Origin of the sequence: Streptomyces sp. NRRL F-2664 (assembly GCF_000719345.1) — a bacterium.
Classification (GTDB): domain Bacteria; phylum Actinomycetota; class Actinomycetes; order Streptomycetales; family Streptomycetaceae; genus Streptomyces.
In genome coordinates, this window is record NZ_JOFX01000005.1 from 1 (window position 1) to 226864 (window position 226864).

The 226864-nt window shown below is 73.8% G+C and carries 196 protein-coding genes, 2 tRNA genes, 2 pseudogenes and 1 riboswitch (1 of these 201 cut by a window edge); of the genes and pseudogenes, 78 read left to right on the forward strand and 122 right to left on the reverse strand.

Annotated features, from left to right (window positions below; translation table 11 throughout):
- The 3 genes and pseudogenes from IF89_RS45870 to IF89_RS0107320 form a co-directional block, all read left to right on the forward strand.
- Window positions 1–399 (forward strand): annotated as a pseudogene (locus IF89_RS45870) (hypothetical protein); the annotation flags it as partial.
- A 31-nt stretch (window positions 400–430) separates the two neighbouring features.
- Window positions 431–1201: a DUF4239 domain-containing protein gene (locus IF89_RS0107315; RefSeq protein ID WP_030762919.1), complete on the forward strand. Its 771-nt coding sequence runs from the start codon at window positions 431–433 to the stop codon at window positions 1199–1201.
- Between the two features lie 183 nt (window positions 1202–1384).
- Window positions 1385–2011, forward strand: a complete 627-nt coding sequence (locus IF89_RS0107320) for a hypothetical protein (RefSeq protein WP_030762923.1) — start codon at window positions 1385–1387, stop codon at window positions 2009–2011.
- A gap of 106 nt (window positions 2012–2117) precedes the next feature.
- On the opposite strand, the gene IF89_RS0107325 is transcribed toward IF89_RS0107320, so the two are convergent.
- The gene (locus IF89_RS0107325; RefSeq protein ID WP_030762926.1) at window positions 2118–2636 is read right to left on the reverse strand and encodes a hypothetical protein; all 519 of its coding nucleotides are present in this window, start codon (window positions 2634–2636) and stop codon (window positions 2118–2120) included.
- A gap of 375 nt (window positions 2637–3011) precedes the next feature.
- On the opposite strand from IF89_RS0107325, the gene IF89_RS0107330 reads away from it, so the two are divergent.
- Complete coding sequence (locus tag IF89_RS0107330) at window positions 3012–3674, forward strand: class F sortase (protein ID WP_030762930.1); 663 nt, start codon at window positions 3012–3014, stop codon at window positions 3672–3674.
- An 88-nt stretch (window positions 3675–3762) separates the two neighbouring features.
- On the opposite strand, the gene IF89_RS0107335 is transcribed toward IF89_RS0107330, so the two are convergent.
- The 3 genes from IF89_RS0107335 to IF89_RS0107345 all read right to left on the reverse strand — a co-directional run bounded on the left by IF89_RS0107335 (window position 3763) and on the right by IF89_RS0107345 (window position 9387).
- Entirely contained in the window at window positions 3763–4665 is a 903-nt protein-coding gene (locus IF89_RS0107335; RefSeq protein WP_030762933.1) for a polysaccharide deacetylase family protein, read from the reverse strand.
- Window positions 4666–4755: 90 nt separating this feature from the next.
- Window positions 4756–8058 (reverse strand): bifunctional lysylphosphatidylglycerol synthetase/lysine--tRNA ligase LysX, encoded by a 3303-nt coding sequence (gene lysX, locus IF89_RS0107340; protein WP_030762935.1) that lies wholly within the window; start codon window positions 8056–8058, stop codon window positions 4756–4758.
- A 132-nt stretch (window positions 8059–8190) separates the two neighbouring features.
- Entirely contained in the window at window positions 8191–9387 is a 1197-nt protein-coding gene (locus tag IF89_RS0107345; protein WP_030762939.1) for a CapA family protein, read from the reverse strand.
- A gap of 307 nt (window positions 9388–9694) precedes the next feature.
- On the opposite strand from IF89_RS0107345, the gene IF89_RS0107350 reads away from it, so the two are divergent.
- Both IF89_RS0107350 and IF89_RS0107355 read left to right on the forward strand, forming a co-directional pair.
- Window positions 9695–10234, forward strand: a complete 540-nt coding sequence (locus tag IF89_RS0107350; protein ID WP_030762942.1) for a sigma-70 family RNA polymerase sigma factor — start codon at window positions 9695–9697, stop codon at window positions 10232–10234.
- 252 nt (window positions 10235–10486) lie between these two features.
- A complete protein-coding gene (locus tag IF89_RS0107355; protein WP_051806892.1) occupies window positions 10487–10951 on the forward strand; it encodes a hypothetical protein in 465 nt (154 codons plus the stop codon).
- 3 nt (window positions 10952–10954) lie between these two features.
- Here the strand turns inward: IF89_RS0107355 and IF89_RS0107360 are convergent, their stop codons facing one another.
- The 4 genes from IF89_RS0107360 to IF89_RS37775 all read right to left on the reverse strand — a co-directional run bounded on the left by IF89_RS0107360 (window position 10955) and on the right by IF89_RS37775 (window position 15671).
- Window positions 10955–11341 (reverse strand): hypothetical protein, encoded by a 387-nt coding sequence (locus IF89_RS0107360; RefSeq protein ID WP_030762947.1) that lies wholly within the window; start codon window positions 11339–11341, stop codon window positions 10955–10957.
- Between the two features lie 27 nt (window positions 11342–11368).
- On the reverse strand, window positions 11369–12229 hold the full coding sequence (locus IF89_RS0107365) for an Fpg/Nei family DNA glycosylase (protein WP_030762949.1): 861 nt from the start codon (window positions 12227–12229) through the stop codon (window positions 11369–11371).
- Between the two features lie 126 nt (window positions 12230–12355).
- A complete protein-coding gene (locus IF89_RS0107370) occupies window positions 12356–14419 on the reverse strand; it encodes a SpoIIE family protein phosphatase (protein ID WP_030762952.1) in 2064 nt (687 codons plus the stop codon).
- 7 nt (window positions 14420–14426) lie between these two features.
- Window positions 14427–15671, reverse strand: a complete 1245-nt coding sequence (locus IF89_RS37775; protein WP_051806865.1) for a DUF6777 domain-containing protein — start codon at window positions 15669–15671, stop codon at window positions 14427–14429.
- Between the two features lie 147 nt (window positions 15672–15818).
- On the opposite strand from IF89_RS37775, the gene IF89_RS0107380 reads away from it, so the two are divergent.
- The gene (locus IF89_RS0107380; RefSeq protein WP_030762957.1) at window positions 15819–17258 is read left to right on the forward strand and encodes a lipase maturation factor family protein; all 1440 of its coding nucleotides are present in this window, start codon (window positions 15819–15821) and stop codon (window positions 17256–17258) included.
- Here IF89_RS0107380 and IF89_RS0107385 read toward each other — a convergent pair.
- Window positions 17244–18227 carry an NAD-dependent epimerase/dehydratase family protein gene (locus tag IF89_RS0107385; protein WP_030762959.1) on the reverse strand — a complete coding sequence of 328 codons (984 nt, stop codon included), beginning with the start codon at window positions 18225–18227 and terminating at the stop codon, window positions 17244–17246. The two genes, IF89_RS0107380 and IF89_RS0107385, sit on opposite strands and share 15 nt — an antisense overlap.
- 172 nt (window positions 18228–18399) lie before the next feature.
- Window positions 18400–18573 (reverse strand): hypothetical protein, encoded by a 174-nt coding sequence (locus IF89_RS45875; protein WP_158717822.1) that lies wholly within the window; start codon window positions 18571–18573, stop codon window positions 18400–18402.
- A 342-nt stretch (window positions 18574–18915) separates the two neighbouring features.
- On the opposite strand from IF89_RS45875, the gene IF89_RS46915 reads away from it, so the two are divergent.
- On the forward strand, window positions 18916–19209 hold the full coding sequence (locus tag IF89_RS46915) for a hypothetical protein (RefSeq protein ID WP_199820475.1): 294 nt from the start codon (window positions 18916–18918) through the stop codon (window positions 19207–19209).
- A gap of 30 nt (window positions 19210–19239) precedes the next feature.
- Here IF89_RS46915 and IF89_RS0107400 read toward each other — a convergent pair whose 3' ends face one another.
- Entirely contained in the window at window positions 19240–20727 is a 1488-nt protein-coding gene (locus IF89_RS0107400; protein WP_030762965.1) for an SDR family NAD(P)-dependent oxidoreductase, read from the reverse strand.
- A gap of 480 nt (window positions 20728–21207) precedes the next feature.
- Between IF89_RS0107400 and IF89_RS45880 the strand changes: the two are divergent.
- Window positions 21208–21768: pseudogene (locus IF89_RS45880) on the forward strand (DMT family transporter); the annotation flags it as partial.
- A 102-nt stretch (window positions 21769–21870) separates the two neighbouring features.
- Here IF89_RS45880 and IF89_RS0107410 read toward each other — a convergent pair.
- Window positions 21871–23160 (reverse strand): transglycosylase family protein, encoded by a 1290-nt coding sequence (locus tag IF89_RS0107410; protein ID WP_030762967.1) that lies wholly within the window; start codon window positions 23158–23160, stop codon window positions 21871–21873.
- 183 nt (window positions 23161–23343) lie between these two features.
- Between IF89_RS0107410 and gndA the strand changes: the two genes are divergently transcribed.
- On the forward strand, window positions 23344–24789 hold the full coding sequence (gene gndA, locus IF89_RS0107415; RefSeq protein WP_030762970.1) for an NADP-dependent phosphogluconate dehydrogenase: 1446 nt from the start codon (window positions 23344–23346) through the stop codon (window positions 24787–24789).
- Between the two features lie 420 nt (window positions 24790–25209).
- Here gndA and IF89_RS0107425 read toward each other — a convergent pair whose 3' ends face one another.
- From IF89_RS0107425 to IF89_RS0107440, 4 genes are all read right to left on the reverse strand, one after another.
- Window positions 25210–25845, reverse strand: coding sequence for an aspartate/glutamate racemase family protein (locus tag IF89_RS0107425; RefSeq protein ID WP_199820476.1), 636 nt, complete (start codon window positions 25843–25845; stop codon window positions 25210–25212).
- The gene (locus IF89_RS0107430) at window positions 25842–26201 is read right to left on the reverse strand and encodes a GNAT family N-acetyltransferase (RefSeq protein WP_030762979.1); all 360 of its coding nucleotides are present in this window, start codon (window positions 26199–26201) and stop codon (window positions 25842–25844) included. The genes IF89_RS0107425 and IF89_RS0107430 overlap by 4 nt, the downstream gene beginning before the upstream one ends.
- A 13-nt stretch (window positions 26202–26214) precedes the next feature.
- A complete protein-coding gene (gene panD, locus IF89_RS0107435) occupies window positions 26215–26637 on the reverse strand; it encodes an aspartate 1-decarboxylase (RefSeq protein ID WP_030762981.1) in 423 nt (140 codons plus the stop codon).
- Window positions 26638–26811: 174 nt separating this feature from the next.
- Window positions 26812–27090: a hypothetical protein gene (locus tag IF89_RS0107440; RefSeq protein WP_420706888.1), complete on the reverse strand. Its 279-nt coding sequence runs from the start codon at window positions 27088–27090 to the stop codon at window positions 26812–26814.
- Window positions 27091–27153: 63 nt separating this feature from the next.
- Here IF89_RS0107440 and IF89_RS0107445 point away from each other — a divergent pair, with 63 nt between their 5' ends.
- On the forward strand, window positions 27154–27555 hold the full coding sequence (locus IF89_RS0107445) for a nucleoside 2-deoxyribosyltransferase domain-containing protein (protein WP_234327689.1): 402 nt from the start codon (window positions 27154–27156) through the stop codon (window positions 27553–27555).
- A gap of 16 nt (window positions 27556–27571) precedes the next feature.
- Here IF89_RS0107445 and IF89_RS0107450 read toward each other — a convergent pair whose 3' ends face one another.
- Window positions 27572–28147: a GNAT family N-acetyltransferase gene (locus IF89_RS0107450; protein WP_030762986.1), complete on the reverse strand. Its 576-nt coding sequence runs from the start codon at window positions 28145–28147 to the stop codon at window positions 27572–27574.
- A 187-nt stretch (window positions 28148–28334) separates the two neighbouring features.
- Between IF89_RS0107450 and IF89_RS0107455 the strand changes: the two genes are divergently transcribed.
- Window positions 28335–28610, forward strand: coding sequence for an isoamylase early set domain-containing protein (locus tag IF89_RS0107455; RefSeq protein ID WP_030762988.1), 276 nt, complete (start codon window positions 28335–28337; stop codon window positions 28608–28610).
- A gap of 96 nt (window positions 28611–28706) precedes the next feature.
- Here the strand turns inward: IF89_RS0107455 and IF89_RS0107460 are convergent, their stop codons facing one another.
- Complete coding sequence (locus tag IF89_RS0107460) at window positions 28707–29726, reverse strand: glycosyltransferase family 9 protein (RefSeq protein ID WP_030762989.1); 1020 nt, start codon at window positions 29724–29726, stop codon at window positions 28707–28709.
- Window positions 29727–30160: 434 nt separating this feature from the next.
- Between IF89_RS0107460 and IF89_RS0107465 the strand changes: the two genes are divergently transcribed.
- Window positions 30161–31429, forward strand: a complete 1269-nt coding sequence (locus IF89_RS0107465) for an MFS transporter (RefSeq protein ID WP_030762992.1) — start codon at window positions 30161–30163, stop codon at window positions 31427–31429.
- 70 nt (window positions 31430–31499) lie between these two features.
- Here IF89_RS0107465 and rfaE2 read toward each other — a convergent pair whose 3' ends face one another.
- The 11 genes from rfaE2 to IF89_RS0107520 form a co-directional block, all read right to left on the reverse strand.
- The gene (rfaE2, locus tag IF89_RS0107470; protein WP_030762994.1) at window positions 31500–32900 is read right to left on the reverse strand and encodes a D-glycero-beta-D-manno-heptose 1-phosphate adenylyltransferase; all 1401 of its coding nucleotides are present in this window, start codon (window positions 32898–32900) and stop codon (window positions 31500–31502) included.
- A complete protein-coding gene (locus IF89_RS0107475) occupies window positions 32897–33544 on the reverse strand; it encodes a D-sedoheptulose-7-phosphate isomerase (protein ID WP_030762996.1) in 648 nt (215 codons plus the stop codon). The genes rfaE2 and IF89_RS0107475 overlap by 4 nt, the downstream gene beginning before the upstream one ends.
- Window positions 33545–33682: 138 nt before the next feature.
- Entirely contained in the window at window positions 33683–34954 is a 1272-nt protein-coding gene (locus IF89_RS0107480; protein ID WP_051806866.1) for a glycosyltransferase, read from the reverse strand.
- The gene (locus tag IF89_RS0107485; protein WP_030763000.1) at window positions 34951–35913 is read right to left on the reverse strand and encodes a glycosyltransferase; all 963 of its coding nucleotides are present in this window, start codon (window positions 35911–35913) and stop codon (window positions 34951–34953) included. The genes IF89_RS0107480 and IF89_RS0107485 overlap by 4 nt, the downstream gene beginning before the upstream one ends.
- Window positions 35910–37001 carry a glycosyltransferase family 9 protein gene (locus IF89_RS0107490; RefSeq protein ID WP_051806867.1) on the reverse strand — a complete coding sequence of 364 codons (1092 nt, stop codon included), beginning with the start codon at window positions 36999–37001 and terminating at the stop codon, window positions 35910–35912. The genes IF89_RS0107485 and IF89_RS0107490 overlap by 4 nt, the downstream gene beginning before the upstream one ends.
- The gene (locus IF89_RS37790) at window positions 36998–37705 is read right to left on the reverse strand and encodes a D-glycero-alpha-D-manno-heptose-1,7-bisphosphate 7-phosphatase (protein WP_051806868.1); all 708 of its coding nucleotides are present in this window, start codon (window positions 37703–37705) and stop codon (window positions 36998–37000) included. Before IF89_RS37790 ends, IF89_RS0107490 begins: the two co-directional genes overlap by 4 nt.
- Complete coding sequence (locus IF89_RS0107500; protein WP_030763007.1) at window positions 37702–38778, reverse strand: glycosyltransferase family 2 protein; 1077 nt, start codon at window positions 38776–38778, stop codon at window positions 37702–37704. Before IF89_RS0107500 ends, IF89_RS37790 begins: the two co-directional genes overlap by 4 nt.
- Before the next feature lie 5 nt (window positions 38779–38783).
- The gene (locus tag IF89_RS0107505; protein WP_030763010.1) at window positions 38784–40439 is read right to left on the reverse strand and encodes a carbamoyltransferase; all 1656 of its coding nucleotides are present in this window, start codon (window positions 40437–40439) and stop codon (window positions 38784–38786) included.
- Between the two features lie 86 nt (window positions 40440–40525).
- Window positions 40526–41488, reverse strand: coding sequence for an NAD-dependent epimerase/dehydratase family protein (locus IF89_RS0107510; RefSeq protein WP_030763013.1), 963 nt, complete (start codon window positions 41486–41488; stop codon window positions 40526–40528).
- Between the two features lie 163 nt (window positions 41489–41651).
- Complete coding sequence (locus IF89_RS0107515; protein WP_234327690.1) at window positions 41652–42752, reverse strand: lactonase family protein; 1101 nt, start codon at window positions 42750–42752, stop codon at window positions 41652–41654.
- A 117-nt stretch (window positions 42753–42869) separates the two neighbouring features.
- Entirely contained in the window at window positions 42870–43616 is a 747-nt protein-coding gene (locus IF89_RS0107520; protein WP_030763017.1) for an SDR family oxidoreductase, read from the reverse strand.
- A 478-nt stretch (window positions 43617–44094) separates the two neighbouring features.
- Here IF89_RS0107520 and IF89_RS0107525 point away from each other — a divergent pair, with 478 nt between their 5' ends.
- The 5 genes from IF89_RS0107525 (at window position 44095) to IF89_RS0107545 (ending at window position 50502) form a co-directional block, all read left to right on the forward strand.
- Window positions 44095–46764 (forward strand): SpoIIE family protein phosphatase, encoded by a 2670-nt coding sequence (locus tag IF89_RS0107525; RefSeq protein WP_051806893.1) that lies wholly within the window; start codon window positions 44095–44097, stop codon window positions 46762–46764.
- Between the two features lie 240 nt (window positions 46765–47004).
- A complete protein-coding gene (locus tag IF89_RS0107530; protein ID WP_030763021.1) occupies window positions 47005–48150 on the forward strand; it encodes an ABC transporter substrate-binding protein in 1146 nt (381 codons plus the stop codon).
- A 28-nt stretch (window positions 48151–48178) separates the two neighbouring features.
- Entirely contained in the window at window positions 48179–48808 is a 630-nt protein-coding gene (locus IF89_RS0107535) for a DsbA family protein (protein WP_030763022.1), read from the forward strand.
- Between the two features lie 111 nt (window positions 48809–48919).
- Window positions 48920–49669 carry a hypothetical protein gene (locus IF89_RS0107540; protein WP_030763024.1) on the forward strand — a complete coding sequence of 250 codons (750 nt, stop codon included), beginning with the start codon at window positions 48920–48922 and terminating at the stop codon, window positions 49667–49669.
- 35 nt (window positions 49670–49704) lie between these two features.
- Window positions 49705–50502 carry a VOC family protein gene (locus IF89_RS0107545; protein ID WP_030763027.1) on the forward strand — a complete coding sequence of 266 codons (798 nt, stop codon included), beginning with the start codon at window positions 49705–49707 and terminating at the stop codon, window positions 50500–50502.
- 57 nt (window positions 50503–50559) lie between these two features.
- Here the strand turns inward: IF89_RS0107545 and IF89_RS0107550 are convergent, their stop codons facing one another.
- From IF89_RS0107550 to IF89_RS0107560, 3 genes are all read right to left on the reverse strand, one after another.
- Window positions 50560–51375, reverse strand: a complete 816-nt coding sequence (locus IF89_RS0107550; RefSeq protein ID WP_030763030.1) for an ABC transporter permease — start codon at window positions 51373–51375, stop codon at window positions 50560–50562.
- The gene (locus tag IF89_RS0107555) at window positions 51372–52370 is read right to left on the reverse strand and encodes a daunorubicin resistance protein DrrA family ABC transporter ATP-binding protein (RefSeq protein ID WP_030763033.1); all 999 of its coding nucleotides are present in this window, start codon (window positions 52368–52370) and stop codon (window positions 51372–51374) included. The genes IF89_RS0107550 and IF89_RS0107555 overlap by 4 nt, the downstream gene beginning before the upstream one ends.
- A gap of 146 nt (window positions 52371–52516) precedes the next feature.
- Window positions 52517–53296 carry a VOC family protein gene (locus IF89_RS0107560; protein WP_030763037.1) on the reverse strand — a complete coding sequence of 260 codons (780 nt, stop codon included), beginning with the start codon at window positions 53294–53296 and terminating at the stop codon, window positions 52517–52519.
- Between the two features lie 267 nt (window positions 53297–53563).
- On the opposite strand from IF89_RS0107560, the gene IF89_RS41875 reads away from it, so the two are divergent.
- A complete protein-coding gene (locus IF89_RS41875; protein ID WP_078628150.1) occupies window positions 53564–54628 on the forward strand; it encodes a nucleoside hydrolase in 1065 nt (354 codons plus the stop codon).
- On the opposite strand, the gene IF89_RS49310 is transcribed toward IF89_RS41875, so the two are convergent.
- Both IF89_RS49310 and IF89_RS0107575 read right to left on the reverse strand, forming a co-directional pair.
- Window positions 54514–55221, reverse strand: a complete 708-nt coding sequence (locus IF89_RS49310; protein WP_324605312.1) for a DUF5133 domain-containing protein — start codon at window positions 55219–55221, stop codon at window positions 54514–54516. The two genes, IF89_RS41875 and IF89_RS49310, sit on opposite strands and share 115 nt — an antisense overlap.
- 225 nt (window positions 55222–55446) lie before the next feature.
- Window positions 55447–56103, reverse strand: coding sequence for a DUF4232 domain-containing protein (locus IF89_RS0107575; protein ID WP_030763046.1), 657 nt, complete (start codon window positions 56101–56103; stop codon window positions 55447–55449).
- A 212-nt stretch (window positions 56104–56315) separates the two neighbouring features.
- On the opposite strand from IF89_RS0107575, the gene IF89_RS0107580 reads away from it, so the two are divergent.
- The 8 genes from IF89_RS0107580 to IF89_RS0107615 all read left to right on the forward strand — a co-directional run bounded on the left by IF89_RS0107580 (window position 56316) and on the right by IF89_RS0107615 (window position 61676).
- Window positions 56316–56732 carry a VOC family protein gene (locus tag IF89_RS0107580; protein ID WP_030763048.1) on the forward strand — a complete coding sequence of 139 codons (417 nt, stop codon included), beginning with the start codon at window positions 56316–56318 and terminating at the stop codon, window positions 56730–56732.
- A 157-nt stretch (window positions 56733–56889) separates the two neighbouring features.
- A complete protein-coding gene (locus IF89_RS0107585) occupies window positions 56890–57348 on the forward strand; it encodes a GNAT family N-acetyltransferase (RefSeq protein ID WP_030763050.1) in 459 nt (152 codons plus the stop codon).
- Window positions 57349–57516: 168 nt separating this feature from the next.
- Window positions 57517–57948 carry a hypothetical protein gene (locus tag IF89_RS40665; RefSeq protein WP_051806869.1) on the forward strand — a complete coding sequence of 144 codons (432 nt, stop codon included), beginning with the start codon at window positions 57517–57519 and terminating at the stop codon, window positions 57946–57948.
- Window positions 57949–58165: 217 nt separating this feature from the next.
- A complete protein-coding gene (locus tag IF89_RS0107595; RefSeq protein ID WP_030763056.1) occupies window positions 58166–58582 on the forward strand; it encodes a VOC family protein in 417 nt (138 codons plus the stop codon).
- A gap of 96 nt (window positions 58583–58678) precedes the next feature.
- Complete coding sequence (locus IF89_RS0107600) at window positions 58679–59134, forward strand: RpiB/LacA/LacB family sugar-phosphate isomerase (protein WP_030763059.1); 456 nt, start codon at window positions 58679–58681, stop codon at window positions 59132–59134.
- 276 nt (window positions 59135–59410) lie between these two features.
- On the forward strand, window positions 59411–60046 hold the full coding sequence (locus IF89_RS0107605; RefSeq protein ID WP_030763062.1) for a metal ABC transporter ATP-binding protein: 636 nt from the start codon (window positions 59411–59413) through the stop codon (window positions 60044–60046).
- Window positions 60043–60912, forward strand: a complete 870-nt coding sequence (locus tag IF89_RS0107610) for a metal ABC transporter permease (RefSeq protein WP_030763065.1) — start codon at window positions 60043–60045, stop codon at window positions 60910–60912. The genes IF89_RS0107605 and IF89_RS0107610 overlap by 4 nt, the downstream gene beginning before the upstream one ends.
- Complete coding sequence (locus tag IF89_RS0107615; protein WP_030763067.1) at window positions 60870–61676, forward strand: metal ABC transporter solute-binding protein, Zn/Mn family; 807 nt, start codon at window positions 60870–60872, stop codon at window positions 61674–61676. Before IF89_RS0107610 ends, IF89_RS0107615 begins: the two co-directional genes overlap by 43 nt.
- Before the next feature lie 56 nt (window positions 61677–61732).
- Here the strand turns inward: IF89_RS0107615 and IF89_RS0107620 are convergent, their stop codons facing one another.
- Together IF89_RS0107620 and IF89_RS0107625 are read right to left on the reverse strand one after the other, a co-directional pair.
- A complete protein-coding gene (locus IF89_RS0107620) occupies window positions 61733–63526 on the reverse strand; it encodes an AMP-binding protein (RefSeq protein ID WP_078628151.1) in 1794 nt (597 codons plus the stop codon).
- On the reverse strand, window positions 63523–65343 hold the full coding sequence (locus IF89_RS0107625) for a CoA transferase (RefSeq protein WP_030763069.1): 1821 nt from the start codon (window positions 65341–65343) through the stop codon (window positions 63523–63525). The genes IF89_RS0107620 and IF89_RS0107625 overlap by 4 nt, the downstream gene beginning before the upstream one ends.
- A 201-nt stretch (window positions 65344–65544) precedes the next feature.
- Here IF89_RS0107625 and IF89_RS0107630 point away from each other — a divergent pair, with 201 nt between their 5' ends.
- Both IF89_RS0107630 and IF89_RS0107635 read left to right on the forward strand, forming a co-directional pair.
- Entirely contained in the window at window positions 65545–66765 is a 1221-nt protein-coding gene (locus IF89_RS0107630) for an acyl-CoA dehydrogenase family protein (RefSeq protein ID WP_051806870.1), read from the forward strand.
- A 45-nt stretch (window positions 66766–66810) separates the two neighbouring features.
- Complete coding sequence (locus IF89_RS0107635; protein ID WP_078628152.1) at window positions 66811–68319, forward strand: DUF4246 domain-containing protein; 1509 nt, start codon at window positions 66811–66813, stop codon at window positions 68317–68319.
- Between the two features lie 75 nt (window positions 68320–68394).
- Here the strand turns inward: IF89_RS0107635 and IF89_RS0107640 are convergent, their stop codons facing one another.
- Together IF89_RS0107640 and IF89_RS0107645 are read right to left on the reverse strand one after the other, a co-directional pair.
- Window positions 68395–69555, reverse strand: coding sequence for a hypothetical protein (locus IF89_RS0107640; RefSeq protein ID WP_043193293.1), 1161 nt, complete (start codon window positions 69553–69555; stop codon window positions 68395–68397).
- Window positions 69552–70760, reverse strand: a complete 1209-nt coding sequence (locus tag IF89_RS0107645) for an MFS transporter (RefSeq protein ID WP_051806871.1) — start codon at window positions 70758–70760, stop codon at window positions 69552–69554. The genes IF89_RS0107640 and IF89_RS0107645 overlap by 4 nt, the downstream gene beginning before the upstream one ends.
- Window positions 70761–70954: 194 nt before the next feature.
- Here IF89_RS0107645 and IF89_RS0107650 point away from each other — a divergent pair, with 194 nt between their 5' ends.
- On the forward strand, window positions 70955–71644 hold the full coding sequence (locus IF89_RS0107650) for a hypothetical protein (RefSeq protein WP_234327691.1): 690 nt from the start codon (window positions 70955–70957) through the stop codon (window positions 71642–71644).
- A 182-nt stretch (window positions 71645–71826) separates the two neighbouring features.
- The gene (locus tag IF89_RS0107655; protein WP_078628154.1) at window positions 71827–72522 is read left to right on the forward strand and encodes a sigma-70 family RNA polymerase sigma factor; all 696 of its coding nucleotides are present in this window, start codon (window positions 71827–71829) and stop codon (window positions 72520–72522) included.
- Between the two features lie 83 nt (window positions 72523–72605).
- On the opposite strand, the gene IF89_RS0107660 is transcribed toward IF89_RS0107655, so the two are convergent.
- Window positions 72606–73007 carry a RidA family protein gene (locus tag IF89_RS0107660; RefSeq protein WP_030763087.1) on the reverse strand — a complete coding sequence of 134 codons (402 nt, stop codon included), beginning with the start codon at window positions 73005–73007 and terminating at the stop codon, window positions 72606–72608.
- 97 nt (window positions 73008–73104) lie between these two features.
- Here IF89_RS0107660 and IF89_RS0107665 point away from each other — a divergent pair, with 97 nt between their 5' ends.
- The 3 genes from IF89_RS0107665 (at window position 73105) to IF89_RS0107675 (ending at window position 76368) form a co-directional block, all read left to right on the forward strand.
- A complete protein-coding gene (locus tag IF89_RS0107665; RefSeq protein WP_043193295.1) occupies window positions 73105–74106 on the forward strand; it encodes a helix-turn-helix transcriptional regulator in 1002 nt (333 codons plus the stop codon).
- 189 nt (window positions 74107–74295) lie between these two features.
- Window positions 74296–74976, forward strand: a complete 681-nt coding sequence (locus tag IF89_RS0107670) for a DUF4142 domain-containing protein (protein ID WP_030763093.1) — start codon at window positions 74296–74298, stop codon at window positions 74974–74976.
- Window positions 74977–74985: 9 nt separating this feature from the next.
- Entirely contained in the window at window positions 74986–76368 is a 1383-nt protein-coding gene (locus IF89_RS0107675; protein ID WP_030763096.1) for a DUF1996 domain-containing protein, read from the forward strand.
- 483 nt (window positions 76369–76851) lie between these two features.
- On the opposite strand, the gene IF89_RS0107680 is transcribed toward IF89_RS0107675, so the two are convergent.
- Window positions 76852–77958, reverse strand: coding sequence for a PucR family transcriptional regulator (locus IF89_RS0107680; RefSeq protein ID WP_420706889.1), 1107 nt, complete (start codon window positions 77956–77958; stop codon window positions 76852–76854).
- A gap of 763 nt (window positions 77959–78721) precedes the next feature.
- Here IF89_RS0107680 and IF89_RS46920 point away from each other — a divergent pair.
- From IF89_RS46920 to IF89_RS0107705, 5 genes are all read left to right on the forward strand, one after another.
- Entirely contained in the window at window positions 78722–79645 is a 924-nt protein-coding gene (locus IF89_RS46920; RefSeq protein WP_063831258.1) for a hypothetical protein, read from the forward strand.
- A 29-nt stretch (window positions 79646–79674) separates the two neighbouring features.
- A complete protein-coding gene (locus tag IF89_RS0107690; protein ID WP_234327692.1) occupies window positions 79675–81093 on the forward strand; it encodes an NADH-quinone oxidoreductase subunit NuoF family protein in 1419 nt (472 codons plus the stop codon).
- A 137-nt stretch (window positions 81094–81230) separates the two neighbouring features.
- A complete protein-coding gene (locus tag IF89_RS0107695; protein ID WP_030763104.1) occupies window positions 81231–82241 on the forward strand; it encodes an SCO0930 family lipoprotein in 1011 nt (336 codons plus the stop codon).
- A gap of 135 nt (window positions 82242–82376) precedes the next feature.
- The gene (locus IF89_RS44485) at window positions 82377–82958 is read left to right on the forward strand and encodes a hypothetical protein (protein ID WP_051806873.1); all 582 of its coding nucleotides are present in this window, start codon (window positions 82377–82379) and stop codon (window positions 82956–82958) included.
- A 159-nt stretch (window positions 82959–83117) separates the two neighbouring features.
- Complete coding sequence (locus IF89_RS0107705) at window positions 83118–84689, forward strand: alpha/beta hydrolase (protein WP_030763110.1); 1572 nt, start codon at window positions 83118–83120, stop codon at window positions 84687–84689.
- Window positions 84690–84728: 39 nt separating this feature from the next.
- Here the strand turns inward: IF89_RS0107705 and IF89_RS0107710 are convergent, their stop codons facing one another.
- The 3 genes from IF89_RS0107710 to IF89_RS0107720 all read right to left on the reverse strand — a co-directional run bounded on the left by IF89_RS0107710 (window position 84729) and on the right by IF89_RS0107720 (window position 88832).
- The gene (locus IF89_RS0107710) at window positions 84729–85142 is read right to left on the reverse strand and encodes a PaaI family thioesterase (RefSeq protein ID WP_030763112.1); all 414 of its coding nucleotides are present in this window, start codon (window positions 85140–85142) and stop codon (window positions 84729–84731) included.
- Window positions 85143–85188: 46 nt separating this feature from the next.
- Complete coding sequence (locus tag IF89_RS49010) at window positions 85189–87222, reverse strand: NADPH-dependent 2,4-dienoyl-CoA reductase (RefSeq protein WP_030763115.1); 2034 nt, start codon at window positions 87220–87222, stop codon at window positions 85189–85191.
- A 221-nt stretch (window positions 87223–87443) separates the two neighbouring features.
- Complete coding sequence (locus IF89_RS0107720; RefSeq protein WP_043193301.1) at window positions 87444–88832, reverse strand: serine hydrolase domain-containing protein; 1389 nt, start codon at window positions 88830–88832, stop codon at window positions 87444–87446.
- A 225-nt stretch (window positions 88833–89057) separates the two neighbouring features.
- Here IF89_RS0107720 and IF89_RS0107725 point away from each other — a divergent pair, with 225 nt between their 5' ends.
- Window positions 89058–90110: an AraC family transcriptional regulator ligand-binding domain-containing protein gene (locus IF89_RS0107725; RefSeq protein WP_051806874.1), complete on the forward strand. Its 1053-nt coding sequence runs from the start codon at window positions 89058–89060 to the stop codon at window positions 90108–90110.
- A gap of 48 nt (window positions 90111–90158) precedes the next feature.
- Here IF89_RS0107725 and IF89_RS0107730 read toward each other — a convergent pair whose 3' ends face one another.
- The 3 genes from IF89_RS0107730 to IF89_RS0107740 all read right to left on the reverse strand — a co-directional run bounded on the left by IF89_RS0107730 (window position 90159) and on the right by IF89_RS0107740 (window position 92300).
- Complete coding sequence (locus IF89_RS0107730; protein WP_030763124.1) at window positions 90159–90524, reverse strand: hypothetical protein; 366 nt, start codon at window positions 90522–90524, stop codon at window positions 90159–90161.
- Between the two features lie 149 nt (window positions 90525–90673).
- Window positions 90674–91642: a serine/threonine dehydratase gene (locus tag IF89_RS0107735; RefSeq protein WP_051806875.1), complete on the reverse strand. Its 969-nt coding sequence runs from the start codon at window positions 91640–91642 to the stop codon at window positions 90674–90676.
- A 16-nt stretch (window positions 91643–91658) separates the two neighbouring features.
- Window positions 91659–92300 (reverse strand): TetR/AcrR family transcriptional regulator, encoded by a 642-nt coding sequence (locus IF89_RS0107740; RefSeq protein ID WP_030763132.1) that lies wholly within the window; start codon window positions 92298–92300, stop codon window positions 91659–91661.
- A gap of 159 nt (window positions 92301–92459) precedes the next feature.
- Here IF89_RS0107740 and IF89_RS37805 point away from each other — a divergent pair, with 159 nt between their 5' ends.
- From IF89_RS37805 to IF89_RS0107785, 8 genes are all read left to right on the forward strand, one after another.
- Window positions 92460–94148 carry an alpha-galactosidase gene (locus IF89_RS37805; protein ID WP_234327693.1) on the forward strand — a complete coding sequence of 563 codons (1689 nt, stop codon included), beginning with the start codon at window positions 92460–92462 and terminating at the stop codon, window positions 94146–94148.
- A 28-nt stretch (window positions 94149–94176) separates the two neighbouring features.
- Window positions 94177–96477, forward strand: a complete 2301-nt coding sequence (locus IF89_RS0107750) for an alpha-N-acetylglucosaminidase (protein ID WP_078628158.1) — start codon at window positions 94177–94179, stop codon at window positions 96475–96477.
- 207 nt (window positions 96478–96684) lie between these two features.
- On the forward strand, window positions 96685–97032 hold the full coding sequence (locus tag IF89_RS0107755) for a hypothetical protein (protein WP_199820477.1): 348 nt from the start codon (window positions 96685–96687) through the stop codon (window positions 97030–97032).
- Window positions 97025–98059 carry a polyprenyl synthetase family protein gene (locus IF89_RS0107760; protein WP_030763144.1) on the forward strand — a complete coding sequence of 345 codons (1035 nt, stop codon included), beginning with the start codon at window positions 97025–97027 and terminating at the stop codon, window positions 98057–98059. The genes IF89_RS0107755 and IF89_RS0107760 overlap by 8 nt, the downstream gene beginning before the upstream one ends.
- A 109-nt stretch (window positions 98060–98168) precedes the next feature.
- Complete coding sequence (locus IF89_RS0107765) at window positions 98169–99356, forward strand: oxygenase MpaB family protein (protein WP_051806876.1); 1188 nt, start codon at window positions 98169–98171, stop codon at window positions 99354–99356.
- Between the two features lie 60 nt (window positions 99357–99416).
- Window positions 99417–101006, forward strand: a complete 1590-nt coding sequence (locus IF89_RS0107770) for a molybdopterin-dependent oxidoreductase (protein ID WP_051806877.1) — start codon at window positions 99417–99419, stop codon at window positions 101004–101006.
- 145 nt (window positions 101007–101151) lie between these two features.
- On the forward strand, window positions 101152–102330 hold the full coding sequence (locus IF89_RS37810) for a serine hydrolase domain-containing protein (RefSeq protein WP_051806878.1): 1179 nt from the start codon (window positions 101152–101154) through the stop codon (window positions 102328–102330).
- Between the two features lie 273 nt (window positions 102331–102603).
- Window positions 102604–103512, forward strand: a complete 909-nt coding sequence (locus IF89_RS0107785; RefSeq protein WP_030763158.1) for an SDR family oxidoreductase — start codon at window positions 102604–102606, stop codon at window positions 103510–103512.
- Between the two features lie 31 nt (window positions 103513–103543).
- On the opposite strand, the gene IF89_RS0107790 is transcribed toward IF89_RS0107785, so the two are convergent.
- Entirely contained in the window at window positions 103544–104305 is a 762-nt protein-coding gene (locus IF89_RS0107790) for a TetR/AcrR family transcriptional regulator (RefSeq protein ID WP_030763161.1), read from the reverse strand.
- A gap of 104 nt (window positions 104306–104409) precedes the next feature.
- Here IF89_RS0107790 and IF89_RS0107795 point away from each other — a divergent pair, with 104 nt between their 5' ends.
- Window positions 104410–106677, forward strand: coding sequence for an ATP-binding cassette domain-containing protein (locus IF89_RS0107795; protein WP_030763164.1), 2268 nt, complete (start codon window positions 104410–104412; stop codon window positions 106675–106677).
- A 16-nt stretch (window positions 106678–106693) separates the two neighbouring features.
- Here IF89_RS0107795 and IF89_RS0107800 read toward each other — a convergent pair whose 3' ends face one another.
- Window positions 106694–107770 (reverse strand): enoyl-CoA hydratase/isomerase family protein, encoded by a 1077-nt coding sequence (locus IF89_RS0107800; protein WP_051806879.1) that lies wholly within the window; start codon window positions 107768–107770, stop codon window positions 106694–106696.
- Between the two features lie 36 nt (window positions 107771–107806).
- Here IF89_RS0107800 and IF89_RS0107805 point away from each other — a divergent pair, with 36 nt between their 5' ends.
- Window positions 107807–108370, forward strand: a complete 564-nt coding sequence (locus IF89_RS0107805) for a dihydrofolate reductase family protein (protein WP_030763169.1) — start codon at window positions 107807–107809, stop codon at window positions 108368–108370.
- A gap of 18 nt (window positions 108371–108388) precedes the next feature.
- Here IF89_RS0107805 and IF89_RS0107810 read toward each other — a convergent pair whose 3' ends face one another.
- Window positions 108389–108967, reverse strand: coding sequence for a DUF6434 domain-containing protein (locus IF89_RS0107810; RefSeq protein WP_030763171.1), 579 nt, complete (start codon window positions 108965–108967; stop codon window positions 108389–108391).
- Window positions 108968–109105: 138 nt separating this feature from the next.
- Between IF89_RS0107810 and IF89_RS0107815 the strand changes: the two genes are divergently transcribed.
- Window positions 109106–111115 (forward strand): CASTOR/POLLUX-related putative ion channel, encoded by a 2010-nt coding sequence (locus tag IF89_RS0107815; RefSeq protein ID WP_030763174.1) that lies wholly within the window; start codon window positions 109106–109108, stop codon window positions 111113–111115.
- Between the two features lie 74 nt (window positions 111116–111189).
- On the opposite strand, the gene IF89_RS0107820 is transcribed toward IF89_RS0107815, so the two are convergent.
- The 9 genes from IF89_RS0107820 to IF89_RS0107865 all read right to left on the reverse strand — a co-directional run bounded on the left by IF89_RS0107820 (window position 111190) and on the right by IF89_RS0107865 (window position 122867).
- Window positions 111190–113175 carry a flavin monoamine oxidase family protein gene (locus tag IF89_RS0107820; RefSeq protein WP_078628159.1) on the reverse strand — a complete coding sequence of 662 codons (1986 nt, stop codon included), beginning with the start codon at window positions 113173–113175 and terminating at the stop codon, window positions 111190–111192.
- A 134-nt stretch (window positions 113176–113309) separates the two neighbouring features.
- The gene (locus IF89_RS0107825; protein WP_043193303.1) at window positions 113310–114047 is read right to left on the reverse strand and encodes a carbonic anhydrase; all 738 of its coding nucleotides are present in this window, start codon (window positions 114045–114047) and stop codon (window positions 113310–113312) included.
- Window positions 114048–114102: 55 nt separating this feature from the next.
- Complete coding sequence (locus IF89_RS0107830) at window positions 114103–115971, reverse strand: ABC transporter ATP-binding protein (RefSeq protein ID WP_078628160.1); 1869 nt, start codon at window positions 115969–115971, stop codon at window positions 114103–114105.
- A gap of 114 nt (window positions 115972–116085) precedes the next feature.
- On the reverse strand, window positions 116086–117501 hold the full coding sequence (locus tag IF89_RS0107835) for a cytochrome P450 (RefSeq protein WP_234327694.1): 1416 nt from the start codon (window positions 117499–117501) through the stop codon (window positions 116086–116088).
- Window positions 117502–117554: 53 nt separating this feature from the next.
- Window positions 117555–118565, reverse strand: coding sequence for a saccharopine dehydrogenase NADP-binding domain-containing protein (locus IF89_RS0107840; RefSeq protein WP_030763188.1), 1011 nt, complete (start codon window positions 118563–118565; stop codon window positions 117555–117557).
- 105 nt (window positions 118566–118670) lie between these two features.
- Window positions 118671–119342, reverse strand: a complete 672-nt coding sequence (locus IF89_RS0107845) for a DUF305 domain-containing protein (protein ID WP_030763190.1) — start codon at window positions 119340–119342, stop codon at window positions 118671–118673.
- Window positions 119343–119464: 122 nt separating this feature from the next.
- Entirely contained in the window at window positions 119465–119935 is a 471-nt protein-coding gene (locus IF89_RS0107850; RefSeq protein ID WP_030763192.1) for a DUF6153 family protein, read from the reverse strand.
- Window positions 119936–119971: 36 nt separating this feature from the next.
- Window positions 119972–122113, reverse strand: a complete 2142-nt coding sequence (locus IF89_RS40670) for a tetratricopeptide repeat protein (RefSeq protein WP_158717823.1) — start codon at window positions 122111–122113, stop codon at window positions 119972–119974.
- A gap of 241 nt (window positions 122114–122354) precedes the next feature.
- Window positions 122355–122867, reverse strand: coding sequence for a GNAT family N-acetyltransferase (locus tag IF89_RS0107865; RefSeq protein ID WP_030763198.1), 513 nt, complete (start codon window positions 122865–122867; stop codon window positions 122355–122357).
- Between the two features lie 405 nt (window positions 122868–123272).
- On the opposite strand from IF89_RS0107865, the gene IF89_RS40675 reads away from it, so the two are divergent.
- Window positions 123273–123536, forward strand: a complete 264-nt coding sequence (locus IF89_RS40675) for an STAS domain-containing protein (protein WP_158717824.1) — start codon at window positions 123273–123275, stop codon at window positions 123534–123536.
- A 324-nt stretch (window positions 123537–123860) separates the two neighbouring features.
- Here the strand turns inward: IF89_RS40675 and IF89_RS0107875 are convergent, their stop codons facing one another.
- The 7 genes from IF89_RS0107875 to IF89_RS0107905 all read right to left on the reverse strand — a co-directional run bounded on the left by IF89_RS0107875 (window position 123861) and on the right by IF89_RS0107905 (window position 130773).
- Window positions 123861–124310, reverse strand: coding sequence for an SRPBCC family protein (locus tag IF89_RS0107875; protein WP_030763204.1), 450 nt, complete (start codon window positions 124308–124310; stop codon window positions 123861–123863).
- Window positions 124311–124475: 165 nt separating this feature from the next.
- The gene (locus IF89_RS0107880) at window positions 124476–125606 is read right to left on the reverse strand and encodes an iron-containing redox enzyme family protein (RefSeq protein WP_078628161.1); all 1131 of its coding nucleotides are present in this window, start codon (window positions 125604–125606) and stop codon (window positions 124476–124478) included.
- A complete protein-coding gene (locus IF89_RS0107885) occupies window positions 125603–125845 on the reverse strand; it encodes a CDGSH iron-sulfur domain-containing protein (RefSeq protein ID WP_051806882.1) in 243 nt (80 codons plus the stop codon). The genes IF89_RS0107880 and IF89_RS0107885 overlap by 4 nt, the downstream gene beginning before the upstream one ends.
- Entirely contained in the window at window positions 125829–126515 is a 687-nt protein-coding gene (locus IF89_RS0107890; protein WP_234327695.1) for a HemK2/MTQ2 family protein methyltransferase, read from the reverse strand. Before IF89_RS0107890 ends, IF89_RS0107885 begins: the two co-directional genes overlap by 17 nt.
- Before the next feature lie 195 nt (window positions 126516–126710).
- Window positions 126711–127934: an NAD(P)/FAD-dependent oxidoreductase gene (locus tag IF89_RS0107895; RefSeq protein ID WP_051806883.1), complete on the reverse strand. Its 1224-nt coding sequence runs from the start codon at window positions 127932–127934 to the stop codon at window positions 126711–126713.
- Window positions 127931–129340, reverse strand: a complete 1410-nt coding sequence (locus IF89_RS0107900; RefSeq protein ID WP_030763218.1) for an FAD-dependent oxidoreductase — start codon at window positions 129338–129340, stop codon at window positions 127931–127933. The genes IF89_RS0107895 and IF89_RS0107900 overlap by 4 nt, the downstream gene beginning before the upstream one ends.
- A complete protein-coding gene (locus tag IF89_RS0107905) occupies window positions 129337–130773 on the reverse strand; it encodes an FGGY family carbohydrate kinase (RefSeq protein WP_030763221.1) in 1437 nt (478 codons plus the stop codon). The genes IF89_RS0107900 and IF89_RS0107905 overlap by 4 nt, the downstream gene beginning before the upstream one ends.
- Before the next feature lie 290 nt (window positions 130774–131063).
- On the opposite strand from IF89_RS0107905, the gene IF89_RS0107910 reads away from it, so the two are divergent.
- Together IF89_RS0107910 and IF89_RS0107915 are read left to right on the forward strand one after the other, a co-directional pair.
- Complete coding sequence (locus IF89_RS0107910; RefSeq protein WP_030763225.1) at window positions 131064–132044, forward strand: hypothetical protein; 981 nt, start codon at window positions 131064–131066, stop codon at window positions 132042–132044.
- A gap of 108 nt (window positions 132045–132152) precedes the next feature.
- The gene (locus IF89_RS0107915; RefSeq protein ID WP_030763228.1) at window positions 132153–133685 is read left to right on the forward strand and encodes an amino acid permease; all 1533 of its coding nucleotides are present in this window, start codon (window positions 132153–132155) and stop codon (window positions 133683–133685) included.
- Window positions 133686–133769: 84 nt separating this feature from the next.
- On the opposite strand, the gene IF89_RS0107920 is transcribed toward IF89_RS0107915, so the two are convergent.
- The 5 genes from IF89_RS0107920 to IF89_RS0107940 form a co-directional block, all read right to left on the reverse strand.
- The gene (locus IF89_RS0107920) at window positions 133770–135053 is read right to left on the reverse strand and encodes a phosphatase PAP2 family protein (protein ID WP_030763230.1); all 1284 of its coding nucleotides are present in this window, start codon (window positions 135051–135053) and stop codon (window positions 133770–133772) included.
- Window positions 135054–135409: 356 nt separating this feature from the next.
- Window positions 135410–138493, reverse strand: coding sequence for a protein kinase domain-containing protein (locus tag IF89_RS40680; RefSeq protein ID WP_051806884.1), 3084 nt, complete (start codon window positions 138491–138493; stop codon window positions 135410–135412).
- A gap of 160 nt (window positions 138494–138653) precedes the next feature.
- A complete protein-coding gene (locus IF89_RS0107930; protein WP_051806885.1) occupies window positions 138654–139802 on the reverse strand; it encodes a hypothetical protein in 1149 nt (382 codons plus the stop codon).
- 216 nt (window positions 139803–140018) lie between these two features.
- A complete protein-coding gene (locus IF89_RS0107935) occupies window positions 140019–140870 on the reverse strand; it encodes a DUF72 domain-containing protein (protein WP_030763239.1) in 852 nt (283 codons plus the stop codon).
- A gap of 236 nt (window positions 140871–141106) precedes the next feature.
- Window positions 141107–141180, reverse strand: a tRNA-Pro gene (locus IF89_RS0107940).
- 109 nt (window positions 141181–141289) lie between these two features.
- On the opposite strand from IF89_RS0107940, the gene IF89_RS0107945 reads away from it, so the two are divergent.
- Entirely contained in the window at window positions 141290–141766 is a 477-nt protein-coding gene (locus IF89_RS0107945) for a DUF309 domain-containing protein (RefSeq protein WP_158717825.1), read from the forward strand.
- 28 nt (window positions 141767–141794) lie between these two features.
- Here the strand turns inward: IF89_RS0107945 and IF89_RS0107950 are convergent, their stop codons facing one another.
- A complete protein-coding gene (locus IF89_RS0107950; RefSeq protein ID WP_030763244.1) occupies window positions 141795–142190 on the reverse strand; it encodes a VOC family protein in 396 nt (131 codons plus the stop codon).
- Between the two features lie 156 nt (window positions 142191–142346).
- A complete protein-coding gene (locus IF89_RS0107955) occupies window positions 142347–143444 on the reverse strand; it encodes a hypothetical protein (protein WP_199820478.1) in 1098 nt (365 codons plus the stop codon).
- 329 nt (window positions 143445–143773) lie between these two features.
- On the opposite strand from IF89_RS0107955, the gene IF89_RS0107960 reads away from it, so the two are divergent.
- The 7 genes from IF89_RS0107960 to cobF all read left to right on the forward strand — a co-directional run bounded on the left by IF89_RS0107960 (window position 143774) and on the right by cobF (window position 151007).
- Window positions 143774–144739: an ABC transporter substrate-binding protein gene (locus IF89_RS0107960; protein WP_030763250.1), complete on the forward strand. Its 966-nt coding sequence runs from the start codon at window positions 143774–143776 to the stop codon at window positions 144737–144739.
- A gap of 2 nt (window positions 144740–144741) precedes the next feature.
- Window positions 144742–145704, forward strand: coding sequence for an amino acid ABC transporter permease (locus tag IF89_RS0107965; protein WP_030763253.1), 963 nt, complete (start codon window positions 144742–144744; stop codon window positions 145702–145704).
- Window positions 145705–145712: 8 nt separating this feature from the next.
- Window positions 145713–146465 (forward strand): amino acid ABC transporter ATP-binding protein, encoded by a 753-nt coding sequence (locus tag IF89_RS0107970; protein ID WP_030763256.1) that lies wholly within the window; start codon window positions 145713–145715, stop codon window positions 146463–146465.
- Window positions 146462–147676, forward strand: a complete 1215-nt coding sequence (locus IF89_RS0107975) for a M20/M25/M40 family metallo-hydrolase (protein WP_030763259.1) — start codon at window positions 146462–146464, stop codon at window positions 147674–147676. Before IF89_RS0107970 ends, IF89_RS0107975 begins: the two co-directional genes overlap by 4 nt.
- A 168-nt stretch (window positions 147677–147844) precedes the next feature.
- On the forward strand, window positions 147845–149137 hold the full coding sequence (locus IF89_RS0107980; protein ID WP_030763261.1) for a cyanophycinase: 1293 nt from the start codon (window positions 147845–147847) through the stop codon (window positions 149135–149137).
- Between the two features lie 124 nt (window positions 149138–149261).
- Window positions 149262–150131 (forward strand): MurR/RpiR family transcriptional regulator, encoded by an 870-nt coding sequence (locus IF89_RS0107985; protein WP_030763264.1) that lies wholly within the window; start codon window positions 149262–149264, stop codon window positions 150129–150131.
- 123 nt (window positions 150132–150254) lie between these two features.
- Window positions 150255–151007: a precorrin-6A synthase (deacetylating) gene (cobF, locus tag IF89_RS0107990; protein ID WP_030763266.1), complete on the forward strand. Its 753-nt coding sequence runs from the start codon at window positions 150255–150257 to the stop codon at window positions 151005–151007.
- On the opposite strand, the gene IF89_RS0107995 is transcribed toward cobF, so the two are convergent.
- Window positions 150994–152202: an aminotransferase class V-fold PLP-dependent enzyme gene (locus IF89_RS0107995; protein WP_051806899.1), complete on the reverse strand. Its 1209-nt coding sequence runs from the start codon at window positions 152200–152202 to the stop codon at window positions 150994–150996. The two genes, cobF and IF89_RS0107995, sit on opposite strands and share 14 nt — an antisense overlap.
- A gap of 138 nt (window positions 152203–152340) precedes the next feature.
- On the reverse strand, window positions 152341–154080 hold the full coding sequence (locus IF89_RS0108000) for a glycoside hydrolase family 71 protein (RefSeq protein ID WP_078628164.1): 1740 nt from the start codon (window positions 154078–154080) through the stop codon (window positions 152341–152343).
- 233 nt (window positions 154081–154313) lie between these two features.
- Between IF89_RS0108000 and IF89_RS0108005 the strand changes: the two genes are divergently transcribed.
- Complete coding sequence (locus tag IF89_RS0108005) at window positions 154314–154784, forward strand: hypothetical protein (protein WP_158717826.1); 471 nt, start codon at window positions 154314–154316, stop codon at window positions 154782–154784.
- Between the two features lie 79 nt (window positions 154785–154863).
- Here IF89_RS0108005 and IF89_RS0108010 read toward each other — a convergent pair whose 3' ends face one another.
- The 5 genes from IF89_RS0108010 to IF89_RS0108030 form a co-directional block, all read right to left on the reverse strand.
- Complete coding sequence (locus IF89_RS0108010; protein ID WP_030763278.1) at window positions 154864–157083, reverse strand: NADP-dependent isocitrate dehydrogenase; 2220 nt, start codon at window positions 157081–157083, stop codon at window positions 154864–154866.
- 230 nt (window positions 157084–157313) lie between these two features.
- Window positions 157314–157670, reverse strand: a complete 357-nt coding sequence (locus tag IF89_RS0108015; protein ID WP_030763282.1) for a DUF805 domain-containing protein — start codon at window positions 157668–157670, stop codon at window positions 157314–157316.
- Window positions 157671–157950: 280 nt separating this feature from the next.
- Window positions 157951–159033 (reverse strand): magnesium/cobalt transporter CorA, encoded by a 1083-nt coding sequence (corA, locus tag IF89_RS0108020; RefSeq protein ID WP_051806887.1) that lies wholly within the window; start codon window positions 159031–159033, stop codon window positions 157951–157953.
- 79 nt (window positions 159034–159112) lie between these two features.
- The gene (locus IF89_RS0108025) at window positions 159113–159508 is read right to left on the reverse strand and encodes a TOBE domain-containing protein (protein WP_030763287.1); all 396 of its coding nucleotides are present in this window, start codon (window positions 159506–159508) and stop codon (window positions 159113–159115) included.
- Window positions 159509–159538: 30 nt separating this feature from the next.
- Window positions 159539–160447, reverse strand: coding sequence for a LysR family transcriptional regulator ArgP (locus IF89_RS0108030; RefSeq protein ID WP_030763290.1), 909 nt, complete (start codon window positions 160445–160447; stop codon window positions 159539–159541).
- A 68-nt stretch (window positions 160448–160515) separates the two neighbouring features.
- On the opposite strand from IF89_RS0108030, the gene IF89_RS0108035 reads away from it, so the two are divergent.
- From IF89_RS0108035 to IF89_RS0108045, 3 genes are all read left to right on the forward strand, one after another.
- On the forward strand, window positions 160516–161139 hold the full coding sequence (locus IF89_RS0108035; protein WP_030763294.1) for a LysE/ArgO family amino acid transporter: 624 nt from the start codon (window positions 160516–160518) through the stop codon (window positions 161137–161139).
- Between the two features lie 144 nt (window positions 161140–161283).
- Window positions 161284–162270, forward strand: coding sequence for an NUDIX hydrolase (locus IF89_RS49315; protein ID WP_107047221.1), 987 nt, complete (start codon window positions 161284–161286; stop codon window positions 162268–162270).
- A 41-nt stretch (window positions 162271–162311) separates the two neighbouring features.
- Entirely contained in the window at window positions 162312–163502 is a 1191-nt protein-coding gene (locus tag IF89_RS0108045) for an MFS transporter (RefSeq protein ID WP_030763300.1), read from the forward strand.
- A gap of 112 nt (window positions 163503–163614) precedes the next feature.
- Here the strand turns inward: IF89_RS0108045 and IF89_RS0108050 are convergent, their stop codons facing one another.
- From IF89_RS0108050 to IF89_RS0108070, 5 genes are all read right to left on the reverse strand, one after another.
- Window positions 163615–165060, reverse strand: coding sequence for a glyceraldehyde-3-phosphate dehydrogenase (locus IF89_RS0108050; RefSeq protein ID WP_030763303.1), 1446 nt, complete (start codon window positions 165058–165060; stop codon window positions 163615–163617).
- A gap of 127 nt (window positions 165061–165187) precedes the next feature.
- Window positions 165188–166852, reverse strand: coding sequence for a phospholipase D family protein (locus IF89_RS0108055; RefSeq protein WP_030763304.1), 1665 nt, complete (start codon window positions 166850–166852; stop codon window positions 165188–165190).
- Window positions 166849–167994 carry a PP2C family protein-serine/threonine phosphatase gene (locus tag IF89_RS0108060; protein WP_030763307.1) on the reverse strand — a complete coding sequence of 382 codons (1146 nt, stop codon included), beginning with the start codon at window positions 167992–167994 and terminating at the stop codon, window positions 166849–166851. The genes IF89_RS0108055 and IF89_RS0108060 overlap by 4 nt, the downstream gene beginning before the upstream one ends.
- A gap of 143 nt (window positions 167995–168137) precedes the next feature.
- Window positions 168138–169049, reverse strand: coding sequence for a hypothetical protein (locus IF89_RS45885; RefSeq protein WP_030763310.1), 912 nt, complete (start codon window positions 169047–169049; stop codon window positions 168138–168140).
- A complete protein-coding gene (locus IF89_RS0108070; protein ID WP_030763314.1) occupies window positions 169046–170458 on the reverse strand; it encodes a phenylacetate--CoA ligase family protein in 1413 nt (470 codons plus the stop codon). Before IF89_RS0108070 ends, IF89_RS45885 begins: the two co-directional genes overlap by 4 nt.
- A 398-nt stretch (window positions 170459–170856) precedes the next feature.
- Between IF89_RS0108070 and IF89_RS0108080 the strand changes: the two genes are divergently transcribed.
- A complete protein-coding gene (locus tag IF89_RS0108080; RefSeq protein ID WP_078628165.1) occupies window positions 170857–171678 on the forward strand; it encodes a helix-turn-helix domain-containing protein in 822 nt (273 codons plus the stop codon).
- Between the two features lie 94 nt (window positions 171679–171772).
- Here IF89_RS0108080 and IF89_RS0108085 read toward each other — a convergent pair whose 3' ends face one another.
- Window positions 171773–172345, reverse strand: a complete 573-nt coding sequence (locus IF89_RS0108085; RefSeq protein ID WP_030763321.1) for a GNAT family N-acetyltransferase — start codon at window positions 172343–172345, stop codon at window positions 171773–171775.
- On the opposite strand from IF89_RS0108085, the gene IF89_RS45890 reads away from it, so the two are divergent.
- Window positions 172344–172508 carry a hypothetical protein gene (locus IF89_RS45890; protein WP_158717827.1) on the forward strand — a complete coding sequence of 55 codons (165 nt, stop codon included), beginning with the start codon at window positions 172344–172346 and terminating at the stop codon, window positions 172506–172508. The genes IF89_RS0108085 and IF89_RS45890 overlap by 2 nt on opposite strands.
- Before the next feature lie 86 nt (window positions 172509–172594).
- On the opposite strand, the gene IF89_RS0108095 is transcribed toward IF89_RS45890, so the two are convergent.
- The 8 genes from IF89_RS0108095 to IF89_RS0108130 form a co-directional block, all read right to left on the reverse strand.
- Window positions 172595–172671 (reverse strand) — tRNA-Pro (locus IF89_RS0108095).
- Window positions 172672–172775: 104 nt separating this feature from the next.
- A complete protein-coding gene (locus IF89_RS0108100) occupies window positions 172776–173138 on the reverse strand; it encodes an MmcQ/YjbR family DNA-binding protein (RefSeq protein WP_030763324.1) in 363 nt (120 codons plus the stop codon).
- A 162-nt stretch (window positions 173139–173300) separates the two neighbouring features.
- Window positions 173301–173705, reverse strand: a complete 405-nt coding sequence (locus IF89_RS0108105) for a DUF742 domain-containing protein (RefSeq protein ID WP_030763327.1) — start codon at window positions 173703–173705, stop codon at window positions 173301–173303.
- The gene (locus IF89_RS0108110; protein ID WP_420706890.1) at window positions 173702–174157 is read right to left on the reverse strand and encodes a roadblock/LC7 domain-containing protein; all 456 of its coding nucleotides are present in this window, start codon (window positions 174155–174157) and stop codon (window positions 173702–173704) included. Before IF89_RS0108110 ends, IF89_RS0108105 begins: the two co-directional genes overlap by 4 nt.
- Window positions 174154–176085, reverse strand: coding sequence for an ATP-binding protein (locus IF89_RS0108115; protein WP_051806888.1), 1932 nt, complete (start codon window positions 176083–176085; stop codon window positions 174154–174156). Before IF89_RS0108115 ends, IF89_RS0108110 begins: the two co-directional genes overlap by 4 nt.
- A gap of 254 nt (window positions 176086–176339) precedes the next feature.
- On the reverse strand, window positions 176340–177581 hold the full coding sequence (locus IF89_RS0108120) for an MBL fold metallo-hydrolase (RefSeq protein ID WP_030763336.1): 1242 nt from the start codon (window positions 177579–177581) through the stop codon (window positions 176340–176342).
- A 117-nt stretch (window positions 177582–177698) separates the two neighbouring features.
- Entirely contained in the window at window positions 177699–178484 is a 786-nt protein-coding gene (locus tag IF89_RS0108125) for an SGNH/GDSL hydrolase family protein (RefSeq protein WP_030763339.1), read from the reverse strand.
- A 163-nt stretch (window positions 178485–178647) separates the two neighbouring features.
- The gene (locus tag IF89_RS0108130) at window positions 178648–179655 is read right to left on the reverse strand and encodes a LysM peptidoglycan-binding domain-containing M23 family metallopeptidase (protein WP_030763342.1); all 1008 of its coding nucleotides are present in this window, start codon (window positions 179653–179655) and stop codon (window positions 178648–178650) included.
- Window positions 179656–179659: 4 nt separating this feature from the next.
- Window positions 179660–179833: riboswitch (cyclic di-AMP (ydaO/yuaA leader) on the reverse strand.
- 315 nt (window positions 179834–180148) lie between these two features.
- Here IF89_RS0108130 and IF89_RS0108135 point away from each other — a divergent pair.
- On the forward strand, window positions 180149–180940 hold the full coding sequence (locus IF89_RS0108135) for a tyrosine-protein phosphatase (protein WP_030763345.1): 792 nt from the start codon (window positions 180149–180151) through the stop codon (window positions 180938–180940).
- 47 nt (window positions 180941–180987) lie between these two features.
- On the opposite strand, the gene IF89_RS0108140 is transcribed toward IF89_RS0108135, so the two are convergent.
- The 15 genes from IF89_RS0108140 to IF89_RS0108210 form a co-directional block, all read right to left on the reverse strand.
- Window positions 180988–182394, reverse strand: a complete 1407-nt coding sequence (locus IF89_RS0108140) for an aspartate aminotransferase family protein (RefSeq protein WP_030763348.1) — start codon at window positions 182392–182394, stop codon at window positions 180988–180990.
- Window positions 182391–183422 carry an adenosyl-hopene transferase HpnH gene (gene hpnH, locus IF89_RS0108145; protein ID WP_030763351.1) on the reverse strand — a complete coding sequence of 344 codons (1032 nt, stop codon included), beginning with the start codon at window positions 183420–183422 and terminating at the stop codon, window positions 182391–182393. Before hpnH ends, IF89_RS0108140 begins: the two co-directional genes overlap by 4 nt.
- Window positions 183423–183427: 5 nt before the next feature.
- Complete coding sequence (locus tag IF89_RS0108150) at window positions 183428–184084, reverse strand: hypothetical protein (protein ID WP_030763354.1); 657 nt, start codon at window positions 184082–184084, stop codon at window positions 183428–183430.
- A complete protein-coding gene (gene shc / locus IF89_RS0108155; protein WP_234327696.1) occupies window positions 184084–186309 on the reverse strand; it encodes a squalene--hopene cyclase in 2226 nt (741 codons plus the stop codon). The genes IF89_RS0108150 and shc overlap by 1 nt, the downstream gene beginning before the upstream one ends.
- A gap of 120 nt (window positions 186310–186429) precedes the next feature.
- Window positions 186430–187614, reverse strand: coding sequence for a polyprenyl synthetase family protein (locus IF89_RS0108160; protein ID WP_199820479.1), 1185 nt, complete (start codon window positions 187612–187614; stop codon window positions 186430–186432).
- Window positions 187611–188990: a hydroxysqualene dehydroxylase HpnE gene (gene hpnE / locus IF89_RS0108165; protein WP_030763361.1), complete on the reverse strand. Its 1380-nt coding sequence runs from the start codon at window positions 188988–188990 to the stop codon at window positions 187611–187613. Before hpnE ends, IF89_RS0108160 begins: the two co-directional genes overlap by 4 nt.
- A gap of 184 nt (window positions 188991–189174) precedes the next feature.
- Window positions 189175–190158 carry a presqualene diphosphate synthase HpnD gene (hpnD, locus tag IF89_RS0108170; RefSeq protein ID WP_030763364.1) on the reverse strand — a complete coding sequence of 328 codons (984 nt, stop codon included), beginning with the start codon at window positions 190156–190158 and terminating at the stop codon, window positions 189175–189177.
- Window positions 190155–191039, reverse strand: coding sequence for a squalene synthase HpnC (gene hpnC, locus IF89_RS0108175; RefSeq protein WP_234327697.1), 885 nt, complete (start codon window positions 191037–191039; stop codon window positions 190155–190157). The genes hpnD and hpnC overlap by 4 nt, the downstream gene beginning before the upstream one ends.
- Before the next feature lie 465 nt (window positions 191040–191504).
- Window positions 191505–192287 (reverse strand): ABC transporter ATP-binding protein, encoded by a 783-nt coding sequence (locus IF89_RS0108180; RefSeq protein ID WP_030763369.1) that lies wholly within the window; start codon window positions 192285–192287, stop codon window positions 191505–191507.
- Complete coding sequence (locus tag IF89_RS0108185) at window positions 192280–193209, reverse strand: ABC transporter permease (RefSeq protein ID WP_030763372.1); 930 nt, start codon at window positions 193207–193209, stop codon at window positions 192280–192282. The genes IF89_RS0108180 and IF89_RS0108185 overlap by 8 nt, the downstream gene beginning before the upstream one ends.
- Window positions 193210–193303: 94 nt before the next feature.
- Complete coding sequence (locus tag IF89_RS0108190) at window positions 193304–194185, reverse strand: glycosyltransferase (RefSeq protein ID WP_030763375.1); 882 nt, start codon at window positions 194183–194185, stop codon at window positions 193304–193306.
- A gap of 8 nt (window positions 194186–194193) precedes the next feature.
- The gene (locus IF89_RS0108195) at window positions 194194–194973 is read right to left on the reverse strand and encodes a CDP-alcohol phosphatidyltransferase family protein (RefSeq protein WP_078628167.1); all 780 of its coding nucleotides are present in this window, start codon (window positions 194971–194973) and stop codon (window positions 194194–194196) included.
- Window positions 194951–196012, reverse strand: coding sequence for an iron-containing alcohol dehydrogenase family protein (locus IF89_RS0108200; RefSeq protein WP_030763386.1), 1062 nt, complete (start codon window positions 196010–196012; stop codon window positions 194951–194953). Before IF89_RS0108200 ends, IF89_RS0108195 begins: the two co-directional genes overlap by 23 nt.
- Entirely contained in the window at window positions 196000–196752 is a 753-nt protein-coding gene (locus IF89_RS0108205) for a sugar phosphate nucleotidyltransferase (protein WP_030763389.1), read from the reverse strand. The genes IF89_RS0108200 and IF89_RS0108205 overlap by 13 nt, the downstream gene beginning before the upstream one ends.
- Window positions 196749–198536 carry a DUF5941 domain-containing protein gene (locus IF89_RS0108210; RefSeq protein WP_030763393.1) on the reverse strand — a complete coding sequence of 596 codons (1788 nt, stop codon included), beginning with the start codon at window positions 198534–198536 and terminating at the stop codon, window positions 196749–196751. The genes IF89_RS0108205 and IF89_RS0108210 overlap by 4 nt, the downstream gene beginning before the upstream one ends.
- A 390-nt stretch (window positions 198537–198926) precedes the next feature.
- On the opposite strand from IF89_RS0108210, the gene IF89_RS0108220 reads away from it, so the two are divergent.
- Complete coding sequence (locus IF89_RS0108220; protein ID WP_030763394.1) at window positions 198927–200237, forward strand: bifunctional class I SAM-dependent methyltransferase/N-acetyltransferase; 1311 nt, start codon at window positions 198927–198929, stop codon at window positions 200235–200237.
- A gap of 136 nt (window positions 200238–200373) precedes the next feature.
- On the forward strand, window positions 200374–200973 hold the full coding sequence (gene idi / locus IF89_RS0108225) for an isopentenyl-diphosphate Delta-isomerase (protein ID WP_030763396.1): 600 nt from the start codon (window positions 200374–200376) through the stop codon (window positions 200971–200973).
- 90 nt (window positions 200974–201063) lie between these two features.
- Here the strand turns inward: idi and IF89_RS0108230 are convergent, their stop codons facing one another.
- Window positions 201064–201597 (reverse strand): ATP-binding protein, encoded by a 534-nt coding sequence (locus IF89_RS0108230; RefSeq protein ID WP_043193315.1) that lies wholly within the window; start codon window positions 201595–201597, stop codon window positions 201064–201066.
- A 205-nt stretch (window positions 201598–201802) separates the two neighbouring features.
- On the opposite strand from IF89_RS0108230, the gene IF89_RS0108235 reads away from it, so the two are divergent.
- A complete protein-coding gene (locus IF89_RS0108235; RefSeq protein WP_030763401.1) occupies window positions 201803–202555 on the forward strand; it encodes an enoyl-CoA hydratase/isomerase family protein in 753 nt (250 codons plus the stop codon).
- A gap of 55 nt (window positions 202556–202610) precedes the next feature.
- On the opposite strand, the gene IF89_RS0108240 is transcribed toward IF89_RS0108235, so the two are convergent.
- Complete coding sequence (locus IF89_RS0108240) at window positions 202611–203240, reverse strand: DJ-1/PfpI family protein (protein WP_030763404.1); 630 nt, start codon at window positions 203238–203240, stop codon at window positions 202611–202613.
- A gap of 156 nt (window positions 203241–203396) precedes the next feature.
- Here IF89_RS0108240 and IF89_RS0108245 point away from each other — a divergent pair, with 156 nt between their 5' ends.
- A complete protein-coding gene (locus IF89_RS0108245; protein WP_030763407.1) occupies window positions 203397–205034 on the forward strand; it encodes an ABC-F family ATP-binding cassette domain-containing protein in 1638 nt (545 codons plus the stop codon).
- Between the two features lie 57 nt (window positions 205035–205091).
- Here the strand turns inward: IF89_RS0108245 and IF89_RS0108250 are convergent, their stop codons facing one another.
- From IF89_RS0108250 to IF89_RS0108270, 5 genes are all read right to left on the reverse strand, one after another.
- Window positions 205092–205871 (reverse strand): SDR family NAD(P)-dependent oxidoreductase, encoded by a 780-nt coding sequence (locus tag IF89_RS0108250; RefSeq protein WP_030763410.1) that lies wholly within the window; start codon window positions 205869–205871, stop codon window positions 205092–205094.
- The gene (locus IF89_RS0108255; protein WP_030763412.1) at window positions 205868–207055 is read right to left on the reverse strand and encodes an MAB_1171c family putative transporter; all 1188 of its coding nucleotides are present in this window, start codon (window positions 207053–207055) and stop codon (window positions 205868–205870) included. The genes IF89_RS0108250 and IF89_RS0108255 overlap by 4 nt, the downstream gene beginning before the upstream one ends.
- A complete protein-coding gene (locus IF89_RS0108260) occupies window positions 207045–207545 on the reverse strand; it encodes an ImmA/IrrE family metallo-endopeptidase (protein ID WP_030763415.1) in 501 nt (166 codons plus the stop codon). The genes IF89_RS0108255 and IF89_RS0108260 overlap by 11 nt, the downstream gene beginning before the upstream one ends.
- A 292-nt stretch (window positions 207546–207837) precedes the next feature.
- Window positions 207838–210294: a Tex family protein gene (locus tag IF89_RS0108265; RefSeq protein ID WP_030763418.1), complete on the reverse strand. Its 2457-nt coding sequence runs from the start codon at window positions 210292–210294 to the stop codon at window positions 207838–207840.
- Between the two features lie 84 nt (window positions 210295–210378).
- Entirely contained in the window at window positions 210379–211242 is an 864-nt protein-coding gene (locus IF89_RS0108270) for an SCO6745 family protein (RefSeq protein WP_030763421.1), read from the reverse strand.
- Between the two features lie 351 nt (window positions 211243–211593).
- Between IF89_RS0108270 and IF89_RS0108275 the strand changes: the two genes are divergently transcribed.
- The gene (locus tag IF89_RS0108275) at window positions 211594–213111 is read left to right on the forward strand and encodes a M1 family metallopeptidase (RefSeq protein WP_030763423.1); all 1518 of its coding nucleotides are present in this window, start codon (window positions 211594–211596) and stop codon (window positions 213109–213111) included.
- Between the two features lie 90 nt (window positions 213112–213201).
- On the opposite strand, the gene IF89_RS0108280 is transcribed toward IF89_RS0108275, so the two are convergent.
- Window positions 213202–214098, reverse strand: a complete 897-nt coding sequence (locus IF89_RS0108280) for an oxygenase MpaB family protein (protein ID WP_030763425.1) — start codon at window positions 214096–214098, stop codon at window positions 213202–213204.
- A 130-nt stretch (window positions 214099–214228) separates the two neighbouring features.
- Between IF89_RS0108280 and sph the strand changes: the two genes are divergently transcribed.
- On the forward strand, window positions 214229–215218 hold the full coding sequence (gene sph / locus IF89_RS0108285; protein ID WP_030763428.1) for a sphingomyelin phosphodiesterase: 990 nt from the start codon (window positions 214229–214231) through the stop codon (window positions 215216–215218).
- Between the two features lie 55 nt (window positions 215219–215273).
- Here sph and IF89_RS0108290 read toward each other — a convergent pair whose 3' ends face one another.
- Window positions 215274–217115: an AMP-dependent synthetase/ligase gene (locus IF89_RS0108290; protein WP_030763431.1), complete on the reverse strand. Its 1842-nt coding sequence runs from the start codon at window positions 217113–217115 to the stop codon at window positions 215274–215276.
- An 85-nt stretch (window positions 217116–217200) separates the two neighbouring features.
- On the opposite strand from IF89_RS0108290, the gene IF89_RS0108295 reads away from it, so the two are divergent.
- Together IF89_RS0108295 and IF89_RS0108300 are read left to right on the forward strand one after the other, a co-directional pair.
- Window positions 217201–217935: a MerR family transcriptional regulator gene (locus IF89_RS0108295; protein ID WP_030763433.1), complete on the forward strand. Its 735-nt coding sequence runs from the start codon at window positions 217201–217203 to the stop codon at window positions 217933–217935.
- Window positions 217936–217963: 28 nt separating this feature from the next.
- Window positions 217964–218638, forward strand: a complete 675-nt coding sequence (locus tag IF89_RS0108300) for a maltokinase N-terminal cap-like domain-containing protein (protein ID WP_030763435.1) — start codon at window positions 217964–217966, stop codon at window positions 218636–218638.
- Window positions 218639–218763: 125 nt separating this feature from the next.
- On the opposite strand, the gene IF89_RS0108305 is transcribed toward IF89_RS0108300, so the two are convergent.
- From IF89_RS0108305 to IF89_RS0108325, 5 genes are all read right to left on the reverse strand, one after another.
- The gene (locus IF89_RS0108305) at window positions 218764–220935 is read right to left on the reverse strand and encodes a 3-hydroxyacyl-CoA dehydrogenase NAD-binding domain-containing protein (protein WP_030763437.1); all 2172 of its coding nucleotides are present in this window, start codon (window positions 220933–220935) and stop codon (window positions 218764–218766) included.
- A 44-nt stretch (window positions 220936–220979) separates the two neighbouring features.
- The gene (locus IF89_RS0108310; RefSeq protein ID WP_030763438.1) at window positions 220980–222194 is read right to left on the reverse strand and encodes an acetyl-CoA C-acetyltransferase; all 1215 of its coding nucleotides are present in this window, start codon (window positions 222192–222194) and stop codon (window positions 220980–220982) included.
- A 129-nt stretch (window positions 222195–222323) separates the two neighbouring features.
- The gene (locus IF89_RS0108315; protein ID WP_030763440.1) at window positions 222324–223466 is read right to left on the reverse strand and encodes an acyl-CoA dehydrogenase family protein; all 1143 of its coding nucleotides are present in this window, start codon (window positions 223464–223466) and stop codon (window positions 222324–222326) included.
- 38 nt (window positions 223467–223504) lie between these two features.
- Window positions 223505–224530 (reverse strand): LLM class F420-dependent oxidoreductase, encoded by a 1026-nt coding sequence (locus IF89_RS0108320; protein WP_030763441.1) that lies wholly within the window; start codon window positions 224528–224530, stop codon window positions 223505–223507.
- A 3-nt stretch (window positions 224531–224533) separates the two neighbouring features.
- A complete protein-coding gene (locus tag IF89_RS0108325) occupies window positions 224534–225682 on the reverse strand; it encodes a CaiB/BaiF CoA transferase family protein (RefSeq protein ID WP_030763443.1) in 1149 nt (382 codons plus the stop codon).
- A 409-nt stretch (window positions 225683–226091) separates the two neighbouring features.
- On the opposite strand from IF89_RS0108325, the gene IF89_RS41455 reads away from it, so the two are divergent.
- On the forward strand, window positions 226092–226864 hold the 5' portion of the coding sequence (locus IF89_RS41455) for a PKD domain-containing protein (protein WP_063831260.1). 862 nt of this gene lie beyond the right edge of the window; the window shows 773 of its 1635 coding nt (coding positions 1–773); its start codon is at window positions 226092–226094; its stop codon lies off the right edge, out of view.

Below are 226864 nucleotides of genomic sequence, written 5' to 3' on the forward strand. Positions count from 1 at the left end.
CCGCCGAAGCCGCCCCCGAAACCCACCCCGCCGCCCGAGCCGGAGCCCACGCCGCCCCCCCCGGAGCCGACGCCGAGCCCGACGCCCAGCCCCGTGCCCACCCCGCCCCCGCAGCCCGCTCCGGCGCCGCCCCGGGCAGCGCCCGGCCCCGTACCGGTACCCGTCCCGCCCCCGCCGGCCCCGCGGAAGCCGGCACCCGCCCCGCCCCGTGCGGCCGAGGCACCCTCTGCTCCGCCGCCGGCCCCCGCGGCGGTCGCGCCCACGCGGGAACCGGTGGCCCGCCCGGCCTATCGCGCGGCGGCCCGCAAACCGGCCGAGCACCACATCTCGCCGGTGACCTTCACCCTGCTGACCGCGGCCCCCGCGGTGCTCGCGATCGTCGCGCTGCGCCCGCGCTGAACCGCCCACCGTCGAACGACCTGGAGTCATCTTGTCGGAATGGCTCGTCCTGTCCCTCGCGATGGCCGCGGCCTGTGCCGTGGTGCTGTCCATCGCCTTCTTCAATCACCGCCGGATCGGCGAGGACGACGATCCGAACGAAACCCCCGACGTCATCGAGTACATGACGATGATGATCGGCGTGATCTACGCGATCGTGCTGGGCCTGGCGATCGCGGGCGTCTGGGAGGGCCGGGGAGCCGCCCAGGAGTACGTGCGCCAGGAGGCGCAGGCCCTGCACGAGATCAGCGTCCGCTCGCAGGTCTACCCGGCCGAGGTGCGGGCGAGGATCCGGGCCGACGTCGACGCGTACGTGACCTTCGTGGTGGACACCGAGTGGCAGGCGATGGCCGACGACGGCGAACTCACGGACCGCGGCGGAGAGCTGCTGGAGCGCATCCGCCGGGACGTCACCGACTACGAGCCGCAGACCGACCACGAGGGCCAGGCCTACCAGCCGCTCGTCGACCAGGTCGCGGCGGCCGACGACGCCCGCAACGCCCGCGGCGCGAGCGCCGGGGCCACCATGCCGGGGGTGGTCTGGTTCGGGCTGATCACCGGGGCGCTGGTGACGGTGGGCCTGATCTTCACCCTGCAGATCAGGCGTTCCTTCCGGGAGATGCTGCTGGCCGGGCTGTTCAGCGCCCTGATCGCGTTCCTGCTGTTCCTCATCTGGGACTTCGACGCGCCGTTCGGGCGCGGCATCTCCGCCACGGCCGAACCGTTCCTCACGCACTTCTCCCACCTTGACCTGGGCGACTGACCGCGCCCGGCAAACCGGGGACGGGCCTCCCGTCCCCGGTTCGGCCCAACGCCATGCCCCATTCGCCCGCTTCTGATCGCGGGCCCCGGCACCCGCACCTAGCGTGGCGGACATCGAGGCGCACGACCCCCCACGTGCGGAAACCGTTCCGCGGCTGCTCCTCGGGGATCCGGAGAATGAACCATGGGTGCGATACGTACCTCCGCCACCGCCCTGCTGAGTGCCGGCGTCACGTCCGCCGTGCTCACCCTCGGAGTCCTCGCCGTGCCCCCCGCCTTCGCGGCCGGGGCCCGGTCCGGGGCCGAGGCCCTGCCACAGGCCGAGAAGCACGCGGAGAAGCAGGCCCGGCAGGTCACGTCGTTCGGCTTCACCCTGACCCCCTCGACCGTCGCCCCCGGCGGCCAGGTGGTGCTCGCGGTCAGCGGCTGCAACGCCGCCTACTCCACCGCCTCCTCCGGTGTCTTCGACACCGTGAGCATCGCGCGCGGCCAGACCGTGCGGGTCACCGTGGACCGCGACGCCCGGCCCGGGGCCCTGTACTCGGTCTCCTTCACGTGCAACGGGGAGACGGGCTCGGCGGACCTGACGATCGCCGGCGGCACGACCAGGCCCACGACGAGTTCCACGCAGACGGCCACCGCCGTCGCCCCCGTCACCACCACCTCCGCCCGCGGTGTCCGCGGCGGCCTCGGCGGCAGCGTGGCGGGGATGGACCCGGTGGAGCTCGGCGCCGGCGCCGGCCTCTTCCTCGCCGCCGCGGGCGGGGCCGTGTACGCCCTGCGCCGCAGGGCGTCGGGCCGCGGTCACTGAACCCCCGTACGCGCCCCTTCACCGCCGGTCGCCCCGCGTCCTCGGGAAGGACGCGGGGCGACCGGCGGGAGCGGGCGGCGGCGACCGGGAGGGCCGGTCCGCGTGGTCAGCTCCGGCCGCGGAGCGGACGGCGACGGCGCATCACGTGGGCACCCGCGCCCAGTGCGGAGACGCCGACCAGGCCCGCGCCGATGGCCGTCTCGGCGGCGGACGGACCGAAGGACCCGCCGATGCCGCCCTGGGAGGGGTTGCCCTCCAGGATGCGGAAGCGGGCCGTGGCGATCAGGTTGCTGTCGTTGCACTTGACCGACAGCGTGTGGGTGCCCGGCGAGGCGTGGTTGAAGATGCGTACGGTCGCGAACCCGATCGTTCCGGCGGACAGGTTGGCCGGCGAGAAGTTCCCGTGCGAGGTGACGGTACCGCCGTGACCGCAGCCGGCCGCGCTCACCTGCATCGTGGACCCCTGGTGCACGGCGTACGGGTTCACCGAGATGTTGCTGGGGCCGTTGCCGCCCCCGTTGCCGCCCCTGCCCCCGGGGTCCTGGTTCGCGGACGCGAGCGGGGCACTGAGGCCGAGGACGGCACAGGCTGCCGCCGTCAGGGTAAGAGCGCGCAAGACACGCATGGTCGAACCTCCAGCGGGAAGCGCCCCGGAGCGTCGGCCCCGGATGATCGACGAGAACGCCTCCCACGTCGAACCCTCCGGTCGTACCGCAATCTCCGCATGTCCGGCTTTGGGCCGCCCGGTTGAGCGACACGCCGAAGCGGGAAGTGTCCGGCTGACGGATCCGCAGGTCACGACCCGTCAGGCATTTATGTGACGATTACCTGGATGGGCGCATCCCTTACGGCCCCCTGCGGCCCCCCGCTCGGCGGCGGCCACCCGTTCGCCCGTCCCCCCGCGCCGAACTGCCGCCCCGGCCTTAGCGTGCGTGGGGTAGGGCGTACAGGGGCGGGACAGGAACGCGGGTCGGGACCCCCGCGTCGGGAAGGGAGAACGATGGGCGAGGACGAGACCGGGCAGTCACGCAAACGCTCACCGTGGGGCGTACTCGCCCTGGTCATGCTCACCGGCCTCGCCATGGTGCGGAACGGCGTGGACATCGACGACGGACCGCCCCAGCCCACCGCGGCCTCGGCCGTCGCGGTGACGGCCGACCAGCTGCCGGCCAATCCGCCGACCCCGCCCGCGGACATGGAGCTGCTGGAGCACTCCTCGGTGCAGCGCATCCGGATCCCCACGATCAACGTGGACGCGCCGGTGATGACGGTCGGGCTCGACGCGGAGGGCTGGATCGACGCGCCGCCCCCGCAGGACCGCAACCTCGCGGGCTGGTACCTCAACGGCATCTCGCCGGGACAGCGCGGCTCGGCGGTGATCGTGGGCCACGTGGACAACGCGCAGGGCCCGGCGGTGTTCTACGGCCTGGGATCGGTCAAACCCGGCCACCGCGTCGAGGTGGAGCGCTACGACGGGCGGACCGCGGTGTTCGAGGTGTACGGCGTGGAGGTGTTCTCCAAGGACGCCTTCCCAGGAGCGCGCGTCTACGGTGACACCGGGCACGCGGAGCTCAGGGTGATCACCTGCGGTGGCGGTTACTCCAAGGCGCGCGGCTACGACGGCAACGTGGTCGTCTTCGCCCGGATGGTGGAGGCCCGCTGAACCGGGGGGCCGGGGGATCCCGGCCCCGCCACCGGCCCGGCCGCGGGCCCGGGCCCCGACCCGGGTCCTCGGCGCGGGGCCGCGGCCCTCAGTGCGAGGCCGCGGCGGACAGGGTCGGAAGCGTCATCCGGTAGCCGCGCGCGAGCAGTTGGGGCAGGTAGGAGGCGATGGCCCGGACGCTCTGCGTCCGGTTGCCGCCCGCGTCGTGCGACAGGATGATCGCGCGGGGTCCGGCGCCGTGCAGGACCCGGGAGACGATCGTGGTGACGCCGGGCTCCTCCCAGTCCAGGCTGTCGACGGTCCAGGCGAGCGGCTCCATGCCGAGCTCGGCCCCGATCTCGAAGGCGGCCCGGTTCCACGCCCCGTAGGGCGCGCGGAACCACTGCGGTGCCTCCCCGACGGCCTGCTGCACGACCTCGCTGGTGCGGCCGATCTCCGCGGCGAGGGCGGGCCGGCTCAGCTTCGGGATGAGCGGATGGGTCCAGGTGTGGTTGCCGATGACGTGGCCCTCGGCGGCCATCCGGCGCAGCAGGTCGCGGTTCTCCGCGGCCATCTCCCCGCAGACGAAGAACATGGCGCGCACGCCGTAGTGGCCGAGGGTGTCGAGGATGGCCGGGGTGTAGCGGGGGTCCGGGCCGTCGTCGAAGCTGAGCACCATGGAGCTGTGCGTGTCCCCGTCGGCCGGGAGCTGCAGGATCGGCCGGGTCCGTACGGCGGGTTTCGCGGCGGCGGGCCGGGCGGGGGCGTCCGCGGTCATGGGGCGCAGCCGGTAGGACTTCTCGGGCCGGGTCTGCGGAAGTGATCCGGGCGCCCCCGCCGCGGGGTGGGGACCGGGGCCGGGTGCACCGCCGGCACCCGGTGCACCGGACGTGCCGGGCGGACCGGCCTCGTTGCCGTTGCCCGTGGTGATCAGTCCCGCGGCCGCGACTCCGAGGAGGACGGCGGTGCGCAGGAGCACGCGCCGCCCTACTGTCGGCTCGTCATTTTTCATTATTACTACGTATCAACGACATGCCCGCAGAAGTCGAGAGGCGCGGACGCGCCCCGTTCCGCTCACCCGTGCGGACCAGGGGGTGTCCGCTCAGCCGCGCCGCACCAGCGGGAAGGGGAGGGTCTCGCGGATCGTCAGGCCGGTGAGGAACATGACGAGGCGGTCCACGCCGATGCCGAGGCCGCCGGTCGGCGGCATGGCGTATTCGAGGGCGTCGAGGAAGTCGTTGTCGAGTTCCATGGCCTCCGGGTCGCCGCCGGCCGCGAGCAGGGACTGGGCGGTGAGCCGGCGCCGCTGTTCGACGGGGTCGGTCAGCTCCGAATAGGCGGTGCCCAGTTCCGTCCCGAAGGCCACGAGGTCCCAGCGCTCGGCGAGCCGGGGGTCCCTGCGGTGCTGGCGGGTGAGGGGGGAGACGTCGGTGGGGAAGTCCTTGTAGAACGTGGGCAGTACGGTCCGCTCCTCCACCAGCCGCTCGTACATCTCCAGGACCACGTCGCCGCGGGTGTCCTGCGGCCCGTGCGGCACCTTGGCCCGGTCGCACAGCCGGCGCAGCACGTGTTCGTCGGTGTCGGCGTCGACCTCCTCGCCGAGGGCCTCGCCGATGGCCCCGTACATCGTCTTGACCGGCCAGGGTCCCGAGATGTCGTGGACGACGAGCTTGCCGTCGGCGCCGGCCTTGTGCGCGACCGGCGAGCCGAAGGCGGCGGTGGCTGCCCCCTGGATCAGCTCCCGGGTCAGGTCGAGCATCACGTCGTAGTCGGCGAAGGCCTGGTAGGCCTCCAGCATCGTGAACTCGGGGTTGTGCTTGTAGGAGACGCCCTCGTTGCGGAAGGTGCGCCCCATCTCGAAGACCTTCTCCATGCCGCCGACGCAGAGCCGTTTGAGGTACAGCTCGGGTGCGATGCGCAGGTACAGGTCGAGGTCGTAGGCGTTGATGTGGGTGCGGAAGGGACGGGCGTTGGCGCCGCCGTGGATCTGCTGGAGCATCGGGGTCTCGACCTCCAGGTAGCCGCGGTCGAGCAGCCCCTGGCGCAGGGCCTGGACGGCGCTGGAGCGGGCCCGTACGACGTCGCGCGCCTCGGGGCTGGCGACGAGGTCGAGGTAGCGGCGCCGGACGCGGGCCTCCGGGTCGGCGAGGCCCTTGCGCTTGTCGGGGAGGGGCCGCAGGCACTTGCCGGTGAGCTGCCAGGACCGGACGACGAGGGAGAACTCGCCGGTCCGGCTGGCGCCCGGCTCGCCGGTGACGAGGACGTGGTCGCCGAAGTCGACCTGGGAGGTGAAGGAGTCGAGCACCTCGGGGCCGGCCTCGTCGCGGGTGAGCATCAGCTGCATGTCGCCGGACCAGTCGCGCAGGACGGCGAAGACCACGCCGCCGAGGTCGCGTACGACCATCACGCGCCCGGCGAGGGTGGCGGGCTCGGTGGTCCGGGAGCCGGGCGGGTGGCTCGGGTGGGCCGCTTTGAGCTGGGCGACGGTGTGGGTGCGCAGGCGGATCCCCACCGGGTAGGGGTCGGTGCCGGACGCCCGGATGCGGTCGAGTTTGGCGTGGCGGACGCGTACCTGCTCGGGCAGCCGCTCGGCGGGCACGCCGGGGAGCTCCTCCCCCACGTCGTCCAGGCCGAGGGAGGCGATCGGGGGCAGCCCCTCGGTGGTGGCGGGCGCGGTGACGCCCTTGGCATGGCCGTTGCCCCACAGCGTGCGCAGGCTGGGTACGGAGACGAAGCCCTCGGCGATGCCGGAGGCGAGGCTGACCCGGGCGAGCGAGCCGGCGTCCTGGTAGCAGAGGAACCGCGGGTACCACTCGGGGCCGTACTTGACGTTCGAGCGGTACAGCGCCTCCAGCTGCCACCAGCGGGAGAAGAAGAGCAGCAGTCTGCGCCACACCTTCAGGACGGGACCGGCTCCGATGCGGCCGCCCTCCTCGAAGGCGGAGCGGAAGACGGCGAAGTTGAGGGAGATCCGGCGTACGCCGAGGCCGGGGGCCGCGGCGCACAGTTCGGCGACCATGAACTCCATGACCCCGTTCGGGGCGGTGCGGTCGCGGCGCATCAGGTCGAGGGAGATGCCGTCCCGGCCCCAGGGGACGAAGGAGAGCAGGGCGATCAGCTCGCCCGCGGCGTCGAAGGCCTCGACGAGCAGGCAGTCCCCGTCGGCCGGGTCGCCGAGCCGGTCCAGGGCCATGGAGAAGCCCCGTTCGGTCTCGGTGTCCCGCCAGCGGTCCGCCCGGTCGACGATGGTCCGCATCTCCTCGTCGGAGAGGGCCGAGTGGCGGCGGATGAGGGTGGTGGCGCCGGCGCGTCGGACCCGGTTGACGGCCTGGCGGGTGACGCGCATGTCGCGGCCGTCCAGGTCGAAGTGGGCGACGTGCAGAATGGCCTCGTCGCCCAGCTGGAGGGCGCTCAGGCCGGAGCGGGCGTAGGCGGTGGCGCCGTCCTCGGAGGCGCCCATCACGGCCGGCTGCCAGCCGTAGCGGCCGGCGACGGCGAGCCAGGCGTCGATCGCGGGGGTCCAGGCGGCGGGGTCGCCCACCGGGTCGCCGCTGGCGAGGCAGACGCCGGCCTCGACGCGGTAGGTGACGCCGGCCCGGCCGTTGGGGGCGAAGACGACGGCCTTGTCGCGGCGGGTGGCGAAGTAGCCGAGGGAGTCGGCCCGTCCGTAGGCGTCCAGGAGGGCCCGGATGCGGGGTTCCTCGTCGCCGTGCAGGGCGGCGGTCAGGCGCTGGGAGCGGAAGAGGGTCGCGGCGGCGTTCAGCAGGGCGACGGCGCCGAAGAGGCCGAGGAGGAAGTACAGCGGTCTGGGCGGGCGGCCGTCGAACTGGCGGGCCGAGAAGAGGCCGCCGAAGACCTGCTTGGCGGCCCAGTCCAGCCACTGCCCGCGGGGCAGCGAGCCCGGGAAGAGGGCGACGAGCGCCCAGCCCAGGAGGACCGCGGCGAGCATGCCGAGCCCCAGCACGACCAGGGCCCGCCACAGGGCCCCGGGCCGGGACGCGGCGTAGAACTCCTTGCGGGCGGCGATCAGTACGGCCAGGGCGGCGACGGCCAAGAGCAGCGACGCGAAGCCGATCGCATACGCGCCGACGGCGATGTCCAGCAGGTCGTCGACGATCAGCAGGGCCAGATAGGTGATGACCATCCACCAGGCGACCTTCTTGCGGGTGCCGAGGGCCGCGGCGAAGAGGAAGAGGAAGACGGCGTAGGCGAGGTTCGCGCTGACCGGTACGACGATCAGGTCGAGGAACCGCACGACGTGCCGCAGGAGCCGCCGCAGCGTCGGGGAGAGCGAGAGCAGTGCGCACAGCAGGCCGATCGTCCCGAAGAACGCGCCGAACCCGTCGGGCACCCGGTTCAGGAAGCGGCTGCGGGTTCCGTGCGTCGTCTGCGCGGTGGCACTCATGGTTCGCACTGTAGGGAGGGGTGCGCCGGTGCGCGCGCCGAGCGGGTGGGGGGTCCGGCGGGCCGCGGCCCGTCCTCTCAGGTCGCGGCTGCACGTGCGGACGGGGGTGCCGGCGCGGAGCGGCGGGCACCCCTAGGAACCGGCCGTGAGGCCGTCCCCGGCGGCTCCGCGGCTGAGGACCGCCTCGGTGATCTCGTCCCGGGCGGCCTCGTAGTCGGCCCGGCCGGGGTCCTTCGCCAGGGCGTCGGGGAGGTGGACGACGCGGCCGGCGGACAGGTCCATCATCTGCGGCACGAACTCGGCCTTGGTGACCCGCCAGCGCTGCCCGGGCGCCGCCGGCGGGGCGAAGGTGAAGCGGGCGATCGAGCCGTAGTTGCCGCGCAGGTCGCGCGCGCCGGTGTGGTTGAACATCTCGCCCGCCACCTGGTCGCCCATTCCGTAGACGATCCAGGTCCCGTTGACCTTCTCGTAGGGCTGCGGGATGTGGGCGTGGGTGCCGAGGATGAGGTCGATGTCGGGCCGGCCGCCGGTCTGCGAGGCGGTCAGCGCCTTCCCGAGTGCGAGCTGGGTCTCGTCCGGTGCGGTCTGCCACTCCGTGCCCCAGTGGACGCTCACGAGCACCACGTCGGCGCCCGCCTTCCGGGCGGCCCGGGCATCCGCGACGATCTTGTCCTGCTTCATCAGGTTGACCGCCCACGGCCGGCCTTCGGGGAGCGGATAGCCGTTGGTGTCGTAGGTGTAGGCCAGGTGGGCCACCTTGGCCGTGCCGGCCGTGTACATGGTCACCGTGGCCGCCTCGGCCGCCGTGCGGGCCGAGCCGGCGTGTTGCAGGCCGACCTTGTCGAAGCGGTCCAGCGTGCGGCGCAACCCGGCGGCGCCGTCGTCGAGGGTGTGGTTGGACGCGGTGGAGCAGCCGTCGTAGCCGGCGTCCTTCAGGCCGTCCGCGACCTGCGGAGGGGACGTGAAGGCCGGGTAGCCCGAGAAGGGGCCGCCCTCCTCGCCGTAGATCGTCTCCATGTGGCAGAGGGCCAGGTCGGCCCCCGACACCACGGCCTTGACGCCGGAGAACATGGGCCGGAAGTCGTAGCCGCCGTCCTGCGCGTCGTGCGCGGCACGCCGGATGACCGAGGTGTGCGGCAGCACGTCGCCGCTCGCGACCAGCGTGAAGCCCTTGGCCGCGGACGCCCCTGCGGCGCTGGACGGGCCCGCAGGGCCGGACTCCCCGAGCCTGGCGGGTGCGGTGTCCCCGGCGGCCGAGCATCCCGCCGCCGCGGACAGCAGGAGGGCGGAGAGCAGGGCGGCCGCTCTCGGCCGGGTGCGCGTGGCCATCAATCCGACTCCCAATAATACGACTATCTGACATGTCATCATCTGCAATCCATAGAACAACGCGCCGTAAGTCAAGGACCGGGTCCGCTTCCGCCGGCGAGCCCCCTCCGACGGCGGACGCGGCAGGGGCGGCCCTGCCGTTCGCCGCGCCGTTCGACCGTTCACCGACCGGCACAGCCGCCCGTCGGACCACCCGGGTGCTTGGGCGCAACGCCGCGGCCTGACGGTTCCGGCTCGGCTCTGCGCAGGTCAGGGTGGACGGGTACCGCCCCCGAGGACCCCTCGCGCACCCCGGAAGGAGCCACTCGTGCCGCTCTCCCCCACCCTCCCGCGTACGGACCCCGACACCCTGGCCGAACTCCAGCGCGATCACGGGCGGGCGCTGTTCGGTTTCCTGGTCGGCCTCACCGCCGGTGACGCCCAGCGCGCGGAGGACCTCGTGCAGGAGACCCTCGTACGGGTCTGGCAGCACCCGGAGGCCCGGGCCAGCGGGCACGACTCCATGCGGCCCTGGCTCTTCACGGTGGCCCGGCGACTCGCGATCGACGCCCGGCGGGCCAGGCTGTCCCGCCCCCTGGAGGTGGACCCCGAGGGGCTGGAGCAGGCACCCGCCGCCGAGGACGCGGTGGCCGGGTCCGTCACCGCGATCGACGTGCGGCGGGCCGTGGGATCCCTGGGGCCGGAGCACCGCGAGGTGCTGCTCCAGGTCTACTTCCGGGACCGGTCGGTGGCGGAGGCCGCCGCCGAGCTCGGGATTCCCGCCGGCACGGTCAAGTCGCGCACGTACTACGCCCTGCGCGCCCTGCGGAAGGACCTCCAGGGCTACGGTTACGGCCTCGGCGCCTGAGGCCGCAGCCGCGAAGTCCCGCCTGCCCGGCCCCGGCGAACGGGTCCCGGAACGCCGCGAAGGCGTGCGGACCGGACAAGAAGCGCATCGAATGCGACAGAAGACCGTTCAAGTTGAGTAAACCTCCCCCGCTCCGTGAGCCGCTCGGTGAAGGCTCGGGGCTGAAGACGGGACGCTCGACGCGCGGGAGAAGGTGGAACGGTGCAGCCCGAGGGTACGAACGGCACCAGTGACGGCGGGCTCGCGGTGCCCATGGCCTGGCTCTACGCCGAGTACATCGCCGACGAACTGCTGCGCACGGGCCGGCTGATCCCGGCCGGCACCCTGGAGTTCCGGGCCGGACGGGACACGCTCGCCCTGACCATCTACCTCTCCGACGCGGCCGGGGAGCTCTCCGGGATCCGCGTGGTCTCGCAGCTCGACGAGTGGCTGTCGCTCACGGCGTACGGCCACCCCTGGCGCGACTGGGTCCACACCCGCTTCCTCGACCTCGGCGAGGCGGCCCGGGAGGGCGGCCGCGACGAGGACCCCGACCTGGGACTGGCCCGGGCGGCCTGGCGCTGGCTGGACGGCACCGAGCTGTTCGCGACCAACCTCGATCCCGGGCGGCACGGCCCCGCCGACGCCCCGCCGGGACTGGACGAGAACGCGCGCGTGTGGACTCCCGCCTGGCAGCTCGGCCTGCCCCTGGGCCACTTGGCGATGCACCTGTTCTGACGGCTACGGCCGGTCGGCCGGATCCATGACCAGGCCCGTGAAGTCCGCCTCGTTGCGCTCCGCACGGCGGACGTACCACCGGGCGATCAGCCACATCACCGGATACACCAGCAGCCCCAGCACCAGCCAGACCAGCGCCCCCGGCCTGGCCCGCGGCACCGCGAACACCAGCGGCAGCGTCCCGACCAGGGACAGCAGCGCGGCCAGCGCCGCGAGACCGGCGCGCAGCTGGCTGCGCATGAGAGCCCGTACGTAGGTGGCCCCGAGGGTGGTCTGCTCGGAGATCTCCGAACGGGCCGGGGTGTGGGCGGGCGCCCGGCGGCGGGCGCCCCGGGGCACCCCGGTGACGGTCTCCCGCCGGGGCGGCGGCTGCTGCTGCTCCTCGGCCATGGTGCCCGGAGTCTACGCAGCGTGCCGCTATTTGAGGAGGCGCGAGAGTCTGCGGTCGGCGAGCGGCTTCCCGCCGGTCTGGCAGGTGGGGCAGTACTCCAGCGAGGAGTCGGCGAAGGACACCGAGCGGATCGTGTCGCCGCACACCGGGCACGGCTCGCCCGCCCGGCCGTGCACGCGCAGCCCGCTCTTCTTCTCCGCCTTGAGCTTCCCGGCGGCGACCCCGTGCGCCCGGCCGACCGCTTCGCGCAGGGTGTCCCGGACCGCGGTGTGGAGCTGCGTGATCTGCTCCTCGTCGAAGGAGGAGGCCAGTTTGAACGGGGAGACCCGGGCGGCGTGCAGGATCTCGTCGCTGTAGGCGTTGCCGATCCCCGCGATGACGCTCTGGTCGCGCAGGACGCCCTTGATCTGGCGCCGCTCCCCCGCGAGCAGCGCGGCGAAGGCGTCCCGGTCGAAGTCCTCGGCGAGCGGATCGGGGCCGAGGCGGGCGATGCCGGGCACCTCCTGCGGGTCGTGGACGACGTACACGGCGAGCCGCTTCTGGGTGCCGGCCTCCGTGAGGTCGAATCCGCCGCCGCCCTCCAGGACGACCCGCAGGGCCAGCGTGCCCTTGCCGGGCCGCGGCGGCTGCGCGGGCAGGGAGTCCTGCCAGCGCAGCCAGCCCGCCCGGGCCAGGTGCGTGACGAGGTGGAGTCCGCCGATCGGCAGGTCGAGGAACTTGCCGTGGCGGGCGACAGGTCCGGCCGGCCGGCCTTCCAGGGCGGCCGGCGGCGGGTCGTAGGTCTTGAGCACGCTGACGGCGAGCGGGAGGACACGTTCGACCACCCGCCCGGCGAGGTGCTCGTCGAGGTACTCGCGCAGGGCCTCGACCTCGGGCAGCTCCGGCATGGTCCCAGCCTGCCGCCGCCCCGGGCGGAACGCGAGCCGGGCCCTGGCCGGCATCGTGGCGGGCACGGTCCGCGGGACGCCGCTCCGCCTCGGTTCCCGGCCCGGCACGGGCAGCGGGGCGCGGCCTCAGCCCATGACGAACTCGCACCAGACGCACTTGCCGCTGCCGCGCGGTTCCACGCCCCAGACGTCCGCCAGCCGGTCCACCAGCATGAGGCCGCGGCCCGAGACGCCGGAGTCGCCCGCTTCGCGGCGGCGGGGCAGGGCGCTGGAGCGGTCGGCGACCTCCACGCGCAGTCTGCGCTGGTGGCCCGCCAGGATGCGCAGGGTCACGATGGCCGGGCCGTCCGTGTGCATGAGGGCGTTCACGATGAGCTCGTCCGCGACCAGTTCGATCTCGTCGGCCCGCTCCCGCGCGCCCCAGGCGCGCACTGCCGCGCCGATCATGTGGCGGGCGGCCACCAGGGCCTCGGGGTCGCCCGGCGCCACGTGCTGCTGGAGCCGGCCGCCGCCGGGCGGGGCGGGGGCGGGCCGGCGGCGCAGGAGCAGGAGGGCCATGTCGTCGGCACCGCCGCGTTCGGTGGCGATCTCGCACAGCCGGTCGGCGAGGAGCTGCAGGTCCGCGGGACCGCCGCGGACGTGGGAGGCCAGCAGGTGGATGCCGTCGTCGAGGTCGGCGCCGGGGTGTTCGACCAGGCCGTCGGTGCACAGCAGGAGCGTTTCCCCCGGGTCCAGTTCCACTGTCGTCACCGGGTACTCGAGCCGGCCGAACTCCGCCGAGAGGCCGAGCGGCATGCCGCCGCCCACCGGCAGGCGGTGGCAGTCGCCGTCCCGGGTGCGCAGCAGCGGGTCGATGTGGCCGGCCCGGACCACCTGGAGCACGCCGGTGGAGAGGTCCGCCTCGACGTACGAGCAGGTCGCGAAGCGCTCGGTGTCCAGTTCGTGCAGGAAGACGGAGGCCCGGGCCATGACCGTGCCGGGCGAGTGCCCCTCGGCGGCGTAGGCGCGCAGGACGATCCGGAGCTGTCCCATGACGGCGGCCGCGTGGGTGTCGTGGCCCTGGACGTCGCCGATGACGGCGCCGACCCGGCCTCCGGGCAGCGGGATCACGTCGTACCAGTCGCCGCCGATGTCCTGGCCCATCCGGGCGGAGCGGTACCGTACGGCGATCTCCCCGCCGGGGACCGCGGGGATCCGCCGGGGCAGCATGGCCTGCTGGAGGCCCTCGGCGAGGTCGTGCTCCTGCTCCAGCAGCATGGCCCGCTGGAGGCTCTGCGCGATGCTGCTGCCCAGGGCGACGAGCAGGTTGCGCTCCTCCTGGGTGAAGCCGTCCTTGTCCTGGTAGAGCAGCCCTATGGCGCCGATCGGGCGGGCCTGGGCGATCAGCGGCAGGTAGGCGGCCGCCGAGATCCGCATGTACGAGATCTTCGCCCAGAGCGCCGGGTAGTGACGGGCGAACTCCTCCGCGGAGTCGAGGAAGCGCGGCTGGAGGGAGCGGACGACCTCGCTCATCGGGTACTGCTCGTCTATGCGGGTGTAGCGGGTGCCGGGGACGAAGCTGCCCTCCGGGCCCTCGGCCACCAGGTGGATCCGGTCGGCTTCGACCAGGCCCATCACCATGCCCATCGAGCCGAGCCGTTCCAGGCCGTGCGCGTCGCCGAGCGCGTCGATGACGTCCCGCACGGTCCGGGCGTGTGCGAGGGCCGCGGTGGTGCTCTCGACCACCGACGTCTGCCGGCGCCGTTCCTCGTCGAGCCCGAGGCGTTCCGCCGAGTGGCTGAGTTCCTCGGTGGCGTCGCGGACAATGCCGATGATCCGGTGGGGCCGCCCGTCGGGGCCGCGCATGACGCGGCCCTGGGTGTGCGTCCAGCGCAGCCGCCCGTCCCGGCAGCGGATGCGGAAGTAGGCGCCGTAGCTGTCGACCTCGCTCTTGAGGGCGGAGGAGACCATGGCGTCGAGTCGTGCCGACTCCGCCGGCGGGACGCGCGCGGAGAGCGAGGCGGGTCGGCCGTCGTACGCATCGGGGGGCGTGTCGAAGACGTCGAGTGCAGCTTCGTCCATGTGCATGAGACCGGTGACCAGGTCCCAGTCGAAACTTCCCATGCGGTTGAGCGAGAGCGACCGGTCCGGGTGTGCGGGCCAGTCGTCCGGCAGCGATACGGTGGTCGGCACCGGTCCACCATGACACAGGGGCCGGTCAGGCGCTCTCCAGCGGATGGTCCTCCTCGGAGGTCGGCATCAGGTCCGGGTCGGCGTAGGGGTCGGCGGACGGGTCCGTGTACGGATCATCGGAGGGGTCGGCGTACGGGTCCGCGTACGGGTCCTGGGGGTCGCCCGGCTGCGTCGTCGCTCCGGGCCACGGCGGCAGCGCCGGGTCGGACGGGTCCTGCGTCAGCCCGTCGGACGGGACGTCGGAGGGCTGGTCCGAGGGGGGCCGCTGCTGCGGCTGCTGGGGCTGCCGCGGCCGGGTGGAGGGGTTCAGGGGGACGGCGGGGCTCTGCCGGGTGTCGCCGCCGGGCGAGGACGGCGACGAGGGGTGGGACGGGCAGTCCGCCGGGCCCGCTCCCGCTGTGCTCGGGCAGGGCTGCGCCGACGGGGCGCCGGACGGGTGGGCGGGGGCGTTGGGGATGCCTTCGGCCGGGTCGTACGGGGGGAGGGACTGCGGGGTCCGGTCCTGGGCTCCGTCGTCGCCGCGCTTGCGTTCGATCCAGGTGTTGTCCGTGATGTTGACGATCACCAGGTTGTTGATCACGTGGGTGGTGGGTTCGACGACGACGACCTGGTTGGGCTGGTAGCCGTTCCACCGGTCGCCCTTGTGCACGGGGCTGCCCTTGGCCGCGCGCGGGGCGCCCAGCGGGTTGCCGCAGCCGCACCGGACCCGGGGCATGCCGTGCTCGTCGACCAGGACGGCGGTGCCCGCCTGGAGGACGGACTGGTAGCCCTCGGCGCGGCCTGCGCGGAAGCCGTGGTTGGTGACCCTGGTGTCGGCGCGCAGCACGACGGGGGTGAGGCCGCGCAGGAAGTCGGGGATGCGGGCCTCCTCGATGCCGGTGGCCTGTGCGAAGGCGCGGGCCTTGGCGTCGTCGGCGGTGAGGTGGCGCACCTGCTGTTCCACGTCGCAGCTGCCGAGGCGCTGGGTGCCGCCGTAGAGGCCGGGGGTGGCGGCGTTGACGGTGCGGATGCCCTGTCCGGTGGGATTGGGCAGCGGCGGCTGTACGGGGGCCGACTCTCCGGTGGCCGTGGAGGCGGTGAAGGGGTCGGGGCCGGCGTTGGCCACCGGCTGGAGGTAGACCTCCTGGCTCTCGGGTCCGGCGCCGCCGGCCGGCTCGTCGTGCCCGCCGCAGGCCGCGGCGAACAGCCCGAGGAGGGCGAAGAGGGCAGCGCCGGCCGGTGCTTGACGACGCGACGCCTGACGAGGTGCCGGAAGTGACGGTCCGTTCACGAATTTCTCCCTTTTCGCCCCGATTGCTTCCTCTTGTCTGCCGTATCCCTGCGTGAGCCGCAACCCGAACGTCTCTTGAACTCGTTCAAGAACCTGCGTGCTGCACGGACTGGCCGGTGCCGGGTGGCCGGTCGGATACTGGAGGCGATGGACTGGTTCACGGCGCCCGGGTACTGGCTCGCCCGGCTGGTCTTCCAGCGGGCTCTCGCCGGTGTCTACCTCGTCGCCTTCGTCGGGGCCGCGCTGCAGTTCCGGGCCCTCATCGGGACGCATGGCATGCTGCCCGTGCCTCGCTACGTACGCCGCGTACCCTTCCGGCGGGCCCCGAGCCTGTTCCAACTGCGCTATTCGGACCGACTCTTCGCCGGCTGCGCCTGGACGGGGGCCGCGCTGGCGGCGGCCCTGGCCGCCGGGGCCGGGGACGAGGTACCGCTGGCCGCCGCCATGGCGATGTGGGCCGCGCTGTGGGTGCTCTACCTCTCCATCGTGAACGTCGGCCAGACCTGGTACTCCTTCGGCTGGGAGTCGCTGCTGCTGGAGGTCGGCTTCCTCGCGGTGTTCCTCGGCAACGCCCGGGTCGGGCCGCCGGTGCTGGTGCTGTGGCTGCTGCGCTGGGTGCTCTTCCGGGTGGAGTTCGGGGCGGGGCTGATCAAGATGCGCGGCGACCCCTGCTGGCGCAAGCTGACCTGCCTGTACTTCCACCACGAGACACAGCCGATGGCGGGCCCGCTCAGCTGGTTCTTCCACCATCTGCCGAAGCCGCTGCACCGGGTGGAGTGCGCCGCGAACCACGTGACCCAGCTGGCCGTGCCGGTGCTGCTCTTCACCCCGCAGCCGGTGGCCTCGTACGCCGCCGGGGCGGTCGTCGCGACCCAGCTGTGGCTGGTGCTGTCGGGCAACTTCGCCTGGCTGAACTGGCTCACGATCACCCTCGCCGTGTCGGCCGTGGACTTCACCGGACTCGTGGGCCCTCCCCCGGCAGCCGCCTCCCGGCAGGCCCCCCTCTGGTTCGTGGTGCTGGTGTGCGCGGTGACCGCACTGGTCCTCTTCCTCAGCCGGCACCCCGTGCTCAACATGGTCTCGCGCCGCCAGGTGATGAACCGCTCCTTCGACGCACTGCACCTGGTCAACACCTACGGGGCCTTCGGCTCGGTGGGACGGGTGCGCATGGAGGTGGCAGTGGAGGGCACCGCGGACCGCGTACCGCGCGAGGACGGCGACTGGAAGGAGTACGGCTTCCGGGGCAAGCCGGGCGAGCCGCACCGGCTGCCGCGCCAGTTCGCCCCCTACCACCTCCGCCTGGACTGGCTGATGTGGTTCGCGGCGATCTCCCCCGGCTACGCCCGCGACTGGTTCGGACCCTTCGTGGAGCGGCTCCTGGCGGGCGACCGGGACACGCTGCGGCTGTTGCGCCACAATCCGTTCCCGGACGCCCCGCCCGTGCACGTCAGGGCCCTGCTCTACCGCTACCGCTTCACCACCTGGCGGGAGCTGCGCGAGACGGGGGACTGGTGGCACCGCACGCTGGTGCGCGAGTACCTCCCGCCGACCCGGCTCGCGGGCGCCCGGCCGTCAGAGCCCGAGTAGCGCCGCCTCCCGCTCCGCGTCGAGGCCGGGGGCCGGCCGGTCGGGCCGCTGCGGAGCCCGGCCGTCAAGGGTGCGCAGCCAGGACCAGGTGTCGGCCACGGTCTCCTCGACGGGTCGGCACGTCAGTCCGGCCTTCAGCGCCCGGGTCACGTCCCCGCCGAACATGTGGTCGTGCGACTCGCCCGCGGGCAGCCAGATCGGCAGCTCGGTCCAGGGCTCCACGCCGGCCGCGAGGATCGGTGCCGGGTCGGTCCAGCGCAGGTCGGCCTTCCCGCCGGTGACGGCCGCGCAGGCGTCGAGGAGGCTTCCCATGGTGGCGTGCCCGGGCGGGGCGACCAGGTTGCAGGGGCCGGCGAGCCCGGCCCCGGCGGCGTCCAGGGTCCAGCGCGCGAGGTCGCGTACGTCGACGTACTGGATCGGCAGGTCGCGCGGGCCCGGGGCGAGGACGGGGCCGCCGCGCGCGATGCGGTTCAGCCACCACGGCAGCCGGCCGACGTTCTCGTAGGGGCCGAGGATCAGCCCTGCGCGGACCAGCAGCGCCCGGTCGGCGAACGCCTCCAGCGCGGCGAGCTCGCCGCCCCTCTTGTCCTCGGCGTAGGCGGTGGCCGCGGCGTCGGGCGAACCCTGCACGAGGAGGCCGTCCTCCCCCTGCCCGGCGGGAGCCGGATAGGCGTACACCGAGCGGCTGGAGACGTAGGCGTACCGTGCGGCCCGACCGCTCAGCAGGCGCGCGCTGTCACGCACCGCGGTCGGGGCTGCGCCCCAGGTGTCGACGGCGAGGTCCCACTCCCCCGCGGTGAGGGCGGCCAGGCCGCCCGGGGCGGTGCGGTCCCCGTGCAGGGCACGGGTCCCCGGCGGGGGCGCGTGGCGCCCCCGGTGGAAGACGGTCACCTCCCAGCCCCGGGCGAGGGCGTCCTCGGTGACGGCGCGTCCGACGAATTCGGTACCACCCAGCATCAGCAGCTTCATGGCGTCAGCCTGGACCGGCGGGCACGAGCGCGGAAGCGGTGATCGCTGTCGGCGATGACGCTCAGGGCGTAGGGCGTACCCCTTGCCCCGCGGTCAGGGCAGCGCCCCCGGTGCGGATGAGCACGAGGGGGCGCTTGTCACCGCTGTGCGGGTGGTCGCGGGAGGGCGCGGGCTAGTCGATGCCGCGCAGGATGTGGGCTTCCGCCAGGTCGTCCTCGTAGCCGGCCAGCCGGATGGGGGCGGAGCGCGCCCACACCTCCAGGCTCCCGAGCTCGTCGGTGCGCTTCTTGGCGCGCGATCCGGTCCGCTCCAGCAACTTCGGTTCGGGCTGCGTCTTTTCAGTCACCGCGCACTCCTCTGTGTCGCGTAACCCGGCGGGCTGACCGCGAGCCGGGCAAGGGATCAAGGGTTCCGGACGCGGTGGCGCCTTGGTGGAGCGCGGCCCGGATGGGGGCCGTCTTGATGCCCCAGAGTACACATATGAGCGGACCTCCGCTCGATAGGAGGGGCAAAATCCGCTGCGCCCTCTCGGTTTCGTCCTGAGTTCAGCACGTCGTGGACCGGCGGGCACCTCACGGGACGGTGTGCTCGGACCCGGATCCGTGAAGCGCGACGGAGGGGGTCGGCAGTGGCGGGATCGGGAGTGCCGGAGGCCGAAGTCCCGTACGTCACAAGCGTGGTTGGGCTGATGGAGCTGCTTCGGCACAGCCGCGACGAACGGGCCCTGCGGTCGGCGGCTCTGCTGCGCCGCTCGCACCCCGCCGGCAGGGAACTGCAGCTCGCGGGGCTGCTGCCCGACGTCGGCGAGCTGCTCCGTCCGGGTGACGGAGCGCGACACGCCGTACTCGCAGCGGAAGCGGTGCGCCCGCTGCTCGGCGAACGGGTGGCCAGGCCGGTACGGCTGCACCCGCCGTCGGCGGCGGCCGGGAACGCGAGCGGCCCCCTCGGGGAACCGAGGGGGCCGCTCGCGTGCACGCCGTAGCGCGGGGCCGGGTCCGAAAGGCCCGCGGGCCTACCAGTTCGCCGGGGCGTAGTCCTTCAGGAAGACGCCGAACAGGTCCTCGCCGGCCTCGCCGCGCACGATCGGGTCGTAGACCCGGGCCGCACCGTCGACCAGGTCGAGCGGAGCGTGGAAGCCTTCCTCGGCGAGGCGCAGCTTGTCGAAGTGCGGGCGCTCGTCGGTGATCCACCCGGTGTCCACGGAGGTCATCAGAATGCGGTCGGTCTGGAACATCTCCTGGCCGCTGGTCCGCGTCACCATGTTCATCGCGGCCTTGGCGGCATTGGTGTTCGGGTGCCCCGCACCCTTGTAGCCGCGGCTGAAGACGCCCTCCATCGCCGAGACGTTGACCACGTACGCCCGCCCGTTCGCCGCCTTCCGCGCGGCCTCGGCCATGGCCGGCCGGAGCGCGCTGATCAGGATGAACGGCGACGTGTAGTTGCACAGCTGGGTTTCGAGCAGCTCCACCGGGGAGATCTGGTCGATGGTCTGCACCCAGGTGTTGCTCTCGACGACGTCGGGCAGCAGGCCGCCCGCGTCGATGGCGGTGCCCGCGAGGTGGCGCTCCAGGCTGGCGTTGCCCGCGACCAGCGCGAGGTCGGCGACCTTCTGCGCCTCCAGTCCGCTCGCCCCGATGGGCAGGGCCGCCAGGCCGTCGACCGCACCGGAGTTGAACGCGCCGATGACGTGGTGGGCGGGCAGTTCCCCGGCGGGCAGCGGGGCGCTCTCGCCCTCGACGAGCGCCGCGTAGGCGGTGGGCAGTCGGCGCACGGTCTGCGTCGCGTTGTTGATCAGTATGTCGAGCGGGCCCGCCGCGGCCACCTGGTCGGCCAGGGCCACGGCCTGGGCGGGGTCGCGCAGGTCGATGCCGACGACCTCCAGGCGGTGCATCCAGTCCGCGGAGTCCTCCATCGCCTTGAAGCGGCGGATGGCGTCCTTGGGGAAGCGCGTGGTGATCGTGGTGTGGGCGCCGTCGCGCAGCAGCCGCAGCGCGATGTACATGCCGATCTTGGCGCGGCCGCCGGTGAGCAGCGCGCGCTTGCCGCTGAGGTCGGCGCGGGCCTCCCGCTTGGTGCGGTTCTCGACGGCGCACTGCGGGCAGAGCTGGTGGTAGAAGTAGTCGACCTCGACGTACCGCGTCTTGCAGACGTAGCAGGAGCGCGGGCGCTGGAGTATCCCGGCGATCCGGCCGGCCTCGGTGACCGAGGTGGGCAGGATGCCCTCGGTCTCGTCGTCGATGCGCTCGGCGGAGCCGGTCGCGGTCGCCTCGGTGACGGCCTTGTCGTTCGCGGTCTTGGCGGCCCGGCGCTCCTGGCGCCGGCGCTGCTTGACCGTGCGGTAGACGCCGGCCGTCGCGCGGCGCACGGCGATGGCGTCGGGGTGGTCGACGTCGATCGTGTCCAGCTCGGCGAGCACGTCGAGGCAGAGCGCCAGCCGCTCGGGGTCGATGCCCGGTCCGTAGGCCTGCACCTGGTCGTGGCTGTCTTCGGTCACCGTCATGGCCGCTGCCGTTCCTTGATCACTCGTCCGCATCCGCCTGCTGCGGAGGTCCTCAAAAGGGAAACTGTACGGATCGCACGCGCCCCGAGCCAAACCCGCGGCAGGGCGCCCGGTGCATCGCTCACGCATCGCGAACGGGCCGTCACCGAGCGGATCGAGACGGTGACCCTGGGGCACGGTAGGGGTGGCGCTGCGCTGGTGGGACACCCACGCTGCGTACTCCCGCACTACGTCGGGAGTATGACTCGTGACCACCTGTGGGCGGAGGAATAGCGCAGATGGGTCGGGCATTGTGGAGCTTATGAGTGCACTGGCGCTGTCGGTCCTGCTCTGCCTGGTGTCCGCCGTGGCGTACGCGGGCGGAGCGATCGTCCAGGAAAGAGGGTGGCGGTGACCACGCCGGACCGGCGGTATGCGCCGCTGCGCCGGGGCGGATGGTGGGTGGCGGTCGGGCTGAACGGCCTCGGTGCTCTGCTGCACGTGGTGGCGCTCGCGTACGGGCCGCTGAGCCTGGTGCAGCCGCTGGGCGCCCTGACCATCGTGTTCGCGCTGCCGATGGCGGCCGTGCTGGTACGGCGCCGGGCGGGTGCGGCGGCGTGGCGCGGGGCGGTGCTGGCCACGGTCGGCCTGGCCGGGCTGCTGGCGCTGACCGGCGGGTCCGGGCGGGCGGGGCAGTCCTTGACGGACGGCGGGCGGAGCCTGCTGCTCGTCGTGACCGGGGCGGTGGTGGCGGCGCTGTTCGTGGCCGCGCACCGGACGCGCCGGGCGGTGCTGCACAGCGTGCTGCTCGCCGCGGCGGCCGGTACGGCCTTCGGCATGGCCTCGGTGTTCACCAAGTCGGTCGCGGAGACCGTCGAAGCGGGTGCGCAGGCCGGCCCGGGAGCGGCGGACCTGGTGGCGGTCGCGGTGCTGGCGACGGTCGGTCTGCTGTTGTCCCAGGCGGCCTACCGGGATGCCGGACTGACGGCGCCGCTGGCCACGGTGACGGTGGTCAATCCGGTGGTGGCGGCCACGGTCGGCATCACGCTCTTCGACGAAGGCTTCCGCCACGGTGCCGCGGGCACGGCGGCGGCACTGGCCAGCGCTGTGCTGGCGGCGGCCGGCCTGGTGCTGCTCACGGCCGTGCCGCCGCACGCGCGCGGGTCAGATGCGCACCCCGTGACTGCGCAGGTACCTGAGCGGGTCGATGTCGGAGCCGTAGCCGGGTCCCGTGCGGATCTCGAAGTGCAGGTGAGGGCCGGTGCTGTTGCCGGTCGAGCCGGAGCGGCCGATGCGCTGGCCCCCGGAGACCTGCTGGCCGGCCTTCACGCCGAGGGCCGAGAGGTGGGCGTACTGGGAGTACCGGCCGTCGGTGTGCCGGATGACGACCTGGTAGCCGTACGCTCCGGCCCAGCCCGCGGAGACGACCTGCCCGGGTCCGACGGACTTGACGGTGGTGCCGGTGGCCACGGGGAAGTCGACCCCGGTGTGGTAGCCGCTGGACCAGGAGGATCCCGAGACGCGGTAGGCGGTGCCGAGGGCGGCGTCGACCGGGGCGGAGAAGCCTCCCGCGGCGGGCTTCTGCTGCGCTGACGCGGGCTGGGTGCCGGGCTGGGCGGCCGGCTTGCCGGCGGGCTTCTCGGCCGTTTTCGGGGCCTGCTTCTCCGCGGGTTTCGGCGCGGGCCGCTCCGCCGGCTTCTGGGCAGCGGGTTCCCTGGGCTTCACCGGTTCGGCGATCCGCGGCGGCTTCTCCGGGTTCTGCGCGGGCGGGGCCGGCGGGGCGGTGGTGACCCGCATCGTGAGGCGCTGACCGGGGAAGATCAGGTTCGGGTTGTCGCCGACCACGGCCCGGTTGGTTTCGTAGAGCGCCTGCCAGCCGCCCTCGACGCGCTGCTGGGTGGCGATCGCGGAGAGCGAGTCGCCCGGCGCGACGACATACGGGTTGGGCAGGACCGAGGTTCCGGTCGGGCGGGGCGCGGTGCCCTGCGCGGGGGCCGTCCGCACCTCCTGGGTCCGGGGCTGTGTAGGCGCCGCGGGCTGGGCGGGGACCGTGGCGGCCAGGACCGGGGAGGGGCCGCCGCGGGTGAGGCCGGCCCCCTTCCCGCAGTGCGGCCAGGCCCCGGGGCCCTGACCCTTCAGGACCTTCTCGGCGACCGCGATCTGCTGCTCCTTGGTGGCCAGGTCGGCGCGCGGGGCGTACGTGGTGCCGCCGAAGGCCCGCCAGGTGCTCTGGCTGAACTGGAGCCCGCCGTAGTAGCCGTTGCCGGTGTTGATGCGCCAGTTGTTCGTCGACTCGCACGCGGCCACCTTGTTCCAGGTGTCCACGGAGGCGGCGTCGGCGACGCCGGCGCCCATCAGCGGGAGCGCGATACCGGCGCCCCCGGCGGTGACGGCCAGCGAGGCCCGGTTGATGCTGCTCGGCTGATACCGGCGGTGCCGGCCCCGTACGCCCATGGGAGCCCCCATCGAAGACATCAGGAATCGCACAACTTAACGCCGGGATCATTGCACGGCAAGGGAGCAACGGAGCGCTCTTCAGCGGAACTTGACAATCCCTCGACGGGCCGGAGCGCCGCGGGAGCGGTGGCGCGGTAGCGTCGGCACGGCCCGCACACCGAAGCACGCAGGAGCGCACAGATGAGCACCAGCACCGCCCGGATCGGCGTCACCGGCCTCGCAGTCATGGGCAGCAACCTCGCCCGCAACTTCGCCCGCAACGGATTCACGGTGGCCGTCCACAACCGCACCGCCTCTCGCACCACGGCGCTGGTGGAGGAGTTCGGCCATGAGGGCGCGTTCGTGGCCGCCGAGTCGGCCAAGGAGTTCGTCGACGCGCTGGAGCGCCCCCGGCGCATCGTCGTCATGGTGAAGGCCGGGGAGCCGACCGATGCCGTGATCCGCGAGTTCGCCCCGCTCCTGGAGGAGGGCGACGTCATCATCGACGGCGGGAACGCCCACTTCGAGGACACCCGGCGGCGGGAGCGGGAACTGCGCGAGCAGGGCATCCACTTCGTCGGCGTGGGCATCTCCGGCGGCGAGGAGGGCGCACTGCTCGGGCCGAGCATCATGCCGGGCGGCTCCAAGGAGTCGTACGCGTCCCTCGGCCCCCTCCTGGAGAAGATCGCGGCGAAGGCCGCCGACGGCACGCCGTGCACCTCCCATGTGGGCCCGGACGGCGCCGGACACTTCGTCAAGATGGTGCACAACGGCATCGAGTACGCCGACATGCAGCTCATCGGCGAGGCCTACCACCTGCTGCGCGAGGTCGCCGGGTACTCCCCGGCGATGATCGCGCAGACCTTCCGGGACTGGAACCGGGGACGCCTGGACTCGTACCTGATCGAGATCACGGCGGAGGTGCTCGCGCACACGGACGCCGCGACCGGGCAGGCGTTCGTCGATGTCGTGGCCGACGCCGCCGAGCAGAAGGGCACCGGGCGGTGGACCGTGCAGATCGCCCTGGACCTCGGGGTCCCGGTGTCGGGGATCGCCGAAGCCGTGTTCGCGCGCGCCGTTTCGGGTCACGCCGACCTTCGGTCGGCGGCCCGCGGGCTCGCGGGGCCCGCACCTGCCGCGCTGTCGCCGGAGGCGGCGGACGCGTTCGCCGCCCAGGTGGAGGAGGCGCTGTACGCGTCGAAGATCGTCTCGTACACGCAGGGGTTCCACCAGATCCGGGCGGGCAGCGAGGAGTACGGCTGGGACGTGGACCTGGGCGCGGTGGCCTCGCTGTGGCGCGGCGGCTGCATCATCCGGGCGGCGTTCCTCGACCGGATCCGTGCGGCCTACGACGCCCGGCCCGACCTGCCCAGCCTGCTGGCGGACGAGCGCTTCGCCGAGGAGATCGGGGCGGCGCAGCAGGGCTGGCGGGCCGTGATCACGGCGGCCGTGGGCGCGGGCATCCCGGTGCCGGCCTTCGCGGCATCACTGGCGTACTACGACGCGCTGCGCGCGGAGCGGCTCCCTGCGGCCCTCACCCAGGGCCAGCGGGACTTCTTCGGGGCGCACACCTACCGGAGGACCGACCGGGCGGGCTCGTTCCACACCCACTGGAGCGGCGACCGCACCGAGGTCAGCACGGACTGACACCGCCGGGGCGAACGGGGGCGCCCGACCGGTGGGCTGCTCAGCCCGGTCGGCGGGTGGGCCCCGGTCGGGGGGTGGGCCGGTCGGCGGGCCGCCGGCCGGTGCCTGCTCGGCCGGGCGGCCGTCAGCCGGCGGCGCGGCTCCAGGGCCCGGGCTGCGGGGTCGGCGCGGGCCCCGGCGGCGGGGGTACCGGGTCCGGCTCCGGGACGGGGCCGGGCACGGGCGGCGCGGGGCGCGGCATCGGTTCGGGGTCCGGGAACGGGGTGGGCGCAGGCGTCGGATCGGGTTCCGGGGCCGGCGGCTGCGTCGCTTCGAGGTTGTGCACCATGTACGGCACCTTCCCGCTATCGCGCCCTCTACGCCCCCGGACGTCACGGCGATCGGCCGACCGGTGGGACCGGCGCGACCGGCGGGCACCCGCTACGGTCCGGGTGCCAGAGCGAGCGCGGCGGCCAGCCCCGCCCGGGGGCTGGCCAGCACGGGGATCGCGGTCGTCGCCAGCTCGGCGGCGCCCGCCATGGAGGCCTGGGCGAGGACGATGACGTCGGCACCGGTGACCGCGTCGGCCGCCTCGGCCACCCGGGTGAGGTAGCGGGCGGTGTCCCCCGACGCGAAGCTCTCCCAGGCGCCGGCGACGAGGTGCGCGGCGACCGACACCGGCCGTCCGCCGGCTTCTTCGGCGAGCAGCTCCGCCGTGGGGCCGAGCGTCGATCCGAGAGCGGCCAGGACGACGATGCGCGGGCCGGTCCGCACGGCCGCGGCCGCCATCGGCCGGTCCACGCGCAGGACCGGGACGCCGAGGCCGGGGCCCAGGGACTCGGCCGTCGCTCCGATGGTGGAGCAGGTGACGAGCACGGGACCCGGCCCCGCCCCGGCGAGCAGCTCCCGCAGGGCGGGGGCTGCGGCCCGCGGCCCGTCCGCGCGGGCCCGGCCGAGCAGCTCCGGCACCACCAGGTGGCGCAGTACCGCCCCGGGGTGGTGCCGGTCGCGCAGCGCGTCGAAGACGGGGACGTGCACGGGCGAGGTGTGCAGCAGGGTCAGGCCCGGGAGCGTCACCGCAGGCCGGAGTCGGCGGCCTGCTGCGCCCGCGCGGCCGCCACAGCCCCGGGCGGCGCGACGGGCGCCTCCTCGGGGTGCTTGGCGGCCCAGCTCGCCGCATACGGGCAGAGCGGGACCACGGGCACGCCCTCGGCTTCGGCGAGCCGGTAGAAGGTCCTCACCAGCCCCCCGGCGATGCCCCGGCCCTCGTGCCCCGGTTCGACGACCGTGTGCACCGCCACGCGTGCGTGGGGCGGCTCGGCGAGCACGAAGTAGGCGATGTACCCGACCGCCGCCCCGTCCTCGACCGCGAGCAGCCGCCCGGCCTTCCGCTCGTCCTGGAACTCGATCGGCGGCTGTGCGTTCTCCGGCACGGTCCCCTGCTCCTTATCCCGCGGCCACGGCGTGGGGGCTGCGGCGCTGGTCCGTGCCCGGTACCGGGGCGGAGGCGTCGGAGCCCAGCTCGACGATCCGGTTGTCGGCGTCGACGTGCACGACGCGCGGCTTCAGCGCCCGCGCCTCGGCGTCCTCGACCTGCGCGTAGCTGATGAGGATGACGAGGTCGCCGGGGTGCACGAGGTGCGCGGCGGCGCCGTTGATCCCGATCACACCGGAACCGCGCTCGCCCTCGATGACGTACGTCTCCAGCCTGGCGCCGTTGGTGATGTCCACGATGTGGACGAGCTCCCCGGGGAGCAGGTCGGCGGCGTCCAGCAGGTCGGCGTCCACCGTGACGGACCCGACGTAGTGCAGATCGGCCTGGGTGACGGTGGCCCGATGGATCTTGGACTTGAACATGGTACGAAGCATGCGCGCACTCCTTTGTCTGCTCCCTGCCTGCGCACAGGTCAAGGGCGGTCCCCGGAGCCTACAACGATTCGCCCGGCCGGTCAGCTGCCCCGGTCTTCCGGGATCCGTGCAGAAAACGCCGCCCCGGCGGCGGTCGGGGGCGGCGCGGCGTGGGTGGTGGACGGCACGGGCTGTTCAGGTCTGGCGTGCCGCGTTCCAGGCGTGCCACAGGGCGGCGTAGGCGCCGTCGGCGGCCAGGAGTTCGTCGTGGCTGCCGAGTCCGACGATCCGTCCGCCGCCCATGACCGCGATCCGGTCCGCGTCGCGCACGGTGTCCAGGCGGTGCACGATCGAGATGACCGTACGGCCCTCGATCAGCGCGGCGAGCGGGCGTTCGACCCGGCGCGAGGCCGAGGAGTCCAGCAGGGCGGTGGCCTCGTCGAGGACCAGCGCGTACGGGCGCGTCGTGCGCACCCGGATCACGGACCGGCTCACCCGACCCGGGCCCGCGCCGAACTCCCGCTCCCCCCAGCCCCGTTGCGACGCTGGAGGGCCTGGCTGGACGACGGACCGGGGGCCGTCGCCGCCCTGCGGTCCGTGTGGTCCGGTGCCGGGCGGCTGGTGGTGTTCCTGCCGGAGCCGGTGTCCGGCGGCGACTACCGGGCGTACGGGGACCAGATCGCATGGGAGGAGGACGCCATGCGCCGGTCCGACGTGATCCTCTTCTGGATCCCCCGCGACATGGCCACCCTGCCCGGCCTGGTGTCCAACATCAAGTGGGGTGCGTGGTGCGACTCGGGCCGCGCCGTGCTCGGTGCACCGCCGGAGGCGCAACGCATGGCCTACCTGCTGCACTTCGCGGACGTCCTGGGGGTGCCGGTGGAGCGGACCCCGACGGGCGCGGCCGAGGCTGCACTGCGAGCGGTCGGGCCGCCGTGAGCCGCCTGCTCGCGGCTCACGGGCAGGGCATGCTCATGTAGAGCGCCTGCTCGCCCTCGGATTCGGTGCCCAGGTACAGGGCGGTGTCCAGGCCGCACAGGGAGAAGCCCATTCGCCGGTAGGCATGGATGGCGGGGGCGTTGACGTTGGTCACTTCCAACCAGAGGTGCCCGGCGCCCCGCTGACGGGCGAAGTCCGTCGCGTACCCCATCAACGCGCGGCCGATCCCCCGGCCCCGGTGGCCGGCGGCGACTTCGATGTCCTCGATGGTCAGCCGCCGGTTCCAGGGGGAGTAGGAGACGGCGGCGAAGCCGACGAGCGCCCCGGCGGCGCCGACGGCCACGAAGGTGCGGCTGTCGGCGTCCTCGCCCTCCGTCTCGGCACCGTCCCCGTCGTCGTCTCCTCCGTCCGCGGGGAACACCTTGACCAGCGGCGGGTCCACCGGGACCTCGCGGAGGGCGAAACCGTGGCCGGTCACGGCGACTTCGAAGACCGTGCTGGTGCTGAAGGACCCGTCGAGGGCTTCGATGGCCTCGGTGTCCTCGGGGCGGGCGAGGCGGTACTCGTACGTCGTGTCAGTGATCGCGGTCATGGCACGAGGCTATGGGCGGGCCGACCCGGTGAGGGCAGGTTCCAGCCGGACCGGCAGGCGCACCACGTACGCTCTTCGGCCCAGTCCAGGACCGGGAAGGTGACCCGCCTGGCGTGTCCGGCGACCGCCCCGCGCCGCGGCGTGGAGGATGGCCCGCGACCCACCGCCCCTGCTGCCAGGAGACTCCGTGCTCGAACGCAAACGGCTCAAGGACCGCACCCAGGTCACCTTCGTCCTGCCTGCGGATACGCCCCCCGGCCCGGTCAGCGTGGTCGGCGACTTCAACGACTGGCAGCCCGGCACCCACACCCTGGTGCCCCGCGCGGACGGTACCCGCGCGGTCACCGTCGCACTGCCCGGCAAGAAGGTGCACTCCTTCCGCTACCTGGCCGCGGGCGACTACTGGTTCGACGAGGACCACGCCGACGGCCACGACGGCACCAACAGCCGCCTGCACACCTGAGTCGAGCGCGGGCGGGCACCCGAGCCGTGCCCGCCCGCCCGACGCGGCCGCCGTCCTCGGGGACGTGCCGTCCGCACCGGGACGGGGCCACGCCCGTCACCGGCAGTGGCTGAGCACCGCCTCGACCACCTGGCCGACGGTGATGCGCAGAAGCCGGGCATCGGGCTGCGAGGCGTGTGCGTCGCCCGGCCGCAAGGGGTCCTCGCCCGCGCGGGGGCACCACAGCACCCGGTGCTTCGGGTGCGGGGGCGGGCCCCACAGGCGGGGGGCCACCGGGCCGAAGAGGACGACGGACCGGGTGCCGAGCGCCGTCGCGAGGTGCGCCAGGCCCGTGTCCCCGACCAGGACGCAGCGCGCTCCGGCCACCAGGGCGCAGAGCTCGTCGAAGGGGACGTCGCCGGAGCCGCCCACCACCGCCTGCGGTGGCAGTCCGGCGTCCTTCGCCACCTTTCGCGCCAGCGCCCCCTCGCCCGCCCCCGCGGTGACGACCACGTCCTCGCCCGCTCGGCGCACAGCACGGACGACCGCTGCGAACCGTTCCGGGGGCCACCGTCTCGAGCCGGCGTCCGCGCCGGGGTGCACGACGACGGCGCCCGGGGCGGGCGAGGCGCACGCAGGTGCGGCGATCGACAGGTCCGTGGGGTCGGCCTCGATCCCGTACCAGCGCAGCAGGCGGCACCACCGCTCCCGCTCGTGCTCGTCGTGGCGCCATGGGGGTCCGAGGACGTCCGGGGTGTCCGCGTGCCGGTAGGCGAGGAGCCGGCGCGGTCGCAGCCGCTGCAGAAGCAGGTGGCTGGGCGGCCCGTTCCCGTGCAGGTCCACGGCCAGCTCCGGCGGGGGGCCCGCCCAGCTCAGCTCTGCTGGTACGCCGCGGCCTCGCGCGGTCGTGGCCAGGACCCGGTCCACGAGGCCGGTGGCGGCGGCGACGGCGGCCAGCCGACCGGGTGCGGCCAGGACGATGTCGCGATCCGGCATGCTCCGGCGCAGCGCCCGCAGGCAGGGCACCACCGTCAGCAGGTCGCCGAGGCCCAGGGCGCGGAGTACCAGTACCTGCGGGCGGCCGGCCGCCCGTGCCTCCTCGATCGGAGCGGGGCCTGCCCGCTCGGGCGCACTCATGCCCCCACTGTCCCGAGGACGGCCGTGAGGGGCACCCCGGGTTGGGCCGCACGGTGTCCGGCCGGTGCCGGAGGGCCCGTGTGAGCAAACACACCGTTTCCCGCGCAGGCCTTGGCAGACCAGGGCGCAGGGCGCTGTGGGCGGGCCGTCGGGCGGCGGGGAGCACCGTTCGGGTCGAGCAGTTCTGCCACCATGGTCGGGGCCGTTCCTCCCCCTCTTTCTGCTGCCGGGCGCCGCCGTGCGCGTCGGCGGTGCGGAGCGCCCGTTTTCCGCCCCGCCGCCTGCCGTCCTTCGCGCTTCGCGCTCCGTCCTGGGTCCTTTCTGTGTCTGCCACTCCCTCCACTCCTGCCGCTGCCGCCTCCGCATCCTCCTGCGCCGCGACCGCCGCCCCCTCCGCCGACCGCTCTCCGTGGCGGTCCCTGCGCTACCGCAGCATGCGCTGGTGGGCCGTCGCGAACTTCGTGTCCAACGCGGGCACCTGGATGCAGCTGACGGTGCAGAACCTCCTGGTCCTCCAGATCACGGGATCGGCCGCCGCCACCGGCCTGTCCGTGTCCCTCCAGATGGCACCCGGCCTGCTCCTCGGCCTGGCCGGCGGCGCGGCCGTCGACCGCTGGCCCCTCAAGCTGACCGCCGCCGTCGCGCAGGCCCTGCTCGGTGCGGTGGCGCTGGTGACGGCGGTGCTCGTCGCGCTGGGCCGCCTCGACCTGCCGGTGCTGCTGGTGCTGGCCGCGGTGACCGGTCTGATCGCCACCGTCGACGGTCCCGCGTGTGCGCTGCTCGGCAACGATCTCGTGCGGGCCGCGGACGTGCCGTCCGCCATCGGGGTCGGCTCGCTGGTCCACAGCGCCGGGCGACTGGCGGGCGCCGCACTCGCCGGCGTGGCCGTCGGCTTCCTCGGTACGGCGGCGGCCTACGCGGCCAACGGCCTGTCGTTCCTCTTCGTGGCCTGTGTCATCCCGTTCCTCAAGGCGGCGCGCCCCCGCGGGGCGACCGGGCCGGGGCTGCCCGCTCCCGCCGCCCCGCCGGCGTCCGACCCGGCCGCGGCAGGGGGCATGAGCGCCCGGGAGGGACTCGCGTTCTTCATGCGGCGCCCGCGGCTGGTCGCCCTCGCCGCCCTCAACGGCGTCAGTGCGCTGTTCGGCCGCAACTACTCCCTCACCCTGGTGGTCCTGGTCACCGGGCCCCTCGCCGGGGACGCGGCTGCCTTCAGCAAGGTCTCCACGGTCCTGGCCGTCGGCGGGATCGTCGGTGCGGTCCTCGGCGCCCGGCTGCGCAGGCCGAGCGTGCGCATGGTGGCCGCTCTCACCCTGGCCGGGGCCCTCCTGCAGGTCCTCGCCGGCCTGACCCCGTCCCTCCTGGTGCTCCTGGTCCTCGTCCTGCCCATGGCGGTGGCGGAATCCGTCGGGGACACCGCGCAGTCCACGGTGCTCCAGACCGACCCGCCCGCCCACATGAGGGGCCGGGTGCTCGGCGCCTGGTCCAGCATCCGCACCGTGTGGGGCCTGGCGGCGCCTCCCCTGCTCGGACTCTTCATGGAGCTGGCCGGCGTACGGGCCACGCTGATCGTGGGCGGGCTGGCCATCGCGGCGTTCGTGAGCACGGGGTACCTGCTGAAGGGCCGCAAGGCCCCCGGCGCGGCCCTGGTGCCGGTGCCCGAGGCGGCCCTGCCCGTCCGGGCACGGCTGAGCACCGCCGCCTGACCGGGAGGGGTTCGGCGCGCGTGCGTGCCGGTCGCGGCCGGGACGCACGCGCGGGCCTGGTCGCGCCCGCTCAGGGCACCGCGGGACGGGCACCTCCGGCGGCCCGCGCGGCGCGATCGGCGAGGCCGGTCGTGGAGCGGCCGTCCAGGTAGGGCAGGACGACGGCCTGGCCGCCCCAGGCGCGCAGCGCCCGAGCCTCCGGGAGGTCGTCGGCCGAGTAGTCGCCGCCCTTGACCCACACGTCCGGCCGCAGCCGGCCCAGCAGGGACTCCGGCGTGTCCTCCTCGAACGCCACGACGGCGTCGACGCTGCCGAGCGCCGCCAGCACCCGTACCCGGTCCTCCAGCGGGTTCAGCGGGCGGCCGGGCCCTTTCAACCGCCGCAGCGAGGCGTCCGAGTTGACGCAGACGATCAGGCAGTCGCCGATCCGGCGCGCGCTGTCCAGGAGGCCGACGTGACCGGCGTGGAGCAGGTCGAAGCAGCCGCCCGTGGCGACCACCGTTCCGCCGCGGGCCCGGATGCGCGCAGCCGTCGCGAACGCGTCGCCACCCGCCGGCCGGGCGGGGCCGGCGGCGTATGGCGTCTGCCACAGGGCGGGGTCGCAGGCACCGCCGGCCGCGACGAAAGCGGCGGCCGCGGCCACCGCCTGCTGTACCGCCTCCTCCGGCAGGCCTCCGTCCGCGAGGGCGCAGGCCGCCACGGCGGCGAAGCAGTCGCCCGCTCCGCACGGGTCGCCCACCGCACGGTACGGGGACGGTACGAGCATCGGAGCCTCGGCGAGGGGCCGGGTCAGCAGGACCCCCCGCTCGCCGAGGGTCACGGCCACCGCAGCGGCACCCCACCGCTTCGCGAGTTCCGCGCCGCGCCGGGAGTGCGCGGCCAGGGAGTCCCCCTCGTCGGGGCACAGCGCGGTCGCCTCGGCGGCATTCGGCGTGACCAGGCGGGCTCCGGGCACGGGTGGTCCGCCCCGCGGGTGCGGGTCCCACACGAGGGGGACCCGGCGGGCCGTGTCGGCCAGCAGGGGATGCAGCGCCTGGGCGGTGCCCCGGCCGTAGTCCGCCACGAGGACGGCGTGCGCGTCGGCCAGCGCCCGGCCCGCGGCGGCGCTGACGGAGGCGACCCGGCCGCCGCCCCGGTCGATCCGGACCAGGGGCCGGCCGTCGGCCAGTACCCGTGTCTTGATCGGCAGGGAGCCGTCCAGCGGGAGCTCGACCAGCCGGACACGGCCGTCCAGTGCCTCCCGCACGCGGTTGCTGGCGCCGTCCCGGCCCAGTGCCGTGACCAGGACGACGTCCCGGCCGGAACGGGCGGCCAGCACCGCGGCCAATCCCGCTCCTCCGGGGCGTGCGAGGTCGTCCGTGACGTCGACCACGGGCGCCGGGGCGTCCGGGGCGAGACGGGACGCGCTCCCCCGGACGTCGCGGTCGAGCAGGACGTCGCCGACCACGACCAGCGGTTGGCGCCCGGTCATCGGGTCCTCCGGACGGCGGCGACGGCGCGCCGGGGCGCGGTCCTGACGGTGGCGGTGGCCGAGGGGGCGAGGGCCGCGTCGAAGGACTCGCACAGCAGGTGCACGGCCACCAGGTGGGCCTCCTGCACGGTCGCCGTCGAGGCGGCGTCGATGCACAGGGCCTGGTCGGCCGCCTCCGCCAGGGGGTTGGGGGCGGCTCCCGTGAGGGCCCAGACCTCCAGCCCCGCGGCGCGGGCCGTCATCGCGGCCGACAGCAGGTTGCCGCTGCGCCCCGACGTCGACAGCAGGACCAGGACGTCACCGTCCCGGCCGTGTGCCGCGACCTGTCGGGCGAAGACCTGCTCGAACCCGTAGTCGTTGCCGATCGCGGTGACGCTGGACGTCTCGGCGTGCAGGGCGATGGCCGAGTAGGCCGGCCGCTCCGCGCGGTAGCGGCCGACCAGTTCGGCGGTCAGGTGTTGTGCCTGGGCAGCACTTCCGCCGTTGCCGGCCGCGAGGAGGCGGCCTCCTGCGGGCAGCACCGCGGCGAGCCGGCGACCCCAGTGGGCGAGCTGGTCCAGACCGTGGTCGCGCAGGCGGTGCAGCGCGTCCTCCAGTTCCTGGCAGTGCTGTTGGGCTCCTGTGGTTGCGGGAGATCGGCTCATGGCGTCGGGGCGGCCGCTCGCGGGAGCGGTCCGCACCCCACCTCCTTCAGGCAGTCGGTACGGCACGGACACCGTCTCCGGTCGTGACCGACCGGAGGGGTTCGTCGGGCAGAGGCAGCACGGGTCAGCGGCAGGGGCTCATGTCCTCGTCCCGGCGACCACGAGCCGCCCGGCGAGCACCGATCGGTAGGACCGTTCCGTCGCGGCGGCTACCTGGGGCCAGCCGTACCGGCTCAGGACGCGCCGCCGTCCGGCTGCCCCGTAGGCCCGGCGCACCGTGCCGTCGGCGAGCAGCTCGGCCGTGGCCGCCGCAAGGGCGCGGGCGTCTCCGGGCGGCACGAGGCGTCCGGTCTCGCGGTCGGCGACGGTGTCCTGCTGGCCGCCGACGGCGCTGGCGACGACCGGCCGGCTGCAGGCCATGGCCTCCAGCGGCACGATGCCGAAGGGCTCGTAGTCGGCCGGGCACAGCACGACGTCGGCGCTGCGCAGCAGGCCCGGCACGCGGTCGCAGGGCACCGCGCCGAGGAAGCGCACGCGGTCGAGGACGCCCGCCCCCTGGGCGACGGCGCGCAGTCGCCGCACCTCGGGGTCGGAGTCGAGCAGGTCGGGCGGGGGCCCGCCGGCGATCAGCAGTTCCGCGTCCGGCAGGTCGGCGAGAGCGGTGATGGACAGGGCCGCCCCCTTGCGGGGAACGAGGCGTCCGAGTTGCAGCAACCGGTGGCGGTAGGCGGTTCCGCGTTCGGCGACCGGTCCGTCCGGCCGGAAGCGCTCGGTGTCCACGCCGCAGGGGACGACATCGGCCCTGTCCTCGGGCAGGCCCATCCGGACCAGTTCGGCGACCTCGTCGCGGCAGGTCGCCACGACCCGGTCGCAGCCGAATCCGATCTCCCGCTCGCAGTCGATGCGCGAGGGCGGACTGGTGTCGTCCGCGCCCTGGTGCCGCCGCTTGACGGTGCCCAGCGCGTGGTAGGTGTGCAGCATCGGCAGGCGGAGTTCCCGCGCCGCCGCCAGCGAGGCGAGCCCCGACATCCAGAAGTGCGAGTGGACGAGGTCCGGCGGACCGGCCTCCTGCCAGTGCTGCATCAGGTAGTAGGCGAACTCCCGCATGTGCGGCAGCAGTTCGTCCTTGGGCAGCTGCTCGGCCGGTCCGGCCGGCACGTGGTGGACCGTCACCCCCGGGCGCAATCGGCTGGTGGTCGGCAGCGCCCGGGCATCCCGTCGCGTGTACACCGTGACGCGGTGGCCGCGGTCGGCGAGCGCCCCGGCCAGGCAGGCCACGTGCACGTTCTGGCCGCCGGCGTCGACACCGCCGAGCGTCGCGAGGGGGCTCGCGTGCTCGGAGACCAGGGCCAGCGACAGGGGCCGGGTCCGGTGGGGCGACCGTATCGGACGGGCGGTGGGGGGTGTCATGACCGTACCTCCGTCATCAGGCGCTCCCAGTCGGCGAGGAAGCGTTTGAGGCCGTACCGTTCGAGCGCGGCCTGGCGGGCGCGCGCGCCGTCCTCGGCGGCCGCCTGGGGTTCGTTGAGGTAGTGGACGAGGGCCCGGGCCAGCACCTCGGGCCGGGTGGACAGGACCCCGGTGCCGGGCAGGACGGCCTCCACGGCCTCCGTGGCCGCCAGCGCCACGACGGGCATGCCCAGGTGCATGGCCTCCAGCAGCGACAGTCCCAACGAGGTCCAGCGCACGGGGTGCAGGTAGACGCGGCGCTGCGCCATCGCCGTGTGCAGCTCCCGCTGGGGCAGCTCGTGGGCGCGGCACCGCTCGTCGGGCAGGCCCAGGTGCTCGGCGATGCCCTGGGTGCGCATGCCGAAGACGTCCAGCGGCGCCGCCCGCGCCAGCTCGGGCAGCAGGTCGGTTCCGGTGTACCGGCCCCGCCTGATCGGTTCGTTGGTGACCACGGCCGCGCGGGGGAGCACACCGGTGTAGAGGTGTCCGGGGTCCACGATGCCGTGTTCGACGACTTCGGTGCGGGTGGCACCGTTGTCCCAGAAGAGCCGGTTGAAGTGGGTGACGTGGACGAGCGTCAGGTCGTCCCGGTCCGCGCAGGGGTGGCGGGTGCCCGGTACGTCGCCGTCCGGGGCGTTGTGCTCCAGGTACACGGCGGGCACGTCGCGTCCGGGCCGGCGGCCCAGCCAGCGCTCGGCCAGCTCCATCTCGTGGGGCCGCTGGAGCACGACGAGGTCCACCGGGGTGTCGGCCAGTTCGGCCGGGGTGACCTCCCGTACCGCGTCGGGCCAGGTGAAGGTGCGGGCGCGGCCCAGCCCGTCGGGCCCCCGGTCCGGGGTGACCGGTACGAGGTAGGTGTGCGGTCCCTGGACGAACGCGGTCGTCCAGGATCCGTGCACGTGCCACAGCAGGATGTTCATGCGCTCACTCCTCCGTCGGTCCCGCTCGGCTCGGGCGGTCGCGGTCCGCGGCCGTCCGGCGGGCTGCCCGTGAGGAGCCCGGCGACGGCCGCCAGCACCTCGTCGTCGTGCACCGAGTCCAGGCACGGGTGGCCCGCCACGGGGCAGACCCGCGCCCTGCTCTCGGCGCACGGGGCCCGCTGGTCGCCGAGGAGCACGTGCGGCACCCGGTAGGGCCGCCAGCGGACGGCCGGCACCACGGGTGCGAACAGGCACACCACGGGCGTGCCCACGGCGGCGGCCAGATGGGCGGGGCCCGTGTTGCCGGCCACCACGACCTGCGCGGCGGTCAGGACCCCGGCCAGTTCGTGCAGGTCGGCCGTGACGCCGCCCAGGTCGAGCCCGTGCCGCCCGGCCACCTCGGCGGTCAGCGCCTTCTCCGCCGGACTGCCGGTGACGACCACCCGGTGGCCCGCCTCGTGCAGGGCTGCCGCGGCGCGCGTCGCCCTGGCCGGGCTCCAGGCCCGGGCGGCCACGGCGGCTCCCGGATGCAGCACCACGTACGGTTCGGGACCCGTCAAGCGGGTCGTGTCGGGCGGGACGCGCACCTGCAGTGCGCCGTCGTCGCCGGCCGGCAGCGCGAAACCGAAGTCGCGCACCAGGTCGAGGGCCGCGTCCGCCTCGTGCCGGTCCGGCAGCCGGTGGTGGCGCAGCGCGAGCAGGGACCCCGGGTACTCCTCGCAGTCGGCCGCGACCTGCTCCACTCCCGCGAGCGCGAGCAGCAGGGCCGCCGGCAGCGGGCTCTGGTGGTGGGACACCAGGATCACGCCGCGGTCGAAGCGGCCGGCGGCCAGGGCGTCGACCAGCAGGCCGCACTCCTCGCGTGAGGTGCGCCCCGGCTCCAGTCCCACCCAGGGCGCTTCGTAGACCAGCACCTGGTCCACGCCGGGCAGCAGGCGCGCCGCCGCGACACCCTGCGGCCCGCAGAGCAGCGTGGTGTGGGAGGAGCCTGCCGCCACTGCGCGCACAGCGGGACCGGCCAGCAGCACGTCCCCGGCGCTGTCGAGGCGTACGACGAGACTGCGCGGGGCGTTCAGCGGGGCGTTCATCCGCCACCACCGACGGCGCGGGGGCGCTCCCGCGCCGGTCCGGGGGTGGCGGCGGCGTCCCCGCCGGGGCCGGCCGCGGGGCAGACCAGGCGGACGGCGGTGAGCAGGTCGCGCGCCGTCTCCCCCGCCGCCGCGATCTCCTCGGGGCGGGTCACGGGGGTGGGCACCAGCACCCCGCGCGCCCCGGCGGCCGAGGCGGCCCGCACGTCGGCGCCGATGTCACCGACGACGACGGTGCGTTCGGGGGCGGCGCCGAGCCGCTCGCATGCGGCGAGGATCAGGCCGGGTGCGGGCTTGCGGCAGCCGCAGCCGTCTCCGGGGCCGTGGGGGCACACGGCCCACACGTCGAAGGGACCGAAGAGTTCGTCCACGCGTCGGCGCACCGCCCTGACGTGCTCCTCGGTCAGGAGTCCGCGTGCGACGCCCGACTGGTTGCTCACGACGCCGACGGGCACTCCGCGTGCGCGCAGTGCGGTCACGGCGGCGCGTGCCGTGGGCATGGGAGTGACCCGGGCGGGGTCGCCGTTGTACGGGACGTCGGTGACGAGGGTGCCGTCACGGTCGAAGAGGACCGCATCCGGGAGCCGGTCGCCCCGCCCCGGCCGGTACGGGGTCCGGGCCGCACCCGGGCGGCCCCACAGCCAGGGGACGGTGGGGGCCGGGGCCGTGTGGGCGGGTGGGTTCGTGACGGGCTGCGGCCTCATGACCGCACCTGCTCGCGGAGAGCCTCCCGCAGAGCGGCCGGGCACGTCCCGGGCGGCCCCGCCGGATCCGCCCGGCGGACACGGCGGTGCACAAGCGTGCCGCGCAGCCAGTGCCAGACCGCCCATGCGGGGATGACCGCGCTGGTGACGGCCATGGTGACGACCTCGGCCCGGGTACGGGGACCGGGCGCGATCCGCGCCACGGCGAACTCGGCGGTCCCCGCCGCCCAGCCGGCGGCGCACCACGCGGCGGCCCGCCTTCTGCCGATCAGCGCACAGCCGGCGGCGGCGGCAGCGGCCGCGGTCACGGCGGCATGGCGCGGCAGCCGCCCGCGGGGGGCGCCTGCCCGGCCCCACCAGTCGCGACCGTGCAGTCGGCCCATGAGGACGTCGTCGGCGTTGCCAGCCTGGAGCCTCACCGAGATCCAGCGATCGGCGGGGCGGACCGGATGCGTGGTACGGCGGCGCCCCGGTGCGAGGACCCAGCCGCCCTCGATCAGGCGCAGGGCCAGCTCGGCATCCTCGCGGAAGGCGCGCCGGAAGCGCTCGTCGAAGCCGCCCGCGGCCTCCAGCGCCTCTCGGCGGAAGGCCATGTCCGCGGTGATCCAGCGGGCGGTGGCCAGTCCTGCGGTGTTGCGCTCCCAGTCGGTGGGGCGGCGGCCGGGGGGCAGGGGGACGTCGATGCGCGCCGTGACGGCCGCGGTGTCACCGGAGGCCGACACCAGGTCACGCGCCAGGTCGTCGCCCCAGCCGGGCCCGGGCACCACGTCGTCGTCGAGGAACACGATCCAGGGCACCGGGCCGGCTGCCCGCATGCCCGTGTTGCGGGCGGCCGCGGGGCCGCGGGCCCGGCCGGCCACGACGGTGGTGATCGGCCGGAGCGCCGGGGGGACGTCCAGGGCCGGCAGGGTGCCGTCCGGGCCGGGACGGTCGTGTACGAGAACGATCCGTACCGGTCGGTGCCCGTCCGCCGTCGCGGCCGCCACGGCGTCCAGGCAGGCCCTGAGGCTCGGCCGGCCGAGGGTGGGCACGACGATCGCGTACGCGGGTGGGAGCACGGCTGCCGGGGGCATGGCGGTCAACCTTCCTCTCCGGCACGGAAGACGGAGCCGCGGCGGACGGCGAACGGCCCGATCGCCAGCAGGTCCACCGGTGACGATCCGAAGCACTCCAGGGCGTCCCGGGGGTCGTCGACCATCGGCCGCCCGGCGGTGTTCAGGCTGGTGTTGACGACCACCGGCAGTCCGGTGCGCCGTTCGAACTCGGTGAGCATCCGTGCGACCAGGGGCTCGCGCTGCGGGTCCACGGTCTGGATGCGGGCCGTTCCGTCGACGTGGACGACGGCCGGGATGCGCTCGCGCCAATCGGCGGCCACGTCGTGCACGAACAGCATGTACGGGCTGGGCAGCGGTCCGTCGAAGATCTCGGCGGCCCGCTCGGCGATCACCATGGGGGCCACGGGGCGGAACTGCTCACGGCCCTTGACGTCGTTGAGACGCTCCAGGTTGCCCGCGTGGCCGGGATGGGCCAGCAGCGAGCGGTGTCCGAGGGCCCTCGGTCCGAACTCGGAACGCCCTTGGAACCAGGCCACGATGGCGTTGTCGGCGAGCGCTTCGGCGACGGTGGCCGCGATGTCCGCGGGGCGCTCGAAGGGGACTCCGGCCGTCTTGAGCCAGGCGCCGAGCTCGGCGTCGGACCAGTCGCGGCCGAGATCCGCGCCGGCCATGGGTTCGAGGGTGTCGCCCGCCCCGGCGGCCAGGAGCAGAGCCGATCCGAGCGCCGTTCCCGCGTCTCCGGCGGCGGGCTGGACCCACACGCGGGAGAACGGGCCCTCGCGGGCGATGCGGGAGTTGGCCACGCAGTTCAGCGCGACGCCCCCGGCCAGGGTGAGCACGTCGTCGTGGGTGCGGCCGTGGAGCCAGCGGACCAGGTCCAGCAGCGTCTCCTCCAGGACGGCCTGGGCGCTGGCGGCGAGGTCGGCGTGGGCCCCCGTCCACGGCTCGTCCGCGCCGCGGGGCGGGCAGAACTCGCTCCAGGGGACGCCGGTGGCGTGGAAGCCGCCGTCGCCCGTCGGGTACACGTAGCGGCGCAGCTCGGCCAGCATCCGCGGGCTTCCGTGGGAGGCGAGCGCCATCACCTTGAATTCGTCGGACGACCTCAAGAAGCCCAGGTAATCGGTGAGTTCTTCGTAGACCAGCCCGAGCGAGTGCGGGAGGTCCTGTGCGTGCAGCGGCTCCAGCGCGTCGCCCGTCCGGCGGGCCGCCAGGTGCGAAGCGCGTTCACCGCGTCCGTCGAGGACCAGGACGGAGCTGCGCTCCGCGCCGTCGGCCGCGAACGCGCCGGACGCGGCATGGGCCATGTGGTGCGGAACGAAGCGCACGAGAGCGGGATCGAGGCCGGGCAGGGCGGTGGCAAGGAACCCCGGCGCCTCGCGCGCGTAGGTCTGGCGCAGGTGGTCCCACGGGTCGTCCAGCCCCATGGCGTCGGTCGGCCGCGCCAGTGCGGGGTCGTAGGAGTACGCCACGGCGTCGAGGTCCTGCGGACGCAGACCGGCTCGCTTCAGGCACCAGGCCGCGGCCTGCTCCGGCAGCTCCCAGGCGGAGAAGGGCACCGGCCGCTTGCCGTGCTTTCGACGGGAGAATCGTTCCTCCTCGGCGGCGGCGACCGTACGGCCGTCGATGACGAGGGCGGCGGAAGGGTCGTGGAAGAGCGCGTTGATTCCGAGAATGCGCATCGGGGAAGTGCCCTTTCGGCTGGGGGGACCGGGCGGGACCGGGCAGGGGACGCGGCCGCCGGTGAAGCACGAGGGAGCCGAAAAAGTCAGCGGTCGCCTGCCGCGCGGAACCAGGCGATCGTGCGGCGCAGCCCGTCCTCGGCCGCCACGCGCGGCTCCCACTGGAGCTTGTCCCGCGCCAGCGTGATGTCCGGGCAGCGCACGCTCGGGTCGTCGGTCGGCCGCTCGATGAAGGTGATCTCCGAGGAGGAGCCGGTCAGTTCGACGATCCACCGGGCGAGCTCCAGCATGGTGAGCTCGTCGGGATTGCCGAGGTTGACGGGCCCCCGCATCCCGTGGTCGGCCGCCGCGAGGATGCCGGCGACAGTGTCCTCGACATAGCACAGCGAACGGGTCTGCAGCCCGTCGCCGGTGACGGTCAGCGGGGTCCCCGCCAGCGCCTGGCGGATGAACGTGGGAACGGCGCGCCCGTCATGGCCCCGCATGCGCGGACCATAGGTGTTGAACAGCCGCACGATGCACGCGTCCGTACCGAGGGCCGAGACGTGGGCGCTGGTCAGCGCCTCGCCGAAGCGCTTGGCCTCGTCGTAGACGCTCCGGGGGCCGACGGGGTTGACGTGCCCCCAGTACCGCTCGTTCTGGGGGTGCTCCTGCGGATCCCCGTAGACCTCGGACGTGGAGGCGAGGACGAAGCGGGCGCCGCTGCGGCGGGCCAGCTCCAGGGCGTTGCGCGTGCCGAGGCTTCCCGCCTCCAGCGTGTGGAGCGGCAGCCGGAGGTAGTCGGCGGGGGAAGCCGGGGAGGCCAGGTGCAGCACGAGGTCCGGGTCCCTCCGTACGCCGAGGGACTGCGAGACGTTCGTCTCCAGCACGGCGAATCCGGGACGGTCCGCCAGCTCCGCGATGTTCTCGGGCCGCCCCGTGCTGAAGTCGTCGACGCAGGTGACGGCCGTCCCCTGCGCCAACAGGGCGGAGCAGAGGTGGGAGCCGACGAAGCCCGCACCGCCGGTGACGACGGCGTGCTCCCAGCGCGGCACATCGGACGGGCCCATGGCGATCTCCTCGTGCGACAGGAAGGGCGCGGGGCGCAGCGACCGGGAGGGGTGACGGATGCCCCGCTCACGCCGGAAGGAGCCCGCAGGTACGGCCACCAGCCTGCGCGAGCCGGCCCGCAGGAGCACGCAGGGACGGGCAATCGGGTGACGGCGGGCGCGTTCAGGAGAGGACGAGGCAGGCGGCGGCCGGGACGTCCAGCCTGCCGGCCGGGTGCAGGCGCCCCGTCGCGGGGTCGGTGTCGAACCAGGTGATGTCGCCGGACCACTCGTTGGACACGTACAGGTGGCGGCCCGAGGAGCCGGCCGCGAGATGCCGCGGCCACTGGCCGCCGCAGTCCACGACGTCCGTGATCCGCGGCTTCTCGGGGCCGTCGGACAGCGACAGGGTGGCGATGAGGTTGCTGCCCCGGATCGCCGCCCACACGCATGCGCCGTCCCGCGACACGAGCGCGACCGAGGGGTACTCCCGGGCGTCGGCCGCGGCGCCGCCCGAGCCCAGCGCGACCTCCCCGGTCGGCTCCAGGCGCCCGGCGCGGGCGTCCCACCGGCAGACGGTCAGCTGCGCTTCCAGCTCGTGGATCACGTACGCCACGTCACCGCGGGGGTGGAAGACCACTTCCCGGGGACCGCTCCCGGGACGCAGCGGCGTCTCGGCGGACACGCGGAGCGGGCCGCCGGCCGGGCCGGGCGCGCACACGCGTACCGAGTCGGTGCCGAGGTCCACGCTGAGCACCCAGCGGCCGCTCGGATCAGGCGTCACCTGGTGCGCGTGCGGGCCGGCCTGCCGCTCGGGGTCGGGGCCGCTGCCGCTGTGGCCGAGGACGGCGGCGGGGCCCTGCGGGCTGCCGTCGGCCGCGATCCGCAGAGCGCTCACGTCGCCGGACGTGTAGTTGGCGATCAGCAGCCGGTCCCCGACGACGCTCACGTACGCGGGACCGAGGCCGTCGACGGGGACGGGCCGTCCCAGCGGAGCGAGACCGTCTGCCGTGATCCGGTAGGCGGCCGCCAGCCCGTGATCGGTCCCTCCGGCGGCGTAGAGCACCCGCCGGTCGGCGGACAGGGCCAGGCACGCGGTGTCCCCCAGGCCGTCGACGACGCCCAGTACGGTGAGCGCCCCCGTGGCGGGGTCGACGGCCGCCGTGGTGATCCCGCGGCCACCGCCGGAGGCGAACGAACCGATGTGGGCGCGCTGTCCGGCGCCCTGGTACGTGCTTCCCGCGCCGCCCACCGGGTGGTCCTTCCGCAGTCGGTCCGCTGCCACCGGGCGAAGCTAACAGCCGGACGGCGCCCCCCGCCCCGACCGGGCCGGTACGGGCCCGCAGGTTCGGCCGCCAGGGGGAAAGCACGGGCGGGCCCTCCCCCGGGGTGCGACCACTCACTAGGGCCAGGAGGGTTCCCGGCGGGGCACCACGACCAGCTCGCCGACCACGCTGCCGGCGGGCACGGACAGTGCGTACATGACCGTGTCGGCCACGACGTCCGGGCTCTGGAGCAGCGCCGTGTCGGCGTCGGGGAACCGGTCCATGATGAACGCGGTCTCCATGCCGCCGGCGATGATCCCCGTGACCCCGATTCCGGTGCAGTCCCGCTGCGCCTCCTTGAAGAGGGTGTGCGTGAACGCCCGCAGCCCGGACTTGCTCGCCGCATAGGGGCCCGCTTCCGTCCAGGTCCGGTTGGCGGCGGTGGAGAGGATGTTGACAATGTGGCCGCCGCCCGCGGCCACCATGCGCCGGTAGGTGTGCAGGCACAGGTACATCGGGCCGAGCAGGTTGGTGGTCACCACGTGCCTGACCTCCTCGGCGGTCAGGTGCTCCACCGGCTTGGACACGTCGACCGCCGCGTTGTTGACCAGGACGTCCACCCGGCCGCCCTCCGCCTCGACCTCCCCGAGGACGGCCCCGACCGCGTCGGGGTCGCACACGTCCATCTCGACGAAGCGGGCACGGCCGCCCGCCACCACGAGGTCCGCGCAGAGCTCCTGGGCGAGGTCCTTGCGCACGTCGGCGACCAGGACGGATGCGCCGGCTGCGGCCAGTCGCCGCGCGATGGCCGCGCCCAGCCCCCTGGCCCCGCCGGTGACCAGAGCCTGTTTGCCCGTCAGGTCGACCTGTACCGCACTGTTCATCGTGTCCCTGCCTTCTTCCGGTTGCGGCGCCCGGCGCCGTCCACCCGCGCAAGGAGAGGGGGCCGGGCGCCGTCGCGTCTGGTGGGACCCACTGTGGGCAGGGACGGGGCGACCGGCGCGCGGGACTAGGCCACCAGGCGGCGCTCGGTCGCCGCTCCGGCCCCTCCGCGCAGGTCACGGCGGTCGCCCGCTGCCCGCGACGCCCGCCCGCCCGGTCAGCGGTCCGGGGTGGCGGTGGCGCGCTGCGGCGGGTCGGCGCCGCTCCCGCTGCCGACGGGCCGCAGAGGTTAGAAGATGGATTATGAGCGTCTTCCTGGGACACCTGCGGCGTGTGCTGCCCGGCTCGGCCGAGCGCTCCTCGGCCGGCACACCAGGTCCCCGCTCAGGACACCGGCAGGAGCAGCCGGATCCCGCGCAGGAGTGGGCGGGCGGGGCCCGGCGGCCGCAGCGGCTGTCCTCGCTGCTGAGCGTGCGCAGCATGGCCGGCGAGGTGTTCCTGCTCCAGCTCGTCGTGGTGGTGCTCCTCGTCGCCGCCGCGGTGGTGGCGCTGGTGGTGCAGGCCCGCAGCGACGCCATGCTGGACGCGCGGCACCGTACCCTCGCCGCCGCGGGGACGTTCGCCGAGTCCCCCGGCATCGTCGCCGCCCTGCGCAGCCCCCGGCCGAGCGCGCTGCTGCAGCCGAGCGCCCAGGCGGCCCGGAAGATCGCCGGGGTGGACGGCATCAACGTCTACACCCTCGACGGGCTCACCATCGCCCACAGCGACCCGCGGCAGATCGGCAAGCGCGTGGTCGGGCCCTTCTCCAGGGCGGCGGCCGGCACGTCCTTCACCGAGACGTTCAAGGGGTCCCTGGGCCAGTCCGTGGTCTCGGCGGTTCCGGTCAAGGACGCCCAGGGCCGCGTTATCGCCGTCGTGGCCTCCCCGGTCACGGTCGCGAACGTGCAGAGCATGGTGAACCGGCAGCTGCCCGTCGTCATCGGCACCGCGGCCCTGGTGCTCGCGCTGTCCGCGGGCGGCACCGCCCTGGTCGGCCGCCGGCTCCTGCGCCGGACCCACGGCCTGGGGCCGGCGGAGATGACCCGGATGTACGAGCACCACGACGCGGTCCTGCACGCGGTACGGGAGGGCGTGCTGATCATCGGTGGCGGCGGGCGCCTGCTGCTGGCGAACGACGAGGCGCGGCGGCTGCTGGAGCTGCCGCCGGACGCCGAGGGCCGCCCCGTCACGGAGCTGGGCCTGGAGGAGGGCGTCGCCGCGTCGATCGCGTCGGGCCGTTCCGCGACGGACGAACTGCACCCGGCGGCGGACCGGCTGCTGGCGGTGAACATCCGGCCCACCGCCCCCTTCGGCCAGGCGGGCACGGTGGTCACCCTGCGGGACACCACCGAGCTGCGAGCCCTGTCCGGCCGCGCAGAGGTGGCGCACGAGCGGCTGAAACTGCTCTACGACGCGGGGGTCCGCATCGGGACCACCTTGGACGTGGAGCGCACCGCCCGGGAGCTGGCGGAGGTGGCGGTCCCGCGGTTCGCGGACATCGCCTCGGTGGACCTGCTGGACCCGGTGCTGCACGGCGACGAGCCTCCCGAGCCGGGCACCGAGATGCGCCGCACGGCCGTCGTGGCGGCGCGGGGCACGCACCCCCTCTACCCCGTCGGCGAACTGATCCGCTTCGTACCGACCAGCCCCATGGCGATCGGGGTCGCCGGCGAGCAGGCGGTACGGCTGGCGGACCTGCGGGCCACGCGCGACTGGATGGCGCAGGACCCCGTCCGTTCCCGGCGCATGCTGGATCAGGGAGTGCACTCCCTGATCGTCGTACCGCTGCGGGCCCGCGGTGTCCTGCTGGGGATGGCGGGCTACTGGCGGGTGGACTCCTCGCCCCCGTTCGAGGAGGAGGACGTGTCGTTCGCCGAGGAGCTGACCGCCCGGGCGGCTCTGTCGATCGACAACGCCCGTCGCTTCACGCGCGAGCACACCATGGCGGTCACGCTGCAGCGCAGCCTGCTGCCGCGGGGCGTACCGGACCAGTCCGCGGTCCAGGTGGCCCACCGCTACCTGCCGGCGCAGGCGGGGGTGGGCGGCGACTGGTTCGACGTCATCCCGCTGCCCGGCGCCCGGGTGGCCCTCGTGGTCGGCGACGTCGTCGGGCACGGCCTGCACGCCGCGGCCACGATGGGCCGGCTGCGTACCGCCATGCACAACTTCTCCACGCTCGACCTGCCCGCGGACGAGCTGCTGAGCCACCTGGACGAGCTGGTCGCCCACATCGACACCGACGAGGACGCCGGCGAGCCGGAGTGGCAGGGGCTCACCGGCGCCACCTGCCTGTGCGCGGTCTACGACTCCGTCTCCGGACAGGTGACGGCCGCCACCGCAGGCCACCCGGGCCTCGCCGTCGTCCATCCCGACGGCGCCGTGTCCTTCCCGGAGCTGCCGGTCTCGCCGCCGCTGGGGCTGGGCGCCGGCATGCCCATGGAGACGGCGGCGCTGACCGTTCCGGAGGGGGCCCAGCTGGTGCTCTTCACCAACGGACTGCTGGAGAGCCGCGACCGCGACGTCGACGCGGGTCTCGCGGCGCTGGGCGACGCGCTGGCCGGGCCGGCGCGGACTCCGGAGGAGACCTGCGCCGCGGTGATCGGCGCGATGCTGCCCAGCGGGCAGAGGGACGACATCGCGCTGCTGGTCGCCCGGACGCGCCGCCTGGACCCGGGCCGGATCGCCGAGTGGGACGTGCCGTCGGATCCGGCGGCGGTGTCGCCGGTGCGCAGCGCCTGCGCCCGCCGGCTGGCGGACTGGGGTCTGGAGGACATCGCCTTCACCACCGAGCTCATCCTCAGCGAGTTGATCACCAATGCCGTCCGCTACGGGTCGCAGCCCATCCGGGTGCGGCTGCTGCACGACCGCAGCCTGATCTGCGAGGTGTCCGACGGGTCGAGCACCTCCCCGCACCTGCGCCGGGCGGAGGCCACCGACGAGGGAGGCCGCGGGCTGTTCCTCGTCGCCCAGTTCGCCGAGCGGTGGGGCACCCGCTACACCGCCCGCGGAAAGATCATCTGGAGTGAGCAGGCCCTCCATACCGGCCCGGCCGGTTCCGGCGAGGACCTGGGGGCGGCGCTGCTCGCCGCCTGGGACGACGAGACGTTCTGAGGCCGGGGGGGGACGCCCCCCGTACGTCGGCCGTGGGACCGGCCCGGACCGCCCCCGCACGTCGGCCCGGAGCACCGGCCGGAACCGCCCCCGCACGTCGGCCCGGAGCACCGGCGGGGACCGCCCCCGTAGGTCGGCCGGAGGACAGTCCGCGGGCGCGAGCTGTAGGGACTGCGCGGTCGCGGCCGCCGCACGTACGCTGGCCCTGGATCAGTACGCGCCGCCCGTTATGGAGCCTTTGTGCCCGCACCTCGTCTCCGGACAGCCGCCGTCGCCGTCTGCCTCGCCCTCGCCGCGGGGCCGCTCGGCGCCTGCGGGGACAGGCCCCCCGCAGCACCCAGGGCCCCCGCGGTGGCCACCTCCGCCGCGGATGCGGGCGGCATGGCGGCCCTGACGGCGGCGGCCCGGAAGGAGGGGGCGCTCAACACCATCGCACTGCCGCGGGACTGGGCGGGCTACGGGGCCCTGATCGACGGCTTCGAGAAGAAGTACGGGATCGAGGTCTCGGTGGAGAACCCGGAGGGTTCCAGCCAGGACGAGGTGGAGGCGCTCCAGGAGCACCGGCGCGACGGGACCGCCCCCGACGTGGTCGACGTCGGCGGCACCTTCGGGCCGGCCGCGGCCCGGGAGGGGCTGCTCGCCCCGTACCAGGTGGCTCCGTACGACGACATCCCCGACGAGCAGAAGGACCCGCGGGCGCGCTGGTACAACAACTACGGCGGCTACGTCTCGATCGGCTGCGACGCCAAGCGCGTGAAGACCTGCCCGTCGACCTTCGCCGACCTGCGCCGGCCCGAGTACAAGGGGCAGGTCGCCCTCAACGGCGACCCCACGCAGTCCGGCTCGGCCTTCGCCGGGGTCTATGCGGCGGCCCTCGCGAACGGGGGCTCCTTCGACAACATCCAGCCCGGCATCGACTTCTTCGCCGAGCTGAGCCGGAGCGGCAACTTCATCCCGGTCGAATCCACCCCGGCCACGATCGAGAAGGGGCAGACCCCGATCAGCATCGACTGGGACTTCCTCAACCTCGGGTACGCCGACGACTTCCGCAGGAAGGGCGCGGACGTGGACTGGCGCACCGCCATCCCCTTCGACGGCAGTTTCGCCCAGTACTACGCGCAGGGCATCAACAAGGACGCCCCGCATCCCGCCGCGGCCCGGCTGTGGCAGGAGTACCTCTTCAGCCCGGAGGGCCAGAACCTCCGGCTCATGGCCTACGCTCGCCCCGTGCTGATGGAGGCCATGGAGGAGAACGGCACGCTCGACAGGGCCGCGGCGGAGAAGCTGCCGACGGTGGAGGGCACGCCGCAGTTCCCGACGGAGGCCCAGCAGGAGAAGGCGGCCCGGACCGTCGACCGGGGCTGGGCCGGGGCGGTCTCCGTCTGAAGGGCCGCAGGGCGAGGAGTGCCGAGCGTTGGCGAGCGAACGACGGACCGCGGACTTCTGGTTCGACCCCGTCTGCCCGTACACGTGGATCACCTCGCGGTGGCTGGTGGACGTCACCAGGGTGCGGCCGGTGACCGTCCGTTGGCGGGTGATGAGCCTGTCGGTGCTCAACGAGCACCGGGACGACAGCCCGGAGGGTGAGTGGGAGGAGTACCTGTGGGGGCCGGTGCGGGTCTGCGCCGCGGTGGAGGAGCGGTTCGGCCGGCAGGCGCTCGGTGACCTTCTCACGGCGATGGGCACCCGTTTTCACCTCCGGGGCGACTGGGGGAACCTGGCGGGTGCCCTGGCCGATGCCGGGCTGCCCCGGCGGATGGCGCAGGCTGCCGGCTCGACCGCGTACGACGGGGCGGTGCGGTCCTCGCACGCGCAGGCCGTCGCGCTGGCCGGTGCGGATGCGGGAACCCCGGTGGTGTCGGTCGTCCGGCCGGACGGCGAACGCGTGGGCTTCTTCGGCCCGGTCGTCTCCCCCGCGCCCACCGGCGAGGCGGCCGGCCGGCTGTGGGACGGCCTGCTGCTGCTGGCCGGCGTGCCGGGCTTCTACGAGGTCAGGCGCGCGCGGGCCGGTCCGCCCCGCTTCGGGCCGGTGGGCGCGGTCTGAGACCGCCCGGGCTGCGGGGGGCGCTGCGCGGACCTACGCTGATGCGGTGACCGGCCGTGCCCGGAGGGCATGCGGCGCCACCCGGCGGCGGCCCGAGGGAGGTGACGCCCGATGTCCGCACCCCGGGCAGCAGCCGTCGCGCACCGCGCGGCTGCGGGAACCGTCTGTCTGATCGTGTTCGCGGGCGCCGGTACCGGCGCCGCCCTGGCCGACGACAACGGCATGGCCGACAAGAGCGCGCAGGCCATCGCCGACGCCTCGCGCAAGGCCATGTCCGAGGTCACCTCCATGCGCATGGTGGCCAAGGTGACCGAGGGGGCCGGCACCACCGGCCTGGACATCCGCTTCGACGAGGCGGGCAGCTGCGTCGGCAGCGTCACACCCCCCGGCGGCTCCGGCCGGGCCGAGGTCATCAAACGCGGCGACGACGTGTGGATGAAGCTCGACGACGAACTGCTGCGGGCACAGGCCCCGGGCGCCGCGGCCGAGGACGCGATCGCGCTCATCGACGGCCGCTACCTCCACGGCACCACGGACAACGCCATGCTGCGCGACTTCGCCCAGTTCTGCGATCTCGACCACTTCAAAAAGGAGTTCTCCGCGAAGCCGGCGGGCGAGCGGCTTACGAAGGGCCCGACCACCACCGTCGACGGCCGTCCGGCCATCACGGTCACCGGCAAGCGCGGCGGTGACACGGGCACCTATGAGGTGTCGACGCAGGACGAGCCCTACCTCCTGCGCATCCAGGGTGCGAAAGCGTCCGGCGAGCGCGTGCAGGCCACCTTCTCCGCCTTCGACGAGCCCGTCCGGGCCCAGCCCCCGGCCCCCGGCGACACGGTCGACCTGTCCGAACTGCGGTAGCGCGGCGCCGTCAGCGCCCCACGGGAGGAAACACCATGATCACCACTGATTTCGCCGCCGGCGCCCCCTGCTGGATCGACCTGGGCGTTCCCGACGTACCCGCCGCGGCGGCGTTCTACGGCGCCGTACTGGGCTGGGAGTACGAGTCCATGGGCGAGGGGGAGGAGATGGAGGGCGGGATGTTCCGCAAGGACGGGAAGATCGTCGCCGGGCTCGGGAGGCTCACGGAGGAGGGGGCCCGTCCGGCCTGGATGATCTACTACAGCGTCCCCGACGCGGATGCCACCACAGAGGCCGTCGAACGCGCCGGCGGCACGGTGCGGGTGGCACCGAGGGACCTGGACGAGTGGGGGCGCATGGCGCAGTACAGCGACCCGCTGGGGGGCCAGTTCGCCGTCTGGCAGCCGGGCACCAGCAAGGGCGTCGACCTGGTGGACCAGCCGGGCTCGCTCTCGTGGACGGAGCTGTACACGAGCGACGCCGCGGCATCCAAGGACTTCTACGGCGGGGTCTTCGGCTGGTGGTTCAGCGACATGGAGCTGCCGGACGGCGGAGGCACGTACTCCTTGGTCACTCCTGCCGGGCAGCCGGCGGAGCGCATGCACGGCGGCGTGATGGAACTGCCCGCCGAGCACCTGGCGCTGGCGGACGGGCGGCCGTACTGGCACCCGGTGTTCGCCGTCACCGACTGCGACGCCGCGGTGGCTGCGGTCACCGGGAACGGCGGCAGCGTGCAGATGGGCCCGGAGGACGCCGAGGGCGTCGGGCGGTTGGCCGTCTGCCTCGACCCGGCGGGCGCCGACTTCGTGGTGCTGGCCCCGTCCGCGGACTGAGCGGGCAGACCCCGGGCCGGGCCCGTCGGACCCGGAGAACCCCCGGGGGCGGGCCCGTCAGACCCGGGAGCGGTAGGCACGCATCGCCAAGGGCGCGAAGACGATCGCGATGCCCGCCGCCCAGACCAGAGACCACAGGATCGGCTCGCCTGCGGGGGTGCCGAGCAGGAGTCCGCGGAAGGCGTCCGACAGCTGGGTGACGGGATTGACGTTCACCCATGCCTGGAGCCAGCCGGGCATCGTGTCGACCATCACGAACGCGCTGCTCGTGAAGGTGATCGGGAAGATCAGCGTGAAGGCGAAGACCTGCACCTTCTCCGCGTCCCCGGCCAGCATCCCGATCAGTACGGCCGTCCACGACATGGCCGCGGCGAAGACCAGCAGCAGGAGCAGCCCGCCGACGAAGCCGGCGGCGCCGCCGGTCACGTCGAAGCCCAGCAGGGTGCCCAGGGCGATCATCAGCAGCATCGCCCAGAGCTGCTTGGCCAGATCGGCCGTGATGCGCCCGAGAAGCGGCGCCGAGCGGGCGATGGGCAGACTGCGCAGGCGGTCGAAGACTCCCTTGGTGAGGTCGGTGTTCAACGCCATGGCCGTGTACATGCTCATGAAGAGCGTGTTCTGGACGATGATCCCGGCGAGTGCGTACTGCAGGTACGCCTCCGGGGAGCCCGCCATCTGGCCGCCGAAGACGTACGTGAACAGGAAGACGAACATGATCGGCGAGATGCTGTAGTCCACGAGCTCCAGCGGATTGTGCTTCACGGAGACCAGGCTTCGCCAGGCGAGCGTCGCGGTCTGCCGCAGGGCCGCCAGGGGCCGTACGCGGCCGCCGGCGCCGAGGGCGCCGGTCACGGGGGCGGAGGCGGTGGTCATGACAGGCTCCCGGCGGTCGCGAACTGCTCCCCGTCCCCGTCCCCGCTGCCCGCGGTGGTCTGCGGCTGCGCCCGGTGGCCGGTCAGGACCATGAACACCTCGTCGAGGGACGAGCGCCGCAGGGTCAGGCCGGCCACGGCGATGCCCGCCTGGTCCAGCCGCCGGACCACGCTCGGCATGAGCTCGGGGTCCTTGACCGGCACGGTGATCTCCTCACCGTCGATCTCGGCCAGGGGGCCCGCGGCCTCGGTGAGCAGGGCGTGCGCCGTGGCGAGGTCGCCGGCCCGGGCCGGCCGCACCTGCAGCACCTGGCCGCCGACCTGTTCCTTCAGCTCGTCCGGGGTGCCGTCGGCGATGACCGTGCCCTTGTCGATCACGACGATGTTGTCGGCCAGCCGGTCCGCCTCGTCCAGGTACTGCGTGGTCAGCAGCACGGTGACCCCGTCGGCGACCAGGACCCGCAGCATGCCCCAGACCTCGCCGCGGCTGTGCGGGTCGAGTCCGGTGGTCGGCTCGTCGAGGAAGAGGATCTGCGGCCGGCCCACCAGGCTCGCCGCGAGGTCGAGGCGGCGCCGCATGCCGCCCGAGTACGTCTTCGCGGCGCGCCCCGCCGCCTCGTGCAGCTGGAAGCGGTCGAGCAGCTCCACGGCCCGGGCCCTGGCCGCACCGCGCCCCATGCCGAGCAGCCGCCCGATCATCAGCAGGTTCTCCGTGCCGGTCAGGTTCTCGTCGACGGCGGCGTACTGGCCGGTGAGCCCGATCATCGAGCGGACCCGGCCCGCCTGCCGGACGACGTCGTACCCGGCGACCTCCGCGCGGCCCCCGTCCGGCTGGAGGAGAGTGGCGAAGATGCGGACGGCGGTCGTCTTGCCCGCGCCGTTGGGGCCGAGCAGGCCGAGGACGCTGCCGGCGGGGACCTGGAGGTCCACACCGGCCAGTGCACGGGTCTGCCTGAACCGCTTCGCCAGGCCTTCGGCCCGGATCGCGTACTGCATGGAGATCACCCCGGACGAGAGGTACGTACGGCACTTCCCTCAACTGTGACGCACGCCACTGACATTGTCCGGCCGGGCGGCCGGCCCGGACGGCGGCCGTCCGTCCGCCCCGCCGCCGGGGCCCGGCATCGGGGCGGACGGCCGCGTCAGGCGATGGCCTCGATGACGGTGAAAAGGGCTCCGGTCCCATCGCGGAGGGTGACCCGGCGGTCGGTCGGGGAGGTCCGGACCGGGGTCACGGCGGCGCCCCCGTGCCGCTGCGCACGGTCGACGGCTCCGTCGAGGTCGGCCACGGCGAAGTGGACGTGCCAGCGGGGCCGGATCTGCGCGTCGGAGGCGTTCTCCACGGCCCCCGCGTCGATCCGCGCCACGGTCCGGCTCCCCCGCCGCACCACCACGTGGTCGTCCTCGTAGGTCACGTCGCAGCAGCCGGGTCGCTCACAGGCCCAGTCGAGGACCTCCCCGTAGAAGACGGCGGCCGCGAAGGCGTCACGGGTGCGCAGCTCCACCCAGGCGGCGGCGCCCTCCTCCCCCGCGTGCCACTCCTGTACGACCTCGCCCTCCCAGAAGCCGAAGACCGCCCCGTACGGGTCGGCGGCGAGCGCGGCCCTCCCGGTGGCGAAGGCGAGCGGTCCGACGGCCATCGTCGCGCCCCGCTCGCGGATGCGGGCGGCGGTCACCTCCGCGTCCTCGACGGCGAAGTAGGGCGTCCATGCGGTCGGCACGCCGAGCTTCGCGGTGAGCGCGCCGACCGAGGCGACGGGGCGGCCGTCCAGCAGTGCGACGCGGAAGTCCTCGCCGAGCCGGGTGGCGCGGAACGTCCACCCCAGTACCGCGGCGTAGAACTCCTCCACGTCCGCGAGGGCGGGCGCCGCGAGGTTGACCCAGCAGGGCACACCGAAGACGTCACGGCTGTTCGTCGTCATCGCACCGCTCCTCCGCTCACCCGCCCCCGCGCCTCGGCGTCCGGCCGGACCCGTCGCAGGACGGTTGCCCACCCGCCCCACTCCTCACACAAACGGACGAGACGCACCATACCGCCCACCGTGTCGCGGCGGCGCTGCTCCACAGGGCGCCGGTGGGACACACGGCCGACGATCGCGCTGTGCGCCGGCTCCGCCGTGCGCACACTGGACCCGGTGGCCGCGCCGCTGCGGCCGCCGGCGGGGAGACCGAGCAGAGAGGTACCGGCCGTGCGCGTTCCCGTTCCGATCGTCATCGACTGCGATCCGGGGCACGACGACGCCCTCGCGATCCTGCTCGCCGCGGGCGATCCCGGCGTGGACCTGTTGGCCGTCACCACGGTGGCGGGCAACCAGACCGTGGAGAAGACCACCCTGAACGCCCTGCGGGTGTGCACCGTCGCCGGTATCACGGGGGTCCCCGTCGCCGCCGGGTGTGCGGGACCGCTGGTGGAGCCGCTGCGGGTCGCCGAGGACGTGCACGGGGTGTCCGGGTTGGACGGCCCGGGCTTCCCCGAGCCGTCGCTGGCCGCGGAGCCGGAGCACGCGGTGGAACTGCTGCGGCGGATCCTGGCCGAGCACCCGGAGCCGGTGACCCTGGTGCCGACGGCCCCCCTGACCAACATCGCCCTGCTGCTGACCCGGCACCCGGAACTGGCGGGCCGGATCCGGGAGATCGTGCTGATGGGCGGGTCCACCGACCGCGGGAACCGGACCCCGGCCGCCGAGTTCAACATCCACACCGACCCGGAGGCCGCCGACATCGTCTTCCGCAGCGGCGTGCCGGTGACGATGTGCGGGCTCAACGTCACCCACCAGGCCCTCGCGACGCCCGAGGTCGTGGCCCGCTTCGAGGCCCTGGACACCGACCTCGGACGGATCTGCGCCGAACTGCTGGGCTTCTTCGCGGGCACCTACCGGCGGCTGTGGGGCTTCCCCGCGCCACCCGTGCACGACCCGGTCGCCGTCGCCCGGGTCATCGACCCCGCGCTGGTGACCTGCGTGGACGCGTACGTGGCCGTGGAACTGCACGGCCGGCACACGCGCGGGGCGACCGTGGTGGACCTGCACGGCACGCTGGGGCGGCCGCCGAACGCCCGGGTCGCCACCGCACTGCGGGCCGGCCCGTTCTGGGACCGGCTGCTGGCGGCCGTGGCGGCCCTGGGCGGCACAAGTGCGCGTCAGGCGACGCCGCCGGGCACCGACGCCGGGGCCGTGGAGGCGGACACCGGCGGGGCCGGAGGCAGGGTCGGGGGCTCGGGTGGGGAGAGGGGCGGAGCCGGGGGCAGCCGGTGAGCGGCCACCCGCTCCTCCGCGGCGAGCAGGGCGCCGTGGGCGTGGCGCTGCCCCATCAGCACGCACAGGGTGTACGCGGCGTCCTCGAGCGCGGCGCGCAGCGCCGGGTCGTCGGGCGCGGCCAGCGTACGGCGGCGCACGGCCCGCAAGTGGTCCAGGTGCCGGCGCAGCACGTCCGGGGCGGGCAGGACGGTCCCCGGTGCGGGTGGCGAAGGGGGCTGCGGGGAGCGGGCGTGCCCGATCTCCGCGCGCAGCGCCCGTTCGCAGTCCGGGTCGACGTCCGCGGGGCAGGCGCGCGTGGCGATGACCGTGCGTGCCATGCGCGGGAGCGTGACGCCCGCCGCGCGGGCGGCGTCGGCGAGGAGGCGCCGTGCCCTCTCGGCGGTGCAGGGCACCAGGGCCATCACCATCCCGGTCGCCCGGTTCAGCGCGGCCCGTACGAGGGCACCGTCCGCGTCGGGGTCCGTCGCGGCGGCCCCGGTCACGGCCAGGTCCATGTCGGTGGTGTCGGCGTCCGCGCCCCCGCCCGCGCACCCGTCCGTGACGGGGGCTCCGCCCTGCGTGCGGCGGTGGGCCGCCGGCCTCTGAATCATCCGTCCGCTCCTCGGGTCTGCTCAGGGTGAATGCCGCTGTGTAGCACCCTCGGACGAGCGGCCGGCGCACACACGCGGGCGCGGAGGAGCCGATCGCCCGATGTGGGGATTCCGAGGGCCGTACGTTGACGCCGTCGGCCGGGACGGCGACGGCCACGGCGCCGACGGCGGGCGGCCCGGTCGCCGACGCAGTGACCCAGGGGGCTGTCGCAGACGCAGTGCTCCCTAGAGGCTGAGGGCGTCCTCCGCGTTGTCGACCCAGGGGGTCACGGAGTTCGTGGTGGCGGAGACGTACAGACCCGGGGTGGCCGCCTTCAGCGGCTTCTGCGCCAGGTCGGACTCGGTGTTCAGGGTCATGGCGATCGAGTCGACGGTCTTGCCGGTCCCGTCGGCGGCGCCACCCATGAGACCGGCATAGGCCCACTCCCCCGGGTCGAGCCTGATCGCGTCTTCGACGGCGGGGGCCTTGCCCCGCTCGGTGGCCTGCCCGTCCAGCGCACCGAAGGTCACGACGGGGTGCCCGAGCGCCCTGCACGCCTTCGTCCCCTTGTTGGTGATCTTCAACAGGTAGCTGCCGGTCGTGGGCTCCGCCAGGCTCGCGGTGAACGTCACGTCGTAGGTGCTGCACGGGAAGACGTCGACGTCGGGGTCGGCCGACGCACCCGCGCCGGGGGACCCTGCGGACGGCGTCGGCGTGGCCGGCTTCCCCGTCGGCACGGGTGTGGTCGCCGTCGGCGTCGGCGTCGAGGCGGCCGACGGCGCGGTGGAGCCGGACGGCGTGCCGCCCCCGGCGGCCGCGTCGTCCCCGGTGGGCCCGCAGGCGGTGAGGGCCAGGGCGGACAGGGCGGCGAGGGCGACGGCGGTCCTGCGTACGGTGCTCATGGTGTTCCCCCAGGTGAGGCGCGACACGCGCGGGCGGGGCCGGGCCGGTACCGGCGGGCCTGGCACCAGCGTCCCGCCGGAGCTTCACAGGTTGGTGACGGGGCGTTGCCGACTCCACCACGGTTGCCGGCGCGCCGCTCCGGTCACACCTAACCTGAGGGCACCTCATATCACCCGGAACAGTTCTGAAACGCTACGAAAGGGGACGTTCGATGCCCTCACGGCTCAACCCGTACATCAGCTTCGACGGCGACGCCCGGCAGGCCCTGGAGTTCTACAAGGAGGTCTTCGGCGGCACGCTGCGGATGAACACCTACGGCGACTTCGGCGGGGCGGATGCCGGCGACGCCGCCGACAAGATCATGCACGGCATGCTGGAGACCGCCGGCGGCTTCACGCTCATGGCCGCCGACAACCCCCCGGGGACGCAGCACAGCCCCGGCAACAACATCGCGGTGAGCGTCAGCGGGGAGGACGAGGCCGAGCTGCGCGGCTACTGGGACCGACTCGGCGACGGCGGCACGGTCTCGGTGCCGCTGGAGAAGCAGATGTGGGGCGACGTCTTCGGCATGTGCACCGACCGCTTCGGCATCAGCTGGCTCGTGAACATCAGCACGCCGCAGGGCTGACCCGACCGCCCGCGAACAGGCCCGGCGCGCAGCCGCCACCGTCCACGGTGGCGCTGCGGCCGTACCCGTTTCGACACCGCGGCACCTGCCTCCCGCGCCGGACTCCAGCATGATCGGTTCTTCACACCCTCGACCTCGACCGCAGGAGTCCAGCCCCATGTCCGACATCACCGTGCGCGCCGTACGGCCCGGCGACTTCGCGCAGTGGCGCGCCCTGTACCGCGGCTATGCCGACTTCTACGCGGTGGAGCAGACCGAGGAGGCGGCGGCGACGGTGTGGTCATGGGTGACGGACCCGGCCCACGAAGTCGCCGCCCTGGTGGCGGAGGACGGGGCGGGCCGGCTCCTCGGCCTGGCCCACTACCGCCCCTTCGCCCGACCCCTCTCCGCGACGGTCGGCTGCTTCCTCGACGACCTGTTCGTGGCCCCCGAACACCGCGGCTCCGGCGCCGCCGACCTGCTGCTCGGGGCCCTGCGCGACCTCGCGGCCGAACGGGGCTGGAGCGTCGTCCGCTGGATCACCGCGGACGACAACCACCGGGCGCGGGCCAAGTACGACCAGGTCGCCACGCGCACGATGTGGGTCACCTACGACATGCCCCCGGCCCGCCCCTGACCGCTGCCCGTCCGCGGGGAGCCGTACCGCGGCCGCGGCCCCGCACGGCCCGTACCCGGCGGGCGGCCGCCCCCCGACCGCCCCGCCGGCGCCGCGGGCACCCGGGCCAGGGTCACAGGTCCGTCACATGGCGTGCGGGGCCGGGCGGGAGGCGACCACCATGGCCTGATGCGTACACATCATCCCGCCCTGCTGCTGTCCACTGCCGCGCTCCTCGCCGTCACCGGCTGCACCGGCGAGCCCGAGGCCGACGGAGGGCCCACGCCCGTCGCCACCACCCCGACGGCCGCACCCGCCCCCACCGCTACCGGGCCCGCTGAAGCGGCCGGCGTCCCGCCCGAGCCCACCGGTGACAAGCGCGCCATCTACCTCGCCACGCTGCGCGGCATCGACCCCGAGCTCCTCGACGGCGGGGAGGACCAGGCCGTCGGCCGCGGCCGTGACCAGTGCGCCGCCATGAAGGACGAGAGGGACCCGACCAAGCGCGTCGCCCAGGTCGAGCAGCGCTTCACCGGCCCCGGGCACCCCGACGGCTTCGGCCCGACCAAGAGCGCGCTCATCCTCGCCACGGTCCAGGCCAACATCTGCCCCACCTACTGACGGGCCGTGGGGGGAAGCGACGAGGCAGCGGGGGAAGCGGCGGGGCCGCACGGGTCGCCTCCTGGCCGCATGGCCTCCCGGGTCTGCCGCAGCGCGCGTCGGGGGCCCGTTGTCGGTGCCGTGTTCTAGCCTCGGCCGCGAAGCACCGCGCACGCGCCCGCACCCGCTCCCCCACCCCGCTTCCCCGCCCCGCCCCGTCACCCGGAGGACAGGCTCGATGGCCTCGGCACCGCAGAAGATCACCACGTTCCTGATGTTCGAGGGCAGGGCGGAGGAGGCGATGACCTTCTACACCTCCCTCTTCGACGACTCCGAGGTCGTCGACATCACCCGCTACGGCGCCGACGGCCCCGGCGAGGAGGGCACGGTGCTCCGCGCCACCTTCTCCCTCGCCGGACAGCACTTCATGTGCATCGACAGTTACGTCAAGCACGAGTTCGGCTTCACTCCGGCGGTGTCGCTGTTCGTGGAGTGCGCGTCCGCGGCCGAGCTCGACCGGCTGTACGCGGCCCTCTCCGACCAGGGCCAGGAACTGATGCCCCTGGGCTCCTACGGCTTCAGCGCCCGGTTCGGCTGGGTCAACGACCGCTTCGGGGTGTCCTGGCAGCTGAACCTCCAGGAGCTGCCGGCCTGACCCGCCGCGACCCGACCCCAGGCGGGCGTGGAAGCACTCGAAGCGCCCCGTCGGCAACCCCACGCCGCAGGGCCTGCGGCTGGTTAGTCTCGTGACATGCGGATCTCTGTTTCCTCGGACATGGACGAACCCGTGGCTCGCGCACTCCTCGGGCTGCTGCGCGACCGCGGACACGACGTGCTGACGCACGGGGCGCTCAGCCCCGGCGATGATCCGCAGTGGGCAGCCTGCTCGGAGGCGGCGGCCCGCGAGGTCGCCGCCGGGAACGCCGACCAGGCGGTCGTGTGCTGCTGGACCGGTACGGGCGCCTCGATCGCGGCGAACAAGGTTCCCGGCGTACGCGCCGCCCTGTGCACGGACGCCTACACGGCGGACGGTGCCCGCCGCTGGAACGACGCCAACGTGCTCGCACTCAGCCTGCGCCTGACTTCGGAACCGCTGCTCAAGGAGATCCTCGACGCCTGGTTCGCCGCCGAACCGAGCGCGGACACCGAGGACCGCCAGAACGTGGCGCGCGTCAACCGCCTCGACCACACGAGAGCCACACCCTGACGCCGGGGCCGTACAGCCGGGACGTCTATTGCGCGGCAGGCTGCGACGGATCGGCTCCGAGTCGTCCTGCGGCCGGCCGGGGGGACCGGGGCGTGCGGCCGGTGGGGGAGGTCGCCGAGGGGCAGGTGTCGGGCTCGGCGGCGGTGTCGCCGTCCGTGCGCCGTCGTGGTCCGCGGCGGGGCGGCGGGAACCCCGGGCGTCGTGCGTCCGACTACTGGCACGTGGGAGGTGGAACGCCGCCGTCCCGCGCAGTGGTCGACGATCGAGGGGCGTGTGATGGGCGGGTTGGACGTGCGCATGCGAGGAGTCGTCTGCCGGCACGGGCGGGTGGAGGCCGTCGCCGACGTGGACCTTGAGGTCGCCGCCGGTGAACGCGTGGCCCTGACCGGCACCAACGGCTCAGGGAAGTCCACCCTCCTGCGCGCCGTCCTCGGCCTGCACCGCCAGACGGCCGGTTCGATCCGGGTCGGCGGCCGTGAGGGACGCACCCCCGCCGAGTGGGCGTGGCGGCGCCGCGCCTGCGCCTGGATCCCGCAGAAGCCGGCGGCCGGGCGGTTCCCGCTGCTCGGCAGCGAGCTCCTCGCCGGCAGCCACGCCCCGGCGGAGGCGGCCGGGGCCGCGGACCGGCTCGGGGTGGGCGGACTGACCGGGAGGCCCCTGCACACCCTCTCTGGCGGCCAGTTGCAGCGCATGTACCTGGCCCGGGCGATCGGATGCGTGGCGGCGGGCGCCGAACTGCTGCTGGCGGACGAGCCGACGGCCGCCCTGGACTTCGACGGGCAGGCGGAGGCCGCGGACGTGCTGACCGCGCTGCCCGTGACCCTGATCGTGGTGACCCACGACCGGGCCCTGGCCGACCGGTGCGACCGGGTGCTGGAGATGGCGGCGGGCCGGTTGCGGGAGGTGCGGTGACGGTCCTGGCCACCGCGGACCTCGGTGAACTGCTCCAGCTGCTGCCCGTACAACGGGCGGGAGCGGCGCTGCTGCTGGCCGCCGTCGGGCTGCCGGTCGTCGGCGTCGTCATCGTAGGGCTCGACATCATGCCGGTCCGGTTCGCGATGATGCACGTCGCGTTGCTGGGCATCGCCGTGGGCCTGCTCACCGGTCTGGACCCGATGCTGTGCGCGCTGGTGGCGTGCGCGCTGGCCGGGGCGGGCGTGGCCCCGCTCGCCCGTACCCCGGACGGCCTCTCGGGCGCGATGGGGCTGCTGATGAGCCTGGCCATCGCGGCGGCGCTGCTGCTGCTGGCCGTGTCGGGGGTCAACGCCTCCGGCGCCTTCGCCCTGCTGTGGGGGTCGATCCTGTCCGTCGGCCCGCCCGACCTCGTCGTCCTCGGCGTCCTCGCCGTCGCCGTACCCGGCCTGTTCCGGTGGCGGCGGCGCGAGATCGGCCTGCTGCTGTACGACCGCGAGCTGGCCCTGTGCTCCGGCGTCCCGGTGCGGGCGCTGACGGCGGCGCTGCTGGTGCTGGTCGCCGTCGCGGTCGCAGGGGCCATCAAACTCACCGGCGCGCTGCTCGTCGACGCGCTGACCCTGCTGCCGGCGCTCGCCGCGCGGCGGCTCGGCGACTCCCTGAAGTCGATCACCCTGTGGGCGATCGGCATCGGCGTCGCCGTGAACCTGACGGGGTTCCTCCTGGCCCTCTGGCTGGACTGGCCGCCCGGCCCGGTCCTCGTCCTGACCGCGGGGGCAGTGGTCCTCGCGGTGCATTTCCTACCCGAACGGAGAACCGGCTCATGGCGCGCACCCGCGTCCGCATCCCTGCCGTCCTCGCACTGAGCGCGGCCCTCTTCCTGACCGCCGGCTGCGGGAGCGACGCCTCCCCGACGGCCGGCGAGGGACCGGAGCTGCCGCGCACGGGCAAGCCGTCGGTGGTCGTCACCACCACCTGGGAAGGCGCCTTCGCCAAGGCCGCGGGTGCGGAGGACATCACGGTCATCGTGCCGCAGTCCGTGCACCACGCCCCCGACTACGACCCCAAGCCCTCCGACCTGGCGGCGGTCGCCCGGGCCGACTTCGTGCTGTACGCGCCGTTCGAGCCGTACGCCGCGAAGATCAAGGAGGCGGCCGGGTCCGGGGCCGAGCTCGTCGAGGTGGAACTGGACAACGACCCCGACAAGGTGTCCGCCGAAGTCGGCCGGCTGGCCGGGCTGTTCGGCACCGCGGACGCCGCCGCGCAGTGGAAGACCGGATTCGACGCCGAGTACGCGAAGCTGCACGAGGATCTCCGGGCCGGCTGGCCCGGCGGCCGCAGCCCGTCCGCCGTGACCCAGGTGTTCACCGCGTGGTCGGCGAAGCTCGCGGGTGCCACCACGTTGGGTACGTACGGCCCGGAGGCGGTGACCCCGGCGCAGCTCGCCGAACTCGCCGCGAAGAAGCCGTCGCTGGTCCTGGACAACGCGCACATGTCGACGGGCACGGTGCTGCCGGACTCCGGCGCCAAGCAGGTCAGGATCGTCAACTACCCGGGGGACGACCTGGACCTGCTGCCGGTCTACCGCAATGCCGCGGCGGAACTGAAGAGGGCCATGGGTTCCTCCTGAGGCTGGACCCGGCGCGATTCCGGCCGTGCTCCTGACCTGGCCGGAATCCCGCCGGGTCACGACCGCGCCGAAGCCGCCCCGTCCAGGTCCGCCCGCCTGCCGGTGTGTCCGGGCGGCGCAGTCCCTGCGGCGTTCATGCCGCCCGGTCCGGTCAACAGGTGTCCGGAGCGTGTCCCAGGGGTCTTCTGGACGAGGGCGCCGGTCTCGGTCAGGCGTTTGCGCAGGGCCGCGCGGTCGGGTTTGCCGGCCGCGGTCAGGGGCAGTTCCGGGACGACGAGGAGGCGCTCGGGGTGCTTGCGCCGCTCCACACCGCGCCCCGTCAGGTGTTCGCCGAGGGAGGCAAGGGTGGGGGCGTGCGTCCCGCGGGCCACGACGCAGGCCGCGAGCCGCTCCCCCATCAGCGGATCCGGGACGCCGACGCAGGCCACGTCCCGGACCTGGGGGTGCGCGGTCAGTTCGCGCTCGACCTCGGCCGGGCTGATGTTGGCCCCGCCACGGATGACGATGTCCTTGAGGCGGCCGACCACGTGCAGCACGCCGTCGCCGTCGAGGTAGCCGAGGTCACCGGTGCGGACCCAGCCGTCGGGCGTGCGGTAGCGGGCGTCCAGCTCGGGGGCGCCGACGTAGCACAGCGGGGTCATCGGGCCCCGCGAGACGATCTCACCCACGGCTCCGTCGGGGAGGGGCTCGTGCGTGTCGGGGTCGGCGATGCGGATCTCGGCGACCCGCGGGTCGGGGTGGCCGGCGACGACGCCGGAGCCGTCGGTGGGCGGCACCGTACGGTCCAGCCCCGTATGGCAGTTGACCCCGTCGGCGGAGCCGTAGAGGTTGACGACGGGGCAGCCGAAGGCCTGCGCCGCCGCGGCGGCCGTGGTCTCGTCGAGCGGCGCCCCGCCGAGCACCAGGGCGGTGGGCGCGGGCAGTTCCCCGCCCGTACCGGTCGCGTCGAGGCGTTCCAGCATCATGCGGACCATCGTGGGCACGCCGAGGACGTGCGTGGGCCGGTGTTCGCGCACGGCGGCCAGCGCGGCGTCCGCGGTGAAGTGGTCGAGCAGCACCAGGGTGCCGCCGTGCCGGGCCAGGGTGACGGCGGTGCCGTTGGAGCCGAAGGCGGAGGCCAGCGGGACGAGGAAGAGACAGCGCGGCGGGTTCCCGTCGGGGATGAGGGAGGCCAGGAAGTTGCCGCGGCCGCCGGCCAGCGCGTTGTGCGAGTAGGCGATCATCTTGGGCTCGGCCTCGGAGCCGGAGGAGACGAGGATCCGTGCGGCGCTGTCGGGGTCCGGGCGGGCGGGGACGAAGCCGGCGGGGTCGCGGCGCAGCAGCTCCGCCAGAGCAACGGCTCCGTGGGGGAGGGCGCCCGGCCGCCCGGCGGCGATGACGTGGCGCAGGTGCGGTAACCCGGCGGCGAGCGTGCTCAGGTCGTCCGCGTGCCGCACGCCGCGGTGTTCGGTCGCCGCGATGACGGCGACGGCTTCGGCGCGACGCAGCAGGCATACGGCCTCCGGGGCCTCCCGTCCCACGGGGAAGGGCAGCGCGACCGCGCCGAGCGCGGCCAGCGCCAGGTCGGCGATGACCGCGCCCCGGACGTCGGGCAGTTGGACGCCGACCACGTCGCCGGGGCCGATCCCGAGGCCCCGCAGGCCGGTGGCGAGGGATCGGACCTTGCGGTCGAGGGCGGTGTAGCAGAGCGGGCCCTTGGCGTCGATGACGGCGGTGCGGTGCAGGTCGGCGATCTGGCGTGCCCGGAAGAGGCTGTAGAGGTCGAGGTCGGGGCAGGTGCCGTCGACCACCCAGCCGCGGCGGAGCTCGGCGGGCAGCAGGTCACGCAGTACGAGCCTGTCGGCGGTCATACGAAGCTCCAGGGGTCGGGGACTGCGGGGGCGCCGTGCGCGTCGCGGACGATGGAGCCGGCGAACCGCGGATCGTGGTGCAGGTCGGACAGGTCGGTGGTGACGGCGGCCGCGGTCAGGCCCCGTTCACGCAGCCGGTCCAGGGCCCGCTGCGTGGGCAGGCCGCCGAGGTCGTGGCCGGCCGCGGCGCGCGCATCGGCGTCGGCGGGTGCGATCCATCCGTCGGCCGTGGCCAGGGGGTGCCGGAATCCGGCCGGCCGGCGGGGGCTCCGCCCGCGGGCCGCCCGGCGCAGGGCGGGACCGGTGAGGGTGTCGGCCGCGCCGAGCAGCGAGGAGTCGACGCGGACGCCGCGGCCCGTGCGTGCCCGCAGGAGCAGGCCGGCGAGGACGGCCTCGGCGCCCAGCAGTCCGCCGAGGACGTCGAGGAGGGTCATCAGGGAGGGCGCGGGGGTCTCGCCGTCGGGACGCGCGGCCTCGCCGACACCCGTACGGGCCTGGACCATGAAGTCCGTGCCCATGGGAGCGTCGTCGATCCGGCCGGCCCAGCCGCTGGTGTACGCGTGGACGAGCGCGGGGTTGACCTGTGCGAGGTCGTCGGCGTCGAGGCCGAGGGCGGCGGCCTTGCCGGGCGCCCAGTTGTGCAGGAAGACGTCGGCGTGCGCGGCCAGGTCGCGCAGCCGGCCGCGGTCCGCCGCGGACTTGATGTCGATCTCGACGGCCCGCTTGCCGCGGTTGAGCGCGAGCCAGCGGGCGGAGGTCCCGGAGCAGGTGGGGGGCATGCCGCGCAGCGGGTCACCGCCCGGCGGTTCGATGCGGATCACGTCGGCGCCGAGCAGCCCCAGCAGGTGCGCGGCGAGCGGCGCCTGGATACGGCGGCCCGCCTCCAGCACGGTCAGGCCGTCGAGCGGACGGGCGGGGAGCAGGCGGCCGTCGGGCGGCCCGCCGGCCGCCTGCTGCGGCGCACGGTCCGGCCCGGTGCGCACCGTCCGCCCGCCCGGCAGGGGGGTCAGGGACCACGGGGCCGCGCCGTCGTGCTCCGCGGCCCGGTCCGCCAGGGAGCGCAGCGCGCACACCTCGGCGCCGGAGGTGGCCGCGGCCCGCCGGATCCGGTCCCAGGCGTGGGACCGCGCCGTGGTGTGGAGGGCGGCGGGCAGGGGGGCGCAGGCGGTGGCGTAGCGGAACTGGAAGGGCCGCCAGCCGGCCCGGAGGGCGTCGGCAGGCGCCTCCAGCGCCTTCCAGAAGGCGGCCCAGGCCCCCGGGTCGAGCGTCTCCAGTTCGAAGACGACGCCGTCGGCGGAGGTGAACGGCGGTCCGCCGGGGGCGATGTCGGCGGCCTCGCCCTCGTCGGCACCGGCGGCCGCGAGGTACTGGGACACGGCGAGCAGTCCGGCACGGTCCGCGCCGGTGGTGACGTGGGCCGCGGCGGCGCCGCGGGCCTGGCCCACCAGGTTCGCCAGCAGGCCCTGTACCGCGAGGACGCCGGTGGCCGTTGCCGCGTAGTCGACGGCCAGTCCGCGCGGGGAGCCGTCGCGCCGCCCGTGCACGGCCATGATGCCCGTGGCGGCCTGCACGGTGGCCTCGTCGGCGAGGCCGCTCGCGGGGTCCGCCCAGGTGGCGGTCGCGTGCACGGCTTCGAAGCCGCCGCCGCCCAGCGTGGTGCCGGCGGTGGGTACGTCGACGTGTACCGGGCGGTCGGTGCGCGCGCCGAGCAGCCGCAGGTGGTCGGTGACGACGCTCGTGATCTGCGGCGGTCCCGAGGCGTCGAAGCGCAGCGCGTCGAGCGGCCGGACCCTCTGCGTGGTTGCTGGTGACGCCATGCCTCTCCTCTCCTGGCGCGGCGGGGCCGCGGCCCGGGTGGTGCGGGATCCGGGAACCGCGGGGCCTGCGCACCCGACCAGTTCCACGAACAGACAGTCGGTCGGCCGTTCGTACGAGTTCCCGCGCAACGGCGGGCGTTCCCGAAACCTTCCGGCAGACCGCGCAGGCCCCGGAATTTCCCGGGCGGGAGGAGGCGCACAGTGGAAGATCGCCGTACGGAGGGTGGCGGAGCCGCACGACCGGAAGCGGGCGCGGTCGCACTCGGGGATCGGGTCGCCCGGTTCGTCCGCGACCGGGTGTTCCCGCGGGAGTCCGTGCTGGACGGCGGCGGCCCGGCGGCCGCCGAGGCCCTGGCCGCACTGCGCACCGAGGCGCGGGCCGAGGGGCTCTGGGCCCTGCCGCTCCCCGCCGAGCTGGGCGGGGGCGGGCTGTCCTTCGCGGCCTACGCCGCACTCGCCGAGGCCGAGGGGGCCAGCGACCACGGCCCCGCCGCGCTGGGCTCCGCCCCGCTGCTCGACGTGACGATGCTGGCGCGGTACGGCCTGCCCGCCGTCCGGGAGGCGTACCTGCAGCGGCTGGTCGCCGGGGAGCTGCGCAGCTGCTACGCCATGACCGAGCCGGGGGTGCCCGGCACCGACCCGCGGCGTACCGCCACCCGCGCCGAGCGGCTCGCGGACGGCAGCTGGCGGGTCACCGGCCGCAAGTGGTTCACCTCGGGCGCGGCGGACGCCGACCTGGTGACCGTCCTGGCGCGGACGTCCGGCGCGGAAGGGGACCGCGGGGGGCTGTCGCTGCTGCTCGTACCCACCCGCTCGGCCGGCTTCCGCGTGGTGCGCGCCCTGCCCGTGCTGGGGGCGGCCGGCCAGTACGAGACGGCCCTCGACGGGGTACGGGTCCCCGCCGACCACCTCGTCGGCGGGGAGGGTGACGCCCTCGCCGTCGCGGGCGAGCGGCTCGCGCTCGGCCGTACGCTGCGCTGTCTGCGCTGGCTCGGCCAGGCACAGCGCGCCTTCGACCTGATGTGCGAACGGGCCGCGACGCACAGCGGATCACGCGGGCCGCTCGCCGACCAGCAGCTGGTGCAGGGGCACGTCTTCGACGCCCTGCTGGCGCTGCGCACCACCCGCCCCCTCGTCCGCGAAGCGGTGGCGCTCATCGACGCCGGGCGCGACGCGCGGACGGAGGTGGGCCTCGCCAAGGTCGCGACGGCACGCATGCTGCAACAGGTCGCGGACTGCGCGATCCAGGTCCACGGAGCCGCGGGTCTCGGCCCGGACACCCCGCTCCCGGCGCTCTTCCGCACCGGACGCGCCGCCCGCATCCTCGACGGCCCCGACGAACTCCACATCACCTCGGTGGCCCGCCGCGTCCTGCGCGGATACGGGGTCGGCGCATCCGCGACGGCGGTGTCAGTGCGCTGAAGTAGGCTTCCCGCCACCGCACACCGACTCGAAGGACCCAGAGAATTGACCGGCCTGTCTGCCTTCCCGCTGCCTTTCACCGCGTCCCGTTCCCTAGCGTTCGCGACACCCCGGACCCTGCGGGAACGGGAGATGATGCGGTGCAGCGCGCTCATCCGGTCGAAGGCGGGGTGGTTCGACAAGATGAACGACGCGGAGATCGCCGCCCGGTGGACGCAGGAGGCGCTCGCCCAGGGCATGACCGAGGCCCAGGTCCGCTACGTGCTGGACGAACTGCGGTACTACGCCGCGCTGCGGGACGCGCGCACCGGCATCGAGGTGTCCGCCGTCGACGGCGTGTGGCAGTCCGACTCGCTGGTCGACGACGGGCTCAGGACCCGGCTGCGCGAGGCGGTCCGGGTGCTGGAGGAGGTCCCGGACGCGGACAAGGACTGGCATCCCGGGTCCGACGGCCAGGTCCTGGACCTGGTGCACCCCTCGCTGTTCTGCCTGGTGCGGGAGGCGAGCGGGGCTCCCGAGAGCGCCTGGGAGAACCCGACGGACCGCTGGTCGAAGTACGAGTTCTCGGAGCGGTTCCAATGGCTGCCCACGGACGTCGAGGTCGGTGACGACGGCGCCGTCGCCTTCCGTTCGTACGTCAACAACGTCCACCCCGAGACCCACGCCGCACTCGCCTCGGTCCTGCCGGAGCTGTTCGCACGGATGCTCCCGCTGTGGGAGAACGTGCTGACGGACCTGCGCCGTCCGCGGCCGCTGCGCATCGAGGCCGACCCCTACGGGTGGTACGACTCGGAGCCCGAGTACCCGCAAAGGTCCTCCTACAGTGACGACGGGGCGTACCAGGAGGCCCGCAGCGCCTGGACGGAGGCCCATGAGGCCTGGTGGGAGAACCGCAGCCCGATCGTCCCCGACGCCCCGGCCTTCACCGCGCCCGAGCCGCCCGGGGAGTCCGCCCGGGTCGACCTGCGCGGGCGCGGCCTCCAGGTGATCGTCAAGCTCGCCACGATCCATCTCACCCCGGAGAAGCCCGAGTACGCGGGCGGCTCCTGGCACGTCGAGGGGATGATGAACGAGCGGATCGTCTCGACGGGCCTCTACTACTGGGACAGCGAGAACATCACCGAGAGCCGGCTGGGCTTCCGGGCGGCGCTCGACGACCCGCACTACGAACAGAACGACGACGACGGCCTGCGCGAGGTGTACGGCCTGGAGGACGAGGACGCGCTCAACCAGGTGCTGGGGTCGGCCTCGACCCCGGCGGGCCGCTGCCTGGCGTTCCCGAACATCCTGCAGCACCGCGTGGAGCCCTTCCGTCTCGCGGACCCCACCCGCCCGGGGCACCGCAAGATCCTCGCGTTCTTCCTCGTCGACCCGTCGACGCGGATCGTCTCGACCTCCGACGTGCCGCCGCAGCAGCCCTGGGCCGAGACGTCGACCATGACGCTCGCACAGGCCCTGGAGTACCGGGAACAGCTGATGCAGGAGAGGAAGTTCTTCGTCGACGAGCACAACGAGCAGCTCTACGAGCGGGAGTTCTCCCTCTGCGAGCACTGACGGTCCAGGGCGTGTCCGCTGGATCGGGCCGGGGCGGGGAGCCCCGCGAGCCCGGCATGAGCCGAAAGACAGGCTCTAGACGCGGGTGAGGTCGGCCGCTCCGTGAAGGGCGGCCAGGCCCAGGGCCAGGAAGTAGTCGCCCCACACGAGTTCGTGGCGGAGCGCCGACGACCGGGTCGCGTCGTAGCAGCCGTCCAGCAGCATGCCGGACGGCCGGTCCTCTCCCCCGCCGGTGAGGTGGCGGCCGATGAGGTGGTCCAGGATCTCGGCGGCCCGCAGCGCGTACTGCCCGGCGCGGGGGCCGGGAATCCGGGCCAGTTTCAGCAGGGCGACCGCCGTGACGGCGGCGGCCGACGTGTCGAGGGGGCCGTCCGGACGGGCCGTGTCGGCCGGCGGTACGGACGGTCCGGTGAGCATGCCGCCGCGTCCGAGCAGGAGGGCGGCCGCCCCGTCGAGGCGGGCCCGGTCGTGCGCGGCGACGGCCGGCCTCAGCAGGGCGTCGGCGACCGCGAGGAGCAGCCAGGCACGCCCCCGGCTCCAACCGGGCGTCGGGTCCTCGCACGGCACCCACCCGCCGGTGGCCGCCTCGAAGCGCAGGGCCGGCCGGAACCATGCGTCCGCGCCGTCGCCCGCGCCGAAGGCCGTGTTGCGGGCCGGGTCTCGGGCCGCGCCGGCGGGCGGGTTCCCGTCCGCGCCGGCGGGCCGGCCGAGGCAGAGGTCGAGATGCCGGTGGAGGTGGGCGGCCGCCGCGGCCGCCCCGTCCGGTCCGGCCTCCGCGAGGAGGGGCACCGTACCGGGTACGCCGTCCACCCGGGCCAGCAGGCGGGGTCCGCCCAGCGCACCGCCCCAGGGCAGGATCCCGAGCCCCGGGTCGCAGTCCGCCAGGCAGGCCCGGGCCGCGCGGCCCCGAAGCGCGGCCGCTTCGGCGTCGTCGTCGGCCGCGGCGGTCCCGTACCAGAGGATGAGCCCGCGGGTGGCGGTGTCGGCCCCCGTCCACGGCGCGAGGCGGGCCGTGCACGCGGCGGCGGCCCGCCGGTCGGCCCCGGCCCCGGTGTACCGCGCCCGCAGGCCGAGCAGCCCGGCCCAGAAGCCTCCCGTCCACGAGCCCCGGCCGGTCGTGGTCCACCGCCCGTCGGCGGGGTCCGCGTACAGCGGGAAGCGCGGGCCCACCTCGGCGGCGGTCACCGCGACCCGATCCATGACGGCCTCCAGCGCCCGGCCGGTGGCCGTGCTCACGCCGTGCCTCCGCGCCGCCGGTCGCGTACCGCCCAGCAGAACGCGACGGCCGCGGCCACCGCGAACTCCGCGGCCACCAGCAGCCAGCCCGGTCCGTACCGTCCGCTCTGCGCGAGCAGCCCGAACAGCGGCGGGCCCACCGCGAATCCCGTGAAGAACCCGGCCGCGACCAGGGCGGAGTCCTGTCCGGCCCGCCCGGGCGCGGCCCGCTGGAGGACCAGCACCATGGAGACGGCGTTGCCGGACACGGCGAACACCCCGACGGCCACCGCGCCCACCCACACCAGCGGGCCCAGGAGGAGAGCGGCCGCCAGCAGGGCGGCCGCGCCCAGCGCACCGAGCGCCAGCCAGCCCGGAAGCCACTCGGCGCGCCCGGGCCGGGCCGCCTTGGACCAGCCGACCCGGCCGCCGATCCCGGCCACGCCCAGGACGGCGACCAGGGCGCCCGCCGTGGTCGCTCCCAGGCCGAGGCGCTGCGCGCCGAACAGGGACAGGTAGGTGTTGACGGAGGCGATGCCCGCGCCGAGGAACAGGGAGAAGGCGCCGAGCCAGGCCACCATGGCCCGCGGGACCAGGTCCGTACGGGGACCGGCAAGCGGCGGCGGGGGGTCGGCAGGCAGGGTGCGCAGCGCCCACAGCCCGGTGAGCAGGGCGGCCGCCGCACCGGTCCACACCGCGCCGCGCCAGCCGATCCCGCCCGCGAGCACCGCGAGCGGCGCACCTGCCGCGAAGGCCCCCAGCTGCACACCGGACTGCTTCCACCCGGTGACGGCGCCCCGCCGTGCGGGCGGGACGGCACGCAGCACGGCCTGGTTGGTGGCCGGGTTGGCCAGTGCCTGCGGTACGCCGCCCAGTGCGACGGCGCCGAGCAGCAGGCCGGCGCCGGGGGCGGCGCCGATCAGGGCGAGCGCGACCGCCGAGAGCAGCAGCAGCGCAGCGAGCGAGCGCCGGGGGCCGATCCGGTCCACGATCCGTCCGCCCACCGGCGACAGGACGGCGGCCGTACCGAAGCCGATCGTGGTGGTGAGCCCCAACAGGGCCGGTGAAACGGCCAGTTCGTCGACGAGCCGCGGACCGAGCGCCCCGAGCAGGAACAGTTGCAGCATGGAGAAGGCCATGGCGCAGGTGAGGAGTGCCGTCAGCCGTCCGTCCGCAGGGCCGTCCCGCTCCGCCGGCGATGCCGTCGCCGTTCCCTCCGACGCCACGAAGTCTCCCCTTCCCGGACGTTGCACACCTCGTCCGACCGGGTAGTCAGTCGGGTGGAGCGGCGGGGCGGTTCCCGTGCTCCGCTGTGCCCTGCACCACACACGGCATGCGGCGCGGCCCCTGCGGGGCGGTGCCGCGCAAACTTGTCCGGAAGTGCGCACCCTGGTGTTCGGGTCGGGAGGCCGGTGCGAGGATGAGCCCCGCCATGGAGCCGGACCGCTGCTTACGCGCCTTCCGGGCTGCGATGTTCGCAGCCCTCTGCGTGCTGCTCGCGGCGACCGGGCACCTGCTCATGTCGGGTACGCCCGTGCCCTGGTGGGCGCTGCCCGCCGGGTTCGTCGCGGCCGCCGCGGGGGCCTGGTCCCTCGCCGGCCGTGAGCGCGGCATCCTCCCCGTCACGGGAGCCGCCGTCGCCGTACAGGCGGTGCTGCACTCGGGGTTTTCCCTCGCCCAGTCCCTGGTCCGCCCGGCGGCGCAGGGCGCGCCCTCGTCGGCGGTCGGCCACGCGCACCATGCCGGCCACGCCATGGCGGACGCCGCGTCCGATCCGCACGTCCTGCGGGCGGCGGGCGTCGGGCAGGACGGGAGCATGGCCGTCCCGACGGTGCTCGTGTCACAGACCGGCATGCTCGCCGCGCACCTGCTGGCCGCCGTGCTGTGCGGTCTGTGGCTCGCCCACGGCGAACGCGCCCTCTTCCGCGCGGTGCGCGCCGTGGCAGCGCGCGTGCGGGTCCCGCTGTGCCTGCTGCTGCGTCCGGCCGCGCTCGCGCACCGGCCGCGTCCCCAGGTGGTCCCGCGGCGCGAGCCGCGCACACCGCGCAGGCTGTTCCTCGTCCACGCCATCACCTCAAGGGGGCCGCCGGCGGCGACCGCTGTCCTCTGACAGCCGGTCACCCGAGCCGCAGCCGCGTCCGCGCACCGCTCCCGCGCACACCGCACACCGCACACGACGCGTGGATGCGCCGCCTCGGGCCCTCGGCCGTGCCCTCGGGCAGGCCGTGCCCCCTCACCGGTCCCGCCGTGCGCGCGGCGCCGGACTCCCTTTGCACCGAAGGACCTTTGGCGATGACTCCTGCCCCGAACTCCTTGTCCTGTACCACCGGCACGCGTCCCGCGCGGCACACCGAGGACTCCGACGCGGCCGTGACCCGGCTGGCGCTCGCGGCCCGCGACGGCGACCGTGCGAAGACCGACCGCTTCGTGCGCGCCCTCCACCGCGACGTGTGGCGCTACGTCGCCTACCTGAGCGCCGACGCGCAGGCCGCCGACGACCTCACCCAGGACGTGTTCCTGCGCGCCCTCGGCGGTCTCCCCCGGTTCGAGGGGCGCTCCTCCGCGCGGACGTGGCTGCTGTCCATAGCCCGCCGTACCGTCGTGGACAGCCTCCGCCATGCCGCCGCCCGGCCGCGGTTGTCGGACCGCTGCGACTGGCAGACCGCCGCGGAGCAGGCCCAGCCGTACGGGGTGCCGGGCTTCGAGGACGGCATCGCCCTGGCGGAGCTGCTGGCGGCGATCCCGTCCGAGCGGCGGGAGGCCTTCGTCCTCACGCAGTTGCTGGGTCTGCCCTACGCGGAAGCCGCCGAGGCCATCGGCTGCCCGATCGGCACGGTCCGCTCCCGGGTGGCCCGGGCCCGTGCCTCGCTGGTCGCGCTGCTGACGGACACCCGCCCGCCCGCGCCGGAGCCGGACCTTCCGGCCGCGCGGGCCGAGCGGCGTGGGCGGCCGGCGCGCGAGGTGCTGTGCGCGGCCACGCCCGCCTGACGCGGACAGCGCCGTTCCGGGCCGGATGCGTCCCGGCCCGGAACGGCACCGCGACCCGCGCCTGCGCGCCGGGCGGCCGGGCGTCAGGGCCGCGCGGCGACGGCCTCCACCTCGATCAGCATGTCCGCAGTGGCCAGGGCTGCGACGCCCAGCAGGGTCTGCGTGGGCGGCTCGGCGCCCCAGCGCGCCTGGACGGCCGCGGCGATCGGCCCGAGCCGGGTGGCGTCGTGGTCCACCACGTACGTGCGGAGCTGGACCACGTCGGCGAGGCCGAGCCCGTGGGCGGCGAGGGCCGCGCCGATGTTGTCGAACGTCCGCTCCACCTGCTCCGCGAAGTCGGCCGAGACGACCGCGCCGTCCGGCCCCGACGCGTACTGGCCGGAGACGAGGACGAGTTCCGTACCGGCGGGGACGGCGGCGGTGTGGCTGTAGCCGAACGGGGTCGGGTCGTGCAGGGTTTCCGGGTTGACGACGGCGTGTGCCATACGGGTCACCTCTCCTGTGCGATGTTGCCTGTGACGTGGTGAAGCCTCGCAAGCAATCACGACATCGACTGTCGTGTATTCCGGTAGCGTTTTCGTTGTGCGCGCCGATCGGCTGGTCTCCCTGGTACTGCTGCTGCGCCGGCACGGCAGGATGTCGGCGACCGCCCTGGCCCGGGAGCTGGAGGTGTCCACCCGTACCGTGCTGCGCGACATCGACGCGCTGTCCGCTGCGGGCGTGCCCGTCTACGCCGAACGCGGCCGGCACGGGGGCTTCCGCCTGCTGCCCGGTTTCCGCACCGAGCTCACCGGCCTCAACCACGACGAGGCGCTCGCCCTGCTGGTCGCCGGATCACGGCGGGGGGCGCAGGCGTTCGGCCTCGGGGCGGCGCTCGCCTCGGCCATGCGCAAGGTGGTCGACGCGCTGCCCGAGGAGCAGCGGGCCACCGCGACCGGCGCCGCGCGGCGCCTGCTCGTCGACCCGGACACCGACGCCCTCGCGCGGCGGCAGACCCCCGAGGAGGAACTGCCGGACGCCGTGGTGAGCGGGATCCGGCGCGCGGTGTTCGCCGGGCACCGGCTGCGCATCCACTACGCGGCCGCGGACCGGGCTGCCGAGTGGCGCACGGTGGATCCCATCGGGCTGGTGACGGTACGCGGCCAGGGGTACCTGCTGGCCACCCGGGCGGGCGCGGACCGCACCTACCGGCTGTCGCGGGTCCTGGCGGCGGAGGAACTCGCCGAACCGGCGCAGCGGCCGGAACGGGTCGACCTGGACCGGGCCTGGCAGGAGCGCAGCCGGCGGTTCCGGGCCGGAGCCGACCAGGTGACCGTACTCGTACGGGTGGCGGCGGCACGGCGGGAGGACCTGGTGGGCGGTGCGGTGGCCGTCCTCGCCGAGGAGGACGAAGGGGACGGCCTGCTGCGGCTGGAAGTCGGCTACCAGGACCGCAGGCACGCCGAGTGGGCCTTGTGGCAGCTCGCGCCGGGGGCGGAGGTGCTGGCCCCCCAGTGGCTGCGCGACCGCCTGCACGCGCGCGCGGCGGAGATCGCCGCCCGCTACGGGGCACCGGCGTCCCCGCATCCCTCGGCCGGGCCGTAGCGCGGCAAGATATCAGCCTTTCCCGGAAGCGCCAGAGTGTTTGTCCGATGGTGATGTGCTCCGGCAGGGGCGTCGCGCCGGGCACTACCGTCCCGTGACACCCCCGGGAATGCGGGTGTTGCACCGCACGTCGCTTGCGGAACCTCCCTGCCCCGCCACCTTCCCGGCCCCACGGAGCAAGGAGGCACATTGCTGTCATTGCGGCGGAGAACCACTCGAGGCTGGTCCACGGCCACCAGGTACTCGATCGCGAGCGGCGTCGTCATCACCGCGCTCGCGCTCACCCTGATCGCCCTGCTGGTCCCCGTGGACAAGTTCGGCAGCCGTACCACGGTCGCCGCCGCCGCACCGGCGGCGGGCGAGGACGACGGCCTCGGCACGGTGAGCACGGCCTACGGGCCCTTGACGGCCGCGGACCGGGACTTCGTCCGCAAGGTCCGTCTCGCGGGGCTGTGGGAGCTGCCCGCCGGGCGGCAGGCCCAACAGCGCGGTACGCGCCCCGCGATCCGCACGGCGGGGGACCACCTCGTCGACGGCCACACCGAACTGGACCGACAGGTCATCCAGGTCGGCCAGGCCCTCGGCATCGACCTGCCCAACCAGCCCTCCGCTCAGCAGCAGGACTGGCTGGGCCAGATGAGCCGCGCCAAGGGGGACGAGTACGAGCGCCTGTTCACGCAGCTGTTGCGCCGGGCGCACGGAAAGGTGTTCTCCCTGCTGGCCGGGATCCGGGCGCAGACCCGCAACTCCATGGTGCGAGCCCTCGCCACGTCCGCCAACGCCACGGTGCTGGACCACATCACGGTCCTCGAGGACACCGGGCTGGTCGACTTCGACGGGCTCTCCGACAATGTCCCACCGACGAAGTGAAGTGATCGCATGAGGCAAAAGGGCCACAAGCGCCCCCGGTTGACGACCAAACTCGTGGGGGTGGTCTCCGCGCTCGTGCTGGGCGGCGGCGGGGTCGCCGTCGTCGCCGGCAACGCGTCCGCGGGGCAGGACGACAACGGCAAGGCGCAGTCGACGACCACCATCGACTGTCCCGACGTCGGGGACAAGCTGACCGCCGTACCCGAGCAGGTCAAGGCCGAGGTCGACGCGAACCTGGCCAAGCTGGACGACCAGGTGGCGGAGGCCTACCGGCGGCTCGCCGCCGGTGAGGCACAGGGCGACGCCCTCCTCGGCGACCTCGAGGGACAGCGCGAGCAGACCATCAAGGGCGTGTCCGACGCGATCGGCAAGGTGGCCGAACCGCCCAAGGAAATAGCCGGTTTGAGCTCCTGCGAGATGAAGAAGGCGCCCGCGGAGCAGGACGGCGCGGCCGGCGCGGCAGCGCTGGGCGCCGGGGCCGACGCGAAGTCCGCCGCGGCCGGCAGCAAGAACGGGCCGGCGAAGAGCGACTTCGTGAACATCACGAAGGTCCGGCCCAACGCCCGCAAGCCCAAGGCCCAGGGGGGCGCCTCCACCGGCTCCTTCAGCGTCCAGTGCGGCCGCAACGAGAACGGCCACTTCAACCCCGACAACGTCATCGTCGCGCCCGGCGTCTCCAACGGCGCCCACCACATGCACGACTACGTGGGCAACGTGTCCACCGACGCCTTCTCCACCAACGACAGCCTCGCCCGGGCCGGCACCACGTGCAACAACGGTGACCAGTCCTCCTACTACTGGCCCGTGCTGCGCCTGCGCGACGGCAAGGCGGAGCGGGACGCCAAGGCCCCCGGCGGCGGCCAGGACGGCAACGTCGGCACGATCCTGCAGCCCAAGCAGGTGACGATCGAGTTCAAGGGAAGCCCCGTCGGCAAGGTCAAGGCCATGCCCCGCTTCATGCGCATCATCACGGGTGACGCCAAGGCCTTCTCCAACGGCAACGCCAACGCCAACGCATCCTGGAGCTGCACCGGCTTCGAGGACCGCCAGCTGAAGGACAAGTACCCGATCTGCCCGAAGGGCAGTGACGTGGTGCGCACCTTCACCTTCCAGAGCTGCTGGGACGGCCGGAACACCGACAGCGCCAACCACCGCACCCACGTGGCCTTCCCCGACCGCAACGGCCGCTGCCAGAAGGGCTTCACCGCGATCCCGCAGCTCGTGCAGCGCATCGTGTACGGGGTGTCGCCGGGGTCCCGCATCGCCGTGGACAGCTTCCCCGAGCAGCTCCACAAGCCCGTGACCGACCACGGCGACTTCATCAACGTGATGTCGAACGGCCTGATGAACCGGGCCGTGAGCTGCATCAACGACGGGCGCCGCTGCCGCTGACGCCCGCGGCGGGGCCGAGCCCCCATCCGCTCCCGGGAGCGGGCGCTCCCCCTTTGCTCCTCACCCCGCGCCCGTCCCCGGGAAAGGTGTTGGTCCGAAGCCCCCTTCGGACCAACACCTCTTTCGTGTTCCGGCGTACGTGCCCACGGCCCCGTTACGGAGGGCAGGACCGTGGGCCCGTACGCCGGCCGGGCCCGATCGCGCCGGCCCCGGCCCGCTCGCCGGTAACGAGCGTCACGCACGTCCCCCCGACCCCGACCGCCCCGCCGTGTACCCGGTCGGCGGAAGGAGCCGGGACCGCCCTGCGGGTTGCGCGGCGGGTCTGCCCGGTGGACCGACGCGGTCCGCTCGGGCACAGGGCGCCCCGGGCAGGGACGCACGGAGCACACGGAGCACACGGAGCACACGGGCACAGAAGCACACAGGCACACCAAAAGCCCGGCCCGGCCCCGTGACGACGGGGCCGGGCCGGGCGGTGCGTTCTCAGAGGCCGTTGACGCGGGCCATGCGGCCGACGACGACCGGGGTGAAGTCCGCCTGGATCACGCGGGCCGTCCTGCGCGTCACGCGGGAGTGCTGGCGCCGCACCTGGGCCATCAGGCGGCGGCTGCGCAGAGCCATCTCCAGCTCGAAACGGGTCCGCGGATCGCGCAGGCCGGTTCCGAAGAGCTTCTCCAGCTGGCGCATGCGGTACCGCACGGTCTGCGGGTGCACGCTGAGGGCTTTCGCGGCTTCGGGCGCCCCGCCGCCTTCGAGCCAGGCCAGCAGGGTCACCTCCAGCCGCTCGCTCTGTCGCGGGGTCAGGTCCGCGAGGGGCCGCAGCCATCGGGCGGCCAGAGCATGGGCAAGGGGTTCGTCCTGGAGCAGGAGCAGAGTCGAGAGGTGGTCGTCGACGAAGACGACCCGGGGCTCCACGCCCGGCCGGCTGGGCGTCAGCCCCGCCAGACGCAGCGCCCAGCGCAGGGACGAAGCCGTGTCCCGGAGCGGGACGGCGTGCCCCACGGCCGCGAACCGCCCGCGCAGCAGCTGCTCCAGTGGTGCGCGGACCTCCGGGTCCGGGGTCGGGACCAGCAGGCACGGCCGGCCCGCGAACATCCCGACGAGGGCGTCGTCCATGACGGCCGCCAGTTGCTGTGCCTCGCCGGGCGTGGCCGGAACAATGGCCCGTACGGCCATCGGCAGGGGCCATCCGGCCGCCTCGGCGAGCTCGGTGAGGGAGCTGTCGGACGCGATGCGGTCGTCGGTGAGGGTCCTGAACAGCTCCTGGCGGGCGCGGTCGCCCGGCCGGATTCCTTCACCGGTCTCCTCCGTTTCTTCACGGGCACCCACCGGCGCGCGGTCGCGGCCCGGCTCCCGCAGCCCCTCGCGGGACCGGGGCCGGGCCTCCTCCCGGAGGTCGTCGCGCCGGCCCTCGTGCGTGATCTCGCACTCGTACGCCGCCTCCTTGCTGCCGGCCGCGCGCCGGCCCTCGGTTTCCGGCTCGGATCCGAGCCCGGTTTCGACCTGGTTCTGCGGCTGGTCGTGGTACTCGTCCGTTTGTTCCCGGGATCGCTCCTGGTAGCCGAGAGTGGTGAGAAGTGCCTCTTCCACCCGCTGCCGGAGCACCTCTGCATCAATGGCATCGTTGTCATCGATAAGTGCGGAAAATTCCGGAATTCCATGCAGAAGCTCCTCCACTATCTCGGCGGCCAGTGCGGGAAGTTCCCTGCGCAGGACGCGCGTCCACTCGCCTCGGGGGCGGGACCAGATGCGGTTCAGAAGTTCGCACATCGTTTTCCTCGTTCGTGCCGGGGTGAGGCCTGCCCGGGGAAGAGCGGCAGACCCGCCGAGGTTGCCCCTCGCGTCAACTTCTGTGTACGACACGAGAGTTGCGGCCCTCGTACTCCCTCCTGGAGAGGTCCGACCACCTTCGGTCCCGGGACTTTGCTTTGATTTTGCTCTCCGGGACGCGTAGGTGGCGGGCGGCGCGGTGGCCTGTCGCAACCTCCGCTGGAGGGGAATCTTCCGGTGTTGTTCGATGCGCCGGAGACGCGCTGCGAGAAATTATCACGTTTAGATAAATCCTGTGGAGCTGATGTGCAGCTCCACGATGCTGCTGCACTCCGGCCCCAAGTTCCCTCGGCCGGCGCGGAGTTTCACAGCGCGGCCGGGCAGAGACGACAACGACCCCCGGGTCCCGAGCGCCAGGTGGAGCGCTCGGAGACCAGGCGCACAGGAGACCTGGATGCCCTTGTCCCAGCCGCACATGCCTCGCCCGCACAGGGCCCGCCGTAAGAGCCGACACGCGGCATCGGCTCCGACCGCCGGACGGAGGGCCGTCCGGCGGCCCTCACTCCTGCCCGCACCCGGACGGATGAGTCCGGGTGCGCTCTGCGCCGTCGGCGCGGCCATCGTCTCCCTCACCGTGGCCGCCCGCGCGGGCGCCTTCTCCCAGTTGTGGGAGTTCCTCGATTTCGGGGCGGGCGTCCTCTCGCTCGTCTCGCTCACCGCCACGGTGCTGTGGGGCGTGGTCTCCACGGACCGGCTGCTGCTGAAGTCGGGTCACCGGCTGCTGGCCCAGGGCGTGCACCGCGGTCTCGCCGTGTCCGGGCTCGGCTTCCTCGCCCTGCACATATGGGTGAAGATCGCGGAGCAGCGCGTGAACGCGTCCGCCGCGGTGGTGCCCTTCACCGACATCGACCAGCCCCTCCTGATCGGGCTCGGCAGCCTCGCCGGATACCTCTTCGTCGCGGTCGCCGTCTCCGGCGCCGTGCGCAGCGTGTTCGCCACCAAGGGCCGCTCCCTGTGGTGGCGGGCCCTGCACTTCGGCGCCTACCCGGCATGGGGCGCCTCGCTGGTCCACGGGCTGAAGGCCGGACGCGCGGCCGACCTCTACGTCACGGTGTCGTACGCCCTGTGCCTGCTCGGGGTCGCCGGCATCCTCGCCTTCCGGCTCCGGGCCAGGATGGCCGAGGAGCCGGCAGGTCCTCCCGGCCCGATCGGCGTTCCGCAGCAGCCCGTCGTGGCCGCCGTGCCCCGGCCGCGGCGGGAACCGCGGGCCCGGGCGGCCGGCAAACGGGAGAAGTACACCGGGCCGGCCGCACCGCCCCCCGACGACCGGCCCGCCCTCACGGCCGTGTACGCGGCCGACCCGGCCGGCTCCTCCATGGACGGCGGCCTGGGCCTGGGTGCTGCCACCGGCATGGGTGCTCCCACCGGCATGGGCGTCCCCACCGCGACGGGCGCCCCCACCGGCTTCGACGGCGACCAGTTCGTCACCCGTGAGTGGCGGCTGTGAGCGGCTTCCCGCGCCCCAGCCTCGGCTGCGTGGGCGCTCCCAGACTGCTGGCGGGCCTCGACCAGGCTCCCCGGCTCGACCGTGTCGCCCATCTGACGACGCACGGCCAACTGCCGCGCTACCGGCCGGACGAGCTCGTCGACCTGGCCGAGAACATCGACCTGCGGGGACGCGGCGGCGCCGGATTCCCCTTCGCCCGGAAGCTGCGCGCCGTGATGCGTGCGGCCGAGGGCCGCGACACGCCCACCGCCGTCGTGGTCAACGCCAGTGAGGGCGAGCCCAGTTGCCTGAAGGACAAGGCGCTGCTGCTGCACGCCCCGCACCTGGTGCTCGACGGGGCCCTGTTGGCCGCTGCCGCCGTCGACGCCGACGACGTCGTGGTGGGAGTCACCCGGCCCGACGTGGAGCAGTCACTGCGCGCGGCGGTGGCCGAACGGGGTCCCGCCGGCCGCCAGGTGCGGGTGCAGGCCCTGCCCGAACGCTTCGTGACCGGAGAGAGCACCTCCATGGTCAACGGTCTCAACGGAGGGCCGACGCTGCCTTCGGGGCAGAAGATCCGGACCAGCGAGCGGGGCCTGGGCGGCGTCCCCACCCTGTTCTCGAACACCGAGACCTACGCCCAGCTCGCCGTGGCGGCGCGGCTCGGTGCACTGGACTACCGCTCGGTCGGCCTGCCGTCCGAGCCGGGCACCGTGATGCTGACCATCGCCGGCTCCACGGTGGTCGAGGCGCCCCTCGGCACCCCGCTGGCGTACGTCCTGGAACTGTGCGGCCTGGATCCGGGCCAGGGCGTCCTGGTCGGCGGCTACCACGGCAAGTGGCTGGATCCGGGATCCGCGCGCATCGCCGACCTGTCGCGCGGGTCCCTCGCGGCGTTCGACGCGGTCCTGGGGGCGGGGGCCGTCCTGCCGCTGCCGGAGGAGACCTGCCCGGCCGCCGAGGTGGCCCGGGTGGCCCGGTGGATGGCGAACGAGACGGCCGGGCAGTGCGGCCCCTGCTTCCGGGGCCTGCCCGCACTGGCCGACGTACTGGAGGACGCGGTCCGGGGCGGGGGCAGATCGGCTCTGGAGACCATCGAGGCCCGGATGAAGGTGGTGCGGCGCCGCGGGGCGTGCAGCCACCCGGACGGCACCGCCGCCTTCGTGGCCTCTGCACTCGCGGCGTTCCCGGACGAGTTCCGCGACCACGCCCTCGGCAGCGGCTGCGGACGGAGGGTGGTGGGGGCACTGCCCCTGCCGCAGGACGAGACCCCCGAGGAACGCCTGGTGGTGGACTGGACCCTGTGCAGGGGGCACGGGCTGTGCGTGGACATCCTGCCGGACGTCGTACGGCTCGACGCGGACGGCTACCCGTCGCAGGCGTCCATGCCCGTGCCCGCGCAGCTGCGGCAGAAGGCGCAGCGTGCGGTGCGCCGCTGCCCGGCGCTCGCGCTGCGCATCCAGGACTGAACCAACTCCCCCGGGTTCAATGTTGGCGCGATCTGACAAATTCTCAATGATATCGGCATTCTCCTCCACCGGCCCCGTAGAAATTACCCAGGGCACGAGAACGCGAATCCTGACCTGAAGGAGAGATCGTGAACAAAATGCGTCGTGGAGTATTCGCCGGGTCGGCCGTCGCGGTTTTGATGCTGACCGCCGCATGCGGCAGCGGTGACAACTCCGCGGGAAAGGGAAATTCGGTCCAGCCGGTGGGTGACAGCAAACAGGCGGGGTCCGGCTACGACGGTTACGGGGGCGGGTCGGGCGCGGTTCCCGCGGCCGACACCGTGAAGTCCGGGCCGGCCGGGGAGCTGAAGGTGAAGGCCTCCGCGGAGCTGGGCGCGACGGTCACGGACAGTGCGGGCTTCACGCTCTACCGCTTCGACAAGGACACGCCCAAGCCGCCGAAGTCCACCTGTGAGGGGGACTGCGCGACGGCCTGGCCGGCGGTGTCCGCGGACGACGCCTCGGCCGGTGAAGGCATCGACAAGGCCCTGCTGGGATCGGTCGAGCGGGCTGACGGGACCAAGCAGCTGACGCTGGCCGGCTGGCCGGTGTACCGCTACGCGAAGGACACCAAGGCGGGCGACACCCTCGGTGAGGGCGTCGGTGGGACGTGGCACGTGCTGGCTCCGGACGGCAAGCCGGCCAAGGCGGGCGGCGGGGCGGGCTCCGGGTCCGGCGCCGACCCGAGCGCGGGCGGCGCCGCGGAGGCCGGCGCGGGTGAGGGCGGCGGGCAGGAGCCTGCCAAGGCGGAGCCGATCGGCGTCAACCGGAACACCAAGCTCGGCCCCATTCTCTCGGACGCGGAAGGCCGCACGCTCTACCGGTTCGACAAGGACAGCGCCTGGCCGATGAAGACCAACTGCCTGGGCGCCTGCCTGAATACGTGGAAGCCCGTCAAGGCCGTGGACAAGGAATTGGTGAAGGGAATTCCCGCGGAATTGGTGGGTACCTTCAAGCGGCCCGACGGCACCGAACAGCTGACGATCGACTGCTGGCCCATGTACACGTTCACCGGTGACAAGGAGCCGGGTGACATCAACGGGCAGGGCAAGCAGGGCGTCTGGTTCGCGGTCTCCGACAAGGGCAAGAAGGTGACGGCCACCGGCTGAGGTCGCGGAGCCCGCCCCCACGGGCTGCCTCCCCCACCACTGAACGGCACAACACCCCCGAAAAGCGCGTGGTGCCCGGGCCCCTCCCCTCCCGGGCACCACGACCCCTTTTCCCGATCAGCCCGTGAGGTCCTCATGCCGTCCACCGCCCGCCCCGCCCCTCGGATCCGCCGGCCGTTCGCGGCCGTCGCCGCGGTCTGTGCCGCCGTGCTCCTGTGCGCCGGGTGCGCAGGAGAGGCGACCGAACCCGCCGGCTCGGCGAAGGCCGCTGCGGCCACCCCGGCCGCTCCGGGCACCCCCGCAGCTCCGGGCACCTCGATCGAGCAGATCGCGACGGCCATCGGCTGCAGCGCCGAAGTGAGCGTGGATGCGGACGAGTTGCGCCAGGGCGGCTGCGAGACGGGACAGGGCGCGTACCGCATGGCCACCTTCGCCGCCGAGCAGGGGCTGCGCGCCTGGCTGGACGAGGCCCGGGCGTACGGCGGGGTCTACCTGGTGGGCGACCGGTGGGTCGTCACCACCGGGTCCGCGGACGCCCTCGGCGCGCTCCGTGAACGGCTCGGCGGCACCGTCGAGACCGGATCCGCGCACGGCGGCCCGGCCGGAGGGCACCCGGCCCCCGGGCCCGCCGCGCCCTCCACGGCCGCGACACCGTCCGCAGGTGCGGCGCCCTCCGAGCACGCGGGCCACCTGCCGACTCCCGCCGCGGGCGGTTGAGTCGGTGGCGCGGCATGCGACGTCGGCGCGTCGGCCAGTGTCCTGATACCGGGTCATTCGCGAGGAGCACACGGCACGGCCCTTCGGGATGATTCCGCCGGGCCCTGCCGTACAACAAGCTTGCGGCGTCAGCGACTTCTTTTCGAAGGGAACCGCTCCGTGCGCCAAAAACGCCTCGCGCCGCTGCTCGCCACCGTCGGACTCCTCGCGACCACCCTGCCCCTGCTGACCATGACGCAGGCCGCCGCGGCCCCCGCGGCCGACCACCTCCGGCAGAAGCCCGCATGGCAGCGGTGCAGCCCCGAGCAGCCGGCCTCGTACGAGTGCGCCACGGTCAAGGTCCCGCTCGACCACCGGCGTCCCGACGGCCGCACGATCGACATCGCGATATCCCGTATGAAGAGCGAGAACCCCGCCAAACGGCACGGCGTCCTGCTGCTGAACCCCGGCGGCCCCGGCGGTCCGGGGCTCGACCTGCCGGTGCTGATGGACGGGCTGCTCCCCAAGGAGGTGCGGGAGAGCTACGACCTGATCGGCTTCGACCCGCGCGGGGTCGGTGCCAGCAGCCCCCTCACGTGCGGGCTGGACGACGAGGAGCAGGACTTCGACCGCCCCTACCGCCCCGAGACCTTCGCCTCCGACGTGACGTGGGCGCGCACCGTCGCCGACAAGTGCCGCGAGAAGTCCGGGGCGGTGCTGCCGTACATCACCACCCGCAATACGGCCCGCGACATGGACACCATTCGCGCGGTGCTGGGCGAGGGGAAGATCTCGTACCTGGGCTACTCCTACGGGACCTACCTGGGTGCCGTCTACGCGCAGATGTACCCGGAGCGCACGGACCGCTTCGTGCTCGACAGCGGTGTGGACCCGCAGCGGGTCTGGCGCGGGATGATCCAGGTGTGGGCCACCGAGGCCGAGCCCGCCTTCGCGCGGTGGACGCGGTGGGCGGCCGAGCGCTCGGCCGAGTTCGGCCTGGGCGACGATCCCCGCGAGGTCTCCGACACGTTCTGGAAGCTGGTGGAGCGCGCCGACCGCGAGCCCATCGACTTCGAGGGCTCGAAGGTGACCGGTGACATGATCCGGTCCGCCCGCGGGGTGTTCTTCTATCCGGCGCAGGCCACGCCGCTGGTCGCGGCGCTGAAGGCGGCCGCCGAGGGCAGGCCGCAGGCGGCGGGCACGGACGTGCAGGGGTTGAAGCAGAAGCTGCTCGGCCGCACGGCCGAGGAGCCCGCCACGGACAACAGCACGGCCGTCTTCTGGGCCGTGGTCTGCGGGGACACGGGCGCCTGGCCCCGCTACGCCGAGCAGTACGAGCGCGACGCGGCGAAGGACAAGGTGCGGTACCCGCTGTACGGGGACTTCGCGTCCAACATCAAGCCGTGCGCCTTCTGGGACCGGCCGGTGGAGGCGGCCACGCCGATGCACAAGAGGGCGAACGTGCTGACGGTGCAGAACGAATGGGACTCGCAGACCCCGCTCACGAGCGGCCAGGGCCTGCACCGGGCGCTCAAGGGCTCGCGGATGGTGCTGGCGGAAGGCGGTGAGGGCCACGGCGTGTACCTCTTCGACCCCGCTTCCTGCGCCAACGCCCCGGTGGACGCGTACCTGACCACGGGCCGGCTGCCCGCCCAGGACGTGACCTGCCAGAACCCGCCGGCGGCGGCCGACCGGCGCGCATCGGCGCCGGCGAAGCCGGTGCCCTTCCCGGGGGCACCCGGGCGCTTCTGACCAGGGCCGGCCGGGCCGCTCGTCGGGAGGCCCCCGCGGTCAGCCGAGCAGGGCGTAGACCGTGGAGGCGGTGGCGGCCGGTTCGTCGGCGCCGTCCGGGGTCAGGGTGATGTCGGCGAAGGCCATGCGCTTGCCGAGTTTGGTGACCCGTACGTGGACCAGCACGTCGGCGCCGACCACCGGCCGCTGGAAGCTCGTCGACTGCTGGACGGTGGTCATCGGTCCGTACCCGCCGCGCGCGGCGGAGATCGCGATGACGGTGGCGGTGTCGGCGGCGGCCATCATGGCCTGTCCCGAGAGGCCGCCGCCGTCACGGGCCAGCTCCTGCGACCAGGGCAGCCGCAGGACGGCGTGCCGCTCGCCGGTCTCCTGGACGGTCAGTCCCAGGGCGAGCACCCAGGGGGCGAAGTGGTCGGCGAGGATCTTGTCTGCGTCTGCGGGAGAGAACGTCACCGGGAGATTGTGGCGGCCCGCCCGGACCGCCACAATCCCCTTTCGGTCAGAGCTTCGCCGCCAGTTCCGTGCCCTGGCGGATGGCCCGCTTGGCGTCGAGCTCGGCCGCCACGTCGGCGCCGCCGATCAGGTGGGCGTCGACGCCGGCCGCGCGCAGCGCCTCGTACAGGTCCCGGCGCGGTTCCTGGCCGGTGCACAGGACGACGGTGTCGGCGGGGACGAGGCGCTGCTCGTCGCCGACGGTGATGTGCAGGCCCTCGTCGTCGATGCGGTCGTACGTGGCTCCGGCGACGGAGACGACGCCGCGGTGCTTGAGCTCCGCACGGTGGATCCAGCCGGTGGTGGTGCCGAGTCCGGCGCCGACCTTGGTGGTCTTGCGCTGGAGCAGGTGGACCCGGCGCGGGGGCGCGGGCCGCTCGGGGGCGGTGAGCCCGCCGGGACCGGTGTAGGCGGTGTCCACGCCCCAGTGGCGGAAGTAGACGTCCGGGTCCTGGGCGGCGCCCTCGCCGCTGTCGGTGAGGTACTCGGCGACGTCGAAGCCGATGCCGCCGGCCCCGACGACGGCGACGCGCTCGCCGACGGGGGCTCCGTCGCGCAGCACGTCGAGGTAGCTGACGACGTTGGCGTGGTCGACGCCCTCTATGTCGGGGGTGCGGGGAGTGACGCCGGTGGCGACGACGACCTCGTCGTAGCCCTGGAGGGTCTCCACGTCGGCCCGGGTGTCGAGGCGGACGTCGACGTCGTGGGCGGCGAGCTGGGTGCCGAAGTAGCGGATGGTCTCCTCGAACTCCTCCTTGCCCGGGATGCGGCGGGCGATGTCGAGCTGGCCGCCGATGTGGCCGGAGGCTTCGAAGAGGGTGACGGCATGGCCGCGTTCGGCGGCGGAGACGGCGCAGGCAAGGCCGGCCGGGCCGGCGCCGACGACGGCGACCCGCTTCTTCAGCCGGGTGGGCGCCAGCACGAGCTCGGTCTCGTGGCAGGCGCGCGGGTTGACCAGGCAGCTGGTGATCTTGCCGCTGAAGGTGTGGTCGAGGCAGGCCTGGTTGCAGCCGATGCAGGTGTTGATGGTCTCGGGGCGGCCGGCGGCCGCCTTGGCCACGAAGTCGGCGTCGGCCAGGAACGGCCGGGCGAGGGAGACGAGGTCGGCGCGGCCGTCGGCGAGCAGTTCCTCGGCGATCTCCGGGGTGTTGATGCGGTTGCTGGTGACGAGCGGGACGCTCACCGCACCCATCAGCCGCTTGGTGACCCAGGTGTAGGCGCCGCGCGGGACGGAGGTCGCGATGGTGGGGATGCGGGCCTCGTGCCAGCCGATCCCGGTGTTGATGATGGTGGCGCCGGCCGCCTCGATCTCCTTGGCGAGGTGGACCACCTCGTCGAGGGTGGAGCCTCCGGGGATCAGGTCGAGCATGGAGAGGCGGTAGACCAGGATGAAGTCCTCGCCGACGGCCTCCCGGGTGCGGCGGACGATCTCCAGCGGGAAGCGGACGCGGTTCTCGTAGGAGCCGCCCCAGCGGTCGGTGCGCCGGTTGGTCGCGGCGGCGATGAACTCGTTGATCAGGTAGCCCTCGGAGCCCATGATCTCGACGCCGTCGTAGCCGGCGAGCTTCGCCAGCCGGGCTGCTCGGACGAAGTCCTCCACCGTCTGCTCCACGTCGGCGTCGGAGAGCTCGTTGGGGACGAAGGGGCTGATGGGCGCCTGGATGGGGCTGGGGGCCACCAGGTCCTTGTGGTAGGCGTAGCGGCCGAAGTGGAGGATCTGCATCACGATCCTCCCGCCCTCGGCGTGCACCGCCTCGGTGATCACCCGGTGCTCGGCGGCCTCCTCCTCCGTGGTGAGGCGGGAGCCGCCCTCGAAGGGGCGGCCGGCGTCGTTGGGGGCTATGCCTCCGGTGACGATGAGGCCGGCGCCGCCCCGGGCGCGCTCGGCGTAGAAGGCGGCGAGGCGCTCGAAGCCGCCCTGGTGCTCTTCGAGGCCGGTGTGCATCGACCCCATGATCACGCGGTTCGGCAGGGTGGTGAAGCCGAGGTCCAGGGGGCTCAGCAGGTGCGGGTACCGGCTGTGGGAACTCTGCGGACTCATCGGGGGTGCCTCCTCGCACGGGGGTGATGCACCTGTTCTAGCGAGGCGGTGGAGGTTTTGCAACTAGGTGCATAACCGGGAGGGCGGCCCGCGCCCGGGGATTGCGGCACCCCTGGACCGCCCTGTGGCGGAGTTCACTCGGTCGGCGCCGCCCGCGCGCCGGCCGTGCGGGGGCGGGCCCGTGGACCCGCGGCCGTCGACGGGCGGCGGGTCCGTGGGCGTCAGCGCGGAGGGGTCCGGGGGGCGCAGCGCAGGCCCGTGTAGCAGCAGGGGGTGCCGTCCACGAGGGCGGCGAAGACGACCGGCGTCCAGGCCCGGCCGGCGCCGGGGCCGCTGTCGGTCGCGGCGAAGACCGTCGCGCTGAGCGGGACGAGGTCGAGCTCCAGGGGCGGGGAGAAGTCCCGCAGGCCGCCGACGAACTCGTAGCGCAGGTGCGGGCGGCCGCCGGGGGCGAGGCTGACCGTGATGACGACTCCCTCGCGCCGGTAGGTGCCGAGGAGCGGGGTCATGTCGACGGCCGGCGGGTGGGCGGGCGGCGCGAAGGGAGGGGGCGTCCGGACGCCGGCGAGGTCGGCGAGGAGTTCGCGGAACAGGTCGGTGTAGAGGCCGCGGGCGCCGCCGCCGTTGGTCAGCAGGACGAGGATGACGTCGGCGCCGGGCACGACGCGCAGGTAGCAGTACTGGCCGAGGGAGGCGCCGTCGTGTCCGTACCCCGGGACACCGTCCCAGTCGTACAGGGACCAGCCGAGCCCCCAGCCGTCCGCGCTCACCGTCCACCGGTCGGGGACGTCGACCTCCCAGCGCTGCATCGCCGCGACGGCACGGGCGCCCAGGACCTGGGTGCCGTCGGCGGTGGCGCCGCCGTCGAGGTGCAGCTTGGCCAGGCGCAGCACGTCGGCCGCGGTCGCCAGGACCCGCCCGTACGGCCCTGCCGAACGGGGCATCATGTCCCAGGCCGGCGCCGGCTCGGGCTCGGGTCCGTCGCCCGGCAGGTGGCCCATCGCCGTGCGGAAGGCCAGTGCCTCCTCCGGCAGGGTCATGGTGCTGGTCAGGCCCAGCGGGGCGGCGATCCGCTCCTTCAGGGCCTGGTCCCAGGTACGTCCGGTGACGACCTCCACGATGCGGCCGAGGATGCTGTAGCCGATGTTGCTGTAGGAGACGGCGGTGCCGGGCGGGCAGTCGAGCGCCACGTTGCGGGCGGCTTCCACGTAGCCGGCCAGGCAGTCGTCGCCGCGCCCGCTGTCATGCGTGAAATCACAGGTGAGTCCGCCGGTGTGGCTGAGCAGCCGGCGCACGGTGATCTCCTTGACCGCCCCGGGCGGTCCGGCCGGGGCGAACTCCGGGAGGATCTCGGCGACGGGAGCGTCCAGGTCCAGCCGGCCGGTGTCGACGAGCTGCATCACCAGGGTGGCGGTGTAGACCTTGGCCAGCGAGCCGAGGTGGAACACCGAGTCCGGGGTGGCCTCCACGCCCGTCCCGCGGTGCAGCACGCCGCTCGCCAACTCGTGGATCCGCCCGTCGGCGAACACCGCGAGGGTGGCGCCGGGTACGTGGTGGGCGGCGCGCAACGCGTCGAGGCGGCTCTGCCAGTGGGCAGCGGAGAACGTCACGTCGGATCCTTCGACTCGGTGGTCGTGCCGTGGTCGACGCCACCGTAGGCCGGTCCCGCGGCGGCCATAAGGACCCGCACGCGCCAGCGAGGGGACCGTCCGCGCCACCGCTCCGACCTCGGTCGCGGGACCCGGTGTTCACCCGGCGCCCGCGGTACGTCCGGGCCCCGGTCGGCGCACCCTGTGCGGGCGTTCGTCCGGCCGGCTGGTAGCGTCGGCCGACCTATGCAGTCTCACCACGCCCACGGCACCGTCTCCGTGCACCTCGCCCGTTTCATCGTCGACGCCCTGCGCCGGTCGGGCGCGGGCGTGGACCGGTTCGCCCGGTTCCACGACCTCGGCCCCGAAGTGCTGGCCAACGACCTGGCCCGGGTGTCCACCCCGTCGGCACTCGCCGTATGGGAGGAGCTGACGGTCACCGAGGCGGGGACCGCGGTGGGCGCGCTGCTCGCCGCCGAGGCGCCCATCGGCGCCTTCGGGCTGTGGGACTACCTGGTCACCAGCGGGCCCACCCTCCGCGAGTCGCTGAAGCAGGTGGTGGAGTACAACGCCGTCGTCGCCGACCCCGCCAACGAGAGGCTCCTGGTCGAGGAGGACGGACACACCTTCACCGTCCGGCATGCGACCGGCCGCTGGGGACCGGATGTGGTGGCGGCCATCGACTGGTTCGCACTGGCCATGTTCCTGACCCGGGCACGCGCCGCCACCGGCCGGCCCCTCGTCCCGTTGCGCGTCAGCGTCACGCACGGCGCGCCCCGCCAGTACCGCCGGCTGGCGGAGCTGTTCGGCACCACCCGCATCGACTTCGAGGCACCGTACAACTCGATCACCTTCCGCGACGACGACGTACGGGCGCCACTGCCCAAGGCGCAGCCGGGCCTGGACCGCCTCTTGGCGCAGCAGGCCCGGATGACTCTGGCGGCCGCCCAGCCGGTGATGCTCTGGCAGGACAGCTTCCGGATGGTCCTCGCCGGCGCCTTCAGGGAGGACCAGGTGAGCCTGGAGTACGTGGCGGGGCGGCTCGCGATGAGTCCGCGGACGCTTCAGCGGCGCCTGCGGGAGCTCGGCACGACCTGGCGCGAGGAGGTCGAATCGGTGCGCCAGGAACGGACGATGGAACTGCTGCGCACCACCGACCTGCCGCTCCAGCTCATCGCGGCCCGGGTCGGCTACAGCGACCTGCGCGCGCTGCGCCGGGCGGTGCGGCGCTGGGACGGGCGGGCACCGCGTGACATCCGCAACGCCGCCGGAGTCCCGGCGCCCGCCGCGGGCGGCTGACCCCCACGGCCGGCCGGGCCGGAGGTCCGGGGCCGGTCCGGCTGCGGGTCACTTCATCGGGTACGTGGTCTTCTCCACGAGCCGGCCGTCCTTGAAGCAGAAACGGAACACCGTCTCCGCCCCCAGCTCGGTGTCCGCGCCGGAGATGTACCAGGCGCAGGTGCTGCCTTCGGGCTCGACGGGCCCGCCCTCCTTGAGCGCGCTCTTGACGAAGCTCTCGCCCGACGGGAGCTTCGCGCGGACGTCGCTCTCCGCGTCGCCGGTCCGCACGCCCTCGTAGACCGCGGGGTCGACCACGGTCTTCTCGGCCATGTCGAGGACCTTCCCCATGCCGAAGACCACCGCGGCGAGGACGCCGATGCCCAGCACCAGCGCCACGCCGCAGCCGATCAGACAACCCTTGCGCTGAGCCACGCCCGTTCCTCCAAGTCGCTTCGCGTCCGGCGCTGATCGCCGGGACGCTCACACCCTCGCAAGGGCCGGGGAAAGGGGACTGTCCTCGAAAGTCGCCGACCGCCCCGACGATCGTCGTTCGAGGCCGGTCCGGGCGAAGGCCGGTCGGCTCAGGCCGGCGGTTCCGTCAGGTCGCGGGGGTCGGTGTTGGCCCCGCAGAGGATGACGGCGACCCGCTCCCCCGGCAGCTCCGGTGCGCCGCGCAGCGCTGCCAGGGCGGTGGCCGCGCCCGCCTCGACGACGATCCGGTGCTCCTCCCAGACGGCGCGTCGCGCGGCCGTGATCGCCGCGTCCGGTACGAGGACCGACGTCACGTTCTTCTCCTGGGCGGCAGCCAGCGCGTCGGCCGAGACCCGGGTGGCTCCCAGGGAGTCGGCCGCCACCGACTCCACCGGGACGTCGACGACCCGGCCCGCCTCCAGGGCCGCGTTCAGGGCCCGGCAGTTCTCGGGCTCGGCCGCGACCACCCGTACGCCGTGTTCGCGGGCGGCCGTGGCGACGCCCGCGAACAGGCCGCCGCCCCCGACCGCGACGACCACGGTGTCCAGGCGGGGCAGGGCGGCGCGGATCTCGTCGAGCAGGGTGCCCGCGCCGGCGGCGATGAGCGGGTGGTCGTACGCGTGGCTGCTGAGCGCGCCGCTCGCCGCGGCGAACTGCGCGCAGGCGGCCTGTGCTTCGGCGTAGCGGTCGCCGACGAGGCGGACGTCCGCCCCGTAGCCGCGCAGCCGGTCCACCTTCACGCGCGGGGCGTTGGCGGGCAGGAAGACCGTCGCGGGCACGTCCAGGGCGCGGGCCGCCCACGCGCAGGCCAGCCCGGCGTTGCCGCCGGAGGCGATGGTGACGCCCGCTGCCGGGAGGGCGCCGGCCTCGTGGTGGGCGGCGAGGAAGTTGCGGGCGCCGCGCGCCTTGAAGGTGCCGGTGTGCTGGAGGAACTCCAGGGCGTACCAGACGCCGTCGCCCGCGGGTGCCACCGTGACGGGCCGTACCCCGCCGGCGATCCGCGCGGCGGCGGCACGCACGGCCGCGTAGTCGAGCCGCTGAAGGTGCAGCGGGTGCTGCGGGTGCTGCGGACGTTCCATGGTTTCGGTCTCCCCATCAGGTGGCGGGCCGGGCGGCCTCGATCAGCTGGCGCAGGGCGCCGTGGTACACCTCGTGGTCCGTCAGGGCCGGCAGCACCTCATGCAGTGCGCCGGCGAGGACGGGGAACTCCTCGGGATCGAGCGCGGCGAGCGCGGCGCGCGAGGCGGAGGTGGCGGCGGCCGGATCCCGGTGGTCCACGAAGGCCGCGCTGCCCAGGGTGAGCAGGTACATGCGGCGGTATGCGGTGATCGCCTCGGGGACGGTCATGCCCGCGGCGACGCTGTCGGCGAGGGCGGGCTCGACGAGCCGGGCCAGCAGCTGCCGGCCGAGCCAGGGCCGGCCGCCGCGCAGCACGAGCAGTCCGGGGTGGGCGGTGAGCAGGCGGTACAGGGCGCGGAAGCGCTGTTCGGTGGCGTCGGCCCAGTCCGTGCCGGCCGGGATCTCGGGAAGCTGTGCGGCCAGGTGCTCCGTGCACAGGTCGAGCAGTCCGGCGAGGTCCGTGCAGCGGCGCTGGACGGTGGCGTGGGAGACGTCCAACCGGTCGGCGAGGGTGCGGAAACTGAGGGCCTGCGGCCCCTCCTCGTCGAGGATCCGCAGGGCGGTCACGGCGATGGCCGCGGGGGTCGCACGGTCCAGGGCTTCGGATCTCCTCGGCATGAGATACACCGTATCATACGATGTATCTTCTCTTTTGTGTGACATGCGGTGCAGCCATATTGCTGGTCATCACACGACAACCAGCGACTTGCGTTGACACTGCGTAGTCACCCCGCTGCACTGGTCCCCGCACGACTGCCCACCCGTCAAGGAGACCCAGTGCCGCCTCGCCTGCGCGCAACGCTCCCGTGTCTGACCGCGGCCGCCCTGTTCGCCCTCGCGCTCGCCCCCGCCCCGGTGGCGGCCGAGCCCCGGGCGACCTCGGACACCCCGCTCGCGCTCACCCCTCCCATGGGCTGGAACAACTGGGCGCACTACATGTGCGACATCGACGAGGCCACGGTGGTCGCCAACGCCGACGCCCTCGTGTCGACCGGGCTCGCCGCCAAGGGCTACGACACGGTGACCGTCGACGACTGCTGGATGACCCGGAGCCGTGACGCCCGCGGCAACCTGGTGGTCGACACCGCCAAGTTCCCGCACGGCATGGCCTGGCTCGGCGAGTACCTGCACGCCAAAGGCCTGAAGTTCGGCATCTACCAGGACGCCGGCTCCCTGACCTGCGAGAAGTACCCCGGCAGCGGCGCCCCCCAGGGCGGCGGAGCCGACCACTACGCCCGGGACGCACGGCAGTTCGCGTCCTGGAAGGTCGACTACGTCAAGATGGACGGCTGCAACCTGTGGGTCCCGGAGGGCCGCACCAAGGAGCAGGCCTACCGGGATGCCTACAACGCCGTCGCGAAGGCGCTGCGCGAGAGCGGCCGCGACATGGTGCTGTCGGCCTCCGCGCCCGCCTACTTCCAGCAGGGCGAGTGGGGCGGCCCCGACTGGCACCGGGTGCTCGGCTGGGTCGGCGAGACCGGCCAGCTGTGGCGCGAGGGCAAGGACATCAAGGTCCACAACCCGGCCTCGCCCGCCGCCTCCCGGTGGAGTTCGGTCCTGGGCAACTACGGCTACAACCGCTGGCTGGGCCGCTACGCGGGCCCCGGCAACTGGAACGACCCCGACTTCCTGATCGCGGGCGCCCCCGGCCTGACGGCCGCCGAGAGCCGCAGCCAGGTCGCCCTGTGGTCGATGATGGCGGCCCCCTTCATCCTGTCCTCCGAGGTCTCGAAACTGACCCCGGAGGGGCTGGCCGCCCTCGGCAACACCCGGATGATCGCCCTGGACCAGGACCCGATGGGTCGTCAGGGGGCCGTGGTCTCTTCGAACGCCACCTTCGAGATCCTGGTGCGTCCGCTAGCGAACGGCGACCGCGCGGTCGCCGTGCTCAACCGCTCCGCGCACACCCGCGACATCCGCGTCCCGCTCGACGAGATCGGCCTGAACAACTGCACGGCCGACGCCCAGGACCTGTGGAGCGGTGCGCGCACCGAGGTCTCCGACGCCCTGACCGGGAAGCTCGCCGGCCACGACACCGCCGTGTGGCGGCTCAGCCCGCGCGGCTGCGGCGAGGCCGTACCCACCGGGCAGATCGTCGGGGACGGCGCCCGCTGCGCCGACGGGGCCAACACCAGCGGCGTCGGCGCCGTCGTGATGGCGGCCTGCACCGGAGCTCCCGACCAGCGGTGGTTCCTCGGCGACGACGCGCGGCTGCGGCTGGCCGGCGAATGCCTGTCCGCAGGGGAGAACGGCCTCGTGGAGCTGGCCGACTGCGGGCCCCGACACGGCGGACAGCCCGGCCAGACCTGGTCCCACCGCCGGGACGGCACCCTGGTGGAGGAGACCGGCGGCCTGTGCCTGACCGCTCCCGCCCGGGCCGCCACTCCCGACGCCCCGGCCGAACGGCTGCGGCTGAGCCCCTGCGGCGACCACCGGGTCGACCAGGCCTGGTCCCTGCCGGTCTGAGGCCCCGAGCGAACGGACGAGGAACCCGATGCCACGAAGCGGGCGCCGCCTGCGCGCCACCCGCCCGGCCGCCCTCGCCGCGCTGCCCGCGGCCCTGCTGGCGGTGATCTGCGCGGCACCCGCGCCCGGGGCCACCGGCCCGGGCGCGGGACCGCCGCCCGCGCCTGCCGACGTACGGCCCCTGGAGCAGGCGCACACGCCCGCCGGCGCCCCCCGGGCAGGGGCCTTCGACACCGCGCCCGCGCGGGCCGCCCTGCAGCGGCTGCTCCCCCGGCACGCCGGGCAGTTCACCCTGGTGGCCGACCCTGCCGCCGGCGCGGACACCTTCACGGTGTCCGGGACCGCCGGCGCCGTCACCGTGCGCGGCAGCACCGGTGCCACGCTGCTCACCGGGGTCGGCTGGTACCTCCAGCACGTCGCCGGCGCCGACATCGGCTGGCCGGGCGACAGCATCGGCATGCTGCCCGCCCGGCTGCCGGCCGTACCGCAACCGGTCACCCGCAGCGCGCTGGTCCCGCACCGGTACGCCCTCAACGACACCGACGACGGGTACGCGGGCCCGTACCGCACCTTCGAGGAACACCAGCGGCAGATCGACCTGCTCGCCCTGCACGGCATCAACGAGGTGTTCGTCCAGGTCGGCGCCGAGTACCCGTACTACCGGGCCCTCCAGCGGTTCGGGTACTCCGCCGAGGAGCTGCGCCGCTGGATCCCCGGTCCCGCCCACCAGAGCTGGTGGCTGCTGCAGAACCTCAGCGGCTTCGGCGGCCCCGTCTCCGAGCGCCTGGTGCGCGAACGCGCCGCACTCGGCGGCCGCATCGCCGAGCAGCTGCGCGGACTGGGCATGACCCCGGTGCTGCCCGGCTACTTCGGCACCGTCCCGCCCGGCTTCGCCGCCCGCAACGCGGGGGCCGCCACGGTCGCGCAGGGCGACTGGGCGGGATTCGACCGCCCGGACTGGCTGGACCCCTCCTCGCCGGTCTTCGCGAAGCTCGCCGCCGCCTACTACGCCGAGCAGCGCGCGGTCTTCGGCGACAGCACGATGTACCGGATGAGCCCGCTGCACGAAGGCGGCCTGACCGGCTCCGTCGACGTGGGCGCGGCGGCGGGCGCCATCCAGGGCGCGCTGCACGCCGCCCGTCCGGGCGCCCTGTGGGCCGTGCTGGGCTGGCAGGACGACCCGACGGCGGAGCTGCTGGCCGGGGTGGACACCTCCAAGCTGCTGATCCTGGACGGGCTGTCCGACCGGTACAACCGCCTGGACCGCGAGACCCGTTGGGGTGGCGTACCGTACGCGATGGGCACGATCTACAACTTCGGCGGGCACACGACGATCGGTGCGAACACCTCGGTGTGGCTCGAACGCTTCGGCCCCTGGCGGGCCAAGGGCAACAGCGCCCTGGCGGGGATCGCCTACCTGCCGGAGGCCACCGGCACCAACCCGGCGGCCTTCGACCTCTTCACCGACCTCGCCTGGGACCCCGGCCCGATCGACCAGCGCGCCTGGTTCGCCGGCTTCGCGGCCCGCCGCTACGGCCGCCCCGACGCCGAGGCCGCCGCCGCCTGGGAGGAGTTGCGCAAGGGCCCGTACAGCACCTCCTCGGGCCTGTGGTCGGAGTCCCAGGACAGCCTGTTCAGCGCCCGGCCGAGCCTGACCGCGGCGGGCGCGGCGCACTGGAGTCCCCGGTCCATGCGGTACCAGGCCGCATCCGTCCGCAGGGCGCTGGACCACCTCCTGCGGGTGGATCCGGCGCTGCGCGGCTCCAGCGCCTACCGCTTCGACCTGGTGGACACCGCCCGGCAGGCCCTCGCCAACCACTCCCGGGTCCTGCTGCCGAGGATCAGGGCGGCCTACGAGGCACAGGACCTGGGCCGCTTCCGCGCCCTGACCGGCGAATGGCAGGAGGACATGCGGCTGTTGGACCGGGTGACCGGATCCGACCCGAACCTGCTGCTCGGGACGTGGCTGTCCCGGGCCCGCTCCCGCGGCGCCGACCGGGCCGAGCAGGACCGGTACGAGTACGACGCCCGCTCGCTGCTGAGCGTGTGGGGCCGGCGCAGCACCAGCGAGGGCGGCTTCCTGCACGACTATGCCAACCGGGAATGGAACGGCCTGGTGGCGGAGTTGTACGCCCGCCGGTGGACGGCCTACTTCGCCACCCTCGACGAGGCGCTGGTCGGCAGGACCGCGCCGCGGGAGATCGACTGGCACGCCTTCGAGGAGGAGTGGGCGCGGCGGACCACCCGGCATCCGGACCGGCCGAGCGGGGACCCGCACCGGCTGGCTGCCGCGGTGGCGGCGGCGCTCCCGCCGGCGGCCGCCGGCTGACCTACACCACGGCCGTCGGCGGTGATCGTCCGATGCGGTGACGATCACCCGCCCGAAGGAAAGTCGTCGCTCGTGCGAGGGAGATCCCCGGCCGCGGTTCGTCGCGCCGGGCCCCCGCTCGGTTGACTGGCGCGGACCGACCAGGGGCGGCCACCGGAGGGATCCGGCGGCCGCCCCTTCCGATGCCACCCGGGGAGCGGACCGAAGATGTCCCAGAACGAACACGACCAGACCGCTTACGAGCGCCGACAGGAGCCGCAGCAGGAGCGGCCCGCGGCCGCCGGCTCCGCAGCCGCGTCCCTGGAACTGCTCACGCTGCTCGCCGCCGGAGTGGCCGACCTGGCCCTGGACCAGCTGCGGCACACCGCCGACCGTGCCCAGGACGCGCTGCGCCGCGCCGACCTGCGCGAACTGCTCACGGACGGAGTGGTGGAGCTGCGCAAGCGCGGCGAACTGGCCACCCGGCGGGCGGGCATGGGCGGGGAGAACTACCTCGAGACCATGGCGCGGCGTGCCGCGCAACAGCGCACTCCCGAGGGCCGCCCCTGTGCATGACCACACCGGCTTCAAAGAACGTATCGACGAGGTGCTGGTCCGGCTGGCCGACGAGGAAGAACGCGCCCTGCTCGGGCTGCACACCGAACTGACCCCCCTCTCGGCGCAGTTACGCCGGTCCCTGGCCCGCGGCAAGCGGATCCGGGCGGCGTTCCTGTACTGGGGGTGGCGGGCGGCGGGCCAACCGGACTGCGAGGGGGTGATCCGGGCCGCCGCCGCGATGGAGCTGGTCCACGCGGCGGCGTGCACCCACGACGACATCATCGACGGCAGCCGGATGCGGCACGGGCAGCCCACCGCGCACGCCGCCTTCGCCGCGAACGGTCAGCGCTCCACCGCCCTGGCCATGATCCTCGGCGACCTCCTGATGGGGTACGCCGGCCACGTCTTCACCTCCTGCGGGCTGCCGGGGGCCTACCTGGCCCGGACGGTCCCGCTCTGGTCCACCCTGCTGCGCGAGACGATGGCGGGCGAGTTCCTGGAGGTCCTGCGGACCGGGGCGAAGGCGGACCGGGAACCGCTGGTGGCGGAGTCCTTGGAGGTCGCCCGGTTCAAGACGGCCAAGTACACGGTGGAGCGGCCGCTGCACCTGGGCGCCACCCTCGGCGGCGGCTCCCCCGCCCTGCTGGACGCCTTCTCCGGCTACGGCCTCCCGCTCGGCGAGGCCTTCCAGCTGCGCGACGACCTGCTGGGCACCTTCGGCGACCCCGCGCGGACCGGCAAGTCGAACCTGGACGACCTGCGGGACGCGAAGCCCACGGCGCTGCTCGCGCTGACCGTGGCGGCGGCGGGCACCGACGACCGCCGGCTGCTCGCGAAGCTGGTCGGGAACCCGGAACTGGGCGAGGAGGAAGCCGCGTCGGTCCGCGAGCTGATGGAGCGGTGCGGGGCGAGACAGCAGGTCGAGGACATGATCCGCGAACGCATCGGCCGGGCCGGCGCCGCGCTCGACCTCGCCCCGATGCCCGTGGAGGCCCGGACCGCGCTGGTCGGTCTGGCGGCGACCGCCGCCGACCGCTCCCTGTAAGCCGCGACCGCGTCTGCGCCGCTCCCGCCCCACCCGCCGCCGCAGCGGCGGCATCGCCGGCCCGGCCGGCCGCTCCCGTACACCCGAAGACACGACAAGGACGACCGACGTGAACGCCAACGCCACCCGGACCGCCACGGCGCGCGCCCGCTACGACCACGCCGCGCTCGACGCCCTGAGCACACAGGGCGATCCCCTCGCCGACGAGACCGTCGCCGAGATGTTCCGCCGCAAGGAGGTCGGCGACCTCAACACCCTGATGCGGTTCTTCACCACGACCGGCGACAAGCTCCCGGAGCAGCTTCCGCAGTCCGCGCGCGCCTACTTCGAGGCGACCGCGATGCCTCCCGGCTGGGTGGACTGGGACGTCATGGAGCAGGCCCGGCTGTTCTTCATGGACAACGCCGCCCACATCAACACCGGACTGTCCTTCGCGGCGATGCCCGTGACCTACGCCGTCCCCCGGCTCTCGCGGCTGCTCGCCTCGACGCACTCCATGGCGTACCCGTCCCGCCGGATGGCCAACACCGGCCAGTTCGTCACGTACCTCATGCAGACCAACTCCTTCGCGGAGGGCAGCAAGTTCATCCCGGCCGCGCAGAAGGTGCGGCTGCTGCACGCCGCTGTCCGCCACCACCTGCGGCACGGCGGCCACTGGGACGTCGAGAAGGACGGGGTGCCCATCTGCCAGGAGGACATGATCGGAGGCCAGATCTGCTTCTCGCTGCTGGTTCTCGACGCGATGCACCGGCTCGGCATCCACATGAGCGAAGAGGGCGCGGAAGCCTACTTCTACGCCTGGCGGGTCGTGGGCGCCATGCTCGGCTGCGACATGTCGGCGGTGCCGCAGACCCTCACCGAGGCCCGCGCCTACTGCGACCTCTACCTCCTGCGCAACCTCGGCCCGTCGCCCGAAGGGGTCCGCCTCAATGCCCAGCTGATGCGGATGTACGAGGACGTGGTCCCCGGCACCCTCTTCGACCCGATGGTCCCCGCGACCGTCCGGTTCCTCGTCGGCGACACCATCGGCGACTGGCTGGAGATCCCCCGCACCGCCTGGGACGCGGCGGCCAGGGCGGTTCCGGTGTTCCTCGGTCTGCTGGAGACCATCGAGGACAGCAGCCCGTACGCGGAGTGGGCGCTCGACAAGGCGGGCTCGCTGCTCTCCGGCTTCGAGCTGGCCTCCCTGACCCGGGGCCGGGTGATGCACCACGCCATCCCGGCGGAACTGAAGGGAGACTACGGGGTCAAGCAGCCGCGCACGGGACGGTGGGTGCCACCGGCGCCGGTGCACTGACCGCTGCGGCTCCCCCGTGGCGGGGCCGCACCGCCGCTGGGCCGGAGGCACACTGGCGGTGTGAGGGCAGACCCGGGCGGTTCCGCCAGGCCGCCGCGAGCGCTGGGCGCCGCCTGCGGAATCGTCGCCGCGTTCGCCGGCCTCGCCGTGGCGGAGCCGGTCGCGGCGGTGGTCCGGCCCGAGGCCTCACCCGTGACGGCCGTCGGCGCCGTGGCCGTCGACCTGACGCCGCAGCCCGTCCGGGAGTGGGCGATCGCCGTGTTCGGCACCGCCGACAAGGCGGTGCTGACGGTCGGGATCCTCGCCGTCCTCGCTGCGGTCGCCGCCGGGGCCGGGCTGCTCGCCGTACGCCGCCCGCCCGCCGGGATCGCGGTCGCGGGGGGTTTCGGACTGCTGGGGGCCGCGGCCGCGCTCGGCCGGCCGCAGGGGTCGTGGCAGGACGCGCTGCCCTCGCTGGCCGGCGGACTGGCTGCGGCCGGAGCGCTGGCGCTGCTGGCCGCCGCGGCCCGGCGGCCCCGGCCGGCCCGGGCGCCGGCCGGCGGTGCCTGGGCGCTGAACCGGCGCGGCTTCGGCCGGCTGGTTCTCGGCGTGCTGGCGGTGTCGTCCGCGGCCGGGCTCGCCGGACGGCGCCTGGGCGCGCACGGCTCGGCCGGAGCGACCGCTTCCAGGGCCGGGCTGGTCCTGCCCCCGCCCGCGGTGCCCGCCCCGCCGGTGCCGGCCGGTGCGGATCTGCGGGTCCCGGGGCTCCCGTCCTTCCTCACCTCCGCGCGGGACTTCTACCGGGTGGACACCGCCCTGGTCGTGCCCCGTACGGACGCCGGCAGCTGGCGGCTGCGCATCCACGGTGAGGGGGTTGCGCGCCCCCTCTCCCTCGGCCTGGGCGAGCTGCTCGCCCGGCCGCTGGTCCAGCACGACATCACCCTGTGCTGCGTGTCGAACGAGGTCGGGGGCCCGTACGCGGGCAACGCCCGCTGGCTCGGCGTACCGCTGGCGGACCTGCTCCGCGAAGCCGGGGTGCGACCCCCGTCCCGGGGCGGACCGGCTGACCAGCTCGTGGCGCGCTCCATCGACGGCATGACGCTGGGCACGCCCGTCGAGACGGTGATGGACGGCCGGGCGGCGCTGCTGGCCGTGGGCATGAACGGCGAACCGCTGCCCTTCGCGCACGGCTTTCCCGTCCGGATGGTCGTACCGGGCCTGTACGGATACGTCTCCGCCTGCAAGTGGCTGACCGAGCTGCGGCTGACGACCTTCGCCGCGTACGACGCCTACTGGGTGCGCCGCGGCTGGGCGCGGCAGGCACCCGTCAAGACGCAGTCGAGGATCGACACCCCGCGGCCGTACGCGGCCCTGCGGCCCGGCAGGGTGGCGGTTGCGGGTGTGGCGTGGGCGCAGCACCGGGGGATCCGGCGGGTCGAGGTGCGGGTGGACGGCGGCCCCTGGCAGCAGGCGCGGCTCGGGGCCGCGGACGGCGTGGACACGTGGCGGCAGTGGGTGTGGCCGTGGGAGGCGTCGGCCGGGCCGCACATGCTGGAGGTCCGTGCGACGGACGGGACGGGTGCCGTGCAGACGGAGGTCCGTTCGGGGACCGTGCCGGACGGTGCGACCGGCCTGCACCGGGTGCGGGTGCAGGTCCGGGCACTGGGCTGATCGCGACGGACGGGTGCCGGTGTCCGGGTCACCCGGCCGACGGCGCCCGCGTGCGGGGGCTCCCGCCGCATGGTTAGCCTGCCGGGACGGGGCCTGCCCGTGCGAGGCGGGGGACCTTCGCCTTCGACCCGCGGGGAGGCACGGCGTGCGACACTCCAGGACCTTCGCCCTCACCTGGCTGGGCGGCCTGATGCTGGCCGCCTCCCTGGCGGGCGGCGCCGCCGCCGGCGTCGCCGGGAGCACCGCCCGGCAGTGCCCGGCGGGCCAGGTCTCCCGCGGCGGCACCTGCCTGCCGGGCGACTCCGAGGAGTTCGTCGCCCGGCAGGTCGCGGACGCCCTGGGCACGTACAAGCTGACGGCGGCCATGGCCGGCGTGTGGGTCGACGGGGAGCGGGTGTCGACGGCGGCGGCCGGGGAGACGATGACGGGCTACCCCGCGACGGCGGACATGCGGTTCCGCATCGGCTCGGTCGCCATCCCCTACATGACGACCGAACTGCTCAAGCTGGTCGACGAGGGCAGGGTCACGCTCGACGACAAGCTCTCCCGTTGGCGTCCGGACCTCCCGCACGCGGGCGACATCACCCTGCGGATGCTGGCGTCCGCGTCCTCCGGCTACGCGGACTACGTCACGGACAAGGGCTTCATCGCCGAGCTGTACAAGAACCCCTTCCGGCGCTGGACCGGGGAGGAGCTCGTGCGGATCGCGATGGCCCGGCCGATGGCCCGGCCGCCCGGTTCGGGCTTCGCCTACTCGCACGCCAACTGGGTGCTGCTGGGCGACATCATCTCCCGGGTGGAACAGCGGCCCCTGGGGGAGGTGATGCGCGAAAACGTCCTCGAACCGATGGGCCTCACCCGGACCGACATCTCGTCCGGTGCCGAGATCCCCGCCCCGGTGCTGCACGCCTTCGACAACGAGCGGGGCGTGTTCGAGGACTCCACCTACTGGGATCCGTCGTGGACGGTGGCCGAGGGCGCGGTGATGACCGGCACGCTGGAGGACATGGCGAAGTCCTTCGCGGCGATCGGCGAGGGGAAGCTGCTGACGCCCGAGTCGCATGCGGCGCAGCTCGCGCCCGTCGTCAGGGTCAAGGGGAACGCCTGGTTCGCCCTGGGGCTGCCCGTGGAGAACACCTGGATCGTGCAGAACCCGTCCTTCGCGGGCTATGCGGGCACGGTCGCCTGCCTGCCGTCCAGGAAGCTCGCCATCGCGACGGTGGCGACCCAGGGCCGCGGCAGCACCGTGCAGAACGCCAGCTCGAACGTCCTCGCGGCCATCGCCGCGCACCTGGCCCCGGAACGCCCCCTCGACCTGGGCTGAGGGGGGCGGCGGGGACCAGGGTCGGCGGCGGTGCGGGCGGGCCGGCCGGGCCCCGACACCGCTGCCGATGGAGCCGCCCACGCCGGTGCGGGAGGTCGGTCTCCGGGACTGCGGACGGCACAGGCGCCGGCCCGGTTCGGTGCTTCCCTGCTGTTCGGGGCGGCCTGGACGGTGTGCGGGCCGGGCGGGGCGGCGGGCGGCCTGCTGCTGTCGCCGGCGGTGGTCGCCGTGTCCGGTGCCGTCCGGACGGACCGGCGGTCGTAGGGTCGGCCCATGACGCTCGAAGGCAAGGTGGCTCTGGTCGCTGGGGCGACACGGGGGGCGGGCCGCGGCATCGCGGTCCAGTTGGGGGCGCAGGGCGCGACCGTGTACGTGTCGGGGCGCAGTACGCGCGGCCGGCGTTCGGAGTACGACCGGCCCGAGACGATCGAGGAGACCGCCGAACTGGTCACCGCGGCGGGCGGCCGGGGCGTCCCGGTGGTCGCCGACCACCTGGTGCCGGCGGAGGTGGCGGCGCTGGTCGGGCGGATCGACGCGGAGCAGGGCCGGCTCGACGTCCTGGTGAACGACGTCTGGGGCGGGGAGCTGCTCTTCGAGTGGGACAGCACCGTCTGGGAGCACGATCTGGACAAGGGGCTGCGCCTGCTGCGGCTGGCGGTGGAGACGCACGCCGTCACGAGCCATTTCGCGGTGCCGCTGCTGCTGCGCGCGCCGGGCGGTCTGGTGGTGGAGATGACGGACGGCACGGCCGACTACAACGCGACCCGCTACCGGGTCTCCTTCTTCTACGACATCGCCAAGTCCGCCGTGCTGCGGATGGCCTTCGCGCTCGGCCACGAGCTGGGTCCGCGCGGGGCGACGGCGGTGGCGCTGACGCCGGGCTGGCTGCGTTCGGAGATGATGCTCGACGCCTTCGGCGTGACGGAGGAGACCTGGCGGGACGCGCTGCCGCGGGTCCCGCACTTCGCGATCTCCGAGACCCCGGCCTACGTGGGCCGGGCGGTCGCGGCCCTCGCCGCCGATCCGGAGGTCTCCCGCTGGAACGGGCAGTCCCTCTCCAGCGGCGGGCTGGCGCAGGTCTACGGATTCACGGACCTGGACGGGAGCCGTCCCGACGCCTGGCGCTACCTGGTGGAGGTCCAGGACCCGGGCCTCCCGGCGGACACCACCGGCTACCGGTAGGGAGGCCGTGCCGGGCGGGGTCGGTCGGCGGTCACGGCGTGCCCCGCGGGGCGATGCGGCGGGCCAGTCCGTCGAGGACGCACCGGAGGCCGAAGGCCCAGATCGTCTCGGGGTGGTAGCCGCCGACCGCGCTGCCGACGCGGCCGGCGAGGGGGTAGCGGCCGGGGTCCAGGACGCGGTCCAGGAACGGGGCGCTGACGGCCCACCAGTCCTCCTGGCTCTGCCGGCTGTTGTGGTCGGCGTCGTCGGCCGCGGCCAGGGCGTTGGCGTGGACGAAGCCCAGCAGGTGGGTCAGGGCGGCGTCCATCTCGGTGTCGCTGAGCCCGATGCCCTCGAAGGCCGCCAGCTCGTACTCGTACTTCCCGATCACCCCGGGCCCCAGCGGCGGGCGGGTGACGGCCAGGTCCGCGATCCAGGGGTGGCGGACCATCAGGTCCCGGTTGTCCTCGGCGACCCGGGCGACACGGACCCGCCAGGGCTCCTGCGGGTCGGCCGGGCGGCGTTCCATGCGGAGGTACGCGTCGTCGAGCATCAGGTCGAGCAGCTCGGCCTTGCCGGGGACGTACGTGTAGACGGTCATGGGCGTCACCCCGAGCCGCTGCGCCAGCGCGCGCATGGTCAGCGCGGCCAGCCCCTCCTCGTCGGCGAGCGCGGTCGCGGCCCGGACCACGGCGTCCACGCTGAGGCCCTGCCGCGGGCCGCGCCGGCCCGGCCGAGGCGGCTGCCCCGGCTCGCGCCACAGCAGTGCCAGCGTACGGACGGGGTCTCCTGCCCCGCTCCGGTCCTTCCCCATGCCGCGGCCTCCGAGCCTGCGTGATTTCGCTACATCGTACAGAGTACAGCGTATAGAGTAACTGGCGCAGAGAGCAGGCCGAAGCCCCGCACCCGAGGAGTTCCGTGCACATCGCCGCAGACAACCACCAGGTCATCCAGGTCCGGGGAGCCCGCGAGAACAACCTCGCCGACATCTCGCTGGACATACCCAAGCGCCGGCTGACGGTCTTCACCGGTGTCTCCGGCTCGGGGAAGTCCTCCCTCGTCTTCGGCACCATCGCCGCCGAGTCGCAGCGCATGATCAACGAGACGTACACCGCCTTCGTCCAGTCGTTCATGCCGAGCCTGGGCCGGCCGGACGTGGACGGGCTGCACAACCTGAGCGCCGCCATCGTGGTCGACCAGGAGCGGATGGGCGCGGGTTCCCGCTCCACCGTGGGCACCGCCACCGACGCCTACACCATGCTGCGGATCGTCTACTCGCGCGTCGGCACGCCCCACATCGGCACCTCCAGCGCGTTCAGCTTCAACAACCCCGAGGGGATGTGCCCGCGCTGCGAGGGCGTCGGCGAGGTCTCCGACATCGACGTGGACCAGCTGGTCGACCGCGAACTCTCGCTCAACGAGGGCGCGATCACGGTGCCCGGCTTCGCCGTGGACTCCTGGTACTGGCAGAACATGGCGAACTCCGGCTTCTACTCACCCGACACCAGGCTCAAGGACTTCACCGAGCAGGAGTGGGCCGACTTCCTCCACAAGGGTCCGGTGAAGGTGAAGTCGGGGTCCAACGGCTTCACCTACGAGGGCCTGATCACGAAGGTCACCCGGCTCCACCTGGCCAAGGACCGCGAGTCCATGCAGCCCCACATCCGGGCCTTCGTGGACCGCGCGGTGATCTTCACCGCCTGTCCGGACTGCGGCGGCACCCGCCTGTCGGCGGCGGCCCTGTCCTCGCGCATCCACGGGGTGAACATCGCCGAGTGCGCGTCGATGCAGATCAGCGAACTGGCCGGCTTCGTACGCCGGATCGACAACCCCGGCGTGGCCCCGATGCTGGCCAACCTCCGGGGCCTGCTGGACTCCCTCGTCGAGATCGGCCTGGGCTACCTCACCCTCGACCGCCCTTCGGGCACGCTGTCGGGCGGAGAGGCGCAGCGCGTGAAGATGGTGCGGCACCTGGGCTCGTCCCTCACGGACGTCACGTACGTCTTCGACGAGCCCACCACGGGCCTGCACCCGCACGACATCCAACGCATGAACGACCTGCTGCTCCGGCTGCGCGACAAGGGCAACACCGTGCTGGTCGTGGAGCACAAGCCGGAGGTCATCGCCATCGCCGACCACGTCGTCGACCTCGGTCCCGGGGCGGGCACGGCGGGCGGGCAGCTCTGCTACAGCGGGGACGTGGCCGGGCTGCGCACCTCCGAGACCCTCACCGGGCGCCACCTCGGCCACCGGGCGCGGCTGCGGGAGTCGGTGCGCACCCCGCGCGGCCACCTGTCGGTGAAGGACGCCGACCTGCACAACCTGAAGGACGTCTGCGTGGACGTGCCGCTCGGCGTGCTCACGGTGGTGACCGGGGTCGCCGGGTCCGGTAAGAGCTCGCTGATCCACGGCTACCTGGCCGGGCGGGAGGGGGTCGTGGTCGCCGACCAGTCGCCGATCCGTGGTTCACGCCGGTCCAACCCGGCCACCTACACCGGGCTGCTGGGGCCGATCCGGACGGCCTTCGCCAAGGCCAACGGCGTCAAGGCCGCCCTGTTCAGCGCCAATTCGGAGGGCGCCTGCTCGAAGTGCAACGGCCTCGGCCTCGTCTACACGGACCTGGCGATGATGGCCGGGGTGGCCACGGTGTGCGAGGAGTGCGAGGGCAAGCGGTTCACCCCCGAAGTGCTGACGTACCGGCTGCGCGGCAAGAACATCAGCGAGGTGCTGAACATGTCGGTGGCGGAGGCGCACGAGTTCTTCACCACCGGCCAGGCCCGGGCCGTCCTGGGGCGGCTGGTCGACGTCGGCCTCTCCTACGTACGGCTCGGCCAGCCGCTGAACACCCTGTCGGGCGGCGAGCGCCAGCGGCTGAAGCTCGCGATCAGCATGGCCGAGAAGTCCTCGACGTACATCCTCGACGAACCGACGACCGGGCTGCACATGGCCGACGTGGACAAGCTGCTGGCCCTGCTGGACCGGCTCGTCGACGACGGCAACTCCGTGATCGTCATCGAACACCACCAGGCGGTGATGGCGCACGCCGACTGGCTGATCGACATCGGCCCCGGCGGCGGGCACGCGGGCGGCCGGGTCGTCTTCGAGGGCACCCCGGCGGCCCTGGTGGCCGGGGCGGACACGCTGACCGCCCGTCACCTGCGCGCCTACGTGGGCGCGGACGCCTGACGCTGCCGCCCGACACCTACTGGGGCAGGCGCAGTTCGCGGTCCTCGCCGAGCGGGGCGAAGAACCGTTCCACATCCGCTTCCGTGACGTCGGCCAGGGTCGGCGGGGACCAGCGCGGGGTGCGGTCCTTGTCGACGACCTGGGCCCGGATGCCCTCCACGAGGTCGGGCGCGGTCAGGGCGTTGCAGGAGACGCGGAACTCCTGGGCCAGCGCCTGCTCCAGGGTGTCCAGGGCCCCGGCCCGGCGGACGGCGGCGAGGGTGGCCTTGAGCGCGGTCGGGGACTTGGCGAGGATCGTCTCGGCGGCCTCCTTCGCCGCCGGATCGCCGTGGCCGAGCAGCCGCTCGACGATCTCCTCGACCGTGCCGGCCGCGTAGCAGTGGTCGATCCAGGGCCGCGCACCGTCGAGGACCCCGGGGGCGGGCGTGGCGGCGTACCGCGGCAGTACCTCGCCGGCGGGGGCGGCGGCGAGCGCGGCGGTCAGCTCCGGGAGGAGGCCGGCGGGCACGAAGTGGTCGGCGAGCCCGCAGAGCAGGGCGTCCGCGGCGCCGACGGCGCTGCCGGTGAGGGCGAGGTGGGTGCCGAGCAGGCCGGGGGCGCGGGCGAGGAGCCAGGTCCCGCCCACGTCCGGGACGAAGCCGATGCCCGTCTCCGGCATGGCGACGCGGGAGCCCTCGGTGACGACGCGGACGCTGCCGTGGGCGGAGACGCCGACACCGCCGCCCATGACGATGCCGTCCATGAGCGCGACGTACGGCTTGGGGTAGCGGGCGATGCGGGCGTTGAGCCGGTACTCGTCGCGCCAGAAGCCGGCCGAGGCGGTGCCGCCGGCCCTGGCGTCGTCGTGGATGGCCCGGATGTCACCTCCCGCGCACAGCCCGCGCCCACCGGCCCCGCGGATCAGGACCTGGCCCACGGCCGGGTCGTCCGCCCAGGCGTCGAGGGCTCCGGCGACCCGCAGCACCATCGGGTGGGTGAGGGCGTTGAGGGCCCGTGGGCGGTTGAGGGTGACCACGCCGGTCCGCCCCTCGACGTGGAGCAGGACGGTGTCGTCGTACGGGGCGCCGGTCTCGGTCTCGCGTTCGGTCTTCACGGTGATCAGTATGTCGGCGGCGTAGGGTGGGGCGGTATGCGGAAGATCATCCTCATGAGCACGGTGTCCCTGGACGGCTACATCGAGGGCCCCGAGCGGCAGATCGACTGGCACGTCGTCGACGACGAACTGCACCAGTACCTCAATGACGAGCTGCGCCGGATGGGCGGTTTCCTGTCCGGCCGCGTGACGCACGAGCTGATGGCCGACTACTGGCCCACGGCCGACGCGGACCCGGCGAGCAGCGGCCCCGAGGTCGAGTTCGCCGAGATCTGGCGCTCCATGCCGAAGTTCGTCTACTCGCGGACCCTGGAACACGCCGACTGGAACACCACCGTCGTGCGGGACGTCGTGCCGGAGGAGGTCGCCGCGCTCAAGGCGGAGCCCGGGGGCGACCTCGCGCTGGGCGGCGCGGACCTGGCCGCCTCGTTCCTGCGCCACGACCTGGTGGACGGCTACCGGATCCTGGTGCACCCGGTGCGCATCGGCCGCGGCAAGCCCCTCTTCCCCCCGGCCGACAGCGGCGTGGTGCCGCTGCGCCTGGAGAGCAGCCGCACCTTCGGCAACGGGGTCGTCGAGCTGCGCTACGGGCGGGCGTAGGTCCCCTCTTCCTCTCGCTCAGTCGCGGGGACGGGCACGGTGCGCCCGCCAGGCGGCCAGGGCTTCGGTACGGGCCACGCCGGGGTGGCGGACGTGCCAGTCGCGCAGGAAGCGGTTGAACTCGAACTGAGGCCCGACGTCCTGGGGTTCGGCCGCGCGGACCCGGGTCGCGTGCCAGTGCTCGACGGCCTCGGCGAGGGTGTGCCCCGCGTGCCCGGCGACGTACTCCCGCATGAAGGCGTCGAAGTGGAAGCCGGGGCCGATCTCCCGCACGAAGTACTCCCGCAGCACCTGGCTGCACCGCTGGCCCGGCGGGATCACCGTCGTCCCGTCGACGGGGGCGGCGAGCTGCCGCCCCGCGCGCCGGGGCGCGGCGGGCACCGCGGCCCCGGCGGCGGATGCCTGCTCGGGCTCGGGCAGGCCGTCGAGAGCGGCGGCGAGCCGGGCGGTGACGGCCGCCTTCCCGCCGCGGACGGGCACCCCCATCCGCCGGGCGAGCGCGCCCAGTTCGGCGAGGGTCCAGTACCAGCGCAGCAGCTCCGCACCGGTCAGCGCCGTCGACAGGAGGGGACGCACCTCCTCCGCATTCGTACTCACGTTCGCATCATAGGGGCTTCGGCAGGATCCTCCCGCGCATCGGCCGGGTGACCACCACCGTTGAGGTCCTCGCGGCGCCGCGGCCGTAACCCCCGGGCGTGCGGCGGGTTAGCAGCGCGGGAGACGAGGGAGTACGCCATGGCACAGCAGCACACCACATCCCTGCGGCTGCGCCTGCGGTACCGGTTCGACAACGTGGTGGCGGGGGGAACCGCCCCGCTCATCGGGTGGCTGGCGCTGGCCTGCCTGGCCGTCGTGGTCCCGGCGAGCGTCGTCCTCGTCTGGGCGGACCGGGCGGCGCCCCGGGCCCTGCCCGCCCGTCTCACAGCCGTCTGGGTCAGTGTCGGCCAGACCCTGAAGCTCGGGGGTGCGGTCGGCTCCCCCGTCTACGTACTGGCCTCGGTGACGCTCGCCCTGGTGGCCCTGCTGTTCGTCTCGACGCTGGTCAGTCTGATCACCACCGGCATCGGCCAGCGCATCCAGTCCCTGCGGCGCGGGCGGTCCACGGTCCTGGAGGCCGGGCACACCGTGGTCCTGGGCTGGTCCGACCAGATCCTCCCGGTGGTCGCCGAACTCGTCGCCGCCCACGCCAACCAGCGCCGGTCCGCGATCGCCGTGCTCGCCCCGAAGGACAAGGTCGACATGGAGGACGAGATCTCCACCGGCCTCCTCGCCGCCGGGACTCGTACCCGCCACGGCGGCACGGGGGCCCGTCCCGGCGTCCGCACGAGGCCGGGCGCCACCCGGATCATCTGCCGCAGCGGCACCACCACCGACCCGGCCGTGCTGGCCCGGATGAACCCCCGGGCGTCGAAGGCGGTCCTCGTCCTGCCCTCCGACGGGGACGCGGGCGACGCGCACGCGGTGAAGACCCTGCTCGCCCTCGACGCCGTCCTCCCCCGCCCGCGCACCGCGGTGGTGGTCGCCGCCGTCCGCGACGCCCGCAGCCACCTCACGGCCAGGCTGGCGGCCGGGCCCGGCGGACACGTGCTGTGCGCCGACGAGATCATCGCCCGGCTCCTCGTCCAGACTGCCCGCCAGCCCGGGCTGTCCCTGGTCTACCAGGAGTTGCTCGACTTCGACGGCGACGAGTTCTACACCGCCGCGGCGCGGGGGCTCACCGGACGCACCTTCGGCGAGGCCCTGCTGGCCTTCACCACGTCCTCGGTGGTCGGCCTGCTGCACGCCGACGGCCGCGTCGCGCTCCGTCCGGACACGGCCACGGAGATCGGCGCGGACGACCGGATCGTCCTGATCTCCGAGGACGACGACACGGCCGTGCCGGAACCGGCCGGTCCCTGGGTCGAGGAGGAGGCGATCGTCACCGCCCGCCCCCGCTCCCGCTACGCCGAGCGGCTCCTGCTCCTCGGCTGGAACCGGCGGGCCCCGCTCGTCGTCGAGCAGCTCGACGAGTTCGTCAGCCCCGGCACGGTCCTGGACGTCGTGGCGCTGGGCGACGAGGTGACGCGACGGACCGCCGCCGAGGTGGCGGCGGGCCGCTGTCGGCTCGACGTCTCCTTCCACGGAGGTGACATCACCGACCCGGAGGTCCTCGCGAAGCTGGACGTGCCCGCGTACGACAGCGTGATCGTCATCGGCGAGGCGGACCGCGGGGCCACCGCGCCGGCTCCGGCCGCGGGCCCCGACGCGGCCCCGTCCGGCGCCGCTCCCGGGCCGGGGAGCGGCAGCGACGACAACACCCTGGTGACGCTGCTGCACCTGCGGGCGATCGGGGAGGCGGCGGGGTGCGAACTCCCGCTGACCACCGAGATGTCCGACGACGGCAACCGCCTGCTCGCCCCCACCCGCGCCGGCGCCGACTTCATCGTCAGCAGCCGCCTGATCAGCCTGCTGATGACGCAGATCTCGGAGAGCGGATATCTGGCCCAGGTCTTCGAGGAGTTGTTCCGGGCCGAGGGGAGCGAATTCCATCTGCGGCCGGCGGCGGACTACGTCCGCACCGACCGGGACGTGGCGTTCGCCACGGTGGTCGAGTCGGCGCGCCGCCGCCGCGAGTGCGCGGTGGGCTACCGGCTGCGCGCGCAGACCGCGACGGCTCCCGCCTACGGCGTCCGGCTCAATCCGGACAAGCGGCAGCGGGTCCGCTTCGGCGAGCAGGACTGGGTGATCGTGCTCGCCGAGAACTGAGGCGGCGGACCGGAGCGGGCCGGCGGCCGGGTGCCGCCCGGCCGCCACTGCGGCCCGGCGTCGCCGCCCGCCGCTCACACGGACGTGTGGACCTCCAGGGCGGTGCGCACCGCGGATTCCAGCGCGCCCTCGATCCAGGCCGGCTTGACGGAGGTGTGGCAGCCGGCGAAGTGCAGGTTCCCCTCCGCCCCGCGTACGTGCGGCAGGAGCTCGGTGTGCTGGCCGGGGAGCAGGACGGAGGCCTCGCCGTAGGCGTAGGGGTCGCGCATCCAGGACTGGGTGCGGCCGACGCCGGTGTAGAAGACCTCGATCCGCTGCCCGAACACCTCTTGGACGCCGGCCAGGGCGCGGGGGTAGCGCTCGTCGTCGTCCAGGGAGTCCCACTTCAGGGCGTCGTCGGCCCAGCTGTAGGAGGCGAGCACCACCCCGCCGCGGCTGCCCTCGACGGGGTGGGAGGGCTGGAACATGAAGCGGTTGGGGTTGTCGGTGGCCGAGCCGCCCCCGATGGTCCCGGCGGCCTCCGGCTGGTCGCGGGTGAGGCTGCGGCAGGCCGCGTAGTGGGTGCGCTGCGCGCCGGAGATGCCGCCGCGCGGCACGGACGGGTGGGCGCCCAGCAGGGCGCCGTCCTCCGGCGTGCGTCCGAGCTGGTACGCGCGGTACAGCCCGGGCCGCACGGCTTCCAGCTCGCGCTTCCAGTCGGCTTCGTCGAACTCCCACCAGCGGCGGCTGAACTCCAGCAGCACCTTCGTGGCCGCGTCGTAGTGCAGCTCGGTGATCGCGCGCCGCTTGCCGTAGGAGAGCGGCGGGGTGACCGGGATGTGGCGCAGACCGGAGAAGGGGACGGTGATGATCGCGGTGTCGCCGGTGAAGGACTCGCGCTCCACGGGGCGGCCGCCGCGGCCCTCGGAGACGGTGTCGACGGTGACCCCGCCCTCCCCGTGGGTGATCCGGGTGGCACGCCGGTCGAGGCGCACGATGTCCCGGACCCGGGCGTAGAGCGCGTCGGCCAGGGTGGCGGTGCCGCCGGGGAGTTCGAAGAAGGCGGTGTCGGGGCTGATGAGCGAGGCCCCGATGAAGCTGTGGACGAAGGCGAGGTGCAGGCGGGAGGTGAGGTTCTCGACCGTTCCGATCAGGTCGATGGTGCGGTCGTCCAGCTTCGCCTCCTCGGTGAGGTAGCGGTACATCGACATGTGGCCGTAGCGCTGGATGATGCGGGCCCACCCTTCGACGAGCGCCCTGTCCTTCTTGCCGTCGATCTCCTTGCGGGCGGGAGCGAGGGCGTTGCGCACGATCTGCGCGGCGGGCACGCCCTCGTGGGCGGCGGGCACCCCGAAGGAGCGGTTGAGTGCCTGCGGGGCGCGCGCGTAGTCGCCGCGGCGGACGCGGACGCCGTTGACGTGGATCCAGGTGCGGTGGGCCGGGCTGCCGGAGCCGTCGACGTCGACGAGGTGGAAGCGCCTGCGTGCGAGGCCGAGGCTGTCGATGAGGCCGGTGACCAGGGGGTGGCTGTCGGGGATGCGCATGGCACCGGCCTCGGCGTACTGCTGGGGGTCGGTGAAGGGCGCGGGGGACTTCTCGTGCCCGCCGGTGCGGAAGGTCTTGATCCGGCCGCCGACGCGGTTGCCGTTGGCCTCGATGACGGTGACCCGGTGCCCGGCCTCGCGCAGCAGGTGGGCGGCGGTCAGGCCGGCCGGCCCGGCGCCGACGACCAGCACCTTCCTGCGCGGCGTGCGGGAGCGCGGCAGGCCGCTGCGCAGCAGGACGTCCGCGTAGCCGGGTACGAGGGGCCGGTCGTCCTCGTCCCGTACGAGGACGGCCCGGGCGACGGTGAGGCAGGTCTCCCAGTCGGGTCGGGCGGAGCCGGACGGGGCCTGCGAGGCCCCGGCGGGGGGTGCGGTGGCGCCGTTGAGCGCCCCGGCTCCGGCGACCGCGGCGGCGCCGGTGACGGCGGCGGCCCCGGTGATGACAGTACGCCGCGAGGGCCGGCGGGCGGCGTCCGCAGGGGGGCCGTCCGCCGGGTCGGGGGTGGCGTCCGGCGTGGAGGAAGACTCGGTGATCATGAACCAACTCTTCCGGTCCGCCGGGCGCCTTGATCACCGTTTGGGGCCCCGGAAGGCGAACTTCACCTGTACGTGGGGACCGGACCGCGCACCGTTGACGAACGGGCTCCGGGGGCCGGTGCACGGCCCGGCCGTCAGCGGACGGGGCGCACCCGCTGGCTGGTGAGTTCGTACCGGGCTCCGACCACGGAGAGCGCCCCGGCGGCGGCCTTGGCGGCCATCTCGGGCTCCGCGGCGAGCCGTTCGCGCACCAGCCGGACGTTGGCGGTGATCGCGGCGTCGATGCGGGCGGCCCCCCGCAGGCCGCGGTCGATGGCGGGGCGGATCTGGTCGACCAGGTACTGCATGTGGCCCGGGAGCAGGGGGCCGCCCTCCGCGGCCCGCACGGCCGCGGCGACGGCCCCGCACGACTGGTGCCCCAGGACGACGACCAGCGGGATGCCCAGTTCGAGGACCCCGTAGGCGATGCTCCCGAGGACGGCCTCGTCCAGTACCTCGCCCGCCGAACGCACGGTCAGCAGGTCGCCGAGGCCCTGGTCGAAGACCAGTTCCGGCGGTACCCGTGAGTCGACGCAGCCGAGGACGACGGCGAACGGGTGCTGGCCGGCGACGAGCGTGCGCCGCACGGTCCGCGTCCGGTCCGGGTGGCGCTCGTGGTACGTCCGCCAGCGGCCGTTGCCCGCGACCAGTTCACGCAGTGCCGCCGCGGGGGTGGTGGGCCGGGATCCGGCACCGCCCCCGACGCGGGGGGCCATGGCCACGTGGGCGGAACCGGCCACCAGCCCGGCTCCGACGGCGGCCACGCCCGTCAGCACCGCCCGGGCCAGCCGCCGGCGCCCCGGTGCTTCTTCACTTTCGACGTCGACGCTCACATCAGGACAAGCTATGCATTTTCCCCCGCCCTGCCGCACAGGACACGGCCCCGAGTCAGTTCAGGTCGGAGTGTGCCCGGATGTCGGCACCGGCAGCGACAGCGGAATCGGCACCGGCTTCGGCATCGGCGTCGGCGTCGTGCAGGAAGCCTCCCGACTGGTGCTTCCACAGCTTCGCGTAGGCGCCCCCGCTCGTCAGGAGCTGCTGGTGCGTGCCCTGTTCCACGATCCGGCCGCGGTCGAGGACGACGAGCTGGTCCATGGTGGCCACGGTGCTCAGCCGGTGGGCCACCACGAGCGCCGTGCGGCCCTCCATCAGCCGCCACAGGGCCTCCTGGACGAGGATCTCGCTCTCGGAGTCCAGCGCACTGGTCGCCTCGTCGAGCAGCAGGATCGGCGCGTCGCGCAGGATGGCCCGGGCGAGGGCGACCCGCTGGCGCTGCCCGCCGGACAGTTTGACGCCGCGCTCGCCCACCATGGTGTCGAAGCCGTCCGGAAGCGCGTCCGCGAACTCCGTGACGTGCGCCGCCTCGGCCGCGCGGCGGACCTCGGCCTCGGTGGCGTCCGGCCGGGCGAAGGCGATGTTCTCCCGCAGGGTGCGGTGGAACATCGCCGGGTCCTGGGGAACGTAGGCGAGCCGGCTGCGCAGGTCCGCCTGGCGCAGGCGGCTGATGTCCTGGCCCCCGATGAGGATCCGGCCGCCGTCCACGTCCGTCATCCGCAGCAGGAGCCGGGTGAGCGTGGTCTTGCCGCCGCCGGACCGGCCGACGAGTCCGGTCTTCGACCCGCTGGGCACCTCCAGGTCGAGGCCCTGGAAGAGGGGCCGCCCGCCGCCGTGGGAGAAGTTCACCCGTTCGAACCGGACGTCGGCGCCTTCGGTCAGCAGCGGCTCGGGCGCCACCGGGTCGAGCACCGTCGGCGGCTGCAGCAGCAGTTCGGTGAACTGCGCGGCCTCCGTCATCGAGCTCTCCAGACGACGGTAGATCTGGTTGAACTCGAACATGATGCGGGTGGCGTTGGCGTAGTAGGTGAAGGTGACGATGATCGCCTCCACGCCGTGCTCCCCCGCGCCGAGGGCGACGGCGAGCACCAGGCCCAGCACGTTGGTCAGTACCGACAGCGGTGCGACCAGCGTGTCGATGCGCAGGTTGCCGTAGTCCCACGAACGCAGCGTCAGCCTGCGCGACTCCGCGACGCGGGACTTGTGCTCGGCGGCCTCGCGGTCTTCCGCGGCGAAGGCCCGCACCGTGTCCATGTTCATCAGGCTGTCGGCGACGTGGCCCGAGACCCGCGCGATCGCCTCCTCGCGCCGGGCGACGAGCCTTTGGCGGCGGCGGATGAGAGGCGCCGCGCACACCCCCGTCAGGGTGATCAGCGCGAGCAGGCCGACGACGAGCATCGGTTCGTACTGCCACAGCACCACCGACGCGAACAGCAGCGGCACGAAGCTGCCCATGACGGAGAAGGTCAGGGTGTCGACGAACTCCTCGAAGCGGGAGGCGAAGCTGAGGACCCGTTTGGTGAGGGATCCGGCGAAGTTGTCGTGGAAGAACGCCGCGTCCTTCGCGAAGAGTTCGTCCATGCCGATGACGTAGAGGTGCTCGATCCCCCGGGCGTCGAGGCGGTTCAGGCAGTGCAGCCCGACCCGCCACAGGCCCTCTCCGGACAGCAGGACCGCGGCGAAGGCGAGGACGTAGGGCAGCATCGTGTCCAGGTCCGCGCCGCCGCCCTCGGCGACCCGGCCGACGAGCTTCGCGACGACCAGCGGCGCGATGTAGAAGATGCCGATGTTGCCCAGCGCCGGGAGCAGCATGGCCGGGACGGTCACCCGGCGCAGGCGCGCCAGTTCCCGTCCGTAGTGGCGGAGTGCGAGAAGTACCGAGCCCTTGCTCGGCATGTTGTCGCGCGATGTTGGCGATCCCATCCCAAACCCTGTCGTTGTCGGACCAGCAGGACAGGAGTCGGAGTGTCCCGCAAGGGCGTCGGGCCGGTCCACGCCTTTTCCGGCCCGCCGGACACCCTGCGGGGGGTGGCGCTCTCAGTACGGCCCTTGCGCGCTGTGCAGCGAGGACCGGTCGCGGCACTGGAGGGTGGCGGGGGTCGGCCCCTCGGGGCGGACGGTGAGGCCGTAGGACGCCCGGGTCGGGACGGAGCGGAAGTGCGGGACGTGGGCGGGCAGCAGGTGTTCGAGGAGGACGGTCGACTCCCGGAGCGCGAACTGCAGGCCGAGGCAGGCCCTGGGGCCGAGGCCGAACGGGGCGTAGGCGCCCGGGCGGGTGGGCCGCCGGCCGGGGGTGAGGAAGCGGTCCGGGTCGAACCGGCCGGGATCCTGCCAGACTCCGGGGTCCCGGTGCGTGAGGTACGGGCAGACCAGGACGTCGGTGCCGGCCTCGATCGCGTAGCCGGCGAGGACGTCGTCCTCGGCCGCGTGGCGGGGCAGGATCCACGCGGACGGGTAGAAGCGCAGCGTCTCGTGCACGAGGGCCTGGACCGCCCGGCTCCGTTCCGGGGAGCCCTCCGGGCCGGCGGCGAGGGCCCGTCGGCGCGCCTGCGGGTTCCGGTCGAGCAGGAGGTGGAGCCAGGTCAAGGTGGTCGCGGTGGTCTCGTGCCCGGCGACCAGCAGGGTGACCAGCTCGTCCCGGATCAGCCGGTCGGTGTAGGCGGGGGAGGTCCGGGCCGCGTCCAGCAGGACGTGCAGCAGCCCGGGGCCGTGCGGACCGGCCCCACCGGTGCGGGCGGCGGCGATGGCGCGGCTCGACAGGGCGTCGATCCGGGCGAGTTCGGCGGCGACGGCGCCGTGGGCGGCGACTGCGTCCGCGGGCAGGCTGGGCAGCGCGGCCACGACGGCCGGTACGGCGGCCAGTTCCTCCTCCGTGCCCGGATCGAGGCAATGGCCGGTCAGGGAGCGCCAGATGGTGTCCAGCGCGAAGCGGCGCATCTCCTCACCGAGGTCGAACTCCTGCCCGCTGCGGGCGTACGCCGCCCAGCGGGCGGCGGCGGCCCGCGCGGCCCCGGCGATCCGCTCCTCGTAGCGGCGCATGCCGCGTCCGGTGAACTGTGACTGCAGCAGGCGCCGTTGGCGTTGCCAGGCGTCACCGGTCGCGGCGAGGACGCCGTCGCCGATGAGCAGCCGGGCACGGTGCGAGCGCTTCACGTACCGCTCGGGCCGCAGCGCGAGGACGTGCTGGACGGCGTCGGGTGCGGTGAGCAGCACGGTCGGGTGCGGGCCCAGCCGGAACGCGGCGACGCCGCCGAGCAGTGCGCGGACCCGGGTGAACAGGTCGATGAGCTCCCCTCCCCCGGCCTGCCAGTCCCGTACCTGGAGGGGGTCGAGCTCGGGGACCGGGCGGGCGGGGTCGGGACCGGCAGGGGGCCGGGGCGGGCGGGGGTGGCCACGGGTCTGCTCCTGTTCGGCGGCGATGCGTCGGCACGGACCGGGTTCGGCATCACGCACTGTAAGGGTGCGAGCGCAGAGGGCGACAGCCCGCCGGCCGGCCACGGGACGGATCAGGCCTCGGGCGCGGGCCCGCCGGGACGCCAGACGGTGAGGCCGTGGGCGGTGAGGGTCTCCGGTAGGCCCGAAAGCGCGGGCAGTTGCTCGATGTGGTGGACGCCCGGGGAGGGTGTGCCGGTGAGCAGTTCCCGGGTGACGTAGGAGGCGACCAGCGCGGTGAAGCGGCTCTGCTCCCTGCCGGTGACGGCGCAGGCCGCGTGCCGGTCACCGCGGCGTGCGTCGGCACGGAGGGCGAAGCCGTCGCCGCCGAGGTGGATGCGGCTGAAGGAGGCCGTCAGGGCGCGCCGCACGGGGGGCCTGCGGGCGGCCGCGCGCAGGCCGAACAGTGCGGCGGTCAGCGGCCCGGAGTCCAGGCACAGCCGGGTGGTCACCCGCTGCACGCCGAGCGTGCGGGGCAGCGTGTGCTGGTCGGAGAAGGGGAACGGGTGCGCGGTGCGCCGGCCGTGGCCGGGGAGGGTGGTCCGCAGGGGGGCGCCCGCCGGTGGTTCGGCCAGGCCCTCGACGGTCCAGCGGACGGCGTCGGCGCCGTGCCGCTCGCCTGCGCCGAGCAGCACGGTGAGGTCGATGCGGTCCGCGCCGCCGACGGCCTCGTGGGCCCGGCGGGCGAGGAGGTTGGTCAGCCCGGGGGCGACGCCCACGCTGAGAACGGCGGTGGCCCCGGACGCGGCGGCCGCGCCGTGCAGGGCCGCGGTCGCGTCGAGCAGCCGCCACGTCGCGCCGATGTCGACGAGGTGCACACCGCGTTCCAGGCAGACGCGTGCGACGCGGCTGTCCGGCGGTTCCACGCACAGGACGACGGCCGCCACGTCGCCCAGCTCCTCCAGCGTCCGCCGGAATCCGTCGGGATCGGCCACGTCGGCGCGGACGCCGCCGAGCGTGCGTGCCCGGGCCTCGTCGCGCCCGACGACGACGACCCGTCCGGGGAACCACCCCCCGAGCATGGCGGCCACCGTCGCACCCACGGCGCCGTAGCCGCCGACCACCAGGATCCTGTTCGCACTCATCACTGCTCCCCCCCAAGGAAATGGAACGGTTTCGAAAGCTCCGGCCGGTGCGGGCCGGTCCCGGCCGGGGCGTCCGTGCCCCGGCCGGGACCGGCTGCGGACGGGTCAGCCCTTGCCGAGGAGCTTGTTCATCTGCGCGATCTCGGCGGACTGGGAGGTGACGATCGCCTCCGCCATCGCCTTGGCGCCGGGGAAGGCGCCCTGTGCCTGCTCCGTCTTCGCCATCGCCACCGCGCCTTCGTGGTGCTCGACCATCAGCTCCATGAAGGCGGTGTCGAACGCCGGTCCCGAGGCGGCCTTCAGCCGGTCCATCTGCTCCGCGGTCATCATCCCGGCGGCGCCGTGCGCGGAGTGGTCCATGGCGCCCTCGGCGGGCACCTGCTCGCCCCAGGAGGCCAGCCACCCGGTCAGGGTCCTGATCTCGGGGTCCTGCGCCTTCCTGATGTCGTCGGCGAGCTTCTTCACCTCCGCCGATCCGGCGCGGGACGGCGCCAGGTCGGCCATCTCCACGGCCTGGCGGTGGTGCGGGATCATCCCCTTGGCGAAGGCGACGTCAGCCGCGTTGTGCTGCCCCTGCCCGGCCGGGGACGGGGTCTGTGCCGGTGCGGTGGCCGACGGGGCGGCGGTGTGGCCGTCATGGCCGTCGGCGCCGTCGGCGCCACCGCAGGCGGCGAGGACGACGGCGACCGCTCCGGCGGCGGCGGCGACGGTGGCGCGGCGGAAGGCGGCACGGGCCGCGAAGGCGGCGCGGGGGAAGGGTGAACGCTTGCTGGTCATGGTGCTGCTGCTCCTTGGTCCGCGGCCCGGTCGGCGGGCATGCGGGAGAAACGGAGGGAGAGGGGGCCGGAGCACAGGCCGCCCGCCGGCGGACGCCGGGCGGGAGGGCCGTGCGGGCGGCTCTAGATCCGCAGCAGCTGGAGTTCGGCGAGATCGGGAGGGGCACGGGCGGCCGTGGCGGCCGCCGGGTCGGCGGTGTGTGCCGGGGACGCCGCCGGGAGGCCGGCCGTCGACTCGGCGAGCGCCGGGGGCGCGTACGCCGTGGCGATACCGGCCGCGGCACATGCGGCGTCCGCGTGCGGGGAGTGGCCCGACCCGCCGTGGTCGTCGGGATGGGCGCAGTCCTCGCCCGCGCCCGCCCGCTCGGCGGTGGCACGGGCGTGGTCCGCGGTGGAACGGCCGTGGTCGGCGGCCGCACGGTTGTGGTCGGCGGCGGTCGCGTGGTGGGGCTGCGTGGGCGCGACGGCGCGGGCCGGCGCCGGGCCCAGGGCGTGCATGCCGAGGATCCCGGCCAGCACCGCCAGTACCAGCACCAGCAGGGCGGCACCGTGCGCCGAGGGGCGTCGGTGCGTCGGCCGGCAGGTGGGGGTCACCGGATCATCGTACGGCCCCCCGCGCCCCGGGGTGCGCTACGCAGTGCGCTGTGGGGCGTTCGGCGGAGGGAGGCCGGCGAGCAGGTCCCGGGCCCGGCGCAGATGGCGGTGGCCCGGCTCCAGCAGGCCCCGGGCGTCGGCGACGGTCCTGGTCAGCAGGGCTCGGGCCTCATGGGGGCGGCCCGAGGAGGCCAGCGCCCGGGCCCGTTCGAGCCGGGCGTAGATCGTGTGCGGGTGGTCGGGGCCCAGCACCCGGGTGCGGTCGGCCACCAGGGACTCCCAGGCCGCCGCGGCCTCGGCGGTACGGCCGGCGCGGGCCGCGAAGGCGGCGCGGCTGCTGCTGACGGCGAGGGTGTGCGGGTCGAGGGGACCGAGGCAGCGTGCGGAGTCGGCGAGCAGCTCGGCCAGTTCGGCCTCCGCGCGGACGGGTTCGGCGGCCCGGTACCAGATGAGGCCGCGCCGGGTGGCGAGCACCTGCGGGTCGTCCGGGCCCTGGGTGCGCAGCCGGTCGGCGAGCAGCCGGGCGAGCTGCCGGGCCGCCTCGGCGGGCGCGCCGGACTCGCCGGTGAAGTAGGCCAGTTCGTGTCGGGCGGCGAGGGTGTCCGGGTGGTCGGCGCCGAGGAGGGCCGCAGCGTCCGCCGCCAGGGCGGCGAACCGGCCGGCCGCGGCGTGCGGGTTCCCCGCCTCGCCGGTGAAGAAGGCCAGCTGGTGGCGGGCGGCCAGGGTGTCGGGGTGGGCGGGGCCCAGCCGGTCCTCGCGCCGCCGGGTGATGGCGGCGAGGTCGGCCGCCGCCCGGCGGGGCCGGCCCGCGTCACCGACGGTGATCGCGAGGAGGAAGTCGGCACCGGGGACGCCGCCGAGCCGTGCCCTGGAGAGTGCGGCGGCCGCCCGCTCCGGCCGCCCTTCCTGGTGGGCCAGGAGGCCCATGTCGTAGGCCTCGGCGGCCGTGACCCGGGCGACCAACAACTGCCACAGGTGCTCCGGGACCGGGGGCAGGCCGGGGGCGTCGAGCAGGTGGTCGAAGGCCGTGTACCCCCGGGTGTGGTGGCCGGTGAGCAGGCCGCCGGCGGTGCAGGCCCACTCCATCGCGTCGTCGAAGGATTCCGGTCGGAGGTCGCCGTCCCCGCGCTCCACCAGGTAGGGCCGGTGCAGCTCGCGCAGCCGGTCACGGCTCACGGGGCTGCGCAGCCCGGCGCGCCGGCAGTCCACCGCCGCGGCGACCACGGCCGCGCCGCGCGGATGGGCCCCGGGAGCCCAGGCGTCGTGCCAGGCTGCGAGCGATGGGGGTGCGCCCGCGAGGACCTCGGCGACCCCGAAGCGCTCACCGGCCCGCAGGGCCGCGGCGATCCGCGGGTCGTGCGCGTGGGCGGCGGCCCGCCGGCGCTCGGGCGGCGACCAGAGCCGGGCCAGGTGCACCACCTCCGCCTGCCCGAGCACCTCCCGCTGGGTACGCCAGGCGTCGCGGTCCGAACCGGTCAGCCGGCTCCCCTCGCGGGCCTCGAAACGCCGGAACTCCTGGGTGCGCATGGTCGCCAGCACGACGCGGCGGCCCGGTTCCGGTGCCGCCACGGCGGCCAGCATGGCGGTCGTGAGGCCTCCGGCGCCGAGGAAGTCCTCCAGGTCGTCCAGCCACAGCACGGCCCGGCGGCGCGCACGGGCCACGTGCACGGCCTGTGGAAGCGCGTCCCTGCCGAGCGGGCGGACGAAGGCGTGGCGGGGGAACAGCGCGCGGGCCACCTCGTACGCGAGCCGGGACCGGCCGGCGGTGGACTCCCCCACCAGCAGGACGAAGCCGGCCCGGCCGAGGGCGTCGCGCAGCCGGGGCTCGGCGTCGCGGCGGATGTACGCGGGGGCCGCGTCCGGCACCCGGCTTCCGGCGGCGCGGGGGCCGTGCGCGGGGTGGGCGCCGGCGGGCTCGGGGCGGTCCACGTGCCGCAGTGCGGGGATCCGGCCGCCGGCGGTGCGCAGCAGTGCGTCGGCTCCGGTCGGGTCGGTGTCCCCTCTCAGGGGCGTGCCGCGCCGCGACCGGCGCCGTTCGGCGGCCGGCCCCGAGCAGAGGGCGACGGCGGCGGCGATGCTCGCCGCCCGTGCGCCGCCGGTCCATACCGAGGCCAGAGCCAGGGCCAGGGCGGCCGCGCCGAGGCCGACCGCGCCCACTGACGCCGACCGGCCGCGCATCCGGCGGTTCCCTCGTACGAGCAACACCGGCATGCCGCCCCCCACAGGTCCGTGCCCAGCCCCCATTTTCACCCCTGCGGGTGAATTGGGAACCCGGTCGGCGCAGGGGCCGCTCCGCCTGACCGGATATCAGCGCCGCGGCAGCCCGGGGCGTTGCAGGGGCCGGGGGCCGGCTGCGGGCCCGTCCACTGCCCACCCTCGGAAGGGGGCGTTCGAGCAACGCCGTCGGCGTGCTCCCACCTCACACGCCGTCCAGGTCGATCCGCCAGTCATGGGCGGTGAGCCAGGAGCCTTTCGGGTACTCGAACTCGACCGCGCCCAGCAGTTCGAAGCCCGCCCTGCGGCACACCGCGTTCGACGCGGCATGGTCCGCACTCGGAAACGCGTGCAGATACCGATGCCGTCCTGCCGCCCGTGCCGCTGCGGCGACCGCACGAGCCGCTTCGGCGGCGATTCCCCGCCCCTGGAACTCGGGCAGCACTCCCCACCCTGTCTCCCACACCGTTCCCGCACGCCACGCGCGCTCCCAGAAGCCGATCGAGCCGACGGTGTCGCCGGAGTCCGCCGATACGACCCGGTACATCTGCCCGCGCTCCAGAGCCAGATACCGACGATGACGCGCGAGCAGGTGCTCCTCCGTCTCGGGCCCACCCAGATGCTCGGTCATGTCCGGCGCGTTGTTCCTCCGGAGGAGCCAGAAGTCGCCCTCGCTCCAGGGCTCCAGCCCTACGCGAGAGGGATGTGTAATGTCCATGGCGGCAACCCTAGGCGCAGGGTCCGACGGCACCCGTCCGGGGCGGACCCGACGGAAGTGGCTGTGACCGACTACCGTTTCGCAGGTCAGAGAGGGTGGAACGGGCCGGATGCGGCCGCTTCGCTGGCTTTTCGGGTGCACGCGTGCCACGCTCGAAGGACTACCAGCCTGGTCTGGTGAGAGACCCCGCGCCACCGGCTGATCACCGAGGGTGGTCAATGGACGGTGCGGGTGGTCTCGCTCGGCTGTGCGCGGCGCCGTAGGCCGCGCGCTTGACGGCCTTCTCCGCCCCGACAACGGGGAGCCGACCGTAAAGAGGCTCCGATCCCGAAATGGGGCGGACACCGTATGAACCCGACCCTTGATCTCGGCGTTGCCGTGAGGGCCGACCGAACGCTCCTGACGGTGAGCGGCGAGCTCGACATGGACACCGCGCCGCACCTCACCGACGCGGCCGACGCCGTCGACCTGCACGGCCAGACCCTCACCCTGGACCTGTCGGACGTCACGTTCATCGACTCCTGCGGCCTGAACGCACTCCTGGCCCTGCGCCGCCGCGTCGGTCTCGCGGGCGGAACGCTGGAACTGTTCGGTCTGCCCGAGCAGGGACTGCGTCTACTGGACCTCACCGAAACGCGCCCGCTGTTCGTCCTCCGCACCGGACTTTGACGGTGACGGTCCGCGCCCCGGGCAGGCTCTCCGCCGGGGGCGGGGCTGGCCCGGCGCGGGCCGCGGCGGCACCCTGGACCTGTGGAAGGTGCGCCGATCGTCGTGCACCCGCCGTCCTTGGACGGTGGACGGCGGGTGGCCCTGCGTCGCCAGGACGCTGAGGAGGTCCTGGGCGTGGCCCACTCCGACCGCGAACTGGTCGGGCTGCTGGAGGGGGCCGGGGTGGCCTCCCGACAACCTGCTGGACGATCCCCAGCTGGTGCACTGGAGCGGTGCGGGCCCCCATGAGTGGCACGCCGCCTGACGGCCCGCGGCTCGTACCGGTCAGACCTCGCCGCGCCAGGCGCCGCTCTCGGTGCCGCGCTCCTCGATGAACTTCTTGAACCGCGCAAGGTCCCCGGTGACCTGGCGGTCGACGAAGCCGAACCTGTCGGCGATGTTCTCCGCCAGCCCGTCGGGATCGAAGTCCATGCGCAGGGTGACCTCGGTGTGGGTGGCGTCGATCGGGTGGAAGGTGACGACTCCGGACTGCTCGACCTCTCCGCCGACGGTGACCCAGGCGATCCGCTCGTCCGGGATCTGCTCGGTGATCTCGGCGTCGAACTCGCGGTCCACCCCGCCGAACTTCGTCACCCAGTGGGTGAGGGCCTCGTCGATCTGTTCGACGCGCTGCACGCCCTCCATGAACAGAGGGAACGTCTCGAACTGGGTCCACTGGTTGTAGGCGGTGCGGACGGGTACGTCGACCTCGATGGTTTCCTTGACCTGGGACACGGCTGACGGGTTCCTTCCGGCGGGGGGCCACGTCGTGCGGCCCGCTCATCTGGGACGGGTGCATACCTGCCCGGTCGGCACGCCTGTCTGGCACCCGGACCCGGCAACCCCTCGGACGGCCGCTCGAACGGGCGACGGCGGCCCGCCCGCGGCGCGCGGATCCCGTCATTGCGGCAGTGGCGTGCGCAGTGCGCTGCCGCCCCCGGTCCAGGCCCGGCGGATGTGCTCGGCCAGGCGGTCCTCGACGAGGACGGTGGCCGCGCATCCGAAGGCGACGTCGGCCTCCAGGCCGGGTTCGTCGGCGAGCAGACCGCCGATCACCTCGTGGCGTACGACCTGTTCGTGGACGGCGTCGGCCTCCACGTGCTCGGCGTAGAAGTGTTCCGCCGCGGGTCCCGCCCCGCACCTGCGCATGGCCTTGGCCAGGCGGCGGGAGCCGGGTGAGGAGGTGACCTCGACGCACGCGAAGTGGCCGACGAGCGCGCCGCGCAGCGCCCGGTGCAGGCCGAAGAGGGACATCAGGTTGACGGTGGCGAGCAGCGGAGCCGGCGCCTGCTCCAGATAGCGCCCGTACGCGGGGTCCAGCCCGAGGTCGGTCATCAGCTCGGCGAAGAGCCGGGCGTGGATGCGGTCGGCGCGGCCGGCACCGAACTCGTCGTACTCGATGGCCACCATCGCGGCCTTGGCGCGTCCGGTCAGCCGGGGGATGACCCAGGCGTGCGGGTCCGCCTCCTTGAGGTGGTACACGGAGCGCAGGGCAGCGTATTCGCGCAGCTGCCACAGCTCGCCCTCGGTCTGCAGGTAGTGGCTGAGGCTGCCGGAGAGGTCCACGGGCTCGACGAGCAGCGGGGCGAAGGCGTCCTCGACGGTACGGGGGCCGTCGGCCAGTTCGCTGCGCAGGGCGTGCAGGAAGCGGGCCTCCATGTCCTGCCGCAGCCGCAGCAGGTCGGGGTCCCATTCCCGGTCGTCGTCGACGCCGTCGAATCCGGCGTAGTGCAGCTCGTAGAGGAGGTGGAGGGCGAGCTGGAGGTCCTCGCCCCACGGATCGGCCCGCAGCACGGCCCCCGGAGCGTGGGCCGGTGCGCCGCCCGACCTCAGGGCCCCGGTGACGGCGGCGGACAGCTCGCCCCGCGGTTCGGGGAGGCCGGGGCCGGCCGCCGGGGCAGGCCTCGGCGGCTCCGGCGCCGTCGTGGCCCCGGCTGTCACGGTGGCCGATACTGCCGGAGGCTGCGCCACGGTCGTCGTCGCCGTCGTCCTCGCTGTCGTCGTCGCGTTCCGGTGGTTGCCTGCTGTCATCGGGATGTCCCGTCCTCGTTCGGCGATGCGGCCCGTTCGCGGGGGCGGTGGCTGGTGTCGCACCACGGGTAGGTGCGGCTGCGGCGGCAGGTGCACACGGCGACGCGGAACCGGTCGGACCGTACGACCGTCCCGTCGTCGAGGGCGATCTCGACGGGGCCCTCGACCAGGACGGGGCCCTGCGGGTCCACGGACACCCGCCGGGCGGGGGTCGCTTCACTGTCAGACGGACACGGCACGGATGATCACCAACTCTTCCCACTCCTCGTGCGGGGCGGCCAGCGCCCGCTGCTCCAGCCAGGACCGCCGTCCGCGCAGTACGGGACCCCACGGCACGGCCGTCTTCGCGGTGACCGCGGCGGCCAGGCCGGCGTCGGACAGCCGGTCGACGGTCTCCGCGGCCCCGCACATCCCCGAGTGCACCATGAGCAGGGAGCCGCCCTCGCGGAGCAGCGCCGGGGCCCGGGCACAGATCCGGTCGATGACGGCTCGGCCGTCGGGCCCGGCGTCCCAGGCCCGCTCCGGCCCGTGCGACGGCAGCCCGCCACCGGGGGCGGGGACGTACGGCGGGTTTGCGAACACCAGGTCGAAGCGGTGGCCGGCGGTGCGGGCGGCGAAGTCGCCGTGCAGGAGGCGCAGCGGCAGGCGCCGGCGCGCGGCGTTCAGGCGGGCCGTCATCAGGGCGCGCCAGGAGACGTCGACCGCGGTGACCCGGGCGCCGCGGCCGGCGGCGTGCAGCGCGAGGGCACCGGTGCCCGTACCGATCTCCAGCACGTCCCGGCCGGGGCCCAGGTCCTCATGGGCGAGTGCTTCGGCGAGGAAGTGGGTGTCCGCCTGTGGCCGGTACACACCCGGGAGGGCGATCAGGCCGTCGGGCAGTGCGCCCGGGGTGGCTGTCGTACTGGACACCGTGTACCTCCGGTTTCGCGTGGGGCCCGCGGGGCCGAGTCGCGGGATGTGACGGCAGAGGGCGCCTGCCCGGCGCGCGGCGACTCATCCGGAATCGAGATGACCTTCGGAGGAAACAACAGAAATCGGGCCCGGGCGTGGGGAGGCCGTACGTGCGGGTCCGGGTCGGTGCAGGTCGGCGGAGGGTCGCAGGTGTCAGCCGAGGGCCAGCACGACCGGGCCGCCCGCCGGATCGACACGGGCCGTCCAGTGGGGCGGCAGGCGCAGGGAGCGGGTCGGGGACGCCGGGCCCGGGAACCGGCGCCGCCACAGCGTCCGCCCGTCCTGCGTCGCGGTGACCACGGGGGCGGTCACGGTCCGCGCGGAGCGCAGCAGCAGCGGTCGCCGGGCGGGTCCGGTCAGCCGGTTCGGCGTGACCCGCACGAGGGGCGCCCGGACCTCCAGCGGTGGGCCGGGCTCCGGCCAGGGGTCGCCCGCGAGGTGGGCGAGTACGGGGGCCGTGGCGGCCGCGCCCTCGGCGGCCGCGGTCGCCGCGCGTTCGATGCCGTGGAGGACGTTGCCGACGGCGAAGATGCCGGGCGTGTCGGTGCGGAAGGAGGCGTCCACGCGGGGGCCGCGCGTGCCGGGGTCCAGGGGGACTGCGCCGCGGCGGGCCAGTTCGTGGTCGGGGATCCAGTCGCCGGTGAAGACCACGGTGTCGCAGGCCAGCAGGCCCGTGCGGCCGTCCTGGTGGTGGATGTCCAGGCCGGTGAGCCGGCCGCGGCCGCGCAGCTCTCCTACGGTCGTCGCCGTGAGCAGCGGGACGCCGGGAACGGCGGCGGCGCGGGGATGCTCGGTGACCATGGCCACCACCTCGGCGCCCGCGCCGCGCAGCACGGCCGCGGCGCGGCGGGCCACGGGCTCGGCCCCCACCACCACGGCGCGCCGGCCGACGGGCAGTGCGTGCTCGTGGACCGTGCGCAGGAGTTCCCCGGTGGTGAGGACGCCCTGCGGGCGGGAGCCGGGAACGAGGCGGGCGCTGCGCGGGCGCTCGCGCGCGCCGGTGGCCAGGACGACGGCCCGGGCCGTGATCCGCTCCAGGCCCGCCGGGCCGGTGGTCTCCAGGCAGAGGGGGCCGGCCCAGCCGGTGGCGGTGACGCCGGTGCGGATCCGCGCCCCGGCGGCCAGCGCCGCCCGCACCGACTGCTCCGCCGACCGGGGTCCGTGCAGCCAGGGGCGCGGCGGCCGGCCGAAGCCGCCGTGGTGGAGGAGGCGCGGCATGCCGCCCGCGTGCTCCTCGCGTTCGAGGACCTCCACGCGGCCGGCACCGGCTTCGGCAAGCCGGGCGGCCAGGGCCAGTCCGGCGGGGCCGGCGCCGACGACCAGGACGTCGACCCGTACGGGGACCCGCCGGCCGGACGCTGCGTCCGTACGGTTCACCGGCAGGCTCCCCGGGAGGCCTCGAACAGGGCGCGGACGGCGGCGCCGCAGTGGAATCCCTGGCAGCGGCCCGCTCGGGCGCGCGTGCGCCGCCGCAGGCCGTCGGGCGAGCCGGGCGGCACGGTCGAGGCGAGCGCGTCGCGGATCTCGCCGCGGGTGACGCGTTCGCAGTGGCAGACGATCCGGCCGTACTCCGGGTCCGCGGCGATCATGCCGGCGTCGCGGTACGGGCGGGGGAACGCCTCTGCGAGGTTCGGCATCCGCACCGGCTCCGGCTCGCGGGCGCCGGTGAGCGGCAGACCGGCGTCGGCGAGCAGCTCGACCACGTGGGCGGCGACGGCCATCGAGGCGGTCAGTCCGGTGGACCGGATCCCGCCCACGGTCACGTACCGCTGCGCGGGGTGTGCGCGGATGGCGTAGTCCTCCTGCCCGGTCGCCGCGCGCAGGCCCGCGTAGACGGCGGTGACCTCCTCGTCGAGGAGGGCGGGCAGGATGCGCCGGCCCTTCTCCCGCAGCAGCGCGAGTCCCTCGGCGGTCGAGCCGGTGGCGGTCTTGTCGTCGAGGTCCTCGGCGGTGGGCCCGAGCAGGACGTTGCCGTACACGGTCGGCGTGACGAGCACTCCCTTGCCGCGGGCGTCCGGCACGGGCAGCAGGATGTGGCGTACCAGGCCGCGCGCGAGCTCGTCGAAGACGATCAGCTGGCCGCGCCGGGGCGTGACGGTGAAGTCGGCGTGGCCGAGGAACCGGTCGATCTCGTCGGCATGCAGGCCGGCCGCGTTGACCAGGTACCGGGTGCGCAGCGGTCCCCGGCCGGTGGCGAGGGTGTGCGGGTCGCCCGGTACGACCGATCGGACGGGGCAGTTGAGGTGCAGGTCGACGCCGGCGCGCACGGCCTGCGTCGCGTAGGCGAGGGTGGTCGTCCAGGGGCAGACGAGGGCCTCGTCCGGTACGTGGAGGGCGCCGAGCACGCCGGGGCCGAGCTGCGGCTCGCGGGCGCGCACCTCGTCGGCCGGGATGATCCGGGCCGCAGGGTAGCCGTTGCGCGACGCCTTGTCGGCGAGTCCCGGCAGGGCGGCGAGCTGCTCCTCGTTCCATGCCACGAGGAGGGCGCCGACCGGTTCGACGGGGATGCCGCTGTCGGCGGCGTAGGAGGCGAGCAGCCGCTGCCCGTCCCGGACGAGCCGGGACTCCAGGGAGCCGGGCACGGCGTCGAAACCGGTGTGCAGGATGGCGGTGTTGGCCTTGGAGGTGCCGTCGCCGACGTCGTCGCGGGCGTCGACGAGCGCGGTACGCAGGGGCAGGCGGGCCAATTCGCGGGCGATGGCGGAGCCGACCACACCGGCGCCGACGACCGTCACGTCGTAGGGGGCGCCGACGGGCAGCGGCCCGCGCCGGGTCAGGGTCATGCGGAGGCGTCGAGCAGGGCGGAGACGGCCGTCCGGAACCGGGCGCGGCGCTCGGCGGCGTTCCCGGCGGCGGCCTGCGGCTCGTAGACCGCGGCGGGCTTCCACTCGGGGACGGCCTCCTGCACGGTGAGGGAGGGGTCCAGGCCGAGCCGGGCGACGGCGCCGACGCCGAGGGCGGTGGCGTCCGGGAGTGCGGACACCTCGACGGGGATCTGCAGCAGGTCGGCCTGTGCCTGCATGAGCAGGGCGGACCGGGTGAGCCCGCCGTCGACGCGCAGGGTCGCGAGCGGTGCGCCGAGGTCGGCGGCGACGGCGTCGGCGAGCTCGGCGACCTGCGCCGCTATGCCGTCGCACAGCGCGCGCACGAGGTGCCCGGCGGTGGTGTCGAGTCCGAGTCCGGTGACCGAGCCGCGCAGGTCGCCGCGCCACCAGGGGGCGGCGAGGCCGGCGAGGGCGGGGACGAAGGTGACGCCGCCGGCGTCGGGGGCGCTCCCGCCGACGGTGTCGATGTCCTGGGCGCCGGAGATCACACCGAGATCGGTGAGCCAGCGCACGGCGGACGCGGCCGTGTAGACCTGGCCGTCGAGGCAGTAGCTGGTCCCGCCGCCGAGCCGCCACGCGACGCAGCCGACGAGTCCGGTGGTGCTGCGGCGGGGGCGGGGTCCGGTCTGCGCGAGGAGGAACGCCCCGGTGCCGTAGGTGCACTTGGCGGTCCCCGGGTCGGTGACGCGCTGGGCGAGCAGTGCGGCCTGCTGGTCGACGAGCAGGCCCGTCAGCGGCAGCGGGGGGCCGAACGCGGTGGTGGTCCCGACGCGGGTGTCCGCGCCGACGACGTCCGGCAGGGCTTCTGCGGTGAGGCCGAAGGCGTCCAGGGCCTCGGGGGACCAGTCGACGGTGTCGAGGTCGAGGAGCTGGGTGCGGCCGGCGGTGGCCGCGTCGGTGACGAAGGCACCGGTGAGCCGGTGCACGAGCCACGCGTCGCTGGTCGTCACGACGCCCCGGCGGGTCAGGTGACGTCGTATCCAGGCCATCTTCGGCGCGGCGAAATACGGGTCGAGGGGCAGCCCGGTCCGCTCCTGCAAGGACGCCGCGTGGGGCGCCAGTTCGGTGCAGATCTGCTCGGCCCGGCGGTCCTGCCAGACGATCGCGGGGGTCAGCGGCCGGCCGGTCGCGGGGTCCCAGGCGAGGACCGTCTCGCCCTGGTTGGCCAGGCCCACCGCGGCGACCGGCTCGCCGGCCGCGGCCAGGGCGGCGCGTCCCGCGCCGACGACCGAATCCAGCAGCCGGCGGGGGTCGACCTCGACGCGCCCGCCCGGCAGGTACCGGGGCCGGACGGGGGCGGATGCGGAGCCCAGGACGCCGCGTACGGGGCAGAGGACGAGGGCCTTGGTTCCCGAGGTGCCCTGGTCCACGGCGAGCACCGGGCCCGTCATCACCACTCCGTCCCTGGTGTCGGCATGCGCGATCGTCTTTCGGAAGCCTTGCCCAGCGCACGCCGCCCCGTCAAGATCCGTCCGGACGGCCGGAAGGAGAGCTGACGCGAATTCATATGTTGTAAGTGGCTTGATACTTGCATTCCGAAAAGTTTCATGACTCGAACGCTCACAGTCACTCTATAGTGATCGCCGATCACCAGGCGCGAAGGCGATGCGATGCGAGGACCGATGACGACGACCACCGCGAGACGCGCCCGTTCCGACGACCCGTCGACCGGGGCGAGGTGATGGCGGGCAACGACTTCCGGCCCGTCTACCACCCCGCCGGCCACGACAACGACCTGCGCGTCGCCGTGCAGGACCTGCGCACCGGGCGCTGGCTGGCGATGGCGCACTTACTGGACCGGACGGACGGCTGGGCTCTGTGGACCCAGCGCACGCAGGTGCTCGCCGCGGTCGCCGCCGGATCGGACGTGGTCCAGGCCTGGCGGGCGGAGGAGCCGCGCTCCGTCGCCGCGTCCGTCATGCACACCCGCGTCGTCGTCGAACGCGCCGTCCGCGCCCACCGCGCGCGCCACTCCCGCACGCGCGAACTGTGGCAGGAGGCGTGGGCCGCCTGCCGCGACGCCTCCGAGCTCAGCCCCGCCGATCCCGTGCCCTGGGTCTGCCTGCTGGCGCTGGCCCTCCTCGACGAGCACCGCTCGATGGACGAGCACCGGCAGCCGCCACCCGCTCTGATGCTGCCCCGCGGCCCCTGGGGCATCCTCGCCCAGGCGGACAAGCGCGACCCGCACAACCGCGAGGCGTACCACCGGATGCTGCAGTTCGTGTGCGCCGGTACGCCCGGGCCGCTCACCGAAGCCGCCAACTTCGTCCACTGGGCGTCCGGTTCGGCCCCGGCCGGGTCCCCGGTCCACCTGCTGCCGCTGTACCTGAGCGTGGAGCGGTACCGCCGCGAACGCGGCCAGGAGAAGGCCCTCGACCTCCACTGGGTCGCCGAGGACGCCGTCCGCGACGCCGGGCACGCCCTGGACACCTGGTTCCGCCACGGCGACCTGCGCCATGCCTCCCCACTCGACCTGAACCACCTCGCCCATGCGCTGTGGGGGGCCCACCGGTTCGGCGAGGCGGCGCAGGTCTTCGACGCGATCGACCGGTACTGGACCACCTTGCCGTGGGCGCACCGGACCCGCGACCCGGCCGACCAGGAACTGGCCATGGAGGTCTTCCTGCGGGCCAGGTCCCGCAGCCAGGCGGCCCGGGACTGACGCGGGAGCGACTCCTTGCGTCCCACCCCGGTCCCCCGCACACGCCCGCACGCCCGCGCTTCCGCTCCCCCGTCCCCGCTCCCCAGCATCCCCCGGAGGTACTCCCCCATGTCCCGCACCGCGCCGACCGTCCGCCCGGACAGCAAGGCCCCGCCCCGGCGGGACGAGGAGGAACGGCTCAGGGAGCTCGGCTACCAGCCCGTCCTGGCCCGCCGGATGGGCGGCTTCGGCAACTTCGCCATCAGCTTCTCCGTCATCTCCGTCCTGTCCGGCTGCATGACCCTGTACGGCTTCGGCCTGGGCACCGGCGGCCCGGCCGTGATGCTGTGGGGCTGGGCCGGCGTCGGCCTGTTCGTGCTGTGCGTGGGTCTCGCCCTGGCCGAGGTGACCAGCGCCTACCCCACCTCGGGAGCGCTCTACTACATGGCCGACCGGCTCGGCGGCCGCCGCTGGGGCTGGTACACGGGCTGGCTGAACCTGCTCGGCCTGCTCGGCGCCATCGCCGGCATCGACTACGGCGCCGCGCTCTTCACCGGTGCCTTCCTCAACCTCCAGTACGGCATCGTGCCCACCCCCGGCATGACGTTCGTGATCTTCCTGTGCATCCTGCTGCTGCACGCGGCTCTCAACCTGTTCGGCGTGCGCCTCGTCAGCGTGCTGAACTCCGTGAGCGTCTGGTGGCACCTGGGCGGCGTCGCCCTGATCGTGGGCGCCCTCGCCTTCATACCCGACCAGCACCAGTCGCCGTCGTTCGTCTTCACCGAGTTCGTCAACGACACCGGCTGGGCGAACCCGTTCTACGTGGCGGCCGTCGGCCTGCTGCTCGCCCAGTACACCTTCTCCGGGTACGACGCGTCCGCGCACCTGTCGGAGGAGACCTCCAACGCCTCCGTCTCCGCCGCCCGGGGCATCGTCCGGGCCATCTGGGTCTCCTGGGTCGCCGGTTTCGCGCTGCTCGCGGGCCTCACCTTCGCCATCCAGGACTACGCGGCCGTCCAGGACACCGCCACCGGTGTCCCGCCGGCCCAGATCTTCCTCGACGCGCTGGGCTCCGGTGGCGCCACCGCCCTGCTCCTCGTCGTCATCGTCGCGCAGCTCTTCTGCGGCAATGCCGAGGTCGCCGCCGCGAGCCGGATGGTCTTCGCCTTCAGCCGCGACAACGCGCTCCCCGGCTCCGCCGTGTGGCGCAAGGTGAGCAGCCGTACGCAGACGCCCGTCCCGGCGGTGTGGCTCTCCGTCGCCGTCGCCGGCGTGCTGGCGCTGCCGTCGCTGTACTCGCCGACCGCCTACGGAGCCGTGACCGCGATCAACGTCATCGGTATCACTCCCGCCTACGCCATCCCGATCTACCTGCGGCTGCGCGCCGGGAACCGGTTCGAGCCGGGCCCGTGGAACCTGGGCCGCTGGAGCAAGCCGATCGGCTGGACCGCCGTCGTGTGGGTGGGGTGCGTCACCGTGCTGTTCTGCCTGCCGCAGAAGTCGCCGGTGACCATCGACTCGATGAACTACGCGGTGATCGCCCTGGCCGTGGTGCTGGTCCTGGCCAGCGCCTGGTGGTACGCCGCGCGGCGGTCGTACGGGACCCCGTCGGCGTACGGCAACGCCCGGGAGCAGGCCGAGATCGCCGAGGGCATCGTCTGACCCGCCGGTCGGCCCGCCCGCCGACCCCTCGTTGCGGCCTTTCCCGCGCGCCCCGCAGGAGCCGGGGCGCGCGTGGCCGCTTTCTCAGACGAGTTCGGGCTGCGGTTCGCGGCGCGGCTGCGGCACGGGCACCGCCGCGGCCCGCCGCTCCCACCGCTTGGTGATCCGTACGTAGCCGTAGACGACCGAGACCATCGACAGGACGACCAGCGGTCCGAACACCCACGGGTGCTCCGCCATCTCCAGGGACAGGAAGCGGTACGACAGCAGGAGCGCGACGAACACGGCGCTGCCGTGGGCGACCAGTGCGATCGCCGTGCGGTCGCGGCCGCGGTCGAGGGTGCGCAGTGCGAGGTCGATCGTGAGGGTGAAGACCACGCCGGCGACGATGTCGGCACCGTAGTGGTAGCCGAATCCGAGGGTCGCGCCGAGCGTGGCGATCAGCCAGAACGTTCCTGCCCAGCGCAGGGCCGCGGGGGCCTTGCGGGAATGGATGAAGATCGCGGTGGCCCAGGCCGTGTGCAGGCTGGGCATGCAGTTGCGCGGGGTGAACTCGTCGAAGGGCATCGGCTGCGGAACGGTGACGGGCGGCGGCGTGTGCGGCCACAGCTCGGCCAGGGCCCACTGCCCGCCGTCGGCCCCGTACGCGAAGATCGGTCCGACGACGGGGAAGACCATGTAGATGCCCGGCCCGAGCAGTCCGATGGCCAGGAAGGTGCGCACGATGTGGTGGCGCGGGAAGCGGCGCTCGGCCGCCACGTTGCGCAGCTGGTACAGCGCGACGACGACCGCCATCACGGCCAGCTGGATGTAGACGAATTCGAGGACGCGGAAACCCACGACTCCGGTGGCCTCGACGATCCGGCCCACCACCCACGACGGATTGCCCAGCGCCTGGTCGGCGGCGGCCACGTACGGGTCGAGCACGGTCGGGCGGGTCTGCGACGTGATCAGCAGCCAGGTGTAGCCGGTCTTCCGCCCGGTCACCAGCAGCAGGGCCAGGCCGACGCCCTGGAGCAGGAGGGTCCGCTCACGACCGGTGCGGCGCGTCAGGGCGAGGACGGCGCAGGCCAGGGTGACGAGGAGGGCGCCGTTGCCGTACATCATCTCGGCGCCGACAGCCCAGCGCACGAGCCAGAAGACGAGGTCGATGCCGATCGCGGCGCCGACCGCCAGGAACCGCTGCCGCCAGGTGAGCACTACCAGCATGAGCGCCATGCTGGCGTACAGCACCGTCCCCGACTTGGGGGCGAAGACCACCTCCCGCGCCTGGTCGGTGATCGGCCCCCGCACGCCGTAACCGCGCGCGGCGATCTCCAGGGCGACGAGGAATCCGAGGGCCACTACGCTGACCGCGACGTACAGCAGGACGCGTGGTCGGCGCCATCCGGCGGACTCGGCTCCGCCGCCCTTTTGCGAAAACGCTCGCTTTACCGCAGATATCAATTTTTCAGCCGATGTTCATATGTCAACCTGATCATTGTTCGCTCGAACATGTTAGCGGAGCTGGTGGGCGGGTTCGGAAATGTGATGAACACCGCTGTGGGGAAACCGAGGGGTACGGCGGGACGCACGGGCGGAATACGGAATTCCCTCGGTCCGACGAGATTGCCGACGCTGAGCGGTGCACGCACCCCGACCACCTGACGCCCACCCCGGCACGGCGCTCGACGCCGTCCACCGGCGGGGGCGCCGCCACCGGAGCGTCCGCCGGGACGCCCCGGTCAGCCCCGCAGGCGGCGCAGACGCTCCGACCACCGGTGCCAGACGACGGCACCCGGGTGTTCGGCCGTCACGCGGGCCCTCTCCCTGGCCGCGCCGGCCACACCGCTCTCCTCGGCCCAGCGGTACCAGTCGATGGCGTTCCCGTACGCGCCGCGCTGTTCGTGGACCCGGGCGCCCTCCAGGATGGCCGCCGTGTCGCCGGCCTCCCCGGCCGCGAGCAGCCAGGACAGGGCGGCCGCGACGTGCTCGTCGCTCCCCGCCTTCAGCTGGGCACGGGCGAGCCGGCGCATGGCCCGGGTGCTGCCCGCCTCGGCGGCCCGCTGCCACCAGGCGAACGCGTTGGGCGTGTCGAGCCCCACCAGGGCGAACATGGCCTCGATGTCGCCGTCCTCGGCGAGGTCGCGGTAGCGCCGCACCACCTGCTCCAAGTGCTGTCTGCGCGCTGTGGAGTTGTTGCTCCGGCCGCGCACCGCGAGGTGCAGGCGGATGATGTCCTTGCCGACGGTACGGTCACCGAGCCGTTCGGCCCTGAGGAGGCACTGCAAGGCGGCTTCCGGCCGGTTGGACCGCTCGTACCGCACGGCCTCGGCGCGCAGGGAGTCGGCATCCGCCGACGCCTCCGGCTTCGCCGCGGCGGACCGGGGCGTCGTCCGCCCCGCCGCGACGCCCTTCCCGCCGGACACGGCGGCGGCCTTTTTCGGCACAGACTCGGCCGCGGCCTGCCGGAGCACGGGCGGAGCAGCGCCCTTCTTCGGCGCCGGCTGGGCCGCGGCCTGCTTCCGCGCAGGCACGACGGCGGCCTGCTTCGGGGCGGTGGAACCGGCGGTGCCGGCGGGACCGGTGGTACGGGCGCCCGTGGACTGCGCACGGAGGCGTTCCGCCGCCAGGGTGGCCTGGGCATGCCCCTGGTCGGAAGCGCGCATGTACCACTTCAGCGCTTCGGGTGTCCGTCCCGTCTGCTCCAGGATCTCCGCCGCGTCCACCATGGCCGCCCGGTGGCCCTTGGAGGCGGCCACGCGGAAGTGGGTCAGCGCGTCCGCGAGGGCGCCGCACTGCTTCAGGGACCGCCCGACGCAGTGCATGGCATCGGTGTTGCCCTCGGCCGCGGCCCGGCGGTACCAGTCGAGGGACTCGGCGTGCTTCTCGGGATCCGCAGCCAGCAGCTGGGCGCAGACCACCATCGCGTGGACATGGCCGGCCTCGGCGGCGCGCCGGTACCACGTGAGGGCCTCCTGCACGCGCTTCGCGCGCAGGTGCCAACCCGCCAGCTCCATCATCGACTCCACCCGGCCGCCGCAGGCGGCCGCCGCATGATCACGCATCGGCGCCGCATCCGCGTCCTGCACGGCGTCCACGGCCTCCGCGGCGTCCACGGCGTCCACGGGCTCCGCCACCTGCGCGACCTTCGTACCCGTCGCAGCTTGCGCGGCTGTCGTGGCCCGTCCGGCCCCGGCAGCCGTCGCGCCCTTCGAGGCCTTGGCACCCTGCGCGCCCTTCACCTCGGCGGCCGCTGCGCGGGCCAGCAGCCCGCGTACGCGGGCCACCGCCTCGGGGGCCTTCTCGTGGTCGCGCCCCGCTGCCCTCTCGTACCAGGTCAGGGCCTCGGCCAGGCCTCCGGGCTGCTGCTCCAGCAGGGCGCCCAGCCGCATCGCCGAGTGCAGGTCCCCGCCCTCGGCCGCCCTCCGGTAGAACGACCCGACCTGGCCCCGCAGCTCCGGGAGGTGCTGCTCGATCAGTTGTGCCGCCTCCCTGGCACCGGTCGGGTTGCCCGCCTCGGCGGCCCGGGCGAACCAGGACAGCGCTTGCCGCCAGTCCCGGACGGAGCGGCACGAGACGGCCACTTGGCGCATGGCCTCCGAGTTCCCGGCCTCGGCGGCGGCCCGGTGGCGGGCGCCCGGCTCACCCTTGTACGCCTTGCGGCCCGTGGCTTTCCCAGTGGGGGCCACCGGCGGATCCGGCGGCGCCTCGGGCGACTCCGGCGGGCCCACCTGCCGTGCGCTGGGCCCTGCGCCGGTCGGCGGCCGGGTGGTCGCTTCGTGGACCGACGCCCTGGGCGGCGTCGGCGGGAGTTCGCGCTCGCGGACCGCGCGGACGGCCGGCGCAGGAGTCGTGGCGGCAGGGGGGCGGCCGGGGCCGGGGAGGGCCGGCGGTTCGTGCCGGGCAGGCCGGTGCCGCATCGGTGCTTCGAGGTCCACAGCGAGGTCCGACAGACCGGCGAGCGCGCCGCGCAGCCCCGGCGGCAGCCACTCGTGCTCCTTCGGCGACACGCCCGGCGGCAGCAGCCGGGCGAGCTCCAGCGGCGTCGGCCGGTCCTGCGGCCTCGGGTCCAGGCAGGAGAGGACGATCTTCGCCAGGCCGTCCGGCAACCCGTCCAGCCGGTGGCGTCCGTGCAGGATGTTCGCCTGGATCTGGGCCGCTGAACCGGGGCCGAACGGATGCCGGTTCAGCGCCGCGTAGGCCAGCACCACACCGAGCGCGAAGACATCGCTCGCCGGCCCCACCCGCTCGTCCCTGAGCTGTTCCGGCGAGGCGAAGGTGACCGTGCGCGGGGCCGCCCCGGAGCCGGTCAGCGTGACGCCGTCGACCGGGGACAGGTTCCGGGCGATCCCGAAGTCGATGACGTAGGGGCCGTCCGCGGCCAGCAGGATGTTCGCGAGCTTGAGGTCGCGGTGCACCAGGTCCGCGGCGTGGATGCTGCGCAGGGCGTCCGCGAGGCCGGTCGCCAGGACCCGCCAGGTCCGCTGGGGCAGCGGGGCCCGGCAGTGGTCCAGTGCCTCCGCCAGGTCGACCCCGCGGATGTACCGGGCCGCGAGCCAGGGTGCGGCGGCGTGCGTGTCGGCGTCCACCACCTGGGCGGTGTACGTACTGTCGACCGCGCGGGCCGCCTCGACCTCGCGGGCGAAGCGGCGGCGGAAGCGCTCCGGGGCCCCTGCCAGGTGCTCCGGTCTGATCGTCTTGAGCGCCACCCCGCGGCCGAACTCGCTGCGGGCGAAGTACACGTTGCCCCAGCCGCCCCGGCCCAGCAGGGCGAACAACCGGTACGGGCCGATCGTTTCGGGATCGTCCTCCCGCAGTGGCTCCAACTCGACTCCCCCACCGATCCACCGGCCGTCGGGGCCCCGAGGGCGCAACCCCTCGTCCCCTCCGGGCCGTTTCGACTCCTGTACCGTCCTGCCGCCCGTTCCGCCGGGCCACTCGCCCCGGAACACCGTCCGCGCACCGCGGTGGGGCTCCGTGCCGGCCTCAGTCCGTGCTCGTCAGCTCCTCATCGCCCCGCACGCGCCCGGGCGGCTTCGCCCTGACGCCGTCTGCGCGTTCCCCGGGCCAGCGCTGGCCGCTGCGCCGCAGGACGACCCCGGGGACGAGTTCGATCTCGTCGTCGGGGCCGAAGCCCCGGAACAGCCGCTCCCTCGGCGCGCCCGCCGGTCCCCCCTCGACGTGCGGAAGGGGCTGCCACGGCGCCGGGTCACGCCCGGACCGCAGGGTACGGATCCGACTGCGGGCGGTGCTGGCGTCGAGGACCCTGAGGGTTCCCCGACGCGAGACGATCACCAGGTGGTGCCGGCTGATCCTGCCCCGACGGTCGTCCGAGAGGTGACCCTCCTCGATCCGGGCGAGGTGGCCGCGCCCGAGGACGTACTCGCGGCCGTCGTCCTCGATGAGGTTCTCCCACGCCCGGCACACGCCGTCGACCATGATCTTGAGCTGGAGCCGCGGGCGCCGTCTCCCGAGGTCGACCAGCAGCGTCCCGTGGACCCGGCAGACCACCTTGCCGGCCCGGATCGCCGGGCCGGGGTTGCAGGGCGTGTGCGGGCAGCGCCACGACCGCTCCAGGACCTCCGAGCGCGGGCGGCCCCGGAAATCCAGCAGGTTCCGCGCCTTGAGGTCGTCGCGCTCCCCCTCCTGGGAGATCACCCGGTCCGCGAACACCTGCATGTCGCGCGGGACCAGCCGGACCGAGCCGTCCGCACGGCGCAGCGGTTCGAGGAAGTGCTCGCGGTCGCCCTGGATCCACGGATGCTCTCCCCGGTGGCCGCGGAAGTAGTCGCGGCTGATCACCCTGGTGCCGAGCACCTTCGCATGGTCGAGCAAATCCGGGTCGGCCTTCGCGATCGAAGCGATCAGGCCCCGGTCCCACCAGTCGCGCAGCAGGGCGAGCTCGCCCGGGTCGGGGAACTCCGGTGCGGACCGAGGGTCCAGCAGGCTGTCGTCGGCGATGGCGTGGACGGTCGCCTCGGCGTCCCCGGTCCATGCCCGCAGCGCCGCGAGCACCAGCCGCAGCCGTTCGAGCGAGCGCGGCGTGCGCCCGCCGAGTTCCCGGTCTCGGACGACGTTGGAGAGGTCGACCAGGTAGTCGGCCCGGGCGGCCTCGCCCTGTAACCGACGCTCCATACGGCGGAACGCCGCCAGCTCGCTCGCCACACCTCACCCGCCCACTCGCCGACCGTACGGTGACAGGAGAAAAGGCTATCGGCATCGCGTGCGGCCCACCCGTGGACCGCACGATTCGACGGGCAGCGCTCCTCCCTGCCCCCGGCGCCGGGCGGCGACTTCGCACCGTCGGCACCCGGAGCACACCCGAGCAGGGGTCCCGGAGCGCGGGTTGGGTCAGGGGCGTTCCAGCAGACCCCGCAGCGTCTCGGCGGCACGTACGGCGGCATCACCGCAGCAGTTGTTGAACAGGACGTGCACGTCCTCGGCGCGGTCCGCCAGGAAGCGCAGGCGCGGCACCCAGTCGGCCAGTTCCTCCGGCGTGTAGGTGTGCCGGAAGCGGTCCTCCTTGCTCCCGGTCCCCCACGCGGCGCTGCGGCCGTGGAAGCGGACCACGGCGAGCTGCGCGGACGTGACGGGGGTGACGGCGGGCATCGAGGTGGGCAGCCCCTGGGCCGTGTCCACGGCCACCGCGGTGGCGTCCAAGTCCCTCAGCAGGGCGGCAGTGCGCTCCCGCCGGTCCTCGCGCCACCAGTCGGCATGCCGGAACTCCACGGCCATCGGCCACTGGTACGCCCGCTTCCTGGTGGCGTGGAGCACGCTCTCCGCCCGCGCGCCCGGAGCGAACCACGGCGGGAACTGGAACAGTACGGTGCCCAGCCGGCCGGACTCGCGCAGGGGCCGCAGGGCCGCGCCGAACCGGTGCCAGACCTCGTCGATCAGCTCCGGGTCCCCCAGGTCGTGGCCGCGCAGGTCGGCGGGCAGGGCGGCCGCGCGGGTCGGGTGGCCGGTGAGGAGGGAGAACGCCTTGACGTCGAACCGGAAGCCGGGCGGGGTGCGTTCGCTCCAGAGCTCACTGTTGCGCACGCTGGGGAGGGCGTAGTAGCCGGCGTCGACCTCCACGACGGAGAAGTGTTCGGCGTAGTGCCGCAGCCTGCCCTCCGGGTCACGCCGCCCGGGCGGGTACCATCCGCCGGCCACCAGCGCCTTGTCCGTCCACGAACACGTCCCGATCCGCAACTCGCCCATCCCGGCCGTCCTTTCGTCACGGCCCGTCTACCCGGGAAAACCCGCCCCGCCCTCCTCGCTCCGACCCCGGGCCGAGTGCGACATGGCCGACTTGCCCGAGTTCATCCTGGCGCCACGGCCGGTCGGGAGCGGAAGGGGCGTGCGAGGAGCCCCCTTGCGGGCACCATGCCCGAGGACGCACGGAAGGCCGCCCTCCCATGGATGAGAGAACGGCCTCCGACCTGCGAAAAGCAGAGTCGGGACGACAGGATTTGAACCTGCGACCCCTTGACCCCCAGTCAAGTGCGCTACCAAGCTGCGCCACGTCCCGATGTACCTGCGACCTGCGGGTTTCCCCGTGCTCGGCGGCACATGCAGAACATTACCCCACGCCGAGGGGTGTGCATGCACGGGTAATCGGCGCAGGGCAGGATGGGGGCGTGAACGCACGGGACCGGGATGGTGAGGGGCGGGCGAGGAACGCCCGGCCGAGGGACGGGCTGGGGCGACCGCTGGACTACGGGGCGCCGGGTGTGGGGCGGCAGCCCGAGGGGGTGGTGCGCTCGCCCTCGGAGACGGTGCGGGAGGCGCAGCGGCTGCTGGACGCGGGGATGCCGTTCCATGCGCACGAGGTCTTCGAGGACGCCTGGAAGTCGGGCCCCGAGGCTTCGGCGCCGTTGTGGCGCGGGCTCGCGCAGCTCGCGGTGGGGCTGACGCACGCCGCCCGGGGCAACGCGGTGGGCGGGGCGCGCCTGCTGCGGCGCGGGGCCGACGCGATCGAGGGGCTCCGCGGCACCCCGTACGGGATCGACGTACCGGGCCTGGTCCGGTGGGCCCGGGAGCTGGCGGGCCGGGTGGAGCGGGGCGGCCCGCCCGTCGACGCCGCACGGGAGGCCCCTCGGCTGGACACCCCCTGAGGACCATCCCCCCGGTCGGGGGTAGGGCCTACGGGCGGGCGGGCTGGAGCAGGTCCCAGCGGTTGCCGTACAGGTCTTCGAATACGGCGACGGAGCCGTACGGCTCGTGGCGCGGGGCCTCCAGGAAGCGGACGCCCTCGCCGGTCATCCGGGCGTGGTCGCGGGCGAAGTCGTCGGTGTACAGGAAGAAGCCGACGCGGCCGCCGGTCTGGTCGCCCACACGGGAGCGCTGGGCGTCGTCCTTGGCACGGGCCAGCAGCAGGGCGGATTCGCTCGCGCCGGGCGGGCGGACCACCACCCAGCGGGAGCCGTCAGGGCGGGGCGTGTCCTCGACCAGGTCGAAGCCGAGGGCGCGGGTGTAGAAGTCGACGGCTTCGTCGTAGTCGTGGACCACGAGGGCGGTCAGGGCGAGATGGGATGCCATGCCCTCATTGTGCGCCGACGGCCTCCGCTTCCCGTGCTGCGGGGTGGGCCCCGCGATACGGGGCCGGCGGGCCCGGGAGCCGCAGTGGCTCGGCTTCCGGGCCCGCCGGTTCGTTCCGGTACCGTGCGGCGCAGGAGAGGGCGACCGGGTGCGGTGTCAGCAGCTGGTGACGGGCGAGCCCGTGTACAGGTTGCTGTCGGCGACGCCGCCGGTGACGCTCCTGAGGTAGTAGCCGCAGGTGGGGCGGTTCTTGAAGTCGAAGGTCTGTCCGGGGGCGAGGCGCCAGATCTTGTAGCCGGAGAAGGTGAGGGGTTCACCCGGGACGGCTCTCTCGGGCTGGTGGTCGCCGAGGACGACGTAGCTTTCGGCGCCGAAGAGGGTGGCCAGGCCGTTCTTGTCGACGAAGAGGGAGCCGCCCTCTTCCACGCCCACACCCCAGGCCTTCCCGCCCGGCGCGAGCCCGTCCTTGAGGGCGCGTGCCACGAAGGCCATGGTGCGGCCCATGCGGTCGCGGGTGACGAAGTGGGAGTCGTTGATGGTGCTGCCGTAGTTCGGCCAGTCGAACATGCCCGTGGTGAACGTCGCGTACGAGTCGTAGGGGTTGGACAGGGCCTCGCTGGAGGTGATGCTGCCCCGGCAGGCGTCGTACACCACGGAGCTGTTGATGTGGTGGCCGGCGCTGCCTCCGCCGGAGCCGCCGCCCTTGGCGACGACCGACTGGACGGAGGCTCGCAGGGCCGTGGATTTCCACGCCGCGTACTTGCACTGGTCTCCGCCGGCGAAGTAGACGAACTCCGCGTTGCGGATGTCCGCGTTGGCCTGCGCGTTGTTGCCGTCGGCCGCCCTCGTCAGGGTCCATGTGGTGCACGAGTTGATGCCGCTGAGGCGTACGACGGCGTCGCATTCGGGCGTCCTGCTGCCCGAGCCCGGAGTCGATGCGGCCAGTACGACGACGTCGAGTGCGCCGGTTCCGCCCCGGACGGCGTCGACGGCCGCCGCCATGGAGTCCGGGACGATGCCGCCCGAGCCGTTCATGGTGAAGGCCGGGCCCGACCATGCGGTGCGGGCGGCGTCCTGGGAGCTGCCGAGGCGGATGCGGCTCGCAGCGGCGTGGGCCTGGTCGGCGTGCACGATGCCTGCGGCGATGACGGCGAGGACGGCCGCGAGGCCGGCCGCCGTGCGGCGCGCGGCTCGACGCCGCACCCGGGACGCGGCCGGGAACACGGGTGATGCGGGGCGGGGGAAGGGACGCATGGGTCCTCCGTGAGCAGCGGTGGGGGGCGCAGCGCGCTGCGGTGCAGCACTGCGGCACGCAGCACTGCGGCGTGCAGCAACGGAAAGTACATCCAGACCATGCCGAGCGGTAGATGTAACGCACGACTTCGACGGCTGGCGCCCCGATACCCGGATCCAGCTGCCCGGATGCTGGGACGCGGCGGCGGCCAGGGAGGGCCGGGGCGCCGTGACCGGAATGAAATATGAGTTACATCTAGCGGTTCTTCTGTCTCGCATGTAACTTCCTGCCCTGTCAGACGACGCTCTCCCCCGTCGTCGCCGGCCGATCTCCCGAGAGGGCTCCTGTGATGCCAACCTCGTCTTCCCGTAGCGCGCCGACGGCTGCCGCCCTGGCCGCCGCGATCCTCCTGACGGTCTCGGCCTGCGGGGACCCCGACCCCGAAGGCAGCCTCCCACCGGCCGCCTCCGCCGCCCCCGCCGCGCCCGTCGCCGGAGTCGCGATCGCCAAGGACGCGGCGCTCCACGCCGCGCTGCCCGAGCAGATCCGGGAGGCGGGTGTGGTGCGGGTGGCCACCGATGTCCCGTACGCGCCGTTCGAGATGTTCGTGGCGGAGGGCAAGCCGGAACTGACCGGCCTCGACTACGACCTGGGTCAGGCGCTGGGCGCCAAGCTGGGTGTGAAGTTCGCTTTCACGCCGCAGAAGTTCGACGGCATCGTGCCGGCCATCCAGGCCGGGAAGTTCGACGCGGCCATGTCGGCCATGACGGACAACAAGGAGCGGCAGGCGGTCGTCGACTTCGTCGACTACTCCGTCTCGGGTTCCGGGATCATGGTGGTCAAGGGCAACCCCGAGAAGATCACGACCTTGGACGACCTGTGCGGCAAGAAGGCCGCGGTCCAGGCTGCGACCAACCAGCTCCGTCTGCTCCAGGAACACCAGGCGAAGTGCAAGGCGGCGGGCAGGGCCGAGATCGGTGTCCAGACCTTCCCCAAGGACTCCGACGCCCAGCTCGCCCTGCGGTCCGGCAAGGTCGTCGCGCAGGTGCAGACCAAGCCCGCGGCCGGCTGGACCGCCAAGACCGCCGACAACGGGAACGCCTTCGAGGTCGTCGACGATCCCGCCGCCGCGGGCGGCTACGCCGCCTCGCCCAACGGGATCGCGGTCTCCAAGAAGCTGCCGCAGCTCAGCGACGCGATTCAGAAGGCACTGCAGGCCCTGATCGACGACGGAACCGTCACCAAGATCTTCGACAAGTACGGTGTCGCCTCCATCGCCCTCAAGGAGGCCACCAAGAACGCGGCGGTGGACTAGAGATGACCACCACCACGGCTCCCGCGGACACCGGCCGTACGGCGCCCGAGCAGCTCACGGTCGTTCCGCTGCGCCACTACGGCCGCTGGATCGCGGCCCTGGCGGCGGTCGCCGCCCTGGTCGGCGTCGCCGGATCGCTGGCGCAGAACGACAACCTCCACTGGGAGATCGTCGGCCGCTACCTCTTCGCCGACCTGATCTTCTCGGGACTGGCCACCACCCTGTGGCTCACCGTGGCGGCGATGGCCCTCGGGCTTGCTCTGGGCACGCTGGTCGCGGTGATGCGCCTGTCGACCAATCCCGTGCTGTACGGCATGTCCTCCCTCTTCGTCTGGTTCTTCCGGGGCACGCCCCTGCTGGTCCAGATCATCTTCTGGGGATACGCCGCCGCCCTCTACACGTACGTGATGATCGGTATCCCCTTCACCGACATCACCTTCTTCCGGATCGAGACGAACTCCCTGCTCACCCCGGCCGTCGCCGCACTGCTGGCGCTCGGGCTCAATGAGGCCGCGTACGCCTCGGAGATCGTCCGGGCCGGCATCCAGTCGGTGGACCCCGGCCAGACCGAGGCGGCCCATTCCCTCGGGATGCGCCCGGCGCTGACGATGCGCCGGATCGTCCTTCCCCAGGCCATGCGGGTGATCATCCCGCCCATGGGCAACGAGACGATCAACATGCTCAAGATGACCGCCCTGGTGTCGATCATCTCCGCGCACGACCTGATGTCCAACATCCAGGACGTGTACGCGCAGAACTACCAGGTCATCCCGATGCTCGTCGTCGCCAGCCTCTGGTACCTCGCCCTGGTCACCCTGCTCAGCATCCCCCAGGCGTGGCTGGAGCGCCGCTACGGCCGCGGCACCGGGCGCGGCACTCACGTCTCGCCGCTGCGCCGCATGTTCGCCGGAGCTCTCAGCCGACCCGTACGGACGACGAAGGAAGCGGAGGAGGCGGTCCGGTGAGCGTCCCCATGGTCCACGCCCGGGGCGTGCGCAAGCACTTCGGGAAGCTCGAAGTCCTCAAGGGCATCGACCTGACCGTCGAACGCGGCCAGGTGTGCTGCCTGCTCGGACCCTCCGGTTCGGGCAAGTCGACCCTGCTGCGCTGCATCAACCACCTCGACCGGGTCGACGGCGGGAAACTCGCGGTCGACGGCGACCTGGTGGGCTACCGCCAGAGCGGCCTGCGCCTGCACGAACTGCGGGAGAGGGAGGTCGCCGCGCGCCGCCGTGACATCGGCATGGTCTTCCAGCGCTTCAACCTCTTCCCCCACATGACCGCCCTCCAGAACGTCATGGAGGCCCCGGTCAACGTCTGCGGGGTCGACCGGACGCAGGCCAGGGCCGATGCCCACCACCTGTTGGAGCGGGTGGGCCTGGGCGACCGGGCCGGGCACTATCCGGCGCAGCTCTCCGGCGGACAGCAGCAACGCGTCGCCATCGCGCGCGCCCTGGCCATGAGACCCAAGCTCATGCTCTTCGACGAGCCCACCTCGGCGCTCGACCCCGAACTCGTCGGGGACGTGCTCGACGTGATGCGGCAACTCGCCGCCGACGGCATGACGATGGTGGTGGTGACCCACGAGATCGGCTTCGCACGCGAGGTCGGCGACACCGCCGTCTTCATGGACGACGGCGTCGTCGTCGAATCCGGCGATCCCCGCCAGGTCCTCGTCGAGCCACGGCAGGAACGCACCCGCGCGTTCCTCTCCAAAGTCCTGTGACCGCCCCCTCGCGGCAGCAGCTCCGTCCCACCGCGCTGCTCCCGTACGCCGAAGCGCGCCTGGAAGGCTATCTGGCCGACCTGGCGCACCTGGTCGGCATCGACTCGGGCTCCTACAGCCCCGCCGGCGTGAACCGGATGGCCGACTGGACCCGGGAGCGGCTGCTCCGGCTCGGCTTCGAGGTCGAACGCATCGCGCCTGCCCCCACCCACGGGCACCCGGTCGGCGACGTGGTCGTCGCCCGCAAACGCGGCGACCTGCCCGTCGCCGAAGGCGGCAGGCGCGTCCTGCTCGTCGCACACCTGGACACCGTGTTCGAGGACGGCACGGCGGCCGCAAGGCCCTTCGCGCTCGACGGCCGCATGGCGCGGGGGCCGGGCGTCAGCGACGACAAGGGCGGCCTCCTCGCGGGACTCGCCGCTCTGGACGTCCTCGCCGAGACCGGGGAACGGCAGTACGCCGAACTGGTCTTCCTCGCCACACCCGACGAGGAGATCGGCTCACCCGCAAGTCGCCCGGCGACGGAGGCGGCCGCCTGCGGAGCCCACTTCGCCCTCGCCCTGGAATGCGCGCGGGAGAACGGCGACCTCGTCATCGCCCGCAAGGGAGTCGCCGACTTCCGGGTGACGGTGACCGGCCGGGCCGCGCACGCCGGCATCGAACCCGAGCGCGGGGCGAACGCCGCCCTGGCCGCCGCCCACCTGGTCGTGGCCCTCCAAGCCCTCAACGGCCACTGGGACGACGTCACGGTCAACGTCGGCGTCGTCCGCGCGGGGACCAGGGCGAACATCGTCTGCCCGGAAGCCGAACTGCGGGTCGAAGTGCGATCGGCCACCGCCGCCGGCATCGGAGCGGCCAGGTCCATGATCCAAGCCGCTGCCGCGCGGCCCACCGTACCCGGCACCACCGCCACGGTGGAGCAGCTGGACCTGTGCCCGCCCATGGAGGACACCCCGGCCTCCCGCCGCATGTTCGACCGGGCCAGGAAGATCGCCGCGGACCTCGGGATACCGCTCGGCGGCGCGGCGACGGGCGGCGTGGGCGACGCCAACTTCATCGCGGGCATCGGCGTACCCACCCTGGACGGGCTCGGCCCCGTCGGCGGGGCCGACCACACCCCCGACGAATGGCTCGACACCTCCACCGTCCCCGTCCGCGTCGCGCTCCTCGCGTCCCTCGTCGCCCGACTCGGCGACAGCCGCACCGGCTGACGCCCCTTTGCGTCCCGTACCGGTTCGACCGCGCCATTGCCCGGTACGGGGCACGACCCGGCAGCCCGGTCCACCACCACGCGCCCGGCTGCCGATCGCGCCGGGACCGCGGCAGGCCCACGCCGCCGCGGTCCCGGCCACCACCGACCCCTTCCAAGGAGGCACCCCATGCGCGTCCCGATCGGAGCCCGCCGCACCACACTGGCGGGCGGCACCGCACTCCTGCTCACCCTCGCCCTCTCCCCGTCGGCCGGCGCCCACGCCGGGCACCCTGCGGGCGCCCGCGGCTCCCTCGTCCTGGTCGGCGGCGGACTGAAGGCGGACAACACCCAGGTCTACGGCGAAATCATCAGGCGGGCCGGCGGCGCCTCGGCACGGATCGGAGTGATCACCGCCTCCTCCGTTCCCGCCAGCCAGGACCCCCACGCCGCCGACCCGGACACATGCAACAATTCCGCCTGCAACGGCGCTTACTATGCCGGCCTGTTCGAGCGGCACGGCGCCGCCGACGCCCAGTGGATCCCCGTCGACCTCGACCACATCGCCAACGCCGACTCCGACGCGGTCGTCCGCCAGGTCAACTCCATGACCGGCTTCTTCTTCGGTGGCGGCGACCAGTACCGCTACGTCACCACCCTGCTCAACGGCTCCGCCCACACCGACTCCAAGGTCCTCGCGGCGATCCGCGCCAAGCTCGCCGCCGGCGCGGTCGTCGCCGGCTCCAGCGCCGGGGCCCAGATCACCGCCGGCGCCGACATGGTGACCGGAGGCGACTCGTACGAAGGACTGCGCGACGGCAGCAGCCCGGGGTACTTCGACGACGCGACCCGGCTGGCGCACCTGCCCGCCGGAGGATTCGGCTTCCTGCACTCGGGGCTGATCGACACCCACACCGGCGCCTACGGGCGCGAAGGCAGGGCCCTGCGCCTGGCCGCGGACACCGGGCACGACCGCGTCTACGCACTGGAAGAGAACACCGCGCTCATCGTGGAAGCCCCCCGCACTCCGCACGAACGCCTGGCGGTCCTGGGACCCCGCGGCGTCGCCGTCCTCGACCTCCGCCAGGCCCGTACCGCGAGGAGCTCCACCGGGGCGTGGTCGCTCACCGGTGCCCGCTACCACTACCTGACCGACGGCGACCGCTACGACCCGAACCGGTGGCGCGTCCTGCCCGGCCCGGGCAAGCGGCTCCTGATCCCGGCCTCCGCCACTCCCGTCCCCGCCAACGCGGACGTGTTCCGCTCCGCGGCCAACCCGGCGGGCGTCCCCTATTCCTTCCTGGCCACCGCGCGCGCCCTTGCGGCCGGCTCGACCCAGCGCACCGCGACCGCGACGACGTTCGAGAGCGGTCCCCGCTTCGCCGTCACCTTCAGCAAGCCGTCCGGCTTCACCGCATGGACGCAGGACGGCACCGCCGCGCAGACCATCGTCGGCATGCGCATAGCCGTCGCTCCGCAGTGACGGCGCCGCCGCGGCCACCGACGCGGCCGGACCTGCGAAGGGCAGTCGGCCGCGCCACCTCGGCGCCGTACGCTTGACGCGTCATCTCCACCCCGCATCAGCCCTCGAAGGGAGACTCCCCGGTATGGCCCCTGGCACGCTCGCCGACGAGATCCGCCTCAAGCTGGGCGACGTCAGCCCCGCCGAACGCAAGGTCGCACGCGTGCTGCTCGCCGGGTACCCCGCAGCCGGTTTCGAGACCATGGCCGTTCTGGCCGAACGCGCAGCCGTCAGCGCTCCGACCGTGCTGCGCCTGGTCAACCGACTCGGGTACCGGGGTTTCCCCGACTTCCAGGCCGCGCTGCGAGCAGAGCTCGACGAACGCAACGCCTCCCCCCTGTCCCTCTACGAGGCCACCGACTACGGCCGCGCGTCCGACCCGGACGACGACCTCTCCCTCCTCTCGCGCGGCAGCAACGTGTTCAGCGGCGCCGTGGCACAGACGCTCGCCGAACTGCCCCCGCACGACCTCCACCACGCGATCCGGCTGCTGTCGGACGGCAAACGCCGCATCACCCTGGCCGGCGGACGCTTCACCCACCTGCTGGCCCAGTACCTCGGCCTGCACCTCATGCAACTGCGGGACGACGTACGGTTCCTGCCCGACCGCGATGTCGAACGCACCGCGGTCTTCGCCGCTCTCCACCGGCGCGACGTCCTCGTCGTCTTCGACTACCGGCGCTACGAGCAGGACAAGGTCACCATGGCCGAAGCGGTGCAGGCGAACGGGGGCAAGGTCGTCCTCTTCACCGACACCTGGCTGTCGCCCGCCTCCACCCACGCAGACGTGGTCCTGCCGAGCCAGGTCGCAGCGCCCTCTCCCTACGACAGCCTGGTGCCCACCCTGGCCGTCATCGAGACGGTCGTCGCCGGGGTCCTCACCGCTCTGGGAGAGGACGCCCACCAGCGGTTGCGCCACGGGGAGGACACCGCTCGCCGCATGGGCCTGTACTGACCGCGCCGAAGGTCCCCGGCGGCTTCGGTTCGGACGGTCCGGGTGGCGGGCGGATGGCGGGGTCGGGGTGCCGTCGGTGAAGGCGGCGGACGGCGCCGCGCGCAGGGTGGGCACAATGGCCCGGTGAAGAAGTTCTCAGTGATCGGCATAGGCGCGGGCGACCCGGACCATCTGACCCTCCAGGCGGTCAGGGCGATCGGCGCGGCGGACGCATTCCTCATCCTGGAGAAGGGCGAGGAGAAGGCGGACCTGACGGGGCTGCGGCGCGCGATGCTCGACGCGCACGCCCGCCCCGGTCACCGGCTGGTGGAGGGCCGCGACCCGGACCGGGACCGGACGCCCGCCGACTACGCGCCGACGGTGGACGGCTGGCGCAGCGCGCGGGCCGAGCTCTTCGAGCGGTTCATCGCGCAGGACCTGGCGGACGGGGAGACCGGGGCGTTCCTCGTGTGGGGCGACCCGTCGCTGTACGACTCCACGCTGGCGATCCTCGACGAGGTGCTGGAACGCGGCCGGGTGGCCTTCGAGCACGAGGTCGTGCCCGGCATCAGCAGCATCTCCGCGCTCCTGGCGCGGCACCGGACGAACCTGAACCGGGTCGGACGGCCGGTCCAGATCACCACCGGCCGGCGGCTGGCCGAGGGGTGGCCGGCCGACGTGGACGACGTGGTGGTGATGCTGGACGCCCGGCACGCCTTCACCGCCCACCTGGACCAGGACCTCTACATCTACTGGGGGGCCTATGTGGGCACCCCGGACGAGATCCTGGTGCAGGGGAGACTGGCCGACGTGTCGGGACGGATCGAGGAGCTCCGGACGCAGGCCCGCGCCCGCAAGGGATGGATCATGGACACCTACCTGCTCAGGCGCACCTGAGGTACTTCGGGAGGGCGGCGGCGAGGCGCGCGTACTCCTCGGGCCGGTTGTAGATCTGTCCGCAGATCCGGATGCCGCCGCCGCCCGGCCAGGGCCAGATCAGCACGCGGATACGCTCGCGCGCCGCGATCCGCTCACGCAGGGCGCGGGCGGCGTCCGGGGTGTCGGCGACACCGGCGGGCAGGCGCAGGGTGCGCATGGCGAGGCCGTCGGTGTGCGGGAGCGCTGCGAGGCCGGGGATCCCGGCGAGCAGCGCGGCGCCGTGGGCGGCGAGGGCGCTGTTGTGGGCGCGGACCTTGGCCGCGTCGAGGGTTTCGATGAGGTCGAGCCCCTCGGGCGCGGCGAGCCAGCCGGTGTAGTCGGCGGTGGCGCGGTTCTCGACGGACCGCGGGAAGCCGTGGCCGTCCTCCCAGGACGGGACGAGCGCCCGGACCCGGTGGCGGTGCTGCGGGGCGACGGCGAGCAGGGCGGTCCCGGAGGGGGCGTAGCCCCATTTGTGGAGGTTCCCGAACCAGAAGTCGGGGCGGCCGGCGAGCGGGTCCGCGAGCATGCCGGGGGAGTGGGCGCCGTCGACGACGGTGGTGACGCCGCGCTCGCGCAGTTCGGCGAGGAGCCGGGGCGAGGCGATGATCCGCGCGGTGGGCGAGCTGACGTGGTCGAGCACGGCGACCCGCGTACGGGCCGTCAGCGTGGCCAGTACGGCCTCCCGTACGGCGTCCTCGTCGGGCAGGGCCGGGTCGAGGGCGACGGTGGTGACGGGGGCGCGGCGGGCCGCGGCCGCGGTGACGGTGCCGTATCCGTGGTCGGTGACCAGGATCTCGTCGCCTTCGGCGAGCGGGACGGCGTCGAGGGCGAGGTTGGCGCCTTCGGTGGCGTTGGCGATGAAGGCGAGGCCGTCGGGGTCGGTGGCGAGGTGCGCGGCGATCCGGGCGCGGGCCTGCTCAAGGCGTTCGGGTACGGCGACGAAGAAGGCGTCGGGGTCGGCGTGCACCTCGGCGCGCAGCGCGGCCTGCGCCTCCTGGACGGGCACGGGGACGGCGCCGAAGGAGCCGTGGTTGAGGTGGGCCACGTCCGGGTCGAGGCGGAACAGCCCCGCACCACCGGGGAACTCTCCGGGCGCCTCCTGCCCGGCGGGCTGCGCCGCCGGGACCGCCGGGGGCGTGAACGGGTCTGCGGGGCGTGTCGTCTCGGTCACGGTGCCTCCGGTGTGCGGCGGGGTGTCGTCCGGATCATCCCCCGCCGCCCCCGTCGCCGGGAACACCACCGCGGCGCCACCGGCCGGATCCGCGCGGACCGGCTGCGGCGGCGGGGGGCCGTGCCGTTGCGGCCTCCGTCACCGTTCGCGGCCGCTCGTCGCCGCGTAGTACTGGAGGTCCTGGACCTCCACCGAGTGGTCCACCCGGTACGGGAGGTCGACCTCGGCCGAGGTCTTCCCGTCGCGCGTGACGTGCGCCGCGCTCGTGCCGGTCCTGAGGGGGAGCAGCTGGGAATGGAGTCCGGCGGGGGCGTCGTGGCTGCCCCGGACCGTGCCGACCGTCGTGCGCACGACCGCCGGGCCGGTGAGGAAGCTGAGCACTTCCACCGTGTCCCTGGGCGGGGCGCTGCCCTTGCGCAGCGACATCACCAGAGACTGGTCGCCGGTGGGGTCGGCGCCCGCGAACTGGGTGCGGGCGGTGAGGTACAGGGTGTCGCGGACGATCTTCGGCCAGGCGCCCGTCTTGAAACGGGTCAGGTAGTAGGAGGTGAGGTCGAGGTAGGCGTGACCGTTGTGCACGGACGGCGCGAACTGGCTGCCCTCGGAGTAGTCGTTCCAGGTGGTGAGCTGGACCCAGTCGGCGCCGTCCTCGATGGCGCGGGTCCAGGTGGCGCGCAGGGTCGCCGTGTTGCCGGCCTCGTCGTAGATGCCCTGGTTGGGGCGGGCGTCCTGGACCGACACGGGCTGCATCCAGATCTTGCCCATGCCGTGGGCCCGCCGGACGTCGCGGGTGGAGCTCTCCTGGCCGACGTAGCTGCGGCTGCCCCACTCGGAGAAGCCGTGGCTGATCGGGGCGAACTCGCCGCTGTGGGCGCCGAAGTCGAGGAAGAGCGGCACGAAGGCGGTGCCGATGCCGTGGTCGGCCCTGAGCACCCGGATGACCTCGGTCCACCAGGCCACGCTCTTCGCCTCGGCCTTGAAGGGGGAGACGACGAGCCGGCCGTCCGGGAGCCGGTGGGCGGCGGAGGCGTCGCCGAGCGTCGCGATCGCCTCGGCCAGCACGCGGGGGTCGTCGGTCTTCAGGGAGGTCATGTCCGGCATCAGCATGATTTTGAAGTGCGGGTCGACCGAACGGGCGGCCGCCATGAGCAGGTTGGAGCGGTCCCAGTTCTTGCCGGAGAGGGAGAGCAGGTCGAGGGTGAAGCCGTCGATGCCGGCGGCGCGGGCGGTGCGCACCTCCTGCTGGAGGTTGGCGTACTCCCAGTCCCCGCTCTTGGGGGCCACGGGCAGCGGGCGGTCGCGCAGCAGGCCGCCGTAGCGGCCGTGTTTGCCGCTCTCGCCGTCGGGGTTCAGGTAGTTGCGGGCGTAGTAGTCGTTGTCCGCGCCCGCATTGTCCAGGGAGAGCGGGTACGGGGTGAAGTAGTGGGCGAACACCAGCTTCCTGCCGGCTTCGCCGGAGCGCAGGGCAGCCGGCTGGGGCATGTCGAAGGGCAGGGCGGCCACGGGGCGGGCGGCTCCGGAGTCCACCGCTCCGTCGGGATCGCCCTTGCCCGCCGCGCCCTGGGTGGGGGCGGGGCTCTCTTCCGGCTTCGGGGCGTCCGGGCCGGTGGCGTCGGAAGCGGAGCCGGGCCCGGGGAGCTGGGGGGCCGCGGGGCCCTGCGCGGTGGCGCTCTGAGCGGGGTCCCCGGCGAGCGGGTCCCAGGCGATGCCGGTGGCCGCACAGACACCCACGAGGAGGAAGGCGGACAGCAGCAGGGTCAGCAGCGGCCGGCCGCCCCGCACCGCCGGTCGGCGCCGGTGCGACACCGGTCGCGCCGCCCGGTCCGCGCCGCGTGTGCTCTGTCGTGCTCGCCGGTCCGTGCGCCGGTCCGCTGTCATCGTGGCCCCTCCCGCCCCTGCGCCCCGCAGGGCCTGGACAGCAGTAGAGCCGATTCCCGGCTCCCGGACAACCGTTCCAGGCCGCCGGGCGGGCCCGGCCCCTCGCCCCCGGATCGGAATCCGACATTCCCCTAGCGATACGGCCCAAGTGGCGCATAATCGTCGGCATACGGCCGAAAGATCCCTGCAGACGGGGCCGTACCTGGTCACGCATGCGAGGGGGCATCGCGCCGATGAGGGAATCGGGGTCAGGATCCACCGGGCGGCTCCCGGCGACCTCCGCCGAGATGTCGCGGCTGCTGACCGCCGTCCGGCGCGGGCGGGTGCTCACCGTGGCGGGCGGGTTCCGCGAGCCGCGCAGCCTGCTGGTGCGGGAGATCGCGCGAAGGCTCGCGTCGAACTTCTGCGACGGGGTGGCGGTCGTCGCCCTCGACCCGCTGGAGGGCGGCTACGGCGTCCGCGAACTGACGGCGGAACTGGGTTCCGTACCCGGCGTGCCGGCCCTGCCCCGCGGGACGACGACGCACGCCGCGTCCTGGCTGGCCGAGCGGGACATGCTGCTCGTCCTGGACGGGACGGAGCAGCTCGGCCAGGACGCCCTGGCCTGGCTGCGCACGCTGCTGCCCGTGGCTCCCGGACTGCGGATCCTGGCCGCCGGGCGGGCCCCGCTGGCCTTCGACCAGGAGCGCATCCACCGCCTGTGACCGGCCGCGGACGGCTCCGCCCCGACCGGGCGCGGGGCCGGCCGGGGCGGAACACGTCGGGAACGCGTCGGGAGGAGCGTCAGCCGAGCAGGCCGAGGGCCTCGTTCAGCGTCGCGGACGGGCGCATGATCGCCGCGGCCTTGGCGGAGTCGGGCTGGTAGTACCCGCCGATGTCGGCCGGGGAGCCCTGGACGGCGATGAGCTCGGAGACGATGGTCTCCTCGCGCTCGGCGAGGGTCTTGGCGAGCGGCTCGAAGGCCGCGGCCAGCTTCGGGTCGTCGATCTGCCGGGACAGCTCCTGGGCCCAGTACAGGGCCAGGTAGAAGTGGCTGCCGCGGTTGTCGATGCCGCCCAGCTTGCGGCTCGGCGACTTGTCCTCGTTGAGGAAGGTGCCGGTCGCACGGTCCAGGGTGTCGGCCAGCACCTGGGCGCGGGCGTTGCCGGTGGTGATCGCGAGGTGCTCGAAGCTGGCGGCCAGTGCGAAGAACTCGCCCAGGCTGTCCCAGCGCAGGTAGTTCTCCTTGACCAGCTGCTGGACGTGCTTCGGGGCGGAGCCGCCGGCGCCCGTCTCGAAGAGGCCGCCGCCGTTCATGAGCGGGACGACCGACAGCATCTTGGCGCTGGTGCCCAGCTCCAGGATCGGGAAGAGGTCGGTCAGGTAGTCGCGCAGCACGTTGCCGGTGACCGAGATGGTGTCCTCGCCGCGGCGGATGCGCTCCAGGGAGAAGGCGGTGGCCTCGACCGGGGAGAGGATCTTGATGGTCAGACCCTCGGTGTCGTGGTCGGCCAGGTACGTCTTGACCTTGGCGATCAGCTGCGCGTCGTGGGCGCGGCTCTCGTCGAGCCAGAAGACGGCCGGAGCGCCGGTGGCGCGGGCGCGGGTGACGGCGAGCTTGACCCAGTCCTGGATCGGCAGGTCCTTGGTCTGGCAGGCGCGGAAGATGTCGCCGGCGGCGACCTCCTGCTCGATGAGCACGTCGCCCGCGGCGTCGACGACGCGGACGGTGCCCGCGGCGGCGATCTCGAAGGTCTTGTCGTGGCTGCCGTACTCCTCGGCCTTCTGGGCCATGAGGCCGACGTTCGGCACCGAGCCCATGGTGGCCGGGTCGAAGGCGCCGTGGGCGCGGCAGTCCTCGACGACGGCCTGGTAGACGCCGGCGTAGCTGCTGTCCGGGAGGACGGCGAGGGTGTCGGCCTCGTTGCCGTCGGGGCCCCACATGTGGCCGGAGGTGCGGATCATGGCCGGCATGGAGGCGTCGACGATCACGTCGGACGGCACGTGCAGGTTGGTGATGCCCTTGTCGGAGTCGACCATGGCGAGGGCCGGGCCCTCGGCGATCTCGGCGTCGATGGAGGCCTTGATCGCGTCACCGTCGGGCAGGTTGCCCAGGCCGTTCAGGATGGCGCCGAGGCCGTCGTTGGGCGACAGGCCGGCGGCGGCGAGGGTCTCGCCGTAGCGAGCGAAGGTCTTCGGCAGGAAGGCGCGGACCACGTGGCCGAAGATGATCGGGTCGGAGACCTTCATCATCGTGGCCTTGAGGTGCACGGAGAACAGCACGCCCTCGGCCTTGGCGCGCTCGATCTGGTCGTTGAGGAAGGTGCGCAGCGCGTCGACGTGCATCACGGACGCGTCGACGACCTCGCCGGCGAGGACCGGTACGGACTCGCGCAGCACGGTGACGGCGCCGTCGGCGGCCACGTGCTCGATGCGCAGGGTGCCGTCCTCGGCGATCACGGTGGACTTCTCGGTGGAGCGGAAGTCGTTCTCGCCCATGGTGGCGACGTTCGTCTTCGACTCGGAGGTCCAGGCGCCCATGCGGTGCGGGTGCGTCTTGGCGTAGTTCTTGACCGAGCCGGGCGCGCGGCGGTCGGAGTTGCCCTCGCGCAGGACCGGGTTGACGGCGCTGCCCTTGACCTTGTCGTAGCGGGCGCGGATGTCGCGCTCCTCGTCGGTCTTCGGGTCGTCCGGGTAGTCCGGGAGGGCGTAGCCCTGGCCCTGGAGCTCGGCGATCGCGGCCTTCAGCTGCGGGATCGAGGCCGAGATGTTCGGAAGCTTGATGATGTTGGCTTCCGGGGTCTTCGCCAGCTCGCCGAGCTCGGCGAGGGCGTCGGCGATCCGCTGGCTCTCCTCGAGGTACTCGGGGAACAGGGCGATGATCCGACCGGCCAGGGAGATGTCACGGGTCTCGACATTCACACCGGCCGTCGACGCGTACGCCTGGATCACAGGCAGGAAGGAATACGTCGCGAGGGCCGGGGCCTCGTCAGTGTGCGTGTAGATGATGGTCGAGTCAGTCACCGGATGCTCCGCTCCACAGTCTGCGTCTCTCGTCTGCAACATTGCTCGACATCAAGATATCTCGTGATCGGGCCGGTCAGCACAGCCCCCGGCCGCCAGTCCGCGAGACGCACGTCACGCGGGCTTCCCCGGGCCCGGAAAAAGCGAGAGCGCCGCCCGCCGCTGTTTCAGCGGGGGCGGCGCTCGGGCGATCAACCACGCTCGGGCCGCGAGCGGGCCCGGACGGCGGATCAGGCGGCGTAGGCGGCCTTCGGGTCCTGGCCGTACTGGTTCGGCTGCGGCTGGCCGGCGGTGGCCAGCAGGACCAGCAGCCAGATGCCGCCGATGAACGGCACGAGGGAGATGAGCATCCACCAGCCGGACTTGCCGGTGTCGTGCAGGCGGCGCACGGACACGGCCAGGTTCGGGAGCAGGGTGGCCAGCGCGTAGATGAGGTACAGCCACGGGGACGTGCCGAGGACGGCGTCCAGGATCGCGACGATGATCAGCGCGGCGATCTGGAAGAGGAAGAACATCCAGTACTCCTGGCGGCGCGCGCGGCCGGAGAAGTCGGCGTACTTCTTCAGAACGTCGAGGTAGTAGTTCACGGGTCCCCCCAGAGGACGGTTGGTTCGGCCCGTCCTGCTGGAGCAAGCCGGGGCAGAACTTATGCCCCCCTTACGTCGAGGTCAAGCCACTTACGGGGAAGCCAAATCGGCCGGACCGCCCGATTTCCGGCACCCGGGTCACGCTTTCGGGACACAGCCGCGGCGCCATGTCCGCGGACGTCCGAATCGTCCGCACGCGAGGCCTACTTGACGCCCCGGGAGCTGTTCCGATCGTTACCCACATCGTTACCCCCTCGCGACACCGCGGGGACCCCCGGGGTCAGAGCCAGCCGTTGCGGCGGAAGCCCCGGTGGATGAGGAAGCAGGCCACCGCCATGACGCCGAGGACGAGCGGGTAGCCGTACGTCCAGTGCAGCTCCGGCATGTGGTCGAAGTTCATGCCGTAGACACCGCAGACCATGGTGGGCACCGCCACGATCGCCGCCCATGCCGTGATCTTGCGCATGTCCTCGTTCTGAGCGACCGTCACCTGCGCAAGGTGGGCCTGGAGGATGGAGTCCAGGAGGTTGTCGTAGGCGCCGATCTGCTCGGTGGCCCGGGTCACGTGGTCCGCGACGTCCCGGAAGTACGCACGGATCTCCGGCGGGATGACCGGTATCGGCTGGGTGGCCAACTGCTGGAGCGGCCGGCCCAGCGGCGCCACCGCCCGCCGCAGCTCCAGGAGTTCACGCTTGAGCTGGTAGATGCGTCCGGCGTCGCCGCGGCCGCCGTTCTCGCTGAACACCGCGGTCTCCACGGCGTCGATGTCGTTCTGCACGGCGTCGGTGACGGCCATGTAGTCGTCGACCACGTGGTCCGCGATCCCGTGCAGGACCGCCGCGGGGCCCCTGAGCAGCTGCTCGGGGTCGGCCTCCAGCTCCTCGCGCACGGGCCCGAGGGTGCCGCGGCCGCCGTGCCGGATGGTGATGACGAAGTCCTGGCCGGTGAAGGCCATCAGCTCGCCGGTCTCCACCACCTCGCTGGTGGCGGTCAGTTCCTCGTGCTCCACGTAGCGCACGGTCTTGAAGACGGAGAAGAGCGTGTCGCCGTAGCGCTCCACCTTGGGGCGCTGGTGCGCGTGGACGGCGTCCTCGACGGCGAGGGGGTGCAGGCCGAACAGCTCCGCGAGCCCGGCGAGCTCGGCCTGCGACGGCTCGTGCAGGCCGATCCAGACGAAGCCGTCGCCGCTCTTGCGGACCCGGCGCAATGCCTCCTCGGCCTCGGCGCAGTCCTCCTGCCGCGTACCGTCCCGGTAGACCAGGCAGTTGACCACCGCGCTGCCGAGCGGGGAGCGGGCCGGGTGGCTGAGGTCGACGGCCCTGCGGTAGCCGCGGCGCACGGCCCGGCGCAGGTTGCTGAACATGGACAACGGCGTACTCCCCTTCGGCGGATCACCGGCCAGTCTGCCATCGTCGCAGGCCGGGCCGGCCCCGGGCGCGGTGTCAGGCCCGGTCGACGAACACGCTGGTCGACTTCACCCGCGCCGTGGCCCGTGCACCGACCTCCAGGCCGAGTTCCTCGACCGCCTCCCGCGTCAGCAGCGACACGATGCGGTGCGGACCGGCCTGGATCTCCACCTGCGCGTCGACCGTGCCCAGTCTCACCCCGGTGACGATGCCGGGGAAGGCGTTGCGCGCCGAGGTGTGGGGGGCTTCCTCGCCCTCGGCGTCGCCCTCCCGCGCGACCACGACGCAGAACGCCGCCAGGTCGGGCCCGTCCACCATCCTGCGGGTGCCCTCGCGCCGGGTCGGGAAGCGCTCGGCGTCCGCCCAGCGCCGGGCGGTGTCGATGCTGACGCCGAGCAGCCGGGCCGCCTGGCCGATCGTGTAGGACTCCATGGTCCGCCAGCCTATGCCCGGACCGGGCGGTCACGCCGAGGGGCTGCGAAGTGCCTGCGCGGCCGCCGCCGCGACCACGTCAGCGACCGTCGACAGGGCCGGCGAGTCGAGTTTCCACTGCTGCCAGTAGAGGGGTACGTCCAGCGGCCGGCCGGGCACCACCAGCACCAGCTCGCCGGCGCGCACCAGCGGACCCGCCTGCTGCTCGGGCACCAGCCCCCACCCCAGTCCGGCGACGACCGCGTCCCGGAAGCCCTCCGACGTCGGCACGTGGTGCCGCACCGGCCCCGCTCCGGCCGCGAGGTCCCCGGTCAGTGAGCGGACGAAGGCGTCCTGGAGGTCGTCCTTGCGGTCGAAGACGATCGTCGGGGCCTCTCGCAGGTCCCGCTCCGGCGGGCCCTTCAGGTACCGTCCGGCGAAGGCGGGGCTGGCCGTCGGCAGGTACCGCGCCAGGCCCAGCATCCGTACGCTGCACCCGGCCACCGGGTCCGGCGAGGAGGTCACCGCCGCCATCACCTGGCCTTCGCGCAGCAGTGCCGTGGTGTGCGATTCGTCCTCGCGGTGCAGTTCGATGCAGATCGGCGGGTCCTGCGGGAGCCTCGTCAGCGCGGGCAGGAACCACGTCGCGAGGGAGTCGGCGTTCACCGCGATCGGCAACCGCACGGGTCCCCGCTCGTCGGCCATGCCCAACTCGGCGCGCGCGTCCCGTTCCAGCCGGGCCAGCTGCCGGGCGAAGCGGACCACCACCTCCCCGGATTCCGTCGCCCGTACCGGCTTCGTCCGCATCAGCAGCACGCGTCCGGTGCGCTGTTCGAGGGCCTTGACGCGCTGGCTGACGGCCGACGGCGTCACATGGAGGGCGGCCGCCGCCGCGTCGAAGGTGCCCTCGTCGACCACGGCGAGGAGGGTGCGTACCTGGTCCAGAGGGAGCTCGTCCATCACGCGTGCTAATGGTACGTAAAAATCTTTAGCTGTACTGAAACATCTGCGCTGCCTACGGTCGAGCCATGACCTACGGCACCCTCACCGCGGCCCTGGCCGGCTTCGGCACCGGACTCTCCCTCATCGTCGCCATCGGCGCGCAGAACGCCTTCGTCCTCCGGCAGGGCGTGCGCCGCCACGCCGTGCTCGCCGTGGTCGCCATCTGTGCCGTCTCCGACGCCGCCCTCATCGCCCTCGGCGTGGCGGGCGTCGGGGCCTTCGTGACCGCCTGGCCCGCGGCCCTGACCGCGGTGGGCCTGGCAGGTGGCGTGTTCCTCGTCGGCTACGGGGTCCTCGCCGCGCGCCGGGTGCTGCGGCCGGTCCCCGGCGCCGCCCTCACCGCGCAGGGCGCGGCGTCCGGCTCCGTGCGGGGGGCGGTACTCACCTGCCTGGCCATGACCTGGCTCAACCCGCACGTGTACCTGGACACCGTGCTGCTCGTCGGCTCCCTCGCCGCCGATCGCGGCGACCTGCGCTGGGCCTTCGGCGTGGGAGCCGGCCTGGCCAGCCTGACCTGGTTCGCCGGCCTGGGCTACGGGGCCCGGCTGCTGAGCGGCGTCCTGGCCCGCCCCTCGGCCTGGCGCGTCATGGACGGCCTCGTCGCCGCCACGATGGTCACCATGGGCGGCCTCCTCCTGGCCCGCGCCTAGGAGTCGCGTCTTTTGGATCATGCCGGGCTCGCGGGGGTGGCGGCGGGGCGGGTGGCGCGGCGGGGGTCCGCATGTCGGTGCCGGGCGGGCGGGGCGGGACCGGCATAGTGCTGCTGGCCAGGACCCGAGTACCAGGAGCCCGCCGTGTCCGAACGCCCCTCCCCCGCCCGGCCGGCGCCGGTCGTGGCCGCCGCCGGGATCGTCCTGGACGCCCGCGGGCGGGTCCTCGTACGGACCACCGCGTCCGGCACCGACCTGCCCGGCGGTGCCGTCGGGGACACCGAGACGCCGGAGCAGGGGCTGGCCCGCGGCCTGCGGGAGCAACTCGGGCTCACGGCGCCCGTCGGCCGGCTGCTGGCGGTGGACTCCAGGCCGCCGGGGCCGCTCGGCCGGTCCCTGATCGTGCACGTCCACCTGGTCGGACCGCTCCCGCCGCAGGAGGGCGGCCCGGCGCCTGCCGGAACGCGCAGGCTGCGTCCGCAGGAGGCATGCGCCGTCCTGCCGCCGCGGGTCGCGGCCCGGCTGCGGGCGGGGCTGGCCGCCCTGCACACCGGTTCCTTCGCCCACCTGGTCGACGGTGTGCCCCAGCCGGGTTCTCCGGCCGGCCTGGACCCGGCCCGGCGGGCGGCCCTGGAGCACGCCGGCGCACTCGACGCGGCGAGCCACCGGGCCAGCCGGCCGAAGGCGCTGACCGCCGCGAGCGTGGTGTTCACCGCGGGCGACGGCGGGATCCTGCTCGTGCAGCCCGCGTACGGCCGTACCGACCGCTGGAACCTGCCGGGCGGCGGCATCGACAGCGACATCGGTGAGATCCCGCGCGCCGCCGCCCGGCGGGAGGTCCGGGAGGAACTCGGCCTCGACCTGGCCCCGGGCCGCCTCCTCGCGGTGAACTGGTCGCACAAACCCGGCCGTCCGGCCCGCATCCGCTTCCTCTACGACGGCGGCGTCCTCGACGCCCCGACGCTCGCCCGGATCCGGCTGGACCCGGCCGAGCTGCTCCAGTGGCGCACCGTCCCGCGCGAGGAGCTGCGCACCCTGGTCAAGGGCGTCCTGCGGCGCCAGATCACCGCCTGCCTGGAGGCCCGGGCCCGAGGCACGGGCCCGCTGGAACTCCACGAGGGGCGCCCCTGACCGCCCTGCGGGCCCGCGTTGCGCGGGTTACCGTCGGCGGCATGGACGGTGATCGCCGAGGGTGGCGCCAGTGCTTGCTCAGCGGGGCGGTATTCGCCGTGTGCATGGCGGGCACCACGCTGCCGACCCCGCTCTACGGCCTCTACCAGGAGAAGTTCGGCTTCTCCGAGCTGGTGGTGACCGTCGTGTACGCCGTGTACGCCTTCGGGGTCATCGGCGTGCTCCTGCTCGCGGGCAACGCCTCCGACGCCGTCGGCCGGCGGCCCGTCCTGCTGGCGGGCCTGGGGTTCTCCGCGGCCAGCGCCGTCTGCTTCCTCTGCGCCACCGCGATGGGCTGGCTGTACGCGGGACGGCTGCTGTCCGGTCTCTCCGCGGGGCTGTTCACCGGGGCGGCGACGGTCTACGTGATGGAGCTGGCGCCGCGCGGCGGTGCCTCCCGGGCCACCTTCGTCGCGACGGCGGCCAACATGGGCGGGCTCGGCTGCGGTCCGCTGCTCGCCGGTGTCCTCGCGCAGTACGCCCCATGGCCGCTGCACCTGCCGTTCGCCGTGCACCTGCTGCTGGTGGCCGTCTCGGCGGCCGTCGTGCTGGGGCTGGACGAGACCGTGCGGGAGCGGCGGCCGCTGCGCACCGTACGGCCGCAGCGGCCGGGCGTCCCTGCGCAGGTGCGGTCGGTGTTCGGGCCCGCGGCGATCGCCGCCTTCGTGGGGTTCGCCCTCTTCGGTGTCTTCACCTCGGTCAGTCCGGCCTTCCTCGCACAGTCCCTCGGCGTGACCAACCACGCCGTGAGCGGGCTGGTTGTCGCGCTGGCCTTCTTCTCCTCCACGGCCGGACAGCTGGCCGTCGGCCGGGTCGGGGTGGGCCGGTCGCTGCCGCTGGGCTGCGCGGGGCTGCTCGCCGGACTGGCGCTGCTCGCGGGGGCGCTGGTGTGGGACCTGCTGGCGCTGGTGGTGGCGAGCGCGGTGGTCGGCGGGGTCGGGCAGGGGCTGGCGTTCCGCGGGGCGCTGGCGGCGGTGGCCGCGGCCTCGCCGCCGGACCGGCGTGCGGCGGTGGTCTCGACGCTGTTCGTCGTGGCCTACGCGGGCATCTCCGTACCGGTCATCGGTGTGGGCCTGCTCGTGGAGCCGATGGGCCTGGAGGGCGCCGGGCTGGTGTTCATCGTGTGCATGGCGGCCCTGGTCGGGGCCGCCGCCGTCTACCTGCTGCGGCGGCCCGTGCCCGCGGACGCCTGAGCGGCCGGGCACGGCGGCGCGGGGTGCTGGGTACGGGGTACGGACGAACACCGCCGCCCCGCGGCGCGGAGCGGCGGGGCGGCGGTGCCGGAACGGGTCGGGTCGGGGGGGGTCAGACCGCCGGGACCGGGTAGGTCGGGTACTCCACGCCGGAGACGTGCTGGACGACGCGGATGACCTGGCACGAGTAGCCGAACTCGTTGTCGTACCACAGGTAGAGGATCGCGTTGTCGCCGTCGACCTTGGTCGCGCCGGCGTCGACGATGGACGCGTGGCGCGAGCCGACGAAGTCCATGGAGACGGCGTCGGGGGCGGTGGTGAAGTCGATCTGGCGCTTCAGCGGCGAGTTCAGCGAGACGTCGCGCAGGTGGTCGAGGACCTCCTCGCGGGTGGTCTCGCGGCCCAGGCGCAGGCTGAGGATGGCGATCGAGACGTCCGGGACGGGGACGCGGATCGAGCTGCCGGTGATGGGTGCCTTGAGGCCGGGCAGCGCCTTCGCGACGGCGGAGGCGGCGCCGGTCTCGGTGATGACCATGTTCAGCGGCGCGGAGCGGCCGCGGCGGTCGGCCTTGTGGTAGTTGTCCAGCAGGTTCTGGTCGTTCGTGAACGAGTGGACGGTCTCGACGTGGCCGCGCAGGACGCCGTACTCGTCGTCCATGGCCTTCAGCGGCGGGACGATGGCGTTGGTGGTGCAGGACGCGCAGGACAGGATCCGCTCGTCCGGCTTGACGGTGTCGTGGTTGACGCCGTGCACGATGTTCGGGACGTCACCCTTGCCGGGGGCGGTGAGGACGACCTTGTCGATACCGGGGCGCAGGTGCTTCGACAGGCCCTCGCGGTCGCGCCACTTGCCGGTGTTGTCGATGAGGATGGCGTCCTTGATGCCGTACGCCGTGTAGTCGACCTCGGAGGGGTCGTTCGCGTAGATCACCTTGATCGCGTTGCCGTTGGCGACGATGGTGCTGTTGGCCTCGTCCACGGTGATCGTGCCCTGGAACTGGCCGTGGATCGAGTCGCGCCGCAGCAGCGAGGCGCGCTTGACCAGGTCCTGGTCGCCGCCGCCGCGGACGACGACGGCCCGCAGGCGCAGGCCCTTGCCCGAGCCGGCCTTCTCGATGAGCAGGCGGGCGACGAGGCGGCCGATGCGGCCGAAGCCGTACAGGACGACGTCGCGGCCCTCGCTGCGCTCCAGCTTGTTCTCGCCCGTGGCGCCTGCGACGGCCTGGGCGGTGAACTCCTCCACCGACAGGCCGTGGTCCTCGGCCTTGTAGGTGGCGGCGAGCATGCCGAGGTCGATCTGGGAGGGGCCGAGGTCCAGCGCGGTGAGCGCCTGCAGGAACGGCATGGTCTCGGTGACCGACAGCTCCTCGCCGTCGATCTGCCGGGCGAAGCGGTGGGTCTTGAGGATGCTGACCACCGATTTGTTCACCAGGGAGCGGCTGTGGAGCAGGATGTTGACGTCCCGCTCACGGTGCAGCTTCCCGATGATCGGGATCATCGCCTCCGCGATCTCCTCGCGGTGGTTCCAGTTGGTGAACGAGTCCTCGTTGACAGTCACAGGCTTTATCTTTCGAGCTAGGCGGCGCTCATATGCTAACCCCACTACTCCTGGGCCGCTTCAGGGGTACCTGCGCAACGCCGCGGGCGTCCGCTTCCTCGCGGTTACCACCGGTATGCGGCACCGCTCAGAACCTCTTGCCCCACCTCAGCCGCATCGGGCGGCCGTCGGGGTCGACCAGGACGCGGTGCAGCGGCCGGGCCAGCAGCCGCCGCGCAGGCGGCAGGTCGGGTGGGCCGTAGCGGCGCAGCCGCCCGGGCGGGCGGGGGCCGCGCCGGCCGCCGTCGTACCAGGCGTCGAGCGCCTCGGCCGCGGCACGGAACGCCTCGAAGGCGGCCACGGGGTCGCACAGCGAGCCGTCGTCCGCGCCCCCGGGCGCCTGCCCGGCCTCCTCCCCCTCCCCGGGCCCGCCCCCGCCCTCGTCGGGCGGTGCGAGGTCCAGGTGCTCCCGCATGAGCTCCAGGCGCAGCTCCCGGGCGAAGACCCGGGCGCCGTCCCCCAGGCCGCCCGGGTCCCGCGGACGGCGGGGATCCGCGGTCTCGTCGAGGACCGCGCAGCCGAGTTCGGAGTCGTGGGTCCACGAACGGAGGTTGATGTTGTCGGAGCCGACCGAGGCCCACACGTCGTCGATCACGCACACCTTGGCGTGGACGTAGACGGGCGTCCCGGAGTGGTTCTCCAGGCCGTACACCGCGACCCGGTCGCCGCCGGCGCCGCGCAGCTCGGAGAGCGCGTTGATCCGCCCGATCAGGTTCATCGGCAGGGTGAGCGGCCCGTCCTGGTCGGGGTGGACGGGGACGACGCCGATCATGCGGAGGCCCGGATTGCGGCGCAGGGCCTCGGCGAAGCCGGCCACGACGCGGGGCGACCACAGGTACTGGTCCTCCAGGTAGATCAGCGCCCGGGCACGCCGCAGCGCCTTGAGGTAGCCGCGGGCGATGCTGCGCTCGCCGTCGGGGGCGAAGGGATAGCCGTGCAGCAGGCGGTTCGGGTAGGTCCGCAGCAACTGCACGGTATGGGTGCCGCAGGGCTCCGGGTCGGGGGTCTGCGGCGGCAGCGGGTCCGCGTCGACGTCCTCTTGGTGCATCCGCTCCCGCAGCCGGGTGAGGGGGCTGCGGCTGAGCGGGGACGGGTCCTCCCAGCGCTCGCGGAAGACGGCCTCGACGTCACCGACGACCGGTCCGCGCAGGGCGAGCTGGACGTCGTGCCACGGCGGGTGCGGCCCGTACGGGGCGGCCAGGCGCAGGGACTGCCGGTCGCCGCGGTGCTCGGCGTCGTCGTTGCGGTTGTGGCAGAGGTCGATGCCGCCGACGTACGCGACGTCCTGCTCGGGGCGGTCGCGGTGGCGCAGCACCACCAGTTTCTGGTGGTGGGAGCCGCCGGGCCGGACCCGCATGTCGAGCAGGCACTCGCCGCCGGCCCGGGCCAGTTCCTTGCCGAAGCGGAGGTTCTCCTCCTCGCTGAAGTGGAGGCTGTCCAGGTGGGAACGCCACAGCAGTCCCTTGACCATGACGCCGCGCTCGGCCGCCCGGCACAGGACTGCGCCGATCTCCGTACCGGGCCCGTCGAGGCGCTCGTCGCGGTCGCCGCGCCAGTCGGTGAAGAGCAGCAGGTCGCCTTCGCCCATCGCCTCGACGGCCGCCAGGAGCTCGGCGAAGTACGCGGCGCCGTGGACCAGCGGCCGGGCCTCGCTGCCCCGGGACCAGGCGGCGCCGTCCGCGCGCCGGTCGTCCAGGCGCGTCGCGGGGTTGCCGCGCTCGCCGCGTACGAGCAGCCACTGCACACGCGTCATCGGGTGCTCCCTCCGGACTCGTCGAGCCGGTCGACGAGGATCATCGCCACGTCGTCCGCGAGCTGGTCGGCGGTGTGGCGGACCAGCGCCTGGCACAGCCGCTCCAGGAACTCCCGGGGCCCCTCGTCGGGCAACGCCTCCATGGCCTTCGGCAGGTCGAAGAAGACATTGCCGCGGTCGCGGGCCTCGATGACGCCGTCGGTGTGGAGCAGCAGGCGGTCGCCGGGCAGGAAGGCGTAGCTGTCCAGGGTGCCGGGCGGGCCGGCGATGAACTCCCCGAGGCCGAGCGGCGGCAGCGGGGTGCCGGGCATCAGGGTGTGGACGGTGCCGTCGCGCAGCAGCATCGGCGGCGGATGGCCGCGGTTGACCACCTCGACCACGTGCCCGTCCGGCACCTGGGCCACCACCGCGGTGACGAACCCCTCCACGAGCGCCTCCTCGTCGACCGCGCCCGGCACGGCGGCGTCCCGGCGCATGGCCGCCTCGCAGTGCCGGACGACGTCCACCAGGTCGTCCTCGTAGTTCACCGCCTCCCGGAAGGCGCCCAGGACGGCCGCGGCCGCGCGGACGGCGGGCAGGCCCTTGCCCCGTACGTCGCCGACGATCATCCGGACCCCGTACCTGGTCTCGACGGCCTCGTAGAGGTCGCCGCCGATCTGCGCGCCCTGCTCGGCGGCGACGTAGAGGCTGGCCGCGCGCAGCGGGCCCAGCCGGTCGGGGACCGGCCGCAGCAGGACCTTCTGGGCCGCCGAGGCGATCCTGCGGACCTGGTTGAGCTCGCCGGCGCTGCGGGCGCGGGCCATGCGGCTGGTCGTCACGCTGGCCACCGACACCAGGAAGAGGGCGATGAAGTTGCTGTAGACCTGCTGGTCGCCCCACGCCTGGTTGTACGTGGCGGTCGTGATGCTCACGGCGACGGCCAGCGCCGCCGCGGCGACGGTGCCCCGCGGGCCCATCGTGACGGCGGCGAGTGCCGGCGTGGCCACGAGGAAGGGCCCGGTGTAGAGGACGTGCGCGGGCGTGAACTCGACGGCCAGCACCAGGAGCGCGATCGCGAAGGGCACACACTCCGCGACGACGAAGAGGACCTGGTGGTGACCGCCGCCTCCCGGTCGGGAAGAGGAGCGGATGGGCGCCCGCATGCATACAGCCTGCGCCGTCGGGGCTCGTCACCGCCACTCGCCGCGGCGTCGACGCAACCGTGGGGCGCCGGCCGCGGGCGGTGCGCGCACCGCGCGGGGCGGCGGGCCGGGGACACCGGCCCCCGCCCCTCGCGGTGCTCGGCTCAGGCGGCCGGCCGGGCCTCGGCCCGTACCGGGGCCTGCCGCGGAGCCTCGGCGCGGTCGCGGCGGAAGACGATGTCGGCCATCCGCCGCTCCGGTCCCCGGCGGCGCAGCACCTGGTAGGCGGTGAAGGCCGCCGGGCCGAAGAACACCTGGGCGGGGATGATGCCGGGGGCGTCGCCGGTGGCCGCAGCGATCAGGTGGAGGGCGGCCACGGGAGCCACCGCCCCGAAGAGCACCACCAGGGCGATCCCGGTCCGCAGCCCCGGCCTTCCGTACGCCTTGTAGGCGGTGGTGGTGAACAGGGCGTAGGCCAGCAGGTCGCCCATGCCGATGACGGCGCCGAGGTCCTCGCCGATGCGCAGGCCGGCGGCCGGGGCGTACGGGTAGCCCTGGACGGCGTCGGCGAGTTCCTGCGTCAGCGGTACGACCCATGCGAAGAAGGCGTCGTAGGCGGCGAGGGCGAGCAGGAACCATGCCACGTTCTGCAGTTTCATGCCGCCCTGGACGTTGAGGTTGGTCGCCGAGACGACCACCAGGCCGACGACGCAGCTGTTGGCGACCCAGTACGGCGGCGCGGTCTCGCCGAAGGCCAGGTGGGCGGCGAGCACGCTCGCGATCAGCAGGGTGATCAAGGTCCAGCGCAGCCGGCCGTTGCCGATCAGGGGCTGGTAGCCCACGGACAGTCCGCCGGCGAAGACCAGCGCCAGCACGACCGGGAGGACGGCGCCGGGCAGCGCGAGGTAGACGTATGGCAGCGCCAGGACGAAGCCCATCATCATGAAGATGTCCCGCCCGTTGAAGACACCGACCGGCGGCCTCGCCGTGCGCACGGCACGGAAGTAGGCGATGGTGCCGGCGACGACCGCGAGGGCCAGGGCGGCCGTGACCGCGAGCTGGAAGAAGACCGTCATGCGTGGCTCCGGGTGAAGGTGTGCTCCAACAGGTCACAGCGGAGGGGGAAGCGGCGGGCGGCCTCCTCGTCGTCCAGCGGCAGGACGGTGACGCGCGCGTCGATGTCCCGGGCCCGCAGCCGCTCGGCCACTTCCGCCGCGGTGGCGGTGCGCGAGGCGACCTCCACGTGGAGGCGGCCGTCGTCTCCGACCTGCGCCCGGTGGCGCAGCGGCCACGGCATGCCGGGGGTGCCGTCCAGCGCCTCCACGACGTCGCGCGGCGTCACGACCGCGTCGGCGGTGCGCAGGAGGGTGCCGGCCTTGCCGAGGATCTGCGACACGGCCGGCACGGCGGCGAGTTCGCAGTCCGGTTCACCCACCAGGGTGCGGACGACGTCGCCGGTGTTGTAGCGCAGGACCGGCATGCACTCGCGGTAGGGGTAGTACGGCGTGACGGTCAGTTCACCGAGCTGTCCGGGGGCGACGGGCTCGCCGGTGTCCGGCTCGAGCACCTCGGTGTACCCCATGTTGGGGTCGATGTGGAGGTGGTGGCGGCTGCAGGTGCGGCCGCCGACGGGCAGCAGTTCGGTCATGCCGAAGTTGTCGCCGATGGTCTGCGCCCCGAAGGTCTCGCGCAGGGCCTGCACGAAGGCCGGTGAGACGATCTCACCGCCCGCGTAGATCGCCCGGAGGCCGAAGTCGTCCGGACCGCACCCCCGCCGGCGTGCCGCGGTGAGCATCCGGGCCAGGTAGCTGGGGTTGCCGGTGAGCAGGGTGGGGCGGGTGCCGTTGCGGCCGAGCAGGTGCTCGACGGACTCCTCGGGCGGGACCTGGCCGACGACGTGGCAGGAGGCGCCCACGAGCCGGCAGACCTCCACGTCCTCCTGAACGGCGGCCGTGGCGCGGGAGCTGAGGTTGATCTGCATGCGGTCGCCGGGGCGGATGTCGCCGCGCAGCACCACGGACAGCGCGATCAGGGCGGGCCACAGCTCCATCTCGTAGCGGGAGAGCCACATCTGCACGGGGCGGCCGGTGGTGCCGGTGGTCTGGGTCGCGAGGTAGGGGGTGCTGCACAGGAAGTCGGCGGGGCGCTCGATCAGGTCGGCCTTGCGGGTCACCGGGATGCGGGTGAGCGTCTCGGTGGTCAGTCCGGCGAGGTCGATGCCGGCCAGTCGCTCCCGGTAGAAGGGCGAGCGTGCGGCGAGCCGGCGCACGGTCCGCTGGAGCGCACGGTTCTGCAGGTCGCGCCGCTCGTCCGGATCGGCGAAGGGCCCGTCCGCGAGTTCGTCGACGTCGTCACCGAGGGAGCCGAACTCCTCCAGCGTGGCGAGGGCGTCGGCGACCAGCCGCTCCACGGCCCGTACGTTCAGCTTCCGGCCGAACACCATGGCCATCGCCACCCGGACCTGCCGGACACCGGTCTCCAGCACTCGTGCCTCCTTCGGGGGTGAAGAAAAAGGGGTGGGGGCGGCGCACCGCCCCCACCCCCCGAATCAGCGTCAGCTGGCAGAGCAAGAACCGAAGAAGACGGCCGTCATGGCACCCATGACGTACTTGAACTGCTTGGCGCCGGTCTTGATCGCGCTCATCGGATCCTCCTTGTGTCGCTCCTGGCGGACGGACGTCCCGGGCCCGGTGGGGTCCGGTCCGTGCGTCCCTGGGTGACAACACACTGGCGCGATCGCATGGTTGCGGGCAATGATCTGGTCCGTTCAACGGACCGGAGGAAGCGGAGGGCGGTACCACCGTTCTCGCTGATGGCCGGGACGAACGGGGAGTTGCGGGCGCCGTCCGACCGGTGGCGTCCGCACGGAAGGGGGAACCGCTCATGGCCAGATCCGGCACTGAGGGGCGGGGTGTACTGGAGGGCGCGTTCGCGCTCATGGAGGTGCTCGCGCACGGCGACGAGGTCGGTCTGACCCGGTTGGCGGCGGACGCGGAACTGCCCAAGGCGACGGCGCACCGGCTGCTGGGGCAGCTCGTCGCGCTCGGCGCGGTGCAGAGCTGTTCGGGCCGCTACCGGCTGGGCCCGAGGACGTTCCGGCTGGGGCAGGCGTGGCACCCGGCGCGGGCGCTGCGCGCCGCGTCGGCGCGGCCCCTGCGCGAACTGGCAGCCTCGGGGGGACGGTTGGGGGTGAGCCTGTCGGTTCCCGAGGCGGGACACGCCATCGTGGTGGGGAGTACGCGCAGCGAGGTGGACGACGTCTTCCCGCTGCATCCGGGGGTGGTCCTGCCGCCGGGGAGCGCTGCCGAGCTGATCCTGACGGCGTCCGTCCCCGAAGCGGGTCCGCCGCAGGGGTGGTCGCGGGCCGCGTGGTCGCGGGAGGCGGCGCGGACCAGGGAGCGGGGGATGGCCTTCCAGTACGGGCAGTGCGTCAGCGCGCTGTCGTGCGTGGCAGCGCCGGTGCACTCCGGCGCGGGGCACGTGGTGGCGGCGGTGGCGGCGACCGCTCTGGACGCCGGGCAGATCGCCCCGCTCGGTGCGGCCGTGGTGCGTGCGGCGGCCATGGTCAGCGCCAACCTGTCCAGGCTGCCGGCCGCCACCGCGCGGCCGCGGCGGGAGTGGGAGCCCGCTGGGGGCCCGGCGGGACGCCCCTCGTACGACGTGCTGGATCCGGCACGGAGGCACGAGGGGGTGTCGGCGACGTAGCGCCCGGAGGGCGGGCGCGGCGGGGCCCGGCGCCCCGTCGCCCCTCCCGATCCCGGTGCGGCCGAGCCGGGCCCTGCGCGCCCGGGCGGGCGGTTCAGCGCAGGTCGAGGCGCATCAGGACCCGGGGGTGGCCGGCCAGCACCGAGGTGGTGTCGGCGGCGTGGACGAAACCGGCGCGTTCGAAGTTCTTCCGCAGCCCCGGGTACGCCATCGTCAGGTCGACCCGCGCCGTGCCGTTGTCGAGCGGGTACGCCTCCACCACGGGCGCGCCGTGGGACCGGGCGAACTCGACCGCTCCGGCGATGAGGGCGTGCGAGATGCCCTTCCCGCGGTGGCCGGGGCGTACCCGGATGCACCACAGCGACCAGACCGGCAGCGCGTCGAGGTGCGGGATCGTACGGCTGCGTGCGAACGAGGTGTCCGCGCGCGGCGCCACGGCGGCCCAGCCGACCGGCTCCTCGCCCTGGTGGGCGATGACTCCCGGAGGGGTGCCGCTGCCGCACAGTCCGGCGACGTACTCACCCCGGGCCGGACCACGCAGTTCGTTGTTGAGCTTGGCCGGGATCCGATAACTGAGGCACCAACAGACGTTGGCGGTCGGCGACTTGGGACCGAGCAGGGTGCGTACGTCCTCGAACGCCGACGCGGGGCGGACTTCGATGGTCATGGGCCCACAGTGCCACGGGCGACGGCCGGGGACAGCCGGGGCACCGGAGGAAGCGGTCTGCGCCCCCGCCGCCGACGCCACCGTCCACCTCCCGCACCGCGTCGCGGCCGGCCTGCACGGCTCGTGGATCACCGACACCCCGCGGCACACCGGTGCGAGCTGACCGGCAGCCCCGCGCCCGGTCGGCGGCGAACATGCGAAAGGCCGTTCTCTCCTCCGAGAGAACGGCCTCCGACCTGCGTTTCCGCGTGGTCGGGACGACAGGATTTGAACCTGCGACCCCTTGACCCCCAGTCAAGTGCGCTACCAAGCTGCGCCACGTCCCGATGCCCGCTGACCTGGGGTTTCCCCCGGCCGAACGCGCATGAGAACGATACCGCATTTCCGTGGGTGGTCGCGCGCGCCTTTCCGCCATCGGGTCGCGGGCCGGTCAGCCGGCGTCAGCGGCCAGCTCCGGATGGGCCGCGACCAGGCGTTTCGGAGCCGCCTGCCGCCACGAGTCGAGCAGGACCGAGCGCAGCTCGGCCTCGTCCCCCACCGCTGACAGGCGAACCCGGATCCATGCGTAGTTCTCATCATGACCTGCACGGATGAAGAATTTGTCCGGTTCCGACGCGATCAGCTCGGCCCGGTCCTCCCGAGGGCACTTCACCCCGATCGCGGTGTCGTCGTCGGCGACCGAGGCGAAGATCTTCCCCGCCACCCGGAAGGTCGGCATGCCCCAGGCCGGCTTCTCGCTGCTGTCCGGGAGGGACAGCGCGATGCGGCGGACGTCCTGCACGGTCGCGGCCATCTCCGGCTCCTCCCCAGCCTCCGGCTCCGGCTCCGGCTCCGGCTCCGGCTCCGGCTCCGGCGGATGCTCGTCCCACGACCGTAGCCGCCCCCACCGACAGCCCGCCCGTGCGCGCCGGTCCTCCCGGCCCACGGTGCACCTGCCGGACCAGGGCCGCCGGCGTCAGAGTCGGCGGCGAAGGCCGTCGAGCACCGCCAGGAGGAGGGACCGGTCGTCGGCGGCGTACGAGCCGCCGTCCGGGGGCCGTGGAGCCTGTGCCATGACGGCCCCGCATTCCATGAGGTCGGACAGCAGTACCTTCACGACGGCGGCCGGGAGCCGCAGCCGGCCCGCCAGTTCGGCGACGGTCACGGCCGCGGCGCCGGCGCGGGCGCACCACCGGAGCGCGAGGGTGTGCTCCGGCCCGAGCGGGGCGCACGGGCGCACGCCGGTCGCGGTCATCCGCGCCCGCGGGTCGAGGACGACGCCCGGTCGGGTCCGGCCGCCCGTGGCGGTGTAGGGGCGGGTCACCCGCCCCGCCGAGCGATCGAGCCACGGCGTGTCCCGCCCCCTGCCGGGGGCTGTCATCGCTCCGTGTGCGCGGCCGGTCGGCGGGGCGCAACCGCCAGGTACGGTCGGACGCTCTTGACCAGCATCGCCATCTCGTAGCCGAGTACGCCGGCGTCGGCCTCGCGGTCGGCGAGGACGGTCAGGCAGGTGCCGGAGCCGGCGGCGGAGACGAAGAGGAGCGCGCTGTCGAGCTCGACGACGACCTGCCGTACGTCGCCGCCGTCCGCGAACCGGGCTCCTGCGCTGCGGCCGAGCGAGTAGAGGCCGGAGGCGAGGGCCGCGAGGTGGTCGGCGCTGTCCGGATCGAGGCCGTGGGCGCAGCCTGCGAGCCCGTCGGCAGTGAGCAGTACGGCGCTGCGGGTGTACGGCACGCGGTGGACCAGGCCGCTGAGCAGCCAGTCCAGATCCGAGAGCCGGCTGCCGGTCTTCGTGGCCACTTCGCCGCCCATGGTGGTGCGCTCCTCGGTCATACCTGGTTCTCCGACTGCGCGAGGCCGAAGCCCCGCTGAAAGGCGGCCATGAGGCCGGGGTCGTGCACGGGCTGCTCGGTGTCGGCGGGCGGCCGCGGTGCGGGGGCGTCGCGGAGCTGGGGGGCGAGGTGCGACTGGGCCCGCCGCCGCGGCAGTACCGGCCGCTCACCGTCGTCCTCCTCGGGAGCGTCCCCCGCCACGGCGTCACGGCGCCGGGCGGATCCGTCCCGCGCCGCATCCGCTCCGGGCCCCGGTCCGGGCAGCCATGTTCCGGCGGCCTCCGTCCGGATGCCGGGCGCGGCCGACTGCGTGCGCGCCTGCACGGGCCCGTCCGGTGCCGGCACGGGCACGTCCTGCGCCCCCGGCACCTGCCACCCGTCCGCTCCCGGCCCCGGTGCGGCTCCCGGTCCGGGCCGCGGAGCCGGCACCCGGTGGGTGGGCGGCGTGTCGGAGGCCCCGGCTGCGCCCCGGCCGACGTGCGGGAACTCCGCGCCGGAGGCGGGCCGTACCGCCCCCTCGGCGCCGGCCGCCTGCTGCGGAGCCGGGCCGACGGATCCCGGCGTACCAGTGGATGCAGTGGCGGCGGCGCCTCGGGGTTCCGGTTCGGCGGGGGCCGGCGGGCCCGCCGGTTCGGGGCGGGGGGCGGGGATCGTGGGATCGTAGGGGGCCCGGCGGGGCATCTGCATGCGCGCCGGTTCCAGCGGCGGCGTCACCCGCGAGCCGTCGGCCGCCTCCGCGCCCAGCAGCTCCTGCGGCAGCACCAGCACCGCGAGCACGCCCCCGTAGATGTTCGACTTCAGCTCGACGGCGATCCCGTGCCGCCGCGCCAGCGCCGCCACCACGTACATGCCGATCCGCCCGTCCGCGAGCAGGCTCCGGACGCCGACCTGGTCGAGGTCCGCGAGGAGGGCGTTCATCCGGTGCTGGTCCCCGGCCGGCATGCCCGGTCCCCGGTCCTCCACCTCGACCGCGATCCCGGCCGTGACCCGCTCTGCGCGCAGCACCACGTCGGTGTCGGGGGCGGAGAACACCGTGGCGTTCTCCACGAGTTCCGCCAGCAGGTGCACGACGTCCGCGACGGCGTGTCCGCGCACGCTGCCGCCCGCCGGCGGCACGACCTTGACCCGGGGGTACTGCTCGACCTCCGCGACCGCGGAGCGGAGCACTTCGCCCAGGTCGATCGGCCGGGTCCACTGGCGGCGGGAGGAGGCGCCGCCGAGCACCGCGAGGTTCTCGGCGTGGCGGCGGATGCGGGTGGCGAGGTGGTCGACCTGGAAGAGCTCCCTGAGCAGCTCCGGGTCCTCCACCGAGTGCTCCAGGTCGTCCAGCAGCGAGATCTCGCGGTGGACGAGGGACTGGAGCCGGCGGGCGAGGTTCATGAAGACCTCGACCTTGCGCTCGCTGTCGGACGGGGTGACCGGCGCGGCCAGCCGTACGAGGGCGGCGTGGGCCTGTTCGCGGGCGCCGCGCAGCTCCTGGGAGAGCAGCCAGAACTCGTCCACGCCCGCCGGGTCGCCGCCGGTGAGGGTGGCGTTCGGACCGCCCCGGACCGGCCGCGGGGCGGTCTCGCCCCGCTCCAGCCGTTCGGCGGCCGTCCGCAGCTCCTGGCGGCCGCGCACGCTGGAGCGGCGCAGCGCCTCGCACCGGTCCCGTACGGCCTTGGCGGCGCGCTGCGCGCCGAGAGCTGCCGCGGCCAGCGCGGCGAGGACGAGCAGGGCGCATCCGGTGAGGACCGGCCAGAGCCGGGCATCGCGTTCGCCGGCGCCCCCGCCGAGCTGCAGGGTGAAGATCACCGCGGCGGCGCCGCTGAGCCCGGCGGCCAGCGTCGGCAGCAGCGCGGCGCGGACCAGCTGGGGGTGTATCTGCCGGGCGGGACCGGTGGCGGCGTGTCTCGACGGGGCGTGGCGGGCGGCGCGGAGTGCGGACATCGGCGTCCTCGGTACGTGGGGCCCGGCCCCCAGCGTTCCGGGGCCCGGTGTTGATCACCGGATACCCACGCTAGACCCCGCCGTCCCGCCCCGGACCGCCAGTCGGCGAACTTCGCGGGGGTGCTTCCCGCTCCCGGTGGAGCGCTCGCACGACAGCCCGAATGCGCCGGTCAGGCCGTTGGGACCGCCCGGCGCCGCCGCCGCGGCGGAGCGGCGGGCGCGGGCCGGCCGGGGCGTCGGCCAGGGGGCACCCTTCAGGACCTGACGGTCTCCGGCTCCTCCTGGCCGCCGACGGTCGACGACGCCACCCGGGCTGCCGTCGCCGCCGCTGCGCCGGCCCCGTGCACGGGCACGGCCGCGGGTCCGTCCACGGGCAGGCCCGGCACCGCACCGGCCACGAAGGGCCGCCACCAGGGGTCGGTCGGGGCGTCCTGCGATCCCGGTTCGAACGGCCGGCCCGGGATCGGCAGGGCCACGGCCGCACCTGCCGACTCTGCAGCGGCCAGGGTGCCCTCGCCGGGCTCGTCCCACGGGTGCAGGGCCAGGTTGAAGGTGCCCCAGTGGATCGGCAGCATCGTCCCGTGCGCGGCGCCGCCCTGGAGGTCGAGGTGGGCGCGCATGCCCTCCTCGGGGGTCATGTGGATGTCCGGCCAGTACTCCGAGTAGGCGCCGATCTGGATCATCGTGGCGTCGAAGGGGCCGTGTGCCGCGCCGATCTCCGCGAAGCCGGGGAAGTAGCCGGTGTCGCCGCTGTGGTAGATCCGGTGCTCCGCGCCCGCGACCACCCAGGAGGCCCACAGGGTGTGCTGCTGGTTGCGCAGGCCGCGGCCGCAGAAGTGCCGGGCGGGCGTGGCGGTGAGGGACAGGCCGGCGATCTCGGTGGTCTCGTTCCAGTCGAGCTCGCGCAGCCGGCCGGCCGGCACGCCCCAGTGCTCCAGGTGCGCGCCGACGCCGAGCGGGACGGCGAAGACCGTGTCCGTACCGGCCAGAGCCTTGATCGTCGGCAGGTCCAGGTGGTCGTAGTGGTCGTGGGAGATGACGACGACGTCGACCTCGCCCAGAGCGGCGAGCGGCACCGGCACGGGGTGGAGCCGCTTGGGGCCGGCGAAGGGGAAGGGGGAGCAGCGCTCGCCCCACACCGGGTCGAACAGCACCCGGTGCCCGTCGATCTCCGCGAGCACGCTGGAGTGTCCCATCCAGGTCAGGCGCAGACCGCTGGCGGGCGGCTTCGCCAGGTCGGCGAGGGTCGTCGGGTGCACGGGGATCGCCGCCGCGGGGCTGCGCCGGACCCGCTGCTCACGGCGGAAGTAGACCTTCGCGAACTCGGTCATCGACCCCGAGGGCCTGTTCCGGGCCCCGACCGGGTTCTGGAAGACGCCGTCGGCGAAGTTCGGCGAGCGGCGGATCCGCTCCAGCCTGGCGCCGGACGGGTCCGCGCCGAAGGCTTCGGGTCGCAGGGCGCGCAGCCGCGGGCGGAGGGGACGGGAGCCGGTCAAAGCGCCTCCAGGGAGGGGTGGGGTCGGTGCGGTCGTGTCGCCACGACCATCCCAACGCACGCCGGCCCCGAAGGATTCCGCCTGCGGCTCCGCCCCTCCCCCGCTCGGCGTCCCCCGCTACAGCGGCAGCAGGTCGGGCCGCTTCGCCTCGACGTGGTCGCCGGAGGACTCGCCGCGCAGCCGGCGGCCGATCCACGGCACCAGGTACTCACGGGCCCACTGGATGTTGTCGCGGGTGACGTCCACCGAGCCGCGCGGGCGCAGCTGCGGCCACGGCTGGTCGGGGTCGGCCGGCACCTCCAGGCCGAGCACCTGGGCGGCGCGCAGGGCGACGCGGGTGTGGCCCTCGGGCGAGAGGTGCAGCCGGTCGGCGTCCCAGGCGCGGCGGTCCTGTACGGACTTGAGCGACCAGAGGTCCAGGACCGGGCAGCCGTAGCGGTCGGCGATGGCGCGCACGTGCGCGCTGTACGTCGCGACCTTCCCGCGCAGGTGCTTCAGGACGGGCACGCCGCGGGTGTCGAAGCCGGTGGTGATCATGACGAGGCCGACGGCCCCCGTGAGGTCGGCCACGGCCGCCTCGAACCGTTCCGCCACGGCGTCCGGGTCACTGCCGGGCCGGATGATGTCGTTGCCCCCCGCGCAGAAGGTGACGAGGTCCGGCGCGAGGGCCTTGGCCCTCGGCACCTGGTCCGCCACGATCTGGTCGAGGAGCTTGCCCCGCACCGCGAGGTTCGCGTACCGGAAGTCGTGCTCGTCGCGCTGATCGGCCAGGAGCACGGCGAGCCGGTCCGCCCAGCCGAGAAAAGAATCCCCTGGCCCCGGGTCCCCCACGCCCTCTGTGAAGCTGTCCCCGATCGCCGCGTACGAGCCGATGGTCTTGATGTTCGTCGTCGTCGCTGCCACGAGAACCCATCCTTCACTCCCGCAAGCAACCTACGCCAACGTAATGAGGGGTTGACGGGCCGTGATCTGTACCACGCCGGGCATAAGGAACGGGTACGCGTGGGGCCGGGACCCCCCTCGGGTCCCGGCCCCACGCGGGTCGGCGCTCCGCCGGCGGCCGCCGTCAGAGGCTGGCGCCCTTCGAGCGGAGGTAGGCGATCGGGTCCATGTCGGAGCCGTAGGACGGGCTCGTGCGGATCTCGAAGTGCAGGTGCGGGCCGGTCGAGTTGCCCGTGGAGCCGGAGAGGCCGATGCTCTGCCCGGTGATGACGCTCTGACCGGAGGAGACGGAGAGCTGGGAGAGGTGGGCGTACTGGGAGTACTTGCCGTCCGCGTGCCGGATGACGACCTCGTTGCCGTACGCGCCGCTCCATCCGGCGGAGACGACGGTGCCCGCGCCGACGGCCTTGACGGTGGTGCCCATGGCGGCGATGAAGTCGACGCCCGTGTGGTAGCCGGAGGACCACATGGCACCGGCGACCTTGTACTGGGTGGAGACGCCCCCGCCGACCGGGGCCACGAAGGCGGAGCCGGCGGGCTGCGCGGCGGGCGCCTTGGCGGGGGCCTCGGGGGCGGAGTCCTGCTGCACCTGCGGGGCGGCGGCGCGCCCGGCCGGCTTCTGCGCCTTCGGGGCCGACTTCGGAGCGGTCTTCGGAGCGGTCTTGGGAGCGGTCCTGGGAGCCGCCTCGGGGGCGGTGCGCGGGGCCGGGACGGAGTCGGACGGAGCGGCGGCCTGCCCGCGCCCGCCGAGGCTCAGCTTCAGACCGGGGTGGATCAGCGACGGGTCGGCGCCGACGGCCTCACGGTTCTGCGCGTACAGCCGCTCCCAGCCTCCGGCCAGGTCGTGCTCCGCGGCGATCACGGAGAGGCAGTCGCCCGGGACGACCGTGTAGACGGTCGGCGCGGCCTGCACGACGGCCGCGGGAGCGGCGGGCGCGGCCTGGAGGGCGGCGGGGATCTGCGGGGCCACCGCGGGCGCGACGGCGGGGACCGCCGCCGGCGCTCCGGCCGCGTGGGCGCCGGCGGCGCCGATCAGCGGCAGGGCGAGGGCAGCGCCGCCGGTGCCTGCGGCCGCGAATCCGCGGGGAAGGGAAAGGGACTTGGGACGGCGGTGCTTACCCTTTGCAGGCATGGCGCATTCCTCTCCGGTGCCTGCGAGGTGAGCTGTCGGGTTCGGACTGGAGATGTCCGGCCGCACATGTACGGGACATGAACGACTTCACCCCGAGCCGTTCCGGAGAGAAGATCTCCGGAACAGCGGCCTACCTGGTTCCCCCGCTCCTGCCGCGCGAAATTGGTTCGGTTGCGGTTTCCGGGCGGCGGCAGGATTCGGCGGTCCACCCGGATCGATCGCGAAGGTATCCCTGGCGGGCACGGCGAACAAGCCGCGAATTCCCTGACGCATTCACAGGTATGAGGGACCGCCGGAATTCCGGTCACCCTCCGTCCATTCCGCTGCGCCAACAGCCGCTCCCACCGGGCCATTCACCTCCGGCGATCAGGCACTCACGGTCACCGTATGATCTGGCTCACGGGGACGTGCCCGATCTCGCCTCCGGTCATGGCAAGTTGGCGCCAAGTAGCTCAATTCGGACAGAGGACCCACGAGAGGCGGAGGAGTTCCCTTGACCCAGCAGATACAGGAGCCGGAGCTGACCGGAGTACGCAATTTCCGCGATGTGGGTGGATTGCCGACTCTTGACGGCCGAAGGGTCGGGACGGGACGACTGTTCCGAAGCGGACATCTCGCCCATGCCACCGAAAACGATGCACAGTTCCTCGCCTCGCTCGGGCTCCACACCGTCTTCGACTTCCGCAACGCAGCCGACCACGCGCTGGAGGGGCCGGACGTCGAACTGCCCGGCGTGCGGAACGTCAACATCCCGCTCTCGGACCCGGCGGACGGCCGGGAGTTCTGGCGGCTGGTCCGCGACGGCGACCTCGACCGCCTGCGCTCCATCCTGGGCGACGGCAAGGCGGCCGCCCGGATGGCCGACTCCTACCGCGCGATCGTCCGCACCCGCACCGCCGAGCACGGCCGGGTCCTCCACGCCCTCGCCGAGGACAGCGTCCCCGCCCTCATGCACTGCGCGGCCGGCAAGGACCGGGCGGGGCTCTCCGTCGCCGTCACGCTGCTCGCCCTCGGCGTCGAGCGCGAGGCGATCGTGGCGGACTACCTGGAGTCCAACGCCCCCCACCGCCGCTACCGGCTGCGGCGCAGCTCCGCGTCGGCCGAGGCCCGCTCGCCCGAGGTGATGGAACTGCTCGCGCCGCTCTTCGACGCCCGCGCCGAGTACCTGCTCGCCGCCTTCGACACCATCGACGAGACCTGGGGCGGGGTGGACCGCTACCTGGCGGAGGGTCTCGGACTGCTGCCCGAGACCCTCGACCGGCTCCGAGACCGCCTGTTGGTCTGATCCCGCGACCGGACCGCAGACGCGGGATCCGGGCGGGGTGCAGGCCGTCAGCGCGCGGCGACGGCCTGCTTCACCAGCGTCCTGCCGAAGTCCCACATCAGCCCGGACCCGGCGTGCGCCTCGTCCATGACCTCGCGGAAGGCCGCGACGAACCGGTCCACGTCCGACGCGTCGAGGACGAGCGGCGGGATCAGCTTGATCACCTCCAGGTGGTCGCCGGAGACCTGCGTGAGGATCCGGTGCTTCTGCAGCAGCGGCACCACCACCATCTGCGCGAAGAGTCCCTTGCGGGCCGCCTGGAGCATCGTCCAGCGGCTGCGCAGCCCCAGCGAGGAGGGCCGCCCGAACTCGATGCCGATCATGAGGCCGCGCCCGCGCACCTCGTGCAGCAGCTCGTACTCGTCCACCAGGGCCGCGAGCCGCCCCCGCAGCAGGTCGCCCGTCGTGCGGGCGCGGTCCACCAGGTGCTCGTCCTCCATGACGGACAGCACCGCCAGCCCGGCCGCCATCGCCTGCGCGTTGGACCCGAAGCTCGCGGAGTGCACGAGCACCCGGTCCATGGACGAGTAGACCTTCTTGAAGATCCAGTCCTTGCCCAGGGTGGCACCGACCGGTACGTAGCCGCCCGACAGCGCCTTGGCCACGCACACCAGATCGGGCTCGACACCGGGCTCGTGCTGGTACGCGTAGAAGTCCCCGGTACGGCCCAGTCCGGTCTGCACCTCGTCCGCGATCAGCAGCGCCTTGTGCCGGTGCAGCAGCTCCTGCGCGGCGCGCAGGAAACCGGGCGGGGCGGCGAGGACCCCCTTGCCCTGGATGGGCTCGACGACGAAGGCGGCGACGTCGCCTCGCTTCAGTTCCCGCTCCAGGGCGGCCAGGTCGCCCAGCGCGATCCTGGTGTCCGGCAGCAGGGGTGCGAAGCCGTCCCGGAAGCCCGCCTCGCCGTTGACCGAGAGCGAGCCGGCGGTCAGCCCGTGGAAGGCGTGGTCGCAGAAGAGGACCCGGGGCCGCCCGGTGGCGTACCGGGCGAATTTCAGGGCCGTCTCCACCGCCTCGGTGCCGCTGTTGCCGAAGAAGACGCGGTCCAGGTGCGGGCTGTACGAGAGCAGCTTCTCGGCCAGCAGCCCGGGCAGGGGCGGGCAGTCGAAGCGGGTGAGGTCGGCGAGCTGGGCGTCCAGGACGTCGTGCAGGGCCCGGCGGACGACGGGGTGGTGCCGGCCCAGGCCCATCACCCCGAAGCCGGCCAGCATGTCGAGGTGGTCGTTGCCCTCCGCGTCCCAGAAATGGGCTCCCTCGGCCCGTTCGTAGACCTTGTCGAAGCCGATGGTGCGCAGCATCCGCGGCAGTTGGTGATTGAGGTGGCGGGCGTGCAGCTCGTACCGCTCCGCCCCGCGCGCGGCCAGCAGGGCGCCCAGGTCGAAGCCGGCGCCCCGCCCCTCCTCCCCCGGGGTCATGCCGACCGGTCCCGGTTGCCCCCGACCGTCTCCCGGGCGGCCCGCAGGGATTCCTTGAGGGAGCCCATGGTGGCGAGGACGGCGGTGGGCTCGTAACCGCAGTGCGCCATGCAGTTCGCGCAGCGCGGGTCCTTGCCGCGGCCGTACTTGTTCCAGTCGGTGTCCTCGACGAGTTCCCGGTATGTCGGCACGTAGCCGTCGCTCATCAGGTAGCAGGGCCGCTGCCAGCCGAAGAGGGAGTAATTCGGAATGGCCCAGGCCGTGCAGGGGAAATCGGCCTTCCCTTCGAGGAAATCCAGGAACAGCGGGGAGTGGTTGAGACGCCAGCGCCGCCGGTTGCCGCCCGCGAAGGCTCTCCGGAAGAGGTCGCGCGTCTGGTCGACGCCCAGGAAGTGCTCCTGGTCCGGCGCCTTCTCGTAGGCATAGGCCGGCGAGATCATCATTTCGTCGACCTGGAGGTCGTCATTGAGGAAGTCGAGTACCTCGATGACGGTCTGCGGGGTGTCGGTGTTGAAGAAGGTGGAGTTCGTGGTGACCCGGAATCCGCGCCGCTTCGCCTCCTTGATGGCCTCGACCGCCTCGTCGAAGACACCCTCCTTGGCCACCGACTCGTCGTGGCGCTCCCGCAGCCCGTCGATGTGCACGGCGAAGGCGAAGTACGGCGAGGGCGTGAACTTCGCGATCTTCTTGCGGAGCAGCAGCGCGTTCGTGCACAGGAACACGTATTTCCGGCGCGCCACCAACTGCCGCACGATCTCGTGGATCTGCGGGTGCATCAAGGGTTCACCGCCCGCGATGGACACCATGGGCGCACCGGACTCCAGTACGGCGCCGACCGCCTGCGCCACCGGCATGCGCTGCTTGAGCACCCCGGCCGGGTGCTGGATCTTCCCGCACCCCTCGCAGGCCAGGTTGCACGCGTAGAGCGGCTCCAGCTCCACGATCAGCGGGAACTTCTCACGCTTGCGGAGTTTCTGTTCGAGCAGATACGTCCCGACCCTGATGGTCTGGCGCAGCGGCATGGCCATCTGGCTCACCTCCTGGGGAGCAGCGAAGAACGGTGCCATTCGTAGAACGCGGGGAGTACGGCACGCAGGACACGGAAGGCCGATATTCCCCCGCGCACCGTGCCGATCCGGACGAGCTCGTGCTCCGGAGCGTCCACGATCACCCGGACGGCCGCAACGGGGCGGTCGCCGGCGCGGACGGCGGCCCACAGGGTCGCCGCGGACTCCATGTCGACCGCGACGGCGCCCGTGGCCCCCAGCTGTGCGCGCTCCTGGCCGCGGACGACGTGGTCGGAGCCGGTCAGCGGGCCGGTGTGGACGGTGCGGCCGGGGACGGCCCGGGCCAGGGCCCGGGCGAGCAGCGCGGTCCCGGTGCAGGGGACGGTCCCGCGGGGGCCGCGGGTCTCCTCGGCGACGACGAGGTCGCCGGGGTGCATGCCGGGGACGAGCCCGGCGCAGAAGCCGGTGGCGAGGACGGCGGCAGCGGCCGTGCCGGGCCGCTCCAGGGCTCGGCGGACGGCGCGTTCGGCGGCGCGCGGGCCCATCCCGGTGCGCAGCAGGGTGCAGCCCCCGGGCGGGGCGGCGGCGCTGCGCAGGGCCGCCTGCTCGATGCGGAGCGCGCACGCGACCAGCAGCGGCCCCGGCTGCGGGGCCGCGTCCCGGTCCCCGCCGGGGGCGGGCATCAGGGCCCCCCGGGGGGCGGGCCGGCCGGGGCGGACGGTTCCCCGTAGAGGTAGCGGCCGAGCGCGGTGAGCGGGAACACCTGCCGGTACAGGTGGTAGTTGATGGAGAAGTCCCAGGGGAAGCCGGTGCCGGTGAAGTACGGCTCGTCCCAGGAGCCGTCCTCCCGCTGGGTCCGCACCAGGTGGGCGATGCCCCGTTCGACGGCTGCGCCGTCCCGTTCCCCCGCCGCCAGCAGGGCCATGAGCGCCCACGCGGTCTGGGAGGCGGTGGAGGCTCCCCTGCCGGCCCACGACCGGTCCTTGTAGGAGCGCTGGTCCTCGCCCCAGCCTCCGTCCTCGTTCTGTACGGATTCCAGCCAGCGCACGGCGCGCCGGACCGCGGGGTGGGCCGGGGAGACGCCGGCCGCCGTGAGGGCGGGAACCACCGACCCGGTGCCGTAGATGTAGTTGGTGCCCCACCGGCCGAACCAGCTGCCGTCCGGCTCCTGCGCGTCGAGCAGCCAGGCGATGCCGCGGCGGGTCCGGGCGTCGCCCGCCCGGCCCTCGAAGGCCAGCATCTCCACGACGTGGGCGGTGACGTCGGCCGACGGCGGGTCGATGACCTCGCCGAAGTCGCAGAAGGGCAGCCGGTTGGGGAAGGGGCTGGTGTTGTCGGCGTCGAAGGCACCCCACGCGCCGTCCTTGGACTGCATGCCGAGGTTCCAGGACACCCCCCGGGCGATGGCGGCGTCGACGCGGACCGGGTCGGGGTGTCTGATCCGGCGCAGCGCGAGGACGACCTCGGCGGTGTCGTCGATGTCGGGGTAGGTGTCGTTGTGGAACTCGAACGCCCAGCCGCCGGGCGCGAGGCCGGGTCGGCGCACCGCCCAGTCGCCGATGCGGGTGACCTCCTCGCCGAGCATCCAGTCGGCGGCCTTCACCAGGGCCGGGTGGTCGGGGCGCACACCCGCGTCGACCAGGGCGATCGCGGCGAGGCAGGTGTCCCAGACCGGGGACTGGCAGGCTTCGATCATCCGGGCGCCGTCCTCGCGGCGCACCGCGAAGCGGTCGAGGGACTCCAGTCCCGCGCGCATCACCGGGTGGCCGAGGTCGTAGCCGAGCAGGTGCAGGGCGATGACGGAGTACACGGCGGGCGGCTGGATGCCGCCCCAGCATCCGTCGTTCTCCTGGCGCTCGACGATCCAGCGGGCGGCGGTGCCCATGGCCGCCCTGCGCAGCCGGCGCGGCGCGAAGCGCCGGTAGACGTGCAGTGCCTTGTCCATCCGCTGGAAGGCGCCGTCCCATGTGGTCAGCGGTGCCATGGGGGTGGCGGGGTACGGGTCGCGCGCGTCGGTGTGCAGCTCGTCGAGCACGAAAGGAGCGGGGCGGACCGGTCGCAGCGCGGAGACCACGGTGAGCGGGACGATGGTCTGGCGGGCCCAGCAGCCGAAGTCGTAGATGTTCAAGGGGACCCAGGGCGGCAGGAACACCAGCTCGGGCGGGAGTTCGGGCAGGTGGTCCCAGCTCCACCAGCCGAAGAGGGCGAGCCAGATACGGGTGAAGACGCGGGCCGCGGCGAGGCCGCCGTGGGCCCGGATCCATGCCGAGGCGCGGCTCATGTGCGGGGCGTCCGGCGGGTCCCCGGCGAGGCGCAGGGCGACGTACGCCTCGACGGTGGCGGAGAGGTCGGGCGGTCCGCCGTGGAAGGTGGCCCAGGTGCCGTCCTCGCGCTGCTCGCCGCGGACGAACAGGGCGGCCGCGTAGGTGGTGGCCTCGTCGCGGATGCCGAGGAACTGCCGCAGCAGGAGGTCCTCGGCGTCCATGGTGACGTTGGTCTCCAGGTCGCCCTTCCACCAGCCCGCGGGGTCCTGGCGGTCGAGCAGGTGCAGGGTGGCGCGCGCGGTGGCCTCGTACACCTCCCGGGGGCAGCCGTCCGGCGGGGCGGGCAGGTCCGCGGTCGTCGCCGGGCGGCCGGCTCCGGGCGTGCCGGGTGGCCGGTAGGCGGCCGGCGGGCCGGTTCGACGGCCGGGGTCGGCCGGGGCGGTGATCCGGTCCGTGACCGCAACCGGTCCGCAGGGAGCGGCGCCCGGTGAGGAGGCGGCCTCGGGGGCCGGGTGGGGCGGGCCCGGGAGCCCGTACTCGGTCCGCGGGGCGGCCGCCCCGGCGGGGCCGGGCGGCGGGGCGCCCGGCGTGGATTCGCTGCCGGCGCCGGCGCTCTCCGCGCTGCCGTCGGTCGTCGCTGTCATGGCTTCCCCTTAGAACAGTGTCCTGTGCTGTGCTGGGGTCCGCCGTCGGCCGGCGCAGGCCGCCCTCAGGCGGCGGCGCCGGCCGGCGACTCGCGATTCATATCCGCTGTCGGGTGGCGGTCACCTCTTGCGGACGACGACGAAGTCGGCGAGGTCCACGAGCTGTTCGCGGACCCGCTGCGGCATGTCGACGTCGTCGAGGGCGCGGATGGCGACGGCGTGCTGGCGGCGCGCCTCGTCCGCGGTCCACTGCCGGCCGCCGGCCTCCTCGATGAGCGCCGCGCGGGCCGCGAACTCCTCCTCGGAGAAGTTCTCGAAGTCGCTGCTCTTGGCGTCGGCCGCGAGCAGCTCGGCGAGCTGCTCGGAGGCCGGCCCGCCGGCGGCGAGGGCGGCGACGACCGGCAGGGACTTCTTGCGCTGGCGCAGGTCGCTCCAGGTCTGCTTGCCGGTGGCCTCCGGGTCGCCCCAGATGCCGAGGAGGTCGTCGACGGCCTGGAAGGCGAGGCCGAGGTGGTAGCCGTACTCCTCCAGCTTGTCGGCCGTACGGTCGTCGGCGCCCCCGAGGACCGCGCCGATGGAGACCGCGCAGGCGAGGAGGGCGCCGGTCTTGTTCCCCTCCATCTCCAGGCACTCCGCCACGCTGACGCGCTCGCGGTGCTCGTAGGAGATGTCCTGGGCCTGGCCGTCGATGAGCTTGCGGCTGGCGGTGGTCAGGCGGCGGGTGGCGCGGCCGGCCTCGACGGTGCCCAGTTCGAGCAGGACCTCGTTGGCGAGGGCGAAGAGGGCGTCGCCGACCAGGATCGCCTGGGCCGGTCCGTGGACCTTCCAGACGGTGTCGCGGTGGCGGCGCTGCTCGTCGCCGTCCATCAGGTCGTCGTGGAGCAGCGAGAAGTTGTGTACGAGTTCGACGGCGACGGCACCGGGGATGCCGACCTCCGGGGCGGCGCCCGCGGCCTCGGCGGAGAGCAGGGCCAGGGCGGGGCGGACGGCCTTGCCCCCGTCGCCGTCGGCCGGGTGGCCGTGGGCGTCGATCCAGCCGAAGTGGTAGGCGGCGACGGTGTCCATGGGCGCGGCGAGCCGGTCCACGGCGGCGCGGAGGGCGGGGGTGGACATCGTCCGGCCGCGTTCCAGGAGGGCGACGGTGTCGGCCTTCTCCATGCCCCTTCCGGCTGCACCCACACTGGCATCCGTGTTCTCGACAGCCGGGTTCCCCGGATTCACTGGCTCTCCTCTTGTTCCTGTACGTGCTGTGCTCGTGGTGCTGGTGACGCCGGCGGCGCCGGTCGTCGCGGTGGTCGTCGTCATGCCGCCTCCTGCAAAGGGTGTTCGCGGTGGCGGCCGAGCGCGGCGAGCGCGGCCTGCGCCGCGCTCAGGCCGCTCCGGACGGCGCCCTCCATGGTCGCGGGCCAGCCGGTGGCGGTCCACGCACCGGCCAGGTAGAGCCCCGGCGTGTCGGTCCGCGCGCCGGGGCGCAGCCGGCCGACGCCCGGCGTGGGTGCGAAGGTCGCCGTCCGCTCCCGGGTGACGAAGAAGTCCCGTACCTTGGCCCCTCGCGCGGCGGGCAGCAGCCGCTCCAGCTCGGGCAGGTACTTGGCGCGCAGCACCGCGACGGGCTCGTCGATGTCGTCCTGGGCGGCGGACTGCGACAGGGCCAGGTACTGGCCTCCGTCGGGCAGGCCGGAGGATTCGGTGCGGTCGAAGACCCACTGCACCGGGGAGCCCAGTGCGGCGAAGAAGGGCTGCCTGAGCACCTTGCGGTCGTAGACGACGTGGACGTTCAGGATCGGAGCGGTTGCGATGTCGAGGAGCCTGTCGGGGTCGGCGAGGGCGCCGGCGGGCAGCAGCGCGTGGGCCTCGCGCTGCGGTACGGCGAGGACGACGGTGCCCGCGTCGAGGGACTCCTCCTCGGTGTCGACCCGCCAGGTCCCTTCGGGGGTGCGGGTCACGGCGGTGACGCGGGTGCGCAGCGCGGTGCGGACACCGGCCGCGTCGAGCTGCTTGCGGGCGAGGGTGTCGTGCAGTGCGCCGAGCGGTACGCGGGCCCAGCCGATGTCGGCGGCGCCCTTCTCGGAGAGCAGGCCGGTCTTGAAGACCATGGCGGCGAGGCCCAGCGAGGAGTGCGCGGCGGTGGCGTTGAGGGTGGCGATGCCGACGAGGTCCCACAGGGCCTCGACGGTGCGGGGGGACTGACCGTAGCGGGCGAGCCAGGTGGCGAAGTCCAGTCCGTCCAGGGCGGGGTCCGCGGGGTCGAGGCGGCGCAGCGCCAGGGCGGCGCGTGCGACGCTCGCGCGCTCGGCGAGGGACATGTGCGGGTAGCGGGCCAGTGATCCGGCGAGGTGCAGGGGCACGGGCAGGCCGCCGCGGCGCAGCCGTCCCAGGCGGGGGCCGCCGGGGTGGGCGACGTCGAGGACGGGGACGTCGAGCCGGTCCTGGAGGGGGGCGAGGGCGGTGCCGTCGACGCGGTCGAGGAACCACCGGTAGGCGGTGCAGCACCGCAGGTACACGTGCTGGCCGTTGTCGACGTCGAGGTCGCCGCGCTTGAAGGAGAAGGCGAGCCCGCCGAGCCGGGGGCGGCCTTCGAGCAGGGTGACGCGGAGTCCGGCGTCGGCGAGTTCGAGGGCGGCCGTGACCCCGGCGAGTCCGCCGCCGACGACGACGGCGCGCTGATCGGTGCCGCTCATGCGCCCTCCCCCGTGGTGCGGTCGTCCTCCGGGCCGGACGGCAGGCCGCGGTCCGCAGGAAGGGACGCGCCCGCCGCCGGCGTGGTTGCCCCGCCCGGCGCGCGGCCGGGACGGCACGCCGCGCCCGTACGCCGGGCGGCGCCGGCGCGCCCGGGGCGCGGCGGGACCGTCTTCGTCGCGGCTCTCACGCCCGCCTCCGGGTGCTCTGGCGGGCGACGGTGCGGGCGTCGAGGCCGGACAGGCCGCGCACGGCGACGTACGCCTTCTCGTGCGGCGGGAGCGAGACACGGCCGCGCAGGACGGCCTCCGGCTCCCGCTCGATGCGGTCGAGGAGGCGCCGGTAGATGCCGGCCATGGCCGCCACGCAGGCGCCGCTGCGCCGGTCGAGCATCGGCAGCAGCCGGTAGCCCTCGGCGAACAGCGCGCGGGCGCGCCGGACTTCGTGGTGGACCAGCCCGGCGAAGTCGGCCCCGGCGGAGAGCCGGCCGGCCCGGAAGCCTTCCGAGCAGCCGAACTTGGCGAGGTCCTCGGCGGGCAGGTAGGTGCGTCCGTTGGCGGCGTCCTCGCGGACGTCGCGCAGGATGTTGGTCAGCTGGAGGGCGAGCCCCAGGGTGTCGGCGTACTCGGCGGCGCGGGCCGCTTCGGCCGTCCCGGGGCCGCCGGGGGCGTTCGCCGTGCCGAAGACGCCGAGGGAGAGCCGTCCGATGGCGCCGGCCACGCAGCGGCAGTAGGCCTTGAGGTCGTCCCAGGTCTCGTAGGTCTCGCCGCGGACGTCCATCAGGACGCCGTCGATGAGCTCGTCGAGGCCGCCGAGGGGGATCGGGAAGCGGCGGGCGGCGTGGGCGAGCGCGACGGCCACCGGGTCGGTGTCGTCCTCGTCGACCTCGCCGGCCCGGATCCGCCCGAGGACGGCGCGGGTCTCCTCCAGACGCGCGAGCTTCGCCCCGGCCGGCAGCATGCCGTCACCGATGTCGTCGACCCGGCGGGAGAAGGCGTACAGGGCGGACATGGCATGGCGCTTGTCGGTGGGCAGCAGCCGGATTCCGTAGGCGAAGTTGCGCGCCTGGGAACCGGTGACGGCCTCGCAGTAGCTGTAGGCCGCCGAGACCGGTGCGGAGACCGCGGTCGGTGCGGACGCGTGTGTGGGGCCCTCCACGGTCGGGCTCACCTCTTTCTCGGCGCTGTGCGCAGGACGGCGGCAACCTCGCGGAGCAGGCCGCTCTTGGTGGGTCGGGGCGGGCCGGGGAGTACGTCGAAACCGGCGGCGGTGACGGCCCGCAGGGCCGCTCGGCCCCCTCCCACGAAGCCGGCGAGCAGCAGCCGGAGCCTGCCGTGCACACTGCCCACGAGCGGGACGCCGTCGTCGAGCAGCCTCGCGGCGCGCTCGGCCTCGTACGCGACGAGGGCGCGTACGGAGGCGCCGGCGGACGGGGCCGCGAGGTCTGCCTCGGACACGTGGAAGCGCCGCATGTCCTGCGCGGGCAGGTAGATCCGGTCGCGGTCCAGGTCCTCGGCCACGTCCTGGAGGTGTTCGACGATCTGGAGGGCGGTGCAGACGGCGTCGGAGAGGCGGATCCGCTCGGGCGTGCTGGTTCCGGTCAGGGACAGCACGAGGCGGCCGACCGGGTTGGCGGACAGCCCGCAGTACGCGACGAGGTCGCCGTAGGTCTCGTAGCGCGTGACCCGCTGGTCCTGGCGGTTGGCCTCGATGAGCCCGAGGAAGGGCTCGGGGGTCAGCCGGTGGGCGCGCACCACAGGCTGCAGGGCGAGCAGCAGGGGGTGGCGCGGGGGGCCGTCGGCGGAGCCGAACACGCGCAGCAGGTCCGTCTCGAAGGCGTCGAGCATGGCGAGGCGGTCGTCCACCGCGGCCGGATCGAGGCCGAGGAGCACGGCGTCGCGGCCGCCGGGAGCGAGGTCGCCGTCGCCGATGTCGTCGACGAGGCGGGCGTAGCCGTAGACGGCCGTCAGTCCGTCGCGCCAGGCGCGCGGCAGGAAGGCGGGGGCGACGGGGAAGTTCTCCGCCGTCGCCTTGTCGAGGGTGGCGCTCACGTGGACCGTGTCGGACAGGGGTCGGGTGCCGTGCCCCGGGTTCACCGCCCGCCGCCCGGGGCGGGGACGGCCGCCGTCCCTGGGGGCCGGAGAATTCCCGTAGCCATTGCCGTCACATCTCCCGTTCTACACTGCCGACCCAATACATCCTATTTCGGACACGCCGCCGGGCTTTTCCCGGGACTGTCCCGGGCCGTTCACCTGCGGGGAATCGTCCCCTCTTGCCGTGATTGGGGGACCGGTTCAGCTTACGCTGTACAACGTCGCGCAGGCCGCTGGGGTATTCACCGCGCACCGAATGTCGTGGCGCAATACGAGAACGCGCACCCCGACCTCGCCCCGACCTGACGTGCCGGGCAGGTCTCGGGGTGTCGCGCGGGCCGGTGCCCCGCACGCTCGAGGCCCCCGCCGCTCAGCGCGGCGGGGGCCTTCGGCGAAGCGGGCAGGGGCGCCGCGGCCCGGAGGTCAGCCGTTGGTGGCCTTCTCGTAGGCCGAGACGACCTCCTCCGTGGGTCCGTCCATGAGGAGTTCGCCCTTTTCCAGCCACAGCACCCGGTCGCAGGTGTCCCGGATCGACTTGTTGTTGTGGCTGACCAGGAAGACCGTGCCGGCCTTCTCGCGGAGTTCCTTGATGCGGTTCTCCGAGCGCACCTGGAAGGAGCGGTCGCCGGTGGCCAGCGCCTCGTCGATCATCAGGACGTCGTGGTCCTTGGCCGCCGCGATGGAGAAGCGCAGTCGCGCCGCCATGCCGGAGGAGTAGGTGCGCATCGGCAGCGAGACGAAGTCGCCCTTCTCATTGATGCCGGAGAAGTCGACGATGCTCTGGTAGCGCTGCTTGATCTGCTCGCGGCTCATTCCCATGGCGAGTCCGCCGAGGACGATGTTGCGCTCGCCGGTGAGGTCGTTCATCAGCGCGGCGTTCACGCCCAGCAGGGAGGGCTGGCCGTCGGTGTAGACCTTGCCCTCCTCGCAGGGGAGCAGGCCGGCGATGGCGCGCAGCAGGGTCGACTTGCCGGAGCCGTTGGAGCCGATGAGGCCGATCGCCTCGCCGCGGTAGGCGGTGAAGGAGACGCCGCGTACGGCGTGGACCCGGCGGACGCCCGGGGCGTCGCCCTTCTTCCGGCGCACGATCTTGCTGAGGGCGGCGGTGGCCGCACCCTTGCCGCTGCTGCCGGTGTTGACGCGGTAGACGATGTGGACGCCGTCCGCGATCACGGTGGGGACGCGCCCCTGGGAGTTGTCAGCCACGGCCGTAACGCTCCTCAGACTTCCAGAAGTACACGAAGCCGCCGAGACCGATCACCACGGCCCAGCCCACGGCGAAGGTCCACACGTGCGGGGGCAGGTTGCTCGCACCGTAGTCGTCGATGAGCGCGAACCGGATGAGGTCCATGTAGATGGCGACCGGGTTCCACAGCAGCACGTCGCTGATCCACTGCGGCTGGTCCTTGAGGTAGATCCCGATCGGGAACATGACGCCGGAGGCGTACATCCACGTGCGCATCACGAACGGCATCAGCTGCGCGAGGTCGGGGGTCTTGGAACCCATCCGCGCGAAGATCATGGCGAGGCCGGTGTTGAAGACGAACTGCAGCGCCAGCGTCGGGACGACCAGCAGCCAGGACAGCCGCGGGTAGTTGCCGAACCAGAGGGCGATCACGAAGACGACGATCATCGAGTACATCAGCTGCTGGAGCTGCTGGAGCGAGAACGACACGGGCAGGGAGGCGCGCGGGAAGTGCAGCGCGCGCACCAGCCCGAGGTTGCCCGAGATCGCCCGGACGCCCGCCATCACCGAACTCTGCGTGAAGGTGAAGACGAAGATGCCCATCACCAGGAACGGGACGTAGACGTCCTTGGGCATCTCCCGGCCGGCGCCGAGGATCAGCCCGAAGATCAGCCAGTAGACGACCGCGTTCAGCAGCGGGGTCGCCACCTGCCAGACCTGGCCGAGCTTCGCCTGGCTGTACTGCGCGAGCAGCTTGGCCCGGGAGAAGGCCATGATGAAGTGGCGCCGGCCCCAGAGCTGCCGCACGTACTCGCCCAGACCCGGCCGGGCGCCGCTGACCGAGAGGCCGTACTTCCTGGCGAGCTCGGCGGCGCTGAGCCCCGCGTCTGCGGACGGCGGCCTGCTCGTGGCGAGGGCGCCGTCGTGGGTTGTGTCACTCACAAGTTGAAACTTTCGTCTTCAAGATGCGGCCAGGTGGGCATCAGGCTGGTGGCGCGAGGCCCGTGATCGCGCCATGGTCCCAGACGCGGGCTGGTCAGATGACGGGTGGTCGGCCCAGGCGGGTCAACCGCCAGACCGTACGCCATCTCATCGGACGGCGGGGTCCGCACGGGGTGGTCCATCCCTCGCGGAATCCGCCGAACCACGCCTTGAGCGCCGGTCCCGAGGGCTTGCGCAGGAGCGTCAGCAGGAGCCAGACGCCCAGGTAGACCGGGACGAGCGGGGCGGGCAGGTTGCGGCGGGCGAGCCACACCCGATTACGGGCCACCATACGGTGGTAGACCGCGTGCCGGGAGGGGGCGGTCGTCGGGTGGAGCAGCACCATGTCCGCCCGGTAGTCGATCAGCCACCCCGCGTCGAGCGCGCGCCAGGCCAGATCGGTCTCCTCGTGAGCGTAGAAGAACTCTCCGGGCAAGTCTCCGACCTGCTGGAACACCGCCGTGCGGACGGCGTTGGCGCCGCCGAGGAACGTGGTCACGCGCGAGGACCGCATCGGGTCCGAGGCCCGCAGCCGGGGCACGTGGCGGCGCTGCGTCCGTCCGGTGTCCGGATCGGCGATCCGGAAGCTGATGATCCCGAGCGCGGGGTCCTGCGCGAACGCCCGCCGGCACAGCTCGGCGGTGTCGGTGCGCTCCAGCAGCCCGTCGTCGTCGAGGAAGAGCAGCACGTCCACGTCGCGGCCGCCGGGGCCGAAGGCCTCGATGCCGACGTTGCGGCCGCCCGGGATGCCGAGGTTCTCGGGCAGGTCGACGGAGCGGACCCCCGGCGGCAGGTCCGCCACCTCGGCGACCTTCACGCCCTGGCCGACGACGACGACCTCGATCGGGTCGCCGTCCTGGCGGGCCACCGAGTCGAGGAGCGCCTTGAGCTCGTCGGGGCGGTTGCCCATGGTGATGATCACGGCGCCCAGCCGCATCGGGGCCGTCACTTGAGCCTGCTCGACGCGAGGATGGACACCAGGTGCAGCACGGTCTGGAGCATCGCGATGGCCGCGAGGACGGCGACACCGACCCGGGACCAGTACAGGTCGCCGCGCATCTGGTCCAGGACGGCCAGCACCAGGATGAGCAGCGAGGCCTCGATGCCGAGGATCAGGCGGTGGAACTTCAGCGCGGCGGCCGCCCGGCGGGCGAGCGCCATGCCCTTGGCGCGCGGCTCGGCCGCGGCGTCCTTGACCACCGGCTTGCCGGCCTGGTGGCGGGCGACGCCGACGAGGTCCGTCTCGGCCTTGATCAGGATGGCGCCGAGCCCCGCCAGGGTCCCGAGGAACGCCCACAGCCAGTCGGCTCCGCCGGTACCCCACAGGTCGGCGGCACGCAGGCCGAAGCCGACCAGGACCGCCGCGTCGCACAGGTAGGCGCCGACCCGGTCGAGGTAGACCCCGGAGAGCGAGTACTGCTTCTTCCAGCGGGCGACCTCGCCGTCGACGCAGTCGAGGAGCAGGTACATCTGGACCGCGACCACGCCGAGGACGGCGCCCCAGATGCCCGGCACCAGCAGGGCGGGGAGCGCCAGGACGCCGGCGAGGGTCATCAGGTAGGTCAGCTGGTTGGGGGTGACCTTGGTGGTGACCAGGACGCGGGTGATGCGCAGGGAGATCTCGCGCATGTAGAGGCGTCCGCCCCAGTGCTCGCCGCTGACCCGGTCCTTCACGCCCGCGGGGTGGACGACGGGCCTCAGTTCAGCTACGGATGGTCTTGGCATAGTCGGCGTAAGCGTCCCTGATCTCGGCGGCGGACAGGTTGAGGTGCTCCAGGACGGTGAAGCGTCCGGGGCGGGTCTGGGGGGCGTACTCGACGGCCGCGACGAACTCGTCGATGCTGAAGCCGATCTCCTCGGGCGCCACCGGCAGGCCGTGCCGGCGCAGCACCTCGACGAAGTGGCCGGCGGTGTCCGCGGCCCCGCGCAGGTGCATCGCGAAGGCCGCCCCGATGCCGACCTGCTCGCCGTGGAGCGCGGAGCGCCCCGGGTACAGCAGGTCGAAGGCGTGGCTGATCTCGTGGCAGGCGCCCGACGACGGCCGGGAGTCCCCGCTGATCGACATGGCGATGCCGGACAGGACGAGCGCCTCCGACAGCACGGTGAGGAACGCGTCGTCGCCGCAGCCGCCGGGGTGGCGCAGCACGGACTCGCCCGCGGTCCGGGCCATGGCGGCGGCCAGGCCGTCGACGGGCTCGCCGGTGATCTCGTGCGAGAGCTCCCAGTCGGCGATCGCGGAGATGTTGGAGATCGCGTCGCCGATGCCGGCGCGGATGAACCGCACCGGGGCTTCCTTGATGACGTCGAGGTCGATCACCATGGCGATCGGGGTGGGGACGCCGTAGGAGCCGCGGCCGTTGTCGTTGTCCAGGATCGACACCGGCGAGCAGATGCCGTCGTGCGAGAGGTTGGTGGCGACGGCCACCATGGGCAGCCCGACCCGCGCCGCGGCGTACTTGGCCACGTCGATGATCTTGCCGCCGCCGAGCCCCACGACGGCGTCGTAGCGACGGCCCTTTATGTCGTCGGCCAGCTTGACCGCGGAGTCGATCGTGCCGTCGACGACGGCGTACCAGTCGGCGTGCGGCAGCACGGGCTCCAGCTTGGCGCGCAGTGCCACGCCGGAGCCCCCGCTGATCGCGATGGCCAGCTTGCCGGAGGCGGAGATCCGCTGGTCGGCCAGGAGGCCGGCCAGGTCGTCCATCGCCCCGCGGCCGATGTCGACGACGACGGGCGAGGGAATGAGCCTCGTCAGTACTGGCATGCGATCGTCCGGCCCTTGGCGAGGTCGTCGTGGTTGTCGATCTCGACCCACTTGACGTCGCCGATGGGGGCCACGTCGACCGTGAAGCCGTCGTTGACGAGCTGCTGGTAGCCGTCCTCGTAGTAGAGGTCCGGGTCGCGCTCGAAGGTGGTCTTCAGCGCCTCGGCGAGGGCCTCGGCCGCCTCGGCCTCGATCAGGGTGACACCGATGTACTCGCCGGTGGCGTCGGCGGGGTCCATCAGCTTGGTGATCTTCCGGACGCCCTTGTCGCCGTCGACGACGACCTTCATCTCTTCCTCGGCCAGGCTCTTGACCGTGTCGAGGGCGAGGATGATCTTCTGACCGTTGCCGCGGGCGGCGAGGAGGGTCTCCTCGACGGAGACCGGGTGGACGGTGTCGCCGTTGGCGAGGATCACACCGCGCGCCAGGACCTCACGCGCGCACCACAGGGAGTAGGCGTTGTTCCACTCCTCGGCCTTGTCGTTGTCGATCAGCGTGATCTTGAGGCCGTACTTGGCCTCCAGCGCGGCCTGGCGCGCGTAGACGGCCTCCTTGCGGTAGCCGACGACGATCGCGACCTCGGTGAGGCCGACCGCGGCGAAGTTGCCGAGGGTCAGGTCGAGGACGGTCAGGCTCTCCTCGTCGCCCTCGGGGCCGACGGGCACGAGGGCCTTGGGCAGGGTGTCGGTGTAGGGACGCAGGCGGCGTCCCGCACCGGCAGCGAGGACAAGGCCGATCATGCTGGTTCTCCTTCGTCATGTACGGCGGGTGCCCCGGAGGAGACCCAGAAGCGGATGCTCTCCACGAGCACCACGAGTGCCACGAACACGGCCAGGGCCGTGAGCGCGACGGGGAAGTCCGATGCGCGGTCCGCGAGGACGGCGGCGAGGACCGCGGCCAGCAGGACCCGGCCCTCGTGGCCGCCGATCGTCCGCACCAGCCAGTGCGGGGGCGCGCCGGTGCCGCCGCGGATGCGGTACACCGTGTCGTAGTGATGGTAGGCGACCGCCGCGATCAGGCCGAATGCCGCCGGGAGGGCCCCGGGGACGTCCGCCCGGGCGGCGAGCGCGAGGACCGTCACGTACTCGGCCGCGCGGAACAGCGGCGGGATCAGCCAGTCGAGCGCGCCCTTGAGGGGGGCGGCGACGGCCAGGCCGGCGGTCACGGCGTAGGCCACCGCGACCGCGATCAGCCACGGGTCGCCGAAGGGGAGGTACAGGGCGGCAGCGGTCATCAGCGCGGCGCCGACGGCGGCGGCGTAGACCGAACCGAAGGAGCCGGCCCGGCCCCGCAGCAGCCGGGCCTGCAGTTCGGCGATCGGGCCGGAGTCGGCGAGGTCGGCCAGCGCCTGGGCGGCTCGGTCGGTGCGCCGGGCCGTGCGGGTCAGCGAGCGCAGCACCCGGCCGGCGGTGGTGTAGAGCGCGCCGAAGGCGCAGCCGGCGATCAGGGCGTAGAAGACGATCCGCGGTGTGGTGAAGGCGGTCAGGACCGCGATCATGGCCCAGCGCTCGCCGATCGGCAGGATGATCATCCGCCGGACCCAGACCGTCCAGCCGACGCTGTCGAGCCGGTCCGAGAGGGCGGCCGTCGGGCTGGTGTTGGCGGTGGCGTCGTGGTTCGCCTCGTTGAAGGAGAAGTCCACGACGTGCCGGCAGGTCATGAGGATCATGGCGCCGAGGGCGAGGCCCCAGACGTCGTCCCCGTTGCGGGCGGCGCCGAGCGCGAGGCCCGCGTAGAAGGAGTACTCCTTGGCCCGGTCGAAGGTGGCGTCGAGCCAGGCGCCCATCGTGGAGTACTGCAGGGAGTAGCGGGCGAGCTGCCCGTCGGTGCAGTCGAGCACGAAGGAGACGATGAGCAGCACACCGGCTGCGACGTAGCCCCAGCGCTCGCCGGTGGCGGCGCAGCCGGCCGCGATCAGCGCGGTGATCAGCGAGGCGGTGGTGACCTGGTTCGGGGTCAGGCCGCGGCGCGCGCACCAGCGGGCGATGTAGCGCGAGTAGGGGCTGATGCAGAAGGTGGTGAAGAAACCGTCGCGGGATTTCACGGCGGAGCGCAGCCGCACGGCCTCCTCGTCCACGGCGGCGACGGCGGCGGAGGCCGCCGCGCGCTCGTCGGCGTCGGCGGGGACGGCGGCGACCAGGCTGCCGAGCTCGGGCCGCTGGACGGCGGTGCCGGTGGCCTCGACGGCGGCGGCCAGCCGGTCGGCGTAGGGGCCGGACTCGTGGGCGCCCTCGGTGGCCACGGCCTTGTCGAGGGCCTCGCGGGCGCCCGCCTGTACGGAGAGGGCGCCGGTGACGGCGCAGGCGTCGAAGCGCGGGTCGGTCAGGGCGAGCCGCAGGGCGTGCACGTGCCCGACGAAGGCACTGTCCACGACGGCCACCCGCTGGTCGGCGGGTACGCCGGCCAGTGCGGCGGCGGCGTCCTGGGGACCGGCGGCCGGGCGCACCTCGAAGCCGAGGGAGCGGAGCTCGTCCGCGAGCGGCGATCCGGGGACCGGCAGGCCGGTGAGGATGACGGTCGGCAGACGAACTCACTCCTTGAAACGGGTTGCGAACGGGCGCGCCCGTGGGGCGGCGGCACGTCGGCAGAGGCTATCGGATGAATGGAAGCAGGGGTTCATCACCCGTTCACGCCCCGACGAGCCGCATATCCGGGCTCCGGGCCGGGTCGCGATCATCATCGGTGATCACGACGCGCTACCACAAACGGCGCGGATGTTACGGTGGACACGCCCCTGAAGGTGTCGAGCGGTATGGAGGTGGGTTGATGACCGTCGCAGTGGTCGCGGCCGTGCGCTGCGAACTCCGGTACATCCCCCTTTCCCTCCGGGCGACCGGCCGGGCCTGATCCACCGTTCTCCGGCGTCCGCCGGGGACCCCCGGATCGGCCGGAGCCCCTTTTCCCAGGGTTCACGTTGACCGACAACCTGCACGACACCGACCACAACGCCTTCTTCGAGGCGTTCCTCACCCTCCACCACGGGCTGCCCCGGCAGGCGCCGGGCTCCGACGCCAGCACCCGCCGCCTGCTCTCGCTGTGCGGACCGCTGCCCGCCCGGCCCCGCGTCCTGGACCTGGGCTGCGGCCCGGGCCGCAGCGCGCTGCTGCTCGCCGCCGAGGCGGGCGCAAGCGCTCCGGGCGGCGGCGCCGAGGTGACCGCCGTCGACCTGCACGCCCCCTTCCTCGACGAGCTCCGGGCGGCCGCCGCCGCCCGCGGGCTCGCCGACCGCGTCCGCGCGGTCCAGGCGGACATGAACGCGCTCCCCGCCGGGGAGGTCGAGGACGGCTCCTTCGACCTCGTCTGGGCGGAGGGCTCCGCCTACATCCTGGGCTTCGACACCGCCCTCGCGCGGTGGAAGCGGCTGCTCGCGCCCGGCGGCACGCTCGTGCTGACCGAGTGCGAGTGGACGGTCGACGAGCCGTCCGCCGGGGCGCGCGCCTTCTGGGACCCGCAGTACCCGCTGCGTTCCACCGCCGGCAACGTCGCGGCCGCGCGGGCCGCCGGCTACCGGGTGCTCGGGATCCACCACCTGCCCGGCTCGGACTGGGACGAGTACTACGGCCCGCTCGCCGAGCGGGTCCGCGACCGGGACGGCGACGGCTCCCCCGCGATGGCGCGGGCCGTGGCCGCCACCCGCGAGGAGCTCGACGTACGGGCCCGCCACGGGCACGAGTACGGCTATACGGGCTACGTCCTGCAGCCGGTGGAGGCCTCCGGCGGCGACGCCTGGCCGGCCCGGCCGGAGACCGCGGCGGACGCCCCCGCCGTGCGGGCGGTCCACCTGGCAGCCTTCGAGACCCCGCTGGAGGCGGATCTCGTGGATGCGCTGCGCGCGGACGGCTCCTGGCTGCCGGGGCTGTCGTACGTGGCCGAGGCCCCCGACGGGTCGGTCGCGGCGCACGCCCTGCTCACCCGGTGCGAGGTCGGCGGCGCTGCGGCACTGGCGCTGGCGCCGGTGGCCGTCGATCCGGCGTACCAGCGCTCGGGGGCGGGTACCGCGGTCGTGCGGGCGCTGCTCGCGGCGGCCGGGGAGCGGGGCGAGTCGCTGGTGCTGGTCCTCGGGCATCCGGCCTACTATCCGCGCTTCGGTTTCGTCCCGGCGTCGCGGTTCGGGATCCGGGCGCCCTTCGAGGCTCCGGACGAGGCCGTGATGGCGCTGGTGCTGGACGGCTCCGTCCCGGTCCCTGCGGGCACGATCGCGTATCCGGCCCCGTTCGGAGTCTGACGCGCGGACGCCTGGTGACGTGGTCCGCCCCCCTCCTAGCACGCGGCGGGGGGCGGACATGCGCGGATGTCCGAAGTGGGGACAAGCCTCTTTTGTACGGCAGACTGAAGGCCGAAGTCCGAAGCGAAGGATGGGTATGCCGACCACACCAGCCACCGCCGCGAACAGCGCGTCCCACGGCACCGGTACTCAAGAACCGATCATGCTCGAACTGGTCGACGAGTCCGGCAACACCATCGGCACGGCGGAGAAGCTCTCCGCCCATCAGGCTCCCGGGCAGCTGCACCGGGCCTTCTCCGTGTTCCTTTTCGACGAGCAGGGCCGTCTGCTGCTGCAGCAGCGGGCCCTCGGGAAGTACCACTCCCCCGGCGTCTGGTCGAACACCTGTTGCGGCCACCCGTACCCCGGGGAGTCGCCGTTCGCGGCGGCGGCCCGGCGGACCCACGAGGAGCTGGGGCTGTCGCCGTCGCTGCTCGCGCAGGCGGGGACGGTGCGCTACAACCACCCGGACCCCGCGTCGGGCCTCGTGGAGCAGGAGTTCAATCACCTGTTCGTGGGACTTGCGCAGTCCGCCGTGCGGCCGGACCCGGAGGAGGTCGAGGACACCGCCTTCGTCACCGCGGAGGAGCTGGCGAAGCGGCACGCCGAGGTGCCGTTCTCGGCCTGGTTCATGACCGTGCTGGACGCTGCGCGGCCGGCGATCCGCGAGCTGACCGGCGACGCGGCGGGCTGGTAGCGCTTACGCCGTCCCGGCTGCCCCGCGGTCTCCGGCGCTCCTGCCGTCGCGCCGGCCCGTCCCGGCTTCGCCGCCCCGGCCGTCAGCCGCTCAGCGCGGGGTCGGCGGGGCGGCGAGCGGGAGGGCCGCCCAGATGACCTTGCCGCCGGTCGAGGTGTGTTCGACGTCGCAGACCCCGCCGGACTCCAGGGTGATCTCGCGGACCAGGAGCAGGCCGCGGCCTCCGGTCTGGCCGAAGTCGGCCTCCAGCGCCTTGGGGCGGTAGGGGTGGTTGTCCTCGACGGCGACCCGCACCCACTCACGGCCGATGGCGACCTCGACGGCCACTTCGGGCGAGAGCAGGGCGGCGTGCCGGACCGAGTTCGTCACGAGTTCGGAGACGATCAGGAGCAGGGCGTACACGAGGTCCTGATGGGCCGGCACCCCCTGGCGCCCGAGCAGGTCCCGGACGGCCCGGCGGGCCTGCGGAACGGATTCTTCAACGGCGGGAGCGGTGAACCTCCATACACCCTCGTACGCGAGGGGGTGGTGGGCCGGGGCCCCCGGGGCCCCCTCCGCGGCTTGTGGGCCGCTCCCGCTGGCGTCCATCTTCCGGCCCCCGTCTTCACGCTCGATCGTCTCCACGCGACAAGAGTGGTGAAGGGGCGGGTGCGGCCCGGACTGCTGACCAGAAGTCAGCGCCTATCGGACACTTTCTGACCATTGGCTTATGACGGCGTCAGTTGTTGTCTGTTCCTGATCTTCTCGCCGCAACCGTGCCTGCCGCCGGGGCATCGCGCGGCGGACTCCTCCGATCAGCGGATCGAACGCCCGGGATAGCATCCGGCGCATGGAAGCAGCCCTGGACGCCACCCTCCTGCACACGGTCGCCGACGGGGTCGCCACCGTCGTCGTCTCGCACCCGGCCAAGCGCAACGCGATGACCGCCGCGATGTGGCGGGCGCTTCCCGGGCTGCTGGACACTCTGGCCCGCGACCCTGCCGTACGGGTGCTCGTCCTCACCGGCGCGGGTCCGACCTTCTGCGCGGGCGCGGACATCTCCTCCCTCACCGGCGACGAGGACCCGCGCGCCCTGGCGGTGGCGGCGGAGGAGGCCCTGGCGGCCTTCCCGAAGCCGACGCTGGCGGCGATCCGCGGGTTCTGCGTGGGCGGCGGAAGCCAGCTGGCGGCCGCCTGCGACCTGCGCTTCGCCGAGGAGGGGGCGTCCTTCGGGGTCACCCCGGCGAAGCTGGGCATCGTCTACCCGGCGTCGTCCACGCGCCGGCTCGCCTCCCTGGTGGGCCCGGCCTGGGCCAAGTACCTCCTGTTCTCCGCGGAGCTGATCGGGGCGGAGCAGGCACTGCGCGCCGGCTTCCTGAACGAGCTGCTGCCGACCGGCGGGCTGGACGAGCGCGTCGCGGAGTTCACCCGGGTCCTGGCCGCCCGCTCGCAGTTGACCCAGGCGGCGGCCAAGGAGTTCACGGACGGCCGCACCGGCCGGGACGGGTACTGGGAGGGGCAGGCGGCCGGGAGCGCGGACACCGCCGAAGGGGTCGCCGCGTTCCTGGAGCGCCGCACCCCCCACTTCACCTGGACCCCGTGAGGGCCTGGCCCGTACCCGCCCGCGCGCCGGCCCTCATCCCCCCGGCCGGTCGGGCTCAGCCCGGCGTGCCGTTGCCACGCAGCCGCTCGACGAGGGCGGCCGGGGCCTTGTCGGGCGAGCCCGCGTCGTAGGGCGGCCGCGGGTCGTACTCCGTCATCAGCTGGACGGCCTGCGCGTAGTCGTCCCCGGCGATCCGGCCCAGCAGGGTGAGTCCCATGTCGATCCCGGCGGACACCCCGGCGGCGGTCACGTACTTCCCGTCGAACACCACGCGCTCGCCGGTGGGTTCGACGCCGAGCCGCGGCAACCGGTCCAGGTAGAGCCAGTGGCTGGTGGCCCGCCGGCCCTGCAGCAGCCCGGCGGAGGCCAGCAGCAGGGATCCGGTGCACACCGAGGTGGTCCAGGCAGTGGTCGCGTCGACCGTCCTCAGCCAGTCCATGACCACCGGATTGGCCATCTCCCGTTCGGGGTGCGGCCCGCCCGGCACGAGGACGATGTCGGGCCGGGTGACCTCGTCGAGCCCCTTGTCGGCGACGAGCGCGAGGGCCCCGTTGTCGGTCCGCACGGCCCCGGGCCGCTCGGAGACGAAGACGACGTCGGCACCGGTCAGCCGGCCGAGGGTGTCGAACGGGCCGACGGCGTCGAGGGCGGTGAAGCGGTCGTAGAGCAGGACGGCGATCTGCATGGGTCCTCCGGAGCGGTCGATCGGCTTGCGGCCCGGCCCCTGCCCCCCGCACACCGGACCTTCGAGAACGTACCGTGTCCGCTCGGGCGCACTCCGTCACCATCGGACCGCCGTCATCCGGAGCGGGGCCGGCGCGCCGATAGGATCGGCCCCATCATGACTGCAACCCTCGTCGCCAAGAAGCTCACCGCCGCGCACGGTGAGCGCACGCTGTTCGCCGATCTCGACCTCGTCGTCGCGCCCGGCGACGTCATCGGCCTCGTCGGCGTGAACGGCGCCGGGAAGTCCACCCTGCTGCGCCTGCTCGCCGGGCTGGACACCCCCGAGACCGGGGAACTGCGGCTCTCGCCGCCCACCGCCGCGGTCGGCCACCTCCCCCAGGAGCCGGAGCGCCGGCCCGAGGAGTCGGTCCGCGACTTCCTGGCCCGGCGTACGGGCGTGGCCGCCGCCCAGGCGGACCTCGACGCGGCGACGCAGGGGCTGGTGGACGGCACGCCGGGCGCGGACGACGCGTACGCGACCGCCCTCGACCGGTGGCTGGACCTCGGCGGCGCCGATCTCGACGAGCGCGCCCAGGAGGTCGCCGACGACCTCGGCCTCGCCGTCGGCCTCGACCTGCCGATGACGGCGCTGTCCGGCGGCCAGGCGGCCCGTGCGGGCCTGGCCTCGCTGCTCCTGTCCCGCTACGACGTCTTCCTCCTCGACGAGCCCACCAACGACCTGGACCTGGACGGGCTGGAACGGCTGGAGCGGTTCGTCAAGGGGCTGCGCGCCGGCACCGTCGTGATCAGCCACGACCGCGAGTTCCTGGCGCGGACCGTCACCAAGGTGCTCGAACTGGACCTGGCGCAGCAGCAGATCAACCTCTACGGCGGCGGCTACGACTCCTACCTGGAAGAGCGCGCGCGGGCCCGCAGCCACGCGCGCGAGGAGTACGAGGAGTACGCGGACAAGAAGACCGCGCTCGAAGGCCGGGCCCAGATGCAGCGCAACTGGATGGACAAGGGCGTGCGCAACGCCCGCCGCAAGTCCACCGACAACGACAAGATCGGCAAGGCGCTGCGCGGCGAGTCCAGCGAGAAGCAGGCCGCGAAGGCCCGTCAGACGCAGCGTGCGATCGAGCGGCTGGAAGTGGTCGAGGAGCCCCGCAAGGAGTGGGAGCTGCGGATGGAGATCGCGGCCGCCCCGCGGTCGGGCTCCGTGGTGGCCACCCTGCGCGAGGCGGCCGTCACCCGCGGGGACTTCGCCTTCGGTCCGGCCAGCCTGCAGATCGACTGGGCGGACCGGGTGGCGATCACCGGGGCCAACGGCGCCGGCAAGTCCACCCTCCTCGCCGTGCTCCTGGGCCGGCTGACTCCGGACTCGGGTGCCGCCACCCTCGGCTCCGGCGTCCTGGTCGGCGAGGTCGACCAGGCGCGCGGCCTCTTCCTCGGCGACGAACCGCTGCTGGAGGCGTTCTGCGCGGCCGTCCCCGACACCGATCCGGCCGAGGTGCGCACCCTGCTGGCCAAGTTCGGCCTGAAGGCGGCGCACGTGCTGCGCCCGGCGGCGACGCTCTCCCCCGGTGAGCGCACCCGCGCCGCCCTGGCACTGCTCCAGGGCCGCGGGGTGAACCTGCTGGTCCTGGACGAGCCGACGAACCACCTCGACCTGCCCGCGATCGAGCAGCTGGAGTCCGCCCTGGACTCCTACGAGGGCACCCTCCTGCTGGTCACGCACGACCGCCGGATGCTCGACGCGGTGCAGGTGACCCGCCGCCTGGAGGTCTCCGGCGGCAAGGTCACCGAACGGTAGCGGCAGCCTTCCCGGCCCGGCGCCCGCACGTTCCGCAGGTCCGGTCGGCGCCGCCGCTCAGACGGCCGGGCCGCTCGGGGGGCGGCGCGCGCGGGCCATCCTCCGGGCGACGAAGGAGCGCGGCAGGTGGCGGACGGCGAGGGCGTAGGCCTGGTAGCGGCGGCCGGGGATGCTGACCGGGCGGCGCAGGGCGAGGTGCCGCAGCGCCTGCTCGACCACGGCCTGCGGCTCCAGCCAGACCGCGTCGCGCAGCGCGCTGACGTCCATCCCGGCCCGTTCCTGGAACTCGGTGCGGGTGAAGCCGGGGACGACCGCCAGGACCCGGACGTTGTGGGGCTCCATGTCCACACGGAGGGACTCGCTGAACGCGGTGATCCAGGCCTTGGCCGCGCCGTAGGTGCCCGTGGGCAGCAGTCCGGCCACCGAGGAGACGTTGACGACGGAGCCGCGGCGGCGCTCGCGCAGGCCGGGCAGCACCGCATGGGTGAGCCGCAGCGGGACCTTGACGAGAAGGTCGAGCATCCGCTCCTCGTCCTCGACCGGGCTGTACGGGAAGGGCGCGGGGAGCCCGAAGCCGGCGTTGTTGACCAGGATGTCCACGGGCCGGGTGCGCTCGGCGAGCCGCGCGGTGACCCGGTCGAGGTCCGCCGGGTCGAGCAGGTCGGCGGGCAGCACCTCGCAGGCGGTGCCGTACTCACGGGCCAGCGCGTCGGCGACGGCGTCCAACCGGTCCTTGTCGCGGGCGACGAGGACCAGGTCGCAGCCCTTGGCGGCGAACCCTCGGGCGAAGGCCGCGCCCAGTCCGGCGCTGGCTCCGGTGATCAGTACGGTGGTCACGGCGCGTTCACTTCCTCATGGGTGGCCGGCGAGGTGTAGGCCGCGGCGACGTCGACGAGGAACCGGGCCTCGTCCGCCAGGTCCCCGCCCGCGTTCGAACTCTGGATGGCGGCGGGCAGTTCCACCGCGGCCGCCTCGCCCGGCCGGCCGGGCAGTCCGGCGAGCTTGGCCCGCCGTGCGTCCGTCAGTACGCGGGCCAGCGCGGCGGCGGTGCGCCGCTGCTCGGGGATCCCCTGTCCGGCGACCCGGCCGCGGGCCTGCTCCAGGGCGCCCGGGCGGGCGTACTCGCCCAGGACCAGGATGGCGTCGCGGGTTTCGATGACCTTGCGGTAGACGAGCAGGTCGCGCTGGACGGGGGGCCACAGCAGCTCGGTGACCCGGGAGCTCCTCGGCTTGTTGAGGGCCACGTGCGGGACCGCCTCCACCAGGTCCCGCCACAGCGGCCACAGCCGCCAGGCGGTGGCGGTGTCGGCGCAGGTGCGGCGGAGGGTGAAGAGGGTCGGCACGAGGATCGCCGCGGCGCGCAGCAGGCCGTGCAGGTTCATCAGGAGCGGGAGGGCGGGCATCGCCCAGGTGCTGCCGAACAGCGCCTTGAGCAGGTAGGCCAGCCAGAACAGTCCGGCGAGCGCGGTACCGAGGCCGAAGAGGCGCAGGCCGGCGGCGAGGCCCCGGCTCCTGGTGCGGCGGCTGTAGCGCCAGCACAGGGCGACGCAGAGGGTGTTGGCGAGGAGGTGGGCCGTGATGAGCACGAGCCAGTACGCCGTGGACGGCACCGGGTCGCCGGCCGGGGGCATGGTGTGCGTGCCGTGGCCGGGCGCGGCGGCGTCCAGGGCCAGGAGCGCGGCCGGCCAGGCCGCGGTGGCGGCGCAGGAGGCGACGGCGAGGCGGCGGCCGCGGGTGGCGGCGGCGACGAAGTACAGCACGGCGCCTGCGGACAGCACCCCGACGAGGTTGCGGACGAGGCCGATGGTGTGGGCGTAGGCCGCGCCCCGGTCCATGGCGTAGGAGACGACGTCCGGCAGGTTCAGGGTCATCGCGGCGGCGGCCGTCGCGACGGCCAGCCACAGGCCGCGCTGCTCGGGCGAGCGCAGGGCGCCCGGTGCCCGCAGCAGGACGGCTGCCCACAGGCACACCACGCTCGGGACGGCGAGCCAGTTGCCGAAGTCGGTCAGGTCAGCCGCCACCGGTGCCCCGCTCGTACCCCATGGCGGACTCCAGCCGGGCCAGGGTGCCCCGGTGCCGGGCGGGGGTGCGCGGGCCGGCGTGGGAGGTGCGGATGCGGATCATGCTCGCGAGCATCTCCGCCTCCTGCTCCTGGCGGGTGGTGTAGTTGGTGCGGCCGAGGACGACGGGGACGCTGCCGTCGCTCTCCCCGGCCTCCAGCGAGTTGTGCCCGAAGAGGATGTGGCCGAGCTCGTGCAGGACGATGTGCTCCCGGTGCAGCGGGGTGGTCTGCGCCTCGTAGAAGACGTAGTCGACGCCGGCCGTGCCCACCCACAGGCCGCAGACCCCGGACTCCGCCGCCTCCTTGGGGAGCGGGTGGAGCCGGATGGGGCGGCCGCGCTGCTCGGCGATCCGCGCGCACAGGTCGTCGAGCGAGAACGGGTGGGTCAGATCCAGATGGCCGAGAATGTTCTCGCACCGTTTACGAAGGCTGAGTTGCCGGTGGGGCATGTGATCCCTCTTCGGACCCTTTCCGGGACAGCGTCGGTAGGCGTGTGTGGGCATGGGCATGACGTCCTGTGCCTTCAAGGCGGCCTCGGGGCATGCAGTCCTGAGGGAGGAAACGCGGAAGCCCGTCCGCCGGGTGACGAACGGGCGTTCCACCATGCCTACAGATCTTGTACGGGAGTTGGCAAGGAAAGTCCCCAGGTGGGGAACCTATTCGGCCATCCCGTACGAAGGTCGGCGCACGCCGGTCGGCCGGGGGCCGCCCGCGGGGTCCGCGGAGCGCCGGCCGCCCGGCTCACCGCTTGCGGCGCTCCTCGGGGCCGGTGAGGCCGGCCCGGCGCAGGGCGTCGGCCATCGCGCTGTTCGCGGGGGCGGGCGCTCCGCTCCCCTGCCTGCGGCCCTGGCCGCCCGGCCCCTGGCCGCGCTGACCCTGGCCACGCTCGCCCTGGCCGCGCTCGCCCTGGCCGCGGCCTCCGCCCTGGCCGCCCGCCGCGCCGCGCTGCTGCGGGGGACGCCCGCCGCCGCGCCGCTCGTCGCGCTGGCGCGGGGCACCCGCGCCGCGCTCGGCCCCGGCCTCGTCCTCCAGCCGCAGGGTGAGGGAGATCCGCTTGCGCGGGATGTCCACGTCCATGACCTTGACGCGGACGATGTCGCCCGGCTTGACCACCTCCCGGGGGTCCTTGACGAAGTTCTTGGACAGCGCCGAGACGTGGGCCAGGCCGTCCTGGTGGACGCCGATGTCGATGAAGGCGCCGAAGGCGGCCACGTTGGTGACGACGCCCTCCAGGATCATGCCGGGGGCCAGGTCGCCGATCTTCTCGACGCCCTCCTTGAAGGTCGCCGTCCTGAAGGCGGGGCGCGGGTCGCGGCCCGGCTTCTCCAGCTCGCGCAGGATGTCGGTCACCGTGGGCAGGCCGAAGGCCTCGGTGACGAACTGCTCGGGCCGCAGGGAGCGCAGGACGCCGGTGTTGCCGATCAGCGCCGCCACTTCGCCCCCCGCCGTCTTCCCCATCGCCCGGACCACCGGGTAGGCCTCGGGGTGCACGGCCGAGGCGTCCAGCGGGTCGTCCCCGCCGCGGATGCGCAGGAAGCCCGCGCACTGCTCGTACGCCTTGGGGCCGAGGCGGGCGACGTCCTTGAGGCCCTTGCGGCTGCGGAAGGGGCCGTGGGCGTCGCGGTGGGCGACGATGTTCTCGGCGAGGGTGCCGCTGATGCCGGAGACCCGCGACAGCAGCGGCGCGGAAGCGGTGTTGACGTCGACGCCGACGCCGTTCACGCAGTCCTCGACCACCGCGTCGAGGGAGCGGGACAGCTTCACCTCGGACAGGTCGTGCTGGTACTGGCCCACGCCGATCGACTTCGGGTCGATCTTGACCAGCTCGGCCAGCGGGTCCTGGAGGCGGCGGGCGATGGAGACGGCGCCGCGGAGCGACACGTCCATGCCCGGCAGTTCCTGCGAGGCGAAGGCGGAGGCCGAGTACACGGAGGCGCCCGCCTCCGAGACCATCACCTTGGTGAGACCGAGTTCGGGGTGGCGGGAGATCAGGTCCCCGGCGAGCTTGTCGGTCTCGCGGGAGGCGGTGCCGTTGCCGATGGCGACCAGCTCGACGGCGTGCTCCTTCGCGAGGCGGGCCAGCGTGGCGAGGGCGGCGTCCCACTTGTTGGCGGGCACGTGCGGGTGGATCACGTCGGTGGCCACGACCTTGCCGGTGGCGTCCACGACGGCGACCTTGACACCGGTGCGGAAGCCCGGGTCGAGGCCGAGGGTGGCCCGGGTGCCGGCGGGAGCCGCGAGGAGCAGGTCGCGCAGGTTCGACGCGAAAACGCGCACGGCCTCGTCCTCGGCGGCCTGGCGCAGCCGCATCCGCAGGTCGATGCCGAGGTGCACCTGGACCTTGGTGCGCCAGCACCAGCGGACCGTGTCCGCGAGCCACTTGTCGCCGGGGCGGCCGCGGTCCGCGACGCCGAAGCGGCGCGCGATCATGCCCTCGTAGGTGGAGGGGCCGGGGCGGTCGGCGTCCTCGGGGGCCTCGGGTTCCAGGGTGAGGTCGAGGACCTCCTCCTTCTCGCCCCGCAGCATCGCGAGGACGCGGTGCGAGGGCAGCGCGGTGAACGGCTCGGCGAAGTCGAAGTAGTCGGCGAACTTGGCGCCCGCCTCCTCCTTGCCCTCGCGGACCCTGGCGGCGAGCCGGCCGCGGCTCCACATGCGCTCGCGGAGCTCGCCGATCAGGTCGGCGTCCTCGGCGAACCGCTCGGTGAGGATGGCGCGGGCGCCGTCCAGGGCGGCGGCCGGGTCGGCGACGCCCCTGTCCGCGTCGACGAACGCGGCGGCCGCGGCGGCCGGTTCCACCGACGGGTCGGCGAGCAGGCCGTCCGCGAGCGGTTCCAGACCGGCCTCGCGGGCGATCTGCGCCTTGGTGCGGCGCTTGGGCTTGAAGGGGAGGTAGATGTCCTCCAGACGCGCCTTGGTGTCGGCCGCGTTGATCCGGGCCTCCAGCTCGGCGTCGAGCTTGCCCTGCTCCCTTACGGAGTCCAGGACCGCCGCGCGCCGCTCCTCCAGCTCGCGCAGATACCTCAGCCGCTCCTCCAGGGTGCGCAGCTGGGCGTCGTCGAGCATCTCGGTCGCTTCCTTGCGGTAGCGCGCGATGAACGGCACGGTGGAGCCGCCGTCGAGCAGCTCGACGGCGGCCTTGACCTGCCGCTCCCGTACGCCGAGCTCCTCGGCGATCCTGCCTTCGATGGACATCGTCACGATCGGGTCCCGCCTGCCTTCGTTTGCACTGGAAGGCTGCCAATTGTGGCAGGTGGTCGTGGGGGACCGCGGGAGCCCTGCCCGTCAGGGCCTGCCCATGAGGTCGCGCGGGAAGGCGCCGGCGCTCACGGCCTTGACGACGAGGGCGCCGCCCAGCTCGGACAGGCGGGCCAGGCCGTCCGCGCCGAGGTGCTCGTAGGGCGCGGCGTCGAGGCGGTCGGTGTCGCTCTCGAGCCGTTCGCGCAGGGCCGCGCCCTCCTCGGTCAGGTCGCCGGCGGCGTCGAGCACGCCGCGCTCGCGCAGCCGGCCGGCCGCGGCGTCGAGGTCGTCCTGCGTCCAGCCGCGCATGCCCCTGAGCCATTTCGCCGTCATGCCCCTGCCGGTGGCGGTGTGGCTGACCAGGGCTTCCACCGGGTCCAGGCCGGCGAGGAGCAGGGCGGCGAGGTGGCCGTCCCCGCGGTGCTCGCGCAGCAGCGTGGTGGCGTGCCACAGCCGCAGGTGCGGCTCCTCGGGTACGGGAAGGTCGGCGTGGGCCGCGTACAGGGTCCGGGCGTGCCGGGTGCACCCCTCGGTGGCGCGCATCGCCAGGTCGGCGGCTTCGGCCACCTCGGGGGACGTGACGGTGTCGGCGCCGAGGAGGCGGGTCAGCGCTGCGTCGGCGGCGCGCAGCCGGGCGGCGACCGCCTGGGCGGGGGTGACGGTGTCCCAGACGGCCGGCAGGTGTCGGGCGACGAGGTCGTGGCGGTAGTTGTAGAAGGCGGCGGTGACCGCGCCGGCCCCGACGGCGCCCATCGCGGCGGACCGGTGCGCCAGGTTGACGGCGACGGGGTCCGCTATCCCGAGGGCGGCGAACTCCTCGGCGATTTCCGGCGAGAAGTAGACGGTGGCGTGCAGCGGGTTGATGGCACCGTGCCAGCAGCGCCGTGCGGCGAGCGGATGAAGGGTCATGGACGGCACGGTACCGACTGTCCGGTACGGCGAGGGAGGGGCGGCCTCCTCATCGGGCCGCCGCTGGTCCGATCCGGACGATCCGGGGGGGGCGGGGGCGGGGCGTTCGGTGGCGGCGACGGGCTCCGACCGGCGGGGTGCCGGGGCGCCGGTCCGCAGGCCGGAGCGGTGCAACGGGCCGGGCGGTGCCCGGGAAGCCGGTGTCAGGACCGTTCCTGCGGCGGACCCGTGACGGCCGAATGGCGATCGTGTGACAGCAGGGGCCATGGACATGACCTGGGCGTCCAGGGGTGAATACGGTCGAGCGACGACCTTGAACCGAGCTGTCTCCCCTACCACTTGGAGTCATTCGTGCACCGCAAAGTCATCGTCCCGAGCGTGCTCGCCGCTTCCCTGCTGCTGGTGATCCCGGCGTCGGCGGCGAGCTCCGGTCCGGGCGCCCCGGGTATCGGCGATCCCTACTACCCGGCCAGCGGCAACGGCGGATACGACGTGTCGCACTACGACCTGCGCCTGAAGTACCAGCCGACGACCGACCTGTTGGAGGGCACCGCGACCCTCATCGCCACCGCCAAGCAGGACCTGTCGCGCTTCAACCTCGACTTCGGCCTGAAGGTCAGCGAGATCCGGGTCAACGGCGCGAAGGCGAAGTTCGCCGCGTCCGGCGCCCACGAGGTGGAGGTGACCCCGGCGAAGCCGCTGGCGCGCAACACCCCGCTGACCGTGGTCGTCACGTACGCCGGCAAGCCCTCCGAGCTGAAGATCGACGGCTGGACGGCCTGGCACCGCACCCCGGACGGCGGCGTGGCGGCGCAGGAGCCCGACTCGGCGGTCTGGTGGTTCCCCAGCAACGACCACCCGCTGGACAAGGCCACCTTCGACGTCTCGGTCAACGTGCCCGACGGCACCCAGGCCATCAGCAACGGCGTGCTGCAGTCCCAGACGTCGCGGCTCGGCTGGACGCGGTACAACTGGCGCTCCAACAAGCCGCAGGCCACGTACCTGGCCACCCTCGCCGTCGGCAGGTTCGACATCACCACCGACCGGACGGCGAGCGGGCTGCCGATCGTCAACGCCTACAGCAAGGACCTCGGCGACAACGCGGGCGCGGCGCGCGCGAGCGTGGAGCGGACCGGCGAGGTCACCGAGTGGCTGGAGGGGGTCTTCGGCCCGTATCCGTTCAACGCGCTCGGCGGCTACGTACCGAACGTGAACGCCGGCTTCGCCCTGGAGACCCAGACGCGGCCGTTCTACGGCCCGCGCCAGTTCCAGAACGGCGCCAACGTCTCCGTGGTCGTGCACGAGCTGGCCCACCAGTGGTACGGCGACAGCGTCTCCGTCGAGGGCTGGAAGGACATCTGGATCAACGAGGGGTTCGCCCGCTACAGCCAGTGGCTCTGGTCGGAGAAGGAGGGCGAGGGCACCGCCCAGGAGCTCGCCGACTGGGCCTACTCCCTGCGCCCGGCGGAGGACGCGTTCTGGCAGGTCAAGCCGGGTGACCCCGGCCCGGAGAACCAGTTCCACGGTGCCGTGTACGACCGTGGCGCCCTTGCCCTGCAGGCGCTGCGCAACGAGATCGGCGACGAGAAGTTCTTCCAGATCCTCAAGGGCTGGCCGACCGAGCGGGCCTACGGCAACGCCAAGGTCGGGGACTTCGTGCGGTACGCGGAGAAGGTTTCCGGCAAGCCGCTGGCCCAGCTGTTCGAGACCTGGCTCTACACCCCGGGCAAGCCCGCCGCGTCGGCGCTGAACCCGGCGGCGGCCCGGCCCGAGGCCCGCTCGGCACAGCCGTCCGCCCCGGCGAAGCCCACCGCGGAGCCCAGGTCCTGGAAGAAGATCGCGGAGACGAACACCGTCCACGACCACTGACGCGGGCACACCCCGCAGCCGCGTCCGGCCCCCGCCTGCCGCGGGGGCCGGACGGCCGTCGGCAGCCCTCCGTCGTGTCGGCGGCGGCCGTCAGGGGCGTCCCGCGCGCCACTGGGCGCGTGCCCGGTAGGCGATCGGCAGGTAGCGCAGGCGTTCGGGAAGCAGGGGGACGATCAGGCGGACGGCGGTGCTGAAGCGGCGCAGCCGGCGTTCCTGGGCGGGACTCCACTCCAGCCCGATCGCGGCACGCGCCTCGGGCGGCATGTACCCGGCGGTGACGAAGGCCCGCAGGTGCAGGAAGGCCGCCCGCAGCGCGGGCCAGGTCAGCCGGAGCAGCAGCCGGACGGGGAGCGGGCCGCCCGGGGGCCGGGGCAGCGGCACGTCGGTGGCGACCAGCTCGCGGGCGACCGCGGTCGGCTCGATCTCCTCGGCCAGCATCCGCGCCCAGTAGGTCCAGTACTCCTCGATGGTCTGCGGCATGTCCCGGTCGTGGAGGCCGAGGATCCGGCCGACCTGGAGCCACTCCCGGTAGAGCTGCTGTTCCTGGGCGGGGGTGAAGCGGCGCAGGAGGTAGCGCCCGGCGTACAGGTAGACGGGGAAGCCGGTGGCGTGCACCCACGCGTAGCAGGCGGGGTCGAGGGAGTGGTAGCGCCGGCCGCGGGTGTCGGTGCCCTGGATGTCCTTGTGCAGGCGGCGGACCCGGCGGCCCTCCTCGGCCGCGCCCTCGCCGCCGTACACCCACAGCTGGACCGATCGCAGGGAGCGCTCGCCGCGGCCCCAGGGGTCCGTGCGGAAGACGGAGTACTGGTCGACGCCGGCCGCGATGGCCGGGTGCGCCACCTGCAGGGTGAAGGCGGCGGGCAGCATCAGCAGCGCCCGGACGTCGCCGGCGATGGTCCACAGCACACCGCCCGGCGGGGGCGGCGCGGGGTCGGTGCGGCGCGTGGTCGCAGGTCCGGCGGGGTGTGCCGAGTCCCTCTTCGTCATAGGACAAGTATGCGAGCACCGGACGGCCGTCTCACGGACAGAAAGTCGCTGCACGGGTGTTACCCAGAGGTAACTGCTGCTGCTTGTATGACCGCGTCGATCTTCCCCCGCAGGAATGACGGAGACCTCCATGCTGCTTTCCACGACCCGCTCGCGCCGCGCCGCCGCCACGGCCGTCGCCGCGGTCGCCGCATGCGCCCTGGCCGCCACCACCGCGCCCGCCGCCACGGCCGCGGAGAACGCCGCCACGCCGCGGCTCAGCGTCCTGTCGTACAACGTGTTCCTGATGAGCAAGAACCTCTACCCGAACTGGGGGCAGGACCACCGGGCCGCGGAGATCCCGAAGACCTCCTTCTACCAGGGCCACGACGTGGTCGTGCTCCAGGAGGCCTTCGACAACAGCTCCTCGGACGCGCTCAAGGCGAACTCCGCCGCGCAGTACCCGTACCAGACCCCGGTCGTCGGCCGCAGCAGGACCGGCTGGGACGCCACCGGCGGCGCCTACTCCTCCACCACCCCGGAGGACGGTGGCGTCACGATCCTCAGCAAGTGGCCGATCGTCCGCAAGGAGCAGTTCGTCTTCAAGGACGCCTGCGGCGCCGACTGGTGGTCCAACAAGGGCTTCGCCTATGTCGTGCTGAACGTGAACGGCGCGAAGGTGCACGTGGTCGGCACGCACGCCCAGTCCACCGACCCGGGCTGCGGCGCGGGCGAGGCCGCGCAGATGCGCGCCCGTCAGTTCCGGGCCGTCGACGCCTTCCTGGACGGCAAGAACATACCGGCGAACGAGCAGGTCATCCTGGCGGGCGACCTCAACGTCGACTCCCGCACCCCCGAGTACGCGAGCCTGCTCGCCAACGCCGACCTGGCCGACTCCGACTCCCGCACGGGCCACCCGTACTCCTTCGACACCGCGCTGAACTCGGTGGCGAAGTACCGCTACCCGACGGACCCCCGCGAGGACCTGGACTACGTGCTCCACCGCAAGGGCAACGCCCGCCCGGCGGGCTGGGAGAACAACGTGGTCCTGGAGGAGTCGGCGCCCTGGACGGTCTCCAGCTGGGGCACCTCCTACACCTACACCAACCTCAGCGACCACTACCCGGTGATCGGGCGCTGACGCCACCGTCCCGGCCGGCGGGCGCGGGTGTGCCCGCCGGCCGGCGCTGGGCGGGTCACGCCGACTCGTGCGGCTCCTCGTAGAGGGCGTCGATGTGGGCTCGGTACTTGTCGCGGACGATGCGGCGGCGGAGCTTCAGGGACGGGGTGAGCTCGCCGGTCGCGGGGCCCCACTCCTCGGTCAGCAGGCGGTAGCGCTTGATCTGCTCGGTCCGGTTGAGCCGCGCGTTGGCCGCCTCGACGGCCCGGGCGATCTCCTCCCGGACGGCGGGGTGCTCGGCGAGCGCGCTCGGGGATGCGGCCTCGATGCCCCGGGAGGCCGCCCACACCGGGGCCAGCTCGGTGTCCAGGACGAGCAGGGCGACGAGGTAGGAGCGGCCGTCGCCGTGCACCAGCGCCTGGCCGATCAGCGGATGCTCCTTGACCGTGTTCTCCACCAGCGCGGGCGAGACGTTCTTCCCGTTCGACGTGATGATCAGTTCCTTCTTGCGGTCGGTGATCCAGAGGAAGCCGTCCTCGTCGATCCGGCCGACGTCTCCCGTGGGGAACCAGCCCTCCGCGTCGCAGGCGCTCTCCACGGAGCCGTCCGGCCGCAGGTAGCCGCCGAAGACGGTCGCGCCGCGCGTGAAGACCTCCCCGTCCTCGGCGATCCGCAGCTCCAGCCCCTCGATCGGGCGGCCCACCGAGCCCAGCCGGAAGCCGTCGGCGCTGTTGAGCGTGCACACCCCGGCCGTCTCGGTGAGCCCCCAGGCGTCCATGATCGTGATGCCCCAGCCGGCCCAGAAGCGGACGACGTCCAGGGGCATCGGCGCGGTGGCGCTGGCGGTCCAGGCGAGCCGGTCCATGCCGGCGAGGTGCAGCAGCGGGTCCAGCGTCCGTTCCTTCGCCGCGGCGTACGAGGCTTCGAGCGCGGCGGGCACCTCCTCGCCGCGCTCCAGGTGGCCGGCCCTGGCCCGGGCGAGATCGTTGGCCGCCTCGATGGCGTTGCGCTGCTCCTCGGGGAGCTGGGCGAGGACCGCGCGGACGGAGGCGGCGAGCTTCTCCCACACGCGGGGCACCCCGAAGAACTGCACGGGCCGCAGTTCGCGGACGGCGGCCGACACGGCGGCGGGATCGGCGCACAGCATGACGTGCGAGGCCCGCAGGAGGGGCAGGTAGATGCCGAGGACCCGCTCGGCGATGTGCGCGAAGGGCAGGTAGCAGATGTGCTCGGCGTGCTCGGGCAGGTCCACCCGCCGGTCGAGGCGGACGGCCTGCAGGATCAGGTTGCGGTGGGTCAGCCGGACGCCCTTGGGGTCACCGGTGGTGCCCGAGGTGTAGACGACGGTGAGCGGGTCCTCGGGCCGGGTCTCCTGCCAGTCCTTCTCGAAGGCGTCGGCGCGGTGGAGGCGGGCGCCGCTCGCGTACAGGGAGGCGTAGGTGCCGTGCGGGCCGGCCTCGGCGGCCTCGGCGACGACGAGGCGCTCCAGGGGGACGTCGGCAGCGGCCAGCAGCGGCTCCCACCGGGCGAGCTCGCCGGCTCCCTCGACGACGGCGACCCGGGCGCGGCTGTGGCGGGCGATGTGCGCGATCTGCTCGGGCGCGGAGGTCCCGTACACCGTGACGGGTACGGCGCCGAGGTGGAAGAGGGCGAGGTCGCTGAGCCAGTGCTCGGGGCGGTTGCCCATCATCAGCAGGACGTGCTCTCCGCGCCCGACGCCGAGGGCGGCGTAGCCGGCGGCGAGGACGGCGACCTTGCGGCGGACCTCGGACCAGGTGAGGGTCGTCCAGCCGGCCGCGTCGGGGCCGGTTCGCCAGGAGAGGGCGGGGAGGTCCCCGTGCTCGGCGGCGTTGCGGGCCAGCAGGGCGGAGAAGGTGATCTCTTCGGGTCGTCCGGGCAGTCGCAGGTTCGTGGTCATGGGCAGCTCCTGGCCGTTTCACATCGTTGGTGCGACAGCAATACTGTTGAACCCAAGCTGTGGAGCAGAGAGCGAGGCGCAGACGATGGCCGACCGGGCACCCGAGCCGATGCTCACCGTCGACGAGCTGGCGGCCAGGGCGGGCGTCACCGTGCGCACGGTACGGTTCTACAGCACCCGCGGGCTTTTGCCCCCTCCCGTGATCGGTCCGCGTCGGGTGGGGCACTACGGGCCGGAGCACCTGTCGCGGCTGGCCCTCATCGAAGAACTCCAGCACCAGGGAATGACCCTGTCCGCCATCGAGCGCTACCTGGACGCGCTGCCCGACGACCTGAGCGCGCACGACCTCGCGATCCACCGGGCGATGGTGGCCAGTTGGGCGCCGGACGCGGCCCGCGAGGTGTCGCGGGAGGAGCTGGAGAAACGTGCCGGGCGCAGCCTGTCGGACAACGACGTGCGGCGGCTGACGGCGATGAACGTACTGGCCGCGTCGAGGGACGGGGGCGGGTTCCGGGTGGACGTGGGGCTGCTGCGGCTCGGCGTCGCCCTGCTGGACGTGCCCCTCGCGCACGAGACGATCCTCGCGGCACGCAGGGTGCTGGTGGAGCACACCCGGTCGGCGGCGCACGAGCTGACGGCGCTGTTCCGGGACGAGGTGTGGGGGCCGTTCACGCGGGGCGAAAGCGATCCGGAGCGGGTGGAGTCGATGAAGGCGCTGTCGGCGCACATGCAGCCGATGGTGGTACAGGCGCTGGTGACGGCCTTTCAGCGGTCGTTGCGGGAGGAGCTGCGGGCGGCGTTCACCTCGGGCGACGGGTGATCGCCGGTATCCGGTAGCTTGACGGCGCATGGCAGTCATTCACCGCACCACCATGTCGCCCGGCAAGCTGGACCTGCTCGCCGCCTGGATGCCGTCGAAGCCCTGGTACCGGGGCGGGGGCGCGCCGAAGCTCGCCAAGGCCGGCGGTTTCCGGCTGGACGACCCCGAGGGTGAGGTGGGCCTCGAGTTCATGGTGGTCACCGACACCTCGGGGGACTCCCCCGTGACGTACCAGGTCCCGCTGAGCTACCGCGGGGCACGCCTGGATGCTGCCGCGGCCGGACTGGTCGGCACGTCCGAGCACGGGGTCCTGGGCCGGCGCTGGATCTACGACGGGGCCCACGACCCGGTCCTGGTCGCGCAGTTGCTCGCGCTGCTGGCGGGCCGTGCGACCGCCCAGGACCAGAACGCGAGCAACGTCCCGGACCCCGCGGTCGAGGTGCTCGCCGGGCACGCGGGGGTGCCGGAGGGGCTGGTCGCGACGGGGTCGGTGACGGACACCTCCGACGCCACCCTCGTCGGCGTCGAACCGGCCGGGCACGGGGAGCCGCTGATGGCCCTGTCCCTCTGCCGGGTGCTGGAGCCCGGGCCAGCCGTCACCGACGGGTCCGTCCGGGGGCAGCTCCTCACCCGCTGGGCGGGCGCGGACGGAACCGAGCCGGGCGGGGTCTTCGCGGTCCTGCGCGACGGAGCGGCCGGCTAGGCGGGGCAGCCGGGTGGGCGGGGCAGCCGCGTGGGCGGGGCATCGCGGCCCGCCCCGGTGAACGGGCGGACACCCCGGCCCCCCGCCCGCGGGACGAGCGGGCGGGCCGGGGCGTCCGTGCGTGCTCAGTCGGCGTACGTCTCGCCCCGTTCGGCCTTCTCCACGAGGGAGGCGGGCGGGGTGAACCGCTCGCCGTACGTGTCGGCGAGTTCGCGGGCGCGCGCCACGAAGCCGGCCGGGCCGCCCTCGTAGCCGTTGATGTACTGGATCACGCCGCCGGTCCAGGCCGGGAAGCCGATGCCCATGATGGACCCGATGTTGGCGTCGGCGACCGAGGTGAGGACGCCCTCGTCGAGGCAGCGGACGGTGTCCAGGGCCTCGGAGAAGAGCATCCGCTCCTTCAGGTCCTCGAAGGGGACCTCGTGGCCGGGCTTGGCGAAGTGCTCGCGCAGGCCGGGCCAGAGCCGGGAGCGCTTGCCCGTCTCGTCGTACTCGTAGAAGCCGGCTCCGCCGCTGCGGCCGGGACGGCCGAACTCGTCGACCATGCGGTCGATGACGGTGTCGGCGGGGTGCTCGGTCCATGCCCGGCCCTCCGCCTCGAACGCCTTGCGGCTCTCGTTGCGGATCTTGCGGGGCAGCGTCAGGGTGAGCTCGTCCATCAGCGAGAGCACCTTGGCCGGGTAGCCGGCCTGTGCGGCGGCCTGCTCGATCGAGGCGGGCTCGACGCCCTCGCCGACCATCGCCACCCCCTCGTTGATGAACTGGCCGATGACGCGCGAGGTGAAGAAGCCGCGCGAGTCGTTGACCACGATCGGGGTCTTGTTGATCTGCCGGACCAGGTCGAAGGCGCGGGCGACGGCCTCGTCGCCGGTCTGCGCCCCCTTGATGATCTCCACCAGCGGCATTTTGTCGACGGGCGAGAAGAAGTGCAGCCCGATGAAGTCGGCGGGCCGCTTCACGCCCTCGGCGAGCCCGGTGATGGGCAGGGTGGAGGTGTTGGAGCACAGGAGGGCGTCGGGCGCGACGACGTCCTGGATCTCCTGGAACACCCTGTGCTTCAGGGCGGTGTCCTCGAAGACGGCCTCGATGACGGCGTCGCAGCCCGCAAGGTCGGCCACGTCGGCGGTCGGGGTGATGCGGGCGAGCAGCTCGGCGCGCCCCGCCTCGGTGGTCCGGCCTCGGGACAGCGCCTTGTCGAGCAGCTTCTCGGAGTACGCCTTGCCCTTCGCCGCGGCCTCGGCGGTGACGTCCTTGAGGACCACCTCGATGCCCGCGCGGGCGCAGGAGTAGGCGATGCCGGCGCCCATCATGCCGGCGCCGAGGACGGCGACCTTGCGGACCTGCCGCGGCTCGATGCCCTGCGGGCGGCTGCGGCCGGCGTTGACGGCCTGGAGGTCGAAGAAGAACGCCTGGATCATGTTCTTGGCGGTCTGTCCGGTGACCAGCTCGGTGAAGTAGCGGGCCTCGATGGTCAGCGCGGTCTCGAAGTCCACCTGGGAGCCCTCGACGGCGCACGCCAGGATGTTGCGCGGCGCCGGGTACGGGGCCCCGTTCAGCTGCTTCTTCAGGTTGGCCGGGAAGGCGGGGAGGTTCGCGGCGAAGCGCGGGTTGGACGGCGTACCGCCGGGGATCTTGTAGCCGGGTACGTCCCAGGGCTGCTGCGACTGGGGGTTGGCGTCGATGAAGGCGCGGGCCTTCGCCAGCATCTCCTCGGGGGTGGCCGCCAGTTCGTGCACGAGGCCGTTGTCGAGGGCGCGCCGGGGGCTGTACTGGGTGCCCTGGAGGAGCACCTTGAGCAGCGCGTCGGCGATGCCCATCAGGCGTACGGTGCGGGTGACGCCGCCACCCGCCGGCAGGAGGCCGAGGGTGACCTCGGGCAGCCCGATCTTGGAGCCGGGCGCGTCGAGGGCGACGCGGTGGTGGGAGGCGAGCGCGATCTCGTAGCCGCCGCCCAGTGCGGCGCCGTTGATGGCCGCGACGACGGGCTTGCCGAGCGTCTCGATGCGGCGCAGGGACCGCTTGATCTGCGTGCCGGTGTCGAAGGCGAGCTGCGCGTGCTCGGGCCGCAGCCGGATCATGTCCTTGAGGTCGCCGCCCGCGAAGAAGGTCTTCTTGGCGGAGGTGTAGATGATGCCGCGGATGGAGTCCTTCTCTGCCTCGGCGCGGTCGGCGACGGCCGCGATGGAGTCCTTGAAGGCCTGGTTCATCGTGTTGGCGGACTGGCCCGGGTCGTCGAGGACGAGGGTGACGACGCCGGTCTCGTCCTGTTCCCAGCGGATCGTGGTGGACTCGCTCATGTTCGCTACTTCCGTGTCGGAGGGGTCGGGGGATACAGGACGGTTCAGAGGCGTTCGACGATGGTGGCGACGCCCATGCCGCCGCCGACGCAGAGGGTGACGAGGCCGTAGCGCTTGTCCTGGCGCTCCAGCTCGTCGACGATCGTGCCGAGGATCATCGCGCCGGTGGCGCCGAGCGGGTGGCCGAGCGCGATAGCGCCGCCGTTGACGTTGACCTTGTCGAGGGACAGGTCCATGTCCTTGACGAAGCGCAGGACGACGCCGGCGAAGGCCTCGTTGATCTCGACCAGGTCGATGTCGTCGATGGTCAGGCCTGCCTTGGCGAGGGCCTTGCGGGTGGCCGGGGCGGGGCCGGTGAGCATGATGGTGGGCTCGGAGCCGGAGACCGCGGCGGAGACGATCCGCGCGCGCGGGGCCAGGCCGTTGCGTTCACCGGCCTCGCGGGAGCCGATCGCGACGAGCGAGGCGCCGTCGACGATGCCGGAGGAGTTGCCCGCGTGGTGGACGTGGTCGATCTTCTCGATCCAGTGGTACTTCTGCAGCGCGACGGCGTCGAAGCCGCCGAGTTCGCCGATGTCCGCGAAGGACGGCTTCAGCTTGGCGAGGGTGTCGGCGGTGGTCCCGGGGCGGACGAACTCGTCGTGGTCCAGGACGACCAGGCCGTTGCGGTCGGTGACCGGGACGACGGACTTCGCGAAGCGGCCGTCCTTGATCGCGGTGGCGGCGCGCTCCTGCGACAGGGCCGCGTACTCGTCGACGTCCCGGCGGGAGAAGCCCTCGATGGTGGCGATCAGGTCGGCGCCGATGCCCTGCGGGACGAAGCCGGTGTCCCAGTTGGTCATCGGGTCGGCGAACCAGGCGCCGCCGTCCGAGGCCATCGGGACGCGGGACATGGACTCCACGCCGCCCGCCAGGACCAGGTCCTCCCAGCCGGAGCGGACCTTCGCGGCGGCCAGGTTCACGGCCTCCAGGCCGGAGGCGCAGAACCGGTTCTCCTGTACGCCGGCCACCGTGTCCGGGAGCCCGGCCGCGATGGCCGCGATCCGGGCGATGTCGGAGCCCTGGTCGCCGACCGGGCCGACGACGCCGAGCACGATGTCGTCGATGGTGGCGGGGTCCAGGCCGGGGTTGCGCTCGCGCAGGGCGTCGATGAGTCCGACGACGAGGTCGATCGGCTTGGTGCCGTGCAGGGAGCCATTGGCCTTGCCGCGGCCGCGCGGGGTGCGGATCGCGTCGTATACGTAAGCTTCGGTGCTCACTGGTCAAGCCTTTCGGTGTGCGGGGAGTCTGGAAGGTGCCGGGAGGTCCTGCCGTCGGGAGGTACCGGAAGGGTCCTGTGGATTCCGGGGCCAGGTCCCCGGCGGGGCCGCGGGGCGGGACGAGGGGGGTCAGCTGAGGAGGGACCTGCCGATGATCTCCTTCATGATCTCGGTCGTGCCGCCGTAGATCGTCTGGATCCGGCCGTCGGTGAAGGCCCGCGCCACCCGGTACTCGGTCATGTAGCCGTAGCCGCCGTGGAGTTGCAGGCAGCGGTCCGCCACACGCTTCTGCAGTTCGGTGGCCCACCACTTGGCCATCGAGGCGTGCACGTGGTCCAGCTCGCCGTTCGCGTGGTCGGTGATGCAGCGGTCGAGGAAGGTCCGGGTGACCGCGACCTCGGTGGCCATCTCCGCGATCTCGAACCGGATGTGCTGGAGCTTGGACAGCGGCCGGCCGAAGGCCTCGCGCTCCTTGACGTACTGCGTGGTGATCTCCAGCAGGTGCTCGGCGGCGGCGATCCCGGCCATCGCGATGCCCAGCCGCTCCTGGGCGAGATGGGCCATCAGGTGCATGAACGCGCCGTTGGGTTCGCCGAGCAGGTTCTCCTTCGGGACGCGCACGTCGTGGAAGAACAGCTCCGCGGTGTCCTGCGCCTTCTGGCCGATCTTGTCGAGGTTGCGGCCGCGCTCGAAGCCGTCCGCGCCGCGCTCGACGACCAGCAGCGACAGGCCGTGCGCCCCTCCCTCGGGAGTGGTCCTCGCGACGACGATCACCAGGTCGGCGAGGATGCCGTTGGAGATGAAGGTCTTGGAGCCGTTGAGCAGCCAGTGGTCGCCGCGGTCCTGCGCGGTGGTCCGGATCCCCTGGAGGTCCGAGCCCGCACCCGGCTCCGTCATCGCTATCGCGGTGATGGTCTCGCCGGAGCAGAAGCCGGGCAGCCAGCGCCGCTTCTGCTCCTCGGTGGCGAGCGAGGTCAGGTACGGCCCGATGATGTCGTTGTGCAGGCCGATGGCGAGTCCGGGCGTGCCCGCCCGGGTGAACTCCTCGGCGATCACCGCGGCGTAGCGGAAGTCCGTGTTCCCGCCGCCCCCGTACTCCTCCGGGACGGCGAGCCCGAGCAGGCCCTGGCGGCCTGCGGCCCGCCATGCCTCACGGCTGACGATGCCGTCCTTCTCCCACTGCTCGTAGTGCGGCAGCACCTCCTTGGCGAGGAAGGTGCGGACGGTCTCACGGAACGCCTCGTGATCGGCGTCGTAGATCAGGCGCTTCATCGGGCGGCTCGCTGCATCGGAAGGCTCCTCAAAGCCGGTTAAAGCCAGTTCTTGACGGTCTCGACCAGCCGGGCGGGCTCGGGGCCGACGGGTGTGATGTTGAGCATGGTCACGCCGGCCTCGCGGAAGGCCTCGACACGCTCGCGCACGTAGCCCTCGGGCCCGCACAGCGTCATCAGCTCGCAGAACTCGTCCGGTACGGCGGCCGCGGCGTCGCGTGTGCGTCCGGCGAGGTAGAGCTCCTGGATCCGGCGGGCCGCGTCCCCGTAGCCGTAGGCGACGGCCAGGTCGTTGTAGAAGTTCTTGCCGACCGCGCCCATGCCGCCGACGTACAGCGCGATCTGCGGACGGGCGCGCTCCCGTACGGCGGCGGCGTCCTCGCCGATCGCGAGCAGGCCGCCCGCGACGGTCTGCAGCGGGCCGAGTTCCGGCGCGCGCCCGGCGGCGCCCGCGGCGAGCGGGGCGCCCCAAACGGCCTGGGCCTTCTCCGGGATGAACAGCGTGGGCAGCCAGCCGTCCGCGATCTCGGCGGTCAGCGCGACGTTGGCCGGGCCGAGGGAGGCGATGTAGACGGGGACGGCGTCGCGCACCGGCCGGGTCAGGATCTTCAGCGGCTTGCCGTGCCGGCCGCCCTTGTCGGGCGGCAGCGGCATGTCCGTGATGCCGTGGTGGTCGATGGTCTCGCGGCGCCAGATCCGCCGGCACAGCTCGACCGTCTCGCGGGTGCGGCCCAGCGGCCGGTCGTACGGCTTGCCGTGCCAGCCCTCGACGACCTGGGGCCCGGAGGCGCCGAGGCCGAGGATCGCCCGGCCGCCCGAGAGGGCGTCCAGTCCGGCGGCCGTCTGCGCGATGAGGCCGGGGGTGCGGGAGTAGACGTTCATGATCGCCGAACCGATCCTCAGCCGCTCCGTGCGGGCGGCGAGATAACCCATGATCGTCGGCGAGTCGAAGCCCCAGGCCTCGGCGACCCACACGGCGTCGAGACCGGCGGACTCCAGCGCCGCCGCCTCGTCCGCGGCCCGGCGCGGGTCGCCCGCGTAGTCGAGCATCATCGACAGTTCCATCGGTCAGCCGTCCTTCTTGGCGAGCAGGGCCGGTACATCCCAGTCGGCGGCCACCGACCGGGTGTCCGCGCCCGGTCGGGCCGGGCCGCCGCCGACGGCGGCCGGGGTCGCGGAGAACCGCGGGGCGGGGGCGGGCTGCACGATCCCGCCGACGTCGGTGAAGGTGCCGCGGGCGGCGAGGTGGGGGTGGCCGGGGGCCTCGCGCAGCGACAGCACCGGCGCCACGCAGGAGTCGGTGCCTTCGAAGACCGCGGTCCACTCCGCACGGGTACGGGTGCGGAAGCGGGCGGCGACGGCCTCGCGCAGCTCGCCCCAGCGGGCGACGTCCTTGCGGGCGGGCACCCGGTCGCCGATGCCGAGCAGCTCGACGAAGGTGTCGTAGAACTGCTGCTCCAGCGCGCCGACCGCCATGTAGCCGCCGTCGGAGGTCTCGTAGGTCCCGTAGAAGGGGCAACCGCCGTCCAGGAGGTTGGCCCCTCGCCGGTCCTGCCAGCCGCCCGCCGCCATCATCCCGTGGATCATGGCGGTGAGGTGGGCGGTGCCGTCGACGATGGCCGCGTCGACGACCTGGCCGGCGCCGGTGGCGCGGACGTGCTGGAGCGCGGCGAGGACGCCGATCACCAGGTAGAGCGAGCCGCCGGCGTAGTCCCCGACCAGGTTGGCCGGGACCGCCGGGGCCTCTCCGGGGTTGCCGATCATGCCGAGGGCGCCGGTGACGGCGATGTAGGCGATGTCGTGGCCGGCGGTGTGGGCGAGCGGCCCCTCCTGTCCCCAGCCGGTCATCCGGCCGTAGACCAGACGCGGGTTGCGGGCGTGGCAGTCGGCCGGGCCGACGCCGAGCCGCTCGGCGACGCCGGGGCGGAAGCCCTCGACGAGGACGTCGGCGCGCTCCACCAGGTCCAGGACGCGGGCGGGCCCGTCGGCGGACTTCAGGTCGACCAGGACGGACCGCTTGCCGCGGTTGGTGAGGTCGTGGGCGGGGTCGACCGCCAGCGCGCCGCCGCCGGGCCGGTCCACCCGCACGACGTCCGCTCCCAGGTCCGCGAGGAGCATGGCGGCGAACGGTCCCGGGCCGATGCCGGCCAGCTCGACGACGCGCACTCCGGCGAGCGGGCCGCTGCCGCTCGCCGACCCGTTCCCTGTCACTGCCATCGAGCCCCCAGCGTCTGCGGTGTGCTTGCCGTGCCTGGTGTGTTCGCCGTGTCCGCGTGTGCTTCCCGTGCTCGGTGTGCGCGTGTGACCGGTGTGATCCGGGGTGCGCTGTGTTTCCGGTGCGCCGGATGCCCGACCATGTGACACAACTGATGTAACACCGGTGATGCTAGGAACGTGTTCCACCGAGCACAAGCCCCCGGGCCGGGCTCCCCCGCGATCGGCGGACTTTGGCTGGTCCGGGCCTTCGCGCGGGGAGCCGGTCCGGGGCCCCGACCCCCCGCCGACGCCGTCCCGCGACTCTGTACTCTGATCAGGCTTTCAAGCTGATCAAGCTTTCAATCAGACACGTGGGGGACCGGTGCGTCGTCGCCGTCTTGTAATTTCCGCTGCCGCCATCGCGGCGGGCGTGGGCCTCATCCCGGGCGTGGCCCAGGCCGACCCGGCCAAGCCGGACGCGCGCGGCACCACCGCGCCGGACCTGGACCTGGGGCTGGGCAAGGACGCGAAGTCCAAGAGCAACACCTTCACCAGCCCCGCGGACCGCACGGTCCGCAAGGCCGCCCCGTCCGCCAGGACCGGCGCGGACGCCGCCCCGCAGACGCAGTCCGTCGCCTCCGCCAACGCGGAGCTCGCCGTCGGCCTGACCGCCTACGGCGTCTCGGCCCACGCCACCGAGGTGGACACCACCATCAGCAGCGTGGACACCCCCCTCAAGGTCACCATCGCCTGGGGCGACGGCACGTCGGACTCCTTCGACGCCTACGGCTCCGACAGCCGGACCACCGCCCACACCTACGCCGAGGTCGGCTCCTACACGGTCAAGGTCACCGTGACGGACGCCGCGAACAACGTCTCGGCCGTCAACGAGGTCGTGTTCGTCACCGCCGGCTCGGACTTCACCCCGTACGCCCCCACCCGCCTGCTCGACACCCGCAACGGGACCGGCGCGCCGGCGGGCATGGTCCAGCCGTACAGCTCGACCCGCGTGAAGGTCGGCGGCAACGGCGGCATACCGGCCGGCGTCACCGCCGTGGTCCTCAACATCACCGTCACCAACACCTCCGCGGACGGCCACATCACGGCCTTCCCCGAGGGCACCGAGCGTCCGACCACGTCGAACGTCAACTACAAGGCCCGCCAGACGGTCCCGAACCTGGTCATCGTGCCGGTCGGCAAGAG

Bases quoted from the DNA above. Each gene is read 5' to 3' on its own strand.
- IF89_RS0107320 (WP_030762923.1), top strand. From the start codon at position 1,385: ATGGGTGCGATACGTACCTCCGCCACCGCCCTGCTGAGTGCCGGCGTC.
- IF89_RS0107325 (WP_030762926.1), bottom strand. From the start codon at position 2,636: ATGCGTGTCTTGCGCGCTCTTACCCTGACGGCGGCAGCCTGTGCCGTC.
- IF89_RS0107330 (WP_030762930.1), top strand. From the start codon at position 3,012: ATGGGCGAGGACGAGACCGGGCAGTCACGCAAACGCTCACCGTGGGGC.
- IF89_RS0107335 (WP_030762933.1), bottom strand. From the start codon at position 4,665: ATGAAAAATGACGAGCCGACAGTAGGGCGGCGCGTGCTCCTGCGCACC.
- lysX (WP_030762935.1), bottom strand. From the start codon at position 8,058: ATGAGTGCCACCGCGCAGACGACGCACGGAACCCGCAGCCGCTTCCTG.
- IF89_RS0107345 (WP_030762939.1), bottom strand. From the start codon at position 9,387: ATGGCCACGCGCACCCGGCCGAGAGCGGCCGCCCTGCTCTCCGCCCTC.
- IF89_RS0107355 (WP_051806892.1), top strand. From the start codon at position 10,487: ATGGCCTGGCTCTACGCCGAGTACATCGCCGACGAACTGCTGCGCACG.
- IF89_RS0107360 (WP_030762947.1), bottom strand. From the start codon at position 11,341: ATGGCCGAGGAGCAGCAGCAGCCGCCGCCCCGGCGGGAGACCGTCACC.
- IF89_RS0107365 (WP_030762949.1), bottom strand. From the start codon at position 12,229: ATGCCGGAGCTGCCCGAGGTCGAGGCCCTGCGCGAGTACCTCGACGAG.
- IF89_RS0107380 (WP_030762957.1), top strand. From the start codon at position 15,819: ATGGACTGGTTCACGGCGCCCGGGTACTGGCTCGCCCGGCTGGTCTTC.
- IF89_RS0107385 (WP_030762959.1), bottom strand. From the start codon at position 18,227: ATGAAGCTGCTGATGCTGGGTGGTACCGAATTCGTCGGACGCGCCGTC.
- IF89_RS46915 (WP_199820475.1), top strand. From the start codon at position 18,916: ATGGAGCTGCTTCGGCACAGCCGCGACGAACGGGCCCTGCGGTCGGCG.
- IF89_RS0107400 (WP_030762965.1), bottom strand. From the start codon at position 20,727: ATGACGGTGACCGAAGACAGCCACGACCAGGTGCAGGCCTACGGACCG.
- IF89_RS0107410 (WP_030762967.1), bottom strand. From the start codon at position 23,160: ATGGGCGTACGGGGCCGGCACCGCCGGTATCAGCCGAGCAGCATCAAC.
- gndA (WP_030762970.1), top strand. From the start codon at position 23,344: ATGAGCACCAGCACCGCCCGGATCGGCGTCACCGGCCTCGCAGTCATG.
- panD (WP_030762981.1), bottom strand. From the start codon at position 26,637: ATGCTTCGTACCATGTTCAAGTCCAAGATCCATCGGGCCACCGTCACC.
- IF89_RS0107450 (WP_030762986.1), bottom strand. From the start codon at position 28,147: ATGACCGCGATCACTGACACGACGTACGAGTACCGCCTCGCCCGCCCC.
- IF89_RS0107460 (WP_030762989.1), bottom strand. From the start codon at position 29,726: ATGAGTGCGCCCGAGCGGGCAGGCCCCGCTCCGATCGAGGAGGCACGG.
- IF89_RS0107465 (WP_030762992.1), top strand. From the start codon at position 30,161: ATGCGCTGGTGGGCCGTCGCGAACTTCGTGTCCAACGCGGGCACCTGG.
- rfaE2 (WP_030762994.1), bottom strand. From the start codon at position 32,900: ATGACCGGGCGCCAACCGCTGGTCGTGGTCGGCGACGTCCTGCTCGAC.
- IF89_RS0107475 (WP_030762996.1), bottom strand. From the start codon at position 33,544: ATGAGCCGATCTCCCGCAACCACAGGAGCCCAACAGCACTGCCAGGAA.
- IF89_RS0107480 (WP_051806866.1), bottom strand. From the start codon at position 34,954: ATGACACCCCCCACCGCCCGTCCGATACGGTCGCCCCACCGGACCCGG.
- IF89_RS0107485 (WP_030763000.1), bottom strand. From the start codon at position 35,913: ATGAACATCCTGCTGTGGCACGTGCACGGATCCTGGACGACCGCGTTC.
- IF89_RS0107490 (WP_051806867.1), bottom strand. From the start codon at position 37,001: ATGAACGCCCCGCTGAACGCCCCGCGCAGTCTCGTCGTACGCCTCGAC.
- IF89_RS37790 (WP_051806868.1), bottom strand. From the start codon at position 37,705: ATGAGGCCGCAGCCCGTCACGAACCCACCCGCCCACACGGCCCCGGCC.
- IF89_RS0107500 (WP_030763007.1), bottom strand. From the start codon at position 38,778: ATGCCCCCGGCAGCCGTGCTCCCACCCGCGTACGCGATCGTCGTGCCC.
- IF89_RS0107505 (WP_030763010.1), bottom strand. From the start codon at position 40,439: ATGCGCATTCTCGGAATCAACGCGCTCTTCCACGACCCTTCCGCCGCC.
- IF89_RS0107510 (WP_030763013.1), bottom strand. From the start codon at position 41,488: ATGGGCCCGTCCGATGTGCCGCGCTGGGAGCACGCCGTCGTCACCGGC.
- IF89_RS0107520 (WP_030763017.1), bottom strand. From the start codon at position 43,616: ATGAACAGTGCGGTACAGGTCGACCTGACGGGCAAACAGGCTCTGGTC.
- IF89_RS0107525 (WP_051806893.1), top strand. From the start codon at position 44,095: ATGGCCGGCGAGGTGTTCCTGCTCCAGCTCGTCGTGGTGGTGCTCCTC.
- IF89_RS0107540 (WP_030763024.1), top strand. From the start codon at position 48,920: ATGTCCGCACCCCGGGCAGCAGCCGTCGCGCACCGCGCGGCTGCGGGA.
- IF89_RS0107545 (WP_030763027.1), top strand. From the start codon at position 49,705: ATGATCACCACTGATTTCGCCGCCGGCGCCCCCTGCTGGATCGACCTG.
- IF89_RS0107550 (WP_030763030.1), bottom strand. From the start codon at position 51,375: ATGACCACCGCCTCCGCCCCCGTGACCGGCGCCCTCGGCGCCGGCGGC.
- IF89_RS0107555 (WP_030763033.1), bottom strand. From the start codon at position 52,370: ATGCAGTACGCGATCCGGGCCGAAGGCCTGGCGAAGCGGTTCAGGCAG.
- IF89_RS0107560 (WP_030763037.1), bottom strand. From the start codon at position 53,296: ATGACGACGAACAGCCGTGACGTCTTCGGTGTGCCCTGCTGGGTCAAC.
- IF89_RS49310 (WP_324605312.1), bottom strand. From the start codon at position 55,221: ATGATTCAGAGGCCGGCGGCCCACCGCCGCACGCAGGGCGGAGCCCCC.
- IF89_RS0107575 (WP_030763046.1), bottom strand. From the start codon at position 56,103: ATGAGCACCGTACGCAGGACCGCCGTCGCCCTCGCCGCCCTGTCCGCC.
- IF89_RS0107580 (WP_030763048.1), top strand. From the start codon at position 56,316: ATGCCCTCACGGCTCAACCCGTACATCAGCTTCGACGGCGACGCCCGG.
- IF89_RS0107585 (WP_030763050.1), top strand. From the start codon at position 56,890: ATGTCCGACATCACCGTGCGCGCCGTACGGCCCGGCGACTTCGCGCAG.
- IF89_RS40665 (WP_051806869.1), top strand. From the start codon at position 57,517: ATGCGTACACATCATCCCGCCCTGCTGCTGTCCACTGCCGCGCTCCTC.
- IF89_RS0107595 (WP_030763056.1), top strand. From the start codon at position 58,166: ATGGCCTCGGCACCGCAGAAGATCACCACGTTCCTGATGTTCGAGGGC.
- IF89_RS0107600 (WP_030763059.1), top strand. From the start codon at position 58,679: ATGCGGATCTCTGTTTCCTCGGACATGGACGAACCCGTGGCTCGCGCA.
- IF89_RS0107605 (WP_030763062.1), top strand. From the start codon at position 59,411: ATGGGCGGGTTGGACGTGCGCATGCGAGGAGTCGTCTGCCGGCACGGG.
- IF89_RS0107615 (WP_030763067.1), top strand. From the start codon at position 60,870: ATGGCGCGCACCCGCGTCCGCATCCCTGCCGTCCTCGCACTGAGCGCG.
- IF89_RS0107620 (WP_078628151.1), bottom strand. From the start codon at position 63,526: ATGACCGCCGACAGGCTCGTACTGCGTGACCTGCTGCCCGCCGAGCTC.
- IF89_RS0107625 (WP_030763069.1), bottom strand. From the start codon at position 65,343: ATGGCGTCACCAGCAACCACGCAGAGGGTCCGGCCGCTCGACGCGCTG.
- IF89_RS0107650 (WP_234327691.1), top strand. From the start codon at position 70,955: ATGAGCCCCGCCATGGAGCCGGACCGCTGCTTACGCGCCTTCCGGGCT.
- IF89_RS0107655 (WP_078628154.1), top strand. From the start codon at position 71,827: ATGACTCCTGCCCCGAACTCCTTGTCCTGTACCACCGGCACGCGTCCC.
- IF89_RS0107660 (WP_030763087.1), bottom strand. From the start codon at position 73,007: ATGGCACACGCCGTCGTCAACCCGGAAACCCTGCACGACCCGACCCCG.
- IF89_RS0107675 (WP_030763096.1), top strand. From the start codon at position 74,986: ATGAGGCAAAAGGGCCACAAGCGCCCCCGGTTGACGACCAAACTCGTG.
- IF89_RS46920 (WP_063831258.1), top strand. From the start codon at position 78,722: ATGAGTCCGGGTGCGCTCTGCGCCGTCGGCGCGGCCATCGTCTCCCTC.
- IF89_RS0107695 (WP_030763104.1), top strand. From the start codon at position 81,231: ATGCGTCGTGGAGTATTCGCCGGGTCGGCCGTCGCGGTTTTGATGCTG.
- IF89_RS44485 (WP_051806873.1), top strand. From the start codon at position 82,377: ATGCCGTCCACCGCCCGCCCCGCCCCTCGGATCCGCCGGCCGTTCGCG.
- IF89_RS49010 (WP_030763115.1), bottom strand. From the start codon at position 87,222: ATGAGTCCGCAGAGTTCCCACAGCCGGTACCCGCACCTGCTGAGCCCC.
- IF89_RS0107725 (WP_051806874.1), top strand. From the start codon at position 89,058: ATGCAGTCTCACCACGCCCACGGCACCGTCTCCGTGCACCTCGCCCGT.
- IF89_RS0107735 (WP_051806875.1), bottom strand. From the start codon at position 91,642: ATGGAACGTCCGCAGCACCCGCAGCACCCGCTGCACCTTCAGCGGCTC.
- IF89_RS0107740 (WP_030763132.1), bottom strand. From the start codon at position 92,300: ATGCCGAGGAGATCCGAAGCCCTGGACCGTGCGACCCCCGCGGCCATC.
- IF89_RS0107750 (WP_078628158.1), top strand. From the start codon at position 94,177: ATGCCACGAAGCGGGCGCCGCCTGCGCGCCACCCGCCCGGCCGCCCTC.
- IF89_RS0107755 (WP_199820477.1), top strand. From the start codon at position 96,685: ATGTCCCAGAACGAACACGACCAGACCGCTTACGAGCGCCGACAGGAG.
- IF89_RS0107785 (WP_030763158.1), top strand. From the start codon at position 102,604: ATGACGCTCGAAGGCAAGGTGGCTCTGGTCGCTGGGGCGACACGGGGG.
- IF89_RS0107790 (WP_030763161.1), bottom strand. From the start codon at position 104,305: ATGGGGAAGGACCGGAGCGGGGCAGGAGACCCCGTCCGTACGCTGGCA.
- IF89_RS0107805 (WP_030763169.1), top strand. From the start codon at position 107,807: ATGCGGAAGATCATCCTCATGAGCACGGTGTCCCTGGACGGCTACATC.
- IF89_RS0107815 (WP_030763174.1), top strand. From the start codon at position 109,106: ATGGCACAGCAGCACACCACATCCCTGCGGCTGCGCCTGCGGTACCGG.
- IF89_RS0107820 (WP_078628159.1), bottom strand. From the start codon at position 113,175: ATGATCACCGAGTCTTCCTCCACGCCGGACGCCACCCCCGACCCGGCG.
- IF89_RS0107830 (WP_078628160.1), bottom strand. From the start codon at position 115,971: ATGGGATCGCCAACATCGCGCGACAACATGCCGAGCAAGGGCTCGGTA.
- IF89_RS0107840 (WP_030763188.1), bottom strand. From the start codon at position 118,565: ATGAGTGCGAACAGGATCCTGGTGGTCGGCGGCTACGGCGCCGTGGGT.
- IF89_RS0107845 (WP_030763190.1), bottom strand. From the start codon at position 119,342: ATGACCAGCAAGCGTTCACCCTTCCCCCGCGCCGCCTTCGCGGCCCGT.
- IF89_RS40670 (WP_158717823.1), bottom strand. From the start codon at position 122,113: ATGCGCGGCCGGTCGGCGTCAGTGGGCGCGGTCGGCCTCGGCGCGGCC.
- IF89_RS0107865 (WP_030763198.1), bottom strand. From the start codon at position 122,867: ATGGACATTACACATCCCTCTCGCGTAGGGCTGGAGCCCTGGAGCGAG.
- IF89_RS0107880 (WP_078628161.1), bottom strand. From the start codon at position 125,606: ATGACAGCAGGCAACCACCGGAACGCGACGACGACAGCGAGGACGACG.
- IF89_RS0107900 (WP_030763218.1), bottom strand. From the start codon at position 129,340: ATGACCCTGACCCGGCGCGGGCCGCTGCCCGTCGGCGCCCCCTACGAC.
- IF89_RS0107905 (WP_030763221.1), bottom strand. From the start codon at position 130,773: ATGACGGGCCCGGTGCTCGCCGTGGACCAGGGCACCTCGGGAACCAAG.
- IF89_RS0107910 (WP_030763225.1), top strand. From the start codon at position 131,064: ATGGCGGGCAACGACTTCCGGCCCGTCTACCACCCCGCCGGCCACGAC.
- IF89_RS0107915 (WP_030763228.1), top strand. From the start codon at position 132,153: ATGTCCCGCACCGCGCCGACCGTCCGCCCGGACAGCAAGGCCCCGCCC.
- IF89_RS0107930 (WP_051806885.1), bottom strand. From the start codon at position 139,802: ATGGAGCGTCGGTTACAGGGCGAGGCCGCCCGGGCCGACTACCTGGTC.
- IF89_RS0107935 (WP_030763239.1), bottom strand. From the start codon at position 140,870: ATGGGCGAGTTGCGGATCGGGACGTGTTCGTGGACGGACAAGGCGCTG.
- IF89_RS0107950 (WP_030763244.1), bottom strand. From the start codon at position 142,190: ATGGCATCCCATCTCGCCCTGACCGCCCTCGTGGTCCACGACTACGAC.
- IF89_RS0107955 (WP_199820478.1), bottom strand. From the start codon at position 143,444: ATGCGTCCCTTCCCCCGCCCCGCATCACCCGTGTTCCCGGCCGCGTCC.
- IF89_RS0107960 (WP_030763250.1), top strand. From the start codon at position 143,774: ATGCCAACCTCGTCTTCCCGTAGCGCGCCGACGGCTGCCGCCCTGGCC.
- IF89_RS0107965 (WP_030763253.1), top strand. From the start codon at position 144,742: ATGACCACCACCACGGCTCCCGCGGACACCGGCCGTACGGCGCCCGAG.
- IF89_RS0107970 (WP_030763256.1), top strand. From the start codon at position 145,713: ATGGTCCACGCCCGGGGCGTGCGCAAGCACTTCGGGAAGCTCGAAGTC.
- IF89_RS0107980 (WP_030763261.1), top strand. From the start codon at position 147,845: ATGCGCGTCCCGATCGGAGCCCGCCGCACCACACTGGCGGGCGGCACC.
- IF89_RS0107985 (WP_030763264.1), top strand. From the start codon at position 149,262: ATGGCCCCTGGCACGCTCGCCGACGAGATCCGCCTCAAGCTGGGCGAC.
- IF89_RS0108000 (WP_078628164.1), bottom strand. From the start codon at position 154,080: ATGACAGCGGACCGGCGCACGGACCGGCGAGCACGACAGAGCACACGC.
- IF89_RS0108005 (WP_158717826.1), top strand. From the start codon at position 154,314: ATGAGGGAATCGGGGTCAGGATCCACCGGGCGGCTCCCGGCGACCTCC.
- corA (WP_051806887.1), bottom strand. From the start codon at position 159,033: ATGTTCAGCAACCTGCGCCGGGCCGTGCGCCGCGGCTACCGCAGGGCC.
- IF89_RS0108025 (WP_030763287.1), bottom strand. From the start codon at position 159,508: ATGGAGTCCTACACGATCGGCCAGGCGGCCCGGCTGCTCGGCGTCAGC.
- IF89_RS0108030 (WP_030763290.1), bottom strand. From the start codon at position 160,447: ATGGACGAGCTCCCTCTGGACCAGGTACGCACCCTCCTCGCCGTGGTC.
- IF89_RS0108035 (WP_030763294.1), top strand. From the start codon at position 160,516: ATGACCTACGGCACCCTCACCGCGGCCCTGGCCGGCTTCGGCACCGGA.
- IF89_RS0108045 (WP_030763300.1), top strand. From the start codon at position 162,312: ATGGACGGTGATCGCCGAGGGTGGCGCCAGTGCTTGCTCAGCGGGGCG.
- IF89_RS0108055 (WP_030763304.1), bottom strand. From the start codon at position 166,852: ATGACGCGTGTGCAGTGGCTGCTCGTACGCGGCGAGCGCGGCAACCCC.
- IF89_RS0108060 (WP_030763307.1), bottom strand. From the start codon at position 167,994: ATGCGGGCGCCCATCCGCTCCTCTTCCCGACCGGGAGGCGGCGGTCAC.
- IF89_RS45885 (WP_030763310.1), bottom strand. From the start codon at position 169,049: ATGACGGTCTTCTTCCAGCTCGCGGTCACGGCCGCCCTGGCCCTCGCG.
- IF89_RS0108080 (WP_078628165.1), top strand. From the start codon at position 170,857: ATGGCCAGATCCGGCACTGAGGGGCGGGGTGTACTGGAGGGCGCGTTC.
- IF89_RS45890 (WP_158717827.1), top strand. From the start codon at position 172,344: ATGGGCCCACAGTGCCACGGGCGACGGCCGGGGACAGCCGGGGCACCG.
- IF89_RS0108085 (WP_030763321.1), bottom strand. From the start codon at position 172,345: ATGACCATCGAAGTCCGCCCCGCGTCGGCGTTCGAGGACGTACGCACC.
- IF89_RS0108100 (WP_030763324.1), bottom strand. From the start codon at position 173,138: ATGGCCGCGACCGTGCAGGACGTCCGCCGCATCGCGCTGTCCCTCCCG.
- IF89_RS0108105 (WP_030763327.1), bottom strand. From the start codon at position 173,705: ATGACAGCCCCCGGCAGGGGGCGGGACACGCCGTGGCTCGATCGCTCG.
- IF89_RS0108110 (WP_420706890.1), bottom strand. From the start codon at position 174,157: ATGACCGAGGAGCGCACCACCATGGGCGGCGAAGTGGCCACGAAGACC.
- IF89_RS0108115 (WP_051806888.1), bottom strand. From the start codon at position 176,085: ATGTCCGCACTCCGCGCCGCCCGCCACGCCCCGTCGAGACACGCCGCC.
- IF89_RS0108130 (WP_030763342.1), bottom strand. From the start codon at position 179,655: ATGCCTGCAAAGGGTAAGCACCGCCGTCCCAAGTCCCTTTCCCTTCCC.
- IF89_RS0108140 (WP_030763348.1), bottom strand. From the start codon at position 182,394: ATGACCCCGGGGGAGGAGGGGCGGGGCGCCGGCTTCGACCTGGGCGCC.
- hpnH (WP_030763351.1), bottom strand. From the start codon at position 183,422: ATGGCCATGCCGCTGCGCCAGACCATCAGGGTCGGGACGTATCTGCTC.
- IF89_RS0108150 (WP_030763354.1), bottom strand. From the start codon at position 184,084: ATGCCCGCCCCCGGCGGGGACCGGGACGCGGCCCCGCAGCCGGGGCCG.
- shc (WP_234327696.1), bottom strand. From the start codon at position 186,309: ATGACAGCGACGACCGACGGCAGCGCGGAGAGCGCCGGCGCCGGCAGC.
- IF89_RS0108160 (WP_199820479.1), bottom strand. From the start codon at position 187,614: ATGACGACGACCACCGCGACGACCGGCGCCGCCGGCGTCACCAGCACC.
- hpnE (WP_030763361.1), bottom strand. From the start codon at position 188,990: ATGAGCGGCACCGATCAGCGCGCCGTCGTCGTCGGCGGCGGACTCGCC.
- IF89_RS0108190 (WP_030763375.1), bottom strand. From the start codon at position 194,185: ATGCGGCTGGGCGCCGTGATCATCACCATGGGCAACCGCCCCGACGAG.
- IF89_RS0108195 (WP_078628167.1), bottom strand. From the start codon at position 194,973: ATGCCAAGACCATCCGTAGCTGAACTGAGGCCCGTCGTCCACCCCGCG.
- IF89_RS0108200 (WP_030763386.1), bottom strand. From the start codon at position 196,012: ATGCCAGTACTGACGAGGCTCATTCCCTCGCCCGTCGTCGTCGACATC.
- IF89_RS0108205 (WP_030763389.1), bottom strand. From the start codon at position 196,752: ATGATCGGCCTTGTCCTCGCTGCCGGTGCGGGACGCCGCCTGCGTCCC.
- idi (WP_030763396.1), top strand. From the start codon at position 200,374: ATGCCGACCACACCAGCCACCGCCGCGAACAGCGCGTCCCACGGCACC.
- IF89_RS0108235 (WP_030763401.1), top strand. From the start codon at position 201,803: ATGGAAGCAGCCCTGGACGCCACCCTCCTGCACACGGTCGCCGACGGG.
- IF89_RS0108240 (WP_030763404.1), bottom strand. From the start codon at position 203,240: ATGCAGATCGCCGTCCTGCTCTACGACCGCTTCACCGCCCTCGACGCC.
- IF89_RS0108245 (WP_030763407.1), top strand. From the start codon at position 203,397: ATGACTGCAACCCTCGTCGCCAAGAAGCTCACCGCCGCGCACGGTGAG.
- IF89_RS0108260 (WP_030763415.1), bottom strand. From the start codon at position 207,545: ATGCCCCACCGGCAACTCAGCCTTCGTAAACGGTGCGAGAACATTCTC.
- IF89_RS0108270 (WP_030763421.1), bottom strand. From the start codon at position 211,242: ATGACCCTTCATCCGCTCGCCGCACGGCGCTGCTGGCACGGTGCCATC.
- IF89_RS0108280 (WP_030763425.1), bottom strand. From the start codon at position 214,098: ATGACGAAGAGGGACTCGGCACACCCCGCCGGACCTGCGACCACGCGC.
- sph (WP_030763428.1), top strand. From the start codon at position 214,229: ATGCTGCTTTCCACGACCCGCTCGCGCCGCGCCGCCGCCACGGCCGTC.
- IF89_RS0108290 (WP_030763431.1), bottom strand. From the start codon at position 217,115: ATGACCACGAACCTGCGACTGCCCGGACGACCCGAAGAGATCACCTTC.
- IF89_RS0108295 (WP_030763433.1), top strand. From the start codon at position 217,201: ATGGCCGACCGGGCACCCGAGCCGATGCTCACCGTCGACGAGCTGGCG.
- IF89_RS0108300 (WP_030763435.1), top strand. From the start codon at position 217,964: ATGGCAGTCATTCACCGCACCACCATGTCGCCCGGCAAGCTGGACCTG.
- IF89_RS0108305 (WP_030763437.1), bottom strand. From the start codon at position 220,935: ATGAGCGAGTCCACCACGATCCGCTGGGAACAGGACGAGACCGGCGTC.
- IF89_RS0108315 (WP_030763440.1), bottom strand. From the start codon at position 223,466: ATGAAGCGCCTGATCTACGACGCCGATCACGAGGCGTTCCGTGAGACC.
- IF89_RS0108320 (WP_030763441.1), bottom strand. From the start codon at position 224,530: ATGGAACTGTCGATGATGCTCGACTACGCGGGCGACCCGCGCCGGGCC.
- IF89_RS0108325 (WP_030763443.1), bottom strand. From the start codon at position 225,682: ATGGCAGTGACAGGGAACGGGTCGGCGAGCGGCAGCGGCCCGCTCGCC.